199 protein-coding genes (1 of these 199 running past the window's edge) are annotated in these 230686 nt (G+C 73.8%); 89 read left to right on the top strand and 110 right to left on the bottom strand.

Annotated features, from left to right (window positions below; translation table 11 throughout):
• Window positions 1–108 precede the first annotated feature (108 nt).
• Entirely contained in the window at window positions 109–1518 is a 1410-nt protein-coding gene (locus QP090_RS21780) for a DHA2 family efflux MFS transporter permease subunit (RefSeq protein WP_285940969.1), read from the top strand.
• Window positions 1519–1719: 201 nt separating this feature from the next.
• Here QP090_RS21780 and QP090_RS21775 read toward each other — a convergent pair whose 3' ends face one another.
• The 4 genes from QP090_RS21775 to QP090_RS21760 are packed head-to-tail and all read right to left on the bottom strand — an operon-like array spanning window position 1720 to window position 3114.
• A complete protein-coding gene (locus tag QP090_RS21775) occupies window positions 1720–1905 on the bottom strand; it encodes a DUF397 domain-containing protein (RefSeq protein WP_285941396.1) in 186 nt (61 codons plus the stop codon).
• 5 nt (window positions 1906–1910) lie between these two features.
• The gene (locus tag QP090_RS21770) at window positions 1911–2111 is read right to left on the bottom strand and encodes a DUF397 domain-containing protein (RefSeq protein ID WP_285940968.1); all 201 of its coding nucleotides are present in this window, start codon (window positions 2109–2111) and stop codon (window positions 1911–1913) included.
• The gene (locus QP090_RS21765; protein ID WP_285940967.1) at window positions 2108–2302 is read right to left on the bottom strand and encodes a DUF397 domain-containing protein; all 195 of its coding nucleotides are present in this window, start codon (window positions 2300–2302) and stop codon (window positions 2108–2110) included. Before QP090_RS21765 ends, QP090_RS21770 begins: the two co-directional genes overlap by 4 nt.
• Window positions 2299–3114: a helix-turn-helix domain-containing protein gene (locus QP090_RS21760; protein WP_285940966.1), complete on the bottom strand. Its 816-nt coding sequence runs from the start codon at window positions 3112–3114 to the stop codon at window positions 2299–2301. The genes QP090_RS21765 and QP090_RS21760 overlap by 4 nt, the downstream gene beginning before the upstream one ends.
• A gap of 99 nt (window positions 3115–3213) precedes the next feature.
• On the opposite strand from QP090_RS21760, the gene QP090_RS21755 reads away from it, so the two are divergent.
• Window positions 3214–3642, top strand: coding sequence for an ATP-binding protein (locus QP090_RS21755; protein WP_285940965.1), 429 nt, complete (start codon window positions 3214–3216; stop codon window positions 3640–3642).
• A 99-nt stretch (window positions 3643–3741) separates the two neighbouring features.
• Here the strand turns inward: QP090_RS21755 and QP090_RS21750 are convergent, their stop codons facing one another.
• From QP090_RS21750 to QP090_RS21740, 3 genes are all read right to left on the bottom strand, one after another.
• Complete coding sequence (locus QP090_RS21750) at window positions 3742–4368, bottom strand: hypothetical protein (RefSeq protein WP_285940964.1); 627 nt, start codon at window positions 4366–4368, stop codon at window positions 3742–3744.
• Window positions 4369–4441: 73 nt separating this feature from the next.
• Window positions 4442–5137, bottom strand: coding sequence for an HAD hydrolase-like protein (locus QP090_RS21745; protein ID WP_285940963.1), 696 nt, complete (start codon window positions 5135–5137; stop codon window positions 4442–4444).
• A 196-nt stretch (window positions 5138–5333) separates the two neighbouring features.
• On the bottom strand, window positions 5334–6131 hold the full coding sequence (locus QP090_RS21740) for a TetR/AcrR family transcriptional regulator (RefSeq protein ID WP_285940962.1): 798 nt from the start codon (window positions 6129–6131) through the stop codon (window positions 5334–5336).
• Window positions 6132–6249: 118 nt separating this feature from the next.
• Here QP090_RS21740 and QP090_RS21735 point away from each other — a divergent pair, with 118 nt between their 5' ends.
• Together QP090_RS21735 and QP090_RS21730 are read left to right on the top strand one after the other, a co-directional pair.
• On the top strand, window positions 6250–7773 hold the full coding sequence (locus tag QP090_RS21735; RefSeq protein WP_285940961.1) for an FAD-dependent monooxygenase: 1524 nt from the start codon (window positions 6250–6252) through the stop codon (window positions 7771–7773).
• Window positions 7774–7873: 100 nt separating this feature from the next.
• Window positions 7874–8338: a nuclear transport factor 2 family protein gene (locus tag QP090_RS21730; RefSeq protein ID WP_285940960.1), complete on the top strand. Its 465-nt coding sequence runs from the start codon at window positions 7874–7876 to the stop codon at window positions 8336–8338.
• 131 nt (window positions 8339–8469) lie between these two features.
• Here the strand turns inward: QP090_RS21730 and QP090_RS21725 are convergent, their stop codons facing one another.
• Both QP090_RS21725 and leuA read right to left on the bottom strand, forming a co-directional pair.
• Entirely contained in the window at window positions 8470–10437 is a 1968-nt protein-coding gene (locus tag QP090_RS21725; protein ID WP_285940959.1) for a Xaa-Pro dipeptidyl-peptidase, read from the bottom strand.
• Between the two features lie 140 nt (window positions 10438–10577).
• Entirely contained in the window at window positions 10578–12266 is a 1689-nt protein-coding gene (gene leuA, locus QP090_RS21720; protein ID WP_285941395.1) for a 2-isopropylmalate synthase, read from the bottom strand.
• A 267-nt stretch (window positions 12267–12533) separates the two neighbouring features.
• Between leuA and QP090_RS21715 the strand changes: the two genes are divergently transcribed.
• Window positions 12534–13226, top strand: coding sequence for a FadR/GntR family transcriptional regulator (locus tag QP090_RS21715; protein WP_285940958.1), 693 nt, complete (start codon window positions 12534–12536; stop codon window positions 13224–13226).
• Window positions 13227–13235: 9 nt separating this feature from the next.
• Window positions 13236–13724, top strand: coding sequence for a GNAT family N-acetyltransferase (locus tag QP090_RS21710; RefSeq protein ID WP_285940957.1), 489 nt, complete (start codon window positions 13236–13238; stop codon window positions 13722–13724).
• 37 nt (window positions 13725–13761) lie between these two features.
• Here the strand turns inward: QP090_RS21710 and QP090_RS21705 are convergent, their stop codons facing one another.
• From QP090_RS21705 to QP090_RS21695, 3 genes are all read right to left on the bottom strand, one after another.
• Window positions 13762–15234 (bottom strand): aldehyde dehydrogenase family protein, encoded by a 1473-nt coding sequence (locus tag QP090_RS21705; RefSeq protein WP_285940956.1) that lies wholly within the window; start codon window positions 15232–15234, stop codon window positions 13762–13764.
• 85 nt (window positions 15235–15319) lie between these two features.
• On the bottom strand, window positions 15320–17761 hold the full coding sequence (locus tag QP090_RS21700; RefSeq protein WP_285940955.1) for a HelD family protein: 2442 nt from the start codon (window positions 17759–17761) through the stop codon (window positions 15320–15322).
• 225 nt (window positions 17762–17986) lie between these two features.
• Complete coding sequence (locus QP090_RS21695; protein WP_285940954.1) at window positions 17987–19078, bottom strand: ATP-dependent DNA ligase; 1092 nt, start codon at window positions 19076–19078, stop codon at window positions 17987–17989.
• Between the two features lie 138 nt (window positions 19079–19216).
• Between QP090_RS21695 and QP090_RS21690 the strand changes: the two genes are divergently transcribed.
• On the top strand, window positions 19217–19933 hold the full coding sequence (locus QP090_RS21690; protein WP_285940953.1) for a dihydrofolate reductase family protein: 717 nt from the start codon (window positions 19217–19219) through the stop codon (window positions 19931–19933).
• Here QP090_RS21690 and QP090_RS21685 read toward each other — a convergent pair.
• Entirely contained in the window at window positions 19912–20652 is a 741-nt protein-coding gene (locus tag QP090_RS21685; protein ID WP_285940952.1) for a pyrimidine reductase family protein, read from the bottom strand. The two genes, QP090_RS21690 and QP090_RS21685, sit on opposite strands and share 22 nt — an antisense overlap.
• Window positions 20653–20819: 167 nt before the next feature.
• Between QP090_RS21685 and QP090_RS21680 the strand changes: the two genes are divergently transcribed.
• Window positions 20820–21221 (top strand): hypothetical protein, encoded by a 402-nt coding sequence (locus QP090_RS21680; protein WP_285940951.1) that lies wholly within the window; start codon window positions 20820–20822, stop codon window positions 21219–21221.
• Here QP090_RS21680 and QP090_RS21675 read toward each other — a convergent pair.
• The 11 genes from QP090_RS21675 to QP090_RS21625 all read right to left on the bottom strand — a co-directional run bounded on the left by QP090_RS21675 (window position 21208) and on the right by QP090_RS21625 (window position 33527).
• Window positions 21208–21765 (bottom strand): GNAT family N-acetyltransferase, encoded by a 558-nt coding sequence (locus tag QP090_RS21675; protein WP_285940950.1) that lies wholly within the window; start codon window positions 21763–21765, stop codon window positions 21208–21210. The two genes, QP090_RS21680 and QP090_RS21675, sit on opposite strands and share 14 nt — an antisense overlap.
• A 10-nt stretch (window positions 21766–21775) precedes the next feature.
• Window positions 21776–22336 (bottom strand): DUF4262 domain-containing protein, encoded by a 561-nt coding sequence (locus tag QP090_RS21670; protein ID WP_285940949.1) that lies wholly within the window; start codon window positions 22334–22336, stop codon window positions 21776–21778.
• Between the two features lie 210 nt (window positions 22337–22546).
• Window positions 22547–23305, bottom strand: a complete 759-nt coding sequence (locus tag QP090_RS21665) for an SDR family NAD(P)-dependent oxidoreductase (protein WP_285940948.1) — start codon at window positions 23303–23305, stop codon at window positions 22547–22549.
• Window positions 23302–24681, bottom strand: coding sequence for a class-II fumarase/aspartase family protein (locus tag QP090_RS21660; RefSeq protein WP_285940947.1), 1380 nt, complete (start codon window positions 24679–24681; stop codon window positions 23302–23304). The genes QP090_RS21665 and QP090_RS21660 overlap by 4 nt, the downstream gene beginning before the upstream one ends.
• Before the next feature lie 14 nt (window positions 24682–24695).
• Entirely contained in the window at window positions 24696–25850 is a 1155-nt protein-coding gene (locus tag QP090_RS21655) for a Rossmann-fold NAD(P)-binding domain-containing protein (protein WP_285940946.1), read from the bottom strand.
• Window positions 25850–27223: a pyridoxal-phosphate dependent enzyme gene (locus QP090_RS21650; protein ID WP_285940945.1), complete on the bottom strand. Its 1374-nt coding sequence runs from the start codon at window positions 27221–27223 to the stop codon at window positions 25850–25852. The genes QP090_RS21655 and QP090_RS21650 overlap by 1 nt, the downstream gene beginning before the upstream one ends.
• A 53-nt stretch (window positions 27224–27276) precedes the next feature.
• Window positions 27277–28914 (bottom strand): thiamine pyrophosphate-dependent enzyme, encoded by a 1638-nt coding sequence (locus tag QP090_RS21645; protein WP_285940944.1) that lies wholly within the window; start codon window positions 28912–28914, stop codon window positions 27277–27279.
• Complete coding sequence (locus QP090_RS21640; protein ID WP_285940943.1) at window positions 28914–30146, bottom strand: ABC transporter substrate-binding protein; 1233 nt, start codon at window positions 30144–30146, stop codon at window positions 28914–28916. The genes QP090_RS21645 and QP090_RS21640 overlap by 1 nt, the downstream gene beginning before the upstream one ends.
• Before the next feature lie 17 nt (window positions 30147–30163).
• Entirely contained in the window at window positions 30164–31318 is a 1155-nt protein-coding gene (locus QP090_RS21635; RefSeq protein WP_285940942.1) for a sulfotransferase family protein, read from the bottom strand.
• A 173-nt stretch (window positions 31319–31491) separates the two neighbouring features.
• Window positions 31492–32442 (bottom strand): EamA family transporter, encoded by a 951-nt coding sequence (locus tag QP090_RS21630; protein ID WP_285940941.1) that lies wholly within the window; start codon window positions 32440–32442, stop codon window positions 31492–31494.
• Window positions 32443–32543: 101 nt separating this feature from the next.
• The gene (locus QP090_RS21625) at window positions 32544–33527 is read right to left on the bottom strand and encodes an L-histidine N(alpha)-methyltransferase (RefSeq protein WP_285940940.1); all 984 of its coding nucleotides are present in this window, start codon (window positions 33525–33527) and stop codon (window positions 32544–32546) included.
• Window positions 33528–34580: 1053 nt separating this feature from the next.
• On the opposite strand from QP090_RS21625, the gene QP090_RS21620 reads away from it, so the two are divergent.
• Window positions 34581–35210, top strand: a complete 630-nt coding sequence (locus tag QP090_RS21620; protein WP_285940939.1) for a LysE family transporter — start codon at window positions 34581–34583, stop codon at window positions 35208–35210.
• 113 nt (window positions 35211–35323) lie between these two features.
• On the opposite strand, the gene QP090_RS21615 is transcribed toward QP090_RS21620, so the two are convergent.
• Window positions 35324–36952, bottom strand: coding sequence for an acyl-CoA dehydrogenase family protein (locus QP090_RS21615; protein ID WP_285940938.1), 1629 nt, complete (start codon window positions 36950–36952; stop codon window positions 35324–35326).
• Between the two features lie 173 nt (window positions 36953–37125).
• On the opposite strand from QP090_RS21615, the gene QP090_RS21610 reads away from it, so the two are divergent.
• The gene (locus tag QP090_RS21610; RefSeq protein WP_285940937.1) at window positions 37126–37935 is read left to right on the top strand and encodes a DUF1707 SHOCT-like domain-containing protein; all 810 of its coding nucleotides are present in this window, start codon (window positions 37126–37128) and stop codon (window positions 37933–37935) included.
• A gap of 48 nt (window positions 37936–37983) precedes the next feature.
• On the opposite strand, the gene QP090_RS21605 is transcribed toward QP090_RS21610, so the two are convergent.
• From QP090_RS21605 to QP090_RS21585, 5 genes are all read right to left on the bottom strand, one after another.
• Window positions 37984–38235, bottom strand: a complete 252-nt coding sequence (locus tag QP090_RS21605; RefSeq protein WP_285940936.1) for a DoxX-related protein — start codon at window positions 38233–38235, stop codon at window positions 37984–37986.
• Window positions 38236–38500: 265 nt separating this feature from the next.
• Window positions 38501–39271, bottom strand: coding sequence for a sirohydrochlorin chelatase (locus QP090_RS21600; protein ID WP_285940935.1), 771 nt, complete (start codon window positions 39269–39271; stop codon window positions 38501–38503).
• The gene (locus tag QP090_RS21595; protein WP_285940934.1) at window positions 39268–39978 is read right to left on the bottom strand and encodes a phosphoadenylyl-sulfate reductase; all 711 of its coding nucleotides are present in this window, start codon (window positions 39976–39978) and stop codon (window positions 39268–39270) included. The genes QP090_RS21600 and QP090_RS21595 overlap by 4 nt, the downstream gene beginning before the upstream one ends.
• On the bottom strand, window positions 39975–40139 hold the full coding sequence (locus tag QP090_RS21590) for an Insertion element protein (protein WP_285940933.1): 165 nt from the start codon (window positions 40137–40139) through the stop codon (window positions 39975–39977). Before QP090_RS21590 ends, QP090_RS21595 begins: the two co-directional genes overlap by 4 nt.
• A gap of 9 nt (window positions 40140–40148) precedes the next feature.
• Window positions 40149–41801 (bottom strand): nitrite/sulfite reductase, encoded by a 1653-nt coding sequence (locus tag QP090_RS21585; protein WP_285940932.1) that lies wholly within the window; start codon window positions 41799–41801, stop codon window positions 40149–40151.
• A gap of 752 nt (window positions 41802–42553) precedes the next feature.
• Here QP090_RS21585 and QP090_RS21580 point away from each other — a divergent pair.
• The 4 genes from QP090_RS21580 (at window position 42554) to QP090_RS21565 (ending at window position 46188) form a co-directional block, all read left to right on the top strand.
• Complete coding sequence (locus QP090_RS21580) at window positions 42554–43720, top strand: YihY/virulence factor BrkB family protein (protein WP_285940931.1); 1167 nt, start codon at window positions 42554–42556, stop codon at window positions 43718–43720.
• A gap of 39 nt (window positions 43721–43759) precedes the next feature.
• Window positions 43760–44725 carry a phosphotriesterase family protein gene (locus QP090_RS21575; RefSeq protein ID WP_285940930.1) on the top strand — a complete coding sequence of 322 codons (966 nt, stop codon included), beginning with the start codon at window positions 43760–43762 and terminating at the stop codon, window positions 44723–44725.
• Between the two features lie 75 nt (window positions 44726–44800).
• Window positions 44801–45532, top strand: coding sequence for a phosphoribosyltransferase (locus QP090_RS21570; protein ID WP_285940929.1), 732 nt, complete (start codon window positions 44801–44803; stop codon window positions 45530–45532).
• Window positions 45529–46188, top strand: coding sequence for a dienelactone hydrolase family protein (locus tag QP090_RS21565; protein ID WP_285940928.1), 660 nt, complete (start codon window positions 45529–45531; stop codon window positions 46186–46188). The genes QP090_RS21570 and QP090_RS21565 overlap by 4 nt, the downstream gene beginning before the upstream one ends.
• 217 nt (window positions 46189–46405) lie before the next feature.
• Here QP090_RS21565 and QP090_RS21560 read toward each other — a convergent pair whose 3' ends face one another.
• From QP090_RS21560 to QP090_RS21545, 4 genes are all read right to left on the bottom strand, one after another.
• Window positions 46406–46702, bottom strand: coding sequence for a WhiB family transcriptional regulator (locus QP090_RS21560; protein WP_021600082.1), 297 nt, complete (start codon window positions 46700–46702; stop codon window positions 46406–46408).
• A gap of 198 nt (window positions 46703–46900) precedes the next feature.
• Entirely contained in the window at window positions 46901–47806 is a 906-nt protein-coding gene (locus tag QP090_RS21555; protein ID WP_285940927.1) for a ferredoxin family protein, read from the bottom strand.
• Window positions 47807–47997: 191 nt separating this feature from the next.
• The gene (locus tag QP090_RS21550) at window positions 47998–49548 is read right to left on the bottom strand and encodes a glycerol-3-phosphate dehydrogenase/oxidase (protein WP_285940926.1); all 1551 of its coding nucleotides are present in this window, start codon (window positions 49546–49548) and stop codon (window positions 47998–48000) included.
• Window positions 49545–50153 (bottom strand): TetR/AcrR family transcriptional regulator, encoded by a 609-nt coding sequence (locus tag QP090_RS21545; RefSeq protein ID WP_285940925.1) that lies wholly within the window; start codon window positions 50151–50153, stop codon window positions 49545–49547. The genes QP090_RS21550 and QP090_RS21545 overlap by 4 nt, the downstream gene beginning before the upstream one ends.
• Window positions 50154–50226: 73 nt before the next feature.
• On the opposite strand from QP090_RS21545, the gene QP090_RS21540 reads away from it, so the two are divergent.
• From QP090_RS21540 to QP090_RS21505, 8 genes are all read left to right on the top strand, one after another.
• Window positions 50227–51828, top strand: a complete 1602-nt coding sequence (locus QP090_RS21540; protein WP_285941394.1) for an FAD-binding oxidoreductase — start codon at window positions 50227–50229, stop codon at window positions 51826–51828.
• A 2-nt stretch (window positions 51829–51830) separates the two neighbouring features.
• The gene (locus tag QP090_RS21535; RefSeq protein WP_285940924.1) at window positions 51831–52721 is read left to right on the top strand and encodes a diacylglycerol kinase family protein; all 891 of its coding nucleotides are present in this window, start codon (window positions 51831–51833) and stop codon (window positions 52719–52721) included.
• Window positions 52722–53039: 318 nt separating this feature from the next.
• Entirely contained in the window at window positions 53040–53441 is a 402-nt protein-coding gene (locus QP090_RS21530) for a YccF domain-containing protein (protein WP_285940923.1), read from the top strand.
• 251 nt (window positions 53442–53692) lie between these two features.
• Window positions 53693–54130: a DUF485 domain-containing protein gene (locus QP090_RS21525; RefSeq protein ID WP_285940922.1), complete on the top strand. Its 438-nt coding sequence runs from the start codon at window positions 53693–53695 to the stop codon at window positions 54128–54130.
• On the top strand, window positions 54127–55785 hold the full coding sequence (locus QP090_RS21520) for a solute symporter family protein (RefSeq protein WP_285940921.1): 1659 nt from the start codon (window positions 54127–54129) through the stop codon (window positions 55783–55785). Before QP090_RS21525 ends, QP090_RS21520 begins: the two co-directional genes overlap by 4 nt.
• Window positions 55786–55968: 183 nt before the next feature.
• The gene (locus QP090_RS21515; RefSeq protein WP_285940920.1) at window positions 55969–57513 is read left to right on the top strand and encodes a metallophosphoesterase family protein; all 1545 of its coding nucleotides are present in this window, start codon (window positions 55969–55971) and stop codon (window positions 57511–57513) included.
• Window positions 57514–57681: 168 nt separating this feature from the next.
• A complete protein-coding gene (locus QP090_RS21510) occupies window positions 57682–58185 on the top strand; it encodes a DUF4234 domain-containing protein (protein ID WP_285940919.1) in 504 nt (167 codons plus the stop codon).
• Between the two features lie 114 nt (window positions 58186–58299).
• The gene (locus tag QP090_RS21505) at window positions 58300–60090 is read left to right on the top strand and encodes a bifunctional 3'-5' exonuclease/DNA polymerase (protein ID WP_285940918.1); all 1791 of its coding nucleotides are present in this window, start codon (window positions 58300–58302) and stop codon (window positions 60088–60090) included.
• 25 nt (window positions 60091–60115) lie between these two features.
• On the opposite strand, the gene QP090_RS21500 is transcribed toward QP090_RS21505, so the two are convergent.
• A complete protein-coding gene (locus tag QP090_RS21500; protein WP_285940917.1) occupies window positions 60116–60790 on the bottom strand; it encodes an SGNH/GDSL hydrolase family protein in 675 nt (224 codons plus the stop codon).
• Window positions 60787–62196 (bottom strand): MFS transporter, encoded by a 1410-nt coding sequence (locus tag QP090_RS21495; protein ID WP_285940916.1) that lies wholly within the window; start codon window positions 62194–62196, stop codon window positions 60787–60789. The genes QP090_RS21500 and QP090_RS21495 overlap by 4 nt, the downstream gene beginning before the upstream one ends.
• A gap of 117 nt (window positions 62197–62313) precedes the next feature.
• Here QP090_RS21495 and QP090_RS21490 point away from each other — a divergent pair, with 117 nt between their 5' ends.
• Window positions 62314–62934: a TetR/AcrR family transcriptional regulator gene (locus tag QP090_RS21490; RefSeq protein WP_285940915.1), complete on the top strand. Its 621-nt coding sequence runs from the start codon at window positions 62314–62316 to the stop codon at window positions 62932–62934.
• 3 nt (window positions 62935–62937) lie between these two features.
• On the opposite strand, the gene QP090_RS21485 is transcribed toward QP090_RS21490, so the two are convergent.
• The 6 genes from QP090_RS21485 to QP090_RS21460 all read right to left on the bottom strand — a co-directional run bounded on the left by QP090_RS21485 (window position 62938) and on the right by QP090_RS21460 (window position 69253).
• The gene (locus QP090_RS21485) at window positions 62938–64188 is read right to left on the bottom strand and encodes a flavin-dependent oxidoreductase (RefSeq protein ID WP_285940914.1); all 1251 of its coding nucleotides are present in this window, start codon (window positions 64186–64188) and stop codon (window positions 62938–62940) included.
• Window positions 64189–64218: 30 nt separating this feature from the next.
• The gene (locus QP090_RS21480; RefSeq protein ID WP_285940913.1) at window positions 64219–65193 is read right to left on the bottom strand and encodes an ABC transporter ATP-binding protein; all 975 of its coding nucleotides are present in this window, start codon (window positions 65191–65193) and stop codon (window positions 64219–64221) included.
• A 5-nt stretch (window positions 65194–65198) separates the two neighbouring features.
• On the bottom strand, window positions 65199–66467 hold the full coding sequence (locus tag QP090_RS21475; protein ID WP_285940912.1) for a flavin-dependent oxidoreductase: 1269 nt from the start codon (window positions 66465–66467) through the stop codon (window positions 65199–65201).
• A gap of 79 nt (window positions 66468–66546) precedes the next feature.
• The gene (locus QP090_RS21470) at window positions 66547–67506 is read right to left on the bottom strand and encodes an ABC transporter permease (RefSeq protein WP_285940911.1); all 960 of its coding nucleotides are present in this window, start codon (window positions 67504–67506) and stop codon (window positions 66547–66549) included.
• Window positions 67503–68279 (bottom strand): ABC transporter permease, encoded by a 777-nt coding sequence (locus QP090_RS21465; RefSeq protein WP_285940910.1) that lies wholly within the window; start codon window positions 68277–68279, stop codon window positions 67503–67505. Before QP090_RS21465 ends, QP090_RS21470 begins: the two co-directional genes overlap by 4 nt.
• Window positions 68276–69253 (bottom strand): ABC transporter substrate-binding protein, encoded by a 978-nt coding sequence (locus QP090_RS21460; RefSeq protein ID WP_285940909.1) that lies wholly within the window; start codon window positions 69251–69253, stop codon window positions 68276–68278. Before QP090_RS21460 ends, QP090_RS21465 begins: the two co-directional genes overlap by 4 nt.
• Before the next feature lie 498 nt (window positions 69254–69751).
• Here QP090_RS21460 and QP090_RS21455 point away from each other — a divergent pair, with 498 nt between their 5' ends.
• The 12 genes from QP090_RS21455 to QP090_RS21400 all read left to right on the top strand — a co-directional run bounded on the left by QP090_RS21455 (window position 69752) and on the right by QP090_RS21400 (window position 83490).
• On the top strand, window positions 69752–73066 hold the full coding sequence (locus QP090_RS21455; protein ID WP_285940908.1) for a sensor histidine kinase: 3315 nt from the start codon (window positions 69752–69754) through the stop codon (window positions 73064–73066).
• Window positions 73063–73512, top strand: coding sequence for a roadblock/LC7 domain-containing protein (locus QP090_RS21450; protein WP_285940907.1), 450 nt, complete (start codon window positions 73063–73065; stop codon window positions 73510–73512). Before QP090_RS21455 ends, QP090_RS21450 begins: the two co-directional genes overlap by 4 nt.
• A gap of 30 nt (window positions 73513–73542) precedes the next feature.
• Window positions 73543–73977: a DUF742 domain-containing protein gene (locus QP090_RS21445; protein ID WP_285940906.1), complete on the top strand. Its 435-nt coding sequence runs from the start codon at window positions 73543–73545 to the stop codon at window positions 73975–73977.
• A gap of 40 nt (window positions 73978–74017) precedes the next feature.
• Entirely contained in the window at window positions 74018–74626 is a 609-nt protein-coding gene (locus tag QP090_RS21440) for a GTP-binding protein (RefSeq protein WP_285941393.1), read from the top strand.
• Window positions 74627–74781: 155 nt separating this feature from the next.
• Window positions 74782–75555: an SGNH/GDSL hydrolase family protein gene (locus QP090_RS21435; protein WP_285940905.1), complete on the top strand. Its 774-nt coding sequence runs from the start codon at window positions 74782–74784 to the stop codon at window positions 75553–75555.
• Between the two features lie 173 nt (window positions 75556–75728).
• Window positions 75729–79346, top strand: a complete 3618-nt coding sequence (locus QP090_RS21430) for an AAA family ATPase (protein ID WP_285940904.1) — start codon at window positions 75729–75731, stop codon at window positions 79344–79346.
• A 193-nt stretch (window positions 79347–79539) separates the two neighbouring features.
• Window positions 79540–80673, top strand: coding sequence for an LCP family protein (locus QP090_RS21425; protein WP_285940903.1), 1134 nt, complete (start codon window positions 79540–79542; stop codon window positions 80671–80673).
• Window positions 80674–80732: 59 nt separating this feature from the next.
• Window positions 80733–81047, top strand: coding sequence for a hypothetical protein (locus QP090_RS21420; RefSeq protein WP_285940902.1), 315 nt, complete (start codon window positions 80733–80735; stop codon window positions 81045–81047).
• A 299-nt stretch (window positions 81048–81346) separates the two neighbouring features.
• Window positions 81347–81502, top strand: a complete 156-nt coding sequence (locus tag QP090_RS21415) for a hypothetical protein (RefSeq protein ID WP_285940901.1) — start codon at window positions 81347–81349, stop codon at window positions 81500–81502.
• A gap of 176 nt (window positions 81503–81678) precedes the next feature.
• The gene (locus QP090_RS21410) at window positions 81679–81834 is read left to right on the top strand and encodes a hypothetical protein (protein WP_285940900.1); all 156 of its coding nucleotides are present in this window, start codon (window positions 81679–81681) and stop codon (window positions 81832–81834) included.
• Between the two features lie 101 nt (window positions 81835–81935).
• Entirely contained in the window at window positions 81936–82424 is a 489-nt protein-coding gene (locus QP090_RS21405; RefSeq protein ID WP_285940899.1) for a glutathione peroxidase, read from the top strand.
• Window positions 82425–82572: 148 nt separating this feature from the next.
• Window positions 82573–83490 carry an oxidoreductase gene (locus tag QP090_RS21400; RefSeq protein WP_285940898.1) on the top strand — a complete coding sequence of 306 codons (918 nt, stop codon included), beginning with the start codon at window positions 82573–82575 and terminating at the stop codon, window positions 83488–83490.
• Between the two features lie 49 nt (window positions 83491–83539).
• Here the strand turns inward: QP090_RS21400 and QP090_RS21395 are convergent, their stop codons facing one another.
• The 5 genes from QP090_RS21395 to QP090_RS21375 form a co-directional block, all read right to left on the bottom strand.
• On the bottom strand, window positions 83540–84145 hold the full coding sequence (locus QP090_RS21395; RefSeq protein WP_285940897.1) for a TetR/AcrR family transcriptional regulator: 606 nt from the start codon (window positions 84143–84145) through the stop codon (window positions 83540–83542).
• A gap of 59 nt (window positions 84146–84204) precedes the next feature.
• Window positions 84205–84747 (bottom strand): methylated-DNA--[protein]-cysteine S-methyltransferase, encoded by a 543-nt coding sequence (locus QP090_RS21390; RefSeq protein WP_285940896.1) that lies wholly within the window; start codon window positions 84745–84747, stop codon window positions 84205–84207.
• Window positions 84748–84866: 119 nt separating this feature from the next.
• A complete protein-coding gene (locus QP090_RS21385; protein WP_285940895.1) occupies window positions 84867–87521 on the bottom strand; it encodes a DUF6493 family protein in 2655 nt (884 codons plus the stop codon).
• A complete protein-coding gene (locus tag QP090_RS21380; protein ID WP_285940894.1) occupies window positions 87518–88900 on the bottom strand; it encodes an SWIM zinc finger family protein in 1383 nt (460 codons plus the stop codon). Before QP090_RS21380 ends, QP090_RS21385 begins: the two co-directional genes overlap by 4 nt.
• 79 nt (window positions 88901–88979) lie before the next feature.
• Window positions 88980–90236: a hydroxymethylglutaryl-CoA lyase-like TIM-barrel protein gene (locus QP090_RS21375; RefSeq protein WP_285940893.1), complete on the bottom strand. Its 1257-nt coding sequence runs from the start codon at window positions 90234–90236 to the stop codon at window positions 88980–88982.
• Between the two features lie 66 nt (window positions 90237–90302).
• On the opposite strand from QP090_RS21375, the gene QP090_RS21370 reads away from it, so the two are divergent.
• The 3 genes from QP090_RS21370 to QP090_RS21360 all read left to right on the top strand — a co-directional run bounded on the left by QP090_RS21370 (window position 90303) and on the right by QP090_RS21360 (window position 92462).
• Window positions 90303–91589: a citrate/2-methylcitrate synthase gene (locus tag QP090_RS21370; protein WP_285940892.1), complete on the top strand. Its 1287-nt coding sequence runs from the start codon at window positions 90303–90305 to the stop codon at window positions 91587–91589.
• Window positions 91590–91654: 65 nt separating this feature from the next.
• Window positions 91655–92011 carry a hypothetical protein gene (locus QP090_RS21365; protein WP_285940891.1) on the top strand — a complete coding sequence of 119 codons (357 nt, stop codon included), beginning with the start codon at window positions 91655–91657 and terminating at the stop codon, window positions 92009–92011.
• Window positions 92012–92156: 145 nt separating this feature from the next.
• Window positions 92157–92462 carry a DUF3817 domain-containing protein gene (locus QP090_RS21360; protein WP_285940890.1) on the top strand — a complete coding sequence of 102 codons (306 nt, stop codon included), beginning with the start codon at window positions 92157–92159 and terminating at the stop codon, window positions 92460–92462.
• An 880-nt stretch (window positions 92463–93342) separates the two neighbouring features.
• Here the strand turns inward: QP090_RS21360 and QP090_RS21355 are convergent.
• The gene (locus tag QP090_RS21355) at window positions 93343–94320 is read right to left on the bottom strand and encodes a helix-turn-helix domain-containing protein (RefSeq protein ID WP_285940889.1); all 978 of its coding nucleotides are present in this window, start codon (window positions 94318–94320) and stop codon (window positions 93343–93345) included.
• A 142-nt stretch (window positions 94321–94462) separates the two neighbouring features.
• Here QP090_RS21355 and QP090_RS21350 point away from each other — a divergent pair, with 142 nt between their 5' ends.
• From QP090_RS21350 to QP090_RS21335, 4 genes are all read left to right on the top strand, one after another.
• Window positions 94463–98722, top strand: coding sequence for a S8 family serine peptidase (locus tag QP090_RS21350; protein WP_285940888.1), 4260 nt, complete (start codon window positions 94463–94465; stop codon window positions 98720–98722).
• Between the two features lie 126 nt (window positions 98723–98848).
• Window positions 98849–99499, top strand: coding sequence for a DUF6461 domain-containing protein (locus QP090_RS21345; RefSeq protein ID WP_285940887.1), 651 nt, complete (start codon window positions 98849–98851; stop codon window positions 99497–99499).
• Window positions 99500–99558: 59 nt separating this feature from the next.
• Window positions 99559–100176 (top strand): TetR/AcrR family transcriptional regulator, encoded by a 618-nt coding sequence (locus tag QP090_RS21340; protein WP_285940886.1) that lies wholly within the window; start codon window positions 99559–99561, stop codon window positions 100174–100176.
• A gap of 102 nt (window positions 100177–100278) precedes the next feature.
• Window positions 100279–101853, top strand: coding sequence for an FAD-dependent monooxygenase (locus QP090_RS21335; RefSeq protein WP_285940885.1), 1575 nt, complete (start codon window positions 100279–100281; stop codon window positions 101851–101853).
• On the opposite strand, the gene QP090_RS21330 is transcribed toward QP090_RS21335, so the two are convergent.
• Window positions 101821–103065 (bottom strand): MFS transporter, encoded by a 1245-nt coding sequence (locus tag QP090_RS21330; RefSeq protein ID WP_285940884.1) that lies wholly within the window; start codon window positions 103063–103065, stop codon window positions 101821–101823. The genes QP090_RS21335 and QP090_RS21330 overlap by 33 nt on opposite strands.
• An 87-nt stretch (window positions 103066–103152) precedes the next feature.
• On the opposite strand from QP090_RS21330, the gene QP090_RS21325 reads away from it, so the two are divergent.
• Together QP090_RS21325 and QP090_RS21320 are read left to right on the top strand one after the other, a co-directional pair.
• Window positions 103153–103611, top strand: coding sequence for a winged helix-turn-helix transcriptional regulator (locus QP090_RS21325; protein WP_285940883.1), 459 nt, complete (start codon window positions 103153–103155; stop codon window positions 103609–103611).
• 71 nt (window positions 103612–103682) lie between these two features.
• Window positions 103683–104828 (top strand): tetratricopeptide repeat protein, encoded by a 1146-nt coding sequence (locus QP090_RS21320; RefSeq protein ID WP_285940882.1) that lies wholly within the window; start codon window positions 103683–103685, stop codon window positions 104826–104828.
• On the opposite strand, the gene QP090_RS21315 is transcribed toward QP090_RS21320, so the two are convergent.
• The 4 genes from QP090_RS21315 to QP090_RS21305 all read right to left on the bottom strand — a co-directional run bounded on the left by QP090_RS21315 (window position 104809) and on the right by QP090_RS21305 (window position 110250).
• Window positions 104809–107574, bottom strand: coding sequence for a WD40 repeat domain-containing protein (locus QP090_RS21315; RefSeq protein WP_285940881.1), 2766 nt, complete (start codon window positions 107572–107574; stop codon window positions 104809–104811). The two genes, QP090_RS21320 and QP090_RS21315, sit on opposite strands and share 20 nt — an antisense overlap.
• Before the next feature lie 5 nt (window positions 107575–107579).
• Window positions 107580–107873 (bottom strand): NAD(P)H-dependent oxidoreductase, encoded by a 294-nt coding sequence (locus QP090_RS37695; protein WP_432763072.1) that lies wholly within the window; start codon window positions 107871–107873, stop codon window positions 107580–107582.
• 20 nt (window positions 107874–107893) lie between these two features.
• Window positions 107894–108874: a zinc-binding dehydrogenase gene (locus QP090_RS21310; protein ID WP_285940880.1), complete on the bottom strand. Its 981-nt coding sequence runs from the start codon at window positions 108872–108874 to the stop codon at window positions 107894–107896.
• A gap of 206 nt (window positions 108875–109080) precedes the next feature.
• Window positions 109081–110250 carry an alpha/beta hydrolase gene (locus QP090_RS21305; protein ID WP_285940879.1) on the bottom strand — a complete coding sequence of 390 codons (1170 nt, stop codon included), beginning with the start codon at window positions 110248–110250 and terminating at the stop codon, window positions 109081–109083.
• A 250-nt stretch (window positions 110251–110500) separates the two neighbouring features.
• Here QP090_RS21305 and QP090_RS21300 point away from each other — a divergent pair, with 250 nt between their 5' ends.
• On the top strand, window positions 110501–111100 hold the full coding sequence (locus QP090_RS21300; protein ID WP_285940878.1) for a TetR/AcrR family transcriptional regulator: 600 nt from the start codon (window positions 110501–110503) through the stop codon (window positions 111098–111100).
• 331 nt (window positions 111101–111431) lie between these two features.
• Here QP090_RS21300 and QP090_RS37690 read toward each other — a convergent pair whose 3' ends face one another.
• Window positions 111432–111644: a GNAT family N-acetyltransferase gene (locus QP090_RS37690; RefSeq protein WP_432763071.1), complete on the bottom strand. Its 213-nt coding sequence runs from the start codon at window positions 111642–111644 to the stop codon at window positions 111432–111434.
• A gap of 555 nt (window positions 111645–112199) precedes the next feature.
• On the opposite strand from QP090_RS37690, the gene QP090_RS21295 reads away from it, so the two are divergent.
• The 3 genes from QP090_RS21295 to lon all read left to right on the top strand — a co-directional run bounded on the left by QP090_RS21295 (window position 112200) and on the right by lon (window position 116165).
• Window positions 112200–112370: a hypothetical protein gene (locus tag QP090_RS21295; protein ID WP_285940877.1), complete on the top strand. Its 171-nt coding sequence runs from the start codon at window positions 112200–112202 to the stop codon at window positions 112368–112370.
• Window positions 112367–113425 carry a hypothetical protein gene (locus tag QP090_RS21290; RefSeq protein WP_285940876.1) on the top strand — a complete coding sequence of 353 codons (1059 nt, stop codon included), beginning with the start codon at window positions 112367–112369 and terminating at the stop codon, window positions 113423–113425. Before QP090_RS21295 ends, QP090_RS21290 begins: the two co-directional genes overlap by 4 nt.
• Window positions 113426–113768: 343 nt before the next feature.
• A complete protein-coding gene (gene lon, locus QP090_RS21285; RefSeq protein ID WP_285940875.1) occupies window positions 113769–116165 on the top strand; it encodes an endopeptidase La in 2397 nt (798 codons plus the stop codon).
• Window positions 116166–116231: 66 nt separating this feature from the next.
• Here the strand turns inward: lon and QP090_RS21280 are convergent, their stop codons facing one another.
• Window positions 116232–116729 carry a hypothetical protein gene (locus QP090_RS21280; protein ID WP_285940874.1) on the bottom strand — a complete coding sequence of 166 codons (498 nt, stop codon included), beginning with the start codon at window positions 116727–116729 and terminating at the stop codon, window positions 116232–116234.
• 160 nt (window positions 116730–116889) lie between these two features.
• On the opposite strand from QP090_RS21280, the gene QP090_RS21275 reads away from it, so the two are divergent.
• The 3 genes from QP090_RS21275 to QP090_RS21265 all read left to right on the top strand — a co-directional run bounded on the left by QP090_RS21275 (window position 116890) and on the right by QP090_RS21265 (window position 119400).
• Complete coding sequence (locus QP090_RS21275; protein ID WP_285940873.1) at window positions 116890–117900, top strand: helix-turn-helix domain-containing protein; 1011 nt, start codon at window positions 116890–116892, stop codon at window positions 117898–117900.
• Window positions 117901–117908: 8 nt separating this feature from the next.
• A complete protein-coding gene (locus QP090_RS21270) occupies window positions 117909–118784 on the top strand; it encodes a TIGR03619 family F420-dependent LLM class oxidoreductase (protein ID WP_285940872.1) in 876 nt (291 codons plus the stop codon).
• Between the two features lie 127 nt (window positions 118785–118911).
• A complete protein-coding gene (locus QP090_RS21265; RefSeq protein WP_285940871.1) occupies window positions 118912–119400 on the top strand; it encodes a VanZ family protein in 489 nt (162 codons plus the stop codon).
• 170 nt (window positions 119401–119570) lie between these two features.
• Here QP090_RS21265 and QP090_RS21260 read toward each other — a convergent pair whose 3' ends face one another.
• Window positions 119571–121085, bottom strand: a complete 1515-nt coding sequence (locus QP090_RS21260; RefSeq protein WP_285940870.1) for a nitroreductase family deazaflavin-dependent oxidoreductase — start codon at window positions 121083–121085, stop codon at window positions 119571–119573.
• Window positions 121086–121296: 211 nt separating this feature from the next.
• Here QP090_RS21260 and QP090_RS21255 point away from each other — a divergent pair, with 211 nt between their 5' ends.
• From QP090_RS21255 to QP090_RS21235, 5 genes are all read left to right on the top strand, one after another.
• On the top strand, window positions 121297–122328 hold the full coding sequence (locus QP090_RS21255; protein ID WP_285940869.1) for a Gfo/Idh/MocA family protein: 1032 nt from the start codon (window positions 121297–121299) through the stop codon (window positions 122326–122328).
• A gap of 25 nt (window positions 122329–122353) precedes the next feature.
• The gene (iolC, locus tag QP090_RS21250; RefSeq protein ID WP_432763062.1) at window positions 122354–123289 is read left to right on the top strand and encodes a 5-dehydro-2-deoxygluconokinase; all 936 of its coding nucleotides are present in this window, start codon (window positions 122354–122356) and stop codon (window positions 123287–123289) included.
• Between the two features lie 166 nt (window positions 123290–123455).
• Entirely contained in the window at window positions 123456–124460 is a 1005-nt protein-coding gene (locus QP090_RS21245) for a sugar ABC transporter substrate-binding protein (RefSeq protein ID WP_285940868.1), read from the top strand.
• Window positions 124461–124531: 71 nt separating this feature from the next.
• On the top strand, window positions 124532–125536 hold the full coding sequence (locus tag QP090_RS21240) for an ABC transporter permease (RefSeq protein ID WP_285940867.1): 1005 nt from the start codon (window positions 124532–124534) through the stop codon (window positions 125534–125536).
• Window positions 125533–126375, top strand: a complete 843-nt coding sequence (locus tag QP090_RS21235) for an ATP-binding cassette domain-containing protein (RefSeq protein ID WP_285940866.1) — start codon at window positions 125533–125535, stop codon at window positions 126373–126375. Before QP090_RS21240 ends, QP090_RS21235 begins: the two co-directional genes overlap by 4 nt.
• Window positions 126376–126414: 39 nt before the next feature.
• On the opposite strand, the gene QP090_RS21230 is transcribed toward QP090_RS21235, so the two are convergent.
• Window positions 126415–128133, bottom strand: coding sequence for a serine/threonine-protein kinase (locus QP090_RS21230; protein WP_285940865.1), 1719 nt, complete (start codon window positions 128131–128133; stop codon window positions 126415–126417).
• A gap of 79 nt (window positions 128134–128212) precedes the next feature.
• On the bottom strand, window positions 128213–131539 hold the full coding sequence (locus QP090_RS21225) for a hypothetical protein (protein ID WP_285940864.1): 3327 nt from the start codon (window positions 131537–131539) through the stop codon (window positions 128213–128215).
• Between the two features lie 278 nt (window positions 131540–131817).
• Between QP090_RS21225 and QP090_RS21220 the strand changes: the two genes are divergently transcribed.
• The 3 genes from QP090_RS21220 to QP090_RS21210 all read left to right on the top strand — a co-directional run bounded on the left by QP090_RS21220 (window position 131818) and on the right by QP090_RS21210 (window position 137262).
• A complete protein-coding gene (locus QP090_RS21220; protein ID WP_285940863.1) occupies window positions 131818–134565 on the top strand; it encodes a LuxR C-terminal-related transcriptional regulator in 2748 nt (915 codons plus the stop codon).
• 130 nt (window positions 134566–134695) lie between these two features.
• Complete coding sequence (locus tag QP090_RS21215; protein ID WP_285940862.1) at window positions 134696–136228, top strand: AMP-binding protein; 1533 nt, start codon at window positions 134696–134698, stop codon at window positions 136226–136228.
• A gap of 65 nt (window positions 136229–136293) precedes the next feature.
• Window positions 136294–137262, top strand: coding sequence for an AMP-binding protein (locus tag QP090_RS21210; RefSeq protein ID WP_285940861.1), 969 nt, complete (start codon window positions 136294–136296; stop codon window positions 137260–137262).
• Between the two features lie 129 nt (window positions 137263–137391).
• Here the strand turns inward: QP090_RS21210 and QP090_RS21205 are convergent, their stop codons facing one another.
• The 3 genes from QP090_RS21205 to QP090_RS21195 all read right to left on the bottom strand — a co-directional run bounded on the left by QP090_RS21205 (window position 137392) and on the right by QP090_RS21195 (window position 140171).
• Window positions 137392–138825 (bottom strand): aldehyde dehydrogenase, encoded by a 1434-nt coding sequence (locus tag QP090_RS21205; RefSeq protein ID WP_285940860.1) that lies wholly within the window; start codon window positions 138823–138825, stop codon window positions 137392–137394.
• A gap of 154 nt (window positions 138826–138979) precedes the next feature.
• A complete protein-coding gene (locus QP090_RS21200) occupies window positions 138980–139492 on the bottom strand; it encodes a cytidine/deoxycytidylate deaminase family protein (RefSeq protein WP_285940859.1) in 513 nt (170 codons plus the stop codon).
• Complete coding sequence (locus QP090_RS21195) at window positions 139485–140171, bottom strand: RibD family protein (protein WP_285940858.1); 687 nt, start codon at window positions 140169–140171, stop codon at window positions 139485–139487. The genes QP090_RS21200 and QP090_RS21195 overlap by 8 nt, the downstream gene beginning before the upstream one ends.
• A gap of 164 nt (window positions 140172–140335) precedes the next feature.
• On the opposite strand from QP090_RS21195, the gene QP090_RS21190 reads away from it, so the two are divergent.
• Both QP090_RS21190 and QP090_RS21185 read left to right on the top strand, forming a co-directional pair.
• Window positions 140336–141469 carry an exonuclease SbcCD subunit D gene (locus QP090_RS21190; protein ID WP_285940857.1) on the top strand — a complete coding sequence of 378 codons (1134 nt, stop codon included), beginning with the start codon at window positions 140336–140338 and terminating at the stop codon, window positions 141467–141469.
• A 22-nt stretch (window positions 141470–141491) separates the two neighbouring features.
• A complete protein-coding gene (locus tag QP090_RS21185; RefSeq protein WP_285940856.1) occupies window positions 141492–144503 on the top strand; it encodes an AAA family ATPase in 3012 nt (1003 codons plus the stop codon).
• Between the two features lie 19 nt (window positions 144504–144522).
• On the opposite strand, the gene QP090_RS21180 is transcribed toward QP090_RS21185, so the two are convergent.
• The 7 genes from QP090_RS21180 to QP090_RS21150 all read right to left on the bottom strand — a co-directional run bounded on the left by QP090_RS21180 (window position 144523) and on the right by QP090_RS21150 (window position 150937).
• Window positions 144523–145302: an SAM-dependent methyltransferase gene (locus tag QP090_RS21180; protein WP_285940855.1), complete on the bottom strand. Its 780-nt coding sequence runs from the start codon at window positions 145300–145302 to the stop codon at window positions 144523–144525.
• A 168-nt stretch (window positions 145303–145470) separates the two neighbouring features.
• Window positions 145471–145791 carry a GroES family chaperonin gene (locus QP090_RS21175; RefSeq protein ID WP_285940854.1) on the bottom strand — a complete coding sequence of 107 codons (321 nt, stop codon included), beginning with the start codon at window positions 145789–145791 and terminating at the stop codon, window positions 145471–145473.
• Between the two features lie 9 nt (window positions 145792–145800).
• A complete protein-coding gene (locus QP090_RS21170) occupies window positions 145801–146730 on the bottom strand; it encodes an NAD-dependent epimerase/dehydratase family protein (RefSeq protein ID WP_285940853.1) in 930 nt (309 codons plus the stop codon).
• An 18-nt stretch (window positions 146731–146748) separates the two neighbouring features.
• A complete protein-coding gene (locus tag QP090_RS21165; RefSeq protein WP_285940852.1) occupies window positions 146749–147513 on the bottom strand; it encodes a serine protease in 765 nt (254 codons plus the stop codon).
• A 31-nt stretch (window positions 147514–147544) separates the two neighbouring features.
• Window positions 147545–148501: a DMT family transporter gene (locus tag QP090_RS21160; protein WP_285940851.1), complete on the bottom strand. Its 957-nt coding sequence runs from the start codon at window positions 148499–148501 to the stop codon at window positions 147545–147547.
• A 194-nt stretch (window positions 148502–148695) separates the two neighbouring features.
• Window positions 148696–149466, bottom strand: coding sequence for an SDR family NAD(P)-dependent oxidoreductase (locus QP090_RS21155; RefSeq protein WP_285940850.1), 771 nt, complete (start codon window positions 149464–149466; stop codon window positions 148696–148698).
• Between the two features lie 10 nt (window positions 149467–149476).
• Window positions 149477–150937 (bottom strand): flavin-containing monooxygenase, encoded by a 1461-nt coding sequence (locus QP090_RS21150; RefSeq protein WP_329521453.1) that lies wholly within the window; start codon window positions 150935–150937, stop codon window positions 149477–149479.
• 166 nt (window positions 150938–151103) lie between these two features.
• Here QP090_RS21150 and QP090_RS21145 point away from each other — a divergent pair, with 166 nt between their 5' ends.
• Window positions 151104–153464, top strand: a complete 2361-nt coding sequence (locus tag QP090_RS21145; RefSeq protein WP_285940848.1) for a DUF4132 domain-containing protein — start codon at window positions 151104–151106, stop codon at window positions 153462–153464.
• A 144-nt stretch (window positions 153465–153608) separates the two neighbouring features.
• On the opposite strand, the gene QP090_RS21140 is transcribed toward QP090_RS21145, so the two are convergent.
• A complete protein-coding gene (locus QP090_RS21140) occupies window positions 153609–154325 on the bottom strand; it encodes a helix-turn-helix transcriptional regulator (RefSeq protein ID WP_285940847.1) in 717 nt (238 codons plus the stop codon).
• A 97-nt stretch (window positions 154326–154422) separates the two neighbouring features.
• Between QP090_RS21140 and QP090_RS21135 the strand changes: the two genes are divergently transcribed.
• Both QP090_RS21135 and QP090_RS21130 read left to right on the top strand, forming a co-directional pair.
• Window positions 154423–155298, top strand: coding sequence for an aldo/keto reductase (locus tag QP090_RS21135; RefSeq protein WP_285940846.1), 876 nt, complete (start codon window positions 154423–154425; stop codon window positions 155296–155298).
• A gap of 62 nt (window positions 155299–155360) precedes the next feature.
• Entirely contained in the window at window positions 155361–155957 is a 597-nt protein-coding gene (locus QP090_RS21130; protein WP_285940845.1) for a PadR family transcriptional regulator, read from the top strand.
• Window positions 155958–156038: 81 nt separating this feature from the next.
• Here the strand turns inward: QP090_RS21130 and QP090_RS21125 are convergent, their stop codons facing one another.
• Complete coding sequence (locus tag QP090_RS21125; protein ID WP_285940844.1) at window positions 156039–156743, bottom strand: maleylpyruvate isomerase family mycothiol-dependent enzyme; 705 nt, start codon at window positions 156741–156743, stop codon at window positions 156039–156041.
• A gap of 39 nt (window positions 156744–156782) precedes the next feature.
• Window positions 156783–157757, bottom strand: a complete 975-nt coding sequence (locus tag QP090_RS21120) for a diacylglycerol/lipid kinase family protein (protein WP_285940843.1) — start codon at window positions 157755–157757, stop codon at window positions 156783–156785.
• A 158-nt stretch (window positions 157758–157915) separates the two neighbouring features.
• Here QP090_RS21120 and QP090_RS21115 point away from each other — a divergent pair, with 158 nt between their 5' ends.
• Window positions 157916–159007, top strand: coding sequence for an alpha/beta hydrolase (locus QP090_RS21115; RefSeq protein ID WP_285940842.1), 1092 nt, complete (start codon window positions 157916–157918; stop codon window positions 159005–159007).
• Window positions 159008–159042: 35 nt separating this feature from the next.
• Window positions 159043–159957, top strand: coding sequence for an amidohydrolase family protein (locus QP090_RS21110; RefSeq protein WP_285940841.1), 915 nt, complete (start codon window positions 159043–159045; stop codon window positions 159955–159957).
• Between the two features lie 66 nt (window positions 159958–160023).
• Here the strand turns inward: QP090_RS21110 and QP090_RS21105 are convergent, their stop codons facing one another.
• From QP090_RS21105 to QP090_RS21095, 3 genes are read right to left on the bottom strand one after another with little or no spacing between them, the layout of a single operon-like run.
• Entirely contained in the window at window positions 160024–161136 is a 1113-nt protein-coding gene (locus QP090_RS21105; protein WP_285940840.1) for a cation diffusion facilitator family transporter, read from the bottom strand.
• Entirely contained in the window at window positions 161133–161522 is a 390-nt protein-coding gene (locus tag QP090_RS21100) for an ArsR/SmtB family transcription factor (protein WP_285940839.1), read from the bottom strand. The genes QP090_RS21105 and QP090_RS21100 overlap by 4 nt, the downstream gene beginning before the upstream one ends.
• A 24-nt stretch (window positions 161523–161546) precedes the next feature.
• Window positions 161547–162617, bottom strand: a complete 1071-nt coding sequence (locus tag QP090_RS21095; protein ID WP_285940838.1) for a DUF6777 domain-containing protein — start codon at window positions 162615–162617, stop codon at window positions 161547–161549.
• 178 nt (window positions 162618–162795) lie between these two features.
• On the opposite strand from QP090_RS21095, the gene QP090_RS21090 reads away from it, so the two are divergent.
• Entirely contained in the window at window positions 162796–164298 is a 1503-nt protein-coding gene (locus tag QP090_RS21090) for a serine/threonine-protein kinase (RefSeq protein ID WP_285940837.1), read from the top strand.
• A gap of 24 nt (window positions 164299–164322) precedes the next feature.
• On the opposite strand, the gene QP090_RS21085 is transcribed toward QP090_RS21090, so the two are convergent.
• Genes QP090_RS21085 through QP090_RS21055 form a run of 7 tightly spaced genes read right to left on the bottom strand, consistent with a single transcriptional unit; the run spans window position 164323 to window position 173132 of the window.
• Entirely contained in the window at window positions 164323–165549 is a 1227-nt protein-coding gene (locus QP090_RS21085; protein ID WP_285940836.1) for a VWA domain-containing protein, read from the bottom strand.
• Window positions 165546–168026, bottom strand: a complete 2481-nt coding sequence (locus QP090_RS21080) for a DUF5682 family protein (RefSeq protein WP_285940835.1) — start codon at window positions 168024–168026, stop codon at window positions 165546–165548. Before QP090_RS21080 ends, QP090_RS21085 begins: the two co-directional genes overlap by 4 nt.
• A gap of 52 nt (window positions 168027–168078) precedes the next feature.
• Window positions 168079–169209 carry an ATP-binding protein gene (locus QP090_RS21075; RefSeq protein WP_432763061.1) on the bottom strand — a complete coding sequence of 377 codons (1131 nt, stop codon included), beginning with the start codon at window positions 169207–169209 and terminating at the stop codon, window positions 168079–168081.
• Window positions 169206–170768 (bottom strand): DUF5691 domain-containing protein, encoded by a 1563-nt coding sequence (locus QP090_RS21070; RefSeq protein WP_285940834.1) that lies wholly within the window; start codon window positions 170766–170768, stop codon window positions 169206–169208. Before QP090_RS21070 ends, QP090_RS21075 begins: the two co-directional genes overlap by 4 nt.
• On the bottom strand, window positions 170765–172063 hold the full coding sequence (locus QP090_RS21065; protein WP_285940833.1) for an SWIM zinc finger family protein: 1299 nt from the start codon (window positions 172061–172063) through the stop codon (window positions 170765–170767). Before QP090_RS21065 ends, QP090_RS21070 begins: the two co-directional genes overlap by 4 nt.
• 59 nt (window positions 172064–172122) lie before the next feature.
• Window positions 172123–172323 carry a DUF397 domain-containing protein gene (locus QP090_RS21060; RefSeq protein WP_285940832.1) on the bottom strand — a complete coding sequence of 67 codons (201 nt, stop codon included), beginning with the start codon at window positions 172321–172323 and terminating at the stop codon, window positions 172123–172125.
• Complete coding sequence (locus QP090_RS21055) at window positions 172320–173132, bottom strand: helix-turn-helix domain-containing protein (protein ID WP_285940831.1); 813 nt, start codon at window positions 173130–173132, stop codon at window positions 172320–172322. Before QP090_RS21055 ends, QP090_RS21060 begins: the two co-directional genes overlap by 4 nt.
• Window positions 173133–173238: 106 nt before the next feature.
• On the opposite strand from QP090_RS21055, the gene QP090_RS21050 reads away from it, so the two are divergent.
• On the top strand, window positions 173239–173664 hold the full coding sequence (locus QP090_RS21050) for an ATP-binding protein (RefSeq protein WP_285940830.1): 426 nt from the start codon (window positions 173239–173241) through the stop codon (window positions 173662–173664).
• A 180-nt stretch (window positions 173665–173844) separates the two neighbouring features.
• Here the strand turns inward: QP090_RS21050 and QP090_RS21045 are convergent, their stop codons facing one another.
• Window positions 173845–174591: a M50 family metallopeptidase gene (locus tag QP090_RS21045; RefSeq protein WP_432763060.1), complete on the bottom strand. Its 747-nt coding sequence runs from the start codon at window positions 174589–174591 to the stop codon at window positions 173845–173847.
• Between the two features lie 387 nt (window positions 174592–174978).
• Between QP090_RS21045 and QP090_RS21040 the strand changes: the two genes are divergently transcribed.
• Genes QP090_RS21040 through QP090_RS21025 form a run of 4 tightly spaced genes read left to right on the top strand, consistent with a single transcriptional unit; the run spans window position 174979 to window position 181534 of the window.
• Window positions 174979–177135: a fibronectin type III domain-containing protein gene (locus QP090_RS21040; protein ID WP_285940828.1), complete on the top strand. Its 2157-nt coding sequence runs from the start codon at window positions 174979–174981 to the stop codon at window positions 177133–177135.
• Window positions 177135–178130: an AAA family ATPase gene (locus QP090_RS21035; protein WP_285940827.1), complete on the top strand. Its 996-nt coding sequence runs from the start codon at window positions 177135–177137 to the stop codon at window positions 178128–178130. Before QP090_RS21040 ends, QP090_RS21035 begins: the two co-directional genes overlap by 1 nt.
• Before the next feature lie 48 nt (window positions 178131–178178).
• Entirely contained in the window at window positions 178179–179309 is a 1131-nt protein-coding gene (locus QP090_RS21030) for a DUF58 domain-containing protein (RefSeq protein ID WP_285940826.1), read from the top strand.
• Window positions 179306–181534: a transglutaminase TgpA family protein gene (locus QP090_RS21025; protein WP_285940825.1), complete on the top strand. Its 2229-nt coding sequence runs from the start codon at window positions 179306–179308 to the stop codon at window positions 181532–181534. Before QP090_RS21030 ends, QP090_RS21025 begins: the two co-directional genes overlap by 4 nt.
• On the opposite strand, the gene QP090_RS21020 is transcribed toward QP090_RS21025, so the two are convergent.
• Entirely contained in the window at window positions 181505–182461 is a 957-nt protein-coding gene (locus tag QP090_RS21020) for a DUF5996 family protein (RefSeq protein WP_285940824.1), read from the bottom strand. The genes QP090_RS21025 and QP090_RS21020 overlap by 30 nt on opposite strands.
• Before the next feature lie 148 nt (window positions 182462–182609).
• Window positions 182610–183071: an NUDIX hydrolase gene (locus QP090_RS21015; RefSeq protein WP_285940823.1), complete on the bottom strand. Its 462-nt coding sequence runs from the start codon at window positions 183069–183071 to the stop codon at window positions 182610–182612.
• Window positions 183072–183166: 95 nt separating this feature from the next.
• Between QP090_RS21015 and QP090_RS21010 the strand changes: the two genes are divergently transcribed.
• A complete protein-coding gene (locus QP090_RS21010) occupies window positions 183167–183862 on the top strand; it encodes a hypothetical protein (protein ID WP_285940822.1) in 696 nt (231 codons plus the stop codon).
• Here the strand turns inward: QP090_RS21010 and QP090_RS21005 are convergent, their stop codons facing one another.
• Window positions 183863–184015: a hypothetical protein gene (locus tag QP090_RS21005; protein ID WP_285940821.1), complete on the bottom strand. Its 153-nt coding sequence runs from the start codon at window positions 184013–184015 to the stop codon at window positions 183863–183865.
• Between the two features lie 176 nt (window positions 184016–184191).
• Here QP090_RS21005 and QP090_RS21000 point away from each other — a divergent pair, with 176 nt between their 5' ends.
• The gene (locus QP090_RS21000; RefSeq protein WP_285940820.1) at window positions 184192–184953 is read left to right on the top strand and encodes a glucose 1-dehydrogenase; all 762 of its coding nucleotides are present in this window, start codon (window positions 184192–184194) and stop codon (window positions 184951–184953) included.
• 33 nt (window positions 184954–184986) lie between these two features.
• Here QP090_RS21000 and QP090_RS20995 read toward each other — a convergent pair whose 3' ends face one another.
• Window positions 184987–185625: a hypothetical protein gene (locus tag QP090_RS20995; protein WP_285940819.1), complete on the bottom strand. Its 639-nt coding sequence runs from the start codon at window positions 185623–185625 to the stop codon at window positions 184987–184989.
• A gap of 18 nt (window positions 185626–185643) precedes the next feature.
• On the opposite strand from QP090_RS20995, the gene QP090_RS20990 reads away from it, so the two are divergent.
• Together QP090_RS20990 and QP090_RS20985 are read left to right on the top strand one after the other, a co-directional pair.
• Window positions 185644–185811, top strand: coding sequence for a hypothetical protein (locus QP090_RS20990; RefSeq protein WP_285940818.1), 168 nt, complete (start codon window positions 185644–185646; stop codon window positions 185809–185811).
• The gene (locus QP090_RS20985; protein ID WP_285940817.1) at window positions 185808–186818 is read left to right on the top strand and encodes a threonine ammonia-lyase; all 1011 of its coding nucleotides are present in this window, start codon (window positions 185808–185810) and stop codon (window positions 186816–186818) included. Before QP090_RS20990 ends, QP090_RS20985 begins: the two co-directional genes overlap by 4 nt.
• Window positions 186819–186836: 18 nt before the next feature.
• Here QP090_RS20985 and QP090_RS20980 read toward each other — a convergent pair whose 3' ends face one another.
• The gene (locus QP090_RS20980) at window positions 186837–188567 is read right to left on the bottom strand and encodes a serine/threonine-protein kinase (RefSeq protein WP_285940816.1); all 1731 of its coding nucleotides are present in this window, start codon (window positions 188565–188567) and stop codon (window positions 186837–186839) included.
• A gap of 416 nt (window positions 188568–188983) precedes the next feature.
• Between QP090_RS20980 and QP090_RS20975 the strand changes: the two genes are divergently transcribed.
• The 3 genes from QP090_RS20975 to QP090_RS20965 all read left to right on the top strand — a co-directional run bounded on the left by QP090_RS20975 (window position 188984) and on the right by QP090_RS20965 (window position 193932).
• Window positions 188984–190618: a hypothetical protein gene (locus QP090_RS20975; protein ID WP_285940815.1), complete on the top strand. Its 1635-nt coding sequence runs from the start codon at window positions 188984–188986 to the stop codon at window positions 190616–190618.
• 222 nt (window positions 190619–190840) lie between these two features.
• Entirely contained in the window at window positions 190841–192670 is a 1830-nt protein-coding gene (locus QP090_RS20970; RefSeq protein ID WP_285940814.1) for a hypothetical protein, read from the top strand.
• A gap of 116 nt (window positions 192671–192786) precedes the next feature.
• Window positions 192787–193932 carry a CaiB/BaiF CoA transferase family protein gene (locus tag QP090_RS20965; RefSeq protein ID WP_285940813.1) on the top strand — a complete coding sequence of 382 codons (1146 nt, stop codon included), beginning with the start codon at window positions 192787–192789 and terminating at the stop codon, window positions 193930–193932.
• A 38-nt stretch (window positions 193933–193970) separates the two neighbouring features.
• On the opposite strand, the gene QP090_RS20960 is transcribed toward QP090_RS20965, so the two are convergent.
• Both QP090_RS20960 and QP090_RS20955 read right to left on the bottom strand, forming a co-directional pair.
• The gene (locus QP090_RS20960) at window positions 193971–194354 is read right to left on the bottom strand and encodes a cupin domain-containing protein (protein WP_285940812.1); all 384 of its coding nucleotides are present in this window, start codon (window positions 194352–194354) and stop codon (window positions 193971–193973) included.
• A complete protein-coding gene (locus QP090_RS20955) occupies window positions 194351–195799 on the bottom strand; it encodes an MFS transporter (protein WP_285940811.1) in 1449 nt (482 codons plus the stop codon). Before QP090_RS20955 ends, QP090_RS20960 begins: the two co-directional genes overlap by 4 nt.
• Before the next feature lie 68 nt (window positions 195800–195867).
• Between QP090_RS20955 and QP090_RS20950 the strand changes: the two genes are divergently transcribed.
• On the top strand, window positions 195868–196527 hold the full coding sequence (locus tag QP090_RS20950; protein WP_285940810.1) for a TetR/AcrR family transcriptional regulator: 660 nt from the start codon (window positions 195868–195870) through the stop codon (window positions 196525–196527).
• Between the two features lie 9 nt (window positions 196528–196536).
• On the opposite strand, the gene QP090_RS20945 is transcribed toward QP090_RS20950, so the two are convergent.
• Together QP090_RS20945 and QP090_RS20940 are read right to left on the bottom strand one after the other, a co-directional pair.
• Window positions 196537–197676 carry an acyl-CoA dehydrogenase family protein gene (locus QP090_RS20945; protein ID WP_285940809.1) on the bottom strand — a complete coding sequence of 380 codons (1140 nt, stop codon included), beginning with the start codon at window positions 197674–197676 and terminating at the stop codon, window positions 196537–196539.
• Window positions 197677–197761: 85 nt separating this feature from the next.
• Window positions 197762–198415, bottom strand: a complete 654-nt coding sequence (locus QP090_RS20940) for a TetR/AcrR family transcriptional regulator (protein ID WP_285940808.1) — start codon at window positions 198413–198415, stop codon at window positions 197762–197764.
• Window positions 198416–198487: 72 nt separating this feature from the next.
• Between QP090_RS20940 and QP090_RS20935 the strand changes: the two genes are divergently transcribed.
• A complete protein-coding gene (locus QP090_RS20935) occupies window positions 198488–198808 on the top strand; it encodes a hypothetical protein (RefSeq protein WP_285940807.1) in 321 nt (106 codons plus the stop codon).
• Window positions 198792–198929 (top strand): hypothetical protein, encoded by a 138-nt coding sequence (locus QP090_RS20930; protein WP_285940806.1) that lies wholly within the window; start codon window positions 198792–198794, stop codon window positions 198927–198929. Before QP090_RS20935 ends, QP090_RS20930 begins: the two co-directional genes overlap by 17 nt.
• Window positions 198930–199034: 105 nt before the next feature.
• On the opposite strand, the gene QP090_RS20925 is transcribed toward QP090_RS20930, so the two are convergent.
• The 5 genes from QP090_RS20925 to QP090_RS20905 form a co-directional block, all read right to left on the bottom strand.
• Complete coding sequence (locus QP090_RS20925) at window positions 199035–200288, bottom strand: aspartate aminotransferase family protein (RefSeq protein WP_285940805.1); 1254 nt, start codon at window positions 200286–200288, stop codon at window positions 199035–199037.
• 78 nt (window positions 200289–200366) lie between these two features.
• Entirely contained in the window at window positions 200367–201026 is a 660-nt protein-coding gene (locus QP090_RS20920) for a GntR family transcriptional regulator (protein ID WP_285940804.1), read from the bottom strand.
• A 16-nt stretch (window positions 201027–201042) separates the two neighbouring features.
• On the bottom strand, window positions 201043–201795 hold the full coding sequence (locus tag QP090_RS20915; RefSeq protein ID WP_285940803.1) for a maleate cis-trans isomerase family protein: 753 nt from the start codon (window positions 201793–201795) through the stop codon (window positions 201043–201045).
• Between the two features lie 73 nt (window positions 201796–201868).
• The gene (locus QP090_RS20910) at window positions 201869–202630 is read right to left on the bottom strand and encodes a maleate cis-trans isomerase family protein (protein ID WP_285940802.1); all 762 of its coding nucleotides are present in this window, start codon (window positions 202628–202630) and stop codon (window positions 201869–201871) included.
• A 12-nt stretch (window positions 202631–202642) separates the two neighbouring features.
• Window positions 202643–203125, bottom strand: coding sequence for a DUF3830 family protein (locus QP090_RS20905; protein ID WP_285941389.1), 483 nt, complete (start codon window positions 203123–203125; stop codon window positions 202643–202645).
• Window positions 203126–203384: 259 nt separating this feature from the next.
• Here QP090_RS20905 and QP090_RS20900 point away from each other — a divergent pair, with 259 nt between their 5' ends.
• From QP090_RS20900 to QP090_RS20890, 3 genes are all read left to right on the top strand, one after another.
• Window positions 203385–204419, top strand: coding sequence for a D-2-hydroxyacid dehydrogenase (locus tag QP090_RS20900; protein WP_285940801.1), 1035 nt, complete (start codon window positions 203385–203387; stop codon window positions 204417–204419).
• Window positions 204420–204421: 2 nt separating this feature from the next.
• Window positions 204422–205879 carry an amidase gene (locus QP090_RS20895; RefSeq protein ID WP_285940800.1) on the top strand — a complete coding sequence of 486 codons (1458 nt, stop codon included), beginning with the start codon at window positions 204422–204424 and terminating at the stop codon, window positions 205877–205879.
• Between the two features lie 76 nt (window positions 205880–205955).
• A complete protein-coding gene (locus tag QP090_RS20890; RefSeq protein ID WP_285940799.1) occupies window positions 205956–206720 on the top strand; it encodes a hypothetical protein in 765 nt (254 codons plus the stop codon).
• A 24-nt stretch (window positions 206721–206744) separates the two neighbouring features.
• On the opposite strand, the gene QP090_RS20885 is transcribed toward QP090_RS20890, so the two are convergent.
• The 6 genes from QP090_RS20885 to QP090_RS20860 all read right to left on the bottom strand — a co-directional run bounded on the left by QP090_RS20885 (window position 206745) and on the right by QP090_RS20860 (window position 218271).
• The gene (locus QP090_RS20885; RefSeq protein ID WP_285940798.1) at window positions 206745–207413 is read right to left on the bottom strand and encodes a DUF1707 domain-containing protein; all 669 of its coding nucleotides are present in this window, start codon (window positions 207411–207413) and stop codon (window positions 206745–206747) included.
• 85 nt (window positions 207414–207498) lie between these two features.
• Window positions 207499–209799, bottom strand: a complete 2301-nt coding sequence (locus QP090_RS20880; protein WP_285940797.1) for an ATP-binding protein — start codon at window positions 209797–209799, stop codon at window positions 207499–207501.
• 82 nt (window positions 209800–209881) lie between these two features.
• Window positions 209882–212161 carry an FdhF/YdeP family oxidoreductase gene (locus tag QP090_RS20875; RefSeq protein WP_285940796.1) on the bottom strand — a complete coding sequence of 760 codons (2280 nt, stop codon included), beginning with the start codon at window positions 212159–212161 and terminating at the stop codon, window positions 209882–209884.
• Between the two features lie 61 nt (window positions 212162–212222).
• Window positions 212223–214700 carry an ATP-binding protein gene (locus QP090_RS20870; RefSeq protein WP_285940795.1) on the bottom strand — a complete coding sequence of 826 codons (2478 nt, stop codon included), beginning with the start codon at window positions 214698–214700 and terminating at the stop codon, window positions 212223–212225.
• 103 nt (window positions 214701–214803) lie between these two features.
• Window positions 214804–217170, bottom strand: a complete 2367-nt coding sequence (locus QP090_RS20865) for a LuxR C-terminal-related transcriptional regulator (protein WP_285940794.1) — start codon at window positions 217168–217170, stop codon at window positions 214804–214806.
• Between the two features lie 189 nt (window positions 217171–217359).
• Window positions 217360–218271 (bottom strand): TIGR03621 family F420-dependent LLM class oxidoreductase, encoded by a 912-nt coding sequence (locus QP090_RS20860; protein WP_285940793.1) that lies wholly within the window; start codon window positions 218269–218271, stop codon window positions 217360–217362.
• Window positions 218272–218330: 59 nt separating this feature from the next.
• On the opposite strand from QP090_RS20860, the gene QP090_RS20855 reads away from it, so the two are divergent.
• From QP090_RS20855 to QP090_RS20845, 3 genes are read left to right on the top strand one after another with little or no spacing between them, the layout of a single operon-like run.
• Window positions 218331–219137: a phytanoyl-CoA dioxygenase family protein gene (locus tag QP090_RS20855; RefSeq protein ID WP_285940792.1), complete on the top strand. Its 807-nt coding sequence runs from the start codon at window positions 218331–218333 to the stop codon at window positions 219135–219137.
• A complete protein-coding gene (locus tag QP090_RS20850) occupies window positions 219134–220099 on the top strand; it encodes a phosphotriesterase family protein (protein WP_349666502.1) in 966 nt (321 codons plus the stop codon). The genes QP090_RS20855 and QP090_RS20850 overlap by 4 nt, the downstream gene beginning before the upstream one ends.
• Window positions 220096–221334 (top strand): cytochrome P450, encoded by a 1239-nt coding sequence (locus tag QP090_RS20845; RefSeq protein WP_285940791.1) that lies wholly within the window; start codon window positions 220096–220098, stop codon window positions 221332–221334. The genes QP090_RS20850 and QP090_RS20845 overlap by 4 nt, the downstream gene beginning before the upstream one ends.
• Window positions 221335–221371: 37 nt before the next feature.
• Here the strand turns inward: QP090_RS20845 and QP090_RS20840 are convergent, their stop codons facing one another.
• On the bottom strand, window positions 221372–222490 hold the full coding sequence (locus QP090_RS20840) for a S1C family serine protease (RefSeq protein WP_285940790.1): 1119 nt from the start codon (window positions 222488–222490) through the stop codon (window positions 221372–221374).
• 101 nt (window positions 222491–222591) lie between these two features.
• Complete coding sequence (locus tag QP090_RS20835) at window positions 222592–223572, bottom strand: phosphotriesterase family protein (RefSeq protein ID WP_285940789.1); 981 nt, start codon at window positions 223570–223572, stop codon at window positions 222592–222594.
• A gap of 84 nt (window positions 223573–223656) precedes the next feature.
• Here QP090_RS20835 and QP090_RS20830 point away from each other — a divergent pair, with 84 nt between their 5' ends.
• Window positions 223657–224262: a TetR/AcrR family transcriptional regulator gene (locus QP090_RS20830; RefSeq protein ID WP_285940788.1), complete on the top strand. Its 606-nt coding sequence runs from the start codon at window positions 223657–223659 to the stop codon at window positions 224260–224262.
• 12 nt (window positions 224263–224274) lie between these two features.
• Here QP090_RS20830 and QP090_RS20825 read toward each other — a convergent pair whose 3' ends face one another.
• From QP090_RS20825 to QP090_RS20800, 6 genes are all read right to left on the bottom strand, one after another.
• Window positions 224275–224427, bottom strand: coding sequence for a hypothetical protein (locus QP090_RS20825; RefSeq protein ID WP_285940787.1), 153 nt, complete (start codon window positions 224425–224427; stop codon window positions 224275–224277).
• A gap of 16 nt (window positions 224428–224443) precedes the next feature.
• A complete protein-coding gene (locus tag QP090_RS20820; protein WP_285940786.1) occupies window positions 224444–225679 on the bottom strand; it encodes a multidrug effflux MFS transporter in 1236 nt (411 codons plus the stop codon).
• Window positions 225680–225768: 89 nt separating this feature from the next.
• On the bottom strand, window positions 225769–226380 hold the full coding sequence (locus QP090_RS20815; protein WP_285940785.1) for a malonic semialdehyde reductase: 612 nt from the start codon (window positions 226378–226380) through the stop codon (window positions 225769–225771).
• Between the two features lie 113 nt (window positions 226381–226493).
• Window positions 226494–228266, bottom strand: a complete 1773-nt coding sequence (locus tag QP090_RS20810) for a TRAFAC clade GTPase domain-containing protein (RefSeq protein WP_285940784.1) — start codon at window positions 228264–228266, stop codon at window positions 226494–226496.
• A 3-nt stretch (window positions 228267–228269) separates the two neighbouring features.
• Window positions 228270–229418 carry a GAP1-N2 domain-containing protein gene (locus QP090_RS20805; protein ID WP_285940783.1) on the bottom strand — a complete coding sequence of 383 codons (1149 nt, stop codon included), beginning with the start codon at window positions 229416–229418 and terminating at the stop codon, window positions 228270–228272.
• 4 nt (window positions 229419–229422) lie between these two features.
• Window positions 229423–230686, bottom strand: partial view of a TRAFAC clade GTPase domain-containing protein gene (locus tag QP090_RS20800; RefSeq protein ID WP_285940782.1) — the 3' portion only. 38 nt of this gene lie beyond the right edge of the window; 1264 of the gene's 1302 nt are visible here — the last part of the coding sequence; the start codon falls outside the window, past its right edge — the gene reads right to left on this strand; the stop codon is at window positions 229423–229425.

Here is a 230686-nt window from a genome sequence, read left to right as displayed (position 1 = left end):
ACTACGAACACATGGGAGGGACCAGCGTTGACCGCACACGAAAGCACCACGAAAGCCGCGTCGTCTGTGGCCGCGGGCATCCGGTCGAACCGGGCAGCGTTGCTCACCGTGGCCTGCCTGGGGCAGTTCATGGTGCTGCTCGACAACACGATCGTCGGCGCGGCCCTGCCCGACATGCAGCAGCGGCTGGACACCCAGTTGAGCGGTCTGCAATGGATCGTCGACGCCTACGTGCTGCTGGTCGCCATGCTGCTGCTGTCCGGCGGCGTCTTCGCCGACCGCTTCGGCCGCAAGCGGGTGTTCCTGGCCGGCGTCGCGGTGTTCACCCTCGCGTCCGTACTGTGCGCCGTCGCACCCTCGATCGGCTGGCTGATCACCGGACGGTTGGTCCAGGGCATCGGGGCCGCGGCGCTGAGCCCCGCCTCGCTGGCCCTGCTCGCCGCCGCGTATCCCGTTCCGCAGGAACGGGTCAAGGCGATCGGGCTGTGGGCCGGACTCAGCGGAATCGGCCTGGCCGCCGGACCGGTGGCCGGCGGCGTCCTGGTGGACGCCTTCGGCTGGCCCGCCATCTTCCTGGTCAACGTGCCCATCGGCGCGGTCCTGCTGCTGGCCGGTCTGCGCGTCCTGGGCGAGTCCCGCAACCCCAGCGCACCGGCGATCGACATTCCGGGGACGGTCCTGTCCGCCCTGGGTGTGGGGGCGCTGACCTACGGGCTGATCGAGGGCGGTTCCCGTGGCTGGACCTCGCCGCTGATCCTGGGCGCCTTCGCCGCCGCGGTGGTGATCCTCGCCCTCTTCGTCGTCGTCGAAGGACGTGGGGCGACGCCGATGCTGCCGCTGCGGCTGTTCCGGCAGCAGTTGTTCACGGTGTCCAACACGGCGATGGTCGTGGTGGGTTTCGCGCTCATGGGTTCGTCCTTCTTCTTCTCCCAATTCTTCGTGAACGTCCAGGGCAGTTCGATTCTGCGCGCCGGCCTACAGACCCTGCCCACCACCCTCGCCATGGTGGTCGTCAGCCCGTTCGCGAGCCGGCTCGCCGCCAGGTACGGCTTCCGGATCGTGGTCACCGTCGGCCTGGTCCTGGCCGGGGCGGGGCTGGTGGCGCTGGGCCAGGTGCACGCCGACACCGGCTACGGGAACGTGTGGTGGCGGCTGGCGATCGTCGGCGTCGGCTTCGCCTTGACGATGTCGCCGCTGACCGGCGCCACCATCCAGGCGGTCAGCCCGCAGGAGGGAGGCCTCGCCTCAGGCGTCAGCAGCACCACCCGGCAGATCGGTGCGGTGCTCGGTGTGGCGGTGCTCGGAGCCATCGTCCGCACCCGGGAATCCGGTGGCGCGTCCTTCGAGGCCGGCCTCAACAGCGCCTTCGTCGCGGCCGGCGCCGTCACCTTGGCCGGCGCCGTGTTCACCGGCCTGTGGCTGGTGAAGTCCCAGCCCGCCGACGCCTCCGCACCGCCGGTACAACCCGCCGACCCACCCACGGTCACCACCGGCTTGGAGGTCAGGAGCAGCCGTTGACACCGAGAACGATCTTGGTGTGGATCGTTCCGGATAGCCCCATCACCGGAACACCCCCGACCGGGATAGACGTCCAGGTCAGGGGTGTTCCATGAGGGTGTTTTGCGCACTGTTCCGGTGACGGAGGGCCATCCGGAGTGCTGGAGGCGTGAACGGCTGAGGCGGGCCAACGGCAGCGCCGCGAGGAGGCCGAGAGCGGGGCTAGTGCTCTGGGTGCTGCTTGAGGTCGGTGACGAGCGCGGCGAACTCGGTGGGGCTGAGGGTGAGGTGTCCGCCCGCCGGGTTCTTCGAGTCCCGCACGCCGATACCGGCTCCTGCTGCAAGGAGCCCCAACTCGACGCACACGTCATCGTCGGCCGTGCCGCTGTACGAGCTCTTGCGCCACATGATGGTCACGCGTACGTCTCCAAGTATCTCTTGAGGTCGGCGATGAGCGAGGCGAACTCGGTGGGGGTGAGCGTGAGGTGCGTGCCCGTTGGGTCCTTTGAGTCCCGCACGCCGACACCGGCCCGAGGTGCAAGACGTCCCAGCTCCACGCGGTGCTCGTCGTCCGCTCCACCGCTGTGTGAGCTCTTGCGCCACTGCACGATCATGCGTAGAGCTCTGGGTGCTTCTTGAGGTCCGTGATGAGGGCGGCGAATTCGGTGGGGGTGAGGGTGAGGTGCGCGCCCGCCGGGTCCTTCGAGTCCCTCAGGCCGATTCCCGGTGAGAGGCGGCCGAGTTCGACGCAGTGCTGATCATCGACGCCGCCGCTGTGGGTGCTCTTCCGCCACTGCACGTTCATGTGAGCTGCTCCAAGTACTGCTCGACGAGGGCGCGTGAGGCATCTTCCGGGAGGGCCTTTGCGCCGATGTGTTCAAACTTAGTCCAGAAGTCCCTGACCTCGCCCGGACCTTCGATCAGCCGTCCGCCGTTCTGAGCGCCCGCGTACGCGACGTCGCGCCCGTCCAGACTGATGACCTGGAAGGGGCCATCGAATCCACGATGCGCACCCGCCGAAGGCTGAACGAATCTCATGATGACGTTGGGGAGATCCATCATCTCCCGGAGGTACATCAACTGCGCCTTCATGGCGTCTCGGCCGCCCACCATGCACGCCAGTGCCTTCTCATCGATGATCAACCAGAAGAACGGCGGCTTTTTGCGAACGAGCAGGGTCCGTTGACGCGCGATGCGCTCAGCGATCTCCGCCTCGACATCATCGGCCGTCCCGACCTCGACCAGAGCACGCATGTACTCTTCGGTCTGGAGATGGCTGGGGATCGTGTGGCCGTGATAGCTCCGGATCGCCTCAGCCTGCTCCTCGTACTTGACGAGCTGGCGGCCCCAGTCGGGATCATGGGCCATGCGGGCAAACCAGAGCAAAACCTGCAATAGCTTCCCTGTGCCATATTTCTCGTCGAGCTTCACCAGCTGATCTTCGTGTGGACGCTGTCTGCCCGCCTCCATGTTGGAAACAGTCGAGCGTGCAGCTCCGATGATCTGCCCGCACTGGGTGAGTGAAAGCCCGGCCTTCTCGCGCAAAAAGCGCAGGTAGAAGGCCAGAAAATGCCAAAGAGAGATCTTGGGCTCGAGCGGCTCGCGGGTGATGGGCATCGTTCCTCCTGTTTGTGGTTCGCTCGATAACGCGAAAACAGTAGAACGATCGCATGATCCTTGTCGCGGGAATCGGGATACCGAGGCGAGGAGCGGGCAATGATGGTGACGGCGACGGGGAATCTGATCTTTCGCCTGCTGGGGACGCCGGCGGCCGTTGGGCTCGCGCGCAGCATCACGGACGCGCGACTGTGCAAATGGGACTGTCTTCACATTCTCGACGATGCACTTCTCGTCGTCTCGGAGCTCGTCACCAACGCGACACGGCAGACCCCGTACGAGGAGATCCGCTTCCAGATCGTCCGCGACTCTCCAGGGATCGTCATCGCCGTATGGGACTCCAGTCCCGACCTTCCTCAGCCCAAGCCGATCACCGAACTCACGCTCGAAGATCTGGATCTCTCCGAAGAGGCGTTCGATGACAATGGCGGCTGGGGGCTCCCCATTGTCCAGGCCCTCTCCAGCAAATGCGGCATCACTCGCGATCCCGGCGGCGGGAAATGGACCTGGGCCCGTTTGGTCGCCTGAATCCGCTTCTCTGCATCAACCTGTTCCGCACGACACCTGGTAGGGCCGGTCGCCCGGCGGAGGTCCCGTGTCCTGCGGGCACGCTCCTCCCTCTGGGCGCTATCCCGCGGCGTCGCGCGGGCGCTGGACCTGTGTGATCGTCGCCGTTGCCGCCACGGATCGCTGCTCATGCATGGTGATGACGTCACCCGGTTCGAGGTGCCGCCAGCCGAGCGGGGTCAGTGGGAGCAGCCTGACCGGGCCATGTCCTCCTGGTGGGATCTCGGGCGCGGACTCGACCCAGATGAAGGCGATGTGCAGATCGGCGTGTCCCTCGGTGGTCGTCCGGCCGATGGACCACATCGGCCGGAGTTGTCCGTCGCCGGGGACCGGGAGGTGGCGGCCTCCCGCGTCCGGGGCGACCAGGTGAAGATCGGCTCTGATCAGGCCATGCAGGGTTTCGGATCGTCGCCATTGGAACCAGGCCGCGTCGCTGCCAAGCCACATCTGCTGCGCCGCGGCGACCAGCAGGTCCCAGTACTGGATCGTCTGCCACCGAATGCCGCCGAAGTCTTCGAGGATGACCATCGCGACTTCCCATTCGCCGTGACGGAGGTACTCCCGCACGTCATCGGCGCTGAGGCCGGCCTCGCTCCGTGCGCTCACCGGAACGAGGTCAGCAGCACAGCGCAGCAGATCAGGCACGTCCATGGAGAGATTCTGGGGCTTCACCAGAGCATCGGCCAAGCGCCGCCCCGCTCCGCAGGCGTCGGTATGAGCGCCGGGTCACCGATGAGAGGGAGGCTGCGGCATCCCGAGATCAATCTGTCCGGAGGATCGCTTTGACGAGCGTGGCGGTGTCGGACAGGTCGGGCAGGACGAGGTCGGCTCCGGCGGCGCGGAGGGTGTCCTCGTCGCTGAAGCCGGTGGCGACCGCGATCACGCGGGCGCCGCCCTGGCGGCCCGCCGCGACGTCGTGCGGGGTGTCGCCGACCAGGACGGTGGTCGCGGCGTCGAAGGGGTGGGCGTATTTGCGGTGGGCGCGCCGCTGGGCCAGGCGGACGAGGGGCGGACGGTCGATGTGGTCGGTGCCGTAGGCGCCGACCTCGAAGTCGACGAGGTGGTCCAGCCCGAACGCGGCCAGCTTGTGGACCGCGACGGTGCGCACGTTCCCGGTGAGCACCGACTGGACGGCCTCGTCCCGGACGGCGAGGGCGTCCAGCGCCGCATGTGCCCCCGGGAGTGCGTGGCCGTGGGCGTCGATCTCGTGCCGGCGGGCGGTGAACGCGCTCGCCAGGGCGGTGGTGAGGGACTCGACGAGGGGGTCGGTGGGCGTGATGCCGTGCAGGAGCAGGGTCTCGCTGGAGATGGCGCGTTCGGTGCGTCCGGCCATGGGCGCGAGCTGTTCGAGGGGGCGGCCGGTGACCTGAAGGAACGCCTCCGCGTACATCACGCGGCTGAACCCGGTGACCTTGATCAGCGTGTGGTCGATGTCCCAGAGCACCAGAGTTCGCACGTGGCGATGGTACGGGCCGGGAACGACCAGGAGCATCAGGTCCTCTTCTCGATGCGGCTGCCCCGATCACCGAGTTGTCGGGGGCAGGCGCTGGGGCCGGTGGTGGAACCGCGGACCCTGCTCGACGACGAAGACTCCGGCGAGAACGCCGACCGCGACCTCGTCCGCGTCTGCTCACTCCCGCTCCATGAGGCGGTCATGGACGCCTTCGCGGCGGCCGGCTGGACCTCTGAGGAACGTCACCCGGGGGAAGGGAGCCTTGATGCGGTGGATGGAGGGTGGTGATGCCGGTAAGGACGAGGGCGATTCCGGTGAGGAATTGTTCGCGGTCGTCGTGCTCGCGCATCTGGTCTGCGACGGCCCGGATGAACGGGTAATCGTCGGGGTCGAGATCCTGCCATGCCCTGGACGCGGTGTCGAGGAACTCGGCACGGTCCGCCTCGGAGCCGGGGGCCCTGTCGTCGCCGGTGTTCTGGGAGGTCTGGGTGGTGGCGCCGAGGATGTAGTGGACCAGCGTCGAGGTCGTGGTGAACCAGTCGCCTTGTGGTACGCCCAGCGTGCGGACGGGCCGGCCGATGCTCTCGAAGATCCGCAATGTCACCGGTCCCCAGGGGTTGCGGGTGAGCTGCACCGCGAGCTGGGCGGCGAGCCATGGGTGTTCGGTGACCGCGTCGAACAGGCCGAGTGCGACGGCGCGGATCTCGTCCTGGGGCGTGCCTGCGGCCCCGCCGGCGTCGGTGGTCTCCGCGGGCTGGGTGGGTCGCGTGTGCAGGGCGGTGGCGATGACGGTGTCGGTCGCGGCCTCCAGCAGCTCGTCCATGGTGCCGATGTGCCAGTAGATCGCGCCGGATCCGGTGGCCAGGCGGCCGGTCAGCGCCCGGACCGTCAGGGCGCCCTCGCCTTCCGCGTCCAGCAGCTCGACAGCGGTCTCGACGATGCGCTCCAGGGTGAGCACCTGCCTGCGTCGCTGTGATTGACGTGTCCGTATGGCCATGCCCGACAGTCTGACACGTCTGGAGCACTGGGCCACTATGGAGTAGCGTTCCATCTTGGGGCGGTGCTCCATAAGTGCCCGGGGTCTCGCCGGGCGATCCGATCGAAGGAGGCTCAACGTGTACGACGTGGTGATCGTGGGTGCCGGTCCGGTGGGCCTGTTCCTTGCCGGTGAGCTCGCGCTGGCGGACTGCTCGGTCCTGGTGCTGGAGCGGGACCGGGAGCGGACCTCGCCGTGGAAGGCGCTCCCGCTGGGGATGCGGGGCCTGAACGCCGGATCGGTCGAGACGTTCTACCGCCGCGGGATGCTGGAAGAGCTGCTGAATGCCTCAAGCGCCGACGGGGAGCTGATCGGCGCGGACCCCGACGCGCACGAGCCGCCGGCTCCTCGTGACGTGAGCCACTTCGCGGGCATGCGGCTCGACCCGGCCGACATCGATGCCACCGCCCTTCCGTTCCGGCTTCCCGGCCCGGCGATGGAGGGCATCATGACCAGCCTTGAGGCGGTCGGGACGGTACTGACCGAGTGGGCGGCCGGGCTCGGTGTGCAGATCCTGCGGGGCGCTGCCGTCGAGGCCGTGACCCAGGACGGCGACACCGTCGTCACACGAGCCGGCGGGCGCGATCACCAGGCGCGCTGGCTGGTGGGATGCGACGGCGGACGCAGCACGGTGCGCGAACTGGCGGGCTTTGACTTTGTCGGCACCGAACCGCTGTTCACCGGCTACACCGCCCGCGTCGCCTTCGCCGATCCGCAGAAGCTGGCCATGGGCTTCCACCTGACGCCGGCCGGCATGTACCTGCGGACGCCCTTCGAAGGGCACCTGGGCATGATGGACTTCGACGGCGGCGCCTTCGACCGCTCGCAGCCGCTGACGCGCGAGCACCTCCAGACGGTCCTGCGCCGGGTCTCCGGCACCGACACGGCACTCACCGGGGTCCATCTCGCCTCCAGCTTCACCGACCGCGCGATGCAGGTCACGGCCTACCGGAACGGCCGCATCCTGCTCGCCGGCGACGCCGCCCACATCCACTCCCCGCTCGGCGGCCAGGGCCTCAACCTCGGCATCGGCGACTCCATGAACCTCGGCTGGAAGCTCGCCGCCACCATCCACGGCACCGCGCCGGACGGCCTGCTCGACACCTACACCGCCGAACGCCACCCCATCGGCGCGGCGATCCTCGACTGGTCGCGCGCCCAGGTCGCGACCATGAATCCCGGCCCCGACGCCCCGGCCCTGCGACGGCTGGTGCACGACCTGCTCAGCACCCGTGAGGGGACCACCCACGTGTTCCGCAGCACCTCGGGACTGTCCCACCGCTACGACCTGGGCAGCGACCAGCCACTCGTCGGCCGGACCGCCCCGGACTTCCGTCTCGCCGACGGCACCCGCCTCGGCGACCTGCTGCGCGAAGGACACGGCGTCGCACTCGACTTCACCACCGACCAGCGCCTGCACGACGCGGCGATGATCTGGAAGGGCCCGATCCGCTACGCGGCCGGACCGGTGAGCAACGACCTCGGATTCGGCGCGCTGCTGATCCGGCCCGACGGCGTCGTCGCCTGGACCGACGACCACGACCCCGATCACGAGGCGTTCCGGCGCGCCGCGACCCGCTGGTTCGGCGGCCCGACAGCCTGACAGGACGCCGCGAAGCCGACCGGCGCGCGGCGGGCGAACCAGCCCCGAGTTCCCCGGATCCACACCGATTCCGGGGCACCTTCGAAAAGAGGGAACTTCTATGCCGAGTGAAAGCCCGACCCAGCCCGAGCTGAACAAGGAAGTGGTCCGCCGCTTCTACGAAGCCGTTCTCCGGGTACCCGGCGGCCCGGACTTCGCAACGATCAAAGAGCTGACCGACGAGCAGGAAGTCGAGCTCAACTGGGGCCACCCCGACAGCGGCGTTCACAGGGGAGCCGCCATCGGGCCCGCGCGGCATCGGATGCACGAGCTGACCGGGTTGGACATCCCGGCCATCAGCGTTGACGAGCTCATTGCCGACGGTCCCACGCGCGTGGTGGTGGTGGCCACGAACAGTGGCACTGATATCCACGGCGCCCCGTGGCGGATGACCGTTCTCGAGCTGGTCGACGTGGCGAACGGCAAGATCACCAAGAAGCGTTCGTTCTACCAGGACACTGCGCTTCTCCGGGATATCTCACTCGAACGCGAGGCGGCACTGGCGCAGAAGGCCGGAGAAGCCTGAGTGCCCAGCGGCACGCTGGAGGCGGCGTTCGAGGACGCGGGGCTGTCCGAGCGCCTTCACCTGAAGCCGGGCGAACAGGTCGAGTTCTGACAGGGGACGGCCCCGGGCGCGGTGCCCGGGGCCGTCTCGGGTCAGTTGAACTTCTTCTCCTGCCTGGGGAGGGTGACCTGGGTCGGGCCGCGCCAGGTGCTCTCGGCCCGCGGGGCCACCAGGGCGGCGGCCTCTCCGGCGTCGACGACCGGGACGCGGACCGAGCTGCCCGCGAGGTCGACCGTCACCCGGGCGCCGGTGGGCGTCTCGGTGTTGTAGTCGGCGTCGGCACCCGCGAGGACGAGCGCCAGGCGGTGCCCCTTCTTCAGGACGTAGTCCTGGGGCAGCGTCTGCCAGCCGACCCCGTTGTACTTGCCGGGGGTGAGCGGGGACGGCCTGCTGAGCGAGGTGCGGTTCTGGGCGTCGAGCCAGCCGCGGGCGATCACGTTCACGTCGGACGTGATCGTGGTGACCCGCGCCTGCTTGTAGCAGGCGTCGTCGGCGGGGGTGCTCTCACCGTGGCAGCTCTCGGTGGTGAGGGTCTCGATGCCCGAGCCCGCGCCGAGGTAGTTCACGCGGGTGTCGGTGCCGTAGTCGACCAGGAGGGCGGTCAGGTCGGCGGTGGGCCGGTCGAGCTTGATCTTCAGGTGCGCGTCGGGGGTGCCGGACAGCCGCGCGGTGCGGGGGAGCGGGCCCGACACGTACGCCAGGCGGTACGGCTTGGCGGTGGTCGGGTCGGTGACCATCTCCGCCTCGGTGTAGCCGTAGTTCTCGGCGCCGGGGGCGTCGGTGTAGGACGCGGCGGCGCCCTTGGCGGCGCCCTTCGGGCCGAGGGAGCCGTCCGCGCCGGGCTTTAGGGTGAGGGCGCGGGCACCTGGGGCAGGCCAGTCGCGCTGGGTGATCCACTGGTCGGGGCCGACCTCGATGTCGGCGCGGGGCTCCTTCAGGACGTCGTTGTCCACCTTCATCAGCTCGTGGTCGAACCACTTGTGCAGGGTGGCGATCCACGCGTCCCGGCGCGCGTCGAACGGGTCGACGTGGCCGCGCTGCGACAGCCACACCTTGCGGGTCACGCCGCGCTCGGCGAGGCCGTCCCACCATTTGCCGAAGTTGCTGGTCTTGACGTTGAGGTCGTTGACGCCGTGGTAGGCGAACACGCTGGCGCGGACGTTCCCGACGTTCCCGATCGTCCCGTCGCGGTAGTTCGTGGTCTTCCAGTAGGCGTTGTCGTTGCCGGTCGCGTCGTCCTCGCCCCGGTCGAGCCCGGCGTTGACGGCGGCGCACTTGGCGGGCGGGTCGGTGTCGACGGTGTCGGCGAGGCCCGGCTGCTCGTCGGTCCAGTACTTGACGCCGTTCATCCGGCTGTAGTCGTACCAGCCGCTGATCGCCGAGATCGGCACGATGGTCTCCAGGCCCTTGACGCCGGTGGCGGCGACGCCGTTGGCGAGGGTCCCGTCGTACGATTTTCCGATCATTCCGGTGCGGCCGGTGGTCCAGGACGCCTTGGCGGGCGAGCCGTCCGGCCTGTACGCCTTGGCGCGGCCGTTCAGCCAGTCGACCACGGCCTTGCCGCCGAGGACGTCGGACGGGCCGCCGCTGACCGGGCAGCCGTCCGACCGGGTGGTGCCGACCATGTCGACGGCGAGGAAGGCGTAGCCGCGCGGCACGAAGTAGTTGTCGAAGTACAGCGGGAACTTCACCGGGTTCCCGGCGGCGTCGTAGGTCTTGCGCTCGCTCTCGTTGCCGCGGCCGAGGTTGTCGTAGTAGGGGCTCTCGTCCATGATCACCGGGACCCGGAGCCCGCGTTCGGTCTCCTTGGGCCGGATGATGTCCACGTTGACCCGGTCGCGCCTGCCGTCGTGGTCGCTGTCGACCGGGGACTCGACGTAGACGTGCTCGCGGATCGCGTCCTTGTAGGAGAAGGCCGGCTGCGTCACGCCGTCCTTCACCACGACCCGCGGCGCCGCCGACGCGGCCGGGGCCACGCCGGCGGCGCCGATCAGCGCCGCGCAGGCCAGCGCGGCGAGGGTCGTGCTCCGCCGGGTCCGTTTCAGGGATCGCCTGGGCACCCGCACCTCCGTGACATCGAAATGATCTCTACGGGGGCACAGGCTCCTCGTCCGGCGCCGCGCGGTAAAGGGGGCCGCCTCCGCAACTCCGGCCGGTTTTGGTCACCGGCGGCCCTTGCGCCGCGCGTCCCCCGAAACGGTCAGGCGGGACGCTTCGCGCGGTTGACGGCCGACAGGACGGCGCGGACGGACGCGGTGAGGATCGAGGTGTCCCGGCCCGCGCCCCAGCGGGTGACGCCGTCGACGCGGCATTCGGCGTAGGCGACGGCGGGGGCGTCCCGCCCGGCCGCGGTCGCGTGCTCGACGTACTGGAGGACGTCCACCGCCGTCCCGGCGGCGGCGAGCGCGCCGGTCAGCGCGTCCAGGGGGCCGTTGCCCGAACCGGTGTGCTCGGCCTCCCGCCCATCGATCCGCAGGACGCCGGTGAAGTCGTGGCGGCCGGGCCCGGTGTGGCCCGTCCGCCATCCGGCCAGCGTCACCGGGCCGTCGTCCGCGCGGTCCAGGTACTCGGCGCGGAACAGCTCCCACAGCTCCTTGCCGCTCACCTCCTCGCCGCTGTCGTCGGTGGCGCGCTGCACCACCTCGGAGAACTCGATCTGGAGGCGGCGGGGCAGGTCCAGGCCGTGGCCGGTGCGCAGCAGGTAGGCGATCCCGCCCTTGCCGGACTGGCTGTTGACCCGGATGACCGCCTCGTAGTCGCGGCCCACGTCCCCGGGGTCGATCGGCAGGTACGGGACGTTCCACGGGGCCTGACCGGCCGGGACGCCGAGCGCGGCGGCCCGCTCGGCGTGGTGCGCCATGCCCTTGCTGATCGCGTCCTGGTGCGTCCCGGAGAACGCGGTGTAGACGAGGTCGCCGCCGTAGGGGTGGCGCTCGTGCACCGGCAGCCGGTTGCAGTGCTCGACCGTCCGGCGGATCTCGTCGATGTCGGAGAGGTCGATCCGCGGGTCCACGCCCTGCGCGTGCAGGTTGAGGGCGAGCGTGACCAGGTCGACGTTGCCGGTGCGCTCGCCGTTGCCGAACAGGCAGCCCTCGACCCGCTGCGCCCCGGCCAGCACCGCCAGCTCGGCGCAGGCGACACCGGTGCCGCGGTCGTTGTGCGGGTGCACCGAGAGGATCACCGAGTCGCGCCGGGCGAGGTGGCGGTGCATGTACTCGATCTGGTCGGCGTACACGTTGGGGGTGGCGACCTCGACGGTGACCGGCAGGTTGTGGATCACCGGGCGGTCCGGGGAGGCGTCCCACAGCGCGGTCAGCCCGTCGCACACCTCCAGCGCGAAGTCCGGCTCGGTGAGCATGAAGACCTCGGGCGAGAACTCGAACCGGACGCCCGCCCGGCCGCCCGCCAGCCGGGCCACCTGCCCGGCCGCGTCCCTGATCAGCGCGTGCAGGTCCGCGCGGTCGCGGCCGAGGACGACCTCGCGCCAGACCGGGGCCGTCGCGGTGTACATGTGCACCACCACCCGGGGCAGGCCCTCGATCGAGGCGAAGGTCCGCTCGATCAGGTCGCGGCGGGCGGGGGTGAAGACCACGACGGTGACGTCGTCCGGCACCGCGCCGGACTCGGCCAGGTGCCGGACGAAGTCGAAGTCGGCCCGGCTGGCCGAGGGGTAGCCGACCTCGATCTCCTTGAAGCCCATGGCCGTGAACAGGTCGAACATCCGGCGTTTGCGGGCGGGGTCCATCGGCTCGGCCAGCGCCTGGTTGCCGTCGCGCAGGTCGACCGGCACCCACAGCGGGGCGGTCTCGATGCGGGCGGACGGCCAGGTGCGGTCGATCTCGGGCACCCGCACCCGCTCGAACACGGGCCGGTAGCGGTGGAAGGGCATGGCGCTGCCGCGCTGCGGATTCCAGGCGGGCGCGCCGTCCGGCACGGGGCCGGAGGGGGTGCGCAGGGTGGGGAAGGCCGTCGGGGACGGGGTGCTGCTCACGTGCGTTCCTCAAGGTCGCCGGTGGACGACCGGCAGCGCCGGACCCCGCGGCGGGGTGCCGGTCGGATCAGGCCCCGCCGCGGCGGCCGAGAAGAAGCGCGCGCTGCGACATAATGGCCACCCTAACCACACATCAGCTCCTCAGACAACCTGAGAGGTACCGGAATGGCACTGGGCCCGCTCCGTCCCAGCCCCCTGGTCGAACAGGCCGCCGACCACCTGCGCGAGCAGATCGCCGACGGGTCGTGGCCGGTCGGCACCCGGCTCCCCGGCGAGACCACCCTCGCCAAGCAGCTCGGCGTCGGCCGCTCCACCGTCCGCGAGGCCGTCCGCGCCCTCGCCGGCGCCGGGCTGCTCCAGGCGCGGCAGGGGGCCGGCGTCTTCGTCATCGCCACCGAGCCCGCCGAGGACTGGGCGGCCCGGCTCCGCCGCGCCTCGCTGGCCGACGTCTACGAGGTCCGGATGATGATCGAGGTCCGGGCCGCCGAGCTGGCCGCGCGGCGGCACACCGCCGCGGACCTGGCCGCGCTCGACGCGGCCCTCGCGGCCCGCGACGCCGCCAGGGGGACCGAGGCGTTCATCGACGCCGACATCGCGCTGCACGCCGCCGTCGTGTCCGCCGCGCACAACCCGGTGCTGGCCGACCTGTTCGCCGGATTCGCCCCGGTGCTCCGCGAGGGCCTGCTCGACCTGGTCCGCATCGTCGACGTCCGCGACGCCGAGGACGACCACGGCCGTGAGGCGCACGCCGCCCTGGTCGAGGCGGTCCGCGACCGCGACCCCGCCGCCGCGGGCGACGCCGTCCAGGCCGAGCTGCGCCGCATCCTGCGTAACGTGTCGGAAACCGAGCGGTCCTAACCTCGGGGCGTGGAGATCTCGCCCTTGCGCCCCGAGCACGCCTCCGAGGTGCTCGCCATCTATCAGGCCGGCGTCGACGAGGGGAAGGCCACCTTCGAGACGGCGGCGCCGACCTGGGAGAAGTTCACCGCGGGCAGGCTGCCCGGCCACCGCTTCGTCGCCCGCGACGCCGAGCGGGTGCTCGGCTGGGCGGCGCTCTCGCCGTACTCCGCCCGTCCGGTCTACGCCGGCGTCGCCGAGGTGTCGGTCTACGTCCACCCGGACGCCCGGGGCCGCGGCGTCGGCCGCGCCCTCCTCGGCGCCCTGGTCGACTCGGCCGACCAGGGCGGCCTGTGGACGCTCCAGGCGGGCATCTTCCCCGAGAACACCGCCAGCATCCGGCTCCACGAGGGGTTCGGCTTCCGCACGGTGGGCGTCCGCGAACGCCTCGGCCGCCACGACTTCGAGGGCCGCTCCAGCTGGCGCGACGTGGTCCTGATGGAACGCCGCTGCCCCTGACCGGCCCCGGTCACGGGCAGCGGCGCGTCCGGATGGATCAGATCTCGAAGAGGCCGGACTTCTCGCGGGTGTAGGCCATCACGGAGTCGTGGCCGTAGCCGCTGTCCTTGACGCCCTCCAGCGGGAACATCACCTTGCGGAAGGTGTTGACCCAGACGGTGCCGGTCTCCAGGTTGCGGAACATGCGCTGGGCGGTGCCGAGGGAGTTCGTCCAGACGCCGGCGGCGAGGCCGTAGACCGAGTCGTTGGCGAGGGCGAGGGCCTCTTCCTCGGTGTCGAACGGGATCACCACCGCGACCGGGCCGAAGATCTCCTCCTGGCAGATCCGCAGCGAGTTGTCGCCGGTGGCGAACAGGGTGGGCTCGACCCAGTAGCCGCCCGCGTACCGGTCGTCGTCCACCACCGCGGCGCCGGACCGGCCGCCGAAGACCAGCTCGGCGCCCTCCTTCGCGCCGATCTCCAGGTAGGACACGACCCGCTCGTACTGCTCGCGGGACACGATCGGGCCCATGGTGGTCTCCATGGACATCGGGTCGCCGAGCCGGATGCGCTCGGCGAGCGCCTTCATCCGGAAGATCATCTCGTCGTAGACGGGGCGCTGGATCAGGATCCGGGAGCCGCCGTAGCAGATCTGCCCCGCGTTCGCGGTGAAGATCGCCTGGGTGGTGACGCCGGGCGCGGCCTTGTCCAAGTCGGCGTCGGCGAACACGATGTTGGGCGACTTGCCGCCGAGCTCCAGCGCCAGCGGCTTGAGCGAGTCGGCCGAGGCACGGGTGATGATCTTGGCGGTGTGCACCGAGCCGGTCAGGCTGATCTTGTCGACCCCGCGGCTGCGCACCAGCGGATCGCCGGCCTCCTCGCCGAGGCCCGAGACGATGTTGAGCACCCCGGCCGGCAGCACCTCGCGGAGCAGCTCGCCGACCCGCAGGGTGGACGCGGTGGCCTGCTCGGCGGGCTTGATGATCACGGTGTTGCCGGCCGCCAGGGCGAACGCGGCCTTGGCCGAGAAGGTGGAGATGGGGGAGTTCCACGGGATGATCCCGAGTGTCACCCCGTACGGCTCGCGCCGGGTGACGCCCAGGCTGGACGGGCCGAAGTCCACGCTCCGGCCCTCGACCGCGGCGGCGCACTCGGCGGCGGCGCTGTTCCACAGATAGGTCATGCCGGGCAGGTCGCGCTTGGCCGTCTCGCTGATGATCCGGCCGTTGTCGCGGGTCTCCAGCTCGGCCAGCTCCCGCGCGTTCTCGGCGAACACCGCGGCGACCTTGCGCAGGTAGTGCGCGCGCCCCGCGGCGGGCATCCCCGACCACCTGGGGAACGCGGCGCGCGCGGCGGCCACGGCGGCGGCGGCGTCCTCGGCGGTGCTGCGCGGGATCGTCGCCCAGACCTCCCCGGTGGCCGGATCGACCGACTCGAGCGTCCCGCCGCCCGAGGCCGGGCGCAGCTCGCCGCCGATCAGGTTGGAGTACTCGCGCAGCTCTGTCATCGCGTCCCTTCCGGAATCCGTCATGCGATGACCAAGCGTACGCTTGGTTGACCTCGTGGGGGAAGGCGGGGGCGGCGCACCGCCCCCGCCGGTCAGTGGAGGGCGGCGGTCAGCGGAGGGCGGCGAGCATGTCGGGTAGGCCGCCGTCGTGGACGACGGTGAGGCGGCGGGTGGCGCGGGTGATCGCGACGTAGAGGTCCCGACCGCCGTGCGGGGCGCCGCCGGTGATCCCGACCGGGTCGACCACGATCACCGAGTCGAACTCCAGCCCCTTGGACTCGGTGGTGGTGAGCACGACGGCGGGGGCGTCCAGCGCCTCGGGGGCGTTGCCGGCCGCCATCCCGGGCAGCGCGGCGAGCACCGCCCCGTGCGCGGCGCCGGAGGCGATCACCGCGAGCCGGCCCTCACCGATCAGCTCCAGCTCCGACCGGACGAGCGCGGGCAGCCGGTCGCCGTAGTCGGCGGCCGGAATGCGCAGCGACACCGGGGGAGGCCCGTCGTCGCGGACGGGCTCCGGCGGGACCTGGTCGGGGGCGACCGCGGCCAGCACGTCGGCGGCCACCCGCATGATCGCCGCCGGGGTCCGGTAGTTGACCAGGAGCCGCTGCTCGCGCCACCGGTCCTGGACGTACCGCTCCAGCATCTGGCCCCACGACCGGGCCCCCGCCGGGCTGCCGGTCTGCGCGATGTCGCCGACGACGGTGAGGGACCGGGTCGGGACGCGCCGCATCACCGTGCGCCAGGCCATCTCCGACAGCTCCTGCGCCTCGTCCACGATGACGTGCCCGTACGCCCACTCCCGGTCGGCGGAGGCGCGCTGGGCGGTGGTGAGCGGCGGGCCGTCGTCGTGGTAGCGCTCGGCGAGCGCGGCGGCGTCGACCAGGTCCAGCTCGGCGATCTGCTCCTCGGGGGACGCGCTGCCAGGACCCCCGGCCCCTCCGGCGGCCCCCGGGCCGATCGACTCGATCACCTCCCTCGCGTACCGCTCCTGTTCCCGCCGCTCCGCATCGGCCTTGCGGCGGCGGGCCCGTTCGGCGGGATCGTGCCGGCCGACCCACTCGGCGGCCTCGTCGAGCAGGGGGACGTCGGACGTCGTCCACGGGGAGTCGGCGGGACGGTGCAGGCGGCGCAGCTCGCCGGGGGTGAACGCGGCGCCCAGGCGGCGGAGGCCCTCGGCGTCGGCGAACAGCCCCCGCAGCAGCGACTGCGGGCTCAGCTCGGGCCACAGGGCGTCGATCGCCCCGCGGATGAAGGGGTTCTCCCACAGCTCGTCCTTGGCCAGGCGCAGGTCCCCCTGGTCGAGCAGCGGCTCGTCCACCGACTCGTCCATGAGCTCCTGGAGCCAGCCGGGGAGGCCGCCGGACCGGGCCATCTGCTCCAGCGGCTCGTCGGCCAGCCGGTCGTACTGCTCGGCCCGGTCCAGGGCGAGCACGTCGAGCAGCGCGTGCACGTAGACGCGGCGCTGGACGTTGTGCCCGGCGCGCACCGAGCGGGCGTGGTCGCGGGCCTCCAGGCACTTCTCGTGGGTGACGCGGAGCGTCAGGTCGTCGTACTCGACCTCCAGGTCGCCGTCCGGGACGCGCTGGTGCTCGCGGACGGCGGCCTCGACCAGGCTGGCCATCCGCAGATCGCCCTTGACGACGGCGGTCTCCGGCGTCTCGACCGCGGTCGTGCGCACCCCCGGGTACAGCTCGCCGACGGTGGCGAGGGCGACGTCGGTCTCGCCGAGACCGGGGAGCACCTGCTCGATGTAGCGCAGGAACGTCGCGTTCGGCCCCACCACCAGGACGCCGCGCCGTTCGAGCGCGTCACGGTGGGTGTAGAGCAGGTACGCGGCGCGGTGCAGCGCGGCCACGGTCTTGCCGGTGCCGGGACCGCCCTGCACCACCAGGACGCCCTGGAGCCCGGACCGGATCACCTGGTCCTGCTCCTCCTGGATGGTGGCGACCACGTCGCCCATCCGTCCGGTCCGACCGCGGCGCAGCGTCGCCAGCAGCGCGGCCTCGCCGACGATGGTGCCGCGGTCGGCCTCGGCCAGCCCCTCCAGGTCGAACACCTCGTCGTCCAGCCGGACCACCTCCCGCCCGCGCAGGTGCAGGTGGCGGCGGCGCGCGAGGGTGCCGGGGGAGCTCGGCGTGGCGGTGTAGAACGGGCGGGCCGCCTCGGCCCGCCAGTCGATCAGGAGCGGGACGCGGTGCTCGTCGCGCAGCCCGACGCGGCCGATGTAGAACGTGTCGCCGGGGGTGCCCGCCTCGGCCCGGTGGTCGACGCGGCCGAAGCACAGCGCCCGCTCGACGCCGGAGAGCCGGGCGAGCCTGTTCGCCGCCTCCTCGGTCGCCACCTCGCGCTCGACCGCCGCCTGGAACCCGCTTCCCCCGCCGGCCCCGGGCCCGGAGCGCAGGGTCGCCTCGGCGGTGGCGCGCTCGGTGTCGAGCCGGTCGTAGACGCGGGAGACGTACTCCTGCTCGGCGCGCAGCGCGGTGTCGCGGACATCGTCCTCGCCTGCGCTGCCGGTGTTGTCCGATACGGACTTGACTTGACGGGCTGGCATGCGTCCTATAGCCTCCTATTCAGAGGGTGGGATACTTGTCTGCGCAATTCGTAAGTCGCTAGCGTACCACTCGTTCTCGGCCGAACCGGCCATCGTGGCCGGAAAGCCGGTCGCCTTCGTGGCACCCGCCCCTGACCACGCACCCTGATGACGCGCCCGGCCCCGGCCCGGCCCGTTGAGGGGCGGAGCCGGGGCCGGGGTCAGGTGCTCACCCGTACCGCGTGGTCAGCGGTCGGCGCGGGGGCTCTGGGCCTCCCCGTTGAAGATGTCGTCGAGGTCGTAGGCGACCGGCACCTCAAGCTGCTCGTAGGTGCACGACTCGGGCGTGCGGTCGGCCCGCCAGCGGCGGAACCGGGCCATGTGCCGGAACCGGTCGCCCTGCATCGCCTCGTAGGCCACCTCGACGACCAGCTCGGGACGCACCGCCACCCATGACAGGTCCTTCTTGCCCGTCCAGCGGGAGACGGCGCCCGGCAGCCGGTCGGTGGTCGCCTCGGTCTGCTGCGCCCACCCCTCCCACGGATGCCCGTCGAAGGTCTCCATCCGGTAGGGCTGGAGCTCGTCGACCAGCTCGGCGCGGCGCTTCATCGGGAACGCCCCGACGACGCCGACGTGCTGGAGATGCCCCTCGGAGTCGTAGAGGCCGAGCAGCAGCGAACCGACGATCGGCCCCGACTTGTGCCAGCGGAACCCGGCCACCACGCAGTCGGCGGTGCGCTCGTGCTTGACCTTGAACAGCACCCGCTTGTCGGGCTGGTAGGGCAGGTCGCGCGGCTTGGCGATCACGCCGTCGAGCCCGGCGCCCTCGAACTCGTCGAACCAGCGCAGCGCCACCTCGTGGGAGTCGGAGGCCGGGGTGACGTGGAACGGGTCGCCCGCGTCCGAGAGCGCCTCGACCAGTCGGCGCCGCCGCTCGCCGAGCGGCACCTCCAGCAGCGACTCGTCGCCGAGCGCCAGCAGGTCGAACGCGACGAACGACGCGGGCGTCTCCTCCGACAGGAGCTTGACCCGCGACGCGGCCGGGTGGATGCGCTGCTGGAGAGCGTCGAAGTCGAGATGGGTGCCCCTGCTCAGCACGATCTCGCCGTCGACGACGCAGCGCTCGGGCAGCTCGCGCCGCACCGCCTCGACCAGCTCGGGAAAGTAGCGGGTGAGCGGTTTCTCGCCGCGGCTGGAGAGTTCGACCTCGTCGCCGTCGCGGAAGATGATGCAGCGGAACCCGTCCCACTTGGGTTCGTACAGCAGGTCGCCCTCGGGCATGGTCTTGACCGCCTTGGCCAGCATCGGCGACAGCGGCGGACTGATCGGCAGATCCATCCCCCCATTTTGCGCCCTGCCACTGACAAAAGATCGCTCCGGGACCGGGAGGGCGCGTCGGGACGGGCCCGCCGATACCGCCCGGCGCACGGGGACCATGGCGAACCCCCCGGCCGGCGCCTCCGCTAGCCTGCGGGCATGCGCCGCCTGCTGCCCGAACCCGCCTCCGGCGTCGACCCCTGGGACGCGTACGCCGACGCCCCCGCACTCCGCGTCGGCATGGTGATGAGCGCCGACGGGTCGGTCACCGACGCCGAGGGCTGGACGGACGGCCTGGGCGGCGCCGCCGACTTCCGCGTGTTCCGGACGCTGCGCGCCCTGACCGGCGCGATCCTGGTCGGCGCCGCGACCGCCCGCACCGGCCGCCTCGGCCCGGCCCGGCTCCGTCCCGACCTGCGCGAGCGCCGCGGCGGCCCGCCCGCCCCGATCGTCGTGGTGAGCCGGTCGCTCGACCTGGACTGGACGCTGCCGCTGTTCACCGCCGCCGAGACGCCGACCCTCGTGGTCACCTCGAAGGCCGCGCTCGCGTCCGCCGCGGCCCCGCCGCTCCCGCCCGCGCGGGTGATCGTCGCGGGGGACGACGACGTCGATCTGCGCGCCGCCGTCCGGACGCTGCGCGAGGACCTCGGCCACCGGCACCTGCTCTGCGAGGGCGGGCCCACGCTGGCCGCCGCGCTGATCGGCGCGGGACTGGCCGACGAGCTGTGCCTCAACGTCGCGCCGGCCCTCCTCGGCGGCGGGCCCGGCCACACGCGCGCGCTCGGCGGGCTCGGCGCCGAGGTCCCGGTACGGCTCGCCGCGCTCTACGAGGACGAGGGCGTGCTGTTCGTCCGCTACCTGCTGCCGCGCGCGTAGCGCAGCAGCAGGAAGCTCTCGCTCTCCAGCACGTGGGCCAGGCGCAGCTCGGCCGCGACGGCCATCGCCGGGCCGTGCAGGACGCGCGGCCCCGCGCCCGCCACCAGCAGCGGGCTGAGCGTCAGGCACAGCTCGTCGAGCAGCCCGGCCGCCGCCACCTGGGCCAGCACCCCCGGACCTCCCTCGCACAGCAGCCGGGTGTGGCCGCGCTCGGCCAGCGCGTCGGCGGCGGCGCCGAAGTCGAGCCGGTCGCGGCCCGCGACGATCACGTCGGCCCGCTCGCGCGCGGCGCGCAGCCGCGCCGGGGCGGCCGATTCGGTGGTGAGCACGATGGTCCGGGCCCCGGTCTCGGTGAACACCGGCGCGTCGAAGTCGAGAGCGAGGCCGCGCGACACGATCGCCAGCGGCGGGACGGCCGGCCGGCCCGCGCGGAGCCGGTCCCACCCCTCGCCGGGCCGGACGGGGCCGTACTCCTCGGCGCGGACCGTCCCGGCACCGACCACGATGGCGTCGGCGAGCCCGCGCAGCGTCGAGAACACCAGCCGGTCGGCGGCGCCGCCGAGGCCGCCGCTGCGGTCGTCGCGGGTGGCCGCGCCGTCCAGGCTGGACACCATGTTGGCGCGGAGCCAGCGCCCTTGCTCGGGGTAGGCGTAGTCCTCGGCCAGGTCCACCGGGTCCGCGGACGGCGCGAGGCGCCGGATGAGATCCACAGGCTGCATAGACAGCACAAGCTAGTGCACCGTTCCGCCCGATCGGGGGAGGCGGATCACTGTCCGTATCGCATTCTGTACGAATCCGGCATGGCGCCGGCCCGTTCCGGGTGACAATGGCCCCCGGGGAAAGAACCGGGAAAGAACCGGGGAAGAACCGCACCGAAGGGAGCGGGGTGGAGTTCGCCGCACTCGTCGCATGGGTACTCGCCGCGATGGCGGGGGTGTACCTGCTGATGATCTGGATGCTGAACGGGGGGCCGTCGACCAAGGTCACCAGGTTCCCGCTGCTGCTGGTGGTCGGGCATCCGCTCGCCGCCGTGGTGGGACTGGCCGTCTGGATCGCCTACCTGGCCACCGGCCGGGCGGGGTTCGCCTGGACCGCGTTCGCGGCGCTGCTCGTGGTCGTCTTCCAGGGGTTCCTGCTGTTCACCCGCTGGCTGGTCGGACGCGGCGGACGCCACGCGCGCGGGGCCGAGCAAGCCTTCCCGGCCGCGGCCGTCGCCGTCCACGGCCTGGTCGCGGTCGCCACCGTGGTCCTGGTGTTCCTGACCGCGATCGAGGTCAGCCGCCCCTGAGACCCGCCACCCGCCCGTCCTGCCCGCCCTGCCCGTCCTTCCTCCAGACGACCTCGTCGTGGCGGAGGTCGGCGGTGGGGCGCAGGCCGAGGCGGCGGGCCACGGCGGCCGAAGCGAGGTTGCCGGGGTGGATGTCGGCGGTGAACGCGGTGACGCCCTGGGCGGCGAGCCAGGCGAGCAGGGCGCGGCCCGCCTCGGTGGCGAACCCGAAGCCCTGGTAGGGCATCCCGACGACCCAGGCGACCGAGGCCACCGGGCCGGACGGGCCGGGGGCGACGGTGGCCTGGACGGTGCCGACGGCCCGGCGGTCGCGGCGGCGGCGGACGATCCAGTTCAGCCAGACCTCCTGGTGGAACGGCTCGGGGCCCGCCACCAGCCGCTCGTACCGGGCGCGCAGGTCGGCGGGCGACAGCGGCTCGCCGCCGATGAAGGCGTGCAGGCGCGGGTCGTCCAGCACCTCGGCCATCTCGGCGGCATGGTGGACGGCCAGCGGTTCCAGCCGGAGGCGCGGCGTCTGGAGGGTCTCGGCGATCGGTCCGAACATCCCGCAGACCTTACGGGGTGCCTCCGAGGTGCCGGGTCCACGCGCCCTGGGGATGCTGGCGCGGGTCGAGCCACAGCCACGGCTGCGAGTGGCGGAACGGGAGGTCGGTGCCCGGCTGCCATGGGAACAGCCCGTCGGGGTTGGGCCAGACGACCTGGAGGAACGGCAGCGGGGGGCGGCGGTAGAACGCCACGGCGCCGCCGAACAGCGCCTCGTACCAGCGGGGGGCGACGGGGCGGAACGCCGCCGCGCCGCCGCGCGCGGCCTCCTCGCGGCGCTCGCCGTCCTCCGGGGGAGCGCCCTCGGCGGTCTGCCGGCCGAGGGCGTTGAGGATCTCCTCCATCTCGTAGACGTCGCTGCCGAACATCGCCAGCTCGGACGAGCGGTGGCTGTGCCACAGGCCGATGGTGTACGCCCAGCCGGGGCCTTCTCCGTCGGGGTGGACGAGCACGACGCTCCACCCGTACTGGGTGATGTGCACGATCGTGCGGAGCTGGAAGTTGTCGAGCCGATCGCGGTCACCGTGGTCATGGCAGATGACGCAGTGGCACAGGGGTCGGCCGTCGGGCATGGCGCCCAGCTTACGATCCCGGCGGGTCCGCGAGAGTCTCGCCCGGCGGGCCCCGCCGCGGCGCCGTCCCGCGCCGGGCGGCGGCCCGCGTGGTGGGAGACCGGGCCGAACTGCGCCCAGTGCCGATGTGTGGCGGCGGAATCGGTGCGCGCGGGCGGTGAGATGCAGGAGCGGCTATCGAACGGTTCCTCCGGTGTGTGCGATCCGCCGTCAGCGTCCCGCCAGCAGTGCCCCCCCGTTGATGTGAACGACCTGACCGGTGATGAATCCGGCCTCCGGGCCGGCGAGATGGCAGACCGTGGCGGCGACCTCCTCAGGGGTGGCCCCCCGGTTCATCGGCGACCGTCTCGACCTGTCCGCGTGCAGGTCCGAGGACATCCGGTCGCCGTAGAACTCGGTGTCGGTGACATATCCCGGGGCCACGACGTTGACGGTGATCTGGTCGCCGGCCAACTGGGCGGCGAGCTCCGCCGACCACGGGTGCAGCGCGGCCTTGGCCCCGCCGTAGGTGGCCGGACCACGTACCGCCGCCACCGACCCGACCGTGACGATCCGGCCACCGGGCCGGGCCAGCAGGGGAAGCAGGGCATGGGTGAGCAGGACGGCAGGGAGCACGTTGGCGTGCAGGTTGGCCCGCCAGGCCTCGGCCAGCGCGTCCAGTTCCTGCACCCGGTGGGGATCGGCGTTGCCTCCGGCGTTGTTCACCAGGATGTCCACCGGCCGTCCGGCCACCGCGGCCAGCACGCGCCGCGCCCCGTCCGGCTCGCTCAGGTCGGCCGCGACCACGACGACGCGCGGACCCAGCCGGTCGGCGAGGCCGGCGAGCCGGTCGGACCTGCGCCCCACCGCGATCACCTCGCCGGCCCGGCTCGCGGCGAGCCGGGCGGTGATGGCCCGTCCGATCCCGGTCGCCGCGCCGGACACCACGGCCACGCCCGGCGCCCCGCCCGCCGATTCGGCGCCCGTCACGAGACGGTGGCACGGGCGCGTTCCACGACCCGCATCGTCAGCTCTGGTGATTCGCCGAGGTAGCTGGCCGGCTCGAACAGGCGCTCCTGTTCGGCGTCGGTGAACCGGTCGGTGATCATCGGATCCGAGGCGGCCAGCTTGCGGACCGGGAGGTCGCGGCTGTGCGCCTCCTGCATGAGCTGGTAGACGTACTCGTGGGCCTGCTGCTTTCCGATGTGCTCGCCGAGGGCGAACATGACCCGCTCGGACATCACCTGGCCGGTGACCGTCTCCACGTTGACGGCCAGCCGGTCGGGGTGCACGATCAGCCCGGTGACGACCTCGGTCGCGATCTCGGCCGCGGCCAGACAGTAATGGGACACGTCCGGCACGCAGGCCCACTCCAGGCGCAGCGACCGCGCGTCGCGCTCGTGGTCGCCTACCATCGCGGTCAGCGCCAGCCCGGCCTGCGCGGCGGCCAGCCGGGACAGCGCCACGATCTGTTCGCAGCGCTCGGGATTGCGCTTGTGCGGCATCGTGCTGCTGCCGACCTTGCCGGTCCGCCACGCCTCTTCGACCTCGCCGAACTCGGGCCGGGACAGCGTGCGGATCTCGTCGGCCATCCGGGCCAACGTGCCGGTGATCATCGCTAACGTGCTGACGAACTCGGTGACCCGGTCCCGGGCGACGTGCCATCCGAGGTCGGGGACGACCAGCCCCAGCCGCTCGGCGAACCGTTCCAGGGTGGCCCGGCCTCGACCGTCGAAGCTGGCCATCGTCCCGGCCCCGCCGAACAGTTGGGCGGTCGGGGTATGGGCGCGCAGACGGGTCACCCGTTCCCGGTGCCGGAGCAACTCGTCGAGCCAGCTGGCCACCTTGAGGCCGAACGCCATCGGCAGCGCCGGCTGCGCGTGGGTGCGGCCCAGCCCGATCGTCCTGGAGTGCCGGCCCGCGGTTTCGGTCAGGCTGCGGATGATGTCGTCCAGCGCCGGCGAGAGCGTGTCGAGCACGTCCCTGGCCTCCAGGGACTGACCGGTGTCCTGGATGTCCTGGGTGGTCGCGCCGAAGTGGATGAACTGTCCGGCGGTCGGTCCGCACGCCGTTTCCAGCGCGCGAAGCAGCCCGATCAGCGAGTGCCCCGAGCGCTCGGTCTCCGCCTGCACCTGGTCGAGGTCGACGTGGTCGAGGTCGGCCACTGCGGCGATCTGCTCGGCGACCTCGGCCGGGATCACGCCCAGCTCACCCTGGGTCAGGGCCAGCGCCGCCTCGATGTCCAGCCAGCGCTGTTTGCGGCAGATGTCGCAGAAGATGTGTCTGCTCGCGGCGGTGGCGTAGCGATCGCCGTAGAACCGCGAGTCGGTGATGTGGCCGCGTTCGTGGCGGCAGTGTTCCGGCATGGGAGACCTCCGGGTCAGCGGACGGTGGACGGAAACGACGGGAGATAGGGGCAGTTGCCGTACGGCGGGGATTCCGGGTCGGTGGTGCTGTCGGCGGCCAGTCGCAAGGCGGCGGCGCGCGGACTGACACCGCTGCGGCGCGCCTGCGCGACGATGTCGGCGACGAGGTCGTTCATCAGGGTGGCGAGCGCGTCGAGCACCTGCTGCGGGCCAGGACAGTCGCGCGGACCGAACAGCACCTCCATCGACGCGGATCCCCCGATTCCGCCGATGAAATCGGGGACGACCAGCACGTTCCGCGCCGCCAAGGCCTGTTCGGTGCTCTCGGCGAGGCCGCAGTTCGCTCCCACCACGACCGTCGAGACCGGGACCTGTGCCGCCTGCGCGGTGGTCATCGCGTCGGCGGGGCCGGCGAGGACCAGCACATCGGCCGGCACGGTGAACAACCGGGCCGCACGGCCGCCCGACGGCATCGCCGGGACCGGGGTTCCCGGCGGGCAGCCGAGCATGGCCGGGACGTCCACGCCGGCCGGGGCGGCCACGGTGCCGTGTTCGTCGCCGACCGCCACCACCCGGGCCCCGTCTTCGTGAAACGTGCCCGCGGCTCCTCGGCCGAGGTTGCCGAATCCCTGGAGCGCGACGGTGAGCGTGCCGCCGCACCGGGCGGCGGCGATCCCGGCGTGGGCCAGCGCGTGCCCCGCGCGGCGGGCCGAGACCGGGACCCCGCGGACGGGCGCCTCGAGCACGGCCATCCGTCGGTCGAACTCGTCGTCGCTGAGCCGCTGGGCGGTCTTGATCGCGTACTTGATCGACGGCAGCCCGATCGCCTCGGCGTGCCGGTTGAGCTCCAGCCAGCCGGTGCCCATGTCCGGCCCCATGCTGTAGCGGGTGGCCAGATCGTCGCGGAGGAACGCCAGGAAACGACCCAGCACCCCGCTCTTGCCCGGCGCGCCGGGATCGAGGTCCAGTCCGCACTTGGCTCCGGCCACGTTGATGCCGAGCACCCGCTGCTTGAGCGCCATCCGGTCGGCGAGCGTGCCCAAGGTGGCCGCGTCCAGGCCGGACTGCACCCGGCATCCGCCCGCGGCGAGCCGATGCCGGGCGCCGCGGTAGACCAGCCAGCCCCGGGTGCCGTCGACCGGGTCGCCATACTCGATCAGGTCTGTCATCACAGCGAACTCTCTGTCGTCTCGTGCTCGGATTCGAGCGCGGCGGCCATGTCCGTGGCGGTCACAATCGCCACGGGCAGCCCGTCGCGCAGCACCACGCACGCGCCGTGCTCGGCGATGCGGGCCGCCGCGGTGCCGAGTCGTTGGCCCCAGCCGACCGTGGGAAGCGGAGCGGTCAGGTGCTCGGCGACCGGTGCGTCCAGCCGCGCCCGACCGGTCGCGACCCGTACGGCGATGTCGTGTTCGGCGGCGAATCCCACGATCTCCGGCAGCCGGATCGGCGGTGTGGCCGCGCTGACCGCCATGTGGCCGGTCCGCGTGTCCCGCATGCGCCGCAGCGCGGTCGCGAGCCGCTCCTGCGGCGCCAGCACCGGAAGGCCGTGGCGGGCGGCGACCGCTACCGGCACACCATCGGCCGGCTCGGTGAAACCGTGCCCGGCCAGCCAGTCGTCGTCGAAGATCGTGGTGAGGTAGCCCCGGCCGGAGTCGGGGATCAGCACGACGATGACCGCGTCCGGCCCGGCGCGCTCGGCCACCCGCAGTGCCGCGGCGACGGCCATTCCGCCGGAGCCGCCGGTGAGGATGCCCTCCTCCCGGGCGAGGCGGCGGGTCACCCGGATGGACTCGGCGTCGCCGACGGTCAGTATCCCGTCCGGAACGGCCGGATCGAACGCGGCGGGAATGCCCGGCTGCCCGACGCCCTCCACGTAGTACGGCCGCACCTCCTCGCCGCTGTACGCCGATCCCTGCGGGTCGACCCCGATCACCTGCACCGCGCCCGCCGACACCTCGTGCAGGTACCGGCCGACGCCGGAGACCGTGCCGCCGGTCCCCAGCCCGGCGACGAAGTGCGTCAGCCGTCCCTGGGTCTGCTCCCAGATCTCCGGCCCGGTGACGGCGTAGTGCGCCGCCGGGTTGGCCGGGTTGTTGTACTGGTCGATGCAGTGGGCTCCGGGGATCTCGGCGGCCATCCGGGTGGCGACGTTGCGGTAGAAGCGGGGATGGGTCATCGGGACGGCGGCCGGGCAGACCACCACCTCGGCGCCGTAGGCCCGCAGCGCGGCGATCTTGCTGGGCGAGACCTTGTCCGGACAGGTGAACACGCACCGGTAGCCGCGTTGGGCGCCGACAAGGGCCAGTCCGATCCCGGTGTTGCCCGACGTCGGCTCGACGATGGTGCCACCGGGGCGCAGGCTGCCGTCGCGCTCGGCCGCCGTGACCATGCCGACCGCGATCCGGTCCTTGGCCGAACCACCGGGATTGAACTGCTCCAGCTTGGCCAGCACCAGCGGGCCGGAGCGGTCTGCGACGGCGGCCAGCCGCACCAGCGGCGTCTGGCCGACCAGGTCGAGCATGGAGTCGTGGAATCGCATCGCTGCCCTTTCTCCGCCGGTCAGGACGATCGGGTTCCCGGCACCGGCGACGGTCACAGGTGTCGGTACGGGGTCAGGTGGCTGCGGCTGGTGCGCACCGCGAGGAGCGACGGGCCCGGATGGTCGAGTGCCTTGGCCAGGCCGGTGCGCACCTCGGTGGCCGTGGTCGCGGAGAGCCCGAGTGCGCCGTATGCCTCGGCCAGTCGAGGGAAGTCGGGGTTCGCCAGGTCGGTGCCGATACCGCGGTCCGGGTAGCGCTGCTGCTGGTGCAGCCGGATGGTGCCGAGCGAGGCGTTGTCGGACACGACGAACACCACCGGGAGGCGGCGCTCGCACACGGTCGCGAGCTCGCCGCCGTTCATGACGAAACCGCCGTCGCCGACGATCGCCACGGTGGGCACCGCGCGGGTGCGCGCGGCGACGGCCAGCGCCGCGCCGGGGGCGAACCCCATCGCGCTGGAGTCGATCCCCACCAGCCTGCCGTTCTCGGCGAACCGGAGGAAGCGGTAGGTCCAGCTGGTGAAGGTGCCGGAGTCGACGATCACCGTCACGGCGCCCTCGGTCAGCTCGTCCAGCGCCGAGGCGATCTCGCCGACCGTCACCGCGTCGGAGTCCGGTGGGACCCATCGGGCGTTGTCCTCCTCGATGGCGTGCAGCTCATCGCGCCACCGGTCGCGGCCGTCCGGCAGCCGGTGCGGGGGGCCGGCGCCCGCCAGCCGGGCGAGAAAGTCCACCGGGTCCATCGCGAACCCGGCGGTGACCCGGTGGTACCGGCCGATCCGGGCCGGATCCGGGTAGACGTGCACCAGCGCCTGGTCCGGTTCCGGCCCGCGCGGGAAGCGCAGCCGCCGCGTCGTGGTCTGCCCCAGCCGGGTGCCCACCGCGAGGACGAGGTCGGCGCGGTCGAACTCGGCAAGCTGCTCCGGCTGCGTGGAGTTGTGCAGGTGGCCCGCGTAGCACCGGTGGCGGTTGTCCAGCAGGTGCTGGTTCTTGTTGCTGGTGACGACCGGGAGGCCGTGCCGTTCCGCGATCTGCCGCAGCAGGGTCCGGCCGCTCGCGGTGTCGAGCATCGAGCCGGCCAGCAGCAACGGCCGGCGGGCCGCGGTGAGCAGGTCGTGGACCGTGGCGAAGTCCCGGTCGTCGGGGACCGTGTGTCCCAGTGCGACCCGGCCGGCCGGCCGGTCGGCCCCGGCGCGGTCGAACACGTCCTCCGGTACGTGCACCACCACCGGCCCCGGTGTCGCCGACTCGGCCACCCGGAACGCCCGCCGGACGGTCTCACCGGTGGCCGCGGGGTCGTACAGCGTCAACACCGCCTTGGCCAGGTCGTCCAGTGGCCTGCCGGACTGGAACGACTCGCGCCCCAGATCCCTGGTGGGCACATCACCCACCAGCACCACCAGCGGGGTGGCGTCCTCCGCTGCGGCGTGCACCGCGATCGCCGCGTTGGCCGCGCCGGGGGCTCGGCTGACCAGGCACACGCCCGCCCGGCCGGTCAGCTTGGCATCGGCGAGCGCGGCGAACCCGGCGGATCCCTCGTGCCGGCATCCCAGCACGTCGATCTCGCAGTCGTACAGCGCGTCGAGCAGCGGCAGGTAGCTCTCCCCGGCCACGCAGAAGATCCGGTCCACCTGGTGCGCCCGCAGGCTCTGCACCATGGTGCCCGCGACCGTCCGGTCCGGCGCGGGCATCAGAGTTCGCGTGCCGAGCGCGCGGGAACGTACTGCGCCGTGGCCTTGTCCGGCGGGTAGACGATCGCCGATTCGTCGAATCCCTGCCCCTGCTTCTGATATTGCAGCAGCACCAGATCGGGCGATGCATGGTGCCAATGGGCCGGCCCGCGCTCGTACCGGATGGGGCCTCGCCAGGTCGGGAACTCCATCGCCTCCATCGCGTCGATCATGTCGTCCCGGTCGGTGGACCGCGCCGCTCGGCTGGCGGCGGCGACGATGGTGACGTCGGTGAAATGAGTCAACGCCGTGTCCGGCGGGAAGTCCCCGTACCGCTGGCGATAGCGATCGGTGAACCAGCGTCCGATCTCGGTCATCCCCGGCCACGACGGCCGATACTGCATGGCGGGCCACATCGCGCCGACACCCGCGGTTCCGGCGAGCCGCCAGAAATCGTTGGACCGCAACGGATAGCTGAAGGGGACCATTAACGGAGTGTCCGGAAGCAGGCCGGCGTCCGCCGCGGCGTGCATGATCTGGTAGTTGGTCCGCACCACTCCGCCGTTGATGAGCAGATCCGGCCGGTAGTCCCGGATCGTTCCCAGCAGGTCGCCGAAGTCCGGTGCACCGTCCTGTTCGTAGTCGAGGCGCAGGAACTCCATCCCGTGCCGCGCACGGCCGTACTGTTCCAGGATGTCCGCGGTGTGGAGGCCGAACGCGGTGTCGGCGCACACCATTCCCACCGTGCGGATGCCCAGCTCGGCCGCGAAGTCCAGCATCAGCGGCACGCGGTCCGCCACGCTGAAGTACGAGCGGAAGACGTTACGCCGCTTCTGCGCGGTGATCTCGCTGTAGCCGTTCTCGACGAAGATCGGGACGTTGTACTTCGTCGCCACGTCGACCACCCACGGGGTCGTCCGCAGATGCCACTGCCCCATCACCGCGACCACGTCGTCGACGAGAGCGAGCTTGGCCATCTGCCCCGCGGCGGAGCGGTACATGCCCTCCTCCGCCGCCGTCGCCTGATCGTCGTAGAGCACCAGCTCGATCGCCCGGTTGTCGCGGGCACCGCCGTGCTCGCGCACATATTCCGCCCCCAGGCAGGCGCCCCGGACCACCAGCTCGCCCGCCGTACTGTCGCCCGGTTCACTCAGCGGCGTGATGATGCCGATCCGGACCGGGTCGGAGCCCGTGTCCTCGTTCACGTCGCGCACCAGCGCTCGGGCACGTTCCAGATGAGTACTCTGCGGCATCTTTCGCTCCCTTGGCCTCAGGCTTCATGGGGAATGGCGAACTCGTCGAGGTAATCGGAGAAACGGTCGGCCAGTTGGCCGGATCGGAGCCCGAACTGCTCCGCGCGATAGGCGTGCCGTCCTTGGGAGTGGCCGGCGGAAAGGTAGCCGTTCATGCGCCGCCGCGCCGCACCGGTGAGCGAAAGTCCAGCGGTGGCACAGATTTCCGCCACCACCGCCATGGGATCGGCGACCAGATCGGCATACCGGATGTCCAGCGGTGACCGGTCGAACGGGCCCGCTCCCCGGCGCAGGCCCTCCAGCATCGGCGTGACCCGTTCCAGCCAGTAGCGGCCGATCTCGTGGTCGTCCACGGGGTCCGCGCCGGCTCTGCGCACGACGGAGGTCAGACTGCAGACGCTCGGCACCGCGACCGCGGGGGAGCGGTGCATGCGGACGACCAGCGCGTCCGGGTACACCGCGGCCAGATCGTCCAGGTACCACAGGTGCGACGGCCCCTTGAGCAGAACATGGTCACCGGGGATCCGGTCCAGCAGAACCTGTAATTGCGTGCGGTGATACCGGTAAATCGGCGCCATGGACTGCCGGTCCAGCCATTTCGTATAGCCGGGCACGTGGTACCGCAGCGCGAAAATCGGATCGCAGAACGTATTTCCGGTCAGCCGATGGCATTCCTCGGGGAAATCCACGCGCAGCGGGTGAATGTGCTTGAATTTCGGGGCGATCCGGTCGTACTCCGCGATGTAGGCCGCGCACTGGCTGATCAGTTCGTCGGGTGGATCGCGGCGAGCGGGGGCCATCATCTCCCACAGCGCCGGCGCCCGGAGTTGGGGATGCTGAGCGAGTAAGTGTTGCAGGAACGTCGTTCCGGTACGCAGCATCCCGGTGATGATGATCGGCCGCAACGGCCGGTTCGTCGTCTCGGGGCGCTCGGCGATCCGATGGCTCGTCTCCAGTTGCTCGACAAGCGATCGGACCAGCGACCGCTGTGCCCGGACGCGCCCCGCCGATGTCAGCCGCGCTTCTCCATCAAGCGAGCGAACAAGTTGCTCCAGGGCTTCGAGGTTGAAGAGCTCCGTCTCGTTGTCGCCGGCGACGCGGCGCGCGGTCAGTATCATTGTGGCTGTGTTCAGATTGGACTGTTCGGTTGAAATACCCCCAGTGGAGACCATGTGAACTCTCCCGATTTCGATCAGACGCGACGATGGCGACGGTCGTACGTATCGGTGTTCGAAATAGGTGGATAACGAAAATCGGCCAAATGTGTCAGTCGAGATATGAAATCGTTGGCCAGCAACGGCTCTCTACCGCGAAGCAGGGCGATCCCACCGCGACGGTCCCGGCCTCATCGCCCGCGCAGCTCGAGTGCGACCGCGCCGAGCACCAAGGCCCCTCCGACGAACGCGCCGGCCCAGAGCGACTCCTCGAGCACGGTCGCGCCGATCACGGCGCCGACAAGCGGTGTGACGTAGGCGTAGGTACTGACCAGCGGCGCCGGCGCGCTCTCCAAGAGGTGCGTGTAGAGCAGGAAGCCGACGAGCGAGTCGAAGACGAGCAGAAACACCGCCGCCCCGGCCGAGGTCCAACTGACGTCCGACCACCGAGTCGGATCGAACTCACCGAGCGACAGTGCGACCAGCAGCAGCACCGTCCCACCGGCGAGCAACTGAACCGCGCTGGCGACCACTCGATCGACCGGCCGGTCGGCGTTCGCCGTCAGCAGGCTCCCCGCGGCCCACAGGATCGGCGCGACGCAGAATGCCGCGACCGCCCACGGTGCCCCGCCGATCGCGGTGCCCGGTGCCGTCAGTACAACGATCACGATGCCGCCGAACCCCGCCACGAGGCGCACCTGCGACGCGACCGACACACGGGTTCCGATCAACCTGCCCAGGAGTACCACCCACAGCGGGATCGCCGCAGCGAGGATCGCCCCGAGGCTGGCGGTCACCGCGGTCAGCGCCACCGTGGCGAGCCCCTGCCCGCCCACCAGCAGCAGTACACCGGCGATCGCCAGTTGCCGCTGTTGCACACGCGTCGGCCTGGGACGCCCACGCGCGGCACCGGTGAACACGACCCCGGCGAGCAAGAAGATCGCCGCCGCTCCGCCGAGCGGGGGCACAGTGTCGACCATCAGCTTCATCGCCGGAATCGCCGAGCCCCAGCACGCATAGAGCGCGAGCAGCAGGAGCACGGTGCGATCAGGGGGCACCACGGCCATCCGCCCACCGGCCCGGCGCCGCGCCATTCTGCCGCTGGGTTCGGGGAGCCGGCTCGCCGGCGTGCCGATGATCATCGAGAAGCTCCTCACGATCTCTCAGTCAACACCATCGGTCACTTCGGTGCTCGGCAGACCGTTTGGACCAACGCGTGCCTGTCCACATGCCCAAGCAAATATCACATCATTTCCACCAGTAGCAGCGAGTATTTCACCGTCGGTTCTTCGTACGCATCCATGATGCGCATTCCGGTCGTATCCAATAGTTCATTGAGCTCGTCGTGTTTGAACTTGTGAGACGTATCGACAATCACCCGCTCACCTGCCTTGATGACCCCTCTCAAATTCAAATCGGCGAGGTGGAATTTGATGTCCAGCCTTGGCCAGATCTGCGCTTCCATGCGACGGGCATCTGTGTTGTACGTCAATCTGCTATTAAATATAGACGGATTGAAGTCACCATCGAATGCACGATTCAGACAGGTCAGTCTATTGGTCAAGAAATTGTGCCACAGATCGCATTCAGGTGGATCGTTGTACGCAGTCTCCAGTGTCGATCGGGATTTATCGAAATCGACACCGACCACCATGAGATCGCCGGGCCGGCCCGCTGATTTGATGTCTTCGAGCAACTCGCGTCGTTTCTGCTCGCTCATGTTCCCCAGCGAGCTGCCCATGAACAAGAACAATCGCGATGCCTTCGGCTGCTGCCCGACGACGCTCAGGCCGCTGTGGTAGTCACCGGCGATGGGCCGGATCTCGAGGCCATCAATGGAATCGGCAAGCCGAGCAGAGGTCTTTCTCAGCATTTCTTCCGATACGTCGATCGGTACATACCTCAGCGGTACTTGGGATATGGCGGACGCCCGCTTCAACAGCAGTTCGGATTTCGTCGCCGTACCGGAACCCAGTTCGACTATTTCTTTGACGTTTGCACGATCGCAGATTGCATCGACATTGCGTGTCAGCAGCGCCCATTCGGCGCGGTATGGATAATAGGTTTCCAAATCGCAGATCTGTGCATACAGCTCCGATCCGCGTTCGTCATACCCATAGACGGTCGGGATCCGGCGCGGGGCTTTTGAAAGGCCCGCTGTCAGGTCTCGAATCTCGCTCGCCGCTTCATCTACTCGCACATCGATTAGATCATTGACTGTGCCCATCAAAGCCATCCAAGAGTTCATTTTGCAAGAACGAACATGGCGTGGTCGATCTCGCGAGTGTGAACGTCATATGTCAACGTCGTGATGCCGCGGGTCACCCTCCGTCGCTCGCTTGTTGGCGTGCCGTCAAGGGGAGTGTTATGCATGAGCATCGTGATGTCAATCTTGACTCTGAGCCTTACGGACGTGAGCATTCAAGTTTGTAATTGATCACAGGTCGGCCCTGTGTCATATCGAGGACACGGGTGACGACCTGCGAAAACTCCTATCTGAAGATCATTAGGAGACGGCAGTGGAGGTCGTAGCGGACGTTTCCCCAGGTCATTCCCATGTACTTGACATGTGCATATGATCTGACCTGCGGGAACTGGTAAAGACGCAGGTGGCGCCTCATGTACACGAGCTGTACATGCCTGTGCACACGAGAAGTGCATGGGGCCGACCAGGGCGAACAGGTGTCGAGCCCATGGCCGGCCTGCCGCCCGGCGTCGCCGGGACACCTCGGATTCTTGGGGACGTCGCGACACCCCGGTTGAAGGGGCGCGATGAACTCAGGATCCGCCGCGAGTGGCGTAACGGCCGGCCGCCAAGGTGCTCAGCGCCGGAACCCTCACCAACCCCAAGCGCCTCCTCGCCCTGGCCGAGGCCGACACCAAGTCACTGACCACCGACTAGGACCTCGACATCGGCGACATGGTGCGGATCGCCCAGGGGATGCAGGGCCTCACCGCCGGGAAGTTGCGCTTGGTTACCGTGCCGACCGGGCCCTGCGCCCCCGACTCCAACCGGGTCGCGCTGTGCGAGCCCGACGCCGGCCGGCCGGGGGAGAGACCGGGACGGACGAGCTGTTGTCAATCATGCGGGATCTCCGAACGATACTGTTCAATTCTCTTCAATAGACTCGAATGAATTTGTCGCGGAGACTGGCCGCGTGACGAACGAACAACTTCCGTGCCGTGCCTCTGATCGCCCCGCCGCATCCCATTGCAGGAATGTCGGGTGGGAGCCTGCACGGTGCAACTGCCAGAGCCCGGTCGAGACCTCCGCAGTCGCATGATCGACTCGATTCTCTCCGGACTGTGGGCCGGCTACGGCCTGGCAGTGCCGGTCGGTGCGGTCGCCGTCCTGATGATCAATATGACCGCCAGGACCTCGTTCCGGAACGGAGCAGCCGCGGCGATCGGCGCCGCCACTGCCGATGCCTTGTACGCAGTTGTGGCGGTGGTCGGCGGCAGCGCCGCCGCATCCGCTCTCGCTCCGGTCTCCACCCCCCTGCGGTGGGCGGCCGCGGTGATCCTCATCGGTATGGCCGTTCGTATCGCGCTCCAGGCGACGAGGACACGGGCTGACGTAGGCGAGGAAACGCAAAGCAACGACTCCGACATGAGCCCGTTCCGTGCATTTCTCATCTTTTTTGGACTCACCGCACTCAACCCCTGGCCGGCCATATATTTTGTTGCGTTGGTTTTGGGGCGGCAGGGTCAGGAGAGTCAGACGCCCTGGCAGGCTTGCGCCTATGTCGCCGCCATTGTGCTGGCTTCCGCCAGTTGGCAGCTCGTGCTGGCCGGCGGGGGTGCCGTGCTGGGCCGATTCCTCACCGGCCACCACGGTCGTTTCATCACCGCCATATGCTCCAGCCTGCTCATCGCGGGTCTTGCGGTGAGCGTCGCTGTCACCGGTTGAACCGACCACCATCCCGAACAGGGCGGGTTTGACGAACGATCTTGCTCGGACCGGTCGCGGTCAGGCCGATGCGGCGTCTCGGCAGAAGTCGAACGCTGGTCTCGAGCGCAGACTCAGCCGACTTTCGGTGTGGCGCGGTCGATGATCGGAGCGAGGTCCAGTCCCGGCGGCAGAGTGCCGAAGGCGGCTCCCCAGTCGCCACCGAGACGGGTGGCGCAGAAGGCGTCGGCGACCGCCGGATGACCGTGCCTGACCAGCAAGGATGCCTGGAGGGTGAGGGCCAGGCGCTCGGCGACGCGGCGGGCGCGGAACTCGATCGTCGCGGCGTCGACGAGACTGTCCTTGGCTTCCTTGACGGCGGCGTCCAGGCGCGGGTCGGCCCCTTGGGACAGGTCGACCTCGTCGAAGAACGCCTCCAGCGTCTGCGGCTCGCGCAGTGCCGCACGCAGCAGATCGAGCGCGGCGACGTTGCCGGAGCCTTCCCAGATGGAGTTGAGCGGGGACTCGCGGAACAGCCGCGGCATCCCCGACTCCTCGACGTAGCCGTTGCCGCCCAGGCATTCCAGGGCCTCGGCGGTGTGCGCCGGCCACCGCTTGCACACCCAGTACTTGCCCGCCGCGAGGCCGAGCCGCTTGAACGCGGTCTCGGCCGCGTCGCCCCGGACCGAGCGGTCGGTGGCGCCGGCCAGCCGCATCATCAGGGCGGTGGCGGCCTCGGACTCGATCGCCAGGTCGGCCAGGACGTTGCGCATCAGCGGCTGGTCGGCCAGCCGGCCCCCGAACGCGGTGCGGTGCGCGGCGTGGTGCGCGGCGGTGACGACGCCCTGCCGCATCCCGGACGCGGCGCCGATCAGGCAGTCGAGCCGGGTCATGTTGACCATCTCGATGATGGTGCGGACGCCGCGTCCCTCGTCGCCGACGCGCCACGCCACCGCGTGCTCGTACTCGATCTCGGACGAGGCGTTGGACCGGTTGCCGAGCTTGTCCTTGAGGCGTATCAGCCGCAGCGGGTTGAGCGTGCCGTCCGGCCGGACGCGCGGCACCAGGAAGCAGGTCAGCCCGCCGGGGGCCTGCGCGAGGGTGAGGAAGAGGTCGCACATCGGCGCGCTGGTGAACCACTTGTGCCCGACCAGGCGGTACGTGCCGTCCGGCGCGGGGGTCGCCTCGGTGGTGTTGGCGCGGACGTCCGAGCCGCCCTGCTTCTCGGTCATCGACATGCCGGCCAGCAGCGCGGTCTTGGTGAGCGGCGCGCGCAGTCCGTAGTCGTACTCGGGACGGGCGAGGAGCGGCTCGTACTGGGCGGCGAGGTCCGGCGCCTGCCGCAGCGCGGGGACGGCGGCGTAGGTCATCGAGATGGGGCAGCCGTGCCCGGCGTCGACGCGCCAGGCGTAGAACTTGGCGGCCCGCGCGACGTGCGCGCCCTCGCGGGCGTCGGCCCACGGGGCGCCGTGCAGGCCGTGCGTGACGGCGACCCGCATCAGCTCGTGCCAGGACGGGTGGAACTCGACCTCGTCGATCCGGTGCCCGTAGCGGTCGTGGGTGCGCAGCGCCGGCGGGTTCTCGTTGGCGAGCCGGCCGTGCTCCTGGGCCTCCTCGCCGCCCGCCAGCAGCCCGAGCTCGTGCACCTCGTCCGCCGCCCATCCGGCGCCCTCGCGGTCGAGCGCGTCCAGCAGGACGGCCTCGTCGGCGGTGTCGTATCCGGCGAGCGGGGGGACCTGGTTGAACACCTCATGGGTCTGCACGGCACTGCTCCCTCTGGCTTCGCGGTCCTGCCGAGCAGACTACAGAACCTCGTTCGGGTATGCCACAGGGGCTCGCATACCAGGCATTTCGCCGGGCATCCTCCTGAAGATGTGGGGTGATCTCGTTCTGGCGGCGGATTGCCCGGGGGCCGTGGGGGCATACTTTCGGAACCATGAGTCAGCCCACCCCGCAGCCGGGACGGCGGCCTTCACCGGTCCGCCCCCAGGACCCCCATCCGGACCGGCAGCAGGACCTCCGGCCGGACCGTCCGCCGCCGGCCCCGGCCGAGCCCGTCCCGGTCGACCCGGTCCCGGTGGAGCGGCCGAAGGCCGGCCCCGTCCCGTCCTCGGGCGGCGCCTCCGACCCCGTGCCCGGCGGCTCGGTCCGCGCCTCCGACGCCGAGCGCGAGGCCGTGGTCGAGCGGCTGCGGGTCGCCTCGGTGGAAGGGCGGCTGACCTTCGAGGAGCTGACCGAGCGGACCGGGTCGGCCTACCGGGCGGTGACCCGCGGCGATCTCGACCACATCATCGCCGACCTTCCCGGCATGGGCGCTCCGGGCGCCGAACCGGCCCCGCCGCAGGTGCAGCGCCGGTTCACCGCGATCATGGGCGACTGCAAGGAGCGCATCGTCGGCCGCATCGACGAGCGGCTCGAGGCCCTGTCGGTGATGGGCGACGTCGAGCTGGACCTGCGCGGCGCGCAGGTCCCGACCGGCGAGGTGGTGGTGTCCGCCACCGCGGTGATGGGCGACATCAAGATCATCGTCCCGGACGGGGTCAGCGTGGAGCTGACCGGCTACACGCTCATGGGCGACCGCCGGGTCTCGGTGCGCGAGGCCCCGGCGGGGTCGCGGATCCCGGTGGTCCGGGTCGCCGCGCACGCGGTGATGGGCGACGTGCGGATCGTCGACGACGAGCACCACGCCCCGCTGCGCAACGCGCTGTCCTCCTGGTGGGAGGGCCGCAGGGACCGCGACGCCTGAGCCGCCGCGCGCGGGACCGTCCGCCGGACGCGCCCCGCGCGGGCCGTTTCAGCGGTTGTAGGCGGTGCGGGCGCCGAGCCACAGCGTGTAGGCCGCGACGCCGGCCAGCCCGGCCTTGCGGGTGCGGTCGGCGGTCAGGGCCAGGCCGAGGGCCAGCTCGGCGGCGCCGTTGCGTTTGATCCACGCCCGGGTGTCGTTCGGGAACGGCAGCCGGGAGACCGGCTCGAACGCCTTCGGCGCGGCGAAGTGCGCGGCGCCGGTCGCGGCCAGGACGAGTCCGGCGGTGCGGAGAAGGGCCATGGTGGGGGGTTCCTTTCGAGGACGCGTTCGGCGGACGGGGCGACCGGTCGCCCAGGTCGCCGCTCCGGGTACCGGAAGGTATGCGGATTTTGGACATTGCGTCAATAGTCCGCCCGGACCCGGCGGCCGGGCGCGGACCGCGAGCCGCTGATCGCGGCGCCCCGGCGTCCGCCCGCAGGTGACCGACATCACCGCCCCGCCCCCGTCCCGCCGGCGCGTCCCGCCGGCCCGCGGCGCGTCCCGCCGGCGCAGGGCGCCGTGACGCTCAGCGCGCGGCGAGTGCCCCGGCCGGCGTGCAGGTCGGGTCGCGGCCCGGTGCCCGCGCCTCGTCGTAGCGGTGCAGGACCAGGTCGGCCAGCTCCGGCGCCGCCCCGAGCACGGGCGACACCGCGCCGGCGCCCGCCGCGAGCGCCTCCCCGCGCACCTTGTCGGCGAAATGGCCCGGCGCGAGGAAGTAGGACGCCACCACCACGCGCGGCGCCCCCGCGTCGCGCAGTGCCGCGACGGCCTCCGCCGGGGTGGGGCGGGTCGCGGACGCGAACGCCGGCACCACCCCCCACCAGCCCCGGGACCGCCACCGCCGGGCCAGCCCCCCGATGGTCGCGTTGGCCGCAGGATCGCTGGACCCGGCCGCGACCAGCACCACCGCGGTGCGGGGGTCGCCCGCCGCGACGCCCGCCTCCGCCAGCCGCCGTTCGAGGGCGGCCAGCAGGAGCGGGTGCGGACCCAGCGTGGCGGCCGTCGTCAGGCCGAGCCCGGGATGCCGGCGGCCGACCCGCGCCAGCACGCCCGGGATGTCGGTCTTGCTGTGGTAGGCGGCGGTGAGCAGCAGCGGCAGCACCACCGCCCGCTCCGCCCCGCCGCGCGCGAGGCCGTCCAGCACCCGGTCCGGCGCGGGTGCCGCGTGGTCGAGGAACGAGGCCAGCACCGGCACGTCCGGCCGCCGCGCCCGCACCGCGGCGAGCAGCTCGGTGACGGTCGCGGCGGCGCGCGGGTCCCTGCTCCCGTGCGCCACCCCGACCAGCGGCGTGATCACAGGTGGATGCCGCACTCGGTCTTGCCCGACCCCGCCCAGCGCCCGCTGCGCGGGTCCGCGCCGGCCGCGACCGGCTGCGTGCACGGCTCGCACCCGATCGACGGGTAGCCGTCGTGGTGCAGCGGGTTGACCAGCACCCCGTTGTCGGCCATGTAGTTGTCCATGTCGTCCTGGGACCAGTCCAGGATCGGGTTGACCTTGACCATCCCGCGCCGGGCGTCCCACTCGACCACCCGGCGGTCGCGCCGGCTGGCCGTCTCGTCGCGGCGGATCCCGCTGAACCACGCCATGTACCCCTCCAGCGCCCGGCCGAGCGGCTCCACCTTGCGCAGATGGCAGCACAGGTCCGGGTTGCGGCCGTTCAGCCGCGGGCCGAGCGCGGCCTCCTGCTCGGCCACGGTGCGGGTCGGCGTCACGTTGATCACGTTGACCGGGTAGACGGCCTCCACCGCGTCCCGCGTCCCGATGGTCTCGGCGAAGTGGTAGCCGGTGTCGACGAACAGCACGTCGATGCCGGGCTTCACCTTGGACACCAGGTGGATCAGCGCGGCGTCCGACATCGAGGACGTCAGGCAGAGCCGGTCGCCGAACGTGGCCGACGCCCAGCGGATGACCTCCAGCGTGGAGGCCCCCTCCAGCGCGTGCGCGGCCGATTCGACGATGTCCTCGAGGTCGAGGGTGGGCCGGTCGGTCTCCAGCAGGGTCATCGGGGATCCTCCTTGTGCGTCCGGGGCGCTCCAACACCGAGGAACTTCAGCGAGAAGGAGCGGACGCAGTCATGGCAGAACCACGCCCCCGCCTCCTCGCGCGGCTCGAGGTGCTCCTCACCGCAGTAGGGGCAGTAGAACGGCGCGGCACGTTCGCTCATCCGGCTGCCCTACTTCAGATCGGCGTCGTCGGCGCGCTGCGCCCACTCGGCGAAGGTCTCGCCCTCGGCGCGCTGGGCGTCGAAGTTGCGCACGACCCGCTCGACGTAGTCGGTCAGGCCCGCCGAGGTGGTCTTGAGCCCGCGGACCTTCTTGCCGAACGTGGTGCCGAGCCGGCCGCCGAGGTGGATCTGGAAGCCCTCCACCTGGTCGCCGTTCTCGTCCACCACGAGCTGGCCCTTGAGCCCGATGTCGGCGACCTGGATGCGCGCGCACGCGTTCGGGCAGCCGTTGACGTTGACGGTCAGCGGCTGGTCGAAGTCGGGCAGCCGCTTCTCCAGCTCGTCCATCAGGTCCATCGCGCGCTGCTTGGTCTCGACGATCGCCAGCTTGCAGTACTCGATGCCGGTGCACGCCATGGTCTGGCGGCGGAAGGTGGACGGGCGGACCTGGAGGTCGTGCTCGGCCAGCGCGTCCGCGAGCGCCTCGGTGTGCTCGGCGGGCACGTCGAGGACGACCATCTTCTGCTCGGCGGTGGTGCGGACCCGGCCCGACCCGTAGCGCTGGGCCAGATCGCCGATCACGCCGAGCAGTTCGCCGTTCACGCGGCCGACGCGCGGCGCGAAGCCGACGTAGAACAGGCCGTCGTTCTGCGGGTGGATCCCCACGTGGTCGCGGCGGGGGAGCGGGGCGGCGGGCTCGGGACCGTCGGGCAGCGCGTACCCGAGGTAGTCGCGCTCCAGCACCTCGCGGAACTTCTCCGGGCCCCAGTCGTTCATCAGGAACTTGATCCGGGCCCGGTGCCGCAGCCGCCGGTAGCCGTAGTCCCGGAAGATCGAGATGACGCCCTTCCAGACCTCGTGGGCCTGCTCGGGCCGGATGAACACGCCGAGGCTCTTGGCGAACATCGGGTTGGTGGACAGCCCGCCGCCGACGAACGCCTGGTAGCCCGCCTGGCCGTTCTCGTCCAGCACGCCGACGAAGGCCACGTCGTTGATCTCGTGGACGGTGCAGTGCGCGGTGCAGCCCGACATCGCCGTCTTGAACTTGCGCGGCAGGTTGGAGAACTCGGGCGTCCCGATGTAGCGGTCGTGGGTCTCGCGGATCTGCGGGGTCGCGTCGATCACCTCGTCCTGCGCGATCCCGGCCAGCGGACAGCCGATGATCACCCGCGGGGTGTCGCCGCACGCCTCCATGGTGGACAGCCCGACCGACTCCAGCCTCGCCCAGATCGCCGGGACGTCCTCGATCCGGATCCAGTGCAGCTGGATGTTCTGCCGGTCGGTGATGTCGGCGGTGCCGCGCGCGTACCGGACGGCGATATCGGAGATCGCGCGCAGCTGCGGCCCGTCGAGCTGGCCGCCGTCGATCCGCACCCGCAGCATGAAGTAGCGGTCGTCGAGCTCCTCGTCCGGCAGCGACCCCGTCTTGCCGCCGTCGATGCCGGGCTTGCGCTGGGTGTAGAGCCCGAACCAGCGGAACCGGCCGCGCAGGTCGGCGGGGTCGATCGAGTCGAAGCCGGTCTTGGAGTAGACGTCGATGATGCGCTGGCGGACGTTCAGGCCGTCATCGTTCTTCTTGTTCTCTTCGTTCTTGTTGAGCGGTTCGCGGTAGCCGAGGGCCCACTGGCCCTCGCCCCGCTTGCTCTTGGTCGCAGGTGGCACGGTGCGCGTCCTAACCGGATCTGGATGGCGGGGACGCGTAACGCACCGGCAGTCTCGAACAGCCGGCTCGGCACTGAGCAGGAGGGTGTCAAAGGTGACGCCGATGCGCCACGCGCCCGCGTTAAGCGGAGGGGCGTGGTCGGGGCGTCACAGACAGATCGCGCTGCGGACGCGGAGGAAGTCAACGTGCCGGCGCATCACCAGCAGCGGGTCCACAGCGGTCATACGTGAACTCTGACACGCGATCTCATCGACTGTCCAGTTCCGTCCGGCATGCGGACGGGTGAGAAGAGTCATCCCTGCCGCTTCCAGTTCACCCGCGGCTCCGCAGGTCGCGGCGCCGCCTGGGGACCGCCCGGGGCCTCGCCGCCGGGCCCGCCGCCCGGATCGGGGCTCCGCGGGGCGGCCTGGTGCTGGCAGTCGCACCACGATCCGCCACGGCACTCGCCGTGGTGGCGCTCCCGGCACGACCCGCAGATCATGCTTCCATTGTCACCGATGAGCGCCGAAGCATGCGTCCGGGCCGGGTCCGGACTCCGAATCACTGATGATCATGGGCGGGTGGCCGTTGTGAACCGTCAAAGCGGGTATGTCGGCACAATGGGGCGAGTCATGACCGGGTCGGGGGGCGATCGGCATCCGCTGGACGCGGGCCGGAGGACGGCGGTGAGCCGCCCGCCGCGGGCGACGCGGATCACCGGGATGGGCGATGGGGCGTGGTACGGGCGCCCGACGCCCTACGGTGGGGCGGTGTGACCACCGTCTCCGATGCCGCCGGCGTCACAGGCGCTCCGGCCGAGGGCGCGGACGCGAAGAGACCGGACGCCGGGGGGCACCCGCGCGCCCGCAAGGCCCGCAGGGTCGGCTGGGCGCTGATCCGCGGGACCGTCGTCGCGGCGTTCCGCCACCGGGTCACCGGGCTGGCCGCCGAGGCCGCGTTCTTCGCCCTGCTGTCGCTGCCGCCGCTGGTCATCGGGCTGATCGGCACGATGGGCCACTTCCGCGGCGCGCTCGGCGCCGACACCGTCGCCGAGGTCCGCACCTGGGTGATCGAGCAGGCGCAGACCGTGCTGACCGGCCCCGCGGTCGACTCGGTGGTGATCCCGCTGATCGACGACGTGATCAAGGGCGGCAGCCCGGACATCGTGTCGCTCAGCTTCCTGATCTCGCTGTGGGCCGGGTCGCGGGCGACCAACGTCTACGTCGACACCATCACCATCTCCTACGGGCTGTCGGGCATCCGCGGCGTGATCCGCACCCGGCTGCGCGCGTTCTTCCTCTACCTCGTCGGCCTGCTGGTGATGCTGGTCGTCATCCCGCTGCTGGTGGCCGGGCCCGCGCTGGTGCGGCAGGCGCTGCCCGAGAGCGCCGGGTTCGTCCAGCTCTTCTACTGGCCGGTCGTGGTGACGCTGTCGGTGGTCTTCCTCGCGACGCTCTACCACATGAGCGTTCCCGTGCGGACGGCCTGGTGGCGCACGGTTCCCGGCGCCGTCGTCGCGCTGCTCATCTGGATCGTCGGCAGCATCGCGCTCCGGCTCTACCTGACCGGCTCGCTCAGCGGCGTGTCGGTGTACGGGTCGCTGTCGGCCTCGATCGCGATCCTGGCCTGGCTGTACGTCGCGGCGCTGGCGGTGCTGATCGGCGCGGCGCTGAACGCCGAGATCGATCGGATGTGGCCGGGCGCCAACACCGCGCGGGCCCGCGCCGTCCGCGACGCCCGGGAGGCCCGCGAAGACGCCCGCAATGCCCGGGAGGGCCCGCCCCCGCCCGCTCCGCCAGGGGTGTCGAGGGCGCCTGACGTGCCGGAGGGGGCGGAGGCGCCCGAGAGGCGGGCGACGGCGTCCGGGGGGCCGTCGGGAACATCGCCGGGGGCGTCCCGATCGGACCGGGTGGCAAAAGGTAAAGATTGCCCCGAATAGGGGTCTGAAAAGGCCAAACATGTCGTAACCTCGCGTTGCATGACCCCCCGTGAGGAGACCGGCAGGCTCCGTACCGTCACCGGCACGATCGCGACGTCCGCCGTCACCGGCCCGGTGCTGGCGCACGAGCACCTCCGGCTCGACCTGCGCTGGCCCGAGCGGCCCGCGCTGGTCGACTCCGACCCGCGCCGCTGGCTGGACGAGGAGAAGGCCGTCACCGCCGAGCTGGCCGGGCTGCGCGCCGAGCACGGGCTCGGGCTGGTCGTCGACCTCGGCTGCTCGGGGATGGGCCGCAACGCCGCCGCGCTCGCCCGGATCAGCGCCGGCGCCCGGGTCGCGGTGGTCGCGGGGACGGGCGTGTTCACCGAGCCGTTCCACCCCGCCTTCGTGGCCGGCGCGGGCCACGAGCAGATCGCCGAGCGGCTGCTCGCCGAGATCGGCTTCGGCCTGGACGGCACCAACTCCCTGCCCGGCGTGATCGGCGAGATCGGCACCTGGGGCGAGGCGCCGACCGAGGCCGAGGAGCGCTGCCTGCGCGCCGCGGCCCACGCCGCCCGCTACTCCGGCCTCTCGGTGGCGACCTACGGCCGCGCCGGCATGGCCCAGCTCGACATCCTCACCACCGCCGGGCTCGCGCCCGAGCGGATCTCGGTCGGCCAGCAGGACCAGGTCGACGACCCCGGCGCGCACCGCAAGGCGGCCGAGTCCGGCGCGTACGTCTCGTTCGGCACCCTCGGGCTGGCCGGCGACGATCCCGAGGCCCTCGGCGCCCGCGTGCGCGCCGTCATGGACCTGCTGGAGGCCGGGCACGCCGAGCGCGTCCTGCTGAGCACCGGCGTCTCCCGGATGACGCAGATCGCCCGGTACGGCGGCAGCGGCTACGGCTACCTCTTCGACGTCTTCCTGCCCGCGATGCGCGCGGCCGGCGCCGACGACGCCACCCTGAACGGGATCCTGTGCGACAACCCCGTCCGGTGGCTCACCGCCGGAGCCCGCTCCGCCTGACGGACGTCCCGACAAAAGGTGGGACGGGCGGATACCGCCCGAACTGGGTAGGGGCATGGGCAGGGGGTGGCGCTGATGCCCAGGAGACCCGCGAGCGCGGAGTCCGCCGCAGAGTCCGAGACGGGGTCCGGCACGGAGGCACGTCCCGTCCGGCTGCCGTTCACCGACCGGGCCGAGGCGGGCCGCGTGCTCGCCGGGCGGCTGGTGCCGCTCGGCCTGGACGACCCGGTGGTCCTCGCGCTGCCCCGCGGCGGCGTGCCGGTCGGGTACGAGGTCGCGCGGCGGCTGGACGCGCCGCTGGACGTGCTGGTGACCCGCAAGATCGGCTATCCGCCGCAGCCCGAGCTGGGGGTGGGCGCGGTGGCCGAGGGCGGCGGCCCCGTCTTCGACGCCGGGCTGCTGCGGCGGCTCGGGCTCGGGGAGGACGACCTGGCCGGCACCCTCGCCGCCGAACGCGCCGAGCTGGACCGCCGCGTCCGCGCCTACCGGGGCGACCGCCCGCTGCCCGGCCTGGCCGGACGGCCCGTGATCGTGGTGGACGACGGCCTCGCCACCGGCGGCACCGCCCGCGCCGCGCTGCGCGCCGTCCGCGCCGGCGGCCCGGCCCGGCTGGTCCTGGCGGTGCCGGTGGGCGCGGCGGGCACCGTCCGGGACATGGAGGCCGAGGCCGACACCGTGGTGGTGCTGGCCGCGCCGTCCGACTTCCAGGCGGTGGGCCAGTGGTTCGTGGACTTCCGGCAGCTCACCGACGCCGACGTCGTCGCCGCGCTGGACCGGGCCGCGGAGCAGCGGGGGACGGCGCCGTGACCGGCGTGCTGGTGCCCGCGGGCGGCGTGCGCCTGGAAGGCGAGCTGACCGTGCCGGACGGCGCGCGCGGGGTCGTGGTGTTCGCGCACGGCAGCGGCAGCGGGCGGCACAGCCCGCGGAACCGGGAGGTGGCCGCCGCGCTGGTCCCGCATGGGCTCGGGAGCCTCCTGTTCGACCTCCTGACGCCCGCGGAGGACGAGATCGACCGGCACACCGCCCGCCTGCGGTTCGACGTCGCCCTGCTCGCCCGGCGGCTCGGCGACGCGGTGCGGTGGACGCGGTCGGAGGCGGGTGTCTCCGCCGCCGCGGACCGCCCGGTGGGCCTGTTCGGCGCGAGCACGGGCGCGGCGGCGGCGCTGACCACCGCGGCGGAGCGGCCGGACGACGTGGGGGCCGTGGTGTCCCGGGGCGGGCGCCCCGACCTGACCGCGCCCGCCGCGCTCGGGCGGGTGCGCGCGCCGACGCTGCTGATCGTCGGCGGCCGGGACCTGGAGGTGCTGTCGCTCAACGAGCACGCGCTGGACCGGATGGACGCGGCGCGCGGGCACGGGCTGAAGGTGGTCCCGTGCGCCGGGCACCTGTTCGAGGAGCCGGGTGCGCTCACCGAGGTGTCCCGGCTCGCGGCGAAATGGTTCACCGCGAATCTGTGTGATTGACCCGCATTCTCTCGGCCGTTGCGGTAATGGCCTTGCGTGTTCTTCCGGCAATGGCATGGAACTGTCGTGATCGATCTGTGACACGGACGGGCGCGGGTCTCGATGATCATCGGGGCCGGGCCAAACGAAAACGGCCCCGCTGCTGCGGGGCCGTTACGTTTTCTGGTGGCGTGCCGGGGTGCGCGATGGGAGCGTTCGAACAGTCTCGCCCGGTCGGCTAGGCGGCGTTCGCGCGACGCATCCGGCGACGGCGCTCGGACGCGCGCTCGTCTTCGTTCAGACCGCCCCACGTGCCGTACTTCTCGGGCCTGGACACCGCGTAGTCCAGGCACTCCGTGCGGACGGGACAACCCATGCAGATCTGCTTCGCCTTGCGCTCGCGGATCTCACGTTCGGGCTGGCGCTCGCCGTCGGGACCGAAGAAGAGCACGAGGTCTTCCCCCCGGCACGCCGCGGCGTCCTGCCAGCCCCAGCTGGGACGAGGGAGGTTTGCCTGCCGACGTACCTGAGCCATGGAACACCCACCTTGATTGGTTTACTGAGCAATTTCGGACATGGACGCCCGACGTGCTTCAAAGACGTGCGTCAGGTGCGACGTGCGTCAGAAGCGCCGATTGGTCCAACGTCTGGAGTTGCCGCTCTGTTCCCCGCCCGGTGCTCCGGGAACCTGGGGTCACGCGACAGGAAGCCCTCGAATGGGGCCTCAGTGAGATTACACGAGGGCTGCCTCGTTGAGAAGGGTGAGCTCCCTAACAATGTAGGTTCCGAGGTTCTCTTGACACTCCGTGCCGCAGGGATCGTCCTGAGTGACTCTCTCGAAGACGACCCGGAATCGAGCATTTTGGGCTAGCACGACCGCCTCGTACGGGGACGTTCCGGTGACCGACCGGGCGGTCACCGCGTCCACACCGAGGAGGCCGGTGTGCGCGCGGACGAAGTGCTCCGCCGCCTGTGCCGGCTCGGGGACCCCGGCCCTCCCGCGCAGGTGCGCGAGGGCCACTTCGCCGCGCAGGTAGCCGCCTGCGGCGTCCAGCGCGGCGGCCAGGCCGAGGTCGCCGTAGTAGATCCCGTGGGGGAGGCACACCATGTTGGCCGCGTAGCGGTCGCCGCCCACGTGGGTGGTCTCCCAGACGAGGTCGCCGAATCGCTCGGCGAGGCCCCGGGCCAGTGGCGCGCCCGTTCGGGCGCAGCAGACGTTGCGGCGCCCGTGCGTGCAGACCAGGAAGACGGGCTCGGTCACCGGTTCGCCGAAGCCGGGCCGCCGCCCCGCCGCGACGGCGGCGAGGTCGAGCCCCGCCAGCTCGGCCGGGTCGGCGAGCTCGCGGCCCTCCATCCACACGTTCCCGCCCTGGGAGAAGCCCGCGTACACCTGGAGGGGAGGGATGGCCCTGCGGCGCCCTGTGCGCCGGATGAGCTGCGGCCGGACGCCTTCGGCGAGCGCGGCGCGCACGGTCTCGGCCATCGGACCGGGCCCGATGAGCTGCTCGACGCGCTCGGGCCAGGGGCCGGGGTGCTCGAGCAGTAGCCAGCCCCGCGCCTTGGCCGTCGCGCTCGCCAGCGCGGGCCGCTCGCCCGTGTGGCTCCCCGGGCAGTGGTCGCAGCCCTTACCGCGCGTCAACAGAGTCCCCCGATTGGCTCACTGTGAATTAGGTTAGGGTAACCTAATTCACCTACCCCGGCCCAGTGCAAGTGACACACCTCATACCTGCGCGGCGGACGAGGCGGACGCGGCACCGGCCGCCGGGCTGCGAATCGGCGGCGCGGGCACGGTGCTGACTTCCGGCCGAACGGAACAAAAAGGGCAGGGTGTCAGGGTCGGGCGAGGGCGGCCAGGTGGGCCTCGGCGGCGGGCAGTGCCGCGTCCCGGTCCGCGGTGACCAGGCCGATGCGGGTGCGGCGGTCGAGCAGGTCGGCCGCGTCCAGGGCCCCCTCATGCCGGACGGCCCAGGCCAGCTCCGCACCCAGCACCGGCAGGCCCGGCACGACCGGCTCCAGCAGCGCGGCGTCGTCGCGGGCGAGGCCGGCCAGCAGGGGCGCCTCCGTCCCGTACCGGCCCACCAGGCGCTGCGGGGCGTCCAGGGCCGCCAGGCGGTCCGGCGCGGCGGCGCCGACGAGGGGGACGCGGGTGGTGCGGCTCGGCCCCGCGTCGACCCGCCCGGCCGCCACCACCGCGTCCACGGCGTCCTGCGCCATCCTGCGGTAGGTGGTGAGCTTGCCGCCGACGATCGTGACGACCCCGTCCGGGGAGGTCAGCACCGCGTGCCGCCGGGAGATGTCGGCGGTGCTGCCGTGCCGGTCGTCCAGGAGCGGGCGGAGACCGGCGAACGCCCCGATCACGTCGGCGCGCGCGACCGGCGCGTCCAGCGCGGTGCCGAGGATGTCCAGCAGGAACCCGATCTCGCTCTCGGTGGGCACCGGCACGTCGGGGACCGGGCCGTCCGCGGGCTCGTCGGTGAGGCCCACGTAGACGCGGCCGTCGCCCTGCGGGATCACCAGCACGAACCGGCTGGTCTCGCCGGGGACCGGCACGTGCATCCCGGCCGAGGCCCCGCACAGCGCCTCGGACCGCAGCACCAGGTGGGTGCCCCGGGACGGGCGCAGCCGCACCCCCTCGACCAGCCCGCCCGCCCACACCCCGGCCGCGTTGACCACCGCGCGGGCGCGCACGTCGATCTCCCGGCCGGTCAGCTCGTCGCGGACCAGCGCGCCGCCGCCGGTCAGCGTCAGCGCGCGGCAGCGGGTGAGGATCCGCGCGCCGTGCGCGGCGGCGGTGCGGGCGAGCGCGGTGACCAGGCGGGCGTCGTCGGCGAGCTTCCCGTCCCAGGACAGCAGCCCGCCGCGCAGCCCGTACGGGCGCAGCGCCGGGGCGAGCCGGAGCGTCTCCACCGCCGACAGGCGGCGCGGGCGGGGGAGCGCCGAGCGCGGCGTGCGGGCGGCCAGGCGCAGCGCGTCCCCGGCCCGCAGCCCGGTCGCGGTGATCGCCGCCTGCCGGTGCGTCACCAGCGGGGTCAGCGGCAGCACGAACGGCATCGCGCGCACCAGGTGCGGCGCGGTGCGCTCCATCAGCACGCCGCGTTCGACGGCGCTCTCGTGCGCGACGCCGACATGCCCGCCCGCCAGGTACCTGAGCCCGCCGTGGACGAGCTTGGAGCTCCACCGGGACGTGCCGAACGCCAGGTCGTGCGCGTCGATCGCGGCGACCGACAGGCCCCGGGACGCGGCGTCCAGGGCGACGCCGGCCCCGGTGGCGCCCAGTCCGACGACCAGGACGTCCACCACCTCGTCCGGCAGCGCGGCCAGTTCGCGGGCGCGGCGCGCGGCGTTCAGCGAGGACCGTCCGGGCGCGGGTGGGGTGCTCAAGGCGCGAGAGTCCTCTCGAGGATGTGGCGGAGTTCGGCGTCGAACGCGGCCGGGGCCAGCTCCGGGTCGCCGTCGCCGTCGCCGTCGCCGGTCATGGTCTGCGTCGACAGCGCGAACGACTGGACGACCAGCAGCAGCGCGCGGGCCTGCCGGACCGGGTGGCCGGGCCGGACGGTGCCGTCCCGGTGCCCGGCCTCCAGCGCCTCCTCGAACAGCGTGAGGAAGGCGAGCTGGCTGGCGCCGCGCCGGTCCAGCATGTAGGGGAGCAGCAGTTCGGGATCGACCTCCAGTATCTTGCGCAGCAGCGGGTGCTCGCGGAACGTGCGCACGCCCGTGACCAGGCCGTCCACCAACCGGTTCCGGACGGGCCTGCCGTCGTCGGCGGGGTGCACGGCGGAGGCGATCTCGACCCACTCGCGGGTCATCAGGTCGCCCACGATGGTGCGCACGTCCGGCCAGCGGCGGTAGAGCGTCATGCGCGACACCCCGGCGCGGCGGGCGATGTCGGTCAGCGTGGTGCGCCGCACGCCCACCGCGAGGACGCAGTCGCGGGCGGCGTCGAGCACGGCGTCGTCGGCGGTCCTGTTGTGACGATTCGACGTCATGTGTCACAGTGTAAGCCACGGCCGGGAACACCCTGGCCGGCACGGACAGGAGGGCGCGGTGGAGACCCCGGACATGCTGTGGAGCGGATGGGGCGACCCGGCCAGGGCCGCGCCGCTGCCGGAATCGGTGGCGGGCCTGCTGCGCGACCTGCTGGGCGTGCGGCCCGCCGCGTCCGCGCCGGTGGCCCTCGGCGACATCGCCGTCCCGGCGTCCCGGCTGTCCGCGGACGACCTCGACGCGCTCGCCGAGGCCGTCGGGGACGCCGCGCACGTGCGCACCGGCACCGAGGCGCGGGTCCGGCACACCCGCGGCAAGTCCACCCCCGACCTGCTGCGCATCCGGGCCGGCGACGCCTCCGACGCGCCCGACGCGGTCGTGCTGCCCGGCTCGCACGAGGAGGTCCTGGCGGTGCTGCGCGCCTGCGCCGCCCGGCGGATCGCGGTCGTCCCGTTCGGCGGCGGCACCTCGGTCGTCGGCGGCCTCGCGCCGCAGGGCGTGACCGGGTTCGTCGCGCTCGACCTGCGCCGGATGGACGCGCTGGTCTCCGTCGACACCGTCTCCCGCACCGCCGTGCTCCAGCCGGGCCTGCGCGCCCCGCGCGCCGAGGAGCTGCTCCGCGAGCACGGCCACACCCTCGGCCACTACCCGCAGTCGTACGAGTGGGCGACGATCGGCGGGTTCGCCGCCGCGCGCTCCAGCGGCCAGGCGTCCGCCGGCTACGGACGGTTCGACGACATGGTCCTCGGCCTGACGGTGGCCACCCCGGAGGGGGAGCTCGACCTCGGCCGGGCGCCCCGGTCCGCCGCCGGGCCCGACCTCCGCCAGCTCGTGCTGGGCTCCGAAGGCGCCTTCGGCGTGATCACCTCGGTGACCGTCCGGATCCACCCCGTCCCGGAGGCGAGCGCCTACGAGGGCTGGCGGCTCCCGGCGTTCGGCGCGGGCGCCGCCGCGCTGCGCCGGGTCGCGCAGGACGGCCCGCTGCCGGTGGTGCTGCGGCTGTCCGACGAGACCGAGACCATGATCGGGCTCGCCGACCCGGAGGCGGTGGGCGGCGGGATGTCCGAGGCGTCCGGCTGCCTCGCGGTCGTCGGCTACGAGGGCGCCCCCGGCGAGATCGCCCGCCGCCGCGACGAGGTCCGCGCGGTGATGCTGGCCGAGGGCGGCGAGCCGCTCGGTCCCGGCCCCGGCGACAAGTGGGAGCACGGCCGCTTCAACGCCCCCTACCTGCGCGACTCGCTGCTGGACGCCGGGGCGCTCGTCGAGACCCTGGAGACCGCGGCGTTCTGGTCGGCGGTCCCCGCGCTGTACGCGGCGGTCAGGGAGGCGCTCGTCGGCACGCTCGCGGGCGCCGGGACGCCGCCGCTGGTGATGTGCCACATCTCGCACGTCTACGCCGCCGGGGCGTCGCTCTACTTCACCGTCGTCTCCGCGCAGGGCGCCGACGCGGTGGCGCACTGGACGCGGGCCAAGCACGCGGTCAACGACGCGATCATCGCGGCCGGAGGCACGATCAGCCACCACCACGGCGTCGGCACCGACCACCGCGACTGGCACGCCCGCGAGATCGGCCCGCTCGGCGGCGCCGTGCTGCGCGCCGTCAAGGACCGGCTCGACCCCGCCGGCGTGCTCAACCCAGGAGTCCTGATCCCCCCGTCCGGCGCGCCGCAGGAGTAGCCGTGGTCACCTCCCCCCGTACCTTCACCGCGATCGTCAACCCGGCCGCGGGCGGCTCGGCCTCGGCGTCGACGCTGATCCCCCTGGCCCGGACGCTGCGCGAGGCCGGGGCGGAGCTCGCCGTCGAGTACAGCCGCGGGCTGGAGCACGCCGCGGCCCTGGCCCGCGCGGCGGCGGCGGCCGGGCGGGTGGTGCTCGGCGTCGGCGGCGACGGCATGGTCGGCGGCGTCGGCGGCGCCCTCGCCGGGACGGGCGCCGTCCTCGGCATCGTGCCGGCCGGCCGGGGCAACGACTTCGCGCGGCAGCTCGGCGTCCCGTCCGACCCGGCGGAGCTGGCCGCGCTGCTGCTGGAGGGTGAGCCGCGCCGGGTGGACGCGATGGAGGCCAACGGGACCGCCGTCCTCGGCAGCGTGTACGCGGGCGTCGACGCGGTGGCCAACGACAACGCCAACCGGACCCGGCTGCTGCGCGGCTCGGCCGCCTACTACGTCGGGGCGCTGCGCGCGATCGCGACCTGGCGGCCCGCCGACTACCGGGTCACCGTGGACGGTGCGGAGCACCGGCTGCGGGGCTACACCGTCGTCGCCGCCAACTCCGGCTACTACGGGTTCGGCCGGCACATCGCCCCCGGCGCCCGGGTCGACGACGGCCTGCTCGACGTGGTCATCATCCGGCACGCCCCCCGGCGGCTGTTCTTCGCCGTGATGCGGGAGCTGCCCGACGGCTCGCACGTCCGGCGTCCCGAGGTCGCGGTGCTGCGCGGCCGGGAGGTGCGGATCGAGCTGGCTGATCCGGCCCGCACGCTGCCCTACGGGGCGGACGGCGAGCTGCCCGGAGTGCTGCCGGTGACCGCCCGGATCCTGCCCGGCGCGCTGTCGATCCTGGCCCCATGACACCCCTCTGACCTGGATATACGGCGCATCGACGAGAATTGGCCCCCGCGTTTGGGGCGGTTTACGTCTCCATTACGGGCCCACGGATAGCGTTTCATTACGTCCCGATTAGGGACTCTGGGGCCGTCTGTGGAGGCATCATGAGAAGGCGACAGCTCGCCGTTCTGGGGGGACTCATGATGACCACAGGCGCCCTCGCCGTGGTGGCGCCGGTGTCTACGGGGGTGGCGCCGGCGACCACCACGCGCCTGGTGCCGCGGCGCCGGGGGCCGGTCCGCGGCACCGCCGCCCGGCGGCCCGCTCGCCTAAGGTGATCGCGTGCGCACCCTCCTGAACATCATCTGGCTCGTCCTGTCGGGATTCTGGCTCGCGATCGGCTACGTCCTCGCCGGGATCATCTGCTGCATCCTGATCATCACCATCCCGTTCGGCATCGCCTCGTTCCGCATCGCGGCGTTCGCGCTCTGGCCGTTCGGCAACACCGTGGTCCGGCGCCGGGACGCGGGCGCCGGGTCCAGCCTCGGCAACGTGATCTGGGTGATCGTGGCCGGCTGGTGGCTGGCGCTCGGGCACCTGTTCACCGGTATCGCGCTGTGCATCACGATCATCGGGATCCCGTTCGGGATCGCCAACTTCAAGCTGATCCCGGTGTCGCTGCTGCCGCTCGGGCGGGAGATCGTCCCCACCGGCGGCGACCGCAGGGGCTTCGAGGTCGAGTGAGCCGTCCGGGCGTCCGGGGCACCGAGTGCCCCGGACGCCCGGCGCCGTGGTGACCCAGGGTGACGGTGTTGGTGGAATATCGCATTCCGTGTGACTTGTATCACGGTCTGGCATCAGCCCGGCATCGGGCGTATATCCGTTCTGACCAGCCAACCAAGTTCTTGGTCAATTGGCCGCCATCGGCCAGCTTCGTCCGGCATCGTGACCGCCGTTCTCGGTGACATTCGCGGAGTGATCAGGCGGTGGTGTGTGTGACAACGGAGGACTCGTCCGGGCCGGGGTCCGCGGGAGGCGGGCTCGACAACGCGGCCTACGTGCAACTGAGCGAGAGCCCTGAGTTCGAGCGGCTTCGCCGGGCCTTCCGCCGCTTCGTGTTCCCCATGACGCTGGCGTTCCTGGTCTGGTACCTGCTGTACGTCGTGCTGTCGGCCTACGCGCGCGGTTTCATGGGGACCAAGGTCGTCGGGCACATCAACGTGGCCCTGGTGTTCGGGCTCTTGCAGTTCGTCTCCACCTTCCTCATCGCCTGGCTGTACGAGCGCCACGCCCGCAACAGGCTGGAGCCGCTCGCCGAGCTGGTCCGCGCCGAGGTCCCCGCGGGGACCGCCGGCGCGGGGGCCGGCGCGGCCGTGGACGAGCCCGGGACGCACGCGAAGAACGAGAAGGACGAGAAGGAGGGGCGCGAATGACCCCCGGTACGCTCGCCGCGCCGGTGCTCGCGGCCTCCGAGAACGAGCACCGCACGTTCTCGCTGATCCTGTTCGGCGTCTTCGTGGCGATCACCCTCTTCATCACCCTCTGGGCGTCCCGGCAGACAAAGACCGCCGCCGACTACTACGCCGGCGGGCGGGCGTTCACCCCGCTCCAGAACGGCCTGGCCATCGGCGGCGACTACATGTCGGCCGCCTCGTTCCTCGGCATCGCGGGGATGTTCGCCCTGTCGGGCTACGACGGGTTCCTCTACTCGATCGGCTTCCTGGTGGCGTGGCTGGTCGCGCTGCTCCTGGTCGCCGAGATGCTGCGCAACTCCGGCCGGTTCACCATGGCCGACGTGCTCGCGTTCCGGATGCGGCAGCGGCCGGTGCGCGCCGCGGCCGGCATCTCCACCATCGTGGTGTCGATCTTCTACCTGCTCGCCCAGATGGTCGGCGCGGGCGCGCTGGTGTCGCTGCTGCTCGGCGTCTCGGGCGAGAGCGCCAAGATCTGGACGATCGTCGCCGTCGGCGCGCTGATGATCTTCTACGTCACGGTCGGCGGGATGAAGGGCACCACCTGGGTGCAGATCGTCAAGGCCGTGATGCTGATGAGCGGCGCGCTGGTCATGACGGTCTGGGTGCTGTCGAAGTACAGCTTCAACCCGTCCACGCTGCTCGGCGCCGCCGCCGACGCCAGCGGCAAGGGGGAGAAGTTCCTGGTCCCAGGGCTGAAGTACGGCGCCACCGACATGTGGTCCAAGCTCGACCTGCTGTCGCTCGGTCTCGCCCTGGTGCTCGGCACCGCAGGGCTGCCGCACATCCTGATCCGCTTCTACACCGTGCCCAACGCGCGGGCGGCCCGCGCCTCGGTCAACTGGGCCATCGGCATCATCGGCGTGTTCTACCTGATGACGCTGGTCATCGGGTTCGGCGCGGCGGCGCTGGTCGGCAGCAAGGCGATCCTGGCGCAGGACAAGGGCGGCAACACCGCCGCGGTCCAGGTCGCCCAGGAACTCGGCGGCGGGGCCGGGTCGACCGGCGGGGCGGTCTTCCTGGCGGTCATCGCGGCGGTCGCGTTCGCGACCATCCTCGCCGTGGTGGCCGGGCTCACCCTCGCCTCGTCGTCCTCGTTCGCGCACGACCTGTTCGCCAACGTGTTCCGCCGGGGCAGGGCGACCGAGCGCGACGAGGTGCGGGTGGCGCGGATCGCGGCGATCGTCATCGGCGCCGTCTCGATCCTGCTGTCCATCTTCGCGCGCGGGCTGAACGTGGCGTTCCTGGTGGCGCTGGCGTTCGCGGTGGCCGCGTCGGCGAACCTGCCGACGCTGCTGTTCTCGCTGTTCTGGAAGAAGTTCAACACCTCCGGCGCGGTCGCGGGCATCTACGGCGGGCTCGTCTCCGCGGTCGGGGTGGTGCTGCTCAGCCCGATCTGCTTCGGCGGGAAGTCCGCCACCCTCCCCAAGGGCAACCCGGACGCGCTGTTCAGCGTCGACACCGTCGCGCCGATCCCGTTGCAGAACCCCGGGCTCATCTCGATCCCGATCGGGTTCCTGTGCGCCTATCTCGGCACCGTGCTCTCCAAGGAGCGCACCGACGAGAAGTTCGCCGAGCTGGAGGTGCGCGCGCTCACCGGCACGGGCGCGCACTGAGCCTCCGGCACCGGGCCCCTGAGCACCGGGCCTCCGGCACCGGGCCCTGAGCACCGGGCCTCCGGCACCGGGCGCCTCGCCGCGCTTGACGCTCAGATCACCTCCGGGAAGGGTGTGCCTGACCCTTTCTCCCGAGCGGGACGCCCCGTCCCGCCCCTCGGGAGGACCCCCCGGAGGTGATCTGTGCGTGCCGACGACGCCGAGGACGCCGAGGACACGGCGGAGCCCCGGCGGGCCGCCGCCAACTCGCGTACCTCCGAGGCGGGGGCCGGGTGGGTGTGCGGCTCGCGGGGCACCTTCAACGACCTGCTGCCCGAGCGGGTCCGGCCGCTGTCGTGGCGGCGGCCGTCGGTGCTGTGGCGCTCGCGCAACGATGTGATCGCCCGCCTCTTCGGCGACCCGTGCGACGCCATCCGCCGCCGCTGCGTCACGGCGCTCGCCGAGCGCGGCACGCCCGCCGCGTTCACCCTGCACCGGCCGGCGCCCGAGTTCTCGTTCGCGGTGCTCGGCGACACCGGCGAGGGCGACCGGTCGCAGTACGCCGTGGTGCCGCCGCTGCTGGCGGCGGGCGCCGGCACCGACTTCATGGTCATCGCCAGTGACGTGATCTATCCGACCGGCGACACCGCCGACTACCCGGCCAAGTTCCTGCGGCCGTACCGGGACTACCCGGGGCCGATCTACGCGGTGCCCGGCAACCACGACTGGTACGACGGGCTGCGCGGATTCCTGCGGGTCTTCTGCGATCTCGACGCCGACTGCGCGCCGCCGCCGTGGCGCGGCCCGTTCGGCGCGGTGGCCCGCCTGCTGTGGCGCAGGTCCGGCCCGGTCGACGAGCGGGCCCTCGCCGCGGCGCGGGCGGAGTACCGCGGCGCGGCCGGGCAGCGCGCCGTCCAGCCGGGCCCGTACTGGGCGATCGACACCCCGAGCCTGCGCATCATCGGGATCGACACCGGCGTCACCGGCCGGCTCGACCGCGACCAGGGGGCGTGGCTGCGCGAGATCTCCGCCGGCCCGAAGGCCAAGCTGCTGGTCACCGGGAAGCCGCTGCGGGTGGACGACGACCGCAGGCCGGGCGCGATCGAGGGCGGCGGCACGGTCGACGAGATCGTCCAGGATCCGCGGCACCACTACATCGCGGCGATCGGCGGCGACATCCACAACTACCAGCGCTACCCGGTGCGGGTGGGCGACCGGACCGTCCAGTACCTGGTGTCGGGGGGCGGCGGCGCGTTCATGCACGCCACGCACATCATCCCGCGCACGCACGTGGTCGACGAGGAGGAGTTCCGCTGCTACCCGCTGCGCGGCGACTCGCTGTCGCGCTACAGCAAGCTGTACGGGCGGTGGCTGCGGCTGCCGAAGCTGTTCGAGCTCACCCCGGAGGAGGCGACGGCGGCGGTGGAGCACCGGCTCGGCATCCGTCCCGGCCGCGGGTACGACGCCGGGATGACGCCGTCGCGCAGGGCCCGGTTCGTGGCGGCCGTGCTCGGCGTCCCGCGCGGGACGCGGTACCGGCACCGCCTGCTGCGGCTGCCGGTGCGCGGGCTGCCGCAGCTCTTCCGGTCGGAGATGGCCGACTGGGACCGGCCGCCGTTCTTCAAGAGCTTCCTGCGGGTGGACGTGGGCGAGCGGGAGCTGCGCATCCGCTGCTTCGCGGCGACGGGCTGCGGCGACCACGAGGCCGATCCGCCCTGCGAGGACGAAGTGACGATTCCGTTGCGCTAGGGCAAATGTTCCGAACGCCAGTTCAGGAAATCTTTCGTAAACCTCGACATTCTGGGCGTTTTCCCTGCCTGGGGCCGGTCCGTTGTCGTACAGTCAGGGCTCGCCAAAATCGGATGACCGGTACCAGGGACGGTCGGCCGAACCATTGACCGCGTCCACAGGAGTGCAATGAGTTACCCCCCGCAGGGTCAGCCCCAGCAGCAGCAGCACCACCAGGGCGGCTACGCCCCCGCGCCGGTCCAGCACCAGCAGGGCGGCCCGGTCGCCACCGGGGCGGGCCAGAACATGAAGCGCCGCAACCCGGTGGGCGCCTGGCTCGGCCTGCCGATGATCACCTTTGGGATCTACGGCCTGGTCTGGTTCTACAAGGTGCACGCCGAGCTGTTCGGTTTCGACCGCCGCAGCGGCGACGCCTCGGTGAACGCCCTGCTGTCGATGCTGTTCGGTGCCTGCACCCTCGGCATCTGGCCGCTGGTGATGTACGTCAAGCTCGGCGGGCGGATCGCCCAGGCGCAGCGCGCCGCCGGGCTGCCGGCCGAGTGCAGCGGAGGCATGGGCTTCCTGCTCGGAATCTTCGGGTTCGGCGTGCTGTACTACCAGATCCAGCTCAACAAGGTCGTCGACCGCTACGGGGACACGCCCCCCGGCCAGCAGGTCTCCCTGGTCGCCTGACCGGGAACGGCAGCCCTTCCGAACCCCTCCGCGCCCGCCGGGCGCGGAGGGGTCCGCCGTTTCCGGGACCGGGCGGCGCGCCGTTCTGTCGGTGCCGGGGACCACAATGGGCGGGTGAGGATCGTGGTGGCCGCCGGGCCGGACGGCGGGGGAGCGCTACAGCCCTTCGCCGAGGACGGCACGCCCGCCGGGCCCGCCGAGACCGTCCCCGATCTGGCCGCCGCGGTCGGGGCGCGCGAGCGGGCGGACGCGCCCCGTTGGGTGTGGTCCTCGACCGCCCGGCTCTACCCGCGGCTGCTGCGCGCGGGCGTGCGGGTGGCGCGCTGCCACGACCTGGAACTGGTCGAGAGCCTGCTGCTCGGCCATGCCGGACGGTACGGCGAGCCCCGTTCGGTCCGGGCCGCGTGGGCGCGGCTGCGCGGCGAGCCGGTGCCCGCCGACCGGGTCCCGGCCGACCCCGCGCCGCAGCCGTCGCTGTTCGACTCCGATCCGGGCTCGGAGCCCGGCGCCGGTCCCGGCTCCGCCGACCCGTCCGGCGACGGCGAGGACCTCGACCGGATCACCGCCGTCCACGCCGAGCAGCGCCGCGTCATCGCCGGGCTCGACGGGTTCGCGCTGCTCGCCGCGGCCGAGTCGGCGGGCGCGCTGGTGGCCGCCGAGCTGACCCACCACGGGCTGCCCTGGTCGGCCGCGCGGCACGACGCGCTGCTCACCGAGCTGCTCGGGCCCCGCCCGTCCGGCGGGCTGCGGCCCCGCAGGCTCCAGGACCTCGCCGACCGCATCGGCGCCGCGTTCGGCCCCCGCAACCACGTCAACCCCGACTCACCGGCCCAGATCCTCAAGGCGTTCGCGGCGGCCGGGCTGCCCGTGCCGTCCACCCGCGCGCACGTGCTCAAGCGCCTCGACCACCCCGCGGTGCCGCTGCTGCTGGAGTACAAGGAGCTGGCCCGGCTGCACACCGCGCACGGCTGGTCCTGGCTCGACACCTGGGTGCACGAGGGCCGGTTCCGTCCCGAGTACGTGGTGGGCGGGGTGGTGTCGGGACGGTGGGCGACCAACGGCGGCGGCGCGTTGCAGATCCCCCGGGTGCTGCGCACGGCGGTCGTCGCCGATCCCGGCTGGGTGCTGGTCGTCGCCGACGCCGCGCAGCTTGAACCGAGGGTGCTGGCCGCGCTCGCGGGCGACCGGGCGTTCGCCGCCGCAGCCGCGCACGGCGACCTGTACGAGGCGCTGTCGGACGCCTTCCGCGCGGACGTCCCGTCGTCCGGCGGCGCGCGGACCGGGGCCACTCGGGCCGGCGGCGCGCGGACGGGCGAGCTGACCGCCCGCGACAAGGCCAAGCTCGCGCTGCTCTCGGCGATGTACGGCGGCGGCACCGGTGAGGCCGTGCAGCTCCTGGCCGTGCTCAGGAACCGCTTCCCGGACGCGTTCGGCTTCGTGGAGGCCGCCGCCCGCGCGGGCGAACGGGGCCACCTCGTCCGGTCGCGGCTGGGCCGCACCTGCCCGCCGCCGTCGGCCGGCTGGCGCGAGCTGACCTCGGCGGGCGACGACGACCGCGCCGTCCCCGACGGGACCGGCCAGGGGACGGGCCAGGGGACGGCGGCGCAGGCGCTGCGCAGCAGAGGCCGGTTCACCCGCAACTTCGTCGTGCAGGCCACCGCCGCCGACTGGGCGCTGGCGCTGCTCGGCGAACTGCGCCGCCGCCTCACCGCCCTCGGCCCGCCGCACCTGGTGTTCTTCCAGCACGACGAGGTGATCGTGCACGCCCCGGCCGGGCTCGCCGGCGAGGTGACGGCCGCGATCCACGCCGCCGCCGCCGAGGCCGGCCGGCTCCTGTTCGGCGACACCCCGGTCGTGTTCCCCATGGAGATCGCGACCGTCGACTGCTACGCCGACGCCAAGTAGCCCGCCCCAGGCCGCCTTTCAGCCGTCACCGCCGCGGGCCGAGCAGGCCGGCCAGGGCGCGGATCGTTCCCGCCGCCGCGATGGCGTGCCCCCGGGCGTTGAAGTGCAGCCGGTCCGCGCTGTAGATGCCGGGGTCGGACGCGGCCGGATGGTCGGGCGGGTTGTGCACGTGATGGGCGCCGTGCTCGGCGGCGACCTCCGCGGTCAGCTCGCCGAGCAGCCGCGTGCGCGCGGAGATGGCCGCGCGGAACCGGCGCGGGCCGAGACCGGCGGCGGTGATGTCGAACAGGCCGATGGTGAGGACGTCGGCGCCGGCCTCCCGGAACGCCGAGACCATGGCGGCCAGCTCGGCGCGCACCGCGTCCGCGTCGAACTCGGGAGCGAGCATGTCGTTCCCGCCCCCGACCACGATCGCCAGATCGGGCCGGAACTCCAGCGCGGGCCGGAGTTGCGTCGCGCGGATCTCGGCGGCGACCAGGTCGCGCCGTCCCAGGTTGAGCGCGGCGAGGTCGGGCACCGCCGCCGCGAGGGCCTCCTCGACCCGGTCGACCCAGGACAGGTCCCGGTAGCCGGGGGCGGGGTCGCGGACGCCCTCGGCGACGCTGTCCCCGACCGTCACCAGCCGCCGCCACGGCGCGCCCCGCATCAGGGCCGCGGCCTCTCCGGCCGGCAGGACGAAGGGATCGGTGTGCTCACTCATCGCGGGCCCCTCTCGGCGGACGGGGGCCGGACGCCGGACCAGAGGCCGGCGATGGCGGCGCCCCCGGCGGCCAGCGTGCAGAACAGGTAGACGGTGGCGTAGTCGCTGCGCCCGGCGTCCGCCGGGAGCAGCGCGGCCAGCGCGGCGATGCCGAGGGCGCCGCCGAGCTGCCGGGCGGTGGTGTTCAGGCCGGTGGCCCCGGCGAACCGCGACGGGCTCACCGACAGGGCCGCCGCGCTCGCGGTGCCCGTGCTGAGCGCGCCCATCCCGGCGCCGACGAGCAGCCCGAGCGGGAGCCAGAACGTGCTGAAGCGTGGTTCGTCCGGGAGGGCGGCGTAGCACCAGATCCCGGCGGCCAGCATGAGGAGCGCGCCGCCCACCACGGCGGGACGGGTGCCTATGCGGGAGGTGAGCCGGCCCAGGACGATCGCGGCGGCGGTGGCGGTGAAGGCTCCGGGCGTCGAGGCGAAACCGGCCTTGAGGACGGAGTAGTGCCAGTGCCCGGTGAGGAACAGCACGCCGACCAGCAGCCAGGTGTACAGCGCCGTCCCGTACAGGAAGGACACCGCGTTGGTGAGCGCGAACGGGCGGCTGCGCCACAGCGAGATCTCCAGCGCGGGCACCGGGTGGCGGACCGAACGCGCGACGGCGAGCGCCACCATCGCCGCGCCCGCGGCGAGGAGGCCGAGCGTGCGGGCGTCCGTCCAGGTCCAGTCCCGGGTCTGGGTCACGCCGAGGGCGAGGGCGCCGATGCCGCCGCCGAGCAGCGCGGTGCCGAGCAGATCGGGCCGGCGGCCCCCGCTGCCGGTGGCGCGGGGGAGGCGCAGGCCGCCGAGGAGCATCGCGACGCCGACGGGAATGTTGATCAGGAACAGCGATCGCCAGCCGAGGGCGTCCACCAGCAGGCCCCCGACGGCGGGGCCGATCGCCGCCGCGAAGGCGCCCGCGGCGCTCCACAGCCCGATCGCCGCGGCCCGTCGCTCGGGCTCGGTGTCGTGCAGCAGCACCGCGAGCGAGGCGGGGATCATGGCCGCCGCGGCGGCGCCCTGGACGCCGCGGGCGGTGAGGAGCGCGCCGAGGCCGGGTGCGACCGCGCAGGCGAGCGAGGCCAGCGTGAACAGCCCGACCCCGGCCTGGAACAGCGCCCGCCGCCCGGCCACGTCGGCGAGCCGTCCGGCGGGTGCGAGCAGGGCGGCGAACAGTACCGCGTACAGGGTGATGACCCAGGTGAGCCCGGCGAGCGAGGCGCCGGGGAAGTCCTCGCGCAGGCCGGGGACGGCGAGGTTGGTGACGGTGGCGTCGAGCATGCCGAGGAACGCCGCCCCGGCGGCGAGCAGGGGCACGCCGCGGATCCTCGGGCGGGCCCGGCCCGCCGGGGGCGCCGCGGGCGCGGTGCGATTCGTCATGGACGGCCTCCCCGAACAGAAAAATAAACGAACGGTCGTACTTTCTTTGACCGAGGGGCGTCCCGTCAAGAGGTTCTGGTGTTTGACTTTGCACGAACGGTCGTGCATATTGGCCCCGTGACGGACGGACGGCTCCTCAAGGGGGAGCAGACGCGCAGGACCATCCTCGGCCGCGCCGCCGACATCGCCTCGGCGGAGGGGCTGGAGGGGGTCTCGATCGGCCGGCTCGCCACCGAGCTGCGGATCAGCAAGAGCGGGGTGTTCACCCACTTCGGCTCCAAGGAGGAGCTCCAGCTCGCCACCGTCCGGCTCGCCGTCGAGACCTTCCGCGAGCACGTCGTCGCCCCCGCGCTCGCGGTGCCCGAGGGGATGCGCCGCGTCCGCGCGCTCTGCGCCGCGTGGCAGCGCTACCAGCGCGAACGGGTCTTCCCCGGCGGCTGCTTCTTCTACTCCACCGCGGCCGAGTTCGACGCGCGCCCCGGCCGGGTCCGCGACGCCATCGCGGCGTCCCAGCGCGACTGGGGCGCCTTCCTCGAACGCTGCCTGAGCGAGGCGCGCGACCTGGGCGAGATCGACGCGTCCGCCGACCCCGCGCAGCTCGCCTTCGAGATCGACGCGCTCTGCGCCGCGGGCGGCGCGAAGGCCCTGCTGCACGACGACCCGTCCGGGTACACGCGCGCCGAGCGCGCCCTCGCCGAGCGCCTCGCCGCCGTCACCGTCCCGGCCGGGGACGGCTGATGCTCAGCCGGCGACGCTGAGGGACGGCCTGGTGTTGAGGGCTTTCGCGTCGGAGAACGAGGTCCGCTGGTAGGCGCTGCCGATCGACTCCAGCTCCTCGGCGGTGAGCACGTCCTCGATGCGGTCGAAGCCGTCCGGCGCGCGCTCGGCCACCGTCTGTAGGACGCGGTCGGCCGGCATGTCCCGGCAGGCCAGCACGATCGCGTTGACCGTCTCGCGCCGCGCCCGCTCGTATGCGGCGAGCCCGGCGCCCGGATCGCCGCACCGTGCTAGCTCGTGCGCCAGGACGCGCGCGTCCAGCACGGCCTGGGAACCCCCGTTGGATCCGATCGGGTACATCGGGTGCGCGGCGTCGCCGAGCAGCGTCACCCGGCCCCGGGTCCAGAACGGCAGCGGGTCGCGGTCGACCATCGGGTACTCCAGGACCCGCGGCGTGCGCGCCAGCAGCGCGGGCACGTCGAGCCAGGGGAACCGCCAGTCGGCGTAATAGGGGAGCACGTCCTCCAGCCGGCCACCGCGGTTCCAGTCGGCCGGTCGATGCGGGCCCATCCCGTCATCGGTCCTGATCTCGGCGACCCAGTTGATCAGTGGGCGGCGGATGGAGATCGGGTAGACCACCAGCTTGGCGGCGGCGTTGCTGCCCGCCACCGCCATGGTCCGGCCGGTCAGGAACGGCTCGCCCTCGGCGACGCCGCGCCACATCCGGATGCCGTTCCACAGCGGGCCGGGCTCGCCGGGGTGGAGCTGCGCCCGCACCGACGAGTGGAGCCCGTCCGCGCCGACCAGCACGTCGGCGTGGATCTCGGCGCCGGTGCCGGCGATCCGGTCGAGCACATGGGCCCGCACGCCGTCCGCGTCCTGCTCGAAACCCTCCAGGACGGAGGCGGTGCGGACCGAACCCGGCCCGAGCCGGTCCAGGACGGCGTCCAGCAGGATCATCTGGAGCTCGCCGCGGTGGATGGAGTACTGCGGCCAGTCGTAGCCGAGGGCCAGGCCGCGCGGCTCGCCCCAGATCCGCCCGCCGTGCCGGTCGAAGTGCACCATCTCGGCGGTGGCGATCGCGGTGGAGGTCATCGCGTCGCCGAGGCCGAGCTCGGTCAGCTCCCGGGTGGCGTGCGGCAGCAGGTTGATGCCGACGCCGAGCGGGCGCAGCGACGCGGACGCCTCGACGACCAGCGCCTCGATGCCGGCGGCGTGCAGGCTGAGGGCGGCCGTCAGGCCGCCGACGCCCGCCCCGACGATGAGTACGCGCAACGCTGCCCCCTCAAGGCCGCCGCCGTGCGGTCAGCCCTTACCGCCCCTCGCCCCGGACACGGCGCCCTCGACCCCGGCGCCGTCCGCCGTCCCGCCGGGCGACGTCGCGTCGTCCGGTGTCGTGTCGTCCGGTGTCGTGTCGTCCGGTGTCGTGTCGTCCGGCGTCGTGTCGTCCGGCGTCGCGTCGTCCTGTGTCGTGGCGCTCACGGTCTTGGTGCCCGGCGGCTCGGCGTCCGAATCGTCCGGGTCGCCGGATGCTGCGGCGCCGCGGACCAGCCGGCCGACCTCGGCGCGCAGCCGGACGAACCCGGGGTCGGAGCGGGTGGTGATCTGCTCGCGCGGGGTCGGCAGCTCGATCGGCAGTTCGGCGCGGATCCGGCCCGGGTTGCGGCCGAGCACCACGACCCGGTCGCCGACGTAGACGCTCTCGTCGATGTCGTGCGTGACCAGCAGGATCGTCATGCCTTCGGCCTGGTGCACCTGGAGTACCAGGTCCTCCAGATCCTCGCGGGTCTGCGCGTCGACCGAGCCGAACGGCTCGTCCATCAGCAGCAGCGAGGGCCGGTAGGCGAGGGCGCGGGCGATCGAGACGCGCTGCTGCATGCCGCCCGAGAGCTGCCACGGGTACTTGCGCCCCGCGTCGGCGAGCCCGACCTCCTTGAGGGCGCCCTCGGCGGCGGAGCGCCGCTCGGCCCGGGACCCGCCGCGGCGCCGCAGCGGCAGCGCGACGTTGTCGCGGACCGTCAGCCACGGCAGCAGCGACCGGCTGTAGTCCTGGAACACCACGGCGAGGTCGTCGGGCACACCGTCGATGGGCGTGCCGTTCAGCAGCACCTCCCCGCTGGTGGGGCGGATCAGCCCGGCGATGCAGCGCAACAGCGTCGACTTGCCGCAGCCGGACGGGCCGACGATGCTGACCAGCTCGCCCTCGCCGACCCGCAGGTCCATCGTCCGCAGGACGGTGTGGTCGCCGTAGGAGTGGCTCAGTTCGTTGATCTGGAGCATGTGCTTCACCTGACTCGGGGAGCGGTCACGGTCCACGGTGAGTCGCCGTTGAGGTCGTTGGTGTGGGTGATCTGCTGGTAGCCGTTGGCCAGCGGGGCGAGTTCCTCGGGGGTGAGGACGTCCTCGATCCGGGCGAAGCCGTCGGGCGCGCGTTCGGCGACGACGTTGAGGATCTTGTCGCCCGGGTTGTGGCGGTTCGCCAGCACGATCGCGTTCACCGTATCGCGCCGCGCCGCGTCGTAGCGGGCCAGCGCGGCCTCGGCGGTGCCCGCGCGGGCCAGCTCGAACGCCAGCACCCGGGCGTCGATGATCGCCTGGGAGCCGCCGTTGGAGCCGAGCGGGTACATCGGGTGCGCGGCGTCGCCGAGCAGCGTCACCCGGCCCCGGGTCCAGAACGGCAGCGGGTCCCGGTCCACCATCGGGTACTCCAGGATCTCGTCGGCGCCCTTGATCAGCCCCGGCACGTCCAGCCAGTCCACCCGCCAGTCGGCGAAGTGCGGCATGACGTCCTCCAGCCGGCCGGCCCGGTTCCAGTCGGGGACCTCGGTCAGCTCGGTGGTCGGCTCGCAGATCTCGCCCAGCCAGTTCAGCAGCGCGCGGCCCCGGTCATCGGCCTCCCGCGAGATCGGGTAGCAGATGAACTTGCTGAGCAGGTTGGTGCCGAGGACCGCCATCGTCCGGCCGTTGAGGAACGGGTCGGCCTCGGTGACGCCGCGCCACAGCGTGACGCCGTTCCACAGCGGTCCGCCCTCGTCCGGGTGCAGCGCCTTGCGCACCGTCGAGTGCAGCCCGTCGGCGCCGACCAGGATGTCGGCGGTCAGCGCCGACTCCGCTCCGGTGGCCTGGTCGCGGACGCGCGCGGTGACGCCGTCCGGGCCCTGCTCGAAGCCGGTCAGCGCGACGCCGGTGCGGATCGCGCCGGCGCCGAGCCGCTCGCGCGCCGCGTCCAGCAGGAGCATCTGGAGCTCGCCGCGATGCACGAAGTACTGCGGCCAGCGGTAGCCGAGGCCGAGGCCGCGGCCCTCGCTCCACACCGGGTTGCCGTGCCGGTCGAAGTGCGCGAGCTCCTCGGCCGACAGGCCGGTCGCGTCGAGCGCGCCGCCGAGGCCGAGCTCGGTCAGCTCCCGGGTGGCGTGCGGCAGGAGGTTGATGCCGACCCCGAGCGGGCGCAGCTCCCGCGCCGACTCGATCACCTCGGCGTCGATGCCGGCGGCGTGCAGGCTGAGCGCGGTGGTGAGCCCGCCGATGCCGGCCCCCACGATCAGGACGCGCATGGCGTTCCTCCGTTCGTCGTTGATGTGCCCGGCACGCCGGGCCGGTCGCCCGCCCGCGCCGGGGCGCGGGCGGCGCGGGTCAGGCGTCGTTGCGGCGCGCCCCGCCGTGCCAGGCCAGGACGCGTCGCTCCACGAGGTGGAAGACCAGGTTGAACAGGCAGCCGAGCACGCCCAGCAGCACGATCCCGGCCCACATCTCGGGCATCTGGAAGCTCTGCTGCGCGAGGGTGAGCCGTGCGCCGATGCCGGTGCCGCCGCCGACCAGCTCCGAGATCACCATCAGGATCAGCGCGAAGCCGAGGCTCACGCGCAGCCCGGCGAAGATCTTCGGGGCGGCGGCGGGCAGGATGACCCGGCGCAGCCGGAGCGTCCCGCTGATACCGAACACCTTGGCGGTCTCCAGCTGGAGCCGGTCGACGCCCCGCACGCCCTCGATCGTGTTCAGCAGCACCGGCCAGATCACGCCGAAGGCGATCGTGGTGATCTGGAGCTGGGTGCCGAGGTCGAGCACCGCCAGCAGGAACGGGATGAGCGTCGGCGGCGGCACCGAGCGGCCGAAGTTCAGCACCGGGTCCAGCATCGCCCCGGCCACCCGGGACCGGCCGATGAGCAGGCCGAGCACGATACCGCCGACGGCGGCGATGATCCAGCCGCTGAACAGGTTGGTGAGGCTGGGCCGGAAGTCCTCGAGCGCCCCGTCGGTCAGGAACAGGTGCGCGGCCGGCCCGGAGAACCACATCTCGTGCAGCGCCTTGAGGATCTGCGACGGCGGCGGGTAGAAATCGCTGCCCGCCGTCCGCGTCCCGAGCTCCCAAGCCGCGATCAGCAGCGCCAGCAGCCACAGCCGCCCGACGCCGGAGGTCAGCAGGGACAGTGCGCGCGGCGTGCGCCGCCGCGTCCGTCCGCCCGCGGGGCCCGGACGGTTCCCCGTGTCCTCGGTGCCTGCGTCCTTGGTGCTCCCGGCGTCCTTGGCCGGCTCCGCCCCGGAGCCGCCGGTGGCCGTGGCCGCGGGCGGTCCGGACGTTCTCGCCTCGCTCATTCCAGGTCCCCCGCTCGTGCGGTGTGCCAGCGGAACGCCCGCCGTTCCAGCCCGACCAGCAGGAAGTTGGCGAGGAGACCGAGCCCGCCCGCCCAGACCGCGCCGGCCAGCATCAGGTCGGGATGGCCGCCGCCCGACTGGCTTTCCATCAGAAAACCGCCGACGCCCTCGCCGGCGCCGGCCATCAGCTCGGTGCTGACCACCACGACCAGCCCGACCGAGGCGGCGATCCGCACGCCGGTCGCGACGAACGGCGCGGCGCTCGGCAGGCTGACCCGCAGCAGCACCGAGAGCCTGCCGAAGCCGAAGCTGCGCAGCGTCTCCTTGGCGACCGGGTCGACGTCCCGCAGCGCGTACAGCAGGTTGATCAGGATCGGCCAGGTGGCGGCGTAGAAGACCAGCGACATCTTGCTCTGCGCCGGCGAGCTGAACGAGATCAGCGCCAGCGGGATCAGCGCCAGCGACGGGATCGGGCGCAGCAGTTCGACCACCACGCGGGCGGCGTTGTTGAGCCAGGGCGTGGCGCTGAGCACGAGCCCGACCACGACCGCGGTGACCGTGGCCAGCAGCAGGCCGCCGCCCCACACCCGCAGGGTGGCGGTGACCTGGGTCAGGTACTCGCCGTCCCCGGCCAGCTTGGCGGCACGCACCAGCACGGTCGATGCGGGCGGCACGAAGTCGCGATCGACCAAGCCGGTGCGGGTGACCAGCTCGGCGATCGCGACGGTGCCCGCGACCCCGACCGCGCCGAGCGCGATTCGGGGCAGTCTCATCCGTTCTCGAGGACGATCGACTTGACGTCGAAGGGCTGCTTGAGGTACCCGAACTGCTTCATGACGTCGGCGACCCGCTGGAGCCGGGTCGCGCTGGTGGAGGTCGGGTAGGCGTTCATGCTGATGACGCTCACCAGCTTGGGGTCCATCTTGGTGAACTTCGGCATCGCCTCCTGGAGGACCGCGCGGTCGGTGGCGAGCGCCTGCGCCTTGACCAGGCCGCGCTGGAACGCCGCGATGGTCTTGGGGTTCTTCTTGGCGAACTCCTCGGTGGAGGCGAAGCCGGTGATCGGGAAGTCCTTGGTCGGGCCGCTGGAGAAGTCGGTCAGGATGCGGGCGCCGATGGACTGCTGGATCTGGGTGACGAACGGCTCGGGCACGATGATCGCCTGGGCCTTGTCGGTCTTGAGCAGCTGCTCCTGGGCGGGGAAGGGCGCCACCACGACGTCCTTCTTCTCGTCGATCTGGACCCCGTAGGGCTCCAGCGTCGCGCGCAGCAGCAGGCTGTTCTGGTTGCCGGCGGCGTTGGTGCCGATCTTCTTGCCGGCCAGGTCCTTCGGTGACTTGATGGGCGAGTCCTTGGCGACCAGGACCCCGTTGAGGTTCTTGGTCATCGCCGACGCCTCGGCCACGATGCGCAGCTTGTACAGGCCGTCCGCGGCGGCCTGGATGATGCCCACGTGCCCGCCGTGCGCGATGTCGAGGCTGCCGCCCTTGAGCTGCGGCAGCGCCTCGGCGGCACCGGTGACCGTCTTGATCTTCACCTTCAGGCCCTCGGCCTTGAAGAAGCCCTTGGAGATCGCGATCTGCACCGCTGCACCCTCGGTGATCGGCATGACGCCGACGGTGATCTCGGACTTCTCCAGGCCGTTGGCCGACTTCTCCTCGCCGCCGCCACAGGCGGCGAGTGACAGTGCGAGCGCTGCGGTGAGGGCACCGCAGAGGGAGGTGCGTCGCAGTCGAGCGAACCTCATGAACGCTCCTTCAGCAGGTCGGAAGGGGGGAATGTCATACGAACAGCATGATCGGCCGGACTCTAGCGCAGTAACCGTCGGTAACCTCCAGCGATTCTCCGGATGTTTACGTAGGTGAGACACAAAACGGTCAAACAGGGCAAATCGTGATCAAAAGGCGCCAAGTGTTCCGAAGTGCGAAATGACCAAACTTCGGGTTGGACCTTGGGATTACTCTGTGCTCCAATGACCCACGCCCCAGAGGTTCCAGAGGTCACAGGCGCCAACGCCGGATACCAGCCGGTAACTCCGGTCGGGCCCCGACCGGACCCCGAAAGCCGTGAGAGGTGATGGAGGGAAGTGCGACCAGCAACGGAGCCGGACCGTGCCCCAGGTCCAGAAGCTGAGTCCCTCCGGAAGGGTGGCGCTGAGCAGGGCGGGCGCCGGTCCGGTGGCAGGCTCCGGCTCGCCAACAGGCGGGTCACCACCCGCCTCGTCGCGCTCATCATGATCCCCGCCGTGGTCGCCGGGATCCTGGCCGGACTGCGGCTGCGGGACGCGATGGCGGAGGCCGCGGTGTACACGCGAATCGAGCGGTTGGCTACGCTCGGTGACCGGGTCGCCGGACTCGCCCAGGAACTGGAGGACGAGCGGGACACGACCGTCCAGTACCTCTCACTCGGCAAGGCGGGCCGGGTGAGCACGCTGCGTGACCAGCAGGCGGCCACCGACCGCGCCGTGCGCTCGGTCCGCGAGCTGACCGGCGGCATCGACGGCGACTACGCCCCGCAGGTGATCGCGAAGGTCCGCGACATCCGGTACCGGCTCGACACCCTCGCGGGCGTCCGGGCCATTGCCGGGCAGGCCAGCGCCTCGGCGACCTCGACGCTGGACATCTACAGCCAGCTCACCGCGACCCTGCTCGACTTCGACGACCTGATCGCCCAGGGCAGCCCGAACCCGGACCTCGCCGAGAGCACCCGTGCGTTCGCGGCGCTCGCGCGCGCCAAGGACTTCGCCTCCCAAGAGCGCGCCCGCATCGGGCTCACCCTGATCGCCGGCCGGTTCGTCAGCCCGACCGACCGGGAGACGCTCCAGACGCTGCGCTCGCAGCAGGACAGCCAGATCGCGCTGTTCCGCGCGACCGCCACCACCGCACAGCGGCAGGCGTACGAGGACACCGTCACCGGCCCCGAGATCGGCCAGGTCGAGTCCCTCTACCAGCAGGTGCTGGTCAGATCGGGCGCCAGCAAACGGCTCTCGGTCGCCCCGCTCCGCGCCAGAACGCACGTGACCTGGGACAAGGTCGCCACCACCCGGGTCGAGCAGATGCGCGGCGTCGAGCAGCAGCTCGTCGGCAGCATCGTCGCCGACAGCAGCCGGCTGAAGGACGACGCCTGGCGCGGCGCCTTCACCGACGCGGGCGTGCTGCTGGTCGGCCTGCTGCTGGCCGGTCTGGCCACGGTGGTCGTGGCCCGCTCGCTGGTCCGGCCGCTGCGCCGGCTCCAGGCGGGCGCGCTGGAGATCGCCGGCACCCGGCTGCCCGGCCTGGTCGACCGGCTGCGCGACCCCGAGGCCGCCGCCGGCGGCATCGAGGTGGAACCGATCGAGATCGACTCCACCGACGAGATCGGCCAGGTCGCCCGCGCCTTCGACGAGGTGCACCGCGAGGCGGTCCGGCTGGCCGCCGACGAGGCGGTGCTGCGCGGCAACATCAACGCGATGTTCGTCAACCTGTCGCGGCGCAGCCAGTCCCTGATCGAGCGCCAGCTCAAGCTGATCGAGGAGCTGGAGCAGAGCGAGCGCGACGACGAGCAGCTCGCCAACCTGTTCCGGCTGGACCACCTGGCCACCCGCATGCGCCGCAACTGCGAGAACCTGCTGGTCCTCGGCGGCCAGGACCAGGTGCGCCGGTGGAACCGCCCGGTCCCGCTGATCGACGTGGTCCGCGCCTCGCTGTCGGAGGTCGAGCAGTACGAGCGGGTCGCGCTGCGCGTGCAGGGCGACATGACCGTCGCCGGCCCCATGGTCAACGACCTGGTGCACCTGCTGGCCGAGCTGGTCGAGAACGCCACGGTCTTCTCCGCCGAGCACACCAAGGTCACCGTCTCCGGCCAGCTGCTCAGCGGCGGCGGGGCGATGCTCCAGATCACCGACAACGGCGTCGGCATGTCGCCGGACGAGCTGGAGCAGGCCAACTGGCGGCTGGCCAACCCGCCGGTCATCGACTTCTCCGCGGCCCGCCGGATGGGCCTGTTCGTGGTCGGCCGCCTGGCCGTCCGGCACGGCGTCCGGGTCGAGCTGCGCGCCGCCCAGGGCGGCGGGCTCACCGCGTTCGTGGTGCTCCCCGACGCGGTGGCGAGCGCGGCCGAGGGCAGCGGGGTCGGGGGCCGGGGGCTGGCCGGACGCGAGGGCGCGGCGGTCGTCGGCCGTCCCGCCCAGCTCGCCTCGCTCACCGCGCCGACCGCCGTGGCCGACCCGCCCGCCCTCGGCGCGGGCGGCGCCTTCCACGAGCCCGCCCCGCAGGACGAGTCCGGCACCGGCGCGCATCCGATCTTCGGCGGCACCGGCCCGCAGCCCGCCTTCGGCGGGACGGGCGGCCAGCCGGTCATCGGCGGGACGGGCCCGCAGCGCCCGATCCGCGGCACCGGGCCGCTGCCCGCCGTCGGCGACACCGGCTCGCACCGCGCGTTCGGCGACGACGACAGGTCCAGGCCGGGCGACTCCGGCACCCGGTCCGGCCGGAGGGGCACCGGGCCCCTGCCGTCGCTCGGCGGCACCGCGCCGCTGCCGGTCATCGGCGGCACCGGACCCCTGCCGCCCGTCCCGCCGCCCGGCGAGCACCGGACCCCCGACCAGGCTCCGCGCTATCAGGACATGCGCGGTCAGGACGCACGCGACCATGACCCGCGTATCCAGGAGCCGCGCAATCAGGATCCGCGCGACCAGGAGCCGCCTTACCAGGATCCGCGCGAGCACGACCTCCGGCCCGGACGCCTTGAGGGGCTGCCCGTCCGGCAGCCCGGGGCGCAGTTGCCCGCCCGGCCGTCCAATGGCGGGCAGCCGGGCGACGGACCGAACGGCTTCTTCGACCCCGCCGCGCGGCAGACGGGCACGCAGCCGGTCGTCCCGGAGGGGCAGCCCGCGGTGCCGGAGGCCAACCGGCCCCGGCCCACCATGTGGGAGACCGGCCCGCTCAACCAGGTCGAGGGCCCGCCCGCGCCGTCCGGCCGTCCGGGCGAGCGCCAGGCACCCCGGCCGCCCGCGCGGCAGCAGCCCATGCAGCAGCAGCCCGCGCAGCGCCCGTCCGCGCCGCCGCCCCAGCCGCCCGCGCAGAATCCGCAGCGGCCGGGCGAGCCGCGCCGGGTGCCGGAACGTTCGCCCATCTTCGACGCGATGCAATCGGAGTGGTTCACGCAACGGACTGGGGAGTCGCTCCCCCAGGACCCGGTGAAGGGCTGGGAGTCCCCGGCCGACGCAGGATTCCGCGCGGCCGAGGCCGCCGAGGCGGCGACCCGGGAACCGGCGGCGGGCAAGCGCACGGCCGTCGGGCTGCCCAAGCGGGTGCCCGGCAAGAACCGGGTCCCCGGCGCGGTGGCCCGGCCGCCCGAGCAGGCCGAGCAGCGACCACAGCAGCCGCCGCAGGGCGGCCAGGCGAGGCAGGAGCGGCCCGCGCCGCCCGAGGCCGCGCAGGGCCCGTCCGCCGACGTCGTACGCAACCGCTTCGCGAGCCTGCAACGCGGTGTCCATCGGGGCCGCACCGAAACTCGCGGCGGAGGCATGCAAGGTGAGGCGCCGTCGCACGACGACGGAGAGAGTGGAGGCAACCGGTGAGCGGGCAGGATCTCAACTGGCTGGTGACGAACTTCGCGGACCGGGTTCCGAAGGTCGCGCACGCCGTCGTGGTCTCCTCCGACGGGTTGCCGATGGCGTACTCGTCGGGTTTCCCGCCGGAGCGCGCCGACCAGCTGTCGGCCATCGCCTCCGGGCTGATGAGCCTCACCCAGGGCGCCGCGAAGATCTTCGACGCCGGCGGGGTCAACCAGACCGTGGTGGAGATGGACCGCGGGCTGCTGTTTGTGATGGCCATCACCAACGGCTCGGTGTTCGCCGTGCTGGCCGCGCCGGACTGCGACCTCGGGCTGGTGGCGTATGAGATGACCCTGCTGGTGGAACGGGTGGGGCGCGTGCTGACGCCGGCGCTGCGCGGCGGCGAGCAGCCCCCGTACGGCGGCGGGCCGCACATTCCGGAGATGGGCGCGGGGCCCGCCCGGTATTGACCTTGACTGACTCTGACGGAGGTCGGCGAGATGGATCGAGGCAGTCCTTTCGGGGCCGGTCCGGGTGACCAGCGACGATGGCCGGGGGACCCGGGGCGGGGACGGCAGCCGGCGCAGGAGGACTCCGAATCCAGCTCCCTGGTGCGCCCGTACGCCGTCACCGGGGGACGGACCAAGCCGCGCTATGACCTGGCGATCGAGGCCCTGGTCACCGCGGCGCCGTTTCCACCGCGCGACGTGGCCATGCTGACGCCCGAGTACCGGGCGATCATGGACCTGTGCCGGTCGGCCCGCTCGGTGGCGGAGGTTTCCGCCCTGCTGCGCCTTCCGCTCGGCGTCGCCCGGGTGCTCGTCGCGGACATGGCCCTCGAGGGACTGCTGCGGCTGCACCAGTCGGCTCCCACCGGTTCGCAGCCGGATCTTCGACTGCTAGAAAGGGTTCTCAGTGGCCTTCGGAAGCTCTGATCAAGTTCCCGTCGCGGGGCCGCCCGGCGGGAACGCCGAGCTGACCTCGGTCAAGATCGTCGTCGGCGGCGGTTTCGGCGTCGGCAAGACGACCTTCGTGGGTTCGGTGTCGGAGATCATGCCGCTCACCACCGAGGCGGTGATGACGGCCGCCAGCGCCGAGGTGGACGACCTGTCGGCGGTGCCGGACAAGACCACCACCACGGTCGCGATGGACTTCGGCCGGGTGTCGCTCGACAGCCAGCTGATCCTCTACCTGTTCGGCACGCCGGGCCAGCACCGGTTCTGGTTCATGTGGGACGACCTGGTGCGCGGCGCGATCGGCGCGGTGGTGCTGGTCGACACCCGGCGGCTGGCCGACTGCTTCGCCGCCGTCGACTACTTCGAGGAGCTCGGCCTCCCGTTCGTCGTGGGCGTCAACGGGTTCCACGGCGAGTTCCAGTATGCCGTGGACGACATCCGCGAGGCGCTCTCGATCAGCCCGCACGTGCCGATCATGCAGTGCGACGCGCGCAGCCGCGAATCGACCAAGCAGGTGCTGATCAACCTGGTCAAGCACGCGATGACGATCCACGCGGCCGGTGCGGCCGGGCCGGCGCAGTCCGCCCCGCCCGCGACGCCCGGCACCGCCTCGCCGAGCTGGACCTGACCGGGCCCGTCCCCGTACGCGCACCACCGCCTCGTCCCGTTCCGTCACCCCACCCGGGGCCGGAGAAGGGGGCGGGGCCACGGTCGCGCAAGCATGTGTGCAGAATGCATGATTAAGCGACGTGGCCGGACAGGAACCAGTCTCGAGGGATTGCGATGGACGAATTGGAGCAGATCGGTACCTACGTAGCGATCGGCGACAGCTTCACCGAGGGGATGAACGATCCGCACCCCGGGGAGGCGGACCGCTTCCGGGGCTGGGCGGACCGGCTCGCCGAGCGCCTCGCCGAGCGGCGCCCCGGACTGCGGTACGCCAACCTCGCGGTGCGCGGCAAGCTGGTGCGGCAGGTCGTGGCGGAGCAGGTGCCGAGGGCGGTCGAGCTGGAACCCGACCTGGTGACGTTCTGCGCGGGCGGCAACGACATGATCCGTCCGGGCGCCGACCCTGACGCGCTCGCGGTGGTCTTCGACGACGCGGTGCGGCGGCTGCGCGACACCGGCGCCCGTGTGGTGATCTTCACCGGGTTCGACACCCGCGGGCTGCGCACCGCCGCCCGGATCCGCGGCAAGGCCGCCACCTACAACATGCACCTGCGCGCGATCGCCGACCGGCGCGGCTGCACCGTGGTCGACCTGTGGCCGGCGACCGCCTTCAACGACCCGCGCGCGTGGTCGGAGGACCGCCTGCACTTGTCGCCCGAGGGGCACCGGCGGATGGAGCTGCGGGTCGCCGAGACGCTCGGCCTGCCGGTGACCGGGAGCTGGCACGAGCCGTGGCCGCCGCTGGAGCCCGCCGACTGGCTGACGATGCGCCGCGCGGATGTGCACTGGGCCAGGACGTACCTGCTGCCCTGGATCGGCCGCCGCGCGACCGGGCGCTCCTCCGGGGACGGCCGTGAGCCCAAGCGCCCGACGCCGCTCCCGCTCTGACGCGTCCCGCCCTCACCTGCCCCGCTCCGGCGCGCCGAACGCGCCTGGTGCGCGTCCACCCCCGGGCCTGACCGGCCCGGGGGTGACTTGTCAGCGAGAGGGTGTGCGTGATCGCGGCGGGTCGTAGGGTGCTTGCCAGACGTGACGTCAAAAGTAGGAGAAGGACGCATCAGGTGAGCTCCCCCCGTTTGCCGGAACACCTCGAACTGCTGTTGACCGACGAGCCGGTGCTGGACGTGTACGGGTTCGGTCCGTGGCGGGTTCCTGACGGTTTGTACGAGGAGTTGCGCGAGCGTGCGGTGGAGTACAACCGTGATCGGCGTGCGGTGGTTCTCACGCGGCAGCTCAGCGATTTCTATGGTGCGGGGACGAGTTCGGCGGGCGCCGAGCAGTGGTCGCTGCTGACGTTTTTGCTGGGGGCGTCGGCGGTGCGGGGTGGTTCTCGGGGTGATGTCGACTATGAGCTGCTGTCGGATTTTCTGGCGACGCCCGAGTCGGCGGTGCGTGACCCGGCTGCGTGGTTCACGCAGGGTGGGCGGTGGCGTCCGCCGGGCCTGTGGCTGCCTGAACCGGCGGGCAACGATCGTGAGCGGCGTGCGGTCATGCTCGAGTTGGCGCGCGCGGGTCTGGACGTCTTCGACGGGCTCGTCCCGCTGGAGGGTCGGCGGCGTGCGCTGATCGAGTTGTTCGATCGGCGCGCGGACGACCCGGTGCTGCGCGAGCTGGACATGACCGTCCCGCAGGACGGGTTCGAGGACGCCTGGCTGGCCGACCTGCCGGACGAGGTGCTCGCGATCCTGCCCGAGTTCGCCGGTCCGGTCGGGTACCTCGGCTGGGCCTGCGACGGGCTCGACGCGGCCCACGAGCGCATCGCGGACACCGTCGCCGACGGCGAGGACCCCGATGCGGCGCTCGCGCGGCTCCTGCTGGCGGCCGAGCTCCCCGTCGTCCCCGCCGAGATGGCCGTCACGCTCGGGACCGGCCGCTACGAGGAACTGGGCGAGCGCCTGCGCGCCCTCCGCGACGACTTCGTCGTCGAGACGTGGCAGCAGGACTTGCGGGCATGGCTGGCGCGGGGGCTGGTCGCGGGCGAGGCCGACGCGTGCCGGGCCTGGCTTGACATGGCCGTCCGCCTCACCGGGGCCGTCCAGGGGCTGCCCGACGCCGCCACCAGCCCGCGCTGCCGCGTCCCCGTCCGCGCCTTCCAGATGGACCTGCGCAGGCTGTTCACGGCCCGCCGCGTCCTCAACCCGCTGGCCGGCGCGCTGCCCGGCCCCGGCCGTCCCGCCGGGTCGGCCGCCGTGCCGGGCGGCCCGCGGGACCGGGACGAGACCGTCGGCAAGGCCCTGATCGGGCAGCCCGAGCTGGTCCGCGCCCTCAGCGAGGCCCTCGCCGCCCGGGTCGCCGGCGAACGGCCCGTGCGGCTGCTCATCGCGGGTCCCGAGGGCACCGGGAAGGGCACCGCCGCCGAGATCCTGGAACGCCGGCTCGCCGACCACGGGACGGTCCGCGAGGCCGCGTGGATCTCCGACCAGGTGTTCGCCTCCCTCGGCGTGAGCGACGCCGTCCTGTGGCTCCAGGCCCGCGTCCGCGACTGCCAGGAGGCGCGGCTCCTGCTCGTCATCGACGACCTGGAGAAGCTGGTCGCCTACGAGCGCTGCGGCCCCGCCACCGTCGAGGAGCTGCGCCGGATCATGGCGCGCTCGCCCGGCCTGGACGTCGTCGCGCTGTGCCGCCCCGGCGGCGACCGGCGGCTGTTCGACGCCAACCCCGCGCTGGTGCGGGCGTTCGAGGTGACCCGGACCCGCGACTTCGGCGAGGACGACTTCGCCGAGCTGTTCGCCCGCGCCGCCGTCCGCAACGGCGCCGCCGTCTCCGCCGAGGCGGCCCGCACCGCCGGGGTGCTGCTGTCGCGCACCCCGCCGCTGCACAACCTGCGCGGCGCCCGCCTCGTCGAGCACCTGGCCGCGCAGAGCGTCGCCGCCGCGCACGCCCGCACGGCGGCGAGCCGCCGCGCCGCCGCGCAGGAGCCGGCGCAGGCCGGCGACGAGCCGTCGGCCCCGGAGATCACCGCGGCCGACCTGCCGCAGCGGCTCATCTCCGGCCGGTCCGCCGAGACCGACCCGCGCGCCGAGCTGGCCGCCTGCGCCGGCATCGAGCCGGTGAAGCGCGAGATCGACGCGCTGATCGCCGAGGCCCGCGCGGTGCAGCTCCGCCGCGAGGCGGGCATGGCGGTCGCGGCCCGCCCCCGGCACCTGGTGTTCACCGGCAACCCGGGCACCGGTAAGAGCAAGATCGCCCGGATCCTCGGCCGCATCTATGCCGACCTCGGCGTGCTGACCTCCGGCCACCTGATCGAGGTCGACCGGTCCGACCTGCTGGGCGAGTACACCACCGAGAGCGCGCTGAAGGTCCGGCGCGCGGTGGAACGGGCGCTCGGCGGGGTCCTGGTCGTCCGGGACGCGCACGCCTTCGCCTCGCCGGACGCCACCCGCGGCCGGGAGATGGTGGACGTGCTGCTCACCGCCGTCCAGGCGCACTCCGACGACCTGGTCGTGGTGCTGACCGGTCCCGAGGGCGAGCTGAACGGGCTGCTGAAGTCGCACACCGACCTCGCCGCGCTGTTCCCGCGGACCGTCCGGTTCCCCGACCTCACCGAGGACGAGCTGGTGCAGGTGTTCGCGGCGAAGGCGGCCGACGCCGGGTTCGCGCTCGCCGGCGGGGTGCTGGAGAAGGTCCGCGGGCTGGCCCAGGCCGTGCCGCGCGAGCGCGGCTTCGGCAACGCCCGCATCATGATCAACCTGCTCGACCGGGCGGTGGCCGGGCAGGGCCGCCGGGTGCTCGCCGACGGCGTGGTCGACGAGACCGAGTCGCTCGACGAGATCCTCCTGGAGGACGTGCCCGACGCGCTCGCGCCCGGCCGCGACGGGGTCTCGGGCGACCCGCTGGCCGAGGTCGCCCGGCTGATCGGACTGGAGGCGATCAAGCGGGAGGTCGCGGCGCTGGTCGCCGAGGCGCGCGCCGAGCAGATGCGCCGCGACGCCGGGGTCCCGCTGGCCCTCCCGACCCGGCACATGGTGTTCATGGGAAATCCCGGCACCGCCAAGACCACGATCGCCCGGCTGATCGCCGCGGTGTACGCCAAGCTCGGGCTGCTGTCGTCGGGCCACCTGGTCGAGGTCACCCGCGCCGACCTGGTCGCCGAGTTCATCGGGCAGACCGGGCCCAAGGTCCGCGCCGCGGTCGACCGCGCGCTCGGCGGGGTGCTGTTCGTGGACGAGGCGTACGCGCTGTCGGCGGCCGGCGGCGACCAGCGCGACTTCGGCCACGAGGCGGTCTCCGAGCTGCTCAAGCTGATGGAGGAGCACCGCACCGACCTGGTCGTCATCGTCGCCGGGTACGACGCCCCGATGGAGCGGTTCCTGGAGTTCAACCCCGGGCTCGACTCGCGCTTCGCCAAGGTGCTCCGGTTCCCCGACTACAGCGCCGACGAGCTGGTCACGATTTTCGAGCACATGGCGGCGGAGGCCGGCTTCACCCTCGCGGACGGGGTGCTCGGCGCGGTGCGCGGCCTGATGGACGCCCACCCGCGCGGCGCCTCGTTCGGCAACGCCCGGCTGATCCGCAACCTGCTCGATGCCGCGGTCTCCCGGCAGGCCGAGCGGATCACCGCCGAGCACGACGAGCGTCCTGAGGCGGTCGGGGCGGCCGAGGTGCGGATGCTGCGTCCCGAGGACCTGCCCGAGCCGCCGCAGGCGACCGGCGACGGCTCCCCGGGCCTCTACCTCTGACCGGGGCCGCCGCCGGGCCCGTCCGTGCTCTCGTCCACGCTCCTCGTGCGCTCGTACTACCACCCGGCGGCAACCTGCGACGTTTGGGGGACTTCGAGTGCCGCGTCTGTCACATAGCGTGGTGATTTGGAGTTGTGGACAATCATGCGGTGGATGGACGCGCGCCGCCCCTTGGGTTGTCTAGGGTCTACGCATGACCGACGGCTGGCCGGACGGCCGGGCACGACAGGAGGACGACCGCGTGGCGCGAAGCAGGCACGATTCCGCATCGGCGGAGCACCCGCACGCCTACGAACGGGACTCGTACGAGGAGGGGGACCAGCTCGGCGGCTACGGGAGCGACTCCCACGGCCACGAGCGCCCCTACCCGCGTCGCCGGCGGCGCCGCTGGCCACGGGTGCTGGCGGCCCTGGTGGCGGTCCTGCTCGTGGTGGTCGTCGGCGGCTACTTCTACCTCGACTCCCGGCTCAAGCGCGAGGCGGTCCTGGAGGACTACACCGGGCGGATCGCCGACACCCCCGGGACGAACTGGCTCATCGTCGGGTCCGACAGCCGTGAGGGGCTGACCAAGGACCAGCGCAAGCAGTTCGCCACCGGCCAGGCGGCCGGCCGCCGGACCGACTCGATGATGTTGATGCACTACGGCAGCGGCGGCACCACCCTGGTCAGCCTGCCGCGCGACTCCTACGTCCCGATCCCCGGGCACGGCTCCAACAAGCTCAACGCCGCGTTCGCGTTCGGCGGGCCCAAGCTGCTGGTGCAGACCCTGGAGAAGGCCACCGGCGTGCACATCGACCACTACGCCGAGGTCGGCTTCGGCGGTTTCGTCGGCGTGGTCGACTCCATCGGCGGCGTCGAGATCTGCGTCAAGAAGCCGATGAAGGACCACAAGGCCGGCCTGAACCTCCAGCCGGGCTGCCAGAACCTGACCGGCGGCCAGGCCCTCGGCTACGTCCGCACCCGCGCGTCCGCCCGCGCCGATCTCGACCGGGTGGAGCACCAGCGGCAGTTCTTCGGCGCGCTGATGAAGAAGGCCGCGGGCCCGGGGGTGCTGCTCAACCCGTTCCGCGGTGTCCCGATGGCGCTCAACGCCACCAGCAACTTCACCGTCGACGACGGCGACCACCTCTACGACCTGGCGCGGATGATGTGGGCCATGCGCGGCGTCACCGGCGGCGACGGGGTCACGACCACCGTCCCGATCGGGGGCACCGGCTCCTCGGCGGCGGCGGGCTCGTACATCACCTGGGACAAGACCAAGGCGTCCCAGCTCTTCGGCGCGCTCAAGGGCGACACCGAGGTCCCCAAGGACGTCGTCACCAACTGAACCGCGCGCGGGGGACGGCGGTGCGCGCGCGTCCCCCGGCGCGCGGTTAGAGTCGAAGTATGTCCGACGTGACGCCTGATGGCGCCGAGCTGGAGAACCTGTCGTCCCGGGAGCTGCACGACCGGGCGGTGCGGCTGGCCCGGGACCGGCACGACGCGGCCTTCCTCTGGGAGCTGCTGCGCTCGATCCCGGCCGCCGCCGCCGCGACCGGTGAGACCGACCGGGCCGAGTTCGACCTGCTGCACGGTCTGTCCCTCCTCCAGGAGTTCACGCACGCGGGGGAGGGCGAGCTCGCCGACGCCCTCCGCCCGGTGTACCTCGACTACCTCACCGGCGAGCGCGCCTCTGACTCCGACCCCGACGCCGCCTCCTAGACCGTTTCTAAAAGCCCGGCCCGGCGTCCTCGCCTGGCGGCTCGGACGCCGACCTGGCTTGGGCGAGCGCGACATCGCTTCGCGATCTGGCCGGTGGGGCTCGCCTCCGGCTTCGCCCCACCCGCCAGATAACGCGCTCGCCGACGGCCGAGGCACTTTGAGACAGGTCTAGGCCACGTCCGCCAGGGGCGGCGCCCGGCCGGGTCCGGCCTGACCGGCTCTTTGCGCCCTGTTGATCTCCACCTGCCCGTCCTGGGGAAACACTCTAGGTAGGCAACTGAGCGCAGAGGGTGGGGGACGTGAACAAGAAGCATGTGAAGCTGGCGACGATCGCCTTCGTGGCCTGGTACGTCATCAGCAGGCCCGAGGCGGCGGCCAGCCTCTTCAACAGCGCCCTGGGCGGTCTCGGGAACGCGGCCGAATCGATGTCACAGTTCGTGAGCGCGATCCCCTGACCGGGGGAGTCGTCGCAGGCCCCGTACCTGGACCCGGGTGCGGGGCCCTCGCGCGTCCGGGGTGATCAGAAACTTCCTTCGCCGTCACAGTAAAATCGCGCTTTGCGAGGACCCGGAGATGGGCACAATTGGATCGGGTCAGTGTGTCGCGCGGCTACTACAGGGACGGCGTTCCGATGAAGAAGAACCTCCGCTACGTTGCCATCGCCTTCGTCATCTTCTACTTGTTGAGTTCACCACGGGACGCTGCGGGCGTTGTGAACAACGCCTTCGACCAGCTTGCCAACGCCGGCAACCAGCTTGCCTCGTTCGTGAACGCCTTGGGCACCTGATCCCGGGCCGGCCGCGGGCTCCGGGGACCGTCCCCCGGAGCCGGCGGTGCCGGCACGGTGCCGGTCGGGGTGGGGCAGCGCCGATCTCCTAAGATCGGGAGATGTCCATCTTTGACGTAGAAATCGCGGGTCTGCGCGGCGGAAGCGCGGACCTGGCGCAGTACCGGGGCAAGGCCGTTCTCGTCGTCAACGTCGCGTCCAAGTGCGGTCTCACCCCGCAGTACTCCGGTCTGGAGCGCCTCCAGGAGACCTACGCCGGGCGCGGCTTCACCGTGCTCGGCGTGCCCTGCAACCAGTTCCTCGGCCAGGAGCCGGGCAGCGCCGACGAGATCGCCGAGTTCTGCTCGGCGACCTACGGGGTGACCTTCCCGCTCACCGAGAAGGTCGAGGTCAACGGGGACGCCCGGCACGCCCTGTACCAGGGCCTGGTCGGTACGCCGGACGCCGAGGGGCACACCGGTGACATCCGGTGGAACTTCGAGAAGTTCCTGATCGCCCCCGACGGGACGGTGGCGGTGCGCTTCGCGCCGGCCACCGAGCCCGAGTCGGCCGAGGTCGTCGGCGCCATCGAGCGGCACCTCCCCGCCTGAACGGCCGCGCGGGCCGCGCCTCCGGGCGCGTCCCGCCGGACGTGGCGCAGATCACAGCGGGCGATCTCGCCGGGCCGGGCGGGGCGGTTGTCGTCATTCGACGATGCGTCTAACTTGAGTGCTCCGAGCGAGGACGCGGGAGGCGCGCATGCCCGGCTGGACGGCAGACGACATTTCCGACCTGCGCGGGCGGCGGGCCATCGTCACCGGCGCCAACAGCGGCCTCGGCTACCACACCGCGTTGCAGCTCGCCCGGCACGGCGCCGAGGTCGTGCTGGCCTGCCGCAGCGCCGAACGCGGCCGGGCCGCCCGCGACCGCATCGCGGCGGCCGTCCCGGACGGCGACCTCGTCCTCGACTCCCTCGACCTCGCCGACCTGGCGTCGGTGCGCGAGTTCGCGGGCAGGCACGCGGGCCGCCCGCTCGACCTCCTGGTCAACAACGCGGGCGTCATGGCCCTGCCGCACCGCACCACCGCCGACGGCTTCGAGATGCAGTTCGGCACCAACCACCTCGGTCACTTCGCGCTCACCGGGCTGCTGATGCCCGCGCTCCGCGCCGCCTCCGCGCCGCGCGTCGTCACCCTCACCAGCGGGTTCGCCTGGACCGGGCGGCTCCGGTTCGACGATCTCCAGGGCGAGCGCCGCTACCAGAAGTGGGGCGCCTACGCCCAGGCGAAGCTGGCCAACCTGGTGTTCGCCAAGGAGCTCGCCCGCCGCGCCGCCGGGCTGACCAGCGTCGCCGCCCACCCGGGCTTCGCCGCCACCAACCTCCAGCAGGCCGGCCCGAGGATGCAGGGCAGCAAGCTGATGGAACGGGCGACCGGCTTCGGCAACCTGGTGATCGCGCAGTCGGCCGCCATGGGCGCCCTGCCCTCGCTCTACGCCGCCACCGCCCCCGACGTCCAGGACGGCGCCTGCTACGGGCCGCGCCTCTTCCAGTACCGCGGCAGCCCCGTGAAGGTCGCCACGCCCCCGAAGGCCGCCCGTCCGGAACTGGGCCGCCGCCTCTGGCAGGTCTCCGAGGACCTCACCGGCGTCATCTACGAGATCCCCGCGCGGGGCTGAGTCCGCGCGCAGGGCTGACCGGGCGTACCGGGCACGTCCGGCGGCCGGCTCAGCGGTGGCCGGGAGCCGCGGGCGCTGGCTGGGTCAGGCCGCCGACGGCCTGGGCGATCGCGGCGCGGATGACGGTCTCGGCGCCCGCCGGGCGGCGCTGGGCGATGCGGGCGGCGGCGTCGACGATGCCCTGGATCAGCTCGGCGCGCAGCTCCGGATCGGCGACGCCTTCGGCGGCGAGCGCGGTGACCAGGGGACGCAGAAGCTGCGCGTGCCCGTCGCGGATCCGCTCGCGGGCCGGTTCGGCCAGGGCGTGCTCGACCAGGGCCACGGCGGCGGCGTGCCGGCCGTCGGTCATCAGCTCCAGCTGCGCGCGGACGTAGGCGTCGATCTTGGCGACCAGGCCGGGGGGACCGGCCAGCGTCCGCTCGACCATCGACGCCCAGCGCGGCAGCTCCTCCTCGACGATGGCGGCGACCAGATCGTCCTTGGACCGGAAGTACTCGTACAGGCTGGGCCGGGACAGCCCGACCCGGCGCGCGAGCGCGGCCAGCGACAGCGCCTCGATGCCCTCCTCGGCCACCAGCGCGCGGGCGGTGTCGAGGAGGGTGCGAAGCTGGCGGGCGCGGTGCGCGGCGACCGTGGGCTCGGAGATTCTCGGCACCGGCCCATCCTACGTTCGCCACGGAATGTCGGCATGTGCTCCGAGCCGGCCCGGACCGGTCACGGTCCCTGGGCGGGGTCCCAGTCGAGGGTGGCGGGGAGCGCGCCCTCCAGGGTGAGCAGCCAGCGCTTGACCTCGACGCCGGTGCCGCCGCTGTAGCCGCCGAGGCCGTTGGAGGCGACGACGCGGTGGCACGGCACGATGAGCGGGATCGGGTTGCCGCCCATCACCTGCCCGATGACCTGGGCGTGCACGCCGGTGCCGCTGCGGTCGCCGAGCTGGCCGTAGGTCACGACCTTGCCGTACGGGACAGACGCGTAGAGCGTGGCCAGCACCTGGCGGTTCACCTCTGCCGTGAGCCGCCAGTCGATCGGGAGGCCGAACGGGCCCTCGTCGCCGCCGAAGTAGGCGGTGAGCCGGTCGAGCGCGGGGGCCAGCCGGGCCGGGTCGGCGACGACGGGGAGGCCTGTCCGCTTGGCCGCGCGGTCGCGGGCCCCGGGGGTGTCGCGGAACGTGAGCATGGCGACCCCGGTCTCGGTCGCGCCGACCAGCAGCCGCCCGAGCACGGTGTCGACCGCGCCGAAGGCGAGGGTTTCGGTCATCAGGACTCCTTTCGCCGGACCAGCCTGGCACGCCGGTGCGTCACTCCGGTCGAACACCGGCGGGTACGGCCCGGTTGCGCGCCAGGACCGGCCCCGCGTGAGGACGGGGGAGAGGCCGCTCAGCCGGGAGCCAGCGTCCGGTGCAGCCGCCCGGCCTCCTTCGCCAGGCGGCCGGATCCGCCGCGTCCGGCGACCTCGGCCAGGCCCGCGACGACGCCGCGCGCGCCGGTGGCCTCCGCCGTGCGGGTGCCCAGGGCGAGCAGATCGGCCAGCCCCGCCGCGGGGCGTGCGCCCGGTGCGGGCAGCAGGCCGGGCAGTGCGGCGGCGACGACGGTGTGGACGGCGCCGTGCGCACCGGCCTCGGCGGCGGCGCCGAGCGCCTGCGTCACCCGGTTGATCTTGACCGTGCCCTGCGCGGAGAGCGTGGCGACGGCGGCGCCGAGCTCGGCGGACGGGAGCCGCCCGCGCCCGCAGAACGCCAGGAGCGCGTCGGTGGCGCCGGCGCGGTCACCGGTGTGCCGCGAGGACAGCCCGTGCGCCAGCACCGTCGCGGTGGCCGCCCCCGTAGGACCGTCGGTCTCGGCGAGCCCGAGCAGGACCTCGCCCTGGTCCCAGCGGTCGTCGCCCCACTCGGGGCTGTACGGCAGCAGGTGCGCCGCGGCGACCTCGGTGTGGGACGGTAGCGACCCAGGCCACCAGGTGGTCTTGCCCCAGAAGCGGCTCCGGGGGATGCGCGTCCAGGGCCCCGACTCGGGGAGGCCCCAGAGCCGCGCGATGTCGCGGGGCACGCCGTCCGGCACGGTGACCGTGGGCAGGACGGACGTTTGGTGGGTCGGCTCGTTCGTCCCCGAAAGCGGGACGTCGGCGCGGGGCAGCGTCAGCGACTCGCACTCGACGGCCGGATCGGCGAGCCCGCCCGCGGCAAGCCAGGAGGCCACGGCCCGTCCCTCCTTGGAGGACAGGCGCCCGGCCCGCGTCACGGCCCCGGCGTCGACAACGCGCGGGACGCGCAGCAGCGCCTGGGCGAGGTCGGCGGCGCCGGGCCGGACCCCCGCCGCCTCCAGCCGTTCGAGGCGGTCGACGAGCTCCCCTGGATCGACGTGGCCGCTCGCCGCCGTCGGGGTCGCCAGCAGCGCCGGAACCCGTCCGACCGCCCCCGCGATCTCGCGCATCCGCCAGACCAGGAACCGGTGCAGGAGCGGCTCGCGAGGCCGGTCGCGAAGCCAGGCGTCGCCCCGGCGGAACGCCGCCGCGGGGTGGAACACCTTGACCCGGGACCCAGAGAGCAGCGCCTGCGCGCAGAAGGCCGCCCACACGCGCGGCGAGTACGAGTTCATCTGCCCGCCGTGCCCCAGCCAGGGCGTGATGTCGGGGGCGGCCCGCTCGAGCGCCCCGCGGGTCCCGTCCGGGTCGCGGTAGGCCAGCTCGACCAGGCCGGCCAGCAGCCGCTCGATGCCGGGCCGGTCGTCCTCGCCGTGCAGCGCGGCGAGGAACTCCTCGGTCAGCCCGGCCGCCGAGCCGATCGGCGCGGGCAGCTCGCGCGGCTCGAACGGCGGCGGGCCGGACGGGCTGGACGGGACGGCGGGCGCCGCGACCGCGCCGAACGCCGCCGCGATCAGCTCGCGCTGGTCGGACGGCAGCTCGGACGCGGCGTCGCGGACGGCCTCCCGCACGCCGTCATCGGCCTCGGCCGCGTACCGCACCGCCAGCTTCACGGCGCGTTCGCTCAGGTCGGCCGCGTCGGAGGCGAACAGGACGGTCACGGCGCGGAGCGTCGCGCCGACCCGGTCGCGCCTGCGGGCCGTGCGGCCCAGCCAGGTCAGCGCGGCGCGCAGGAGCTTCTTCTCCGGACGGAACAGCAGCGCGCCCGCGGCCTCGTCGAACAGGCCGGCGTCGAGCCGTCCGGCCTCGTCGGCGCGGACCACCTCGCGCAGCGCGGCCTCGGCCACCACCGGCGGCGCGGCCGGGAGGAGCCGCACGTGGTCGCGGGTCCGGTCCGCGGCCTCGTCGGCGGTGGGCTCCAGCGCGTCGTGCAGCCGGACGAACGAGCGCAGTTCACGGGCGGTGCCGCCGCGCAGGAACCGGCTGACGCAGCCGTCCAGCAGCACCTTGCGGTCGACGCGGCCTTCGCGCGCGAGCGCGGCCAGCTCGGTCGTCCAGTAGGCGGGGGACCCGACGCCCGCTCCCGGGCTGGTGAGCGCCGTGCCCACGCCGTCGGCCTCGAACAGCCTCGGGAGCAGCGCGTCGAGGAACGGGTCGTCGCGGAGCCGCACGGGCGGTCCGCCCAGCGCCACCCACCCGAAGACGAAACCGTCCGAGAGTGGGGGCTCGAAGCCGCCCTCGCGGGCCAGCTCCGCCGCGATGTGCCAGAGCAGGCCCGAGTCCCAGAGGTCGCCGGACGGACGGATGCGCCCGGCGACCCGGCGGGCGACGTCGGCGCGCCACTCGGCGGGCCGGCCGCGGGTGGCCTCGCGGACCTGGAGGGCGGCCCGCTCGTCCCGGCCCTGCCCCCACGGGCGCAGGTCGGAGCGGCACAGCCAGGTCGCCGCCGCCGCGGCGCCGCCGATGGTGCAGGCCCCCGCGACCAGCAGCGACTGCGCCACACGGTCGCCGAGCCCGCCCCGGCCGGTCTCGGCCACGCGGGCCCGCAGGTACGCCGGGAGCTCCTTGGCGACGGCCCGGCGGGCGTCGTCGCCGAGCCCGCGGACCAGCTCCCCGACGCCCTGGGCGTCGCCGGCCTCGATGCCGGCCCGGACCTCATCCCATGCGCTCATCGGCGACCTTCCCCCCGGTCAGCGCGCTGGACGAGACGGGCGGCGAGGACGTGCTTGCAGGGGCCGCGCCCGCCACGGTGGTCGATCCACCATTGGCACGTGCAGGACGCTTGGTCGCCGTCGATACGGACATGCCGGTCCTGCTCGTTGCTGCGGACCACGGCCACGCCCTCACCGGTGAGCCGCACGGCCCCGCCGTCGGCGAGCGCGTGCGCCGACCGCAGCCGCGGATTGAGGGCCGACACGCGCGAGGGGTCGTAGGGAAGCTCGCGGTGGAAGAACGCCGCCTCGGCGGTGTCGAAGCCGACCCGCCCGGACGTGCCGAGCTGCGTCAGCGCGGCCTTCACGCGGGCGAGGCCGATGCCGGAGCGCTCGGCCAGCAGGTCGGGCTCGACGCGCGGCTCGAACGACAGCAGCGCCCCCAGCAGGTCGGCGTCGCCCGCCGCCTCGTCGGTGGCGAGCGCGTCGAGCACCGCGCCCTCCCCGGAGAACCCGCGCGACGGCTCGGGCGACAGCGACAGGACGTACCGCATCCCGGGAAGCTCCAGCTCCCAGACGCTGGAGACCGGGCCGCTCCCGGGGTGGACGGCCGGGCCGTACACGCGCAGCGCGCGGGCGAAGCGCAGCAGCGGCAGCATCGTCCGCAGCCGGTCGGGGCCCGGCAGGCACACCGCGCCGGGGACCGGACGGGACGTGACGCGCAGGGACCGTCCGGCGGGCACCGCCCACAGCGTCCCGCGCACGCCGCTCCTGCCGCCGGGCAACCCGCGCAGGAACCGGACGGCATCGGGACCGGCCGTCTCGGCGCGCGGATCGAACCCGGCGGTGATCACCTGGACCTCGGCGAAGCCGCGCAGCCACCGGTCGGGCAGCGGCACCTTCTTCTCCACCACCGCGCCGTCGAGCGTGGTGACCGCGAGCTCGTCGGCGCCGACCGCCAGGTGCAGCGGATCGGCGCCGCCCACCCGCGCCAGCGCCTCGCGCAGTGGCCCGTTGACGTCGACGTTGGTGGTGCCGCGCTCGTGCACCTCGCCGTCGAGCGCGGGCTGGAGCACGTCGAGCCGCGCGTAGACGCCGCAGCACGCGGAGAACGACTCCATCCGGAGCCGGTCGCCATTGCACGTGACCACCGGGTCGCGGAACCCCGTCGGCCTCGGCTGGAAGTAGCGGGTCCGCGCGACGTCGGCCAGCGCGAGCATCGCCGCCGCGGCGGGCGCGGCCTGGGTGAGGAGCCCGCTGAAGAAGCGCGGGTGCGCCGCGGGCCCGGCGGACGTGATGCCCCCCGAGGTGGACAGGCCGAGAAGCCCGCCGGTGAGCCCCGAGGGGCGCGTGTAGGTGAAGCCCTGCGCAGGGCCTGCCGCTGTCGCCGTGTTGGCCATGCGGCAGAACCTAGGACCCGCCGCCGACAGAACAGCGGAACGCTCAGCGGCCGGCAACGGATCGGCGGCCGGGGACGGATCAGTCGAGCTGGCCGGGGAAGAGCAGCGCCAGCTCGCGCGGGTATCCGCCGATCAGCCGTAGTTCGTCGTCGGTCAGCGGCCGGCCGGTCATCGCGTTGCAGAGCTGGACGAGGGTGAACGCCAGGTCCGGGTCGGCGGGCTCGATCCCGAGGCCGTCCATGACGTGCCGGAACCCGGCCTTGCCGCCGTACTCCCCGGTCAGCACCACCCGGCCCGGCCGCGCGTGCCAGTCGGCGGGGAACGCGCCGAGCGTCTCCTCGTCGTACAGCTCGTAGTTGCCGTGGTCCTTCAGCGCCCCGTCCGCGTGGATGCCCGACTCGTGCGCGAACGCGTTGCGGCCCACCCCGACCTGGTTGTACGGCAGCGGCTGCCCGAACGCGTAGCTCGCCCACAGCGCGAACCGCCGCACCCAGGACAGGTCGATCGGATCGCCGATCCCGCCGTCCCCGCCCGCCTCCGGGCCGCCCTCCCCGCGGTGGCCCTCCAGCCCGAAGCCGTGCCGGAACGCCAGGATCGTCGACAGCAGGTCGGCGTTGCCGGAGCGCTCGCCGATCCCGTTGACGCAGGTGTTGATCCACGCGTCCTGGCCGGCCTCCAGGTCGCCGAGCGCCCCCGAGATCGAGTTGGCGACGGCGAGGCCGAGGTCGTTGTGGCAGTGCGTCTCGACCGGCATCCCGACGGCCGTGGCCAGCTCGGCGAACCGGGCCCGGATCCGGTCCGGGGTGTCGCCGCCGATCGTGTCGCAGTACCGCACCCGGTCGGCGCCCGCCTCCTTCGCGGCGAGCGCGAACTCCTTGAGGAACCCCTCGTCCGTCCGCGAGCCGTCCTCGGCGTTGACGCCGACGGTCAGCGCCCCGCCCGCCTTGGCCGCGCGCACCGCCGCGGCCATCTCGCGGACGATCGCGTCCCGGTCCAGCCGGCCGCGGAACTTGTTGGCGATCATGTAGTCGGACGTCGAGATCGACAGGTTGTAGTGGGCCAGGCCGAGCGGCAGCGACCGTTCCACGTCCTGCACCACGCCGCGGCACCAGCCCGACAGCCGCAGCGGACCGAACGCGCCCGCCTCGGCCAGTGCCACCTGCGCGCGCACGTAGGGGACCTCGTGGAACAGGAACGGGAAGCCGATCTCCGACTGCGCCACGCCGAGCCGGCCGAGGTAGAAGTTGACCACCGTCTTGCCGAACTTGGAGAGCCCGGTCCGGGCCGTCTGCACGCCGTCGCGGTTGGTGACATCGAGGAAATGGATCTGAGGCATGGCCACAGATTGACATCGGCATCCACATGTATCAATATTGATCAAAATCAATGTCAGGGGGCCGGGATGGCGGAGAACGACCAGGCGGGCGAGTGGATCGGCGCCTCGGCCGCCGCCGAGCGGCTCGGTGTGAAACCCGCCACGTTGTACGCGTACGTGAGCCGCGGCGTGCTGCGCCGCAGGCACGCGCCCGACGGGCGGCGCAGCCTCTTCGACGCCGTGCAGGTCGAGGAGCTCGCGCGGCGCGGCAGGCCGCGCAGGCCGCCCGGCCCCGGCGAGCTCGCGATCGAGTCGGCGATCACCATGCTCGGGGCCGACCGGCCCTTCTACCGTGGCCGCGACGCGCTGGACCTCGCGGGGGAGCGCGGCTTCGAGGAGGTCGCCCGCTGGCTCTGGACCGGACCGGACGCGGCGGCCTCTCCATCCCCCTCCCCGCACACCGGCGGCCCTCCCCCCGGGGACGGCTGGCGCGCGTCCGCCGAGGGCGTGGCCGTCGCGGTCGCGGCGCAGGCCGGCCTGCCCCGCGACCTGCTTCCGCTCGACCGGCTCCAGCTGATCACCGCCGCCCTGGCCACCGCCGACCCGGTGCGCTTCCCTCTCGACCCGCCCGCGGTGACCGCCACCGCCCAGACCCTCATCGCCGGCCTGGTCGAGGCCCTCCCGCCGGCCGCACCCGAGCCCGTCCCGGCCTCGGGCTCGGTGGCGGAGCGGCTGTGGAGCCGGCTGTGCCCCCGGCCGCCCGAACCGGGCCTGCTGCGGGCGATGGAGGCGGCGATGGTCCTGCTCGCCGATCACGAGCTGGCCGCGTCGACGCTCGCCGCCCGGGTGGCCGCGTCCGTGCGCGCCGACCCGTACGCCGTCGTCGCGTCCGGCCTCGGCGTGCTGAGCGGCCCGCTGCACGGCGGCGCCTCCTACGGCGCCGAACGCCTGCTCGGCGAGATCGGCGGCCCCGGCGACGCGGCCCGCGTGATCGGCGAGCGGCTGCGCGGGGGCGAGCGCGTCCCCGGCTTCGGGCACGCCGTCTACAAGTCCGGCGACGCCCGCGCCACGCGCCTGTTCGGCCTGATCAGGGCGGCGGCGCCGGATCACGGACGCCTCGCGGTCGCCGACGCCGTCGTGGACGAGGCCGTCCGCCGGCGCCTCCCCGCCCCCAACATCGACCTCGCGCTGGCCGCGCTCGGCGCGGTCGCGGGCATGGTCCCCGGCGCGGGCGAGGCGCTCTTCGCGGTCGCGCGCACCGCCGGGTGGCTCGCCCACGCCATGGAGGAGTACGCGCGGCACGCCCAGATCCGTCCGCGCGCCGTCTACACCGGACCCGTCCCGGATCCGGCCGGGTCCGCCGGACCGCCTTAGGTGCCGGACCGCCTTGAGCCGGGGGTGTGCGTGGGCGCACGGTGACCGGGGGTACGCTCGTTGTCGTGCGACGGTTCTTCACTCCCGGCTGGCTGGGCCTCCATGCGCTGGCGATCGTGTTGTGCGCCTCCTTCCTCGGTTTCGGGTGGTGGCAGTACGACCGAGCGCAGGCCGGCAACGACCGGAGCTGGGCCTACACCTTCGAATGGCCGATCTTCTCGATCTTCGTGATCGTGATGTGGATCAAGATGATGCGGGACGAGCTGAGCGGGGACGAGACCCGCCAGGCGCCCAAGGTCATCGAGGAGCCCGCGGCGGCCGCGGTCAAGCGCGAGCTCATCCGGCAGCACGAGGCCGAGGACCCCTCCCTCGCCGCGTACAACCGGTACCTCGCCCGGCTCAACGCCGAGAGCCGCGGCTGAACCCCGGCCCGGCACGGTCCGGGCCCCGGCGTGGCCCGCGCCCGGCGGTGGCGCGGCTCCGAGACGGCGGCGACGTGCCGCCGAACGGTACTGCTGAACGGCCCGTCCGGCCGTCCGACGAAAGGCGTGATCTGTGGAAGCGGCGGTGACCAGGTACCGAGTCCTGGCCCTGGTGGTCGGGACGCTCTTGGTGCTCCTGGTGGTCGGCATGGTGCTCAAGTACGGGCCGACCGACGAGCCCGCCCTGGCCGGCATCGTCGCGCCCGTGCACGGCCTGCTCTACATGGTCTACCTGGTGATCTCCTACGACCTGTGGCGGCGGACCGGTTGGACGCTCGGCCGGATGGTCCTGATCGTCTTCGGCGGCGTGATCCCGTTCATGACCTTCTTCGTCGAGCGCAAGGTCGTCCGCGAGGCGCGGGCGCTCGAGACCGCGAACGCGACCGCCTGACGTCCCTCCCGCGGAGGGACCGGCCGCCCGGCACCGGACGTGCCGCGGCCCGCGGAGGGGGACGCCTCCACGGGCCGGGCTCATCGCAGCGATCCTCACTGCTGTGCGGGCGACCGGGACGGGGGTCGGACGTGGTGCCGGTCGCCCTGATGCGTCGGCTTCCGCCGAATCGGGTCGGTGCTGCTCTCACCCCCCTTCCTCCGCCGGAACGCTGCACGGTGAGGGTCGAAGGGGGAGGCCGGGCCGGCGGCACTGCTCGAAGGTGCCGCCGGCCCGGTGGTGAAGGACGCCGATGCTGCGGGGGCGTACGGCATCGGCGCCCGGTGATGGTCGAAGTGCCGCGGGAACCGCGGCGGGGCGGCCTGCCGCCGCGCAGCGCCGCTGCGGCGGCAGGCCGGTCGCGATCCCGGGACCCGCGCGAGGGAGGGGACGCGCGGGTCCGGGCCGGCGGGCCCGGTACGGCCGAGGACCCGAGGTGTGTCTCCGCGCGCCGCCGCCGCCGCGTGCACCGTGGAGCCCAGGGGGCGGTGCGGGGTGCGGTGCGGCGGGCCGGGAACGCCCTCGGCCGTACGGACCGGGCCGAGGGAGAAGGGGACGCGGTCGGTCGGGTGCACGCGATCCTCCCCTCGACGGGCGCCGGAGCCGGGCCTTTGCCGGCCCGAGGGTTTCTCCTTTACCCAGTGTCACGATCTCGTTGCGGTAAGTACCCGCGCGCCATGGTCACGTAAACCCAGGTCAACAAAGAATCGTGATCGCGATCTTGACTTTGCCGGGCCGTTGCCCGGCGTGTGGTGGTTCGGCCGAATGAGCCCCGCAGGTCGTCCCGCCGCGGACCCGTCCCGGACCGTCCCGGACCGCCGCGCGGGGTCGCGCCGACGGATCAGATCCAGCCGCGGCGGGCGGCCTCCATCCCGGCCTGGAAGCGGTTGCGGGCGCCGAGCTCGTCGCTGAGCGCCTTCATCCGGCGCCGGGTGGTGCGGGTGGACAGCCCGAGCTGCCGGGCGATCGCGTCGTCCTTGAGGCCCATGGCCAGCAGCTCGATCAGCTTGCGGTCCTCACCCGCCGGGCCGCCCGCCGCCGGGGGCGGCGGCTCGGCGAACGGGATCGCCCGCTGCCACAGCGCCTCGAACAGCATGACCAGCGAGTCCAGCAGCGAGGAGGGGTGCACCACGATCGTCTGCCCGATCACGTCGTCGGCGACCAGCGGCAGCAGCGCGATCCGCCGGTCGGCGATGACCAGCTTCATCGGCAGCCCGGCCAGGACCCGGGCCTCCTCCCCGGCCGCGCGCAGCTCCTGGACGGTGCCGGGCGCGCCCGGCGGCGCCAGCGACTCGGGGGCGTAGATGGCCCGCCACCGCACCCCGCGCGCCAGCACCGGCCGCTGCCAGGGGTTGCCGCCCGCCTGCACGTACGGCGGCCGGTCGAACACCAGCATCTCCTCGGCGACCGTCATCTGGACCTGCGCGAACCGCCGCGCGGACGCCTCCGCGCCGGAGACGATCTCGACCAGCTCGCCCGGGTCGCGGCCCTGCCCGGACGCGCGGAACTGCGCCATCAGCGCGTCGGTGGCCAGCCGCAGCCGGTTGAGCTGCTCCATCCGCCGGTTGATCAGGATCTCCACGGCCGCCTCGGGCATGGCCGGGGCCCAGCGGCGCGGCGTGCCGGACGCGCGGGTGACCAGGCCGTGCCCCTCCAGCCGGCTGAGCGCGCGGGACGTCCGCGCGGCGCGGTGGCCCTGCCGGGCGGCCAGCTCGGCGGTGGTGCTGCCGGGGGCGGCGAGCACCGTCCGGTAGACCTCCTCGTCGGCCGCCGACAGCCCGATGGGCTCGAACAGGTGCGGGTCGTCGAAGCCGGTCATGGTCCCTCCTCCTCCGCTGAGGTGATCAACACCGTAGATGGCACATAGGTGCCGTTGTCACCAGACGGACGGTCGAAAGCGTCGACAGCGATGATCTAGGTCGCGTAGGACCTGGGGGGACACCCGACGAGAGGGAGCCCCAGTGACCCGTCCCGGGACCACCAGCGGACGCCGCCGCGGCGGCGCGCGCCGCCTGAGCCGCGCGGCGGCGGCGATCCTGCTCGCCGCCGGACCTGCGCTCGCCGTCCTCCCGCCCGCTGCGGCGGACGGCGCGGACCGCGAGGAGAACCTGATCGTCGAGCTGGCGGGCGCGCCGGCCGTGACCGCGCCGCCCGCGCGGGACGACGGCGGGACCGCCCAGGCAGCGCGGGCCGTCGCCGCGCGGCGCGGCGCGGTGCGGACCGCGCAGCGCGGCGTGCTCGCGGCGGCCGAGTCGCGCGGGCTCAGGCTGACCGAGACCCGTTCGTTCACCCTGCTGTTCAACGGGGTCGCGGTGCGGGCCCGGCAGCGCGACCGGGCGGCCCTCGCCGCGCTGCCCGGCGTCGTGGCGGTGCACCCCGACCTGGTGATGCGCCGCGCCGACACCGCGAGCAACGAGCTGACCGGCGCGGCGCAGGTGTGGAAGCGCAAGGCCCCGGACGGGCGGGCCGCACGCGGCGACGGCGTGACCGTCGCGGTGGTCGACACCGGCGTCGACTACGGCCACCCCGACCTCGGCGGCGGCTTCGGCGCGGGCCGCAAGGTGGTGGCCGGGTACGACTTCGTCAACGGCGACGGCGACCCCAGGGACGACAACGGGCACGGCACCCACGTCGCGGGGATCGTCGCGGGCGACGGCGGCGTGCAGGGCGTCGCGCCCAAGGCGACGCTGACCGCCTACAAGGTGCTGGACGCGCGCGGCGGGGGCACCGAGTCCGGCGTGCTCGCCGGGCTGGAGGCCGCCGTGGACCCGGCCTCCCCGCATCCCGCCGGCGTGGTCAACATGAGCCTCGGCGCGCCGGGCGACGGCACCGAGCCGATCGGGCGGGCCGCGTCGGCGGCGGTGCGGTCCGGGACGGTCGTGGTCGCCGCCGCGGGCAACGAGGGCCCGGGGGCGGGGACCGTCGCGACGCCCGCCGCCGCCGAGGGCGTCCTCGCGGTCGGCGCGAGCACCAGCGGGGTCCGGGTGCCGCGGCTGAGCGTGGTGGAGCCCGGACGGCAGAAGCTCCAGGCGTACCGGAACGCGCTGTCGGCCGACCCGTCCGCCCGCCCGGCGGAGGCCGCGCTCGTGGACGGCGGCAAGGGCACCCCCGAGGAGCTCGACGCGCTCGGGGACCTGAGCGGAAAGATCGTGCTCCTGCACGGCGGGAGCGCGGCGGGCCGGGAGGCCGCCGCGCGCGACATCGAGGGCCGCAAGGGCCGCGCCGCGCTCTTCGGCGCCGACGGCGTGCCGGTGCCGCAGCTCGCAGGGGAGCGGCCCGTCCCGCCCGTCCAGGACAGGTACGCGACCGGCGGCGCGCGTCTCGGCGGCCTCGTCGTCCTGGACGTCGACGGGTACGAGACCGCGCACCTGCGCGGCCTGCTGGGCAAGGGGGCGGTCCGGCTCCGGCTGGCGTCCGACGACGCCACCGACCGGCTGGCCGACTTCAGCGCGCGCGGGCCGTCCGCACGGTTCGGCGCCAAGCCCGACCTGGTCGCGCCTGGCGTCGGGATCCTCTCGACCGTCCCGGGGAACGGCACGGCGCGGATGTCCGGGACGAGCATGGCCGCCCCGCACGTCGCGGGCGCCGCGGCCCTGCTGCGCCAGCTCCACCCGGGCCACCCGGCCACCGCGATCGGCGGCGCGCTCACCGGCGGCGCCCGGCGGCTGCCCGGCCTCGCCCCGTCCGAGCAGGGCGCCGGGCGGCTGGACGTGCCGGCGGCGGCCGACGTGAAGGTCTCGGCCTTCCCGGCGACCCTGTCGCTCGGCCTCGCGGGCCTCGGCGGCGGCACGGTGCGCGCAAGCGGGACCGTCCACCTGTCCAATCCGGGCGCGAAGCGGGTCACCACCAGGCTCCGCGCGCGGAACGCGGGCGAGGACGGCACGGTGACGATCTCGCCGCGCACCGTCTCGGTCCCGGCGGGCGGCAGGGCCGACGTCACGGTGACGGTCACGGCCCGCACCCCGGACGGTGACACCGACCTCACCGGGTGGATCGAGTCCGACGGCGGGGCCCGGGTAGGCGTCCCGTATCTGCTGCCGGCACGCCATCTGCGCATGTACGTCTCCCCGGACCCGAGCGACGGCGCGTCCGAGGCGTTCGTCTACAGCCCCGCCGCGCTGGAGGCCGCGCCCGTCGTCACGGTGACCGCGCCGGACGGGAGGAAGACCGAGGTCACGACCAGGCTCGACCACGGGAGCTGGTGGCGGGCGCCGCTGCGCGGCGAGGCCGCCGGCACGTACCGGGTCGCGGCCCGCGCCCGCACGGCGGCGGCCACAGGAGGGACGACGCTCGCGGGCGCCGCCGCGTTCGAGGTCACCCCGGCCGACGCGCGCGGCGCGCACTGGGACCCCGTCGGCCCCAACTCCGGCTCGGGCGCCCTGGCCACGTCCCCGGCCGCGCCGGCCCAGCTCGCGCTGACCCAGTTCGGCGACTCCGGCGTCTGGCTGACCACCGACGCCGGGCAGACCTGGGCGCAGCGCCGCCGGCTCCCCGTCGGCCCGTCCGCCGCGGGCGTCGGCAAGCTGGTCGTCGACCCGCGCGACGGCCGCCGGATGTGGAACGCGGTGGCCTCCGGGTCGCTGCTCACCGGCCAGGTCGACCCCGCCTACCAGGGCCGGATCCTGCGCACCGAGGACGGCGGCCGGACCTGGACGACCCTCGACTTCCCCGACGTCGCGGTCGAGGCCCTCACCGTCGACCCGTCCGGCGCGATCCTGGTCGCCGCCGCGGGCGACGCGCTGTACGTGAGCCGCGACCGGGGCGCCACCTGGCAGGCGCGGGCGGCGCCGTGGAGCGGGCCCGCGGCCGGGCTGACGATCTCCGGCGGGGTGCTCTTCGCCGCCGCCTACGACGGGGTCTGGACGGTCCCCGGCATCACCGGCGACGCCCCCGGCCCCGGCCGGCTCGCGCTCGCCGAACGCGGCACCGGCTTCGTCCACGGCGACGCCGAGATGGTCGTCACGACCGGGGTGTCGGGCGTGGTGCGCGGCACCCGCGACGGCGGCGCGACCTGGAAGGAGCTGTACGAGCTGCCGTCCGGGACCCCGCAGAGCCTGAAGATCGTGGACGGCGACGTCTACGTCGGCGCCCTCCGGGAGGAGCACGTCGGCCGGGACCACGGCGCCGCCTGGACCCGCTGGAAGGAGCCGATCTCCGGCTCGGTCGAGACCGACTTCGCGTCCTGGACGGCACCCGGCGGCAAGCGCGAGGTGCTGCTCTCGTCGGTGCGTGCGGGCCTGTTCGGCACCCGCGACGCCGGCGCCGGCTACGCCCGCACCGGCATCCAGGGCGCCACCGCGCACGACCTCGCGGTGGCGACCGGCGCGGACGGCCGTCCGGCCCTCATCGCCGCCACCGACTACGACGTCTACCGGACCGCGCTGCCCACCGGCCCCGTCACCGCCGCCACCCGCGAATGGGGGACGGCGAAGGAGGCGCACTTCGGCACGGCGGTCGGGCAGCTCGCGGTGTCGCCGCGCGACCCCCGCGAGGTCTGGAAGATCACCACGGTCCCGTCGGTGGACACCTTCACCGTCCAGCGCAGCCAGGACGGCGGGGCCACCTGGAAGCAGCTCGTGCGGACCCAGGAGACCCCGTTCGACCTGCTGATCCACCCCGCCGACCCGCGCCGGATCGTGATCCCGTTCAAGTCCCTGCAGGGCATCGGCCTGTTCACCAGCGCCGACGGCGGCGCGACCTGGCGCAAGTTCCTGCACGACCAGGTGTTCACCACCGTCGCAGGCGACCCGCGCGACCCCGACCGGCTCTGGCTGGGCGGCGCCGGCGGGCTGTGGCGGTCGGACGACGGCGGCCACACCCTGCACAAGGTGGACGGCGCGAGCGTCACGAAGGTCTTCACCGACCCCCGTTCGCCCAAGCGCGTGGTGGTCGCGGCGGGCTCCGACATCCGTGTCAGCGACGACAACGGACACACTTTCCGTGCCGCCCGTACCGGCGGCCTGCCGATGAAGGTGACCGACATGGTCGCGTCCCCGACGGACACCCGCGTCCTGTACGCCGCAGCGGGCGCCTATAGCGACGCCGCACTGCTCAAGGGCGGGCGCGGCGTGCTCCGCAGCACCGACGGCGGCCGGACGTGGGCCAACCTGTCCGGCGACCTACAGAACACCTCGGTCACCTCACTGGCGCTCAGCCCCGACGGCGCCTGGCTGTACGCGGGGACCCAGCACGGAGGAGCCCACCGCCTCCACCTCCGCTGACATCCGCGCACCGACCTCAGCCGGCCTCACCTGCGTTCTGGACTCCGTCGAGAACGCAGGTGAGGCCGAAGGCGCTATCGCCCGGCGGGCCGTCCTCGGGGTGCGGGGCGCCCGTAAGCTGATCTTGTGTCAGAGGATCTCGGGCGGCCGGAGGCCGTCGCGGCCGACTACGCGTGGATCGGTGCCGAGGAGGACGACGGCCTGTTCTCGGCGTACTGCCTGACCTTGGTGCGCGGGATCACCCCGCGGGAGTTCATGGACCGGCTCGGTGCGCGGATCATGTTCGACGCCCTGAGGCTCGGCGAGGAGTTCACCGACCTCTCCTTCCAGTACTGGGACGAGCCGCATCACGGCGACGTCCAGTTCATCGGCGCGACGGCGGTGACCGGGGACGGCGTGGACTGGACCCTGGCCCTGGAGGTCAACGGCCATCTGGGCGTGACCCCCTCGGTCGTGGTGCCGGTCTCGGCGGGGACCCGGCTGGTCTCGCACCGCTACAACGGCGGCAACGCCTTCGGCGGCTTCCTCTGGATCGAGGACGGCGACGTCCGGCTGGACTTCGAGCCCCTGTTCGCCGGCCACCGGGGCGGCAGCACCCCGGACGCCCTCCTTGAGGACATGCGGCAGATCGGTTTCGACCTGGAGGCGGACGGCGAGGACGTCGGCCCGACCACGACGGCCGCTTTCGCCCTGGCCGAGCGGCTCACCGGAGTCCGCGTGACCGCGGCCATGCTCGACGACGCGGTCTTCCTGTGCGGCACGGCCGCCGACCACTGAGCAATCTTTCCATTTTGGAAATTTTGCCGTGGCGGCATTAATTTGCTACGGTTTCCGGCATGACACCGGATGACGCTACTCATCTCGGGCTGCGCGAGCGCAAGAAGCGCGAGACCCGGGTGGCACTGAGCCAGGCCACGATCCGCCTGTGCGTTGAGCGCGGGTGGGAGAACGTGGCGGTGGAGGACATCGCCGCCGCGGCGAACGTGTCCGTGCGCACCTTCCGCAACTACTTCTCCGGCAAGGCCGAGGCGATCGCGGCCCTTCACCTGGAGCGCATGCTGCGGGTCGCCGACGAGCTGCGCGCCCGCCCGGCCGATGAGTCGTTGTGGGACTCGGTCGCCCACGCCGTGCAGACCCGGTTCGCGGCGGGCGGGCAGTCGGCGCCCGACCGGAGATGGGCGGACGGGCTCCGGCTCATGCTGGCCGAACCGGCTTTGCAGGGCGAGGTCGGCAAGGCGAACGCGGCCGCGCAGGACGAGTTGGCCCGCGCGGTCGCCGGACGCACCGGCACGGACGCGGCGCGTGAGGTGTATCCGAACCTCGTCGCCGCGGTGGTCGCCGCGGGCAGCGCGGTGGCCGTGGAGCACTGCCTGCGGACCGACGGCCAGACCTCCCTCGGACCGGTGCTGGCCGAGGTCTTCGCCGCCCTCGCCGCGGGACTGCCCGTCCCGTAGCGGACCGCGCTCATCCGGTTGTTCCCCGCCCGGCGCCGCCGCCGGGTCGGTTCGTCCTGCCCTTTTCCGTCATGTCAGATCTATTCAGGGGAGAACATGTCCGTGAGCACCGATGTCGTCATCGCCGGAGGAGGCCCGAACGGGCTGATGCTCGCCTGCGAACTGAGCCTGGCCGGCGTCCGGCCGATCGTGCTGGAGCGGCTGTCGGAGCCGAGCCCGGAACCGAAGGCCAATGGCCTGCTCGGGCAGGTGGTGCGCATGGTCGACCACCGCGGACTGTACGAGCGGCTCAGCGATGCCCCGGGGCCGCCGCGGCCGAACTCCGCCTACTTCACGTTCGCCGCGATGGGCCTGAACCTGAGCCTGCTGGAGGACAGCCCGCTGTACGGCCTGGCCGTGCCGCAGCAGCGCATTGTCCAGATCCTGGAAGAGCGCGCCACCGAACTCGGAGTGGACATCCGGCGCGGACACCAGGTGATCGGCCTGACGCAGGACGACGACGCCGTCACTGTCGACGTCGCCGGCACGGACGGCGACTACCGGGTGCGGGCCCGCTACCTCGCCGGCGCGGACGGAGCCCACAGCCTCACGCGCAAGCTGTCCGGAATCGGCTTCCCCGGCGTCAGCTACGACCGGACGACCACCCGCACGGCGCACGCCTCCGTCCCGGCGGGCTGGGTGGACGCCGGGACCGGCGCCCTGAACGTGCCCGGCCACGGCGCCCTCCGGCCGTTCCTGTCCCACCGCACCGAGCACGGAGGGGTCTCCTACGCGCCGTTCCCCGGCCACCCCCCGCTGATCAGCACCACGGAGTGGGACCAGCCCGAGTCCGGGGAGCCCATGAGCCTCGACGAGCTGCGCGCGAGCCTCGGCCGCGTCCTCGGCGCGGACCTCCCGGTCGGTCCGCCGCAGGGGGCGGGACCGCACGTGCTGCGCCGCCTGACCGGCGGCAACACCCGCGTCGCCGAACGCTTCCGGGACCGCCGGGTGTTCCTGGTCGGCGATGCCGCGCACGTCTACGCCTCGGGCGGCGGCCCCGGGCTCAATCTGGGCTTGCAGGACGCGGCCAACCTCGGCTGGAAGCTCGCCGCCCGGATCCGCGGCACCGCCCCGGCCGGACTGCTGGGCAGCTACGAGACCGAGCGCCGGCAGGCCGCCGGCCGCATGGTCATGAACGCCCAGGCGCAGTCCGCGCTGATCGCCCCGGGCGGCGACGTCACCGCGCTGCGCGACCTGTTCATCGAACTGCTCGGCCACCGGGACACCGTCCAGCACCTCGCGGATCTGCTCGCGGGCGCCGACGTCCGCTACGACATGGGCATTCCCGAGGCCCACCCCCTGGTCGGCCGGTTCGCGCCGGACGTCGAACTGGACACCTCCACCGGCACGGTCCGGCTGGCGGAGCTCGGCAGGACCGCACGGCCCCTGCTGCTCGACCTGACCGAGGGCGCGTCGGTCGCTGAGGCGCTGCCGGACGGGACCGACCGGGTGGACGTCGTCACCGCGCGGCCCCACCCGTCCGCGCACGCGTTCACCGCCCTGCTGCTCCGCCCCGACTGCCATGTGGCGTGGGCATCGGACTCGTCCAACCCGGATGCCGCCGAACTGGACGGGCTCCGGGCCGCCGCACGGCGCTGGTTCGGCTCACCGGTCCCGGCCGGGAACCCGGTGGTGTGATCCACGCGGAGGGAGTGCCTGGCGCGTGCCCGCTGCCTCGGATCGGAGGTTCGCGCCATCGAGGGGCGGTCGCCTGCCGGCCGCCCAGACGGCCAGCGCGCAGGCCGCGAATCCGGCCCCGAGGAGACTGGAGCCCGCCCAGCCGTGGGCGGTGAAGGCGGCGGTGGTCGCGGCTGCGCCGAGGGCGGAGCCGAGCGAGTAGAAGACCATGTACGCGCCGATGACGCTGCTGGTGCGATCCGGGTGCGCGGCGGTGAGCAGGTGCTGGCTGCTCACATGCACGGCCTGGACCGCGAAGTCGAGGGCCACGATTCCGACGATGAGGAGCCACAGTGACCACGGCAGCTGCGCGATCGCCGCCCACGCGAGGATGAGCAGGGTGAGGGCGAGACCGGTGACCGGGGCCGTCCGTCCCGCGTCCGCCCACCGTCCCGCGCGTGCCGCGCCGAGTGCGCCGGCGAGTCCGGCGATGCCGAACAGTCCGATCCGGCTTTCGCTGAGCTGCCATGGCGGGTCCGCCAGCGACACCGACAGCCCGCTCCACAGGGTTCCGAACGATGCGAACAAGAAGAACGCGATGAGCCCGCGGGTCAGGACGATGCGCTGCCCGAACAGTCCGCCGAGCGAGGCGACGGCCCGCCTGTACCCCGCAGGCCGGTCGGGGCGCTCCTCCGACGGCAGCACGACGAGGACGAGGGCCGCGAGCCCGAGCGACAGCACCGCGAGGACGGCATAGACGCTCCGCCAGCCCCACACGTCGGCGAGCGTGCCGGTGACGGCCCGCGCGCCCAGGATGCCGACCACAACGCCCGAGGTCACGACACCGATGTTCCGTCCGCGTTCGGCAGGCGGCGAGACCGACGCGGCGTAGGCCACCGCGGTCTGCACCACGACCGCGAACACCCCGGCCGCCGCGAGCCCCGCGAACGCCACCCACGCGGCCGACGCCGAGGCCGTCAGGATCATGCCCGCCGCGGTGAGCGCCAGGTGCACGGCGATGAGCCGGCGCCTGTCGACCACGTCGCCGAGCGGCACCAGCAGCACCAGCCCTGCCAGGTAGCCGAACTGGCCGGTCGCGACGATCCACCCGGTGAGTTCCGCCGGCACACCGAGATCCCGTCCCATCGGCGCCAGAACCGGCTGCGCGGCATAGATGCTCGCCACCGCGACACCGCACACCACCGCGAGTAGCAACCGCCGCCACACGTCCATCGCACCCCAATCCCGATCAGTAGCAAATTGCAACCAATTGGACGGTACGGCATGATGGTTTCAATCCGCAACTCATTGGGAGGTGTCATGCCGCGCACCACCACGCGCGCCCCGGACCCCGACTGGACCGACCCCGAATGCCCCGTCGCCCGCACGCTCGACCTCGTCGGCGACAGGTGGAGCCTTCTCGTCGTCCGCGACGCGATGGACGGGGCACGGTCGTTCACCGAGTTCCAGCGGCGCACCGGCATCGCCCGCAACATCCTCACCGACCGCCTCCGCAAGCTCACCGCTCACGGGCTCCTCGCCCAGCGCACCGCACCATCGGGCCGCCGTCAGGAATACGTGCTCACCGACGCCGGCCGCGATCTCTTCCCGGTCATCCTCACCCTGCGGCAGTGGGGAGAGCGCCACGCCTTCGTCCCCGGCGAGACCCACTCCACCCTTGTCGACCAGCACGGCATCCGCGTGCCGGAGATCGCGCCGGCCGGCGCCGACGGCACCCCCCTCGGCACCGAAACCACCCACGTGCAGAAGACCCGGTAGAGAGCAGCCCCTCCGCGCCTCCAGACCTCGCCGGAACCCCGCCGCCCACGCGCCGGTGGTATGCCTTGGGCATGAACGAGTTGGACGCTGAAGTGGTTCAGCCTGCGATGCTCGAACGTCCAGTGGACTCAGCCCGTTACCGCGGTCTTGCCCGGCCGGACAAGACCGTGCGGTGGGCGAGGAACGAGCTCGAGCAGGTCGGGCAGATGCGTGGGCGATCCCCGGATACGTGGCCCACGCCGACCGCCTTGCCCGAGTCGCTGGACCGACTCGCCGAGCGGCTGACCGAGCTGGGATGGGACGATCTCGCCGGCCTGGCTCGCCGGGAAGAACTGGCGGTCTATCGGACGGGGCCCGCCGCCCGACCGGGCTTGTTCACCGACCGGATCGTCCGCGCCTTGGCCGCGTTGCACCGCAGCCTCATGGAGTGCGAGCGGTGGGAGGAAGCACTCGAGGTCGTCGAGGAGCTCCTGCGACTGTCGAAATCCAACCGGTCCGCGCGGGCACAGGCCCCGGAGGCGCGCTATTGGCGGACGCTGCTCCTCACCAGGCTCGGCCGCGACCAGGAGGCGGTGGAGTCCGCGGCCGAGGCGGTGACCAAGGCCCGCGGACGGCTACAGAATGCTGGGGCCGGATCGGCGAGCTTCGAGCTCATCCACGCGTTGACGGCCTATGCGGACTGCCTGGACACGGTCGGCCGCGTCGCCGAAGCCGCCGAGGTGAGCGCCGAGGTCATGGCGGCCTGGTGGCGACAGGCTGACTCGACGGTGCGATTCCTCCACACCCTGGACGTGTGCAGCGACCGGCTCGTCCGGAGCGGGCAGACCGAGCAGGCGCGCGCGTGCATCGTCGAGGCGATGGGAAAGCTGCGGTTCCGTAAGCGTGACACCTACCAGGCGAGAGCCTGGCACAACCTCGGTGCCCGCCTGCTCGTGCTGGGGGCACCGAAAGAAGCGCTGACCGCCAGCGAAGAAGCGGTGCGGCTCCACCGCGCAAAGGCGCGGGCTCATCAGGAGCGGCACCGGGAGCTGGAGGCGGACGACGACTGGGACGACGATCACCGCTACTCGCAGATGTACCTGCTCGAGCGGAGACGCGAGAAGTTGGACACCTCGCGGAAGGAGGTCCGTCGAGCCGAGCAGGACCTGCACGATGCCCTGCTCACCCTGAGTGCCTGCGAGGAGTCCACGCTCACCTCTAGAACGGAGGCCGGTTGAATCCGGTGCAGAGGAGCCAGATCGCGCCGAACGCCGCCGAGGGACGGTCGTTGAAGTCGCCGCGCTCCGGCAGCAGTTCCAGGAGGTCCAGTGCGGCGGAGATGTGCCCGCACTCCGCGGCGCGCTCGATCAGCCGCTCGATCGGGTGCTCGCGCTGCGAGTGCGGTATTCCCTGGATCTCGGCGTAGCGCCGGGCCAGTCCCCGCAGGTCCTGGTCGGTCGGCGTCGAGGGCCGGACCGGCGGCGTGCTCCGGCGGGCCAGCTCGACGAGCTCGTCGCCGACCGCCCAGTCGTGGTCTCCCCAGGTCTCCATCAGGTCGGCCCGGCCCTGCTCGGCGAAGACCCTCAGCACCTCGTACGGGACGTCCCAGCCGGGCAGGCTCTGGAACTCGCGTGCCAGGTCGAGGCGGCCGGTGCGCAGCAGGTACACCAGCCACTCCGCCTCCGAGAAGAAGCTTCCGCTCGGATGCCCGGAGCGGTCGTCCAGGAGGGCGCGCACGAGGTCGTCGCGTCCGCACTCCAGCATCGCGTGTATGACGGCGACGTGGTCCTGCCACGGGTTGGGTTCGATGGTGATGGACGCGCGGGCGTGCTGGAACCACTGCTCGGCGGTGCCCGTTTCGCCCAGCGCCTGGCAGGCCGCGCCGAACGAGGCCGCCCTGCCGGCGTCGAACATCTTCTGGTCCACCGAGGGGAACAGCGATCGGGCGAGGGAGAAGGCGGTGCGGGCGGAACGGGTGTCCCCGGCCCGGGCGAGGAGCACGGCGACGTCGGACGCCGCCGCGAGGCGGTCCGCCGGTTCGGGAATGTCGGCGACCAGGATCAGCGCGGCCTCGGGCTCGCCGCGTCGGGCGCGCAGCCGGGCGGCGGCCCGCAGGTGATCCGCGATGTGCGAGCCCCAGCTATACCGGTCGAGGCCGGCGAGTGAACCACGCGCCGCCTCGAACAGATCGGCCACGCTCGCGGTGTTCGGAGGCGGCCACTCCGCGGGCTCATCGCCGTCCATCCCCTCCAGCTCCCCGCGGGATTCGCGGAGGATCCCGCCGTCCTCGGAGTCGAGGACGGCGGCGGCGCTGAGGGCGTCGGGCAGCACGCGAAGTTCACCCCAGCGCACCGGCCAGGCGTGGCGCCGCCCGACTCCCCAGGCCAGGAGGGCGTCCAGCTCGTCCTCGCTGCCCTCCGGAGCGATCACGGCGTCCGGCTGGAGAGTCATCGCCCAGGTGTCCTCGCCGAGCGCGAAGATCTGCCCCTCGAACTCCTCGACGAGCCCGCCCTCCACCGGACGCGGGCCCGGCGGGACGTACAGGGAGTAGAAGTCCCCGACGACCTCGCCGGTCTCGGCCTTGACGAACTGCATGACCACGTCGTCGAGCACCACCAGCGTGTCGTCCGCGCCCCAGTACACGGTGTCGGCGCCCCCGGCGAGCACGCTCCGGATCAGCCGGGGGTGCGCCGGGTCGGCGAACGACCAGATCTCGGCGGACCCCTCGATGGTCAGGAAGGCGGCCCGTTCCCCGCCGGGAGCCCAGGCCCAGGCGTTGTGGTCGCCTTCCTGGCCTCCCCAGCCCGAGTGCGGGACCTGGGCGCTGAAGACGAGGCGGTCGCTGTCGAAGACGTGCACGCCTCCCGTTTCGGCGGTGCCGGTGGGTGGTGTCAGGACCGCCAGCCGGTTGACGGCGCGGCCGGGCGCCCAGTGCAGCGAGACGGGCTTGCCGAGCGCGAAGGGACCGCAGCGGATCCGCCCGGTGGACGCCTCGCGCAGGAACAGGCCGCGGGGAGTCACGGCGGCGACGAGACGGCCGTCCGGACTGAGCCGGGCGAACGTGCCGGGCGCGTACCAGACGATCTCGCGCGTCCCGGCGTCCACACTGATGGCGTTGGCCCCGAACAGCCGGCGGCCGTCGGGCGACCACACCGGGTCGTCGATCCACTGCCCGACCTTCCAGTCGCCGTCGCGCGTTTCGCGCTCCGCGAAGCCGTCCCGCACGGCCTCGGGCGTTCGGCGCGCCATCAGGTACGGGTGATCGGTCTCCACGTGGTCGGGCAGCCACCGTAACCAGCCCCGGTCCAGAGGGACGACGCAGCCCTGGAGCCCGCCGTCGCCGTTGGTGCCGCAGTGGTAGTAGACGCTGCGCCCGTCGGGGGAGAGCGCGAACTCCGACGGGCGCGAGTTGCCGTTCGACACGTCGATGGCGGCGAGGAACTCGCCCTCGAAGGTCCAGACCCCCACGCTGTTCGTGGAGTGGGCCATGGCGATGCGGGACGAGTCGGCGGACCACTGGATCGTGCGCTCGTGGCCGGGCCACCCGACGCCGCCCTCGATGCGGCGCACGGCGTTGACGCACCGGCCGGTGGCGACCTCCCAGATCTGGAGGACGCCGCCCGCGTCGTAGTCGTCGCCGACCCAGCTGCCGGTGGCCAGGTGGCGGCCGTCCGGGCTCATCGCGTGGGCGACGATCTCGGTGTCGTGGCCGTACGGATGCAGGAGCCGCGCCACACCGGCGTCGATCAGCCGCCGCGTGGCCAGCCGGTGGGCGCCGGTCACCCCCTCGTCGCGCTCCAGCCCGGCCAGCCGGGCGCGCAGCGGCGGGACGTCGCGCTCGGGCGTGAAGGCCGACCAGTCGGCCCCGTCCAGGAGCTCCCGCACCGCGCTGGAACCCTGCGCCCCTGCCAGCTCTGATGCCGACAGGAACGGCCGAGGAGGCGCCGCGGCCGGAGGAGCGACGGCCTCTTCCCGCTCCAGCATGCCGATCAGAGCGTCTTCATCCAGGTACGGCGTGCGGAGCGTCCCCGTACAGCACGACCGTGCGCCCTCGCAGCTTCATGATCAGCAGACCCTACCGGCGGGCGCCGACACCGCCTCCGCGATGCGGAGATCCAGGCCGCGGCAGCTTCTCGGAGGATGCCCAGCCAGTCCACGCCGTCCTTCACCAGGCCGGGGACGGCCCGGTTCAGCTTCGGCGTGACGAGCAGCAGTACGTCGGCGGCGGCGACCCGGTCGCGCAGCGGGGCGGAATCATATAGTCGGGCATGTGATTTCGCCACTGCCCGTGGCACGGGGCCCGTTAGATGAGCAGCAGAGTCTTCCCCACGGCGGTGCGGTTCTCGATCGCGGCGTGGGCGTCGGCGGCGCGTTCCAACGGGAAGGTCTGCCCGATGACCGGCCGGACGAGCCCGGCGGCGGCCTGGGACATCATCTGCTCCGCCCAGCGCACCACGTGCGGCCCGAAATCGAAGAGCTGCTCGATGCCGATCACCTCTACGCCCTTGGACCGGGCTTCCGCGGGGTCGATGAGCGTGACCTCGCCGCTGGCGGCTCCGTGCACCGAGAACCGGCCACCGCGAGCCGTCACCTCGAATGCGGCCCGCCCGATCTGTCCGCCGACGCCGTCGAACACCACGTCCGGTCCCGCACCATCGGTCACTTCGAGCACCCGCTTGGTCCAGGCCGGCTCGGAGTAGTCGACGGCGGCGTCGGCGCCCAGTTCCCGGACCAGGTCGAGCTTGCGCGGTCCGCGGGCGGCTCCGAGGACCCGAGCGCCCGCCGAACGGGCGAGCTGCACCAGCAGGCTGCCGACGCCGCCGGCTGCCGCTTCGACCAATACCCAGTCACCGGGGCCGATGCCGGCTTTCTCGGTCAGGCCCTGCGCGGTGCTGCCGTCGCTGTGCAGGGCGACGGCCTCCGGCAGGCCCAGTCCGTCCGGCACCGGAAACAGTTCCTGGACCTCGGCTGCGGCACGCTCGGCGAACCCGCCGGTCTCCCCGGTACCGGCGATGACCCGGCGTCCAAGCCAAGCCGAATCCACCCGCGCCCCGACCGAGCTCACACGACCGGCCACCAGACCGCCCGGCACGTACGGCAACGACGGTCTGGCATGCCACTTGTCGACGCCACGCCGGATCTGCGTCTCGACGAACGTCACACCAGCGACCGCCACATCGACCACGACCTGGCCGGCCCCGGCCACCGGATCCGGTGCATCACCGGGCACCAGCACATCCGGACCCCCGAATCGCAGCGCCTGAACCACCCGCACACCGACCACCCCTCTCCGTTCACCGATATGGACCCCGAGCATGCAACCTGAACCGGACTTGAGATCAAGGCGCCAGCCCGACCGGCAGCAGCCTCCGTACACCGACACCGTCGCTGGACCTCATCGACAGCACCGCCCCGCCGACCCCGCACCCGTCGCTCGAACCAGCGAACAATCGTTCCCGCTTCTTGCGATCACGACCAGGCGGTGTCCCACTAGGGCTGGGGCGTCCTCTCCCGGGATCTCACCCAGGCGGTGAAGGCCTCGATCGCGTCGACGACCGCCTCGAAGCGGAAGGAGTGGTACAGGTCGAAGGCGTGGTGACCACCCTTCAGTTCGGCGTAGACGACGGGGGCGGCCGAGGTCTGGCGCAGCTGGTCGGCGAAGTGCCGGGGATCCGCCGTGGGCACCAGCGTGTCCTTGTCGCCGTGGGCCAGGAAGAAGGGCGGCGCGTCGGCGGTGATGTGGGCCAGCGGCGAGGACTCGGGCCCCTGGCCGAAATAGGGGCCATACCAGCCGTTCAGGCAGATGGCGCCGGTCACGGAGGTGTCGGCGTTCTCGAAGCCCGGCTGGAAGGCCGGGTCGCCCTGGGTGAGCGCGGCCAGCCCCGCCATGTGCCCGCCCGCCGAACTGCCCGCGACGAACAGCGTCGTCGGATCGGCGCCGTACTCGTGGGCGTGCTCCCGCACCCAGCCGATGACCCTCTTGAGGTCGATCAGGTGGTCCGGATGCTGGGCCTCGGGCCTTAGTCGGTAGTTGGCGCTGATGCACACCCAGCCGTGGCCGGCGAGCCGGTAGAGCAGCGGAAGCGACTGGCTGTTCTTGTGGCCCCCGTCGTAGTGGCCGCCGTGAAAGTGGATCATGACGGGCGCGCCTTGCGGGCGCGAGCGGTGGTGGTAGAGGTCGAGCAGGTTGCGGCGGCCCGCGTCGCCGTAGGCGAGGTTGGCCACGCGCCGGACATCTGGGCGGCGCTTGAGGATGGGCAGGAACAGGATGCGGGCCAGCGGGAGGCGGCGCCGCAGCCCGCCGGCCAGGTCGGCGTCGAGGGTGGCGCGCCAGCCGGCGCCCAGCCCTTCGTCCATGGCGTGCTCGATCCTCGCCCGGTCTCCGAGTGCGCGATGGGCGATGACCGCGAGCCCGGGCAGGGTCGCGGCGGCTAGGCCGACGACCGCCCACCCGCCCGCCGAGTCGATGTCACCCTCGGCGAACGCCAGCGCCGTCGGGAGCAGCAGCATCCAGAAGAAGGCCGCGAACGGCAGTTCGTTGGCGGCCAGGCCAACGTAGTAGCTCAGGCGGCCGAGCGGGCGCGACCACGGCACCGGCCACAGCGCGAACAGCGTGCCGACCGCGACCAGCGCCACAGTGATCAGATAACCGACGGGCACGAAACCTCCAGGGGCGAACACCGGCCGGTCGGAGACCGCGACCACCTGCGCGCCGACGACGGTCTGCGGAGCATCCGACGCACGGCACGACACGGGCCGAGAGCAACGTCTGGCCTGCGGTGGCCATGACGTCCTCCAGTCCCCACCTCAACCGAGAGAAACAAACGACACGTATCGTGTCGCCAGGAGGATGGCGGACATGTCCGCCGCATGTCAATACGACACGTTCCGTTTCCCTTAGGGTGGGGGCATGTCCAAGGCACCGAACCCAGCGCGCCGCAGGGAGAGCAGCCGGCAGGCGATCCTCGCCGCCACCGGGGAACTGTGCGGCCAGAACGGGTACGGGCGGCTGACCATCGAGGCCATCGCCGCCCGCGCAGGGGTGAGTAAGAAGACCATCTACCGGTGGTGGCCGTCCAAGGGCGCGGTCGTCTTGGAGCTTCTCGACGAGACCGCGACCGTCGCCGCCACCCCGCCCGACACCGGCGACCTGACCGCCGATCTGCACAGCATGCTCACCGAGGTCATCGGCATGCTCACCCCGCCGCACAACTCACCCGGCACCGGCGTGATCGCCGAGGCATTACACGACCCCGACCTCGCCCGTGACCTGCGCGAACGAATCATCCAGCCGCGCATCGCCACGTTCAAGCAGCGGCTTCGCCGAGCCCAGGACGCCGGCCAACTGCACCCGGACGCCGACCTCGACGTCGCACTCGACCTGCTGTACGGCCCGCTCTACCACCGGATGGCCCTCCACCTCGGTATGCCCGACCCCGCCTACCTCCGCTCCCTCATCACGCACGTCCTGCGCGCCCTCACCCCGCCTACCTCCACCGCCCCCCACTGACGCACCCGAGAGGCCGAGAGAACTCATGGACGGGCGCTCCATGAGCATGAGCGGGTGGCCGGCAGCGTCGCCAACCGGCGCGATCGCGGTGCCGACGCAGCAGCGAGCCCTTGCCGTCGATCCCATACCGCGACAACTCCGCCGGCCGTCGCGGCGGCACCGCCTGTCCGTTCCGGTCGAAGGTTGCAGGGCCCGATGCCGTGACCTGCGGGTTGTGAAGTAAGTCCGAACAATCTCCGCTGATCTTGTTCGGACTTACTTTGCATTTTCGGTGGATCTTGATGGGATGTGTCGGCTTCCGGCCGTCTGTCGCGGACATCGACGGCAGCGTTCAGCGTGGCGCGTCTTGGACTTGGTGGCCATCGGACAGTGCCGCATAGACCAGGCGGTCTCGCCACTGTCCGCGGAGGCGAAGGTGGTGGCGGAGACGGCCTTCGTGTCGCATGCCGATCTTGGTGAGGACTCGGGTCGATGCGGCGTGGTTGGGGTCGCAGGTGGCTGAGATCTTGTGCAGGTCCAGTTTGTCGAAGCCGAAGTGAAGGATAGATCAGGGTGTTGGCGGCATGGCGTTTGCCGGTGAAGTAGCGGGCTGCCTGATGGTGCTTGCGGAGTGCGCGGACCGGTGGGCCGGGAGAGGCGCCGTCGATGCTGCCCACTCGATGTTCGGGGAATGTTGTGGGCGCCATCAAGGGTTGGGGTGCGTGGTGGTCGGCCCAGAGGTTGACGGGGCGCTTGGGGTCCTCGGGGTAGTAGTCGTCCAGGCCGAGCCGTCGGCCGAACTGTTCGGTGAAGTCCCAGCGGTGGTCGGTGTCGGGGTCACCCAGGGGCCAGGTGGCCTTGACTCGCCAGACGGGTGGGCCAGCAGGGCGGCGATGGTGACGGCTTCGGGATAGATCGCGGCGTGGCAGCGTGAGTGGCTGAACGCCTCTCGGTGGCTGGTCTTGGGGATGAGCTGGTCGAGGCGCTGGTCCCAGTGCCGCCAGCGGCTGTGGCCGTGGGTTTCTTCTGGGCCGTTCTTCCAGAGAACTGCGCAGATCTTGAAGGCGTGGACGAGTGCGTCGAAGACCGGTAGCGGGCCCCAAAGGCGCACCAACCGACGGTGCTTGCGCTGTGCGGCCAGCAACTCGGGAAGATCGTCCAAGAGGCGATAGGAGTCTTCGCCGACGTCGAACAGGCCCTCGCCACCGCGGCCGCCGCCGGACTGCGCTCCGCCGACACCCCGTGTTCGGACCGCGAGATGTCCGGATCGGGCGATAGCTTTCCGGCATGATCGAATCGCCTCCCTTCGAACTGCTCGACGGTCTGCTCGGCCGCCGCACCGACGACCCGGGCCTGATCGAGCTGCACCGGAACTACCCCCTGAAGCCCCTTCCCGCGTTCACCGATCGAGAAGACATCTCCCCGACCGGCTCGGACGCGCACGGGTTCGAGCTCACCTACCAGGCGACCGCGCGAGTGCCCGGCTGCTATCCCTCGATCCGGGTGCGGGGACGCGGCCCGCTGCTCGGCTACCTCACCAAGGTGTGGATCAGGGAGGACTACCCCTTGCCGATGGGGGACGGCCTCAGCACGGCGCTGCCCGAGTTCGAGGCGCGCGCACGAGCACTGCACAGCAGCGTCCAGGAGTACGGAAACATCGTCCACATCCTGCGCCGCGACGAGCGCAGCACCCTTGAGGCGCGCTATCACGACGACGGCCGCTTCATCTGGTTTCTCCTTACGCTCAACGAGCGGGACGAGGACGATCCTGAACTGCTGAAGTCGGCGGATGCGGTCCTGGCCGCCGCGTCGGCGCGGGAGTACCCGTCCTGGCCGGAACCCGGTGCCGACGACCCCTTCCCCGCTGCCCTGCGTGCACTGCACAATCATCAGGCCGCGCACGGATTCGGCGAGATCGACTTCGAGATGCGCGACCACTTCACCTTCGGCGGGCCGCACGCGTGGACCGGCAACCCTGCGGCCGAACGAGAGTTCCGGGTGTTCGGCCACGACGGCAGCGGCGGCCTGGCGGCCTTCTGGCTGGTCCACCAGGGACGTCCTGTCGAGGAGCAGCCCGTCGTCTTCCTCGAGAGCGAGGGCGCCATGGGACCCGTCGCACCGAACCTGTGCGACCTGCTCTACCTGCTCGCGGGCGGCATCGGCCCCTACGAGGCCATCACCTTCGGGGCCTCCTACTGGGATGCCGATCCGCAACCCGAGATCGCCCGCATCGCCGAAGACCACTTCGGACCGCGCCAAGCGCGCACACCTCAAGAGATCATCGACGACGCCGACAGCGAGTACTCCGACCTCATGGACCGCGTCGACGCGCTCAGCATGCACTGACGGCGCTGTTGCCGCCCCGCCCGGTGACGCCGACCTCTCCCGCGACCTCGGCGATCACGTGCCGGATGTCCCCCCTCACACGCCCTGGCCCGGCAGCATCCATGGCCCGAGTTCGCCATCGTCGACGAACCAGCCAGGTCCCTCGCAAGGTAAGTCCGGAACTCGCAGGGTTCGGCCGGACGGGACGGCGACCGCTGATCGCTGAGAGCGAACGTTGCTGAGGAAACAAATCCGTGCTCCGTTTTCTTGAGTGAGTATGACTCAACTTGTTGTTGGGTCTCCCGGGTGACCGGGGCCGGTCCCTCCCGGGGGGCCGGGAGGACGCACGGACTTGGAGCTGAGCATGAGCGAGACCCTGACGCTGCCGGTGCTGCCCCTGGACGATGGGGCCGTTCTGCCGGGGATGGTCGTCCCCCTGGACCTCTCCGAGAGCAGCGAAGTGCGCGCGGCCATCGAGGCGGCGCGGTCGGTGGGGCGGTCGCAGGCCCCCGGCATCCGGTCGCAGGGCAAGCCGCGGGTGCTGCTGGTGCCCCGGCGGAACGGCCAGTACACCGCGGTCGGCACCCTCGGCGTGATCGAGCAGGAGGGCCGGCTGCCCGGCGGGGAGCCCGGCGCGGTCGTGCGCGGGGTGTCCCGGGTGCGGATCGGCACCGGGACGACCGGGCCGGGCGCGGCGCTGTGGGTCGAGGGCACCGAGATCGAGCAGCCGCCCGCCACGGGCCGCGCCCAGGAGCTGGCCAAGGAGTACAAGAGCCTGCTCAGCGTGATCCTGCAGAAGCGCGGCGCCTGGCAGGTCGTCGACGTGGTGCAGCAGATCGACGACCCGTCCACGCTGGCCGACAACTCGGGCTACGCCGCCTACCTGTCGGACGAGCAGAAGATCGAGGTGCTGGAGATCCCGGACGTCGTCGAGCGGCTGGAGCTGGTGGTCGGCTGGGCGCGGGACCACCTCGCCGAGCTGGACGTGGCCGAGACGATCCGCAAGGACGTCCAGGAGGGGATGGAGAAGACTCAGCGCGAGTTCCTGCTGCGGCAGCAGCAGGAGGCCATCCGCAAGGAGCTGGCCGAGCTGAACGGCGACCCGGCCGACGAGGAGGACGACTACCGCGCCCGGATCGAGGCCGCCGACCTGCCCGAGAAGGTCCGCGAAGCGGCTCTCAAGGAGGTCGACAAGCTGGAGCGGTCGTCGGACGCATCCCCCGAGGGCGGCTGGATCCGCACCTGGCTGGACACCGTCCTGGACATTCCGTGGAACGAGCGCACCGAGGACTCCTACGACATTGCGGGCGCCCGGGAGGTCCTGGACGCCGACCACGCCGGGCTGGACGACGTCAAGGAGCGCATCGTCGAGTACCTGGCCGTGCGCAAGCGGCGCGCGGACCGCGGCCTCGGTGTCGTCGGCGGGCGGCGCAGCGGCGCGGTGCTGGCGCTGACCGGACCCCCCGGGGTCGGCAAGACCTCGCTGGGCGAGTCGGTCGCGCGGTCGATGGGGCGCGAGTTCGTCCGCGTCGCGCTCGGCGGCGTCCGGGACGAGGCGGAGATCCGCGGCCACCGGCGCACCTACGTCGGCGCGCTGCCCGGACGCATCGTCCGGGCGATCCGCGAGGCCGGCTCGATGAACCCGGTCGTGCTGCTGGACGAGGTCGACAAGGTCGGCGCCGACTACCGCGGCGACCCGACCGCGGCGCTGCTGGAGGTCCTGGACCCCGAGCAGAACCACACCTTCCGCGACCACTACCTGGAGGTCGAGCTCGACCTGTCCGACGTGCTGTTCCTGGCGACGGCGAACGTGGTCGAGGCGATCCCCGGCCCGCTGCTGGACCGGATGGAGCTGGTGGAGCTGGACGGCTACACCGAGCACGAGAAGGTCACCATCGCCCGCGACCACCTGCTGCCGCGGCAGCTCGGCAAGGCCGGGCTGGAGCCGGCCGAGGTCGGCTTCGAGGACGGGGCGCTGCGGCTGCTGGCCGCCGAGTACACCCGGGAGGCGGGCGTCCGGTCGCTGGACCGGTCGATCGCTCGGGTGCTGCGCAAGGTCGCGGCGAACGTGGCGATGGACAAGGCCACCCTGCCGCTCACGGTCGGCGCGGGCAATCTGAAGGACTACCTGGGCCGGCCGCGGTTCACGCCGGAGGTGGAGCTCGGCCGGTCCGAGCGGCGCACCGGCATCCCGGGCGTGGCGACCGGGCTCGCGGTCACCGGCGCGGGCGGCGACGTCCTCTACATCGAGGCGTCGCTGGCCGACAAGGAGACCGGCGACACCGGCGTGACGCTGACCGGGCAGCTCGGCGACGTCATGAAGGAGTCGGCGCGGATCGCGCTCAGCTACCTGCGCTCGCGCGGGGCCGAGCTCGAACTGCCGGTCGCCGACCTGAAGGACCGCGGCGTGCACGTCCACGTGCCCGCCGGGGCGATCCCGAAGGACGGGCCGAGTGCGGGCATCACGATGACCACGGCCCTCGCCTCGCTGCTGTCGGGCCGGCCGGTCCGGTCGGACGTGGCGATGACCGGCGAGGTGTCGCTGACCGGGCGGGTGCTGCCGATCGGCGGGCTCAAGCAGAAGCTGCTGGCCGCCAGCCGGCTCGGCATCACCACCGCGATCGTGCCCAAGCGGAACGAGCCGGACCTGGAGGACGTGCCGGCCGAGGTGCTGGAGAGCATGACCGTCTTCGCGGTCAGCGACGTCCGCGAGGTGCTGGACCTGGCCCTGGAGCCGGCCACCACCCCGGTCACCGTCTGACCGGTGCGGGGACGCCCGCGCCGAGCCCCCCAGGGCCCGGCGCGGGCGTCCCCGGCTCCGGAGTGGTCAGCGGCAGTGCGAGGCGCCGGGGGTGGTCTCCAGGTGGCGCTTGCCGTGGAAGTAGATGTCTCCGGCGGCGTGGATGCAGTGGCCCCGCGCCTCCTTCGTCACCGGCCCGGCGTTGTACCTGAAGTTCCCGTCCTGAGCGGCGGGCCGTCCGAGGATGGAGCAGCTACGGGCGGGACGGGTCTCCTTGCACGCGGCCAGGAAGACGCTCGTGCGCAGGTTCACGCCGCGCGTGGCGCCGAGGTGGTTGAGCTGGGCGCAGTTGCGTCCGGCCTGGTAGTAGACGACGAGCTCGGCGACGGGCTTGCCCCCGTACCTGGCGACCTTCCGGTCGATGAGCGAGCCGCTGCATCCCGCGGCGGCGGGCGCCGCCGCCGCGGGCGCGGTGGGCGTGGTGGGTGCGGCCTGCGCGGGCTGCACGGCCAGGGCGAGCGCGGAGGCGCACGCCGCCAGGCCCAGCCCGGCGGCGGCACCGATGTTGATGGTCCTGCTCGTCATGGGATCCCTTCGATCGTGCGGCCGGTCGGCCCGGCCGCTCCCGGGGCAGATACTCCGCGACCAGTGGCCCAGCGTGTGCGATGATTCGACGCAGAGTTAAAGACACAGGTCACGGGTGTGCCGGACGGCCGGCCGCCGGGGAGTCGTCGCGGGGGCGGGCATGCTGCGGGTGCACTTCACCGGAGAGGACCTGGTGCGCACCCGCGTCGCCGAGACCCCCGACCCCCTGTGGGAGACGGTGCTGAGCCTGCACATGCTCCGCGCCAGGTACGGGACGGCCGTCTTCGGCGAATGGCGCCTGCGGGTCCGTGCGGAACTCCGCCGCACCGGCCTGTCCGAGCCGGTCAAGGAGCTGCTGTTCCCGCTCACCCCGGACGCCGCGTACTTCCCCGACTTCATGACTCCGGCCGAGGGGCTGCTCGGGCTGGACGAGGGCATCGCCGCGGTGCTCGACACCCCCGCCCGCTCGCTGCGCGTCCAGATCGGGCGCCTGCGCTTCACCGACGGCGTCCCGCCTGCCATGCGGGCCCTCGCGGGCGGAGACCGTCCCGTCCTGGACGAGCTCGGCGACGCGCTGCGCGCCTACTACGCCGTCGCCCTGGAACCGTCCTGGCCCGACATCAGGGAACGCGCCGACGTCGACCTGGCCGCGCGCAGCGTCGAGCGGCGGACGGGCGGCGTCGGCGCGCTGCTCGGCGGGTTCTGGCCGATGATGCGGTGGCGCCCGCCCGTCCTGGAGATGCGCCATCCGCTCGACCGCGACCTGTACCTCGACGGCCGGGGGCTGGTGCTGGTCCCGTCCCGGTTCTGCTGGCACCGGCCGGTGCCGATCGCCGATCCGGGCCTGCCGCCGACGATCGTGTACCCGATGCGGCTGATGCCGGACTCCGTCGGCGCGGCGGGCGGTTCGATGACCCGGCTGCTCGGCGCCACCCGCGCCGAGGTGCTGCGCCGTACCGGCGGCGGCCGGACCACCGGCGAGCTGGCCCGCACCGTCGGCGTCTCCGCCGCCACCGCGAGCTGCCACGCGGCGGTGCTGCGCGAGGCCGGCCTGATCACCAGCCGGCGCAGCGCGAACAGCATGGTGCACGCCCTCACCGCGCTCGGCGCCGCGCTCGTCGGCGAGGAGCGCCGGACCCTGACGGACGGCTCGCACCGGAGCCCGGGTTGACTGGGCGCATGGAAATAGGCGTCAACATCCTCAACTTCGGCCCGCACGCCACCCCGGACGGCCTGGACGGCTGGGCGCGCTTCGCGGAGGACGCCGGCCTCGGGTTCGCGATGATCTCCGACCACGTGGCCGTCACCCCTGACGTGGCCGAGCAGTACCCGGCCCCCTTCTGGGACCCCTTCACCACCCTGGCGTGGCTGGCGGGCCGCACGTCGCGGATCCGGCTCGGCACCACCGTCACCGTGCTGCCGTACCGGCACCCCCTCCAGACGGCCCGCGTCACCGCCAACCTCGACCGGTTCAGCGGCGGGCGGCTGATCTTCGGTGTCGGCGTCGGCTGGTCGCGTGCGGAGTACGAGGCGCTCGGCGTCCCGTTCGAGCGGCGCGGCGCCCTGACCGACGAGTACCTCGACGTCGTCACCCGGGCCTGGACGGCCGACGAGCTGGAGTACGCGGGACACCGGGTCGCCACCGGCCCGCGTCCGGCCCAGACCCCGCGTCCGCCGGTCTGGGTCGGCGGCAACAGCCCGGCCGCGCTCCGCCGGGCCGTCCGCTTCGGGGACGCCTGGCACATACTGTTCGTCCCGCCGGACCGGCTGCGCGACGAGGGCCTGCCCGCACTCCGCGCCGCCGCCGACGCGTCCGGCCGCCCGGTCCCCGCGCTCGCCCCCCGCATCCAGCTCAATCTCACCGACGCGCCCCTGAACGAGGACCGCCCGCCCGGTCACGGCACCCTCGACCAGGTCCGCCGCGACGTCGAGGCCTACCGCGTGCTCGGCGCCACCCACCTGCTCCTCGACACCTACCTGGGCGACCCCGCCGCCCACCGCCCGCCCGCCCAGGACCAGGCCATGATCGCCGAACTCACCGCCACCCTCACCTGACCCTCCCGTCCCGGTCGCCGTCTCCGCTCGGCCAAGCCGCGCGGCCGGCCTCCCTCGAGTCCGGCCGAGGCCGCATAGGTGCGGGCGGAACGGGGATGAGCGGGCCGGGGAGAACAGGAGCGGCCAGGTGACGACGGCTGAGATGGAGAGCACGGCGCCCAAGGGTGAACGGGCGCCGTGGTTCGTGATCGTGCTGCGGGTGCTGGCCGTGGTGGCCGCGCTCGGGGCGCTCGGAGTGTTCTGCTACTGCGCGTTCCGGCTCACGCTGACACCGGTGGACGACAACGGGCAGGCGGGCGGCAACACCGATCCGGGGCGTTCGCTGCGCTTCTACTGGGGCGCGCCGCTCAAGGACGCGCTGTTGCAGCTCGGCGGAAACCTGGCACTGCTCGCGCCGCTCGGGGTGCTGCTACCCGTGGTGGCGGTCCGGTTGCGGGGGCCGCTGCGGCTGGTGGTGGTCGGCGCGCTGTCCTCGCTGGCGATCGAGCTCGTGCAGGGCCTGTTCGTGATGGGACGGGCGTTCGACGTGGACGACCTCATCCTGAACACGGCGGGCGTCCTGCTGGCCTATCTGCTCATCGGGCGACGGGTGTCGCGGATGGTACGGGGGAGTTAGGGCCTGTCTCGCGGCGCCTCGGCCGTCGCGCGAGCGCCTTACCTGGCCGGTGGGGCGATGCCGGAGGCGAGCCTCACCGGCCAGATCGCGAAGCGATGTCGCGCTCGCCGAAGCCAGGTCGGCGCCCGAGCCGCCAGGCGAGGAAGCCGGGCCGGGCTTTTGAGACACAGTCAGGACCTCGGCGTGAGGCGGAAGACGCGGAGGCGGCGGTCCACGCGCTCGACGTAGCGGTCGTAGACTGGCCACACCTTGAGCAGGCGGGGCCAGACCTCGGCGCGCTCGTCGTCGTCGAGCAGGCGCGCGGTGACCTGGGTGGTACGGCCCCGGAAGCCGACCTCGGCGTCGGGGTTCTTGAGCAGGTTGCCCGTCCAGGCGGGGTGCTTCTCCCGGCCGAAGTTGGAGCCGACCACGACCCACGAGCCGTCCGGTTCGGGCATGCAGGCGAGCGGCGCCTGGCGCGGCTGCCCGCTGACGGCGCCGGTGGTGGTCAGGACCAGGCTGGGGACGAGCGCCTGGCCGAGCATGAACCGGCCACCGGTGGCCTTGTGCAGCAGGCGGTCCAGCGGCGGCACGACCTTCGGTCCCACCCTGGAGAACCAGGCCGCGCCGGAGATGCGCTGGAAGAGCGGACCCAGGGTGCGCTGGACGAGGCTTGGCATCGGTGTCTCCTTGGTGGCGGGGGCGAGCCGTCCGGCCTTGCGCGGGTCGAGGTGGCCGGCCCCGGCCAGCCAGCGCAGCGAGTCGCTGACGGTCTCCTCGACCGGGCGCAGGGTGAGGCCGAGCGCCTCCAGGGCGGGACGGTCGTCGGTCGGCACGAGGGTGACCATGAACTCGGCGGCGTCGCGGGTGAGCGGGTAGTCGAAGCCGCGGACGCGCTTGGCGGCGTCCAGGACGCTGCCGAGCCCGAGCATGACCCGGCTCGGCACGGGGACGCGGCGGCACTTCACGCCGGTCAGCCGGTCGCACAGGTCGGCGAACCCCGGCCAGGTCAGGTAGTGGCCGCCGAGCACGTGCCGGCCGGTGCCGGTCTCGACGCAGCGCGCGAGCGCCTCGCCGAGGTCGCGGACGTCGAGCACCGAGACGCCGCCGCCGGGCAGCGGCCACAGCGTGCCGAGGGCGCCGGCCATGCCCTCCATGAGGGCGTCCAGGTGCGGCTGTTCGGGGCCGCAGACCCCGCCCGGGTAGACGATCGTGACGGGCGCCCCGCCGTCCTGGAGGCCGCGCACGTAGCGCTCGGCCGCGACCTTGGAACGGCCGTAGCCGGTGCGGGGCGAGGCGAGCGGCCCGGCCGCGGTGATCACCGGGGCGGACGGCGGGACGAACACGCCGATCGTCGACACGTGCACCACCCGGGACAGTCCGGCCGCCACGGCCTGGCCGACGACGTTGCGGGTGCCGCGCACGTTGGTCTCGACCAGGTCGCCGGCCGCGCCGGTGATGCCGAGCGCGGCGGCGGCGTGGATCGCGGCGTCGCATCCGTCGAGCGCGGCGGCGACGGCCGCGGCGTCGAGCATGTCGCCGGGGACCAGCTCGACCTCCTCGGCCGGGACGCCGATGGCGGCGAGGGCCTTGGTGGCCCTGCCGGGATCGCGGACCAGGGCGCGCGGCCGGTGCCCGGCGGCGAGCAGGGCGCGGACGGTGGAGGACCCGACGAAGCCGGACGCGCCGGTGAGGAAGACCCGCATGAAATCAAACTAGCGCTTGGTGTGGAATTCCGGAACCGCACCGGTCCTGCCCAGCGTATCCGTCCGCTCGGGCCGTCCCGGTGCCGGTCGGGGCGGACGGCGGGCGGCGTTTCGGTCATTCTGATATTGCCCGGCCCGATGACCGGCCGTTGACGGTGCTGGAACGCTCCAGCACACTCAGGGCTCACCCAACCGCCCACCGGGAGGGAACATGAGAATCGGACTGGCCGGTGCGGGACGCATCGGCGCGCGCCATGCCGCCGCACTGCGCCGGCTGCCCGAGGTCGAGACGCTCGTCATCGCCGACGCGGACGCCGCACGGGCGCACGCGCTGGCTGCCCGCCTCGCCGCCCCCGCCGCGGGCGCCCCGGATCCGGCGGGGGCGGTCGAGGCGGCCGGGTCGGTGCCGGAGCTGTTCGGCGCGGGGCTGGACGGCATCGTGATCGCCGCCGCGACCGACGCGCATGCGGACCTGGTCGACCGGAGTCTGACCGCCGGTATCGCGGTGTTCTGCGAGAAGCCGCTGGCGGCCGATTTGGGTGGAACGTTCCAGATCGTCGCCGCCGCGCGCGCGTCCGGGATCCCGGTGCAGGTCGGCTTCCAGCGCCGCTTCGACGCCGGCAACGCCGCGGCCCGCGAGGCCGTCGCGTCCGGGCGGCTCGGCTGGCTGCACACCGTCCGCTCGTGCAGCTTCGACCCGGCGCCGCCGCCGCCCGAGTACGTCCCGGTGTCCGGCGGGCTCTTCCGCGACTGCGTGATCCACGACCTGGACCTGATCCGGTTCGTCACCGGCCGGGAGGTGGACTGGGTGGTGGCCGCCGGCGCCAACCGGGGCGAGGACTTCTTCCGGGACGCCGGCGACGTCGACGCCGGCACGGCCATGCTGATGCTGGACGACGGCACCCTCGGGCTGGTGGCGGCGACCCGCTACAACGCCGCCGGGTACGACGCACGGCTGGAGCTGTTCGGGTCCAAGGACAGCGTCGTCGCGGGCCTGGACGAGCGCACCCCGGTGACGCCGCTGACCGGGCGGGAGGGCCCGTCCGACCCGTACGAGGGCTTCCTCGAGCGGTTCGCGGGCGCTTACGATGCGGAACTGCGGACGTTCATCGACGTGGTCGCGGGCCGGGCCGAGAACCCCTGCCCACCGGAGGAGGCGCTGGAGGCGTTCTACCTGGCCGAGGCGTGCGAGATGTCGCGGCGCGAGGGGCGGATCGTCGGCGCCGGAGAGGTGGAGCGATGAGACGCGCACGGGCCGGGGCCGGGTGGTGACGTACGACCTGATCACCATGGGCCGGGTGAGCGTGGACGTCTACCCACGCGAGGTCGGGGTGCCGCTGGAGGACGTGGAGACGTTCGGCAAGTACCTCGGCGGCAGCCCCACCAACGTCGCGGTCGCGGCGGCCCGCTACGGCCGTCGCGCCGCCGTGATCACCCGTACCGGCGACGACCCGTTCGGCCGGTTCGTGCACCGGGCGCTCGAGCGGTACGGGGTGGACGACCGGTTCGTCACGGCGGTGCCGGGACTGCCGACGCCGCTGGCGTTCTGCGAGATGTTCCCGCCGGACGACTTTCCGCTCTACTTCTACCGGTACCCGAAGGCCCCGGACCTGGAGATCGATCCCGGCGGGCTCGACCTCGACGCGATCCGCTCGGCGCGGATCCTGTGGGCGACGGTGACCGGGCTGTCGCAGGAGCCGAGCCGGGAGGCCACGCTGACCGCGCTGGCCGCGCATCCCGGCCGCACCATCCTCGATCTGGACCACCGGCCGATGCTGTGGGCCGACCCGGACGGGGCGCGGCACTGGGCGGGACTCGCGCTGGAGCACGCGAGCGTCGCGGTCGGCAATCTCGACGAGTGCGCGATGGCGGTGGGGGAGCGGCGCCCTGATGCCGCCGCGCGGGCGCTGCTGGAACGGGGCCCGGAGCTGGCGATCGTGAAGATGGGGCCGGACGGCGTCCTCGCCGCGACCGCCGGGCGCACCGTGCGGGTGCCGCCGGTGCCGGTGCGGGTGGTGAACGGGCTCGGCGCCGGGGACGCGTTCGGCGGGGCCGTCTGCCACGGGCTGCTCGCCGGCTGGGACCTGGAGCGGATCATCGCGTTCGCCGGGGCCGCCGGGGCGATCGTCGCCTCCCGGCTGGCCTGCGCCGACGCGATGCCGGACGAGGCCGAGGTCGCCGCGCTGCTGCGGGGCGGGCCGTGACGGCGGCCGGTGCGGCCGGGCCGCGTCCGGTAACGGGGGCGGCGGCAAAGACGATCAACGGGCTGCCGGTGTCACCGCATTCCGGGGGCGCCGCCGCGGCTCGCGCGGCGGCGGCTCCGGTCCCGCGACCCGGCCCACCCCCCTCGGGGAGAACGGAGAGCGTGCGATGCGACGAGGTACGGCCGAGCGGAGATCGTCCAGGGGCCTGCGGGCCCTCGCCGTGGCGGGGATCCTGGGGGGCGCGCTGGCCCTGAGCGCCTGTAGCTCGTCGGGCGGGAAGAAGTCCGAGGGCGGCGGCGACGGCGCGGGCCCCCGGCTGAAGATCGCGATGATCACCCACTCCGGGCCCGGCGACACGTTCTGGGACATCGTGCAGAAGGGCGCCCAGGCCGCCGCCGCCAAGGACAACGCCGAGTTCCTCTACTCGGCCGACCCGGACGGCGGCAAGCAGGCCCAGCTCGTCCAGGCCGCCATCGACAAGAAGGTGGACGGCATCGTGGTCACCTTCGCCAAGCCCGACGCGCTCAAGGACGTGGTGGCCCGCGCGACCGCCGCGAAGATCCCGGTGGTGTCGATCAACTCCGGCGCCGACGTCTCCGCCCGCTTCGGCGCGGTCGCGCACTTCGGGCAGGACGAGTCGATCGCGGGCGAGGCCGCCGGGCGCGAGCTGGCCCGGATCGGCGCGAAGAACGCGCTGTGCGTCGTCCACGAGCAGGGCAACGTGGGGCTCGAGGACCGCTGCGCGGGCGCCAAGAAGACGTTCGGCGGGAAGCTGGAGAACCTGTTCGTGCAGGGCACCAACATGCCGCAGGTCAAGTCGTCCATCACCGCCAAGCTCCAGGCCGACAAGGGCGTGGACGGCATCCTCACCCTCGGCGCGCCGTTCGCCGCGACCGCCGTCGACGCGGCGAAGGAGGCGGGCAGCCAGGCCAAGGTCGGCACGTTCGACATGAACAAGGACCTGATCGCCTCGATCAAGTCCGGGACCATCCGGTTCGCCGTCGACCAGCAGCCCTACCTCCAGGGCTACGGCGCCGTCGACGAGCTGTGGCTGCTGAAGACCAACGGCAACGTGATCGGCGGCGGGCGCCCGGTGCTGACCGGCCCGGCGATCGTCACCAAGGACAACGCCGCCTCGCTGGAGGCGTTCGCCGACCGCGGGACCCGCTGATGGGGCGGGCCGCCGCGGAGGCACTGCCCCCACCTCCCTCCCCGCCCCCGCCCCCTGCGCCGGACGAGCGGATGGCGCGCCGCTCTCCGGTGCGGCTGCTGCTCGGCCGTCCCGAACTCGGCGCGCTGCTCGGCGCCGTCGCGCTGTTCGCCTTCTTCTCCCTGGTCGCCGACGCGTTCCTCCAGGCCGGTTCGTTCTCGACGGTGCTGTACGCGGGGTCCACGTTCGGGATCATGGCGGTCGGCGTCTCGCTGCTGATGATCGGCGGCGAGTTCGACCTGTCCGCCGGGGTGATGGTCACCACCGCCGCGCTGATCGCGGCGCTGGTCAGCTACCAGTTCACCCTGAACGTGTGGGCGGGCGTGCTGGTCTCGCTGGTGCTCACGCTGGCGCTCGGGATGGTGAACGGGCTGCTCTACGTCAAGACCGGGCTGCCGAGCTTCATCATCACCCTCGCCACGTTCTTCATGCTGGCCGGTGCCAACCTCGGCGTCACCAAGGCCGTCACCGGCAACGTCGCCACCGACTCGGTCCGCGACATGGACGGCTTCGGCACCGCCCGCGCGGTGTTCGCGTCCGACGTGGACGTGCTCGGCGTCAACGTCAACGTCACCGTGTTCTGGTGGCTGGGGTTCGTCGCGATCGCCACCTGGATCCTGCTGCGCACCCGGATCGGCAACTGGATCTTCGCGGTGGGCGGTTCGGCGGACAGCGCCCGCGCGGTCGGCGTCCCGGTCGCGCGCACCAAGATCGGCCTGTTCATGGGGGTCGCGTTCTGCGGCTGGTTCTCCGGGATGCACCTGGTGTTCGCGTTCGCCACCGTCCAGTCGGGCGAGGGCGTCGGCAACGAGTTCTTCTACATCATCTGCGCGGTGATCGGCGGCTGCCTGCTGACCGGCGGGTACGGGTCGGCGATCGGCGCGGCGATCGGCGCGTTCATCTTCGGCATGACCAACAAGGGCATCGTGTACGCCGAATGGAACCCGGACTGGTTCAAGTTCTTCCTCGGCGCGATGCTGCTCATCGCCACCGTGGTCAACCTGGTCGTCCGGCGCAGAGTGGAGCGGTCGAAATGAGCGAGGCGCCGCTGATCCGGCTCTCCGGGGTCGGCAAGAACCACGGCTCGATCATCGCGCTGCGCGAGGTGTCGCTGGAGGTGGACGCGGGCGAGGTGCTGTGCGTGCTCGGCGACAACGGCGCCGGCAAGTCCACCCTCATCAAGATCATCGCGGGGCTGCACCGGCACGACGCCGGCGGCTACGAGGTGGCGGGCGAGCCGGTCTCGTTCGGCTCGCCCCGCGACGCCCTCGCCCGCGGCATCGCCACCGTCTACCAGGACCTCGCGGTGGTGCCGCTGATGCCCGTCTGGCGCAATTTCTTCCTCGGCTCGGAGAAGCGCAAGGGCCTCGGCCGGATGGACATCGACCACATGCGCCGCACCACCCGCGCCGAGCTGGGCGAGATGGGCATCGACCTGCGCGACGTCGACCAGCCCATCGGCACCCTGTCCGGCGGCGAGCGGCAGTGCGTCGCGATCGCCCGCGCCGTCCACTTCGGCGCCAGGGCCCTCATCCTGGACGAGCCGACCGCCGCCCTCGGCGTCAAGCAGGCCGGGACGGTGCTGCGCTACATCGTCCAGGCCCGGGAGCGGTCCCTCGCGGTCGTGTTCATCACCCACAACCCGCACCACGCCTACCCGGTCGGCGACCGCTTCCTCATCCTCAAGCGGGGCCGCAGCATCGGCTACCACCCCAAGGGCGAGATCACCCGGGACGAGCTGACCGCGCTCATGGCCGGCGGCGCCGAACTGGAGCAACTCGCCCACGAACTCCAGTCGACCCAGGACTCCGACGCCGGAGCCGCCGCCGCGACCGCCCTCACGAAGGAGGCCGAACGGCTCCGTCCCGCGGACTGACCCCCGTGACCGCGCAGGCGGAGACCGCGCGGAGCGCCATCAGAGCCAGGTGGCCTTCGCGAGGATCCCGGCGAGGTTCGGGGTGTTCCACTCGTCCACGATCAGGATGCCGGTCTTCGGCAGGAACCAGACGCGCTGCACGAACGTGGGCTTCCCGGTGTACTTGCCCGTGTAGTCCTTGCACGTCCGCCGCCACTCCCGGTACTCGGCCTGCTGCGACCCGACCGGCGTCTTCCGGCTGGCCAGCAGGACGTCGGGCCCGGTGATGCCGCCGTAGTGCGCGGCGTCGGGCGGGCACTCGTGGGAGATGTCCCCGGCCGGGTGGTAGGGCGAGTCCAGCTTGAAGGTCCCGGGCCGGCCCTCCGGCGGGTTGATCCGCTTCCGGTCGAGGAGGGCGAAGCTCGGGCAGTGGAGGGTGTAGGCGTAGCCCGGCTCCCCGGCGGGGTTGGGGGTGTCCGGGCCCCCGGTGCACTTGCCGGGCACGTCCACCCGGTAGCTCCCGCCGGGTTGGCCCGGCGGGTCCAGCAGCCTCTCGACCTTCCACGTCGCCGGTCCGGCGATGCGCATCGTGCCGAGCGTCATGGGCGTGCCGGCCGGCTGGACGGCGGCGGCCCGGCGCTGTTTCGCGTCGGGCTTGGTGGCCTGGTAGACGCCGAAGCCGCCCGCCGACGCGCCCACGATGGCGGTGCCGGCGATGGCGACGCCCGCCTTGGTGCCGATTGCGCCGAGGACCCCCGACGAGCCCGCGGCCGTCCCGCCGCCGCCCGCCGCGGCCCCGGCCGTGCCCGCTCCGGCGGTGCCCGCCCCAGCCGTGCCGGCCGTGCCCATCGTGCCCGCGGCGCCCGCTGTGCCCGCGGCGGCGGTTCCGGCCGCGGTCCCCACCGGGGCGAGGCCGGCGGCGGCGAGGGGGAAGAGGGCGGCGAGCGCGACGGCCGTCCCGGCCAGGACGCGCAGCCCCTGGGACTCCCAGTCGGGCCCGTAGCCCGCGCGCGCGGCGTCCTCCAGCTCGCCGACGAACACCGCCGCGCTGACCGGCCGGTCGTAGGGGTCTTTGGCCATGCCGCGGGCGACGAGCGCGCGCAGCGGCTCGGGGACCTCGCCCGACGGCACCGGGACGTTCAGGTGCCCGTTCATCAGCGCCGCCCGGTCGCCCGCCGCGAACGGCCGCCGCCCGGTCACCGCCTCGTAGAACACGCACGTCGCCGCGTACACGTCGGTGGCGGGCCCGGCGGGCTCGCCGCGCCACTGCTCGGGCGCCATGTAGACCGGGGTGCCCGAGCCCGCCGCCGCGCCCGCGGACGTCGCCACCCCGAAGTCGATCAGCTTGCTGCCGCCGTCGGCCGGCACGACGACGTTGGCGGGCTTGTAGTCGCGGTGCACGACCCCGACGGCGTGCGCGGCGGCGAGGCCGAGCAGCGAGCCCTTGAGGACGCTCAGCGCCGCCTCCGGCGCCAGCGCGCCGTGGCGGGCGAGGATCTCCTTGAAGGGGACGCCGTCGACGGCCTCCATGACGATGGCGATGCCGTCGGCGGTCTCGACGAGGCGGTAGAGGCGGGCGACGTGGGGGTCGTCGACCTGGCCGAGCATGTGCGCCTCCTGCCGGAAACGCTCGCGCGCGGCGGTGTCGGCGCCTCCCGGGAGGTATTTGATCGCGACGGGGGTGCCGCGTTCGGAGTGCCTGGCGAGGACGACGCGGCCCTGCGCGCCCCGCCCGAGTTCACGGACTTCGGTGAACCCCGAGATCTGCCAATCCGCCATGCCCGCTCCTCGCCCCGGTCCGATCCTGCGCCATTGTGACGCCATACGGGGCGAAATGGTTGGCCCCCCGGAAATCCGGTCACTCGTCGGCGGTGCGCACGGCGCGCGCGGCGAACGCGACGTCGGCGCACTCGTGCGCGCGGAGGGCGCGCAGCAGTGCCCGCCACCCGTCCGGCCAGCCCACGCGCGAGCCGTGCCGTTCGGCGAGGGCGCACGCGAACAGGCCCCCGGCGGCGTCGCCACGATCCGCGAGCCGGACGGCGTGCGGGAGGATCTCCTCCGGCGTGCTCCCCTCCCGTCCGAACGGATCCGCCGCGAGGGCCGCCGCGACGTGCTGGGCCGCCAGGACGCCGGTCGTCCGGTCGGCGAGGGCGTCCACGGCCCGCGCGGCGTCCGGCGCGTCCCAGCGCAGTGTCGCCGCGATCAGCTCGGCCGCCAGCGGCTCGGGCAGGTGCCCGTCCAGGGCGCGGACGGCGCGCTCGGCCCTGTCCCGGCCGGTGCTGGACGCGGCCCGTACGGCCCCGACCAGCGCGGCCAGCCGCTGGAGAGCGGGGAGGTCGCGTTCGGCGCCCGCGTCGGGCACAGCCGGCGCGGCACTCAGCGAGTCCGCCGCGGCGCGCAGCTCGGCGGCGCCGATGTCCCCCGCGGTGACGCAATAGACGAGGGAACTGAGCGCGGACCGCCAGGCGGACGTGCTGTCGAGGTCGGTGACGATCCCGGCCAGCACCGCGGGGACCTCCGGTGCCCAGGGCGCCCACGCCGGAAGCACCGGCAGCGCGGCGGCGCGGGCCTCGGCGTCGGACGAGCGCGCGACGCGCAGCACCAGCGCGGCGTAGCGGGCCCGGAACCGCTCCTCCACCTGGAGCGGGGGCACGCCGATCACCTGCCGGGCCAGGTCGCGCGGCCCGTCGGCGGCCTCGGTGAGGATCCGCTCGGCGGCCGGGTCGGCGAGCCGGTCGCGCATGGTCGAGACGATCGCCGCGCGCACGTCCGGATGCTGGCCCGCCGCGTCCCAGGCTCCCGCGACCAGGTCCATCGCGCCGGGGACGCGGTGCCGCACGAGCATCCGCAGCGCCTCCTTGCGCGCGGTGATCTTCCCGGTGGTGAGCAGCGGCGCGAGCGCCGCGCCCAGCGCGGACGGCGGGACGAACCGGGCGGCCCGCGTCGCCGCGTACACCGCGACGTGCGCGTCGTCGGACGACGCGTACGCCAGCAGGTCGGGCAGGACCTCCTGCGGGGAGGCGACCCACGACATGGCGGTGAGCGCGACGCGGCGCAGGTAGGCGTCGCCGGAGTCCAGGTAGGGGCGGAGCCGCGCGCCGCCCGCCCCCGGTACCGTCCCGACGGCGCGGACGGCCCGTCCGCGCTGGTCCTGCGCGGCACCGGTGCTCCCGGCGAGCCGGTCGAGCAGCGCGAGGTACTCCGCGCACTGCCGCCCCGTCCAGCGGAGCGTCCAGGACGGGTCGGCGATCGGCACGTACGTGACGTCCGAGCGCTGGAACCGTCCGGACGGAGTGCGCCCCGACAGCACCAGGTGCAGCAGGTCGGTGCGCTCGCGGGCGATCGCCGCGAACACCGCCGGGACGGCGACCGCCGACGGGTCCCGCTCCACCACCCGCGCCACCCGCTCACCGCGCGTGCCGGGGGGAGCGAGCCAGAGCCCGATCGCCCTCTTGAGCACGCCGTCGTCGCGGGCGTCCAGGGCGGCCTCCAGGGCGTCCTGGAGCTCGGGCACGCGAGCGGCGCGGCGGCGGCCGAGCGATTCGACGACCGTGAACACCAGCCGGTGGTCGTCGCGGGCCGCCCCCGACGCCAGGTGCGGTGCCAAGGCCCGCACCAGCCGGTGCTCCTGCCCGCGCCGCAGCGTCCGGCCGAGGTCGCCGAGCCCGGCCGAGCCCGTGTGCCCGACGAGCTTCTCGTACAGCTCCAGCGCGAACACCACCAGGTCGGCGTCGTCGCGCATCGCGCCCTGCCGGCAGAACATCGCCGCGATCCGCCCCAGCGTGTGCCGGGTGAGATACGAGCAGTCGCGGGCGTTCAGCGCGTCGTCGGCGAACTGGCCGACGGCCGCCGCGTGCTCCGGCCGCAGCAGGCTCTCCGGGACGGCCGCCAGCGCCCTGAACGCCTGGACGCGCACCGGGTCCTGGTCGTTGCGGAGCCGGCCCAGCGACTCCAGCATCCGGGTGAGGACCTCCGGGTCGCGGCTGCGCCCCGCGCACCCGATCAGCAGCCGGTAGCCGGTCGCGCGCTCGGTGGCGTCCGGCCTGCGGGCCACCGCGCCCAGCACGGGCAGGGCCTCGTCGTACGGCAGGAACGCCGTCGCCTCCCAGGACAGCCAGGGGGTCTCGGCGACCTCACGCAGCGCCAGCATCCGGCGCGCCTCACGCACGCGCGCGGCGTACGGCAGGACGTCCAGGAGGTCCTCGTCGAGCTGCTCGGTCGCCAGGTCGCGTCCGGCCATCGCCGCGTCGAAGACCTGTTCCCGGCGGCTCGGCGGGAACGTCGCCAGCAGCCGGAGGAGGATGTGGTCCTCGTCCTGGACGGCGCGCGCCACCGCCGCCGCGTCGTCGTCGCCGAGCCGGACGATCCGGTCCCGTATCCCCCGGCGCGCCAGCAGCCCGCCCAGTGTGCCCCGGTGGCCGGGAGCCAGCAGGAGCCGCAGCATCCGCTCCGGCTCGGCGTCCATCAGCACTCCCACCTTGGGCACCAGCGCGGCGGGGAGGTGCCCGGTGCCCGCGTGCCGCTCCAGCAGGCCGACGACCCGTCCCGGATCATGCCGCACGGCCGCCGCGACGCCCGGCGCGCGCGACCACCACCAGCTCTGGACGAGCGACTCGGACATCTCCGCGAGCCGCCGCTCGACGTAGTCGAGCAGCAGGCCGGGATGCGCGCGGCCGATCGCCTTCCAGTTGGGCACCGCGTGCGCGAGCCCGTCCAGCCGGGACCGCGCGCCGTCCTCCCCGCAGGCGGGCAGCAGCGCCGCCGCCTCGGTGTCGCCCCACCGCGCGGCCACCGCGTCGATGAGCGCCTCGGCCAGATCCGCGCGCCGGAACCGCCGGACCGCCTTGTACGCCGTGGCGCGCACCGCCGCGGGGGCGTCGTCCAGCAGCGCGCCGAACATCTCCACGCCGAGCCCGAGCCGGACGCCCAGCGTGATCGCCTGCGCGGCCAGTCGCGCGTCCGGGTCGCGGATCGCCCGAGCCACGTGGGCCAGCGACGCCGCGTCCCGCACCGCCGCCGCGATGAACAGCGCGAGCGATCGCTCGTAGTGGCCGCCCGCGGCCAGCCCGTCCAGCAGCTCCGCCAGCGCCGGATCGCCGGCCGACCCCCGCAGCTCCGCCAGCCTCCGGCAGCGTGCGTGGTACGGCAGGGGCTCGATCTCGGTCAGTAGCTCGTCGACGCGCATGGCGAGCCATCCTTCCCGATCATTCATCCTGGTTCATCCGGATTATCTGGCGCGCCGCGGCGCACACCAGCTCGACGGCCTTCTCGCTCGGCCGCGCCGAGCCGGGGCCCGAGCCGGGGACTCGCCGCCCGCCGAGCGGAGGAGGATTCTCATCCCGGGGTTGAGGAACATGTACAACCCCGGGGAAACGTATGACGGGCCACGCACAGCGATGACACACTCACAGCGACCACACGGTATGCACGGGCCGGCCGTCGGACTCGGACACTGCTGGGCGCATGACATCGCTGAACTCTCCCGCGAAGACCAATCTCCCCGTCGAACCCAACGCCTTCGTCGGCCGGGAACGCGACACGGCCGACATCCGCCGCCTGCTCGAATCGATGCGGGCCGTGACGCTCTGCGGCGCGGGCGGGATCGGCAAGACCAGGCTGGCCCGGCACGTCGCGCACTCGCTGCTCGGCGTCTACCCGGAGGGCGTCTGGTTCGTCGAGCTGGCCGACACCCCGCGGGACGGTCCGCCCGAGCCGGTCGCGCGGCGGGTCGCCGCCGTCCTCGGCGTCGCCGAGGAGGCCGTCCCCGGCGGGCTCGCCGCGGCCCTCGCCGAGGCGCTGCGGTCCCGGGCCGCGCTGCTCGTCCTGGATAATTGCGAGCACCTGGTCGCCGACTGCGCCGAGCTGACCGGCGCGCTGCTGGCCCGCTGCCCGCGGCTGCGGGTGCTGGCCACCAGCCGCGAGCCGCTGCGGACGGCGGGCGAGAACGTCTGGCGGGTGCCGCCGCTGGAGCCGCACGAGGCCGAGCGGCTGTTCGTCGAGCGGGCCGCCGCGGTGCGTCCCGGCTTCGCCGCCGCCGGTGCGGGCACCGCCGTCGCCGAGGTCAGCCGGGCCCTCGACGGGGTGCCGCTGGCGCTGGAACTGGCCGCCGCGCGGATCCGGGTGATGTCGGTCGAGCAGATCGCGCGCCGGCTGACCGACCGGTTCCGGCTGCTCAACGCGGGCGACCGCAACGCGCCGCTCCGGCAGCGCACGCTGCGCGCGGCGATCGACTGGAGCCACGACCTTCTGGACGACGACGAGCGCACGCTCCTGCGGCGCCTGTCGGTCTTCGCCGGCTGGACGCTGGAGCAGGCCGAGCACGTCTGCTCCGACAGCGGCCCGGACGGCGAGCCGCTCGACGCCCTCGACCGCCCCCGCGGGCCCGGCGGGCCCGGCGACGCGCCCGGCGGCGGGACGCGGGCCGTGCTGGGCGGGCTCGCCGCCGACGCCGTGCTCGACCTGCTCACCGCGCTGGTCGACAAGTCGCTGGTGGTGGTCGGCGGGGAGGTCGCCGGCGAGGTGCGGTTCCGGCAGCTCGACAGCATCCGGCAGTACGCCGCCGAACGGCTGGGCGCGGCGGGCGAGGCCGAGGAGTTCCGCCGCGGGCACCGCGACGCGGTGCTGGAGGCGGCCGAGCGGCACGGCGAGATCGCCGTCGTCGAGAGCCCGGCGTCCTGGGCCGAACGGGTCGAGCTGTTCCACCGCTACGACGCCGAGCTCGGCAACGTCCGCGCCGCGCTCGCCTGGTCGCTGGACCGCGGCGAGATCGAAGAGGGCCTGCGGATCTGCACGGCGCTGCGCACCTTCTGGATCGTGCGCGGCCGGGTCGCCGAATGGGAGGAGTGGACCGACCGGTTCCTCACCCTCGGCATGGGTCTGCCCGCGTACGTGCTCGGGCCCGCGCTCGCCGGCCGCGCCCAGCTCGCCGTCGGCGGGCGCGACTTCGCGCGGGCGGGCGAGTTCGCCGAGCGGGCGCTCGACCCGTGCCGCAAGGCCGGCGACGACTTCATGGCCGCGACCGCGCTGATCACCGTGGCCGAGTCGCACACCCGCGCCGGACGGTTCGCCGAGGCCGCCGTCCGGCTCGACGAGGCCGACGCGATCGCGGCGGACCCCGGCCAGGAGTGGAACCGCGCCTACGCGCTGACCGCGCGCGGCTACCTGCTGATCCGCCTCAACCGGCTGCGGGAGGCGCGCGAGCGGCTGGAGTCCGGCCTGCTGATCATGCGGGAGATCGGCCAGCTCTGGGGCGCCTCGCACGCGCTGATCGGCCTCGGCCGGCTGGCCGAGCTGCGCGGCGACCCGGCCGCCGCGCGCGGCCACTACGCCGAGGCGCTGCCGATCCTCGCCGAGATCGAGGCGCGGCCGGAGATGGCGCGGGCGCTGGCCGGCGTCGGGCGGGTCGCGCTCGAGCAGGGCGACCCGGGCGCGGCCCGCGAGGCGCTGTCGCGGAGCCTCGGGCTGAGCCGCTCCACCGGCGTCCGGCTCGATGTGGCGCGCGCGCTGGAGGTGTTCGCCGAGCTGGTCGCGCGGGAGGGCGATCCGCACGGCGCGGTGCTGCTGGCCGGCGCCGCGTCCGCGCTCCGCGAGGCCGGTGGCAGGCAGCCGGGCACCGGCGCCCGCCTCGAACGCACCCTGGAACCGATCCGCAGGAGGCTCGGCCGGCCCCTCGTCGCGCAGCTCTGGGGCGAGGGCAGGGCGCTGCCGCCCGACGACGCGGCGGCGTACGCGCTGCGCGTGCCCGGGCCCGGATCCGTCCCGGCGCCCCGCGAGGCCGGCGGGACGGGCACGTCGGGCCGCCCCGGGCGCGAGCGTCCGGGCAGGGCCTTCGGCCGCACGGCCGGGGAGCGCGCGGAGCACGACCCCGCCGCGCCGGGCCCCGGGCCGGTCCCCGAACCGCGACGGGACGGCGAACCCGGCCGGGCGCACGGGGCGGACGCCGCACCGGGCCGGGCGGAGCGGCGCGGCGCGGCGCGGGCGGTCACGCCCGTCACGCCGCCGACGACGCTGACCGCGCGGGAGCGCGAGATCGCCCGGCTGATCGCCCGCGGCCTCAGTAACCGGGGGATCGCCGGCGAGCTGGTCATCAGCCCGGCTACCGTGGCCCGGCACGTGACCAACATCCTCACCAAGCTCGGCTTCGGCTCGCGGGCCCAGGTCGCCGTCTGGGCGGTCGACAACCTGTCCGCCGAGTCCCCGGACGCGGGCTGAGACCGTTGCCGAGCCGGGGTGTGTACACATGCCGAGGCCCCGGCGGACGCATCGGTCGTCCGCCGGATACGACCCCGGTTGCGCAGTACGGCGCATGTGCGGCACGGCCCGGTCGTCCTACCGTCGGAGCATGATCTCCATCGGTGTGGACGCGGCGGCCGTGATCCCGGCGGTCACCGTGTCCCGAGCGGTCTTCGGGGCCCAGGACGTGACCGCGGGCGCGGGCGACGGGCGCGACGGCAGGGCGGCGGTGCTGGACGCGACGACCGGGCGCGCCCTGACGTACGCGGACCTGGCGGCGGCGGTCGGGGCCGCTGCCGCCGGGCTCGCTCGGGAGGGGGTGCGGCCGGGCACGGTCGTCGCGCTGCACCTGCCCGACAGCCCCGAGTTCGCCATCGCCCTGCACGCGGTCATCGCGGCCGGGGCGGTGCCGTTCCCGGTACGGGCCACCGTGCCCGCCGCCGAGCTGGCGCGGCTGCTGGAGTCCACCGGCGCCCGCGTCCTGATCACCTGGCCGGTGCTGCTCGACACCGCCGCGCAGGCGGCCACGGCCGCGGGCGTCGGCCGGGTCTACTGCTTCGGCGCCGAACCCGACGTGACGCCGTTCTCCGCGCTGCTGGACGGCGGCGCCGCGCCCGACGTGCCGCTCGACCCCGCGCGCGACACGGCGCTGCTCACCAGCACCCGCGGCCTGACCGGCCCGTCCCGCCCGGTCCGGCTCACCCACGCCGAGGTGGTCGCCGGGCTCGTCCGGGTCGTCGAGGGGGGCATGCTCGGCAGCGGCGACGTGGTGCTGTCCGCGCTGCCGTTCTCCGACGCGCTCGGCCTGAACGGGGCGCTGAACCCCGCGCTGCGGCTCGGCGCGACCGTCGTCGCCCTCGCCGGGGCGGGCCGGCACGACCTGCTGCGCGCCCTCCAGGACCACCGGGTGACCGTGGCCGTGCTGCCGCCGCGGCTGGTGGAGGCCCTCGCCTACGACCGCGCGGTGCCCCGCTACCACCTGCGGTCGCTGCGCGCGATCGTGTCGGCGGGCGGGCCGCTCGACGTCGAGGCCGCGCGCGCGTGCGCGGCGCGCCTCGGCTGCCCGGTCCGGCAGGCGTACGGGCTGGCCGAGGCCGCCGGGCTCACCCACCTGAACCTGCGGGCCGCCGAGGAGGGCACCCTCGACTCGGTCGGACGGGAGCTGCCCGGCGTGCGCGGGCGGGTGGTGTCCGCGCGCACGGGCACCGCCCAGCCCGCCTACCAGCCGGGCGAGTTGTGCGTCCGGCTCCCGGCCGCCGGCGCCGGGGCCGTCCCGGCCCGCTGGCTGCCGACCGGCGACGCCGCCTTCGCCGACGAGCACGGCCGGGTCTACGTCCTCGGCCGGCTGGACGGGCGCAGCCCCGAGCCGCCCGCCGAGCCCGAGACGGTGCTGACCGGGCATCCGGCGGTCGCGGACGTCGCGGTCGCGCCGGCCCCCGACCTGAGCCTCGGGCTCGCCCCGCACGCCTTCGTGGTGCTCGGCGGGCGGGCCGGGCCGGACGAGCTCCTCACCTACGTCAACGCGCACGTGCCGCCGTACCGGCAGGTCCTCGCCGTGCACGTGGTGGATCTCATCCCGCGCTCGCCCGCCGGGCGGGTCCGGCGCCGGGCCCTGCTGGAGCGGGCCGACCTCGTGCCGTGAGCTACACATGGCTCTACATACTTCTGCGGATGTGGCGCTCCGTGCGCGCGGCGTACCGTCGGCGCATGATCGACGGAGACTCCGGCCCGCTGGCCGTTTCCGACATATCGGTGACCGAGGTCGTCCTCGCGGCGGCCCGGGGCCACGCGCTGCGCCGGGGGGACCGCCCGGCGCTGATCGATCCCGGCCGCGAGCTGGGCTTCGCCCGGTTCGCCGCGACGGTCCCGGCCGCCGCGTCCGGGCTGCGCCGACTCGGCGTGCGCGCGGGCGACGTGGCCGCCGTCCACCTGACCGGGGCGGGCGACCTGGCGCTCGCCGTGCACGCGCTCACCGCGGCGGGCGCGGTGCCGATGCCGCTGCCGCCGGACGGCGCGGTCGACGACCTGGCCGTGATGATGACCGAGTCGGGCGCGCGGTTCCTGCTCACCGCGGGGGAGACCGGCCCGGACGGGGTGTCCGGGCCGGCCGCCGCGTCGCTCGCCGCGACCGAGCGGTCCTACGTCCGGCAGGTCTTCTCGTTCGGCGACGTCCCGGCCGCGACGCCGTTCGGCCGGCTGGTGCAGGCGGGCGCGTCCGCCGGGCCCGCCGGGACGTTCCCGATGCCGTCCCCCGACCCGCTGCGCGACCTGGCGCTGCGGCTGAGCGGCCCGGTCGAGGAGATCACCCACGCCGACCGGCTCGCCGACCTCTACCACCTCGGCGGGACGGTCGGCATCGCCGAGGGCGACGTGCTGGTCTGCTGCGGCCTGGACTGCGCGGCGCCGACGTGGATCGGGCTCGTGGACCTGTGCCTCACCCAGGGCGCCACCTTCGCCGGGGTGCCCGGCCAGGACGCCGCGGCTCTGCTCGACGCGATCAGGCGGCACCGCGCGACGGCGGCGGTCGTCACGCCCGCCAAGCTCCGCGCGCTGACCTTCGACCACGGTTCGGTGGCGGTGCCGGGCGTGCGGCTGCTGGTGACCGGGACGCCGTCACCGGAGGTCGTCCAGGCGTGCCGGGTCAGGCACGGCTGGACGGTCTCGGCCCTCGGCTGACCCCCGCCCGGCCCGGCCCGGCCCGGCCCGGGGCGGGGTGGACGCGGTGGCGGTCACACGCCGACCTCCGCGGGCAGCGCCGGGACGCTGGCGACGGTCGGGTGCGAACCCCGCGCCGTCCGGGACGGGTCAGGCGGGACGGGGGATGGACTTGTGCTCCAGGTAGGCGGCCAGGCCCTCGGGACCGAGCTCGCGCCCGAGGCCGCTGTCCTTGTAGCCGCCGAACGGGGTGTTGGGATCGAGGCTGTACAGGTTGACGCCGCAGCTTCCGGTGCGGATCTGCCGGGCGACCTGAACGCCGTGCTCGACGTCGCCGGTCCACACCGAGCCGCCGAGCCCGTAGTCGCTGTCGTTGGCGATCCGGACGGCGTCCGCCTCGTCCTCGTAGGGGATCAGCGCCAGCACCGGCCCGAAGATCTCCTCGCGGGCGATCCGCATGTCGTTGCCGACGTTGCCGAACACCGTCGGCGCCACGTACCAGCCGCGGTCGTGCGGGCGGTCCAGCCCGCCGGTGATGACCTTGGCGCCCTCGTCCTGGCCGATCCGGATGTAGCCCTCCACCCGCTCCCGCTGCCGGGCGCTGACCAGCGGGCCGATCTCGGTGCCGTAGTCGGCCGGGTCGCCCACGCCGAGCCCCCCGACCATGGCGGCCAGCGCATCGGCGACCTCGTCGTAGCGGCTGCGCGGCGCCAGGATGCGGGTCTGCGCCGCGCACGCCTCGCCGTTGTTCATCAGCGAGGCCAGCTTGAAGCCCTCCATCGTGGCGGCGAGGTCGGCGTCCTCCAGGATGATCGCCGCGGACTTGCCGCCGAGCTCCAGCGTGACCCGCTTGAGCTGCTCGCCGCAGACCGCGCCGATCTTGCGGCCGGCGGCGGTGGACCCGGTGAAGGACACCTTGTCGACGCCGGGGTGGGCGACCAGGTGCGCGCCGACCTCGCGGCCGGCGGCGACGAAGTTGACCACGCCGTCCGGGACGCCCGCCTCCCTGATCCACTCGGCCAGCAGGTAGGTGTCCAGCGGCGTCTCGGGGGACGGCTTGGCCACCACCGTGCAGCCGGCGATCAGCGCCGGCGCCAGCTTGAGCATCAGGGTGAACTGGGGGACGTTCCACGGCACGATCGCCGCGACGACCCCGACCGGCTCCTGGGTCACCGTGACCGGCCCGAGCATGCCCTGGCGCTCCTCCTCCCAGGTGTGCGAGGCGGCGAGGTCGACGTAGTACTGGAGAACCATCTGCGGGATCGCGGCCTGCCCGAACACCGAGAACAGGATCGGCGACCCCATCTCGGCGGTGACCAGGTCGGCCATCTCCTGCTGCCGCTCGGCGTAGATCGCCGACAGCCGGCCGAGGACCTCCGCGCGCTCGGCGGGGGTCATCCGGGGCCAGGGGCCGTGGTCGAAGGCCCGCCGGGCCGCCGCCACGGCCGCGTCGATGTCGGCCTCGGTGCCCTCGGGCACCCGGCCGATGACCTCCTCGGTGTGCGGGGAGACGACCTCGATGGTGCCGGTGCCGGCCGGTGCGGCCCACTCGCCGCCGATGAACAGCCGATCGTGCTCGCGCATGCTGCTGTGCCTCCTGCCCGAGGGTCCCGACGTCGCGGGATGATTTTGACCGAATGCTTGCTTGGCTGTCAGCATCCCATGGCGCCCCCCGGAATTGGCAAGGGTGATGAGACGTGAGTCTCAACGGCCCGCCGCCCGCACCGCCCCGCTCCGGCTAGCCGCCCGGCCCCAGACGGTCCGGACGATCCGGGTGATCAAGCAGGTCCGGGCGGTCCGGACGGTCCGGACTGTCTGGACGGTCGACCAGGTGGGCGTTGGGCTCGCGGGCCCGCCGCGCCAGCACGGGCAGCTCGACGACCTCGAGGCCCGCCGCCAGCAGCCGTTCGGCGCCCGTCCCCTCGACGAACAGCGACGGCTCGCGCCAGGCGAACACCACCCGCGCCGCGCCCGCCGCGATGACCAGCTCGGCGCAGCCGCGCGGGCGCGACCCGCGCCGGTCGCACGGCTCGAGCGAGCTGTAGACGGTGGCGCCGGGCACCCGCTCGGGCGCCTTGGCCAGGGCGGACTCCTCGGCGTGGTCGCGTGGGTCGCGCTCCCGGGAGAACCCGCGCGCGATCTCGCGGCCGTCCGGGCCGACGATCACCGCGCCGACCGAGAACGCCGTCTCCGACGGCGGGCACAGCCGCGCGAGGTCGCACGCCAGGTCCAGCCAGCCCAGGTCATCCACGCGCGCCGCCGGCCAGGTAGCGCAGCAGCACCAGGTCGCCGATCCGGGTCGCCTCGTCCAGCCGCATCGGCCGCTCCGGGCTCTGCGGGAACACCCCCGGGCCGACGAAGCGCGGCGCCGACGGGTCGCCGATGAAGAACGGCGCCACGACCAGGTGCAGCTCGTCGACCAGGCCGGCGGTCAGGAACCGGGTGTGCATGCCGCCGCCGCCCTCGACCATCAGCCGCCGGACGCTCCGCGCGGACAGGTCGGCGAGCACGGCGGGCAGGCTCACCGGGTCGCCCGCGTCGACCACCTCGGCCCGGTCGCCTAGCCGGGCCGCCAGCCCCGCCGCGGTGCCGGGGAGGGTGTAGACGAGCTTGCGCGCCTCGCCCGTGGTGAAGAACCTCGCCTCGGGATCGAGGTCGCCGCTCCAGGTCAGCGTCACCTTCGCCGGGTCGCCGGGCTGCCCGCGCGCGATCCGCCGCTCGCGCCGAGCCGGCGAGCGCAGCAGCAGCCTCGGGTCGTCGGCGCGCACGGTGCCCGCCCCGACGAGGATCGCGTCGCACGCCGCGCGCACCCCGTCCACTCGGTCGAAGTCGGCGGGACTGGACAGCCGCAGCCGCTCGGGGGTCGCGTCGTCGATGTAGCCGTCCACCGACATCGCGCAGCTCAGCAGCACATAGGGACGCTCGCTCACGCCGCCACTTTAGGGGCATCGGCACGGCGCCGTCCCGCCCGTCCGGGCACCGGGCCGCGGACCGGCTCCGGCGGGCGTCCGCGGCGGGTTCGAGAGATCCTTTGTGGCGACTCGGCGTTTCTGCGCCGGATGTGTCGGAGGGGGTCCCTAGGGTGGCTTCCGTCATGCGAATCCTGCACACCTCCGACTGGCATCTCGGCCGCTCCTTCCACCGCGAGGACCTCCTGTCGGCCCAGGCCGGCTTCGTCGACCACCTGGTCGAGACCGTCCAAGCCGAGCGGGTCGACTGCGTGCTGATCTCCGGCGACGTCTACGACCGGGCGCTGCCCGCCGTCGACGCCGTCCGGCTCTGCAACGCCGCGCTCGAGCGCCTCGCCGCGCACACCCGGGTGGTGCTGATCGCGGGCAACCACGACTCGGCGCACCGGCTCGGATTCGGGTCGGCGCTGATGGACGAGGCGGGCGTGCACCTGCGCACCGACCTGGCGCGGGTGGGCGAGCCGGTCCTGGTCGGCGACGCCGCGATCTACGGCGTCCCCTACCTGGAGCCCGAGCTGGTCCGGCACGACTGGGAGCTGCCCGAGCGCAGCCACGCGGCCGTCCTGACCGAGGCGATGCGCCGCGTCCGCGCCGACGCCGCCGAGCGCGGCCCGGGCACCCGGTCGGTGGTGCTGGCCCACGCGTTCGTCACCGGGGGAGAGGCCAGCGACAGCGAGCGCGACATCTCCGTCGGCGGCGCCTCGAACGTCCCGGCCGGGGTGTTCGACGGGATCGACTACGCGGCCCTCGGGCACCTGCACGGGCGGCAGCGGATGACCGAGCGGATCCGCTACTCCGGCTCGCCGATCGCCTACTCCTTCTCCGAGGAGCACCACACCAAGGGGTCGTGGCTGATCGACCTGCGCGAGGGCGGGATCGGCGCCGAGTTCGTCGAGGCGCCGGTGCCGCGCCGCCTGGCCCGCGTCGCGGGGCGGCTGGACGACCTGCTCACGAGCGCCGAGCACGACCGCCACGAAGACCACTGGTTGCAGATCACGCTCACCGATCCGGACCGTCCGGCCGCGGCGATGGAACGGCTCCGCCGCCGCTTCCCGCACGCCCTGGTGCTCGGCTTCCGGCCCGAGAACGAGCGGGCCGCGAGCGCCCGCACCTGGTCCGAGCGGGTCACCGGACGGCCCGAGATCGACATCGCCGGCGACTTCGTCGCCGAGGTGACCGGCGGCCCGGCGTCCCCGGCCGAGCGCGACCTGCTGCGCGAGGCGTTCCAGAGCTGCCGGCACAAGGAGGCCATGGCGTGAGCGACCTGACGGAGGGCGCCGCGTGAGGCTGCACCGCCTGGAGATCACCGCGTTCGGCCCGTTCTCCGGCACCGAGGAGATCGACTTCGACGCGCTCTCCGACGCCGGGCTGTTCCTCATCCAGGGCCGCACCGGCGCGGGCAAGACCAGCGTGCTCGACGCCGTGTGCTTCGCGCTCTACGGCCAGGTCCCCGGCGCCCGCAACGCGGTCAAGGGGCTGCGCAGCGACCACGCGCCGGACGGGCTCGGCCCGCGCGTGGTGCTGGAGACCACCATCCGGGGCCGCCGCCTGCGGGTGTCCCGCTCGCCCGCCTGGGACCGGCCCAAGCTGCGCGGGTCCGGCGTCACCACCGAGAAGGCCAGGGTCGTCCTCGAGGAGCGCGAGCCGGGCGGCTGGGTCGGGCTGTCCACCCGGCTGGACGAGGCGGGCGACCTGATCTCCCGGCTGCTCGGCATGAACCCCACCCAGTTCTGCCAGGTCGCGCTGCTGCCGCAGGGCGAGTTCGCCGGGTTCCTGCGGGCCGGCGCCGACGAGCGGCGCAAGGTGCTGGAGCGGCTGTTCGCCACCGAGGTCTTCACCCAGGTCGAGAAGTGGCTCGCCGACCGCCGCGCCGCCACCCGCCGCGAGGCCGCCGAGCTGAGCGGGGCCGCGGCGTCCATCGCCGAGGCGATCGCCGAGACCACCGGCGCCCGCCCGCCGCACGGTCGGCGCCTCGTCCCCGAGCCGCGGCAGGGCGAGCCGCTCCTCGAACCGGTCGAGACGCTCCCCGCCTGGGCGACCGAGCTCGCGGCCGGGCACGACGCCGTCCGCGCCATCGTCGAGGACCTGCGGGCCGAGGTCGCCGCCACGTTGACCGCCGCCCGGTCCGCCGCCCAGCGCGGCGCCGACCTCGCCGAACGGCAGCGCAGGCACGCCGGGGCGCTCGCGCGCCGGGCCATGCTCCGCGAGCACGCCGAAGAGCGGTCCGACCTCACGTCCCGGCTCGACACCGCGGCCCGCGCCGACCGGGCCGCCTCGCCGGTCCGCCACGCGGCCGAGCGGGCGGGCCGGGCCGCCGAGACGCGCCGCCGCGCCGACTACGCCCGCGCGCAGGTCAACGCCCTGGTCACGCCGAACGCCGCGTGGGACGTCCTGGCCAAGTCCGAGAGCGCCCGCCGCGAGGAGGCCGCCGCCCTCGACGCCAGGCGCGGCGACGTCGCCCGGCTCCGGCAGATCGACGCCGACCGCGCGGTCAACGCCCGCCGCGTCGAGCGGGCCGCCCCCGAGGAGGCGCGGCTCACCGCCGCCGTCGCCGAGCTGCCCGCCCGGGTCGAGGCCCACCGCGCCGCGCTTGACGAGGCCAGGCTCGCGTCCGCCGGACGGCAGGGCGCCGAGGCCGCCGTGACCGAGATCGCCCACCGCCTCGACGCGGCCCGCCGCCGCGACCGCGTCGAAGGGCTGCTCGCCGCCGCCGATGAAGCGCGCAGCGCCGCCATCGACGCGGCCCAGCGAGCCCGCGACCGCGTGCAGGACTTGCGGCAGGCCCGGCTCGACGGCATGGCCGCGGTCCTCGCGGCCGAGCTGGCCGACGGCGAGCCGTGCCGCGTCTGCGGGTCCCGCGAGCATCCCGCGCCCGGCGCGTCCCTCGCCGACGTCCCCACCGAGGAGGGGGTCGAACGCGCCCAGGCCGCGTACGAGCGGGCCCAGGCCGCGCGCGAGACCGCGGCGTCCGAGGTCGAGAGGCGCCGTGCCGAGCGCGACGCCCTGGTGGAGATCGCCCGCGACCTGACGCCCGCCGCGCTCGGCGACGAGCTCGCCGCGGCGAAGCAGGCCCTCGCCGCCGTCGACGCCAGGGCCGCCGAGGCGGTGGAGCTGGAAGGCGCCCTCCACCGCGCCCAGCGCGAGCTCGACGAGACCCGCGACCGGCGCGACCGGCTCGTCCGGGAGCTCGCCGGGCTCCGCGCCGGTGACGGCCCGCTGCTCGCCGAGCGCGACCGGCTCAGCGCCGAGCTCGACCGGGCCCGCGGCGACGACCCGACGCTGGAGGCCCGCGTCGACCGCCTCGTCGGCGAGGCCGCCGCGCTCGCGGACGCCGCCGACGCGCTCCGGCTGGCCGAGCGCGCCGCCGAGGAGCTCGCGGGCGCCCGCGACCGCGCGGCCAAGGCCGCCCGCGACGAGGGCTTCCGCTCTCCCGACGAGGTGCTCGCGGCCGAGCTGTCCGACGAGGACCAGGCCGTCCTGCGCGACCGGATCCGCCGCTTCGACGACGAGGAGGCCGCGATCCGCGACCTCCTCGCCGACCCGGCGCTGCGCGCCGCCGCCGCCGAACCCGCCCCCGACCTGCCGTCCCTCCAGGCCGCGCTCGACTCCGCCGAGTCGGCGCACACCGCCGCCGCCTCGGCCGCCGACCGCGCCCGGCAGCGCTGCGACCGCCTCGCCGACCACCGCGCGCGCCTGGCCGCCGCCGTGGCCGCGTGGCGTCCGGCCGCCGAACGGCACGAGGTCGCCGAGCGGATGGCGGGCCTGGCCTCCGGCAAGTCCACCGGCAACCGCCGCGACATGTCGCTGTCGGCCTACGTGCTGGCCGCCCGGCTCGAGCAGGTCGTGGCCGCCGCCAACGACCGCCTCGACCGGATGTCGGCCAAGCGCTACGCGCTCGTCCACACCACCGACAAGGCCGCCGGCGACCGCAGCAAGGGCGGCGGCGGACTCGGCCTGCGCGTCGCCGACGCCTGGACCGGCCTCGACCGCGACCCGGTCACGCTGTCCGGCGGCGAGTCGTTCATCACCTCGCTGGCCCTGGCCCTCGGCCTCGCCGACGTCGTCACCGCCGAGGCGGGCGGCACCGAGATCAACACCCTGTTCGTGGACGAGGGCTTCGGCACCCTCGACGAGGAGACCCTCGACGAGGTCATGGACGTCCTGGACGCCCTCCGCGACGGCGGTCGCGCCGTCGGCATCGTCAGCCACGTCGCCGAGCTGCGCGCCCGCATCCCGGCCCAGCTCCGGATCACCAAGCAGCGCGCGGGCTCGACCGCCACGGTCGCCGTCTGACCGGCGGCCCGCCCGCCCTCTACGGCTTGCGGCCGACGCCCGCCAGGAGCCAGCCGGACGCGGGCTCGTGCGGGCGGTCGGGGCGCCATTCGGGGGCGTTCACCAGGCCGGGTTCGAGGAGCTCGAAGCCGTCGAAGTAGCCGGCGATGCGTGCGGGGGGCCGCAGCGAGACCGCGACCCCGTTCGCCCGGACCAGCTCGGCGGCGGTGTCGCGCTCCGCGGGAGTGATCACCGCATCGGTCAGGTCGCACACGACCAGGTGCCCGCCGGGCGCCATCGCGTCGCGGAACGCGCGGACGGTGGCCTCCGGGTCGTCCGCGTCGGTGATCAGGTCGAGCACGGCCGTCATCAGGACGGCGACGGGCCGGCCGAAGTCGATGAGGGCGGTGACCTCGGGGTGGGCGAGGATCTCGTGGGGCCGCCGCGCGTCGGCGCGCACGGCGGTGGCCCGCGGCACCGCGTGCAGCAGCGCCTGGTAGTGCACGACGGCGACGGGGTCGTGGTCGACGTAGACGACGTCGGCGTCCGCGGCGACCTGGTGCACGTTGCCCTTGCCGGGCAGGCCGCAGCCGATGTCGAGGAACTGGGTGATACCGGCGTCCACCAGGTGCCGGACGGCGCGGCGCATGAACTTGCGGTTCTCGCGGGGCAGCAGCCGGGCGGCGGGGAACGTCTGGAACGCGCGGATGGCCGCCTCGCGGTCGGGCCCGTAGTTGTCCTTGCCGCCCAGGGAGAAATCGTAGATCCGGGAGGCGGCGGGACTGCCGAAACCGAGATCCGGCGCATCGCGTTCTGTCATGGTCGTCCCCTCGACTGGGAGCGGGAGGTGGGTCGAGGAAGACCTACATTAGTGGATCGTTGATCACAGAGTGCCGATCCGGGGTGAGCCGTCCGCGATCGTCGGCATCCGCCGCGGCGCCCGCGGACGGCGGCGCCCGCGGGCACCGCGGGCCGTGAGGACGGGCGGCTACAGGTAGAGGCCGGTGCCGTGCTCGGGGCGCTCGCTGGCGATGGCGTGCAGGTCGCGCTCGCGCATGACGAGATAGTTCTCGCCCTGGATTTCGACCTCGTACTGCTCCTCGGGGTGGAACAGCACCCGGTCGCCGACCTTGACCGTGCGCGCGTGGTGGCCGACGCCGCAGACCTCGCCCCAGACGAGGCGGTTGGACTCCTCGACGGTCGCGGGGATGACGATCCCGCCGGTGCTGCGCCGCTCGCCACCGTCCTTGTCGGCCTTGATCATGACCCGGTCGTGCAGCATCTGGACTTCGAACTTGGCCTCGGACACGCTGGGAGTTTATCCACCTTCGCGGGGCAGGGCGGACCACGCGTCCGCGATGATCTCCGGAAGGCCGGACCGCTCCGGCCGCCAGCCGAGGTCGCGGCGGATCGCGCGGGCGTCGCAGACCAGCAGCGGCGGTTCGGGCCGCGGCGGCCTGCGGACGACCGGGACCGCGCGTCCGGTGGCCAGCTCGACCGCGGCCACGACCTCGGCCACGGAGGCGCCCCGGCCGGTGCCGACGTTGTAGACCCGCTCCTCGCCGGGCCGCACCGCCGTGCTCTCCAGGGCGCGGACGTGCGCGGCGGCGAGGTCGTCGACGTGCAGGTACTCGCGGACCGCCGTGCCGTCCCCGTTGACCTCCAGGTGCGGGGCGCGGCCGGCGGCGACGGCGAGGGCCTTCGGGATGAGCCGGGTGAGGTCGGGGTCGGGACGGCCGTCGACCGAGCCCGCGACGTTGAAGGCGCGCAGCACGACGGCCCCGATCGCGCCGGTGCCGGCGTGGAAGCGGACGGCCTGCTCGGCGGCGAGCTTGGACGCGCCGTACGGGCTGGTGGGCGCGGCCGTCTCGGTCTCGGGGATCGGCTGCCGCGCGGGCGCGCCGTACACCGCGGCGGTCGACCCGTACACCAGGCGGGTCCCGGTGGGGAGGGACTCCAGGAGGTTGACCGTTCCCTGCACGTTGGCGGTGAAGAACCGCAGCGGCTCGGCGAACGACTCGCGGACCCGGGTCAGCGCGGCCAGGTGGCACACCGCGTCATAGGGGCCGCCGAGGACGGCACCGAGCCCGGCCGCGTCGAGCAGGTCGCCGATGACCGGCCGCACCCCCGGCGGCAGGGGCCGCCCGGCGTCGCGGACCAGGCCGCTCGTCTCGTGCCCGGCGGCGGCCAGGCGCCGCGCGACCGCATATCCGACATAGCCCGCCGCACCCGTGACCAGGATCTTCATCAGGCCAGCATCTCCTGGTCAGGGCAGCGAGGCAACGCGCGCGTACACGCCGGGGTAGCCGGGCCGGGCGCAGCCGTACGCCCAGGAGGTGAGCGCGACGAGGCGGCCGTTCGCCAGCAGCGGCCCGCCGCTGTCGAACTGGCAGGTGTCGGCCTTGGGGGATCCGGCGCACAGCATGTCGTCGGCGTCGAACGACCCGCCGTACGCGCGGGCGCAGGCGGCGCCGCCGGGCAGGGGGACGTCCGCGGCGCGCAGCCGGGTGTTGAACAGGTCGCTCTCGGAGGTGGTGCCCCAGCCGAGGACCCGGCCGGTGCTCGCGCCACCGGGGGCGCCGAGCGCGACGGGCGCCCGTCCGACCTCGCGGTCCAGGGTCAGCACGGCGAGGTCGTGGTGCCCGACGGTCTCGTCCTTGAAGCGCGTCTCGCGGTACCCGGGATGGATCCGCACCGACCGGACCCGGGCCGTCTCGCCGTCCCTCCCGCCGAGGTCGGCGCGGCCGAAGGTGGCCGACAGCAGGCCGGGCAGGTCGCGGAACAGCGTCACGCAGTGCGCGGCGGTGAGGACCCGGTCGCGGGCGATCAGCGCGCCGCCGCAGAACTGGCCGGCGGGCCGGACGAAGAACAGCGGGGACCCGATGGCCGCCAGCCAGGGGGCGGGGGCCGCGGGGCCGCCGCCGATGACGGCGGCGGCGGAGGAGGAGGCGGGGGCGAACACGGATCCGAGGGCGAGGGCGAGAGCGCCGAGGAGGGCCGGTGCGGCGGCCCGGCGGGAGGGGAGGGCCATGACGGCAATGTAATCGCGGATCGCCGGCGGGTCAGCCGATGGAGCGGACGCGTCCGCCCGCCGCCGCGCGCCGGGCGCCCTCGCGGTCCGCGGCGGGCGGCTCGTACCTCGGGAAGGCGGCCAGCGCGGCCAGCGCCAGGACGAAGCCGCCCACCCGCAGCAGGAACGGCACCGGGTCGGACGGCCAGTGCTCGCCGAACAGCACGGTGCTGCTGAGCACCAGGTAGGTGCGTCCGATCACGGTGAGCACGGTCGCGACGATCGCGACCCGGCAGCGCTGGAGCGCGATCTGGAGCTGGATCAGGGCGAGCCCGGCCAGCCCGAGGGTGAGGTAGGGGTAGGGCGAGACCAGCACCGCGCCGATGCTGCCGGTGTCGTGGTAGACGATCGAGATGCCCCGGATGCCCGCCTCGCCGAGCCCGGCGCACGCCCCGGCGCCGATCCCGTAGGCGACGCCCGCGAGCTTGCGGGCGTGCCGGCCGCCGGCCCGGCGGTCGCCGACCAGCCAGACCAGGCCCGCGATGACCAGCGCCGGGACGATCACCGCGAGCATCCGCCAGGGCGCGACCAGCGTGTCGGTCAGGCGCGCGTCGGCGTGCAGCCGGTGCTCGGACCCGGCGGACAGGCCGATCAGCACGGTCGCGCCGACGAACAGCGCGACGCTGGCCCACTCCCGGGCGTTCAGCCGCTCGCCGAGGAACCCCACCGCGTAGGCCACCAGGAAGACCAGGCTGACCGCGAAGACGGGCTGCGCGACGGCCAGCGGCATCGCGCTGAACGCCACCACCTGGTAGCCGAGACCGAGGAAGAGGATCAGCCCGCCGCCGAGCCAGAGCGGGCTGGTGAGCATCTGCCCCACCGCCTGGAACGGGCGGCTCCCGCGCAGCGGCGGCATCCTGGCGGCGGCGAGCCGGAAGACCAGGAACGCGATGTAGTACGCGGTGGTCGAGAGCAGCGCGAGGGCGGCGTGGCCCAGTTCGTGACCCATCGGGAGGACCTCTCGGCGGAGCGGTGATGTCACGTGGTCGGATCGCCCCCGAACCGACGATCTGCCACCCTGCCCTGTCCGGCGCTCCGTGACAAGGCCGTAACGCGTGGGCCCTCCGTCCGGAATCCGCGCCGTCGCCGCGCGTGCCGTCGCCGCGCCCCGCCGTCCGCCCGCGCCCCGCCGTCCGCCCGCGCTCAGTCGTACCGGCGGCCCGCCCGCGAGGACACCTTCGCGATCAGCTCCGGCGGCACCAGCCGGGAGAGCGCGACGATCGCCTTGTACTGGGGGCTCGGCACGCTGACCAGCCGCCCGCGCCGCAGGTCGCGCAGCGCGGCGTCGACGACCCGGTCCCGGTCCAGCCACATGAAGTCCGGGACGCCGGACATGTCCATGTGGGCCCGCTGATGGAACTCGGTGTGCACGAACCCCGGGCACAGCGCCATGACCCGCACGTTCCGCGCGCCCGCGCGTCCGGCGATGTCGGCGGCCACCCCCTGGGTGAAGCTCACCACCCACGCCTTGGACGCGCCGTAGGTGCCGCGCGAGGCGAACGCCGCCACCGACGACACGTTGACGACCCCGCCCCGGCCCCGCTCGAGCATCCCGGGCAGCGCGGCGTGGGTGAGCCGGAGCACCGCCTCACAGTGCACCCGCAGCATCGTGGTCTCGGCGCTGACCGGCACGTCGAGGAACAGCCCGTTGTTGCCGAACCCGGCGTTGTTGACCAGCAGGTCGACGCCCTTGCGGACGCGCTCCTCGGCGGCGGTCAGCCCGTCCGCGGTGTCGAGGTCGGCGGCCAGGACCTCGGCGCGGACGCCGTAGGCGTCGCGCAGTTCGGACGCCGTCCGCTCCAGGCGGGCGCCGTCGCGGGCCAGCAGGACCAGGTCGAACCCGTCGGAGGCGAGCCGGCGGGCGAAGGCGGCGCCGATCCCCGCGGTCGCGCCGGTGATGAGAGCAGTGGGCATGGGGTCGAGCCTACGTGTGCGGCGGGAGCCGGCGGGCGCGGAAGTGGCGCGGGTCGGGACGGCGGGTCGCGCGGCGGTAGGCGAAGGTGAAGCCCGGCCAGTTGTTGACCACCGTGCCGTCGGCGGTCATGTACCAGCTCTCGCAGCCGGCGTCCCAGACCGTGGAGCGCAGCCGTTCGCGCATCTCGCGGGTGAAGGCGTCCTGGACGTCCGGCCGGACGTCGATCCAGGCGAGGCCGGCCCGCCGCATGGCCTCCACGCAGCCGGTCACGTAGCGGAACTGCGATTCCAGCATGTAGATGATCGAGTTGTGGCCGAGGTTGGTGTACGGCCCGTACAGCAGGAACAGGTTGGGGAACCCGCTCACGGTGATGCCGAGATGCGCCTGCGCGCCGTCCCGCCAGGCCTCGTTCAGCTCGCGCCCGTCCAGCCCGGTGATCTTCATCGGGGCGAGGAACTCGGTGGCCCGGAACCCGGTGGCGTAGATGATCACGTCCACCGGGTGCGTCCCGGACCGGGTCTCGATCCCCGCCGGGGTGATCCGGGTGATCGGGCTCGTGACCAGCTCGACGTCCGGCCGGGACAGTGCCGGGTAGAAGTCGTTGGAGATCAGGATGCGCTTGCAGCCCATCGGGTAGCCGGGGACCAGGGCCTCGCGCAGCCGCGGGTCGGCGACCTGCCCGTCCAGGCTGCGGCGGAACCTGCGCTCCAGCGCCCTCATCAGGACCGGGTACTTCACGAACCCGAGCGCGCGCAACTCGTAGGCCGCGTAGGTCTTGGCGCGGCTCAGCGCGTGCAGGCCCGGGACGGCCCGCAGCGCCGCCCGCTCCCAGCGCCGGTACGGCCGGTCCGGCTTGTCGATCACGTACGGCGCGGACCGCTGGAACAGCCGCACCGACGCCGCCTCCGCCGCGATCTCCGGGACGACCTGGACCGCGCTCGCCCCGGTGCCGACCACCGCGACCCGCTTGCCGCGCAGGTCCGCCCCGTGGTCCCAGCGGGCGGTGTGGAAGCTCGGCCCGGCGAAGTCCCCGCGACCCTCGATGGCGGGCAGCTCGGGACGGTTGAGCTGCCCGCACGCCGAGATGAGAACGGGCGCCTCCAGCTCGCCGCCGGTGGTCGAGACCCGCCAGAGCCCGCGCTCCTGGTCGAACCGCGCCTCGGTCACCTCGGTGCCGAACCGGATCAGCGGCAGGACGCCGTGCTCGCGCGCGCAGTGCCGCAGGTAGTCGAGGATCTCGGGCTGCGGCGGGAACCGGCGGGTCCAGTCGGTCTTGGGCTCGAACGAGAAGGAGTACAGGTGCGAAGGGACGTCGCAGGCGGCGCCGGGGTAGGTGTTGTCGCGCCAGGTGCCGCCGAGGTCGTCGGCCTTCTCCAGGACGACCAGGTCGCGCACGCCGGCCCGCTTGAGCCGGATCGCCATGCCGATCCCGCCGAACCCGCTCCCGATGATCACTGCGTCGTGCCTCATCGCCATCCCGGATCCCGTTCTGTAGCGGTTCCTCCGAGGGTAAGTGACCCGGAGGTCACTGAACAGCCCGCCGGCCCGGGGACGACTCTGTCGGCGGTCTCTGCCAGGATCCCCCAATCGGGACCGTCCGTCCGGCGGCCCCCCACCGGATCTGGAGGAACGCCCGATGGACACCGCGGCCCGCCTGCTGCGCCTGATGACCGGACCCCCTTTCGAGGACCCGGACCCGCACGCCGCCTGGACCGAAATGGAGCGGATCTCCGACGAGGAGCTGGGCACGCTGGTGCCCGTCGCGTACCGGGTGGGCGCGAAGAGCGAGCTCCCGCATGCGGTGGGCGTCCGGTTCGCGGTGGAGGCGGCGTTCGCCGAACGGCAGGCACGCTTCACGCCCGAGGCGTGCCGGGCGATGTTCGACGCGCTGGTCGCCGGGTTGACCGAGCGTAAGTGGGCCGACCTCGCGCGGGGCAGCGCGGCCGTGGTGCGCTGTACCGGCCCGCTGCCCGACGTCGCGGACGCCGCGCGCACCCTCGTCCACTTCATGCTCGACAACGACCGCGTCGACAAGATGTACGCGCTCTTCGCAGCGGCGGGCCTCGCCGACGTCGACGCCGGGGACGGGGACGGTGCGGTGGGCGAGACGCTGCGCGCGGTCGTCGAACGGGCCGGGCGGGGCGCCGGGCCCATCGCCCTCGACCAGTTCGACGTCATCGCGGGCCTCGACCCCTTCGGGCAGGCGCTGCTGTCGGAGGCCGAGTCCGCCGGGTCCTACGGGACGCCCCCGGTGCTGCCCGGCCTGTGGTCCCGGATCGCCGACCTGCCCGCCTACTCCGCGTTCGCCCGGCGGGCCCTCGAGGCCGCCGCCGAACGGGCCCGCGCCATCCAGGCCGGCGAGATCACCTACCGGGCGGACAAGGCGTTCGACACCGCCGAGGTCGGCGCCCTCGGGCACGCCGCCCGCCTCGCCCTGTGCCGCGACGAGCCGTGGCTCCCCGGGCTGCTCGACCGCCTCCTGCACGACATCGCGGTGGCCCCGACCGCCGCGAAGTCGCTGCCGTCCCAGGCGCTGCTGTACGAGATCGTCCGCGCCGGGGAGGAGTTCCCGACCCCCGAGCTGGTCACGTCCCTGCGCACCGTCCGGACGGTGGTGCGGCACGCCGGGGTGCCCAAGCGGCTCGACAAGATGCTCAAGCGGGTCGAGGCGGCCCTCGCCGAACGGGCCGAGGTCGCGCTGCGGCTGCCGGGTCTCGGCTTCGGGCCCGGCGGCGAGCTGCGCCGGGCCGCCGGCGAGTACGAGGGCGTCGTCACCGTCGCGGACGACGTGCGGCTGACCTGGTGGAAGGACGGCGCGCCGCTGCGCTCGGTCCCGGCCGCCGTCCGCCGCGACCACGGACCCCTGGTCGCCGAGCTGCGCGAGCTGGTGAAGCGGGTCCGGGTCCAGCTCGCCACGCTCGCCCGCGCCCTGGAGGGCGGCTTCTCGGCGGACGGCGTCCACCCGTACGCGCGGTGGCGCGACGAGCTGGCCGGGCATCCGATCGCGGGGACGGTCATCGGGCGGCTGATCTGGGAGGTCGAGACCGCGCCCGGTGTCTGGTCCGCCGTCCTCCCCGCGGCGGGCGGCCTCCCGGACGCGGCCGATGACGCGCCGGTCCGGCTGTGGCACCCGATCCGCGCCACCCCGGAGCAGGTGGGCGAGTGGCGCGACCTGATCGTCGAACGCCGGATCAGGCAGCCGTTCAAGCAGGCGTTCCGCGAGATCTACCCGCTCACCCCGGCCGAGCAGGAGACCCGCCACCATTCCAACCGGTTCGCCGCGCACCTCGTCCGCTACCGGACGATGGCCGCGCTGTTCAGGGCGCGCGGCTGGAAGAGCGGGTTCCTCGGCCCCTGGGACGGCGGCGGCGAGGACGAGGCCGAGCGCGTCCTCGGCGCGGGGGAATGGCTGGTCCGCTTCCGGCACGGGCTCGCCGACCACACCGTGGACGACCGGCTCGCGTCCACCGACCGGGTCCGCTTCGCCCGCCGCGCGGACGGCGCCTGGCGGGACGCGCCGCTCGCCGACGTCCCGCCGCTGGTGTTCAGCGAGGCGATGCGCGACGTCGACCTGTTCGTCGGCGTCACCTCGATCGCGGCCGATCCCGACTGGGACGGCTCCGGCACCGCCCGCGCCTACTGGGAGCGGGCCGCGTTCGGCGAGCTGACCGAGAGCGCCGAGGTCCGCCGGGACGCGCTGGCCCGGCTGCTCCCCGGCACCAGGATCGCCGACCGGTGCGAGCTGGACGGCCGGTTCCTGGTCGTCCGCGGCGACCTGCGCACCTACAAGATCCATCTCGGCTCGGGCAACATCCTGATGCGGCCGGACGACTCCTACCTGTGCATCGTCCCCGCGAGCGGCGGGGCCGGCGGCGCTGTGTTCCTCCCGTTCGAGGAGGACCGGCTCACCGTGATCCTCAGCAAGGCGTTCCTGCTGGCCGCGGACACGAAGATTACCGACCGGTCGATTCTCGCGCAGCTCCACCGGAGCGCCTGACCGCACCTGCGAACCCCGCGCATACGGTGCGCCGCCCGCGCCTCATGGCCGTCCCGCCCGCGCCTCATGGCCGTCCCGCGCACGGTGGCGCCGTCCCGCGCACGGTGGCGCCGTCCCGCGCACGGTGGCGCCGTCCGCGGGCGGTCAGCCGTCCGCAGGCGGCGGGGCGCCCGGGTGCACGGGGGCGTCCGGGGGCGGACGGCCGAGCAGGCCGAGCTCGTGGGCGCGCAGGCCCGCCTGGAAGCGGGAGGCCGCGTCCAGCAGGGTCAGGATCTCGGCGACCCGGCGCCGGTAGGTGCGCAGCGACAGGCCGAGCCTGCGCGCCGCCGCCTCGTCCTTGAACCCGCCGCCGAGCAGCCGCAGGATCTCGCGGCTCTCGCCGCTCAGCGCGGGCGGCCGGTGCCGGCGGTACTCGGCGAGGTCGGTCGCGGCCTCCCAGGTCGCCCAGTAGAGCGACCGGACGCTGTCGACGACGCCCTTGGACCGGACCACGGTGAACTCGCGGACCCCCGCCACCTGCGGTCCGGCCAGGATCGCGACCCGCCGGTCGACGATGATCGTCTCGTGCGGCAGCGCGGTGCCGCAGATGCGGACCCGGGCGCCGTGCCGGGAGAGCTCCAGCAGGTGCCGCTCGGACTCCTCGTCGGCGAGCGCGGCCGGAGTGTACAGCTTGAAGGCGGCCGGGCCAGGGCCCCGCAGCCGTTCGGCGATCAGCCGCTCGCGGACGCCGGGCAGCTCCCACGTCCGCAGGTCGGTGGCAGCGCAGGCGAACTCCTCGCGGGCGTCGAACAGCCGCCCGGCGCGTTCGGCGAGCTCCCGCTCGCCGCGCAGGATCACGTTGCGGTCCAGGTCGAGGGTCATCACGCCCAGTCTGCGGTGGGCCGGGGACCAGGTCAAACCTGGCAGCATGCTGCCACCGGTTCGGCCCGCCGGAGGGTCCCGCAGCACAGTGGACGGCATGACAACGAAGATCGACGCCGCCGAGCGCGGCCACTGGAACCTGGGCGGCGACCTGCGGATCTCCCGGATGGGCTTCGGCGCCATGCGGCTGCCCGCACGGGACCTCACCGGCCCCGCCAACGACCGCGGCACCGTGCTCGGCGTGCTGCGCCGGGCGGTGGAGCTCGGCGTGGACCACATCGACACCGCCGCGTTCTACTCCCGCGACGCGCTCGCGGCCAACGAGCTGATCAAGGAGGCGCTGCACCCCTACCCGGACGGCCTGGTGGTCGCCACCAAGGTCGGCCCCGGCAAGCGTCCGGGCGACCCGGTCCCCTCCTACGAGATGGGGCCCGGCGAGCTGCGCGCCGAGGTCGAGCGGAACCTGCGCGAGCTCGGCCTGGACCGGCTCGACCTGGTCTACCTGCGCGTCGGCTCCATGCACGGGCCCGACGACGGCTCGCTCGGGGAGCGGTTCGAGGTGCTGGCCGGGCTCCGCGACGAGGGGCTGATCCGGCATCTCGGGGTCAGCAACGTCTCCCTCGCGCAGCTCGCCGAGGCGCAGGCGATCGCGCCGGTCGCCGCCGTCCAGAACCGCTTCGACGTGACGCTGCCGCAGGACGCCGGGCTGCTCGCGGCCTGCGAGAAGGACGGCATCGCCTACGCGCCGTACTTCCCGCTGGGCGGGTTCGGGATCCCGGGCGACGCGCGGGTCAAGGAGATCGCCGTCCGGCATGGCGCGACGGTCCCGCAGGTGCTGCTGGCCGGGCTGCTCGCGCTGTCGCCGGTCATGCTGGCCATCCCCGGCACCTCGTCCCCCGCCCACCTGGAGGAGAACCTCGGCGCCGCCGCGCTGCGCCTGACGGCGGAGGATCTCGCCGGGCTGGCGCGCTGAGCACCGCCGGGACGCCCTAGCCTGAACGCCGGAACGCGGACAGACCGGTGAGCGGGGGGACGATGACGGCGACGCGGTTGCTGGTGCTGGGCGGGATCCGCCATTTCGGGGGGCGCGCCCACGGTTACGACATCCGCCGCGAGCTGATGTCGTGGGGCTCCAGCGAGTGGGCCAACGTCAACCCCGGCTCGATCTACCACGCGCTCAAGCAGCTCGCCAAGGAGGGCCTGCTGGACGCGCAGGAGGTCACCGGCCACGGGGCGGGGCCGCCGCGCACCGATTACGTGATCACCGCGGCGGGCGAGGCCGAGTTCCTGCGGCTGCTCCGGGAGGCGATCACCACGGTCGACGTGCGGCACCCCGAGGTGCTGTCGGCGAGCCTGGGGTTCCTCACCGAGCTGCCGCGGGACGAGGCGATCGCGCTGTTCCAGCGGCGGCTCACCGGGCTGGCGGAGTGGCGCTCGTCGGTCGCCCCGCACCTCGACGAGACCGGCGACCACCTGAACGAGCTGCTCGGCTGGTGGGTCCATTCCGCCGACACCGCCACCGAGTGGACCCTGGGCCTGATCGAGCGGCTCCGGAACGGCGCCTACGTCATGGCCGGAGAGCGCCCCCGGGTCGCCCAGGGGGACGCCCAGGAGCCGAGCGGCCCGTCCTAGGACGGGCCCGGCGCTCCGGCCGGCCGCAGAGCCCCAGAACCCCGGCGGTCCCGGGCCGGGGCGGCGGTCCCGGTGGGGTCGTCAGGCGAGGACGGCGAGTTCGGCGCGCAGGGCACTGTCCAGGGAGTGGTCCGGTGGCAGGCGGCTGACCGTGGCGTCCACGAAGTCGGCGGGGGACAGGTCCGCCGCCAGGCCGTCCAGCCGGACGAGGAAGCCGCCGTGGATCTCCTCCACATGGAGGGGGGAGTCCCGCTCGTCCAGCGCGAAGATCGCGATCCGCGCCCGCCGGTCGGTGCGCGCCGGTTCCTCGCCCGCCGTGACCGGTACGCCTATGTCGTCGCCGTGCGTGGCGAACTCCGAGGCGTAGTGGAGGGTCTGGAGCCCGGCCGGATAGGGCCCGGCCATCGTGGTCAGCGACCCGTCCGGGCCCAGCTCCCGCATGCGGCGGCGGGTGTCGCCGTTCTTGCGGCGCCACTCCGCCAGCACGTCGGCGACCGGCAGGTCCCGCCGGGTCCGGACGCACCACTCGTTGAAGTCCGCCAGATCGTGGACGCCCTCCTTCTCCATCAGCGCGTACAGCCCGTCGAGGTCATCGTCCAGGCAGGCGTGGTTGTAGAGCTCCTCGCCGGCCAGGTGGGCGAGGACGTCCCGCACCGACCAGCCGTCGCAGCGGGACGGGCGGTCCCAGCCCGCCCCGGTGAGCCCGGAGAAGAAGGCGTCGAGGCGGGCGGCCTCGGCGTCGAAGAGGTCGAAGGGGTCCAGCCCCCGCAGGACGTCAGTGCTCATACCGGTATGCCTGCCCCGTTCTGGCCGGCCGTGAACAGGTCAGGTGTCGACGAAGGTCTGGGGGACGATCACCCGCAGGGCGTTGCCGCGCAGCCGGATCGACACCGGGGTCCGGCCCCGCACCTCCCCGTCGACGTCGACCGCGAGCGGGGGATCGGTCTCGATCTCCACCGCGCCGGTGGTGAGGAAGGCTTCCTCGCTGAGCGAGCGCCACTGCCCGGTCAGCACGTGCCGGGCGGTGGCCGACGCCAGCCGGAGCCGGCGCCGGTCGCCCAGCCGGTAGATCGCCAGGAGCCGGTCGTCCGGGCTGGCGTCGCGGGCGATGCGCTGCCCGCTGTGGTGCGCGCCGTTGGCGATGTTGAGCTGGTGGGTGTCCATCTCGTGCGTCCGGTCGCCGATCCGGATGGTGGCGTGGAAGGCCCGGTGCCCGGGGAGCAGCCGGGCGGCGGTCAACGCGTAGGCCGAGCGGCCGAGGAACCGCTTGAGCCCGTGCGGGACGTGCTCGGCGACCTCCACCGACAGGCCGAGACTCACCATGTTGGCGAAGATGTGCCGGTTCTCGCCCGCGGGGGCGCCGGGGGCGCCGGGGGCGGCGGTGCTCTCGAACCAGCCGACGTCGACGTCGGCGACCTTGCCCTCGCGCAGGGTGCGGACGGCGCCCGCGAGGTCCTGCGGCAGCTCCAGGCTCCGCGCGAAGTTGTTGGTGGTGCCGAGCGGCAGCACGCCGAGCGCCACGTCGCGGTGGGCGAGGTTGGCGACCGCCTCGGCGATCGTGCCGTCTCCGCCGCCGACCACGACCAGGTCGGGCTCCAGCTCCAGGACCTCGGTGAACAGGGCGCGCAGCCGGGACGGGTCGGTCACCGGGACGACCCGGTCGAAGTCGACGCCGGCCTCGCGCAGCAGCCTGCGCGCCGTCCCGTAGAGGCGGCGGCCCCGCCGCGAGCGGGCGTTGACCACCAGGACCGAGCGGCCGCCCTCGCGGATCGCCGCCTGCAACTCGGGCTTGCTGCGCATCTCGATCGGACCCCCCTCCGTGGCGTCACCCTACCGGGCGGTCCGGGCCGGACCCCGGCCGGATTTTTATCGACGCATTACCCGGGGTTGAAACATCGTCGAAAGTGGGGACATTCCAGTTAGCACACCGGGAATGCACAGGGCGAATGGCGGCGGGCATGGCCGGACTCGGATTCATCGCAGGAATCGCGGGGCTGATGGCGGCCATCGCCCCCGGCGGCCCGGCTCCGGGCCGTCCCTCCCCGAAGGACCGGGCGCCGGACGGCCCCGGCGCGGCCGGGCCGGGGGCCGGGCCCGCGGCCACGGCCGAGCCCGCGCCGCCGCCGGTCCGGGCCGACGACGGGGCCGAGGTCGTCGGTGAGCGGTACCAGGGGTCCCGCCTGCTCGACCTGGCGGTCCGCTCGCCCGCCCTCGACGCGGTGGGCCACGTCCGGCTGCTCCTGCCCCCGGGCTGGTCGCGCCGCGCCGCCCGCACCTGGCCGGTGCTGTGGCTGCTGCACGGCGGCGGCGCCGGCCGGGCGGGCCACACGGCGTGGACGCAGCACACCGACGTGGCGGGGCTCACCGCCGGGCGCGGGGTCCTCGTCGTCATGCCGGACGGCGGGCCGCGCGGCCATTACACCGATTGGTGGAATCGCGGCGAGGGCGGCCCGCCGAAGTGGGAGACCTTCCACCTGACCGAGGTCCGGCAGATCCTCGAGCGCGGCTACGCCGCGGGCCCCGAGCGCTCCGTGGCGGGCCACGGGATGGGCGGCACCGGCGCGCTCGCCTACGCGGCCCGGCACCGCGGTCTGTTCCAGGCGGCGGCCTCGTTCAGCGGCACCCCGCACCTCCTGCGCCGCGACCCGTCCCGGCTCGACGCGGCCGACCTGGTGGAGCTCGGCGCCGCGGTCGACGACCCCGGCGGCGACTGGACCGACGTGTGGGGCGACCCGGACGACCAGCGGGCGGTCTGGCGCCGGCACAACCCCTACGACCTCGCCGACCGGCTCGCGGGCGTCCGCCTCTACGTCGGCTCGGGCGACGGCTGGCCCGGACCGCACGACCAGCCCGGCTCCCGCACTGGCGTCCGCACCGAACCCGACGTCCTGGAGGCCCTCGCCCACCGGCTCTCGGTCGAGTTCGCCGGCAAACTGGACAAGCTCGGCATCCCCGTCTCCGCGCACTTCTACCAGGGCACCCACACCTGGCCGTACTGGGAGCGCGAGCTGCGCGAGGCGCTGCCGGTCCTGCTCGGCGAGACCGCCTGACCGGGTGCCGCGCCCACGGCGCTAGGGTCGGCGGAATGGGGACGAATCATGATATTCGCGGTCCGCGGACGGACGCCGAGGTGCCCGGATTCTGGCGCGGGCTGGGGCTGCCCGGCCTGATCGACGTGCACGTCCACTTCATGCCGCCGCGGCTGATGGACGCGGTGTGGGAGTACTTCGAGGAGCCCGGACCGCTGATCGGCCATGCGTGGCCGATCCACTACCGGCTCCCCGAGGACGAGCGGCTCGCGCGGCTCCGCGCCCTCGGCGTCCGCGCGTTCACCTCGCTCGCCTACCCGCACCGTCCGGGCATGGCCGAGTCGCTGAACGAGTGGACCGCCGGGTTCGCCGCCCGGGTGCCCGAGTCCGTCCCCACCGGCACGTTCTTCCCCGAGCCGGGCGTCGACGGGTATGTGCGCCGGGCGCTGGACGGCGGGACGCGGATCTTCAAGGTGCACCTCCAGGTCGGCGGTTTCGACCCGCGCGACCCGCTGCTGGACCCGGTGTGGGGGACGCTCGCCGAGGCCGGCGTCCCGGCGCTCGTCCACGCGGGCTCGGGGCCGGTGGCGAACGGCTTCACCGGGCCCGGGCCGTTCGGCGAGGTGCTGGCCCGCCACCCGGGCCTCACCGCGATCGTCGCGCATCTCGGCGCGCCGGAGTTCGAGGGGTTCCTCGCGCTGGCGGACCGGCACAAGGGCGTCCACCTCGACACCACGATGGCGTTCACCCGCTTCGCCGGAGGGCTCGGCGAGTTCCCGCCCGCCCTGCTGCCCCGGCTGCGCGACCTCGGCCTGGAGGGCCGGATCCTGCTGGGCACCGACTTCCCCAACATCCCGTACGCGTACGCCCACCAGCTCGAGGTGCTCGCCGAGCTGGACTTCGGCGACGACTGGCTGCGCACGGTCTGCTGGGAGGCCGCCGCGAAGCTCATGGACCTCCAGCCCGGCTGAGGCCGGAGCCGGGGCCGGGGCCGGGGCGGGTGGCGGACGCGGGTGCGGCCGGGTGCGGGCGGCCCGTCAGTGGTCGCAGGGGGCGGAGCCGATGTGCTCGTGCGGCTCGCCGGGGTCGGCGATGTGGCGCGGGCCGTGCGCGTCCTCGCAGTGGTCGTGCCCCGAGGCCGCCGCCCCGCCGTCACCGGTGTGATCGACTTCGAGGGTGGTGTGCGTGATCCCGTACGAGGAGCGCAGCAGCTCCTGGAGATCGCGCCGGACGGCGTGGCAGTCGCCCTTCGGCTCCACCAGCACGTGCGCCGACAGCGCCGGGTAGCCGGAGCTGACCTCCCACACGTGCAGGTCGTGGACCTCCCGGACGCACGGCCGCTCGGCCAGCCGCCCGCCCAGCTCGGACGGGTCGATGCCGGACGGCGCGGCCTCCATCAGCACCCGGCCGGCGTCGCGGAGCAGCCCGTACCCCGCCTTCAGCATCAGCGCGGCCACCACCAGCGAGGCGATCGCGTCGGCGCGGGCGAACCCGGTCGTCCACACCACCAGCCCGGCGATGGTGGTGGAGATGAACGCGTACAGGTCGTTGAGGATGTGCTGGAACGCGCCCTCGACGTTGAGGCTGCTCCGGTTGGCCTTGCTGATCAGGTAGGTGGCCGCCAGGTTGACCGCGATGCCGGCCAGCGAGGTCCAGAACACCAGCTGCCCGTTGACGTCCGGCGGGTCCAGCAGCCGGTGCACGCCCTCGTACACGAAGTAGGCGGTGAGCAGGATCAGGGTGAGCCCGTTGAGCTGCGCCGAGAGGATCTCCGCGCGGCGCAGCCCGTAGGTGTAGCCGCCCTTGGGCGGGCGCGCCGCGATGCGCATCGCGATCAGCGCCAGCACGATCGCGAACGCGTCGGTCATCATGTGCGCGGCGTCGGAGATCAGCGCCAGCGACTGGGCGACCACACCGATGATCACCTCGCCGGTCATGTAGACGAGGATCAGCGTCAGCGCGCCGCTCAGGTACCGCCGGTCGGCGCCCGCCGAGAGCCCATGCCCATGGCCGTGGCCGTGCCCGCCGCTGTGCCCGCCGCTGTGCCCGCCGCTGTGCCCGCCACCGCCGTGGGCGTCGCCTCGGTCGGGGGCGGCGGGCCGGTTGCCCGGAGGGCCGTCCTCGGCGGAGCTGGGATGGTCCCGGTTCATACGCCCTCCTCCTGGTGGCCGACGTGCGCGAGGGCGAGGTCGAGCAGCATCCGCACGTGCGAGTCGTCCAGCCGGTAGTAGGCCATCCGCCCCGCCCGGCGGACCCGCACGACCCGGTTGGCGCGCAGCAGGCGCAGCGCGTGCGAGACCGCCGACTCCGAATGCCCGCAGGACGCCGCGATGTCGCACACGCACATCTCGCCCCCCTCCAGCAGCGCCGTGATCACCCGCAGCCGGCCCGGGTCGGACAGCAGCCCGAACACCTCCGCCAGCTCGGCGACCGTCTCGCCGTCGGGCATGGCGGCGGTCACGATGGCCACCTTCTCAGGATCGACCACGCGGACCACGCACGCCTCGGCGGGGGTGACATCTGAAGTGCTGCTCATATGAGCAAATGTAGCCCATGGGGATCAGATCGGCCAGGTGGGGGCCGGATCCCGCTGGATCCGCCCCAGTGACCTGGGCGGAGGGCCCGACGCCGGCGCCGCGGGCCGGGGCTCCGCCGCCCCGGGCGGATCCGCGGGACCGCTCGGCTTTGTCGACGGGCGGACGGGCGGCGGGGTGCCCTCGCTCGGCGGCGGCGTGCTCTCTCCGGACCCCTCCGGCGGGCCGGGCGTTCCGGGCACGCCGGTGTCGCCCGTCCCGTCGGAGGGCGCCCCTGGGCTCGGGGGGCCGCCCGAGTCGTCCGGCAGCGGGGTGCCCGTACCAGGAGAGCCCGATTCGCCGCCGCCCGAGCGGCCCGGGGTCGGCGAACCGTCCGGCGGGACGACCTCGTCCGGCGGCGGCGCGGTGACCGGCCCGTCGGACTCGCCGGACGTCGCGCGCGGACGCGCGAATCCCATGGTCGCCCGCGGGTCGACCAGAACGAACGAGGAGATCGGCCCCTTCCGTCCGGACGGCGGCGTGATCTCGGTGACCGTGCGTTCGCCGAAGCCGTTCCAGGAGGATCCGGTGTATCGGGCGTTTCCGGGGGAGATATTCTGTTTCGGTCGGGTCAGTGGATTGCCACAATTGCACTTTACCGTGGGAATTCCATGCTCATTGATCAATACCCCCGTCCCGGCCTGGAGGACGGCCGGCCCGCCGGTCGCCCGGCCGTCCCGGAACCCGTGGTTGGTCACCAGCGTGTCGGTCCGCAGCAGCACCGGCGTCAGCCGCGACACGAACCCCCCGATGCCTGCGGGCGCGATGCCGTGCGCGCCCGCCCACGCGGCGGCCTTGTCCGGATGGGTCCGCAGGAACCTCACCAGCCTGCGCGGATCGCAGCTCGCCACGTGCCGGGTGCCCCCGTACAGGCCAGGGGAGTCGCCCTCGCGCGTCCCGCCCGCCTGCTTGCGCCGGGCGATCCGGCGCTGGTCGGTGCCGGTCTGCGGGGTGTACGGATCGGGGCCCGGGGTGCCCACGATCAGCCGGGTGATCGTCGCGCCCGCGTCCCCGCAGCCCGCCAGCGCGCCCGCGCCCACCAGCGCCGCGAACGCCACCGGGAGAACTCTGATTCCGGCAATTCGGGAATTGATCTCTATCATGCCTCGTCTTCCGTTCAGGGCCGACCGTACCTGTACCCTTCGATGTCACGAGGGCAGGTTCTGTGCGCGGCCGGACCAGGTTATTTTCGGTGGCGGGGAATCGCCCGATAATTCCGCGGTAACGGGAGGGTGAATGGCCGGCCCGGCACCGCTGATCGGCACCGACCCGAGGCGGCTCGGCCGCTACGAGCTCCTCGGCCGGCTCGGCAGCGGCGGCCAGAGCGTGGTCTACCTCGGCCGCCCGCTCGGCCGCGAGGACGACCACGTCGCGATCAAGCTCCTGCGCGCCCGGCTGCTCGGCGACGACCGGGCCCGCTCCCGGTTCGTCCGCGAGCTCGCCCTCCTCCAGCGCGTCGCCGGGTTCTGCACCGCGCAGATGCGCGAGGCCGACATGGACGGCGACCGGCCCTACATCGTCAGCGAGTTCGTGCCCGGCCCGTCCCTGCGCCACCTCGTCCGCGACCGGGGGCCGCGCACCGGCGCCGACCTCGACCGGCTCGCCATCGGCGCGGCGACCGCGCTCACCGCGATCCACCGCGCGGGCGTGGTGCACCGCGACTTCAAGCCGCACAACGTGCTGATGGGCCCGGACGGCCCGCGCGTGATCGACTTCGGTGTCGCGCGGGCCCTGGACGCCGGCACCACCCTCACCGGCGAGGTGGTCGGCACCCCCGCCTATATGGCGCCCGAGCAGTTCACGGGCGGCGCCGCGGGCCCGCCCGCCGACCTGTTCGCCTGGGCCGCCACGCTGCTGTTCGCCGCCACCGCCCGCGACCCGTTCGCCGGCGGCCCGCTGCCCGCGGTGATGTACCGGATCATGTACGAGACCCCTGACCTCGGCCCGCTCCCACCCCGCCTCGCCGAGGTCGCCGCCGCCTGCCTGACCAAGGACCCGCGGTCCCGGCCCACCTCGGGCGAAGCCCTCATGTGGCTCCTCGACGGTCCCCGCACCACCCCGCCCACCCCGACACCGCCCACCCCGACACCAGCCACCCCCGCACCACGCCCGCCCGTGACCGCCCTGGCCTCGTCCGCCCCGGCCTCTTTCGTGCCGGGTTCGTCCGCGCCGGGCTCTTTCGTGCCGGGCTCGTTCGTGCCGACCTCGTCCGCGCCGACCTCGGTCGCGCCGGGCTCGGCCGTGCCGATCTTGTCCGCGCGGGACGCGTCCGGTTCGGGCCTGCCCGCGCCGGGGGTGTTCGCGCCTCAGGTGGAGGTGCCGCAGCAGGGTGTGGTGCGGGCGTCCACGCCGGTGCGGCGGCGGGCGCTGGGCCGGGGAGCGGGCGTCAGGGGAGGGCTCGTCCTGGCCGGGGGCCTGGCCGTGCTGGACGTCGCGGCCCTCGCGATCCTGATCGCCCGCCCGGAGCTGAGCCATGGCCCGCGCGGGGCGCTGCTGCTCGCCACCGGCGCCTCGTTCGTCCTGCCCGCCGTGGTCACGCTGGTGGCCGTGGTGCTGGCCTGGAAGGGGAGCCGCGCCGCGGCCTGGACGGTGCTCGGGACCCGCGCCCTGCGGGTCGCGCTGTGGAGCGGGTGGAGCCTGATCGTCACCGTCCAGACCTCGGCGCTGGCGCTGCACGCCGCGCTGTCCGCGCTGGTCGTGGCGCTGCTCGCCGAGGGCCTGCGGGCCCGCGCGCGCTGACGCCGGCCCGCGCGTCCCGGCGTGTTACAGGTTGCGCTCCGACCATTCCTTGAGGTCGCGGCGCTCGACGGCCGCGGCCATCAGATCGGGGAACGCGTCCGGCGTGCAGGCGAACGCGGGCACCCCGAGGGCGGCCAGCGCGGCGGCGTTCTCGTGGTCGTAGGAGGGCGCGCCCTCGTCCGACAGCGCGAGCAGCACCACGACCTGGACGCCCGCCGCGGTCAGCGCCCCGACCCGCTGGAGCATCTCGGCGCGGACGCCGCCCTCGTACAGGTCGCTGATCAGCACCATGATGGTGTCGTCGGGCCGCGCGACCAGGCCCTGGCAGTAGGCGATGGCCCGGTTGATGTCGGTGCCGCCGCCGAGCTGGGTGCCGAACAGCACCTCGACCGGGTCGTGGAGCTGGTCGGTCAGGTCGACCACGGCGGTGTCGAACACCACCAGCGAGGTCCGCAGCGACCGCATCGAGGCCAGCACCGCCCCGAACACGCTCGCGTACACCACCGATGCGGCCATCGAGCCGCTCTGGTCGATGCACAGCACCACGTCGCGCTTGACCGCCTGCTGCCGCCGCCCGTACCCGATCAGCCGTTCGGGCACCAGCGTGCCGTGCTCGGGCAGGTAGTGCCGCAGGTTGGCGCGGATGGTGCGCTGCCAGTCGACGTCGGCCAGGCGGCGGGGCCGCAGCACCCGGGCCGAACGGTCCAGCGCCCCGCCGATCGCCGAGCGGGTGCGCTGCGCGAGCCGCCGCTCCAGCTCTCCCACGACCTTGCGGACGACGGCGCGGGCCGACTCGCGGGCCCGGTCGGGCATCACCTTGTTGAGCGACAGCAGCGTGCCGACCAAGTGCACGTCGGGCTCGACCGCGTCGAGCATCTCCGGCTCCATCAGCAGCCGGGTCAGGTCGAGCCGCTCGATGGCGTCCTTCTGCATCACCTGGACGACGGTCGAGGGGAAGTAGGCGCGGATGTCGCCCAGCCACCGCGCCACCGACGGCGCCGAGTCGCCCAGGCCCGCGCTGCGGCGCCCGGAACCCTTCCGCCCACCGGATCCGTAGAGCCGTTCGAGCGCCGCGTCCATCCGCGCCTCGTCACCGGTGAGCGTGCAACCGGTGCCGTCGGCGGACTCGCCGCCCAGCAGCAGCCGCCACCGCCTGAGCCGCTCGGCCCTGCCCGCCTCCGTGCCCGTCGTCGTGCCCGCCTCCGTGCTCGTCCGCGCGCCCGATTCCCTGCGCGTGCCTTCGGTGCTCATGGGCGGGCCTCCCAGCCGAGGATCGTGAGTGCCGTCGCGGCGGCCCGGCCCGCGCGTTCGGCGTCGAGGTCCTCGCCGTCGTCGCGCGGCGCCGCGGGCCCGCGCGCGGGCGCCGAGCCGAGGTGCCGCACCCGCTCGCCGATCGCGCGCCGCTCGGCGGCCTCGTACTGGCCGAACGTGCGGCGCAGCAGCGGCAGCACGTCGGTGAACGACTCGCCGGGCAGTCCGACGATCCACGCGTCGACCAGGCGGAGCAGGTCCTCGTCGTGCATCAGCAGCAGCCCGCCGCCGGACAGGAAGCCCTCGACCCACGCCGCGGCCCGGTCGGGGGACGCGCCGACCGACACGGCGCGGGCCATCCGGTCGGAGACGTCGTCGAGGCGCCCGGCGTCGAGGAGCAGCCGGGTGAGGCGGCCCTCCAGCAGGCCGTGCAGGCCGGACGGGCGGGCGACCAGGCTCTCCAGGGCGCGCTGCCAGCGCAGCGTGTGGCCCTCGTGGGCGAGCAGCGCCAGCGCGCCGTGCACCGCGTCGACGTGCGCGAGCATCGCGCGGGCGGCGTCGTCGTCGAGACCCGACAGCGCCGGCGGCAGCCCGACGCAGATCCGCGCCACCAGGCCGTCGACGACGGCGCGCAGCGGGCCGGTCGCGGTGCCGCGCACGTCGCCGTACCGCAGCGCGCGGACCAGCGCGGGCAGCGCGGCCATCAGCCGGGCGACGTCGGTGTCGACCGCGGCCCGGTCGGCGAGGGCCCGCATCACCGTCGGGAGCGCCTCGCCGAGGTCGGCGAGCAGGCACCGCTCGGCGACCGAGGTGAGGTCGGCGAGCGCCTCGGCGCCCAGCGCCATCGCCTTGGCGCGGGCGGTGGCGGCGCCGTGCACGGTGGTACCCCAGGCGCTGGCCTCGATCAGCTCGACGCCGAACTCGGGCCGCCACGTCAGCGTCCACGTCTCGCGGAAGGTGCCCTTGGAACGGCCGCCCTCCTGCGGGACGCCCCAGTCGACGTCGAGCAGCCGCAGCCGGTGCAGCAGGCGGCTGCGGTCGAGGTCGGTGGGCTTGCGCAGGTCGAGGTCGCGCTCCTGGTCGAGCGCGGACGGCTTGAGCCGCAGCCGCCGCTGCTCGGCCTGGAGGTCGCGCTGGAGCGGCACCATCGGGGTCCGCTCGGGGACGGAGCCGAGCCGCTCGCCGACGACCATCCGGCGCTGGATCAGCTCGACCGGCAGGTCGGCGCCCTCGCAGAGCACGGCGCGGGTCGCCTCGGTGACCTCGTCGAGCCCGGCCAGCGGACGGCCGCGCAGCGCGGCGAGCGCGTCCGCGAGCCGCACCGCCTCGATCACGTGGGCCGAGGAGACGTGCAGGTCCTCCTCGCGCAGGACGCGGGCGGCGCGGGTCAGCCACCGCTCGACCGGACGGTCGGGCGCGGTGAACAGGTGGTGGTACCAGCCGGGGGACCGCACGCCCGCGCCGTAGCCCGAGCGCCCGGCCAGCCGCCCGTGCGTCCACGGCACCCAGGTCATCGAGATCTTCGCCTTGGGCAGCCCGCGCAGCGTCCGGTCGTCCTGGGCGGCCGGCACCTTGGCCAGGATCGCCGGGACGTGCCAGGCGCCGCAGACGACCGCGACCCGCTCGTGCCCCTCCCGCAGGACGCGGCGCAGGGTGCGGCGCATGTGCGCCTCGCGCTGCTCCTCACGGCGCAGGTAGCCGGGCGGCAGGCCGAGCGCGGCCTCGTCCGGCAGCTCGGCGAGCCGGGCCCGCAGCTCGGCCATCGCCTCGGCGATCGCCGGGAACGCCGACGGGCCCTCGCCGCGGTGCTCGACGACGTCGTCCCACCACCGCTCGGCGTCGTCGTATCCGGCGGCCTTCGCCAGCCATCCGAGCGGGTCGAGCCGGATCTCCTGCTCGGCGGGCTCGTCCGGCGCGGCCTCCGCACCGGTGCCGGGCGTCTCGCCCGGCACGCCGTCGGCGGGCGTCTCGTCCCCGGCAGGCGGCACGTCCTCGGCGGGCGTCTCGTCCTCGGCGGGCGGCTCGACGGCAGCGGGCGGCTCGCCGCCGCCGGGCGTCTCGTCCTCGGCGGGGGCGAGCTGGTGCGCGGCGGGCAGGTCGCAGAAGCGGACGGGCACGTCGGCCGCGAGGGCGTAGCGGATCGCCTGCCACTCGGGGCTGAACTCGGCGAACGGCCAGAACGCGGCCCGCCGCCCGCCGTCGCCCCGGGGCCCCGCCGTCCCGCCCGCGGACGGCGCCGCGCCGGGACCCTGCGGGCGGCCGGGCGCGTAGGCGAGCAGCGCGACCGGCGGGACCATGCCCGGGTCGCCCGCCAGCTCGACGATCGGGTCGGCCTCCGGCGGGCCCTCGATCAGCACCGCGCCGGGCTTGAACTCCTCCAGCGCGCGCCGCAGCGCGCGCGCCGAGCCCGGCCCGTGATGGCGGATCCCGTAGACCTCGACCACGGGGCCCGCCGGGGAGCGGTCCGTCCGGTTCACGGGCCGCCTCCGAGGCCGGGCGCGCGCCCGGGACGGGACGGGGCGGGCGGCATCAGGAGACCTCCCGGCAGGCGCGGTAGAAGTCGCGCCACTCGGCGCGGTCGTGCACGACGGTCTCCAGGTACTCCTGCCAGATCACCCGGTCGGACACCGGGTCCTGGACGACGGCGCCGACGATGCCGCCCGCCACGTCGGCGGCGCGCAGCACGCCGTCGCCGAAGTGCGCGGCCAGCGCGAGCCCGCTGGTGATCACCGAGATGGCCTCGGCGGTGCTGAGCGTCCCGCTGGGCGACTTGAGCTTGGTGCGGCCGTCGCCGGTGAGGCCGGACCGCAGCTCGCGGAACACCGTGACGACGCGGCGGATCTCCTCCAGCCCGGCGGGCGTCTCGGGGAGCTCCAGCGACCCGCCGATCTGGTCGACGCGGCGGGCGACGATGCCGACCTCGTCCTCGATGCTCTCGGGCAGCGGCAGCACCACGGTGTTGAACCGGCGGCGCAGCGCGCTCGACAGGTCGTTGACGCCCCGGTCGCGGTCGTTGGCCGTCGCGATGACGGTGAACCCCTTGGTGGCCTGGACCTCGGTGTTCAGCTCGGGCACCGGGAGCGTCTTCTCCGACAGGATCGTGATCAGGGCGTCCTGGACGTCGCTCGGCATCCGGGTGAGCTCCTCGATCCGCGCGACCGACCCCAGCCGCATCGCGCGCATCAGCGGGCTCTCGACCAGCGCCCGCTCGGACGGGCCCTCGGCCAGCAGCCGCGCGTAGTTCCACCCGTACCGGACCGACTCCTCGGCGGTGCCCGCGGTGCCCTGCACCAGCAGGGTGGAGTCGCCGCTGACGGCGGCGGCCAGATGCTCCGACACCCACGTCTTGGCGGTGCCGGGCACGCCGAGCAGCAGCAGCGCCCGGTCGGTGGCGAGCGTCGCGACCGCGACCTCCATCAGCCGCCGCGGCCCCACGTACTTGGGGGTGATCTCCGAGCCGTCCGGCAGCTCACCGCCCAGCAGGTAGGTGGTGACGGCCCACGGCGACAGCCGCCAGCCCGGCGGGCGGGCGCGGTCGTCGTGCTCGGCGAGCCGGGTCAGCTCATCGGCGTACTGCTGTTCGGCGTGCGGACGCAGGACGGCGCCTGCGGTGGGGGCGCCTGTGCTCGGGGCGCCTGTGCTCGGGTCGGCTGTGGTCACGGGGCGAGCTCCTTCAACATGTCATGGCGGTAACGCAGGGTCTCGGCGAGTTCGGCGATGTGGGTCGCGGCGATCGAGCCGGGCGCGATCGAGGCCGCCAGCGCGGCGAGACGGGACGTGGCGGCGGGGCCGGGCTCGGTGTCTAGGCGCTCCTCGGCGTAGCCGCACAGCCGGCCGAGGGACGTGTGCGGGACCTCCGAGCCGGGCGCGGCGGCCATCGCAATGGCCGCGATGACCGCGTCGGCGAGCGCGCCGCTCCACGGGCGGGGCAGCCGGTCGAGGACGCGCAGCACGCTCGGGCCGACCTTGGCCGCGCGCACCAGCCCGGCGGCGGCGCGGTCGCGCTCGGCGGGGGACAGCACCGGCAGCAGCTCGGCGAGCGCCTCGGGCTCGCCGACCGGCAGGTCGCCCTCCAGCAGCGCCCGCGCCCAGGCGGTGTCGCGCTGGCGCAGCGCCGCGCGGGCCCACCCGATGCGCAGATCGCGGGCGGTGCGCTCGCCGCCGCCCCCGGCCGGCAGCCGGACGATCTCGTCCGGCGGCAGCCCGAACAGCTCGGTCCACGTCGCCAGCGGCGTGCGGGCGAGGATCTCGCGCAGCCACGCCGCGCGGGTGCCGACGGGGTCGCGTCCGGTCGCCTGGCCGGAGGCGAACGACCCGCTCGGATGGAACGGGACGCCGTCGCGGGCGAGGCCCTCCTCGTGCGCGCGCGGCGGCTCGACCATGATCAGGGTCGGCGCGCCCTCGGCCCCGGCGGGGGACCCGGGCCGCAGGCAGGCGCGCGCCCGCACGGCCATCCGCTGCCCGTACGCCGATCCGGGCAGCCGGGCGAGCAGGTCGGCGGCGATCTGCCGGACGTCCTGGCCGCGGTCCTCGAGGGCGCCCTCCAGGAACTCCTCGTCGGCGGGCGACAGGCCATGCTCGAACGTGGCGAGGAATGCGGCCCGGTCGGGCGCCGGTTCCCGGCCCCACGTGCCGCGCAGCGCCTCCCGCGCCGCCTCAGGGTCGTCGCCCCGCAGCCGGGTCAGGTACGCGATGCGCTGGTGGCGGGTGCCGGTCTCCCACACTTCGGCGCCGCCGCCCGGGTCGTCGCCGGACCCGACCAGGTAGGCCCAGTCGGTGTTCTGCAACGCCAGCCACACGCCGCGCCGTCCGGCCGCCCGCGCGATCGACGGCCGCAGCGCCCGGTCGCCGCGCCCCTTCTCCAGCAGCTCGGGAAGCAGCCGCGGCGGCACCCGCAGGCCGTTCGCGGCGGCGGTGTCGAGCCACTCGGGCAGCAGCCGGGCCTGCTCACCGGCCAGGATGCGGCTCAGCCTGGCCGCCGCGTCGGCCGGTACGGCCGGGACGTCCTCGGCCGGCGCGTGCGCGACCGGCTCGGCGCCGCCGGCGTCCGGCGCGGACGGCCGCAGCCCGGCGCGGCGCCGCAGCGCGAGCACCGCCGCCTGGTCGAGCAGCCGCCCCGCCGGGTCGCCCACCTCGTCCGGCGCCTCGGGCAGCGCGGGCGCCGGGCGCCGTTCGGTGCCGACCAGCGCCGCGCTGACGTGCTCTTCCCATGCGCTCACAGGATCACGACCTCCTCGTTCCGGTACCAGGCCGTCAGGACCCGCAGTCCCTGGTGCGTCCACTCCCCGGCGAGCGTGACCGGCGCACCGCCCGACACCGCCAGCAGCCGCCACGGATCGGCCGTCCGCAGGGGCAGCGCGTCCCCGTCGGGGTCGATGACCGACAGGGCACCCGCGCCATCGCGCGCGATCCGCACGTCCGCCAGGGTCGCGGGCCAACGCTCCAGCCACGGGTCGAGAGCGAGCGCCGAAGCGCGCTCCTCGAGGAAGCCGTGCACGGTTGTCCCGTCCGGGACGCCCGGCGTCGGCGCCGTGTGCCGTTCGGCGACCAGCGCCCGCAGCGGCTGCGCGCCCGGGTAGAACGCCAGCTCGGCGTCGATCTCGGTGCCGGCCGCCAGCGACGCGTCCAGCGCACGTCCGGGCGCCGCGAACGACAGCACCAGCGCCGGACGGCCCGTCCGCCGCCCGCGCAGCCAGACGCGCCGCGTGGTGAGCTGGTCCTGCGCGGAGTCGTGGGACCCCGTGACGCACCAGTGGTCGCGGACCCGCTCGCCCCCGGCCTGCACGTCCTCCTGCGGCACGGTGAACCCCACCCGCGCCCGGACGGTCTCGCCCAGCGCCGCCGGCAGCTCGCCGCGCCGCTGATGCGCCCGGACGAGCAGCCGCAGAAGCGCGTACTCCTCCAGCAGCCGGTCGGGCCACGCGGGCCGCCTCGGGATCGCGGCCAGCCCCCTGACCTGCCCGGCCAGCCCGCCCGCCTGGGCGTCGACGAGCCGCCGCGCCGCGTCGTCCCACACCTTGTAGGGGGACTTCTCCGCATGCGCGAGGCCGTGCGCCACCTGGTCGCGCAGCCACTGGTCGAGGTCGCCGAGCCCGTCGTCGACCCGCCGCTCGCGCCGCTCGGCGGTCTTCGGGTCCTTCGCCTTGGCGCCGGCGGCGGCCCGGCGCTCCTGCGCCTTGCCGGCGCGCTCCCGGCGCTGCTCCATCCACTCGTCCGCCCACGCGGGCCGCGCGCCCCCGGCGAACGCCCCGCCGCTCCACATCAGCAGCAGCCCCAGCGCGTGCTTGCACGGGAACTTGCGGCTCGGGCACGAGCAGCGGAACGCCGGCTCGGTCAGATCGACGCATGCCCGGTAGGCGCTCCTGCCGCTGCCCTGGCACTCACCCCAAACGGTCTCGTCATCACAGCCCAACTCGTTCCATTTGGCGGGCTTGGAGACCCCGCCCGCGGCCTTGGCCGACGCCGCGTCGGGCGCCAGGCCGAGCACGTGCTCCCGACCCCATCGATCGCTCACACAGCCGAAACTATCGGTGGGGTCCGACACTCACCCCGCTCCGCCCGGCGCCCCGCACCTCAGCGCGGAGGAAGGTCCAGCGCCCCTCCCTTGATCCGCCCCACCAGCCCGCCGAACCCGCCCCGCCCCACCACGAGCCGCCCACCCGCCGGGCTCTTGGAGTCCCTGATCCCAATGCCTTGCGCTAGATCAGCCAACTCGACGCACATCTCGTCGGTCGCACTCCCGCTGTAGGAACTCTTACGCCAGGAGATCGTCATGAGTAACCCTCCATGAGCTTCTCGATCAGGATCCGCGTCGCGTCCTCTGGCAACGCTTTTGCCCCGATCAGTTCGAAATCTACGGTGAGATCTCGGATTTCGGCAGGTTCCTGAACCAAGCGGCCTCCGTGGAACGCGCCGATGTAGGCGACATCCCTCTTCTCCAGGCTCATGATCTGGAACGGCCCGTTCAGTCCGACGTGAGCCCCGGTCGCCCGGGTGATCGCCCGGAGAATCACGTTCGGCAGTTCCCCCAGCGACAGCAGCTGTTGGAGTTGCGCCCTCGCCACCTGCGGTCCACCGATCGGCCGGTCCAGCGCATCCTGGTCGAGTAGTGTCACGAACAGCGGCGGGTCGTCCCGGCCGAGGAGCTCTTCCTGTCGCGCCATACGGCTCTGAAGCGCCCGGTCCAGATCCTTGACGCGGGCCATGGCGAGGACGGCGCGTGCGTATGCCTCCGTCTGGAACGGCACGGGGATGACCTGTCCCTGATAGGCACGGATGACCCTGGCCCGCGCCTCGAACTCCGCGCTCTGCCGGAACCAGTCGGGGTCATGGGCTGTTCGGGCGAACCAGAGCAGCCGTTGGAAGTGGCCGCCCGTTCCCCACTCTTTGTCCAGTGCCTTGGCTTGATCCATGTCGATCCGCGCGCGTCCGGCTTCGAGATTCGCAACATGTGAGCGGACGCAGCCGATGATCTTTCCCACCTGGGTGCCGGTGAGGCGGCGCTTCTGTCGGTGGAAGCGCAGGTCATAGGCGAGCCAGGCATAGAGGGACGACATGGGGTCGATCTCGTCGGCGGCGCTCATCGGTCACTCCCCGTTGTTTGGGATGTTTACGAATACGCCGAACTCTAGCCACGCAGAGTGATTCTTGGGGCACGGATGGTGAAGTTCCTCAGGAAGGGCCGACACGATGACGACAACGCCTGACTGCCTGCTGATATCCCTGCCGGCGTCGAGGGCGGCGGCGGGTCTCGCGCGCACTCTGGTGAGAGCACATCTCGGCACGTGGGACTGCACGCACATCTCGGACGACGCGTCCCTGATCACTTCGGAATTGATCACGAACGCGTCGGCCGTGGCGGCCGGTGGAGAGATCCGCTTCCAGCTCAGCCGGGATGTGGCCGGCGTTCTCGTCGCCGTCTGGGATCCCAGCGCCTGCGTGCCGCAGCCCCGGCCGCTCGTCGACCTCACCCTCGACACCCTGGACCTGGCCGAGGCGGGCTGGGACGACAACGGCGGCCGGGGCTTGCCGATCGTCGCCGCCATCGCCGTCGAATGGGGCCACTGCCTGGACCCCCAGGGCGGCAAATGGGTCTGGGCTCGACTCAAACCCTGACCCTCGCGCGGGCCTGGGGCCTGTCTCAAAGTGCCTCAGCCGTCGCGCGAGCGCGCTACCTGACCGGTGAGGCGAAGCCGGAGGCGAGCCTCACCGGGCAGATCGCGGAGCGATGTCGCGCTCGCCCGAGCGCGGTCGGCGTCCGAGCCGCCAGGCGAGGACACCGGGCCGGGCTCGAGACTAGCCGGGCAGGTCTGGCAGGGAGACCGCGCTGGAGTCGGGGACGAGCAGAGCGCCGCCCGCGACCAGGGCGACCAGCGCGACCGCGGCGAACAGCATCACCCAGGCCAGGCCGGGGACGCCGGTCATGTGCGCGAGCTGGTCGGCGTCCGAGCTCGGGGCCATCCGGCGGGCGCGCATCCGCTGGAGCTCCACGACCGGACGGGCGGCGGCGAGCAGCAGGAACCAGGCGGCCAGGTAGGCGAACCCGGCCTGGATCTTGGGGCCGCCGAGCCACGACACCCCGAAGATGATCGCCCCGGTGGCGACGATCGACAGCAGCCCGTACGCGTTGCGGATCATGACCAGCATCGCGGCCAGCAGCGCCAGCGAGAACCACAGCATCAGGGTGATGCGCCCGCCCGCCAGCAGGACGGCGAACAGCAGCCCGAGCAGCGGGGGAGCGATGTACCCGGCGAGCGCGGTGAACACCATCCCCGGGCCGTGCGGCTTGCCGCGCGACACGGTGACGCCCGAGGTGTCGGAGTGCAGTTTGATCCCGTCGAGCTTGCGGCCGGTGACCAGTGCGAGCAGCGCGTGCCCGCCCTCGTGCGCGATCGTCACCACGTTGCGCGCCACCCGCCAGGTGGGGCCGTGCAGGACGGCGGCGAGCGCCACCAGTCCGACGATGGCGACCAGCCACCACGGGGGGTCCGGCTGGGTCCCGGTGACCCGGTCCCACAGATCGGTGATGCTTACGTCTTCCACGTCCACCTCGGAGTCGTCATTCGGGATGCCCAACACTAGGACGTCCGGGATAACGTTCGCGTTCGGTTCACCTCGGACATCACCGCTCGCGCCGCCCCGGGACCGAAGCCGCGGAAGGTGCCTGAGACGCATGGACGGGCCGGGAAGTTCGCGGATTCGGCCGGGAATTCGGCCGGGCCCGCACCATCGCCGTTCACCCGGTGAGATCCGGGATATCCCGTTATCTTGTGGGATTCATAAGCGCTAATGTGCCCTTCGCGTTGAAGTGCACGACCCCCGCGAGGACGCGGGGAGCCCCCGGCGGTACGGGGGATCGTCGACCGGGCGAGGCGCCACCGCGAGTTCAGGAGCGGGTGGCCACCGGCGCGGACGAGAGGGTGACGGGGATTGAGCGGGGACCGATCCCCCGGGCGGACGGGGCGTCCGCGCGGGTTCTTCAGACGTGACCGGCTGACCGGTCAGATCGCCATCGGGCTGGTGGGCGTGCTGTGCGTGAGCGCCCTGGTGTACGGGGTGGGCACGGCCAGCGCCCGGTACCGGATCTCCGATGTCGGGTCGTGGCTGAGCGCGTCGGCCAAGGGCCTGGTCGTGCACGCGAACGGGCTGGCGGGCAAGGTCGACGGCAAGGCCGCGGTGATCCCGCGGATGCGCGGGCACAAGATCAAGATCGTCCAGGACGGCACCACCGTGCTGCTCGTGGACGAGACCACCGGCGTGGTCAGCCGCATCGACCCGTCCCAGCTCAAGGTCGCGCAGAGCAAGGCGGTCGGCGGCGCCGGGCTCCAGGTGCTCGCCGGGGCGGGCGTCGCCTACACCGTCGACGCGGTCAAGGGCACCGTCCAGCAGATCGACCCGCTCAACCTGAACCCGGTCGGGCAGGGCACCACGCTGAGCCCGCCGCTGTCGCAGGCCGGCATCGACGCCGGCGGCACGCTGTGGGTGCCGGCGCCGCAGACCGGGCAGCTCGTCCCGTTCCAGAACGGGCGGCAGGGGCGGCCGGTGGCGGCCGGGCGCGGCGGCGACCGGCTGGGCCTCACGATCGCCGCGGGCACGCCGGTGGTGACCAACAGCACCGCCGCGACCGCGCTGATCGTCCGGCCGGAGGGCACCCAGAAGATCAACCTGCCGCCCGCGGTGACCGGCGCGGCGGGCGGCGTGAAGGTCCCGGCCGTCGCCGACGGCGGCACCGTCCCGATGCTCGGCGCGGGCGGCTCGCTCTATCTGCTCGACACGGGGGTCGGCCAGGTCCGGTCGGTGTCGCTGCGGATGCCGAAGCACCGGTACGAGCCGCCGAACGTCCTCGGGCCGCGCGTCTACCTCGCCGACCGCACCGCGGGCCACCTGCTGGTGTTCAACATCGTGTCCGGCGGCTGGGAGACCCCGATCCAGGCCACCCGGCCCGGCGGGACCATCGAGGTCGTCGTCCGTGACCACATGCTGTGGGTGAACGACCCCAACGGCGCGCTGGCGTTCGCCCTCGACGCGGGCGGCGCCCGCAAGAGGATCCAGAAGTACGACGACAAGATCCCCGGCGGGCGGCGCAGGCCCATCCCGACGCAGGCCCGTCCGGGCGACGGCCGGGGCGGCCAGAACAACACCGGCGGCCAGGGCCACGGCGGCGGCACCCCCGGCGGGCCCCGTCCCCCGGCGCCGCCGCCGCCGAAGAAGGACCCCACCGCGCCCGACCCGCCGACGCCGAGCGCGATCGGCGAGAACGGCCGCGTGCAGGTGTCGTTCACCCCCGTGTCCCAGCCGCAGGGCGTCTACCCGGTCACGGCGTACGTCCTGCTGGACGCCTCGGACCGTCCGGTCGCGGGCGCGCAGCCCGCGCGGATCGCGTCGAACGCGCCTCAGCGCACCTTCACCGTGGGCGGCCTGGCGTGCGACCGGACCTCCCACGCCTACAAGGTCGCCGCCGAGTACCGGGGCAAGGACGGGAAGGCCCGGCTCAGCCCGTCCGGCGAGGTCGCCGCGACCGCCTGCCAGGCGCCCACCGTCACCCCCGCGCTGACGGTGACGCCCAAGAACCACGGTGCCGACCTGTCCTGGACGAAGGTCACCGGCTACGCCGTCAAGTACGTCGTGACCCGGGACGGGGCCGCGAGCCCCGAGCAGACCCGGACCACGGCGGACGTGGGCGGGCTCACCAACGGCACCGGCAAGACGTACACCTTCACCGTGACCGCGCGGAACGGCGCCGGGGAGACCACCTCCGCAGGCAAGGCCGCCGACCTGGACCCCGCGAACCACGCCCACACCTACAACGGGCACAACAACGGGTCCACCCAGACGATCCTGCACACCGGGGCCGGGAAGAGCGCGCCGAAGGCCGGCGAGTTCCCTCGGGGCTTCACGGGCTCGGTGAAGGTGATCTGCCAGGTCACCGACGACCAGGTCGTCGACGAGAACAACACGAGCCTGAAGAGCAAGGTCTGGAGCAAGATCGACTACAGCGGGATCAAGTGGGTGAGCGACCTCTACGTCACCACGCCCAACTCCAACGCCGGCAAGCTCTCCGCGCCCACCGTGTGGGGGTGCACCTGATGAGCGAGCACGGGGGTGGCGGGGGCCGGGCCGACGCGGACGCGGCGGCGGGGCGGTTCGCGCAGATGTTCGCGGGGCTGGCCGGGAGCATCGAGCGGGTGGTGCGCGGGAAGCGCGAGAAGGTCGAGCTGGCGCTGGTGTGCCTGCTGTCGGAGGGGCACCTCCTGGTCGAGGACGTGCCGGGGGTGGGCAAGACGACCCTGGCGCGGGCCATCTCGGCGTCGGTGGACGCCAAGTGGACCCGGATCCAGTTCACCCCCGACCTGCTGCCCAGTGACATCACCGGCGTGTCGATCTTCAACCAGGGCGCCGCCGCGTTCGAGTTCCACGCCGGGCCGATCTTCGCGAACCTGGTGGTGGCGGACGAGATCAACCGGGGGTCGCCGAAGACGCAGTCGGCGCTGCTGGAGGTCATGGAGGAGCGGCGGGTCACGGTGGAGGGCGTGCCGCACCCGGTGCCGCGCCCGTTCATGGTGATCGCGACGCAGAATCCGGTCGACATGGACGGCACCTACCCGCTGCCGGAGGCGCAGCTCGACCGGTTCCTGATGCGGATCTCGATGGGGTACCCCGACCACCGGGCCGAGGTGGCGCTGCTGGCCGGGGCGCCGACCGGGGCGGTGCTCGACCGGATGCCGCCGGTCGCGGCGCGCGAGGACGTGGCGCGCATGATCGAGTTCGCCGGGCGGCTGCACGTGGCGGCGCCGCTGCACGACTACCTGGTGCGGGTGGTCGCGGCGACCCGCGGGCATCCCGAGCTGCGGCTCGGCGCGAGCCCGCGGGCCGGCCTGGCGCTGCTGCGCGCCGCGCGGGTGCGGGCGGCGGCGGCCGGGCGGTCCTACATCGTGCCCGAGGACGTCAAGGCGCTCGCCGTCCCCGTGATCGCGCACCGCCTGATCGTCACGCCCGAGGCCGAGCTGCGCGACCGGACCGGCGCCGACGTGGTGGCCGAGGTGCTGGCGGGCGTGCCGACCCCGCAGGCCGCCGGGGTCTGAGGTGCGGGCGGACGGGCCCGGCGGGGCGCCGGGGTGCGGGGTGCGGGCGTGCTGACGCCGCTCGGGTGGGGGACGGCGGCCGGGTCCGCGGCGCTGTACGCGGCGGGCTGGTGGCTCGGCTATCCGGAGCCGGCGATGCTGGCGCTGGCGGGGCTGGCCGCGGTCGCGGTCGCGATCGGCTGGACGCTGCCGCGGCCGAGGCTGGAGGTCCGCCGGGAGATCACGCCGCTGAGGGTCGGCCGCGGCGAGCCCGCGGTCGGCGTCCTGCACGTGACGAACAAGGGGCGCGGCGTGCGCGCGCTGACCGCGTACGACGCGGCCGGGTCCACGACGGTGGCGGTCGACGTCCCGCGGCTGCGGGCCGGCGGCACCCGGACGGTGACGTACCGGCTGCCGACCGGCCGGCGCGGCGAGATCCCGGTGGGGCCGCTGCGGCTGGTGCGGGCCGACCCGCTGGAGCTGGCGCGCCGGGTCCGCGAGTACGGCGCGCCCCAGACGCTGCTCGTCCGGCCGCGGACGGTGCCGCTGGCGCTGCTGCCGTCGGGCCGTGCGCACCATCTGGACGGGCCGACCAGCGACCGGTCCCCGGCGGGGACGGCGACGTTCCACGCACTGCGCGAGTACGTCATCGGCGACGAGATGCGGCACGTCCACTGGAAGTCGTCGGCGCGGACCGGGACGCTCATGGTCCGGCAGCTCGTCGACGCGAGCCTGCCGACGACCACGGTCGTGCTGGAGGCCCGCCCGGAGCAGTGGCCGGAGCCGGACGACTTCGAGCTGGCCGTGGACGCGGCGGCGTCGGTCGCGGCCGGCGCGGCGGGCGCGGGCTTCCCGGTCCGGATCCGCACCGGGAACGGGCCGGTGGCCGAGACGCGGGGCGGCCCGGACGACGCCGAGGTGCTGCTCGACCGGCTGACCCGGGTCGCGCCCGAGCCCGGTCCGGGGTCGGTGGTCGACGCCGTCCGGCGGGTGCGCGCGGGCGGGTCGCTGGTGGTGGTCGCGTCCGGCGGCGCCGATCTGGGGCGGATCGCGGCGGTGCGCAAGCGGTTCGACCGCGTCGTGGTGCTGCGGGTCCGTCCGGACCGGCCCGCGTCCGCGCCGCCGGGCATGCAGCTGATCGACTTCGCCGATCTGGACGCGCTCGCCGCCTCCTGGCCGCTGCTGGGCCGGTCCCGGTGAGGCGGCACCACCTGTCGCTCGTGCCGGCCGCGTGCCTGGCGGGCGTCGCCGGGCTGGCGTTCCAGCGGGTGTTCGGGCTCGGCCCCGTCGTGCCGGTCGCCGCCGTCGCGGCGGTCGTGCCGACGGCGCTGGCGGCGCTGCTGTCCGGGCCGCGCGGGAAGGCGGGGCGGTGGCCGCTGTGGATCTCGGTCGTGCTCACCGCCGCGGCCTGGACCGCGACGGCCGCGGCGACCGTGCTGCGCCCGGCCCTCGCCGACGGGACGTTCCCGCAGGCACTGCGGGCGGGCGTGCTCAGCTCGTGGAAGTCGATCCTCACCACGCTGCTCCCTGCGCCGGCCAAGCCCGAGTTCCTCGTGCTCGTCCATCTGCTGGTGTGGCTGGCCGCGTTCGCCTCCGCCGAACTCGCGCTGCGCACCTCGCTGCGCGCGGCGCCGTGCCTTCCGGCGCTCGGCGTGTGGGGCGTCGCATTGCTGCTCGGGGTGGACGGTCCCGGCTCCAACGCGGGGCTCGTCGCCGCGACCGCGGTCCTGGCCGCCGTGCTGGTCCTGCTCCGGCGCCCGGACGGTCCGAGGGCGGCCGATCCGGGGGTGGACGGCGCCGGCGCGGGCGGCGCGGGATGGCGGCCGGTGCTGCTCGGGGTGCCGACCGCGGTGGTGCTCGGCGCGCTGGCGTTCGCCGCCGGGCCGTACGTGCCGGTCGGCGCCGAGCCGTACGACCCGCGCGAGCAGGTCGAGGCGCCGCCGCCGCAGCGGCGCGACAGCGTCAGCCCCCTCGACCGGGTCGGCGGCTGGCTGCTCAGCCCCGCTCAGCCGATGTTCAGCGTGACGTCCGCGCAGACCGAGCCGTGGCGGCTGGCGGTGCTCGACCGGTTCGACGGGGTGACGTGGTCGTCCACCGCCCGGTTCGTCCCGACGGGCAGCCGCGTGCCGCCCGCGCCCGGCGTCGCCGCGTCCGGCCGCCGGCACGGCGCCGACCAGCGGATCACCGTCCGCGACCTGCCCGGCGTGTGGGCACCCGCCGCCGACCGGCCCCGCCGCGTCGACGGCCTCGGCGTCGTCGTCGACCCCGGCAGCGGCGCGCTCGCCGCCGCGCAGCCGCTCCGGCCGGGGCAGAGCTACCGGGTCGTGTCGCGGGTGCCCGAATGGGACGCGGGCGACCTCGCCGGCGCGGCCGTCGCGCGCGACGCCGAGGCGCGGGCCGCGACCGCGCTCCCGTGGGGGCCGGGCGCGAAGGCGGCGCCGGTGCAGCTCGCCGAGTTCCGCCGGGTCGCGCAGTCGGCGGCGCGGGGCGCGGCGTCCCCGATCCAGCAGGCCGGACTGCTGGTGGAGTACCTCAAGAGCCGCGCCAAGTACGACGTGACGGCCCCGCCGGGGCACGGCTACCGGCAGATCGACTACTTCCTCGGCGAGGGGCGGCGCGGCACCCCCGAGCACTTCGCGACCGCGTACGCGCTGCTGGCCAGGTCGCTCGGCCTGCCCGCGCGGATCGTGGTCGGGTTCGACGGCGGCGCCCGCTCGGGGAGCACGGTCGAGGTCCGCTCCGGCGACGTGATGGTGTGGCCCGAGATCAAGTTCGCCCGGCTGGGCTGGGTGCGGTTCAACCCGCTGCCCGAGGGGGCGCGCCGGTCCAAGGACTCCGACGCGGTCGCCGTGGGCGAGACGCAGAAGAAGCTGGAGCAGGCCCAGAAGAACGCCGCGTCCCAGCGCCGCGGCTCCGGGCCGGGCAAGTCGGCGCAGCCGCCCCCGCCGGTCCGTCCCGCCGCGCCGCAGGACGAGCCGCTGCCCTGGTGGGTGTACGCGGGGTCGGCGGTCGCGGTGCTGCTGACCGGGTACGTCCTCGCCGTCCTGAGCGCGCCCGCCCTGCGTAGGCGCCGCCGCCGCGCCGGGCCGCCCGCCGCGCGCATCGCCGGGGCGTGGCACCAGGCGCTCGACCACCTGGGCGACGTCGGTCTCGGCACCGCCCGCACCCTCACCGCGCACGAGGTCGCCCGCTTCGGCGCGGGCAGCGTCGGCCGCGGCGCGCACGCGCACCTGGGACCCCTCGCCGACCTGGTCGACCGCAGCCGGTTCGCCCCGTCCGTCCCCGACCCGCGGGCCGCCGACGAGGCGTGGCGGCACAGCGACGAGGTCGGACGGCTCGTCACCGCCAAGGCGGGCCGGATGCGTAGGCTCAGGCGCCGCCTGCACCCGAGGTCGCTATGGAGTGGACGTCCCGGCGGCCTGTGACGGCTCGACCAGGCCGCGCGGCGGGCACCAGTTCGACGGGAGGTCGCCGTACGGCCAACGCGCTGTGATCGCGCCCGCCGCGTAGGCGCTCTGGAGGAAGTCCAGCACCGTCCCGCGCGGGTCGGCGGCGGCCCGCACTTGGTCCCAGGGCAGCCGCGCCTGGTGGGTCGTCCCGGTCTGCTCCCAGTGCGCCGCCCCGTCCGGTGCCAGCGGCTGCGCGGTCAGCCCGTCCGGCTCGGGGTGGGCGTAGGCGTAGAACATGGGCGCGGCCACCGCCCGGTCGCCCGGCCACCACCCGAAGCTGATCAGCTCGCGGCTGTAGGCCTCCCGGGTCACCGGGTCGGCCTCGGGCATCGGCGGCGCGGCCCGTCCCGAGAACCGCGCCATCGCCAGGTCGAAGCTGTGCCAGAAGAGCTGGACCGGGCTGCTCTTCCCGGTGAACCACCCGCGGAACTCGCGGAACACCTCGTCCACCCGGAGCAGCGCGTCGCGGTAGTCCTCGACCCGCTCGCGGTCGTAGGCGGCGTGCTCGGTGTCGTCGGCGAACGGCGTGGTCATCGGCACCCCGAACGGCTTGGCCTTGATCTTGACGTGCACGCCCAGCTCGCGCAGCAGCGCGAACAGGCTGTCGTGGAACTCGGCCACCGACAGCCCGTCGCGCAGCGGGATCGCCTCCTCGCGGCCCGGCGTCCGCACCACCAGGCGGTGCCGGACCAGGTCGAAGGCGATGCCGAAGCTCACCCCGTCGTGCACCATCCGGCCGGTCCCGTAGCCGCTCTCGTTCACCCGCAGCGTGGCGTGCCACCAGTGGTTGCGCGGCGGCGCCGAGGCGAGCTGGATCTTCCCGACGATCTGCGTGTACAGGTGCAGGGTGTCCTTGGTCGGCTCCCATGCCATCAGCGGCAGGTCCGGCAGCGTGTCGCTCATGCCGCGCTCCTACCCGGGCCCGCCCGTCCCGCGCCTGTTCTTGCCAAGAAATTTGCCCGAACCACGGGCAAGCTCACGCCCACCAACGACGGTCGGCGTCCGGGCCGCCAGGCGAGGAGGCCGGGCCGGGCTTTGAAACACGGCCTGGCTAGTCGATGTGCGGCTCGGCCGTTTTGAGCCCGTGGTCGATGCGGCGGCGCAGCGCCGGATGGATCTCGTGCCCGGCGAGATCGGCAGGGTCGACCCACAGCACCGCGGACGCCTCATCGGTCGTGGTGAGCTCACCACCGACCGGGCGGGCGTGAAGGCACACGTTCACCGGCTGCCGCACCTCATCGACCTTCCCGCCCTTGACGTACTCGATCACGTGATCAGGGGTGGTGAACACGCCCACCAGCCCGGTGATCTCGGTGTCGATGCCGGTCTCCTCGCGGCACTCCCGGATCCCGCACTCGGTGATCGTCTCGTTCTTCTTCAGGCCACCGGTCGGGATCGTCCACAAGCCGTTGTCCGGTCGGCGGAGCAGCAGCACCCGCCCGGCTTCGTCGCGGACCAGGACACTCGCGGACGGCTTGCGGCTGGTCGCCGCCTCTCGCTGAGCGGGATTCAACCTGCTCGTCCTCGCCCGGGACGAGGGCCTCACCGCACCGAGACGCTAACCTCTTCCGGGTGGTCTGCGGATGGGCCTCCGCGGGAGGAGAACAGATGACCAGCCCCGGCTCCCCGGCGGGCAACGGAGTCTGGGATCCCTTCGGCACCTTGCACCAGGCATTGTGGATCGGCGGCGGCCAGTGGGCCGGCAAGTCGACCGTGGCCCGGCTGCTGGCCGTCCAGTACGGCGTCACCGTCTACCACTACGACTACCACGACGCCCGCGGTCACAACGATCGCCGGATCGCCCGTCGAGCCGGCCTCGGTGAGCCCGCCATTGAGCCCGACCTGGACAGGATGTGGGTCCACACCACCCCGGAGGAGATGGCCACCGAGACTCTCGCCGAGTTCCCCCGCCGGTTCGAGTGGGTTCTGGACGACCTACGCGCGCTCGTCTCCGGCCATCCGATCATCGCCGAAGGCTGGGGACTCCGCCCCGAACTCGTCGCATCCGTCATCGACTCACCGCGCCGGATGGTCGTCATGGTGCCCACGTCAGAGTTCCGCCGACACCAGACCCGTGAACTTCCCCGGGCCGCCTCGCTCGGGCACCGCCTCAGCGATCCGGCCCGAGCACAGGCCAATCGCCTCGCCCGAGACCGCCTCGTCGCCGAGGACGCCGTCCGCACCGCCCGCCGGCTCGGTATCCGGGTGATCGAAGTAGACGGCTCCCGTGATGCCGCTGCGATCGCGGAGATCGTCGCCAGCCACTTCAGCCCCTATCTCCGGCGACAACACCGCGGAGCTTGATCACCGCAGCCATCCGGACAGTTCCTGTACCGACGTCACCATGGTGTGCAGGGGCGATGCGTCCGGCGGATACTCGCGCCACTTCACGCTGCCCCGTCCGCGCAGGTCAGCGGTCGTACGGCTGGTGAGGATGTCGTCCAGGTCCCTGCTCAACAGTGCTCTTCCTTCACGAGTGCAGATATACGGTACCTCTGTAGGGTATAGCGGACGATCGCTATATCCCCATGCCAAGGACGAGGAATCTGCCCGAATTGCTCAATGGTGTCCGAATGGTCGGGGCCGGGTAGGAGCCGCACAGGGGGCAGCCGACGATCCGGGGGGACGGGCGCATGGGACTGATGGACGGCAGGGCGGGACTGGTCACCGGCGCTTCGGCCGGCCTCGGGAGGGCCATGGCCAGGGCGTTCGCCGCCGAGGGCGCGAGCGTCGTGGTGTCCGACATCGACGAGCCCGGCGGCGCCGAGACCGTCCGGCTGATCGAGGAGGACGGTGGCACGGCGTCGTTCGCGCGGGCCGACACCACGTCCGAGGAGCAGGTCGCGGCGCTCGTCGGAACCGTCGTCGAGCGCTACGGCCAGCTCGACTGGGCGGTGAACAACGCCGGGCTCGGCGCACCCAGCCACCCCGTCGCCGAGCAGCGCGCCGAATGGTGGGACCGGGTGCTGTCGGTGGACGTGCTCGGCGTCCTGTTCGGCCTCAAGCACCAGATCATCCAGATGACCGGGCAGGGCGGCGGCGGGGCGATCGTCAACACCGCCTCCACCGCCGGGCTGACCGGGCAGTACGGGCTGTCCCCGTACGTGTCGGCGAAGTGGGCGGTGATCGGCCTGACCAAGACGGCCGCGCTCGAGTACGCCAAGGCGGGGGTCCGGGTGAACGCGATCTGCCCCGGCATGACGATGACCCCGGCCGTGCGCCGCTGGACCGAGGAGGTCCCCGAGCAGGCCGCGATGGTCGCCGAGCGGATCCCGATGGGCCGGATCGGCGAGCCGGACGACCAGGCGCAGGCCGCGCTGTGGCTGTGCAGCCCCCGCTCGGCCTACATCACCGGCGTCGCGCTGCCGGTCGACGGCGGCGACACCATCGACTGACCGCGCCCGGACGGCGTCCACGCCACGTGTGGCTCACACCACGGGGAGGTTCACGGCGATCTCGCCGCCGAGGCGGGCGCCGGCCTCCAGGCGGAGGTCGTCGCCGCTCCAGAACCGGCCCGGGTCGTACCAGTTGGGGCGGCGCTCGCGGGGGAGCAGGCCCATCGCGCCGTAGGTCACCGCGACGATCTCGGCGCAGAACGCGGTCTCCAGGTTCTGGTCGCGCTCGGCGGGCCGCCGGAACGGGATCCGGCCGCGCGCCCAGCGTGAGGCGAGCCGGGTGGTGGACGGGAACGGCGTGCCGTCCAGCCGGGCGACCGCGCGCAGCGCCGCGTCCTCCATCTCGCGCCCGGCGGGCGGCTCGAGCTGCCGCAGCCACGCGCGCTGGCCGTAGCGGGTCGCCCACGCCGTGACCGCGTCGCGCAGATCGTGGAGCTGGGCGCCGCGCTGGTGGTTGCCCGACCACAGGTCGGGCAGTGACCGGCCGAGCTCGGCGTGCCACATCAGCGGGGGCAGATCGTCGATCACGACGGACATGCCGACGTGGTTGACCGGGCTGTTGGTGGTCATCTGGATCGCCCGGTCGGCGGCCGTGCGGCCCCGGAAGAGCCACACGTCGCCGGTGCGGGTCAGGTCGACCGCCGCGTCGAGACCGATGCTGGTTCCGGACATGATCGCTACTTTAGACAGATGCGATGGTGGAAAGCGCTGGGAGTGGCCGGGTTCGTCGGTGTCGCGGCGACCGGGGTGGTGATCGCGCGGGCCGAACGGCGGCGCCGCGCCTATACGCCGGAGGAGATCAGGACGCGCCTGCACGAGCGCCTGGACGAGCCGCCGGCCGGGACGGAGCCGCGATGACCGGCCCGCCCGCCCGCAACGGCCGGGCTCCCCGCGACGGCGGGCCCGGCGGGGCCGGCGAGCCCGGCGGGGCCGGCCGGAGCGTCCGGGTGCCGGGGCCCGGGGACCTCGAACGAGCCTGGGCGGACGTCGGCGCGACGCTCCCGCCCACGCCGCTGGTGCCGACCGGGCTGGCCGGCGGCGCGCTGCTGAAGCTGGAGACCTTCCAGCCCACCGGGTCGTTCAAGGTGCGCGGCGCGCTCGCCGCCGTCGCCGCGCTGCCGCCGGGGGAGCCGGCCGTCACCGCCAGCGCCGGCAACCACGGCCTGGCCATGGCGTACGCGGCGTCCCGGGTCGGCGCGGACGTCACCGTGGTCGTCCCCGCGAACGCCTCGCGGGCGAAAGTCGACGGCATCGCCGCGCACCCGGTGCGGCTCGTCCAGCACGGGACGTCGTACGAGGAGGCCGAAGCGCACGCGATGGGCCTGCCGGGGCATTACGTCTCGCCCTACAACGACCCGTACGTGATCGCGGGGCAGGCCACCATCGGCCGTGAGCTCGACGTCCAGGCGGCGGACGGCCCGCTCACCGTGATCGCCCCGGTCGGCGGGGGCGGGCTGCTCGCCGGGCTGAGCCTGTGGGCGCGCGGGCGGGACGGCGTGCGCGTCGTCGGCGTCGAGTCGGCCGAGTCCCCGGCGGTCTCGGCCGCCGTCCGGGCCGGGCGGATCACCGAGGTCGCGGTCGGCGACACCATCGCCGACGGCCTCACCGGAAACCTGGAGGCCGGCAGCGTCACGCCCGGCCTGCTCAGCGGACACGTCGAGCTGACGTCGGTCACTGATGCCGAGATCCGCGCCGCCCTGCGCGCGCTGTTCACCGCGCACGGCCTGGTCGCCGAGGGGTCCGGGGCCTGCGGCGTCGCGGCGGTGCTCGCCGGGAAGGTCGAGATCACCGGCCGCGCGGTGATCGTGCTGTCCGGCCGGAACATCACCCTGGCCGCCTACACCGCCGCGCTGAACCGATCCTGACCGTCGGGACGGCCGGGGTCACCGGCCGGCCTTGGCCGGGCGGGTGCACGCACGGCTCGACCAGGCGATGTCGGCGGGCTTGCCGGGGTTGAGCCTGAGCACCGCGCCGACCTGGAAGCAGTAGCGGACCTTCGGGTTCAGCCCGGGGACGGTCGCCGAGCGCGATCCGGGCTGGACGGTGACGAACTCGGTCCGGCCGCGCGGGAGCTGCTGCACGATCAGCGGCAGCGCCCGCGCGGGCTGGGGCAGGGTCCAGATCAGCGCGGCCTGGGTGCCGACCGGTCGGGCCGTCACCTTGCGCGGACGGGCCGCTGCGACCTGCGCGGCGGGGATCGGGCCGGACCCGCCCTGCGCGGCGCCGCCCTGCGCCGTGCCGCCCGCGGGAGCGGTGGGACTCGCCGTCTTCCCGTCCTCCGGGTCCTTCCCGCCGCCGGACAGCGCGAGCGCCCCGATGCCCAGGGACACTCCGCCGACGAGGGCGACCGCGGCGGCGACGATCAGGCCGCGGCGCGGTCCGTCGTGGACCGGCGCGCCGCCCCCTACCGGGCCCTGCGGGTTCGGCTGATCCTGCTGCGGCGGCCAGGAAGGGGCCAGGCCACCGCCGGACGTGTTCTGCGGAGCGGTGCTCCCGTGCGAGCGCTGCGGCTGCGCCTGCGGGTCGGTGCCGGGAGGCCAGGGCGAGAGCCCTGGCGCGTTCCCCAGTGACGGGTCGGGCATGGACGGCGCCGGGCGCGGGGTGGTGGACGGCAGCGCCCCCTGGACGGTCGGCGCCCAATCAGGCACGGCGGGCGGGCGCGGGCCGTCATGCGTCGCCGACCGGTCGCCGGTCGTCCACGGCCCGGCGCCGGTCGCGGTCCCGCCGCCGGCGTGCGGGCCGGTGGCCTGCCGGGCCGCCGGGTCGCCGCCGCTGTGCGCGAGGTCGGTGATCGGGAGGCCCAGTTCGCGCTGGAGCCGCTGGAGCCGCTGCGCGAACTCCACGGCGTCGGCGTAGCGGTGCTCGGGCGCCTTGGCCATCGCGCGGGTGATCGCCTCGAACACCGGCAGCGGCACGTCGGTGCGCGGGAACGGCGGCGGCGCGTCGTTGAGGATGCGCAGCATCAGCAGCGCGATGCCCTCGCCCTGCGGGCCCTTGAACGCGGGCCGTCCGGCCAGGAGCTGGTAGAGCGTGGAGCCGAGCGAGTAGAGGTCGGTGCCGACCCCGGCCGGACGGCCCTCCAGCACCTCCGGCGCGGCGTGGTGGGGCGTGAACGCCTGGGTGTGGGTGGCGTCGAAGGTGTCGACCAGCCGGGCGATGCCGAAGTCGGCCAGGGCCGGCTCGCCGTACCGGGAGACCAGGATGTTCTGCGGCTTGACGTCGCGGTGCAGCACGTCGGTCTCGTGCGTGGCGGCCAGCGCCCCCGCCATCTTGACCCCGATGCGCAGCACCTCGCCGACGGGGAAGGGGCCCTCCCGGTCGAGCCGGTCGGCCAGCGCGCCCTGCTCGAAGTACTCCATCGCGATGAAGGGGCGGTTGGCGCGGGTGGTGCCGGTGTCGAGCACCGTCACCACGTTCGGATGCCCGGAGAGCCGTCCGGTGATCTTGCATTCGCGCTGGAAGCGGCGCATCGCCGCGTTGTCGACGGTGCCGATCGACATCACCTTCAGCGCGACCATCCGGTCGAGCCGCTCCTGGAGGGCCCGGTAGACGACGCTAAAGCCGCCCTCGCCGACCTGTTCCAGCACCCGGTAGCCGGGGACGTCCTCGGTCATGGCGTCGGCGGGTCCTTCTCGGTGGGCGGCAGGTCGCGTCGGCGGGGATCGGGCTCGGGAGGTCCGACGTGGCGCGGCCCGGGGAGGTTCCCCCGGAGGTCGACAGCGTAGTACGGGCAGGAATGGGGCGGGCCGGACCCGCGCGGCCGGGGCCGATCATGGTCATCCCGGTGGCCGCCGGCCCCTGAACGGCGCTCGGCGCCCGGCCTGGGCGGCGACCCGTCCCCTTGGGGTGCGGGAAATAGCTGGATATGTCAACCGGGTCGGTTCATCGTTCCGCCAATTCGGTACCGGCATGCGCCAGTGCTGCCTAGCCTCGGGTCCGCGAAGGACGGAATTCCCAGAGGGAGTCGGCGATGCCGGAGAAGGCCAGAACGCGGACCACGGCGGAATCGCAGTACTGCGACCTAGTCCGCTTGGCGTATTTCGTTCTCCCGGGGAAGGGCAAGCGCGTCTACCGTCTCGCCATCGCGCGCCGGATCGTCGACGGCGTCGTCGTCACGCGCGCCGGGGCCGCCGTTCCGCCGAGCCGCCCCGGCGCGCCCGGGGCCCGCGGGGGAGGCGGCGAGGGGGACCGGGCCCGCCGCCGCACCCGCGTCCTGCGCCGGGCGATGCGCCCGTCCCGACGCCTGGGCATCGGCCTCGGCCCCTGGCTGCGGGCGCTGCCCGCCCGGCTGCCCGACCCGGCGCTGACCGGGGCGCTGGCGCGGCTCGATCCGCCGGTCCGGGTCGCCTACGTGCTGCGCCACGTGGAGGGGATGTCGCGGTACGCGGTGCGCGACCAGCTCACCGACCTGCGCGTCCGCGACCCGTGGCCGGTGATCGAGGCGGCCGAGGCCGCCGCCGTGCCCGAGCCGCGGCACGCCGACGCCTTCGAGCCCATGCTCGTCCGCCCGGTCCGCCGCCGCTCCCGGCTGCCGGTCGCCGCCGCCGCGGTGCTCACCGTGATGCTGGCCGGGGCGCTCGTCGCGACCGAGAGCGGCGAGGGATCCCTGCTCGGCGGCATCGTCCCCGGCGGCTCGCTGATCAGCGGCTCGCGCGCGAAGACGGGCCGCGACCTGCGCCTGGTCACCGCGGCGCCGCGCGCCTGGACGCGCGGCGCGCCCACCCTGGACGCCTGGCCCGCCCGCGGCGACCTGGCCGCCGACGAGGACTTCGTCCGCCGCGCCCTGGACGCGTGGGCGGACGCGCCGGGCGCGGGCCGCGCCGCCGTCGGCGACACCCAGCTCCTGTACGCGGGGCACGCCGGCGCCACCCCGGTCGCGGTGCTGCGGCACGGCGACCGGATCGCCCACTACAGCGACACGACCCGCGCCGTGGAGGTCGTCACCGCGGGCGCCGACCCGACCGGGCCCGTCGCGCTGCTCGGCGGCCGGTACCTGCTGTCGCCCTGGGACACCGCGCCCTCGACGCTCACCGGCGGACGGATCGCGACGCGGGACGGGGTGACCGACCCGGTGACCGCCCGCACCCCCTGCGGACGCGGCCCGCTCTTCCAGGTCGAGGGACGGGACGGCCCCCGGACCCTGGGCGACCTCGGCGGGCCCCGCGCCGCCGTCCTGTCCTACCGCCCGCCGTCCTACCGGTACGTGGAGGGCGCGGCGGTCCCGCCCGCCCGGCTCCCTGAGGAGGGCCTCCGGCTCTGGGAGCGGCTCGGCTGCCTGCTGCCGCAGCCGGCGCGGCCGGTGACGGAGGCCGGCGCGTGGGACTTCTGGTCCGGGACGCTGCCCCACGACGGCGGGACGGCCCACTGGGTCTGCACGCGGATGACGTTCACCGGTGGCGGCACCGCCGGGCAGGCGACGCTGCTGCGCGCGGCCGACCAGCTCGTGACCGGCTGGTGCGACGACCGCAGGCCCGTCAGCGGGACCTGGTGGCAGGCGCCGTCGCAGCGCTGGTACTACCTCGCGGCGGCGGGACGCGGCCTCGTCCCGCACGCCGACGGGCCGTGGCGCCCGGCCAAGGCCGACGACCGCCTGCTGGTCGGCACCCCGTCCGCGTCCGGACCGCACCCGGACGCCCCGGTGACCCTGACGGCCCGCACGGGCTGACTCCGGCGGACCATCCCCCCTTTCGGCGACATCACCGGATTAATTCGGAATACCGGTGCGGGCATTCCATGCCGGTTCCCCGATTCCAGCCCGCATTCCGCGGTGCGGGGCCCATCATCTCCGGTCAGGCGAACCCCACCCCCCATGCCGAGGAGCCGCCCGATGCCGGAAAGGGTCAGTGTCGACTCCGTGCTCAACAGGCGCTATCGACGCCTTGTCCGGATGGCCTTTCTTGTGCTGCCCGGTGAGCTGGAGCAGCACGACCGCCTGGTCGCCGCGCACTGGATCGTCAACCACAGCCGCCCCCGGGACGGCCGTCCCGGCGAGATCGACGAGGTCTACGCGCGGCTGCGCGACCGCGTCCTCCGGGCCGCGATGAGGCCGCAGGGACGGGCCGGCGTACGGCTCGGTCCCTGGCTGCGGGCCCGTCCGGCCGCCGCCTCGGAACGCGACGCGGCGCTGGCCGGCGCCCTCGCCCGCCTCACCCCGCAGGCGCGGGCTGCCTACGTGCTGCGGCACTTGGAGGAGCTGCCCGGCACGTCGGTGCGCGGACGGCTGGAGGCGCTCGGCGTCGCCGATCCGGACGCGGCGCTGCGCGACGCCGCCCTCCTCGATCTGGAGATCCCGCCCCTCACCCCGGACGAACTGCCCGGCAGGCCGGCACTGGACCCGACCATCGCGAGCCTGTACGGGCGGCGGCGGCGATTCGCCCGCCCGCGCCGTCCCGTGTTCGTCGCCGGCGCGGTCGCGGTCGTCCTCGCCGCCGGGGGCACGGTCCTGCTGGACGGCGGGCTGGGATCGGCCCGCACGTCCGGCCCCGCCGCGCGGCGGCCCGACCGGGTGACCCGGACCGGGCCCGGCGAGTGGCACCGGACCACCCGCCTCGACCTGGACGCCTGGCCCGCGCGCGGCGATCTGGCGAACGACGCCGGTCTCGTCGCCGAGGCCCTCGCCGCCTGGAACGGCACCGGCGGCACCGGCGGCACCGGGGTCTCCCGCGAGGCGCGCGGAGGGGCGGACGCCGGGCCGCCCGACCGCGACCCGCAACTGCTCTACGCCGGGACGATCGGATCGTCCCGGGTGGCGCTGCTGCACGACGCGCAACGGGTCGCCCGCTACACCGCCGCCCCGGGAGGCCGCCGGATCGAGATCTTCCCTGAGGGACGGCTCCTGCCCGGCGGCGCCGGCCCCCTCAAGGTCGCCCCCGCCCGCTACCTCGTCCCGCCCTGGGTGACCGGATTCCGCGCCGCCGCCCTCGGCGCGGAGCGGGCGCGCTGGCGGAGGGTGCCCCTCACCGACGGGCTGACCGGCGAGGTCGCCGCCGCCGCGCGCGGCGGCTGCTGGCGCGGCCCGGTGTTCGAGCTGCGGCAGCCGGAGATCGCGCACGGCCGCCCGTACACGATGGCCGACCTCGGGGACCTCCAGTCGGCGAACCTGCTCTTCCAGCCGCCGCCGCCCGCGCCCGTGCGCCGCCTCGGCCCGCACCAGATCGACTCGGCGCCCGAGGCGGCGCCCGCCGGCTTCGCGCTGTGGGGCCGGCTCGGCTGCACTCCCGCAGCCCCCGCCGGTCACGCCGCCCCCGCCGGCCCCGCGTCCCGATCCGCCGGAGGGCGCGGGGACGTGGAGTCGGCGACGGCGTGGGAGTTCTGGTCGGGCGCCCTGCCCGACAGGGGCGGTCCGGGCCGCTGGGTCTGCACCCGGTACGCCTTCGGCGACGGCGGCAGCGCCACGTACGCGCTGCTGCTCGACACGCGCGGCGCGGTCCTCGCCGGGCGGCACGCCGACACCTGGGATTGCAGCCGCCTCCAGCGCGACATCGCCGCCGGTGCCTGGTGGCGGTCGCCGAACGGCCGCTGGCACTACCTGGCGGCGGCCAGCCGGCGCGTCGCCGCGCTGACCGCGCGGGGACCGTTCGCGCGGCCCGCCGTCAGGGGCGGCCTGCTGATCGCCCGCGGCCCCGCCGGGGACCGTCCACCCGCGGGGAGGGTCACGCTCCTCGCGCGCAACGACCACCGGCGGGCCATGCCGCTCTTCCAGGAGGCCCCCCGCTGACCGCTCCCGGGATCAGGGTCGGTCAGCGCCCGCTTACCGTGATCGGGCAGACTGGAGGCGTACCGAACGAGATTCAGCCGGAGTCGGCGGGACCGGCGCCGGTGAAAGGGGTCGCAATGGGCAAGGGTCCGCTCTCCGGAGTACGGGTGATCGAACTGGCCGGGATCGGGCCGGGCCCGTTCGCCGCGATGCTGCTCGCCGACCTCGGCGCCGACGTGATCAGGGTGGACCGGGCCTCCGCCGCGACGCGCGGCGCGACCGGCGGCACCGACTTCACCAACCGCGGCAAGCGGTCGATCGCGATCGACCTCAAGAGCGACGCGGGCCGGGAGGTCGTGCTCCGCCTCGCCGAGAAGTCCGACGTCCTGCTGGAGGGCTTCCGGCCCGGCGTCACCGAGCGCCTCGGTCTCGGGCCGGACGACGTCCTGGCCCGCAACCCCAGGCTGGTGTACGGGCGGATGACCGGCTGGGGCCAGGAGGGCGCGCTCGCCCAGAGCGCCGGCCACGACGTCGGCTACATCGCCGTCACCGGCGCGCTGCACGCGATCGGCCGGGCCGGCGGCCCGCCGCAGATCCCGATGAACCTGCTCGGCGACTTCGCGGGCGGCAGCATGTACCTGGTCGTCGGGGTGCTGTCGGCGCTGCTGGAGTCCAAGGTCAGCGGCAGCGGGCAGGTCGTCGACGCCGCCATCGTGGACGGCACCGCGCACCTGTCCACCTTCATCCACGGCTTCCTCGCGGGCGGCCTGTGGAAGGACGAGCGCGGCGTGAACATGCTCGACTCCGGCGCCCCCTGGTACGACGTGTACGAGACGGCCGACGGGAAGCACATGGCCGTCGGCGCGATCGAGCCCCAGTTCTACGCCGAGTTCCTGCGCCGCATCGGCCTGGACGGCGCCGATGACCTGCCCGGCCAGCACGACCAGGACGGCTGGCCCGGGCTGCGCGAGCGGTTCGCGGTGGCGTTCAAGGCCAGGACGCGCGACGAGTGGTCCGAGGTGTTCCTCCCGAGCGATGCGTGCGTGGCGCCGGTGCTGTCGATGGCCGAGGCCGCCGAGCACCCGCTCAACACCGAGCGGGACGTGTTCGTCGAGCGCGGCGGCCACTACCAGCCCGCCCCGGCGCCGCGCTTCTCCCGCACCGGCACCGAGACCGACGGCGTCCCGGTGCTGCCCGGCGGCCAGAGCCGCGACGTGCTCACGGACCTCGGGTTCGACGACGCCGAAGACCTGATCGCCTCCGGCGCCGTCGCCCAAGCCTGAGCCCTCGGGCCTGAGCCCCCGGGCCTGAGCCCTCCGGCTCAGCCCCGCCTTTCCAGGACCGTGCCGCGCCGCAGCGTCACCGACATCAGGTCGGACGGCTCGTCCAGCTCGATCCGGTGCCACCGCCCGCGCGGGACGATCACCGCGGTCCCGGCCGGCAGCGCGACCGGCTCCTCCTCCCCGCCGGGCTCCTCGGCGCGCAGGATGAGCCGGGCGCCGCCGGCCAGGCAGCACACCGTCTCGTCGGCCGCCGGGTGCATCTCCCAATGGTCGGCGTGGACGTCGGCGTCGGTCTCCACATGGAACGCCGCGATCTGCCAGCCGCCCGGGTCGGTGGTCATCCGGCGCTCGCCGGCGCGGACGGTCCCGTCCGGGTGGAAGTGGATCGCGGAGGCGAACAGATCGATCGGCGTGAGGGTCATGACAGGGTTCCTTCCAGTCGGTCTTCCTTGATGGAAACGGGGGAGGGGGCGGTGGCGGGGCGGCGCGAGGGGAGCACGACGATGGCCACCAGCACCGCGACCAGGTACAGGACGGCGGCGATGCCCAGGCTGAGCGCGTAGCCGCCGGCGAGCGCGGCCGGGCCGGACCCGGCGTGCTCGGCGTGGCCGGCCGCGATCGTCGCCAGTGCGGCCAGTCCCACGCACCCGCCGAGCTGGCGGGCGCTGTTGAGCACGCCCGAGGCCATGCCCGCCTCGCGCGGAGCCACCCCGGTCGTCGCCGCGGCGGCCACCGGCGCCAGGCACAGCCCGAGCCCCACGCTGGCCACCAGGGACGGCCCGAGCACGTCGGCCAGGAAGCTCCCGTCCGGGCTGATCAGGGCGAACCAGCCGAACCCGGCCGCCGCGAGCAGCCCGCCCGGGATCAACGAGGCCCGCGGCGTGCGGCTCGCGCCGATGCGGGTGGCCAGCACCGTGCCGACGACGGTGCCGAACGAGAACGGCAGGAATGCCGCGCCCGTCGCCGCGGAGCCCAGGTGCAGAACCTGCTGCAAATAGAGCGAGACGAAGTAGAACGCGGCGAACTGGCCCGCGGCGGCGAGGAAGACGAACGCGTTGGCGCCGGCCACCCAGCGGCTGCGCAGCAGCCCGAGCCGCAGCAGCGGAGCCTTCGCCACCTTGGCCTCCACCAGCACGAACACCACCAGCAGCAGCGCCGCGCCGGTGAGCGTGCCCAGCGTCGCCGCCGACGCCCAGCCGGACCGGTCGGTCCGGACGACGCCGAACACCAGCAGCCCGATCCCGCCGGTCGCCAGCACCGCGCCGAGCACGTCCAGCGGCTCGCGCCGCCGCGCGCCGTCCGGGGCCGTCCACCCGGCCGCGAGGACCAGGGCGCCGGCCACGATGGGCAGGTTGACCAGCATCACCCAGCGCCAGCCCGCGTACTCGGTCAGCAGCCCGCCGACCAGCACGCCGAGCGCGCCGCCCGCCGCGTTCACCGCGCTCCAGACCCCGAGCGCCCGCACCCGCGCGCGCCCCTCGGTGAAGGTGGTGGTCAGCATCGCCAGCGCCGCCGGGGCCAGCGCCGCCGCGGCCAGCCCCTGTGCCGCCCGCGCCGCGATGAGCTGCCACGGCGCCTGCGCCAGGCCGCCCGCCAGCGAGGCGGCGCCGAACGCGGCGAGCCCGCCGATGAAGAGCCGGCGCCGCCCGTACAGGTCGGCGGCCCGGCCGCCGAGGAGCAGGAATCCGCCGAACGTGAGCGCGTAGACGTGCACGACCCAGGCCAGGTCGACCGGCGCGAACCCGAGCGAGCCCCGGATCGAGGGCAGTGCGACGTTGACCACCGACATGTCCAGGGCGACCACGAACTGTGCGACGGCCACCGCCGCCAGCACCGCCCCGGGCCGCCCCCGTGAGTTTTTATACATGTAAGAAAAGTAGTCGTGACGATCCCCGTTGTCGACTCCGGGGTCCCGGGATGGGCGATGATGAGGGCATGCCGACCGAGCGAACGAGCACCACGGGCCGCCCGCCGCGGATCTCCCGCGAGGAGATCGTCGAGGCGGCGCACCGGGTGGTGGACGCCGAGGGCGCCGGGAAGCTGACCATGCGGCGGCTCGCCCGCGAGCTCGGCTGCACCCCGATGGCGCTCTACCACCACGTCCGCGACAAGGACGAGCTGCTCCTGCTGCTGCTCGACGACTACGCGGCGCGGCTGCCCCGGCCCGAGCCGCCCGCCGAGCCGCGCGAGCGCATCGTCGCCGTCGCCACCGCGCTGCGCGACGGGCTGGCCGGCCTCCCGTGGATCGCCGAGGTGCTCACCGCCGACGACCTGTTGTCGGTCTCCGCGCTCTGGTACAGCGAGCACATCGTCGACGCCGCGGTCCAGGCCGGCCTGACCCTCGACCGGGCCGTGCACGCCTACCGGGCGATCTGGTACTACACCGCCGGGGAGATCATCATCCGCGCGTCCGCCGCCCGCCGCCGCGCGGACGCCGGCAAGCCCACCTACCGCGAGCGGGTCTTCGCCGAGATCGACCCGGAGCCGTTCCCCCGGCTGGCGTCGGTGGCCGGGCGCTGGGCGCCGCTGACCGCCGAGGACACCTACGGCGACGGCCTCCGCGCCCTGGTCGACGGCCTGCTCGCCGCCCGCTAGGGGCGGGGGTCAGAGGCCGAGCCGCTTGGCGACGATCTCGTTCATGATCTCGCTGGTTCCGCCGCCGATACCGAGGATGCGCGCGTCCCGGTAGTGCCGCTCGACCTCGGACTCGCGCATGTAGCCCATCCCGCCGTGGAGCTGGACGGCCTCGTGCACCACGTGCTCGACCGCGTACACCGCGGTGTTCTTGGCGTAGGCCGTCTCGGTCAGGACGTCCTCGCCCGCGACGTGCCGCTCGGCGACCGATCGGGTGTAAGCGCGGGCGACGTCGACCTGCCGGGCCATCTCCGCGATCTTGTGGCGGACGAGCTGGCGGGACGCCAGCGGCCGGCCGAACGTCTCGCGGGCCCGCACCCACTCCAGGGTCAGGTCCAGGCACCGCTGCGCCGTCGCGTACGCCTGGACGGCCAGGGACAGCCGCTCGGACACGAAGTTCTGCACGATCTGGAGGAAGCCGCCGTTCTCCGGGCCGATCAGGTTGGCGGCCGGCACCCGCACGTCCGCGAACGAGAGCTCGGCGGTGTCGGAGCAGAGCCACCCCATCTTGTCGAGCGCGCGCGAGACGGTGAAGCCCGGCGCGCCCTTCTCGACGACCAGCAGCGAGATCCCGCCGAAGCCCGGCCCGCCGGTGCGCACCGCGGTGGTCACGAAGTCGGCCCGCACCCCCGAGGTGATGAAGATCTTGGCGCCGTCGACCAGGTAGGAGTCGCCGTCGCGGACCGCGGTGGTGGCGATCCCGGCCACGTCCGACCCGGTGCCGGGCTCGGTGACGCCGAGCGCGCCGATCATCTCGCCGGCCAGCACCGGCCGGGCGAACCGGTCGATCAGCCCGGCGTCGCCGGACGCGACCAGGTGCGGCAGCGCGATCCCGTGCGTGAACAGCGAGGCCACCACGCCGCCCGAGCCGCCCGCCTGGATCAGCTCCTCCGCGACGATCAGCGCGTCCAGGACGTCGCCGCCCGAGCCGCCCGCCGCCTCCGGGAACCCGGCGCCGAGCAGCCCGGCGCCGGCGGCCTTGCGGTGCAGCTCGCGGGGGAGCTCCCCGGCCTCCTCCCAGCCGGCGAGGAACGGCACGATCTCGCGGGCGGTGAACTCGCGGACCAGCCGGCGCAGCGCGGCGCGCTCGGGGGTGTTCCAGGGACTCATGCGCCGGCTCCTCCAACGACTCGAATGAGATTCGGAATCTAACAGGAGCCGGTGCCGGGCGCCGCGTCCGGGCCGCCGCCCGGGATCACTCCGGCAGTGGCGGGAGCTCCTCGGCCCGGACGGTGGTGATGGCGCAGACGTGCCGCCGCAGCATGGCGGCCAGGCCGGACGGCCCGAGGCGGTCCGGCTGGAGGATGGCGTGCAGCGTCATCCCGTCGATCAGCGCGTGCGTCCGGCCGGCCTCCTCGTCCGGATCGAGGCCGGGGCGGAGCACCCCGACGCCCGCGGCGCCGGTCAGCACCCGGCCGATGACCCGCCGCAGGTCGTCGTGCATCTCCAGCGCGAGCGGGGCGAGCTCGGACCGGGTGCGGGCGCTGGTGGTGAAGGCCAGCCACACCTCGGCCTCCTCGCGGCGCTCGGCGTCGATGGGGAGCACCTCGGCGAACATCGCCTCCAGGGTCGCCACGTGCGCGGCCGGCGGCGCGTCCGGACCGGGGACGCGCAGCCCGGCCGCGCGGGCGAGCAGCCGCTTGCCCGCGCGCAGCGCGAACAGGTTCATCGCGAAGTTCATGATGTCGGCCTGCCCGGCGAAGTAGTGCCGGACCGAGCCGATCGCGAGACCGGCCTCCTCGGCCACGTTGCGCAGCGACGCCAGTTCGAGGCCGTCGCGCCGGGCGACCCGGAACACGGCCTCGGCGATCTCCTGGCGGCGCTCCTCCGGATCCACGACCTTGGGCATGGACCTTTTATAGCACGGACGTGCTACCTTGTTTTGGCATGGGAGTGCTAAATAACCCGGAGGGGGCGCGACGTGCACGAGGTGATGAATGTGCTGCTGATCAGGTTCGGCGTCATGGTCGGTGCGGTCACCCTGCTGATCATCGCCGGATTCACCGTGGCGATCATGCTCAAGCGGCGCGGGGGGATCGGCCGGGACGGGCGGGCGGCGCAGGCGGCGCGGGCCGCCGAGCCGCTGGTCCGCGCCTGGGCCGGCGGCCGGCCGCGCGGCGGCGGAAGGGTGCGGCGGGACGGTCTCGGCCGGCTGGCCGTCCGCGGGGTGCTGGAGCACCTGGACCAGGGCCGGGGGCGGCCGGGAACGGGGACGGGGGAGCGCGATGGCCGCCGCCGATGAGGGCTCGGAGATCCTCGACGAGATCCTGGCGGACTACCTGATCAAGGGCGCGATCGTCCTGGCCGCGCTGGTCGTGCTGGTGATCGTCCTGACGATCGTCTACCGCCGGGCCGGGCGCTGACGAGGGCCGGGCGCGGGCGAGGGGCCGGCGCCGGGCGGTTCCGGGCGCCGACGAAAAAATGGCACGCCGGTCCGGGACCGGCGTGCCATTCCTCGGAGGCGGAGGTCAGCCGACGACGCTGGCGACCGATTCCGCCCACAGGCCCAGGGCGTCATCGACCTGGGACGCGTCGACCACCAGCGGCGGGATCATCCGGACCACGTTCCCGAACGCGCCGCAGGTGAGCAGGAGCAGACCGCGCTCGGCGGCGGCCCGGTGGGCGCCCTGCGCGGCCTCCGGGTCGGGCTCCCCGTCCGCCGTGGTGAACTCGCAGGCCTGCATGAGCCCGAGCCCGCGGACGTCGCCGATCCGTGGGTGGTCGGCGGCGACCTTGCGCAGGCCGTCGTGCAGCCGGGCGCCCATCTTGGCCGAGTTGGCCACCAGCTCCTCGTCCTGGATGACGTCCAGGGTGGCGAGCGCGGCGGCGCAGGAGACCGCGTTGCCGCCGTAGGTGCCGCCCTGCGAGCCCGGCCAGGCGCGCTCCATCACCGAGGTGGGCGCCGCGATCGCCGACAGCGGGAAGCCGCTCGCCAGCCCCTTGGCGGTGATGAGCACGTCGGGACGGATGTCGGAGTGCTGGTGCCCCCAGAACCGCCCGGTGCGGCCGTAGCCGGTCTGCACCTCGTCGACGACCAGCAGGATCCCGTGCCGGTCGGCGCGCTCGCGCAGGCCCTCCAGGAACGCGGCCGGCGCCGGGATGTAGCCGCCCTCGCCGAGCACCGGCTCGACCATGAAGGCCGCGGTGTCCTTGGGGGACGAGACCGTGGCCAGCAGGTAGTCGAGCTCGCGCAGCGCGAAGCGGACCGCCTCTGCCTCGTCCCACCCGTAGCGGTAGGCCTGGGGGAACGGGGCCACGGCCACGCCGGGCATCAGCGGGCCGATGCCCGCGCGGAACTTGGTGCCCGCGGTGGTGAGCGCCGCCGCGCCCATCGTGCGGCCGTGGAACCCGCCGTGGAAGACCACGATGTTCTGCCGTCCGGTGGCGTGCCGGGCCAGCCGGATCGCGCCCTCGACGGCCTCGCTGCCGCTGTTGAGGTAGAACACCGAGTCGATGCCGTCCGGCAGCACCTCGCCGAGCCGCTCGGTGAGCTTCAGCAGCGGGCGGTGCATGACGGTCGTGTACTGGCCGTGGATCAGCTTGGCGACCTGCTGCTGGGCCGCCTCCACCACGCGCGGATGGCAGTGCCCGGTGCTGGTCACCCCGATCCCGGCGGTGAAGTCGAGGTGTCGGCGTCCCTCCTCGTCGTACAGGTAGACGCCCTCGCCGCGTTCCGCGAGCACGGGGGTGGCCTGCTTGAGCAGGGGTGACAGCTTCGCCATGCGTCCCTCCCAGTAGATTGTCGACAATCTACAACGAATGTCGTCGTGCGCGCACCCTGGGGATCCAGGGTGCGGGTACTAGGTCGTGCGGAGCCGTTCGATGGAGTCGGTCATGTGCTCCTCGATCAGCTTGAGCAGCCGCTCCTCCTCGCCGTCGCCGATGGCGTCGACCAGGCGGCGGTGCTCTTCGACCAGCTCCTCGGGCTCGGGGTACTTGTCCTGGAGCGCGTTCAGGCACATCCGGGTCTCGACCAGCAGCGTCAGCGCCATCCGCTCGAGCCGGGCGCTGCCCGAGGAGCTCACCAGCACCTGGTGGAACTCCTGGTCGGCGTCGCTCATGGCGACCGGATCGCGCTGCCGGGCCGCCTCGACCAGGGCCTTGAGGGCCCTGGTCAGACGGACCACGGCCTCGCCGCGGTTGCGCTCCATGATCAGCGTGCAGGCGGCCCGTTCGATCGCCAGCCTGGTCCGGTAGACGTCCTCGACGTCACCCTCGTCCAACGTGATCACGAAGAGGCCGCGGTGCGGCTCGCTGTGCAGCAGGCCCTCCTGGACCAGGCGCTGCATCGCCTCGCGCAGCGGTCCCCGGCTGATTCCCAGCCTGGCGGCCAGCTCGGCCTCGCCGAGCTGGGCGCCGGGCTCCAGCGATCCGTACAGGATCGCCGAGCGAAGCTCGTCGGAGACGATCTCGACGGTGGACTTGCGCGGAACCGGTTCAAGCTCGCCCAATCGGCCCATGCGAGGGCCCCTTTCCTCATTTTCGTTGGCTGGTTCGGGCCGGCTCGGAGAACAGCCGGCCCAGGCCGGGCCGGGATGGCGGCTCGGCCTGTGGCCCGGCGGCGAGGCGCAGGCCCTCCCAGACGCTCACCTGATTGGCGGTGAGCACCGGCTTGCCGAGCCGCGCCTCCAGCTCGTCGAGCCAGGCCACGCTGTGCAGCGCGGTGTCGGGCACCAGCACCGCCTCGGCGTCCGGGTGGTCGTTGGCCGCGACGAAGTCGAGCACCTCGTCCCGGCCGAGGGTGCCGACCTCGGCGGCGGTGACGATGCCGCGGCAGGACAGTGCGACGACCTCGATGTCGGCGTGCCCGAGGAACTCGACGAAGCGCTCGGCCACGTCGGCCGGGTAGGTCGCGGCGACCGCGACCTTCCGCAGCCCGAGGTGACGGGCCGCGTTGACGAACGCGAAGGAGGTGCTGGAGGCCGGCACGCCCGCCGCCTCCTGGACGCCCTTGACCTGCTCGGCCGCGCCGTCCCAGCCGAACACGAAGCTGCCGCTGGTGCAGGCCCACACCGCGGCCCGCACGCCCTTCTCGCGGAGCGCGCGGGCTCCTTCGGCCAGCACCTCGGGGCCGCCGATGTCGAGCAGCGCGTCGACCCGGTGCGCGTCCTCGCGCATGACCGTGTGGACCACCGGCAGCCGGCCCTCCGCGCCGAGGATCCCCTCGATCACGGGGTAGTCGTCCTCGGCGCTGTAGCCGGGGTAGAGGAAGCCGGCGATCGGCCCCATCGATCCTCCGTCCGGGCCGTCAGCGGAAATATTGTCAACAAATGTACCATTTGTCATGAAACTAGCCCTCCGATCAGGCGGCCGTGGGGCGGGTGAGCTGCACCAGCCACTGGTCGGAGCCGGCGGCGGGCCGGCCCATCGCGCGCAACGCCGAGCACATCGTGACCTGGTTGGCGGTGAGGACCGGCTTGTTCAGCATCTTCTCCAGCGGCGCGATGATGTCGTAGGTCGGCACGTTGGTGCAGCTGATGAAGACCGCCTCGGCGTCGGGCCGGTCGACGGTGGACACGGCGTTGACGATCTCGCCGTACCCGACCTTCCAGATGTGGCTGAGCAGCCCCATCCCGACGGACGCCACCACCTCGATGCCGTGCTCCGCGAGGAAGGAGATCAGCCGGCTGGTGACGCTGTCGATGTAGGGGGTGACGACCGCGATCCGCCGTGCGTTGAGCAGCCGTAGCGACTCGACCAGGGCGCCCGAGGATGTGGTGGCGGCGGGCGCGCCCGCCCCCAGCATCGTCTGGGTGAGCGTCCGCTCGCCCTCCGCCCCGCGGATGAAGCTTCCCGAGGCGCAGGCGTACGCCACGGCGAGGGGTTCGGGGGCGAGCACATCGCGGGTCGCCTGCCGGACGATCGGCTGCTCGGACAGCGCCGTGGCCATCTCGACGGTCACCGGCACCGGGACGTAGGGGAGCCGGGTCATGAAGAGGGACACGTCGTCGGGCGTCCAGCGCCACAGCTCACGGTCGAGGGCGAAGTCGAACGGCGCGACCACCCCGATGCCGTGCTGCGCCAGCAGCTCCGGGCCGACGACCAGCTTGGGGTCGAAAGTCATTCGGGCCGCCGCTCAGGACTCGTGCCGGCGGTAGACCAGGCGTTCCCCGACCGCGCCGGAGCGCCAGACGTCGTTGCACGCCTCGGCCATCCGGTCGAGGCCCTCGACGATCGTCGCGTAGACGTTGCCGACCACCCAGCCGACATCACCGTTGAGCAGCAGGTTGTTGCGGCCGTAGAAGATCGCGAGGTCGATCACCCCGGGCAGCTCGTGGATCCCCTTCTCCTCCTTGAACCCCCGGTCGAGCATCCCCCCGGGGAACGAGAAGTAGACGACGTCGCCGGGGATCGGGGTGACGGTCGGGTTCTCCTGCCCCACCTCCTCCGGGGCGAAGCGCTCCACCATCGTGTAGACCTCGTTGCGGGCGTACTTGGCGTGGTAGGCGTCGCCGAGCAGCGGCAGGGCGTTCCAGACGGCTTCGCAGGTCCTGGGTGCGTCCTTTTCAAGTAGTTCCGCGACGCAGGATACGCCGCGCCGTTCCAGTGAGATGGACATGAACTTCGGCATGCCGGGCCTCCCCGTGCACAGGGGCGGGCGATGTGATCGCCCACCCGAGAGGACTCTTCGTTCGAGCGCCTTGGGACCCGTCCTGGCCTGAGGGAACGGTTGCGACGGTCTTGCAGCACGTGATCAGCGTGGTCACCTGGCTCTATGCGGCCACGCTGATTGTTGACAATCCTACGAACGCTTCCTAGCGTGTCAATGCCTTGGGAGATGCATTCCCGTTAACTCGGCACTACGGAAAGTGACACTGATGGAGCAGGAGCGGTCAGATCCAGGCGGCACTCGGGGCTCCCGTCCCAGCGTGTTGGTGCTGCGGGGCGATCACGAGCCGCCCGGCATGGGCCCGGTGGAGCAAATGTCAAATGTCCGTTATGTCCGAGAAAAAGAGTTGGAAACGGCGCTACCGGACGCCGAGATCCTGTTCATGTACGACTTCTGGTCCGAGGCGCTGCGCCGGGCGTGGCCCGCGGAGGGCGGGCCGGGCTGGGTGCACATCGCCAGCGCCGGCGTCGACCGGCTGCTGTTCCCCGAGCTGGTCGAGTCCGGCACGGTGGTCACCAACTCGCGCGGGATCTTCGACGAGCCGATCGCCGAGTACGTCCTCGGCCTGGTCCTGGCCTTCGCCAAGGACCTGCACACCACGCTGCGGCTCCAGGCCGAGCGGACCTGGCGGCACCGCGAGACCGAGCGGCTCACGGGCGCCCGCGCCCTGGTCGTCGGGACCGGGCCGATCGGCCGGGCGATCGGCCGCCGGCTCGGCGCCGCCGGGCTGCGGGTCGGCGGCATCGGCCGCACCGCCCGCGCGGCGGACCCCGACCTCGGCGAGGTGCTCCCGATGGAGCGGCTCGGCGAGGCGCTCGCCGAGGCCGACTACGTGGTGCTGGCCGCGCCGCTCACCGACGCGACCCGTGGCATGATCGACGCCGCCGCGCTCGCCCGGATGCGGCCGGGCGCGCGGCTGATCAACGTCGGCCGGGGACCGCTGGTGGTCCAGGACGACCTGGTCGAGGCGCTGCGCGCGGGCACGATCGCCGGCGCCGCGCTGGACGTCTTCGTCGACGAGCCGCTGCCCACTCCCTCGGCGCTCTGGGACCTGCCCAACGTGATCGTCTCCCCGCACATGTCGGGCGACGTCGTCGGCTGGCGGACCGACCTGGTCCGCCTGTTCGCCGACAACCTCGACCGCTACCGGCACGACCAGCCGCTCCGCAACGTCGTCGACAAGCGGCTCGGCTACGTCAGCTCCGCCTCCACGCCCGTCCCGCACGCAGATCAGAGGGGATGACGATGTCAGGCGCCACCACGTCCACTTCGTCCACCGACACCGCTTCGTCCAGCGACACCGCGATCGCCGACCTGAGCGCGACCGAGCTCGCGGCGGCCTACCGCTCCGGGCGGCTCTCCCCGGTCGAGGCCGCCGAGGCCGTGTTCGAACGGATCGACCGGGCCGACCCCGCGGTGAACGCGTTCTGCCTGATCGACCCCGAGAGCGCGCTGACCGCCGCCGCCGCGTCCGCCGAGCGGTGGCGGCGCGGCGAGCCCCGCGGCGAGCTGGACGGCGTGCCCGTCTCGATCAAGGACGTGCTGATCACCCGCGACTGGCCCACCCTGCGCGGCTCCCGCTCGGTCGACCCCGCCGGGCCCTGGACCGAGGACGCGCCCTCGGTGGCGCGGCTGCGTGAGCAGGGCGCGGTCATGGTCGGCAAGACCACCACCCCCGAGTTCGCCTGGAAGGGCGTCACCGACAACCCCCTCGACGGCATCACCCGCAACCCCTGGGACCCCTCCCGCACGGCCGGCGGGTCCAGCGGCGGCGCCGCCGCGGCCGTCGCGGCGGGCATGGCGCCGCTGGCGCTCGGCACCGACGGCGGCGGCTCGGTGCGCATCCCCGCCTCGTTCACCGGCACGTTCACCCTTAAGCCGACCTACGGCCGGATCCCGCACTTCCCGGCGAGCCCGTTCGGCACGCTCGCGCACGTCGGCCCGATCACCCGGACGGTGGCCGACGCCGCGCTGCTCATGGACGTGGTCTGCGGCCACGACAGCCGCGACTGGTCGGCGCTCCCGCCGCCGCCCGGCTCCTTCGCCGCGGTGGACGTCGACGACCTGCGCGGGCTGCGCGTGGCGTTCAGTCCGACGCTCGGGTTCGCCTCGGTCGACCCGGAGGTCGCCGGGCCGGTCGCCGCCGCGGCGCGGGTCTTCGCCGACCTCGGCGCCGAGGTCGAGCTGGTCGACCCCGGGTTCGCCGACCCGGTCGCCGACTTCGAGACGCTGTGGTTCGCCGGCGCCGCCAAGGTGGTCGAGCACCTGACCGCCGCGCAGCGCGCCGAGCTCGACCCCGGGCTCCGGGAGATCTGCGAGCAGGGCGCCCGGTACTCGGCGAGCGACTACCTGGAGGCGACCGCCGGCCGGATGGAGCTCGGCCGGCTGATGGGCCGGTTCCACGACGAGTACGACCTGCTGCTCACCCCGACCATGCCGATCGCCGCGTTCGAGGCGGGCGTGGAGGTGCCGCCGGGGAGCGCCTCGCCGCGCTGGACGAGCTGGACCCCGTTCACCTACCCGTTCAACATGACCCAGCAGCCGGCGGCCAGCCTGCCCTGCGGCTTCACTCCGGCGGGGCTGCCGGTCGGCCTCCAGGTGGTCGGCCCGCGGCACTCCGACGCGCTGGTGCTGGCCGCGTGCCGGGCCTACGAGCGGGCCCGGCCGTGGCACGGCGCCCGTCCGGCGCTTCCCCGGACGTAGGGGCGCCGCCGTTGCGCGGGGTCCCCGGAGTGTCTAGTGTCCCGAACAAGCATCTGCTTGTCTTCCGGGAGGCCCCGTGCGCCGCGGCATCTACCTGCTCGAAGAGGTCGAGTTCCACCCGATGAACTCGCGCAGGCCGCTGGAGTACCTGCGCTGGCTCACCGCCTACAAGCAGGAGGACGACCGGCTCGCCGAGGGCGCGCACGAGCTGACCGAGGGACTGTCCATCAGGTCCCGCGACATCGACCTGGTGGGCGCCTTCTACGCGGTCGGCATCACCGGCCACCCGCAGTTCAAGGTGGTCACGCTCTGGGACTGCCACGGCGGCTGGGAGGGCGGCTGGCGGCAGATGCTGGAGATCTACGACGACGTCCAGCAGAACCTGTTCCTGTCCGACATCGACGACCTGCGGCACGGCGCGTTCTCCCGCCCGCTCGGCGCGGCCCCCGGCGGCCCGGCCCTGGCGGACCTGGTCGCCGAGGGCTACGCCGCGCCGCTGTACCTGTTCGAGAGCGCCCAGGTCCGTCCCGGCGCCGCGCTCGACTACCTGGCCGCGGTGCGCGAGGAGCGGGCCCCGGTCCTCGCCGAGCACGGCCACCGGCTCGCGGGCGCCTACGAGGTGCAGTTCTGCGACACCGAGGTGGTCACGCTCTGGGGCACCGGCATCGACGCCCACCTCGGCCTCCAGCGGGCCCGCGACGCCGCCCTCGGCCTGGACGACGGGGTCGAGCCCGACCACCGCCTGCTGAGCTGGCGCAAACGAGCCCGCGAATACCTCGACGGCCCCTGGCGCGAGACCCTGCTCAGCCCCTACCCCGGGAGCAAGCTGGCGCCTCGGTGACCGGCCGCCGGGGCTGCTCGCGGGCTACTCGAGCTCTTCGCGCCGGCGCTGCTCCCTGCGGAGGCGCTTCTCCTCGCGGCGGGCCTTGCGCTTCACACTGACGCCGCCCCAGAAGGAGAAGCCGGAGACGATCACCCGGGGGGCGCCGGCGGCGCCGGGGCCGCTGGCGTCGTGCTCGAAGCCGCCCATGATCCCGATGCCCGTGACGTGCACGGTGAGGTCCTCGGGGGCGATCACGTCGATGCCGCCCATGACGGCGAAGGCGCGGATCCGCACCTCGTTCTCGCTGAACCGGGCCTCGCGCAGGTCGATCTTGCCGCCGCCCCAGAAGGCGAAGGCGGTGAAGACCGCCGGGACGTTCCAGACGCCCTGCCGCTTGAACTCGGCCATGACGGCGACGCCGCTCTTCCATGAGGGGGCGTCGGGGACCGGGGCGAAGCCGGGCGCGCGGCCGGTGACGGGGACGGACGGGCCGGGGGAGCCGGCCGCCGGCAGGTCCCGGGTGACGGGCTCCAGGTCGGCGTAGGTCTTGGCGGCGTAGACCAGGTCCAAGCGCTCGTCGAGCTCCTCCAGCGTCAGCCGTCCGTCGCCCGCCGCGTCCCGCAGGATCTGCGCGACACGGTCACGGTCGGTGTCGGACGCGCGCATCTCGGGCGGGTTGGGGGAGTCCGCCCGATCGGGGAGGTTCGTCATGGACCGAGCCTAAAGCAGCCGGGGCGCGGCGGGGAGCCGCCGGTCCAGGTCGTCGCGGCGTGTCGCGGCCGGTACCGGCGGCGGGTCAGGCCCGGGGGCCGGCGGCCCGGTCGCGGCGCTCGTTCCAGGTGGCGATCTGGGTGCGCGAGTTGAACCCGAGCTTGGCCAGGATGTGCTCCACGTGCGAGTCGACGGTCCGCTTGGCGATGATCAGCCGTTCCGCGATCTCGCGGTTGGACAGGCCCTCGGCGACCAGCGCGGCGACCTGCCGCTCGCGGACGGTCAGCGGGTCGGCGGCGGGCGCGTCGGCCGCCCCGGGCGCGGCGTCGGACGCGGTCTCGCCGCGGGCCAGCGCGATCGCCTCGGCGACCGACAGGCCCGCGCCGCGCCGCTTGGCGTCCTCGAACGGCCGCCGCGGGAGCCGCCGCAGCACCGCCCGCTCGGACGTCGCGCGCCGCTGCATGTAGTGCGGCCCGTACTGGCCGGACGCGCCGAGCGTCCGCCACATCGTGTCGGTGGCGCCCAGCAGCATCGCCGCCCGCTCGTTCTCGCCGCCCACCACCGAGGCCGGGGTCAGTAGGTCGAGGGCGAGGGTGATGCCGAGCTGGTCGCCGAGCGACTCCTTGATGCGCAGGCAGGCCAGCAGGTCCTGGACGGCCTTGTCGTGCTCGCCGAGCCACCAGTGCGCCGCGCCCCGGGCGTAGAGCGCGAACGAGTGGTTCCAGCACTCTCCGGTCTCCTCACCGCCGCGGACGGTCTCCTGCGCGACGGCCAGGGCCTCGTCCTCGAGGCCCTGGAGCAGCAGCACCGTCGACAGGTGCGGCCCGGTGAGCAGCGCGAGGGGGTCGTTGTAGCCGATCTCGTCGAACGCGGCGCGGGCCTCCTCCAGATGCGCGCGCGCCTCGTCGAGGTGCCCCTCGAACAGGGCGATCAGGGCCTGCCCGTGCAGCGCGTGCGCCCGCAGCTCGTCGTCGCCGGCCTCCAGCGCGGCGGCGAACAGCGGCCGGGCGTAGTCGGGCTCGCCCTGCTGGACGGCGACCATCGCGGCGCCGTAGCCGACCACGGCGCGGTCGCGCGGGGAGGCGGAGGCGATCCCCAGCGCCCGCTCGTGCCAGCGCCGCGCCTCGGCGAACAGCCCCAGGCACATCCAGTAGTGCTGGAGGACGATGGTCAGGCGCAGGCCGGTGGCCTCCTCGTCGGGCGAGGACAGCGAGTACTCCAGCGCGACCCGCAGGTTAGCGTTCTCGTCGCGGAGCCTGATCAGCCAGCCGAGCTGGTCGGCGCCGAGCGCCGCGTTGCGGGCCTGCACGGCCAGGTCGAGGTAGTGGTCGCGGTGCAGGCGGCGCAGCGCCGGGCCCTCGCCGAGCTCGGCGAGCCGCTCGGCGCCGTACTCGCGGATGGTGTCGAGCATGCGGTAGCGGCGGCCGTCGCGCTCGCACAGCACGATCGACTTCTCCACCAGCCGGCCCAGCACCTCGAACAGCCCGTCGGCGGCGACCTCGTCACCGCCGCAGACGCCCTCGGCGGCGGTCAGGTCGAAGTCGCCGGGGAAGACCGAGAGCCGCGCCCACAGCGCCTGCTCGTCGGGGGTGCACAGCTCGTGGCTCCACTCGATCGCGGCGCGCAGCGTGCGGTGCCGGTCGCGGCCCGCGCGGCTGGTGCCGAGCAGCCGGAACCGGTCGTCGATCCGCGCCTCGAGCTGCTCGACCGACATGGTGCGCAGCCGCACCGCGGCCAGCTCGATCGCGAGCGGGATGCCGTCGAGCCGGCGGCACAGCCGGGTCACCGTGTCGCGGTTGTCGCCGCTGAGCGCGAAGCCGGGCGCCATCGCCTCGGCGCGGTCGGCGAACAGCGCCACCGCGTCGTCCTCGCCGGGGCCGCCGGAGACCGGCAGCGGCTGGATCATCAGGTTGTGCTCGCCCATCACGTCGAGCGGCTCGCGGCTGGTGGTCAGGATGCGCAGGCCGGGCGCGGCGCGCAGCAGCACCTCCGACAGCAGCGCGCACCCGTCGACGAGGTGCTCGCAGGTGTCCAGCAGCAGCAGCAGCCGCTTGTCGGCCAGATGGTCGGAGAGCCGGTCGAGCGGGGCCCCGGCCGTCTGGCCGGGGAGCTGGAGGGCGTCGGCGACGGTGCGCGGCAGCAGCTCGGGCTCGTGCAGCGCCGACAGCTCGACCAGCCACACCCCGTCGGCGAACGAGCGGCGCAGGTCGGTCGCCAGCCGCACCGCCAGCCGGGTCTTGCCGACCCCGCCGACCCCGGTGAGGGTCAGCAGCCGGGTGCGCGCCAGCACCTGCTTGGCCTCGGCGAGTTCGCGCCGCCGGCCGATGAACTTGGTCACCTCGGCCGGCAGGTTGCCCGCGCCCGCCTTCTCAGCCAGAACCGTCACGGCCACCTCGATCGGAACGTGGGGAGCGTACATATCGTATGCCGGAGTTCCGGTCGGGACAGGGGGCTCGCGGGCAACACCCTCAGCCGGCCGGCTCCAGCCGCACGACGACCGACTTCGACGTGGGGGTGTTGCTGACCTGGGCGGTGCTGTCGAGCGGGACCAGCACGTTGGTCTCGGGGAAGTACGCGGCGGCGCAGCCGCGCGCGGTCGCGTACGCGATGGTCCGGAATCGCTCGGCGCGTCGCTCCACCCCGTCGGACCACTCCGACACCAGGTCGACCATCGCGCCGTCCGCCAGCCCGAGCGCCTCCAGGTCGCCCGGATGGACGAAGACCACCCGGCGGCCCGCCTTGACGCCGCGATACCGGTCGTCCAGCCCGTAGATGGTGGTGTTGTACTGGTCGTGGCTGCGCACCGTCTGCAACAGCAGCCGGCCCTCCGGGACCCGCAGCACCTCGAGCGGGTTCGCCGTGAAGTTGGCCTTGCCCGTCGCGGTGGGGAACCTCCGCTCGTCGCGCGGCGCGTGCGGCAGCGTGAACCCGCCGGGCTCGCGCACCTTGGCGTTGTAGCCCTCGAACCCGGGCACGACCCGCGACACGTGGTCGCGGATCACGTCGTAGTCGCGCTCCATCGCGGCCCAGCCGATGGACGAGCCGGCCAGCGTGGCGCGGGCCAGCGCGCACACGATCGCGACCTCCGACCGCAGCCGCGGGGACGCCGGCGCGAGCCGTCCGCGCGAGGCGTGCACCATGCCCATCGAGTCCTCGACCGACACGAACTGCGCGCCGCCCGCCTGCACGTCGCGCTCGGTGCGGCCGAGCGCCGGCAGGATCAGCGCCTGCTCGCCGGTGACCGCGTGCGAGCGGTTGAGCTTGGTGGAGACCTGCGCGGTCAGCCGGCAGCCGCGCATCGCCGCCTCGGTCACCGCCGAGTCGGGGGTGGCGCGGACGAAGTTGCCGCCCATCGCGAAGAAGACCTTGGCCCGCCCGTCGCGCATGGCCCGGATCGCGTCGACGGTGTCGAGGCCGTGCTCGCGCGGCGGCTCGAACGCGAACTCCTCGGCCAGCGCGTCGAGGAAGGCGGGGGCGGGCTTCTCGTAGATGCCCATCGTGCGGTCGCCCTGCACGTTGGAGTGGCCGCGCACCGGGCAGACGCCCGCGCCGGGACGGCCGACGTTGCCGCGCAGCAGCAGGAAGTTGACCAGCTCGCGGATCGTCGGGACCGAGTTGCGGTGCTGGGTCAGCCCCATCGCCCAGCACACCACGATGCGGTCCGCGGCCAGCACGTCGCCGAGCGTCGCGGCGATCTCGCCGCGGGTCAGCCCGGTGGCCTCCAGCACCTTGTCCCAGTCGAGCGCCCGGACGTGCTCCTCGAACTCCGCGAACCCGGCGGTGTGCTCCTCGACGAAGGCGCGGTCGACCGCGCCGGGGGCGTCCGACTCCAGCAGCATCCGGTTGAGCGCCTGGAACAGCGCCAGGTCGCCGTTCAGCCGGATCTGGAGGAACCGGTCGGCGAGCCGGGTGCCCCGCCCGGCCAGCCCGCCGGGCCGCTGCGGGTTCTTGAACCGGATCAGTCCGGCCTCGGGCAGCGGGTTGACCGCGATGATCCGGGCGCCGGACTTCTTGGCGCACTCCAGCGCGGACAGCATCCGCGGATGGTTGGTGCCGGGGTTCTGCCCGACGACGAAGATCAGGTCGGCCTGGTAGAGGTCGTCCAGCAGCACCGAGCCCTTGCCGACGCCGAGCGTCTCGGTCAGCGCCGACCCCGACGACTCGTGGCACATGTTGGAGCAGTCGGGCAGGTTGTTGGTGCCGAACGCGCGGACGAAGAGCTGGTAGGCGAACGCGGCCTCGTTGCTGGTGCGGCCCGAGGTGTAGAAGACCGCCTCGTCGGGGGAGCCGAGCGCGTTCAGCTCGGCGGCGACCAGCGCGACCGCCTCGTCCCACCCGACCGGCTCGTAGTGCTCGGACCCGGTCCGTTTGATCATCGGCTCGGTCAGCCGGCCCTGCTGCCCGAGCCAGTGGTCGGACCGCCCGGCCAGCTCCGCCACGGTGTGCCGGGCGAAGAACTCCCGGGTGATCCGCCGGGTGGTGGCCTCCTCGGCGACGGCCTTCGCGCCGTTCTCGCAGAACTCGGCGACGTGCCGGTGGTCGCCCTCGGGCCAGGCGCAGCCGGGGCAGTCGAACCCCTTCTTCTGGTTGACCCGCAGCAGCGTCAGCGCGGTGCGGCGCACCCCCATCTGCTCGTAGGAGTCGCGCAGCGCCGCGGCGACCCCCGGGACGCCGGCCGCCCAGTCCTCGGGCGCGGTCACCTCCAGCGCGGCGTCGTCGAAGTCGTCCTGCGGCGCCTCACGGCTCATCACGCACATCCTCGGGGTCGGGGCGGGGCCTGGTCCCACTGTCGCACGTCGCGGGCGGCGCTCACGAGGTGCGGGCCGGCCGGCCGGTCCGCGTGGCGACCTGCGTGCGCGAGCTGACGCCGAGCTTGGCCAGGATGTGCTCCACGTGCGAGTCGACGGTCCGCTTGGCGATGATCAGCCGTTCCGCGATCTCGCGGTTGGACAGCCCCTCGGCGACCAGCTCGGCGACCTGCCGCTCGCGCCGGGTCAGCACCGTCACCGCCGACCCGGGCGGCGGCGGCAGGTCGGGCGCGCGGGCCGGGTCGAGGGCGAGGGCGATCGCCTCGCCGACCGGCAGGGCGCGGCCCGCGTCCTGCGCGGTGCGCAGCCGCTCGTCGCCGAGCGCCGCCCGCGCCGCGTCGACCCCGGCGTCGCGCAGCCCCGCGTAGTGCGGCCCGCGCTGGATCGGCGCGCGCAGCGCCTGCCACATCCCGGCGGTGGCGCCGGCGAGGACCGCGGCCCGCTCGTACTCGTCGCGGGAGACCGCGCACACCATCAGCAGGTCGAGGCACATCGTGGCGGCGACCTGGTCGTTGAACGCCTCCACGATCAGCAGGCTCTCGCGTGCGTCCCGGGCGGCGGCGTCGATCGCGCCGCCCAGGTAGTGCGTCGCGCCGCGCATCCACAGCGCGAACGCGCGGGCCCACTGCTCGCCGGTCGCCTCGCACGCCGCCAGCCCCTGCTCGCAGGCGCGCAGCGCGCCGTCCAGGTCACCGAGCAGGGCCAGCGCGGACCCGAGGTCGGTGTAGATCGTGAGGGCGTCCGGATCGCGGTGCCCGTCGCGCTCGTAGATCGCCTGCGTCTCGCGGTAGCACCCGAGCGCCTTCTCGATGTCGCCGGCGTAGAACGCCGAACGGCCGCGCTCGTGGACGGCGTGCGCCCACAGGTCGGCGTCGCCGAGCGTGCCGGCGGCCTCGGCGGCCTCGGCCAGCAGCGGCCCGGCGTCGGCCAGGTCGCCCTGGAGGACGGCGAACAGCCCCACCCCGTACGCCGTCCAGCCGCGTTCGGCGGTGACGCCCGTCGTGGCCGCCAGCACCCGCTGGCACCAGTCGCGCCCCTCGTTGAACTGGCCGGTGGAGTACCAGTAGTGCCGCAGCGAGGCGGCCAGCCGCAGGCCCGAGGACGCCTCGCCGGGGGTGTTCAGCGTCCACTCCAGCGCCGCCCGCAGGTTGGGGACCTCGGCGCGCAGCCTGCGGGCCCAGCCGAGCTGGGCGCCGCTGAGCCGCGCCTCGGCGGCGCGTTCGGACAGCGCGGCGTAGTGCCGGTGGTGCCGCCGCGCGTGTCCGTCGCGCCCGCCGGACTGCTCGAGGAGCTCGGCGCCGAACTCGCGGATGGTGTCGAGCATCCGGTAGCGGCCCCGCGTCCGCTCGTACCGCACCACCGACTTCTCGACCAGCCGCGTCAGCACGTCGAGCAGATCGTGGGCGGGCACCGTGGGGTCGAGCGCCGTGGGGTCGAGCACCGTGGCGTCGGGCACCGTGCCGTCGGGCACCGTGCCGTCGGGGGCGTCGTCGGCGGGAGGGACGGGGGCGTCGGCGCAGACGTGCTCGGCGGCCTCCAGGTCGAAGTCGCCGGGGAACACCGACAGCCGCGCCCACAGCGCCTGCTCGGCGGTGGTGCACAGCTCGTGGCTCCAGGCGATCGCGGCGTGCAGCGTCTGGTGCCGGTACTGGCTGGTGCGGGCCGTGCCGAGCAGCCGGAACCGGTCGTCCAGCCGCTGGTCGAGCTGCTCGATCGACATCACCCGCAGCCGGACGGCCGCCAGCTCGATCGCGAGCGGGATGCCGTCGAGCCGGTGGCACAGCCGCGCCACCGCCCGCCGGTTGCCGGGGGTCAGCGCGAAGCCGGGCTTCATCGCCGCGGCCCGCTCGGCGAACAGCCGCATCGCGTCGCCGTCGGCTTCGCCGTCGGAATCCCCGGTGCCGGTGTCGGTGCCGGCGTCTGCGCCGGCGTCTGTGGGGGCGTCCTCGGGGGCGGGAGCGGGAGCGGGGAGCGGCGACACCATGATCGTGTGCTCGCCGATCACGTCGAGCGGTTCGCGGCTGGTGACGATGATGCGCAGCCGGGGCGCGGCGCGGGCCAGCACCTCGGCGAGCGTCGCGCAGGCGTCGATGAGGTGCTCGCAGGTGTCCAGCACCAGCAGCAGGTGCCGGTCGGCGAGATGGTCGGCGAGCAGGTCGAGCGGGTCGCCGGAGTAGCCGCCGGGCAGCCGCAGCGCGTCGCCCACCGCGCGGGCCAGCGGGCCCGGCTCGCGCAGCGCCGACAGCTCGACCAGCCACACCCCGTCGGCGAACCGGCCGCCGAGGTCGGCGGCGGTGCGCAGCGCGAGGCGGGTCTTGCCGACCCCGCCGACCCCGCACAACGTCACCAGCCGGGACCGTTCGAGCGCGGCCTTCACCTCGGCCAGGTCCTGGCGCCGCCCGATGAAGCTGCTCACCTCGGCGGGCAGGTTGCCCGCGGGGCGGGCATCGGGGGAACCCGCCGCCAGTGATGTCGTCATGGCCACCTCGGGGTCGGGGGCCCGCGGACGCCAGGTCCGCGGGCGGGATTCTCTGAATCGTACGCTCCGGAGTGGCTTTGTTGCGGCGTGTGCTCGCAGCGGGTCAGTCTTTGCCGCGACGCTCGGCCCAGACGGCGATCTGGATGCGGGAGGCGAAGCCGAGCTTGGCCAGGATGTGCTCGACGTGCGAGTCCGCGGTCCGCTTGGCGATGCCGAGCCGCTCGGCGATCTCCCGGTTCGGCAGCCCCTCCGCCACCAGCCCGGCGACCTCGGCCTCGCGCCTGGTCAGCGTGCTCTGCGCGCCGTCCCCGCGGGCGTCGCGGTCCGCGCCGTCCGCGCCGTCCGGGCCCGCGACCGGCCCGGTGCCGCGGGCCAGCGCGATGACCCGCTCGACCGGGAGGTCCCGGCCGCGCGCCCTGACCTCCTCGTACCGCTCGGGGGCCAGGCCCTGGCGGCATCCCTTCTCGACGCCCTCCCGGATGGCCAGGTACCGGGGGCCGAGCTGGATCGGGGCGCCCAGGGTCTCCCACAGCGCCCCGGCGGCCCCGACCAGCAGGCCGGCCCGGTCGAAGTCGCCGCGCGACATCGCGCACGCGCTGAGCAGGTCGACGCTGATCGTGATGCCGAACAGGTCGCCGAACGCCTCCTTGACGCTCAGCGCGTCGAGCGCGTCGCGGTGCGCCCGCTCGATGTCGCCGCGCATCCAGTGAGCGCCGCCCCGGACGTACAGGGTGAACGACAGGCTCCACTGGTCGCCGCGCTCCCGGGACAGCGCCAGCCCCTCCTCGGCGGACGCCAGCGCGCGGTCGATGTCGCCCGCGAACAGGTGGGCGGACGCGAGCAGCATGTGGTTGCCCATCGCGTACGGGTCGCGGTAGCCGATCCCGTTGAAGATCGCGCGGGCCCGCTCGTGGAGGGCGATGGCCTCCCGCAGGTCGTCGGCGTACAGGGCGAGCCGGGCGCGGGTCTCCAGGACGTGGGCTTCGAGCTCGGGATCCCCGGCGGCGAGGTGCTGCGCCTCGTCCAGGAGCGGCCGGGCCGTGGCGAGGTCGCCCTGGAGGACGGCGAACAGGGCGTCGGCGTGGCACGGCCAGCCGCGTTCGGCCATGGGGGGCGGGCAGGCGGCGAGCGCCCGGTCGTACCAGTGCCTGGCCTCGCCGAACAGGCCGAGCGCCAGCCAGTAGGTTTGCAGGCCGGCCAGGAGCCGCAGCGCGTCCGGTTCCGACCCCGGCGTGGACAGGGCGTGGTCGAGGGCGACCCGCAGGTTGGCGTTCTCGGCCCGCAGCCGCCGCAGCTCCGGGATCTGCCGGGCGCCCGCCGCCGCCGTCATCGCCCGCCGCGCCAGCGCGAAGTAGTGGTCGCGGTGGCGCAGCCGCAGGGCGTCGCGCTCGCCCAGGCCGTCGAGGTGCTCGGCGCCGTAGTCGCGGATCGTGTCGAGCATCCGGTAGCGGCGCCCGCCGTCCTCGCACAGGACGATCGACTTCTCGACGAGCCGGCCGAGCACGTCGAACAGGTCGGCGGCGGGCAGGTCGCCGCCGGCGCAGACGTGCTCGGCGGCCTTGAGGTCGAAGTCGCCGGGGAACACCGACAGCCGCGCCCACAGCGCCCGCTCGGCGGGGGTGCACAGCTCGTGGCTCCAGCCCACGGCGGCGCGCAGCGTCTGGTGCCGGTCGCGTCCCGCCCGGCTGGTGCCGAGGAGCCGGAACCGGTCGCCGAGCCGCGCGTCGATCTGCTCCACCGACATCACCCGCAGCCGCACCGCGGCCAGCTCGATCGCCAGCGGCAGGCCCTCCAGCCTGCTGCACAGCCGGGCCACCGCCTCCCTGTTGTCCGATGTCAGCGCGAAGCCGGGGACCATGGCCTCGGCGCGGTCGGCGAACAGCCGGACCGATTCGCAGTCGGCGTCGGTCCCGCCGCGCTCCTCGCCCGCGCGTCCGGCGCCCGGCCGTCCGGCGGTGGTGCGCTGGACGGTGTCGAGCGGCGGGACGAGCAGGGTGTGCTCGCCGGTGACGTCGAGCGGCTCCCGGCTGGTCGCCAGCACGCACAGCCGCGGCGCCGCGTGCAGCAGCTCCCCGACCAGCGGCGCGCAGGCGTCCACCAGGTGCTCGCACGTGTCGAGCACCAGCAGCAGGTGCCGGTCGGTGAGCCGTCCGGCCAGCAGGTCCAGCGGATCGCCGGCGGTCTGGTCCGGCAGCCGCAGCGCCGCGGCGACGGTGCGGGCGAGCAGCTCGGGCTTGCGCAGCGCCGACAGCTCGACGAACAGCGCCCCGTCGGCGAAGGTGTCGCGCATCCGGGTGGCGGCGCGCAGCGCGAGCCGGGTCTTGCCGACCCCGCCGACGCCGACCAGCGTCACCAGCCGCGAGCGGCCGAGTGCCTCCTCGATCACCATCAGCTCGCGCCGCCGGCCGACGAACCGGCTCACCTCGGCGGGGAGCGCGGCCGGCCGGGGACGCGCCGCACGGTCGGACATGGGCCGCCCTGGGAAGATCTTTATTTGGACGCCCGCAGCCTAACCCCGCGCGGCCCGGCGGCAGGGCCGATCACGATCAACTTTCGCGCGGCTGTCAGGTTCCGGTCACCGGTCCGGTCCGGTGGGTGCCGGGAGGAGGCTCGGACGGGGTTCGGATGCGGTTCTGGACGCGGTTCCGGGCGGTCCGGATCAGGTGCCGGCGAGGGCCGCCACGACCGGGGTGAACGCCTCCAGGTCCGTCTCGTGGTGCAGCACGTAGTAGGACAGCCCGAGCTCGTCCCGCCAGCCGCGCAGCCGGTCGGCGATCTCGCCGGGCCCGCCGGTGAGGACCTGCGGGGTGTCGGCCTGCGCGGCCGGGTCGGCGGCGCTCCACGCGGCGGTCGCGCCGCCCGGCCCGAGCCGCAGGATCGAGGTGCCGAGCTCGAGGGAGCCGAACCGGTCGCCGGCCGCGTCCCGGACGATGCCGACCTTGCGGCGGAACGCGCCGGGGCCGCCGTCGGCGGTGTCGGGGCCCGACCCGTCCGCCCGCACCCGCATGGTCAGGTTGACGATGTCGGCCTCGCGCGCGGCCAGCCGCAGCATCCGCGCGCCGCCCGCGCCCAGCATCAGCGGCGGCCCTGGGCGCTGGACGGGGAGGGGGAGCTGCTCCAGGCCGTCGAGGCGGTAGTGCTCGCCCGCGTGGGTGACCGGACCGCCCCGCCACAGGCTCTTGACGACCTCGATCGCCTCGGCGAGCCGGTCGATCCGCGCGCCCGGCGGGTCGAGGCGCAGGCCGGCGGCGTCGTAGTCGGCGGCCATCCAGCCGGTGCCGAGGCCGAACTCCAGCCGCCCGTCCGACAGCACGTCCACGGTCGCGGCCTCCTTGGCGAGGACGGCCGGGTGCCGGTAGTCGTTGGCCAGGACCAGCGTGCCGATCTTCAGCCGGGAGGTGGCGCAGGCCGCCGCGGTCATCGCCGCGACCGGCGCGAAGCGCGGGCCGGTCAGGTGGTCGGGGACGAGCAGCGCGCCGAAGCCGGAGTCCTCCAGGCGGCGCGCCCGCTCGGCCCACTCCCGGGCCGAGCCCGCCATCCGGATCACCGCGGCGAAGCGGAACGGTCGCATGCGGGGCAGTGTATACCAAGCGCTTGCTCGTCAACCGCCCCGGCGTTACCGTCACGGCCATGGGTGATTCGGCGCTCGGCCCGCCTGACAGGGCCCCCGTACGCGACGTGACCGACGACGAGATCGACCGCTTCCGCGCGCGGGGCTGGGCCAGGCTGCCGGGGCTGGTCGGCGCGGGCTACGTCGCCGACCTGAGGGACCGCGCCCTGGACCGGCTCGGAGAACGGCGCGAGCGGTTCCGGAACGGCTTCGTCGACGAGGCGTTCGGTCAGGACCGCGACATCGCCCGGCACGACGAGGCGTTCGCCGCGCTCGCGCTGTCGCCGCCGCTGGCCCGCAACGTCCGCCGCCTGCTCACCGGCGTCGACGCCGTCCGGCTCCAGGTCACCAACCTGCTGGTCAAGGAGCCCGCCGCCGCCGGCGGGCACGGCGCCACGGTGTTCCACCAGGACTTCCCGTGGATGCCGATGGACCGATCGTCGATGCTGACCGTCTGGCTGGCCCTGGGCGACGTCCCCGCCGACATGGGCGGGCTCCGCTTCTACGAGGGCTCGCACCGGTACGGGCCGCTCGGCCGCAGCTTCGTCCGGGAGGACGACGACGCGCTCAGCCAGCATCCGTGGCTGGAGACCCTGGAGCTCTCCGCGCCGTTCGACCTGGCCGCGGGCGACGCGACCGTCCACCACAGCCTGGTGGTGCACGGCGCCCCGGCCAACCGCCGCGACCTGCCGAGGCTGTCGTTCACCGCGACCTACTTCGACGCCGCCGCCCTCTACACCGGCGCCCCGTACGGCCAGACCGACGGCCTCGGGCTCACCGTGAACGAACCGTTCGAGCACCCGCGCTTCCCGGTGGTGGCGTCGTGATCGAGACCGTCGGCGGGCCGGTGGAGGGGCCCGGCGTCACGCTGATGCACGAGCACGTCTTCGGCCTCAGCCCGGAGATCCTGTGGAACTGGCCCGACATCCCCGAGGGCTGGGACCTGGAGCGGCGCGCGGCCGAGGCGGCCGGCAAGCTGAACGCGCTCAAGGCCGCCGGGGTCGACACGATCGTCGACCTCACCGTCATCGGCCTCGGCCGCTACGTCCCCGCCGTCCAGCGCGTCGCCGAGCTCACCGATCTCGCCATCGTCGCCTCCACCGGGCTCTACACCTACGACGCGCTGCCCGCCTACTTCGGCAACCGCGGCCCCGGCAGCCTGTTCGGCGGGCCCGACCGGCTCGCCGAGTTCTTCGTCCGCGACATCACCGAGGGCATCGGCCGCACCGGCGTCAAGGCGGGCATGCTCAAATGCGCCACCGGCCGCCAGGGCATCACCCCCGGCGTCGAGCGGGTGATCTGCGCGGTCGCCCGCGCGCACCGCGAGACCGGCGTGCCGATCACCACGCACAGCGAGTCGTCCACCCGCAACGGCCTGGACCAGCAGCGCCTCCTCGCGCGCGAGGGCGTCGACCTCTCCCACGTCGTCATCGGCCACGCGGGCGACTCCACCGACCTGGCCTACCTGGAGGAGCTGATCGCCAACGGGTCCTACCTCGGGATGGACCGGTTCGGCATCGAGTTCACCTCCTTCGAGGACCGCGTCGCCACCGTCGCCGCGCTGTGCGAGCGCGGCCACGCCGACCGCATGGTGCTGTCGCACGACTCGTACTGCTTCAACGACCGCTTCGACCCCGCCGTGGTCGGGGAGCGGCACCCGAACTACCACCTGCTGCACATCTCCCGGGACGTCCTGCCCGCGCTGCGCGCCGCCGGCGTCACCCAGGACCAGATCGACCGGATGCTGATCGGCAACCCCGGCCGCATCCTCACCGGAGGCCGCACGTGACCACCCCAGAGACCGCGACGGACTTCGACGTCACCTCCGACTGGCACGTGGCGAACCCCTACCCGTTCCTGCGCCGCCTCCGGCACGGGGCACCGGTCTTCTGGAGCGACCACCTCGGCATGCGCGTGCTGACCCGCCACGACGACGTCCGCGCCGCCTACCGCGACCACGCCACGTTCTCCAGCATCGGGTCGCTCACGATCTCCCGCACCCTCACCCCCGAGGTCAAGGACACCCTCGGCGAGCACCGCTCGTTCCTGGACGACTTCGCGGCCAACGTCGACCCGCCCAAGCACACCAGGATGCGCCGCGCGATCTCCCGCGCGTTCACCCCGCGCGCGGTCGCCGGCCTCGGCGACCGGTTCCGCGGCCACATGGACGCCGTCCTGGACGGCGTGCTCCCGGCCGGCCGCGCCGACTTCGTCGCCGAGATCGCCCACCTGCCCTCGGCCCGCCTCGCCGCCGCCTTCATCGGCGTCCCGCCCGAGGACGAGGAGCGCGTCAAGCACTGGGTGCTGGCGTGGTTCCAGCTCTTCCTGTCGCCGCAGCCGCCGGACCGCCAGCGCGAGCTGGCCCAGGACTTCCTGAAGTACCTCGACTACGTCGACCGCCTGGTCACCGAGCGGCGCGCCGCGCCCCGCGGCGACTTCGTCTCCCTGATGGCCGAGCTGATCGGCACCGGCCCGGACGGGCTGTCGCACCGCGAGGTCGTCGAGACCATCAGCGCCCTCCTGCTCGGCGGCAACGACACCGTCCCGAACGGGCTGTCCAACGCCGTCCACCGCCTGCTCCGCGAGCCCGGCGGCTGGGAGGAGATCGTCGCCGATCCCGCCCTCGTCCCCGGGATGATCGAGGAGACCCTCCGCATCGACGGCGCCAGCCTGGGCAGCTTCCGCACCACCACCGCCGACGTCGCCCTGCACGGAGTCACCATCCCCGCCGGCGTCCAGGTCCTCCTACACGCCGATTCCGCCGGGCACGACGAGACGGTCTTCCCCGATCCCGAGCGCTTCGACGTCCGCCGCCCGAACGCCCGCGACCACATGGTCTTCGGCTACGGCGTCCACCACTGCGTCGGCGCCGCCCTCAGCCGGCTCAAGCTGGAGATCGCCTTCGAGCGCCTCACCGCCCGCCTCCCCGCCCTCCGCCTGGTCCCCGGCACCGAGACCACCTACCGCAAGAGCCTCGTGGGCCGCGGCCTCACCACCCTCCCGGTCGAATGGCCCACCCCCTAACGTCGAATTCCTGCCGCTGAGCGAGGCGTCGTGAGGGCTACTGGGGCGGGCCGTCGGCGAGGACGACGGGGGTCGTGCGGCGCAGGCCGTCCCGGCCGGTCCAGCCGACCCGGACGGTGTCGCCCGGGTGGCGGGCCAGGAGCAGTTCGGTGAGGCGGGCGGGGGAGTCGACGGGCTGATCGTCCAGCGAGACGATGGTCGTGCCGACGCGCAGGCCCGCCGGCTCGGCGGGGGTGCCGGGCAGGAGGCCCGAGACGGACGCGCCGTTCGTGCGGGCGCCGGACGGGGCCACGGCGGTGCGGACCTCGACGCCGAGCATCGCGGTGCGGCCGATGTGGACGGTCGCGGACGCCTCGCCGCGCTGGATCTGGCGGGCGATCGCGAGGGCCCGCGCCGCCGGGATGGCGTAGCCGCGGTGGGGGGAGCTCTGCGGGTCGCCCCGCCGCTTCACCTGGACGCCGGCCGACGCGGCGGTGTTCATGCCGATGACCTGGCCGGAGGTGTTGAGCAGCGGGCCGCCGGAGTCGCCGGGCCTGATCGCGGCGTCGGTCTCGATGAGGCCGGTGAGCCGCTCGGAGCTGCCGTTGACCTCGTCGGTGGCGACGATCGACTGGCCGAGGGAGGTCACTTTGCCCGTGACGGCCGCCGGGGTGCCGCCCTTGCCGCCCGCGTTGCCGACGCCGGTGACGATGTCGCCGATGACCGGCTCGGGGGCGCCGAACCGGGCGGTCTTGAGGCGGGCCGCGCCCTCCAGCCTGATCAGCGCGACGTCGCCGGACCGGTCGTAGCCGAGCACCCGCGCGGGATAGGCGCGCCTGTTGTCGGTGTCGGTGCCGCGCAGGGTCGTCGCGCCCTGGATGACATGGTTGTTGGTCAGGACCAGCCCGGTGGGGTCGATCACGATGCCGGTGCCCGCGGCCAGCGTGCTGCGGTAGCTCTGCTCGGCCTCGAGGTTGACCACGCCCGGCCTGCGCCCGCTCGGTTTCTGCGGACGGGTCGGCGCCGCGCTCTCCGGGGCCGCCTGCCGCACCTCGTCCGGCTCCCCCTCCAGCAGCGGCGGCACGAGCAGGAGGCCGAGCGCCACGGCGAGGCAGGTCAGGATCGCCAAGCCGAAGGCCGGGCCGGAACGGCGCCCTTCCTCGGGGAATCGGTCCACGCTCGTTCCTCCTCCGCCCTACCCTGGCGGTGCCCGGAATAAGGCGCTACTACACCATGAACGCTTCTTTGAAGCCATACGCTCTGGTGCGGCGGGGGCGATCAAGCGGGGCCGAAGTAGCGTCCCGGGTTCTCGACCAGCATCTGGTCGAGCTGCCCGTCGGTGACGCCCCGCTCGCGCAGGGCGGGCAGGACGTCCTCGCTGATGTGCCGGTAGTTCCAGTGCGGCGCCATGGCGGCCAGCGTGGCCGGATCGGGCCCGAACCAGTCGATGTGGCAGCTCGCGTCGTGGCTGAGCACCATCCGGTCGGCGTAGCCGCGCTCGCAGAGCGCGGCTACGGTGCCGACCCGGTCGGCGGTCGGGTTGAGCACGTCGAGGCCGAACCGGTCCATGCCGAGGATCGCGCCGGTGTCGGCGAGCCCCATCAGGTAGTCGAGGTCGTTGCTGTCGCCGGCGTGCCCGATCACGACCCGGGACAGGTCGGCGCCCTCGGCCGCGAGCACGTCCAGGACGGGCCGCCCGGTCTGCGTGGACGCCTCGGTGTGCACGGTGATCGGCGCGCCGGTCGCGCGGTGCGCGGCGGCGACCGCCCGCAGGATCCGCTCGACCCCCGGGACGAGGCCGGGCGCGTCCACGGCGCACTTGAGGAGGGCGGCCTTGACGCCGGTGTCGGCGATGCCCTCGGTGAGGTCGCGGACGAAGTCGTCGACCATCGGCTCCGGGCCGCCCAGCAGGGTGCCGGGGCCGCGGTGCAGGAACTGGAGCGGCACGTCGTGGTAGGTGTAGATGCCGGTCGCGACGATGATGTTGAGCTCGGGGACCAGCTCGGCGATCCGCGCGATCCGCGGGATGTAGCGGCCGAGTCCCCACACCGTCGGGTCGACGATGGTGGAGATGCCCCGGCCGGCGAGGTCGCGGAGCTGGCGGACGGCGTCGGCGACCCGCTCGTCCTCGTCCCACCAGGCGCCGGCCCCGTAGTTGTCGACGTTCTCGGGGCTGAGGACGAACACGTGCTCGTGCATGAACGTCCGCCCGAGGGCGCTGACGTCGACGGGGCCGCGAACGGTCTCCACTGTGGTCATCGGAACTCCTCCGCACATACCGGCTGGTCGGTCTCTGGCAAGCTTGATCCCGGGACGCGGGCGTCAAGGGGGAAGGGACGGGGAATGACCGACGTCGAGGGGGCCGGGCGGCGGGTCCGGCAGAGCCCGGTCGAGCGGCGCATCCTGGACGCGGCGGTGCGGCTGTTCGCCGAGCGCGGCTTCGACGGCACCTCGGTGCAGGGCGTGGTGGAGGCGGCGCGGGTCACCAAGGGCGCGCTGTACCACTACTTCGGCTCCAAGGACGATCTCCTCTACGAGATCTACCGTCCGCTGATCGCCCGGCGGCTCGCCGACCTCGACCGCGTCCTCGCCGAGGGACTGCCGCCGGCCGAGACCGTGCGGGCGGTGCTGGCCGGGCTGATCCTCACCACCGCCGGGCACATCGACGAGGCCAAGGTGTTCACCCGCGAGATGCACCGCCTCGACCAGCGGCGGATGCACGCCGTCCGGGCCGACTGGCGCCGCTACCACGTGCTGTTCCGCGGCCTGATCGAGGACGGGCAGGCGCGCGGGGTGTTCTCCGCGGCGGCCACCGCCGAGACCGCCACGATCGTCGCGCTCGGCATGGTCGACCAGATGCCCCGCTGGTACCGGGCGGACGGCCGGGCGACCGCCGAGGCCCTCGCCGCCGAGGTCTCGGAGTTCGTCCTGGCGGCCCTGAAGCCGTAGCACGCGGGCCGCTCAGCGGCGGGTCTGCACGGACAGGGCGGCGTCGCGGACCATCGCGCGGCCCCGCTCGGCCTCGGCCGGGGTGCAGAACGCGGCCGGCCGGCCGTCCGACTGCCGCCCGGGGCCGGACGCCGCGGGGGCCATCCCGATTCTGATGATCACCATCAGACCGTACGGTCCGTCAGTTCGCGGGCACAACCCTCTGCCGCGCGGCGAACGCGGTGATGGCCGTGGCGAGCACCGCGAACACGGCGATGGTCAGCGCCATCGGCAGCGCCGTGCCCGATCCGCCGATCCCGGCCAGCGGGCCCACCGCGCCGCCCAGCGCGAACTGGGTCAGGCCGAGCAGCGCCGACGCGCTGCCGGCCACCCGGGGCGGGCGTCCCGACAGGGCGAGCGCCGTCGCGTTCGGCATCACCAGGCCCTGCCCGGCCACGACGAGGAACAGCGCGGGCAGCACCCCGGGCGCCCCGGCCCCGGCGAGCACCGCGACCAGCAGCCCGACGCCGCCGGCGGTGACGATCGCGAGCCCGGCGCCGAGCAGCCGGCGCAGCGGGACCCGGCCCGCCAGCCGCCCGCTGACCTGCCCGGCGGCCACGATCCCGATCGAGTTGACGCCGAACACCAGGCTGAACTCCTGCGGCGACAGGCCGTACAGGTCCTGGAGCACGAACGGCGACCCGGAGACGTAGGTGAACAGCGCGGCGAACGACAGCCCGAGGGCCCCCGCGTAGCCGACGAAGGCCCGGTCGGCGAGCAGCGCGCGGAACGTCGCCGCCGTCGCGCGGGCCCCGCCGGTCTCGCGCCGTTCGGGCGGCAGCGTCTCGCGCAGCCCGAGCAGCGCGGCGAGCAGCAGCGCCACGCCGATGCCGGACAGCACGGCGAAGACCCCCGGCCACGGCATGAGGCGCAGGAGCTGCCCGCCGAACACCGGCGCGAGGATCGGTGCCAGCCCGTTCACCAGCATCAGGGTGGAGAAGAACTTGGCCGCCGCGACCCCGTCGTACAGGTCCCGGACGATGGCGCGGGCGATCACGATCCCGGCGGCGCCCGCGGCGCCCTGCACCAGCCGCAGCGCGATGAGCGCCTCCACGGTGGGCGCCGCGACGCACAGCAGCGACACCGCGCAGTAGGCGGCCAGCCCGATCAGCAGCGGTCGGCGGCGGCCGAACGCGTCGCTCAGCGGGCCCGCGACGGCCTGCCCGACGGCGAGGCCGATCACGCAGGCGGTCAGCGTGAGCTGGGCCTGCACCGCGCCGGTCGACAGGTCGGTGGTGAGCGAGGGCAGCGCCGGCAGGTACATGTCGATCGACAGGGGCGCGATGGCGGTCAGCGAGCCCAGGATGAGGATCATCCAGAGCCGCCGGCCGGGCACGGCGCCCGGTGCGGGATCGGGAGGCGGGGCCGGCTGGGGCATGGGGGGTCTCCGTACGTGGCGAAGCGCACCGCCGCGAGGGGGCCGTGCGGCGGTGCGCTGCTCGTCTCCGGGCGGGCCGGACGGACAGCTCAGATGGTGGTGACGACCTGGTCGTAGTCCAGGCGGGGGTTGCGCGGGAGCCAGGCGTCCGGGCCGGGCCTGCCGATGTTCACCACGGCCACGACGTCCTGGCCGCCGTCCGGCAGGAACTCCTTCTTGATCCCTTCGGCGTCGAACCCGGACATCGGCCCGGCGGCCAGCCCGGCGGCGCGGATCCCGACGATGAGGTAGCCGAGCTGGATGGAGGCGTTGAAGCGGGCCATCGCGGCGCGGCCGGGGTTGGCGGCCATCTGCTCGCGGGCGTCCGGCTTGTGCGGGAAGACCGTCGGCAGGTGCTCGTGGAAGCCGGAGTCGGCGGTGACGACGAGCACCAGCGGGGCGGTCGCGGTCTTGGCCCGGTTGCCCTCGTTCATCAGCGGGACGAGCCGTTCGCGCGCCTCGGGGCTGCGCACCGCGAGCAGCCGCAGCGGCTGGGTGTTCATCGCGGTCGGGCCCCACTTGACCAGCTCGTGGATCGCGCGGACCTGCGCGTCGGAGACCGGCTCGTCGGTGAAGGCGTTGGCGGTGCGCGCCTCGCGGAACAGCAGGTCCTGGGTCGCCGGGTCCAGCGCGAGCACGTCCTCGGGTGCCGTCGCGGTCATCTCGTCGCCTCTCGCTCGGGAACGGGACCGCTGACCGGTCCCCAGGGCTGCAACGAGATGACGGTCCGTTATCTGCCTCGTCAGGAAGTGCTATATGTCACAGTATCCGCAGGTCAGTGCGGGAGCCGTCCGGCGGCGGCGGCGAGCGCGCCGGTCAGGGTCGCGACGGTGACCGCCGAGAGCCCGGCGAGCACCGCCCAGCGCCCCACCTGGTAGCCGGCCGGGACGCGCTCGGAGTCGCGGCCCCGCACCGGCCAGGGCGCGCGGAGCGGTGCGGTGCCCGGAACGTCCGGCCCGTCGGACGGTCCGATGCCCGGCGGCGCGCCGGACGGCGTGCCGTCCGGCGGCTCGGCGGTGCCGGGCGGCGCGGCGGGCCCGTCGGCGTTCCCGGCCAGGCCCGACACCCAGCCGAGCAGGCCGGCGACCTCGGCGGGCTCGGTGGCCAGGCCCGAGCCGAAGTACCGCACCTGGACGGCGACCTGGTCCAGGGTGCGGACGGTGTTGCCGAGCCCGACCCGGTCGAGCCAGCCGCGCAGGCCGCCGTCGGTGGCGAGGCACCGCCCGATCCCGGTGCGCTCCAGCAGGTCGGTCTTGGTGACGACCACCGCGATCCGCTTCTGCCGTCCCCGGTCGGCGCGGGAGCGCAGCTCGTTCAGCACCCGCTGGAGGGTGTCGGCCGGGTCCTCCTCCGACGACACCGCGGCCTGGTCGACGAGCCGCCGCTCCTCGGCGGTGAGCGCCCGCCGCACCTGCGGCAGCGCGAACGGGTCGAGGACGAACACCAGCGCCTCCCCGTGGTCGAGGTAGCGCAGCGACTCCACCTCGGTCGCGCCCGTGTAGTGCTCGCCCGCCGGGTCGAACAGGTAGAGGATCCGCCGGGCCCGGCCGGGCAGGTCGACGTCGACCATGGTGGCCAGCGGCAGTTCCGGCCCGGTCTTGGCGGGCCGCCCGCCGCGCTGGAACTCGCGGATCGCGCCCGCGTAGGCCTGCGCGTGCCGCCGCTCGACGAACGCCAGCCGGCCGCCCACCGCCCGCGCACGGGAGTGCAGCGCCCGGATACCGAGCACCATGAAGGTGGTCTTGCCCGCCGCCGGGCCGCCCACGAACGGCAGCGGCTCGACCCGGACCCGCCCGATCCGCTCGGGCAGCCGCCCGCCGCAGTGCGGGCAGTACGCGGCCAGCCGGAACCGGCCGAGCGGCACCGTCGTCGGCAGCCGCGCCCCGCAACGGCACACGTGCCGGAACGCGCCGGCCGGGCCGGGGGACAGCCGCGCGTGCCGGGCGCCGCATCCGGGGCACTCGTACACCGGCAGTCCGATCCGCTCGTAGCAGAACGGGTGCGGGCAGGTCTGGAGGATCCGCCCGTACGCCATGAAGACCCGCTCGACGGCGGCCAGCACCAGCACGCACGCCAGCCACGCGGCCAGCCCGACCGCGGCGACCAGCCCGTACAGGACGGTCAGCGCGCCGCCGAGCACGGCTGCGGGCAGTGCCGCGGCGGCGATCCCGGCGCACAGCGCCAGCCACACCGGGAAGGCGAAGAACCCCCAGAGGCCGCCGAGCAGCGTCCGGGTCAGCGTGACCACGATCTCGTGCGCGGTGCGCCAGACCCGCGGCACCACCGTGCGGGTGATCGTCCACCAGTCCCGCCAGACCTGGGTGAGCAGGTAGTGGCGGTAGGCCACCTCGGGCGGGTCGACCGGCGAGGGCCCCGCGAGGGTGGACGGGGCCAGGGTGCGGCAGGCGTGCAGGTAGTACAGGCCGAGCGCGGCGACGCCCGCGACGACCAGCGTGGCCGGGAACAGCACCGGGAACACCACCGCGAACCCGAGCCACATGGTGCCGAGCCACACGGCGATCAGGACGGCGGCCACGACGGGATGCACCGGTCACCTCCCCCGCCCGGGCTCGTCCCGGGCCTCGGCGATCAGGGCGCCCAGGGCCGCGCGCAGCGCCGGGGCGGCGCCCGCGGGCGGGGCGCCCCGCACGAGGTCGCGCCACACCCACCCGGGGATCGCGGCGCCGTGCCCGGCCAGCAGCCCGGCCACCGCGTCCTCCTCGGTTGTTGTCAGCGGGGCGCCGCCACGGCACAGCGCCAGCAGCGCCGCCGCCCGGTCGAGCCCGCCGAGATCGAGCCCTTCTCCATCAGGGCCTCCATCAGGGCCTCCGCCGGGGCGGGAGGCGCTGAGCAGCGCCAGTTCGCCGAGTGCGTCGAGCCCGGCGAAGTCGCGGTCGCGCCAGCAGTCCGCGACCGTCCGTGCGAACCGCCGGGGGGTGCCGCCGTCCGGGGCGGTCAGCGAGTCGACCAGGAACGCGCCGGTGGCGTGGTGCCGTCCGGCCGCCCACACGTCGGGGGTGGTGCCCACCAGCCGCTGCGCCGCGCCGTCCGGGTCGGCGCTGTAGGTGAGGAACGACAGCCGGGCCGCCACCGCGACCGGCAGCGAGTACGACACCACCGCGATCCAGCGGGCGATCAGCTCGCCGTTGGCCGACACCAGCACCACCCGGCCGTGCCCCCGGCCGAGCACCCCGGCGACCGCGCCGACCAGGCGGGCGAGCATGGCGTGGCCGGACGCGCCGGACGCCGCCAGCCACCCGGCCAGCGCCTCGGGCGCCAGCGCCGCGTCCGGCGTCAGCTCCTCGATCTCCGGGAGGTCGGCGTCCGGCGCCGGCCGGTCGGCCCACAGCGGCGAGCGCCACAGCTCGGCCGGGCGCAGCCCCTCCAGCTCGTCCGGCTCGGCCACGACCGCGTGGCCGAGGAAGTTGCCGAACCGGCCCGAGTAGTCGCGGCCGAGGTAGCGGCAGCGCAGCAGCAGGGGCCGCCCGCCCACCCGGTCGTACAGCAGCGCCACCGGGAACCGGTCGATCTCGGCGTCGCCGGGGGCCGGCGGCGCGTCCGGCGGCGGACGGTACGACAGGTGCGGCGTCACCGCGGCCCGCGTCCCGTCCGGCAGGCCCGGCGTCTGCGCGACGAACTGGAAGCCGGCCCGGCCGGTGGGGCCGCGCCGCGCCGAGGTGTAGTGGAGCTGCCAGGCCACGGGCTCAGGACCCTCCGGTGCGGACGCCGCCGAGCATGCCGAAGCGGTACAGCAGCCACAGCAGCGGATCCTCGGCGCGGTGCGGCCGGACGCCGCCGGCGCCGACCCGCCCGTCCTCGGGGACGCCGCCGAGCGCCGACAGCCCGAACAGCGCGAAGTCGGCGTACTGCTGCTCCAGGTACACCTCGAGCCGCCCGGCCTGCCACTCGTGCAGCAGCGCGCGGACCTGCTCGTTCACCGCGTCGCGGTCGTCCAGGTCGAGCACGCCGCTCCCGCCGCGGGACCGGTGCAGCGCCGACTGCCGCAGCGGCGCCGGGCGCAGCGCGTCGATCTTGGTGAGCGCGACCGCGGCCGGCACCGGCAGCCGCTCGCCAGGACGGGTGCCGTGCCGCTGCCGCAGCGCCTCGGTGACCCGGGCGATGACGTCGACCGGCTCGCTGTCCGGATCGTCGCCGGGGACGGGCGGGAGCCCCGGCACCGCGTCCAGCACGGCGGTGCGGGCGCCGGGCAGCTCCAGCGGGTCGACCAGGAAGATGATCGCGTCGGCCGCCTCCAGGTAGCGCAGGTGCAGGTCGCGCGCCTCGCGGCTGCGCAGGTCCTCGCCCGCCGTGTCGAACAGCACCAGCGCGAGCGAGTCGGTGCGGTCGCGGGCGAACCGGGACCGCAGCGTGCGGGTCAGCAGGTAGACCAGCGGCTCGCGCGGGCCGGTCGCGGCGCTCGCGGTCGTCGGCAACAGCCGGTGCTCCTCCAGCAGGGGCCGGGCGAAGTCGCGCTTGTAGCGCTCGATCGTGCGGTCGTCGCAGGCGACCAGCGACGCGTCCAGCTCGGTGCCGACCCGGTTCATCAGCTCGTGCAGCAGCACCGCGATGTAGGTGCTCTTCCCCGCGTTCTTGGCACCGACGAGCGCGACGATCCGGCCGGGGGAGTCGCAGTACGCGGACGGGAGCGGGCTGTGGCACTCGGGGCACGCCCGGCTGCCGGTCGGCTGGCCGCAGCCGGGGCACTCCGCGCGCCCGCCGCGCCCGGCGGGACCCCGCCCCGCGCCCCGTCCGGCGCCCCGTCCCGGGATGCGGCCCGGCACCCGGCCGGGGGCGGCGAAGACCGGGGGGAGGGACGCGCCCGCCGTGGACCCGGTGTACTCGGCGTACGCCTCGTCCAGCACCGGCGCGCAGCCGCGCCGCCGTCCCGCCTGCCCGCGGCACCGGAACAGGATCCGCTGCGGGGCGAGCGCGGCGAAGCAGTACGGGCAGGTGACGTCCTGCCGGGCG

The organism is Actinomadura xylanilytica (assembly GCF_030283145.1).
Classification (GTDB): Bacteria; Actinomycetota; Actinomycetes; order Streptosporangiales; family Streptosporangiaceae; genus Spirillospora; species Spirillospora xylanilytica.
Note: the sequence above shows the minus strand (reverse complement) of the source record. Positions and strands in the feature narration are given on the sequence as shown.

Excerpts from the sequence above, each read along its gene's own strand:
- QP090_RS21775 (WP_285941396.1), bottom strand. The coding sequence starts at position 1,905 with ATGTGGCGCAAGAGCTCGTACAGCGGCACGGCCGACGATGACGTGTGC.
- QP090_RS21770 (WP_285940968.1), bottom strand. The coding sequence starts at position 2,111 with ATGATCGTGCAGTGGCGCAAGAGCTCACACAGCGGTGGAGCGGACGAC.
- QP090_RS21765 (WP_285940967.1), bottom strand. The coding sequence starts at position 2,302 with ATGAACGTGCAGTGGCGGAAGAGCACCCACAGCGGCGGCGTCGATGAT.
- QP090_RS21760 (WP_285940966.1), bottom strand. The coding sequence starts at position 3,114 with ATGCCCATCACCCGCGAGCCGCTCGAGCCCAAGATCTCTCTTTGGCAT.
- QP090_RS21755 (WP_285940965.1), top strand. The coding sequence starts at position 3,214 with ATGATGGTGACGGCGACGGGGAATCTGATCTTTCGCCTGCTGGGGACG.
- QP090_RS21740 (WP_285940962.1), bottom strand. The coding sequence starts at position 6,131 with ATGGCCATACGGACACGTCAATCACAGCGACGCAGGCAGGTGCTCACC.
- QP090_RS21730 (WP_285940960.1), top strand. The coding sequence starts at position 7,874 with ATGCCGAGTGAAAGCCCGACCCAGCCCGAGCTGAACAAGGAAGTGGTC.
- leuA (WP_285941395.1), bottom strand. The coding sequence starts at position 12,266 with ATGCCCTTCCACCGCTACCGGCCCGTGTTCGAGCGGGTGCGGGTGCCC.
- QP090_RS21715 (WP_285940958.1), top strand. The coding sequence starts at position 12,534 with ATGGCACTGGGCCCGCTCCGTCCCAGCCCCCTGGTCGAACAGGCCGCC.
- QP090_RS21705 (WP_285940956.1), bottom strand. The coding sequence starts at position 15,234 with ATGACGGATTCCGGAAGGGACGCGATGACAGAGCTGCGCGAGTACTCC.
- QP090_RS21700 (WP_285940955.1), bottom strand. The coding sequence starts at position 17,761 with ATGCCAGCCCGTCAAGTCAAGTCCGTATCGGACAACACCGGCAGCGCA.
- QP090_RS21695 (WP_285940954.1), bottom strand. The coding sequence starts at position 19,078 with ATGGATCTGCCGATCAGTCCGCCGCTGTCGCCGATGCTGGCCAAGGCG.
- QP090_RS21690 (WP_285940953.1), top strand. The coding sequence starts at position 19,217 with ATGCGCCGCCTGCTGCCCGAACCCGCCTCCGGCGTCGACCCCTGGGAC.
- QP090_RS21685 (WP_285940952.1), bottom strand. The coding sequence starts at position 20,652 with ATGCAGCCTGTGGATCTCATCCGGCGCCTCGCGCCGTCCGCGGACCCG.
- QP090_RS21675 (WP_285940950.1), bottom strand. The coding sequence starts at position 21,765 with ATGTTCGGACCGATCGCCGAGACCCTCCAGACGCCGCGCCTCCGGCTG.
- QP090_RS21670 (WP_285940949.1), bottom strand. The coding sequence starts at position 22,336 with ATGCCCGACGGCCGACCCCTGTGCCACTGCGTCATCTGCCATGACCAC.
- QP090_RS21660 (WP_285940947.1), bottom strand. The coding sequence starts at position 24,681 with ATGCCGGAACACTGCCGCCACGAACGCGGCCACATCACCGACTCGCGG.
- QP090_RS21655 (WP_285940946.1), bottom strand. The coding sequence starts at position 25,850 with ATGACAGACCTGATCGAGTATGGCGACCCGGTCGACGGCACCCGGGGC.
- QP090_RS21650 (WP_285940945.1), bottom strand. The coding sequence starts at position 27,223 with ATGCGATTCCACGACTCCATGCTCGACCTGGTCGGCCAGACGCCGCTG.
- QP090_RS21645 (WP_285940944.1), bottom strand. The coding sequence starts at position 28,914 with ATGCCCGCGCCGGACCGGACGGTCGCGGGCACCATGGTGCAGAGCCTG.
- QP090_RS21640 (WP_285940943.1), bottom strand. The coding sequence starts at position 30,146 with ATGCCGCAGAGTACTCATCTGGAACGTGCCCGAGCGCTGGTGCGCGAC.
- QP090_RS21635 (WP_285940942.1), bottom strand. The coding sequence starts at position 31,318 with ATGGTCTCCACTGGGGGTATTTCAACCGAACAGTCCAATCTGAACACA.
- QP090_RS21630 (WP_285940941.1), bottom strand. The coding sequence starts at position 32,442 with ATGATCATCGGCACGCCGGCGAGCCGGCTCCCCGAACCCAGCGGCAGA.
- QP090_RS21625 (WP_285940940.1), bottom strand. The coding sequence starts at position 33,527 with ATGGGCACAGTCAATGATCTAATCGATGTGCGAGTAGATGAAGCGGCG.
- QP090_RS21620 (WP_285940939.1), top strand. The coding sequence starts at position 34,581 with ATGATCGACTCGATTCTCTCCGGACTGTGGGCCGGCTACGGCCTGGCA.
- QP090_RS21610 (WP_285940937.1), top strand. The coding sequence starts at position 37,126 with ATGAGTCAGCCCACCCCGCAGCCGGGACGGCGGCCTTCACCGGTCCGC.
- QP090_RS21605 (WP_285940936.1), bottom strand. The coding sequence starts at position 38,235 with ATGGCCCTTCTCCGCACCGCCGGACTCGTCCTGGCCGCGACCGGCGCC.
- QP090_RS21595 (WP_285940934.1), bottom strand. The coding sequence starts at position 39,978 with ATGACCCTGCTGGAGACCGACCGGCCCACCCTCGACCTCGAGGACATC.
- QP090_RS21590 (WP_285940933.1), bottom strand. The coding sequence starts at position 40,139 with ATGAGCGAACGTGCCGCGCCGTTCTACTGCCCCTACTGCGGTGAGGAG.
- QP090_RS21575 (WP_285940930.1), top strand. The coding sequence starts at position 43,760 with ATGACCCCCCGTGAGGAGACCGGCAGGCTCCGTACCGTCACCGGCACG.
- QP090_RS21570 (WP_285940929.1), top strand. The coding sequence starts at position 44,801 with ATGCCCAGGAGACCCGCGAGCGCGGAGTCCGCCGCAGAGTCCGAGACG.
- QP090_RS21560 (WP_021600082.1), bottom strand. The coding sequence starts at position 46,702 with ATGGCTCAGGTACGTCGGCAGGCAAACCTCCCTCGTCCCAGCTGGGGC.
- QP090_RS21545 (WP_285940925.1), bottom strand. The coding sequence starts at position 50,153 with ATGACGTCGAATCGTCACAACAGGACCGCCGACGACGCCGTGCTCGAC.
- QP090_RS21540 (WP_285941394.1), top strand. The coding sequence starts at position 50,227 with ATGCTGTGGAGCGGATGGGGCGACCCGGCCAGGGCCGCGCCGCTGCCG.
- QP090_RS21520 (WP_285940921.1), top strand. The coding sequence starts at position 54,127 with ATGACCCCCGGTACGCTCGCCGCGCCGGTGCTCGCGGCCTCCGAGAAC.
- QP090_RS21510 (WP_285940919.1), top strand. The coding sequence starts at position 57,682 with ATGAGTTACCCCCCGCAGGGTCAGCCCCAGCAGCAGCAGCACCACCAG.
- QP090_RS21500 (WP_285940917.1), bottom strand. The coding sequence starts at position 60,790 with ATGAGTGAGCACACCGATCCCTTCGTCCTGCCGGCCGGAGAGGCCGCG.
- QP090_RS21495 (WP_285940916.1), bottom strand. The coding sequence starts at position 62,196 with ATGACGAATCGCACCGCGCCCGCGGCGCCCCCGGCGGGCCGGGCCCGC.
- QP090_RS21480 (WP_285940913.1), bottom strand. The coding sequence starts at position 65,193 with ATGCTCCAGATCAACGAACTGAGCCACTCCTACGGCGACCACACCGTC.
- QP090_RS21475 (WP_285940912.1), bottom strand. The coding sequence starts at position 66,467 with ATGCGCGTCCTGATCGTGGGGGCCGGCATCGGCGGGCTCACCACCGCG.
- QP090_RS21470 (WP_285940911.1), bottom strand. The coding sequence starts at position 67,506 with ATGAGCGAGGCGAGAACGTCCGGACCGCCCGCGGCCACGGCCACCGGC.
- QP090_RS21465 (WP_285940910.1), bottom strand. The coding sequence starts at position 68,279 with ATGAGACTGCCCCGAATCGCGCTCGGCGCGGTCGGGGTCGCGGGCACC.
- QP090_RS21460 (WP_285940909.1), bottom strand. The coding sequence starts at position 69,253 with ATGAGGTTCGCTCGACTGCGACGCACCTCCCTCTGCGGTGCCCTCACC.
- QP090_RS21445 (WP_285940906.1), top strand. The coding sequence starts at position 73,543 with ATGGATCGAGGCAGTCCTTTCGGGGCCGGTCCGGGTGACCAGCGACGA.
- QP090_RS21435 (WP_285940905.1), top strand. The coding sequence starts at position 74,782 with ATGGACGAATTGGAGCAGATCGGTACCTACGTAGCGATCGGCGACAGC.
- QP090_RS21425 (WP_285940903.1), top strand. The coding sequence starts at position 79,540 with ATGACCGACGGCTGGCCGGACGGCCGGGCACGACAGGAGGACGACCGC.
- QP090_RS21420 (WP_285940902.1), top strand. The coding sequence starts at position 80,733 with ATGTCCGACGTGACGCCTGATGGCGCCGAGCTGGAGAACCTGTCGTCC.
- QP090_RS21410 (WP_285940900.1), top strand. The coding sequence starts at position 81,679 with ATGAAGAAGAACCTCCGCTACGTTGCCATCGCCTTCGTCATCTTCTAC.
- QP090_RS21405 (WP_285940899.1), top strand. The coding sequence starts at position 81,936 with ATGTCCATCTTTGACGTAGAAATCGCGGGTCTGCGCGGCGGAAGCGCG.
- QP090_RS21400 (WP_285940898.1), top strand. The coding sequence starts at position 82,573 with ATGCCCGGCTGGACGGCAGACGACATTTCCGACCTGCGCGGGCGGCGG.
- QP090_RS21390 (WP_285940896.1), bottom strand. The coding sequence starts at position 84,747 with ATGACCGAAACCCTCGCCTTCGGCGCGGTCGACACCGTGCTCGGGCGG.
- QP090_RS21385 (WP_285940895.1), bottom strand. The coding sequence starts at position 87,521 with ATGAGCGCATGGGATGAGGTCCGGGCCGGCATCGAGGCCGGCGACGCC.
- QP090_RS21380 (WP_285940894.1), bottom strand. The coding sequence starts at position 88,900 with ATGGCCAACACGGCGACAGCGGCAGGCCCTGCGCAGGGCTTCACCTAC.
- QP090_RS21375 (WP_285940893.1), bottom strand. The coding sequence starts at position 90,236 with ATGCCTCAGATCCATTTCCTCGATGTCACCAACCGCGACGGCGTGCAG.
- QP090_RS21370 (WP_285940892.1), top strand. The coding sequence starts at position 90,303 with ATGGCGGAGAACGACCAGGCGGGCGAGTGGATCGGCGCCTCGGCCGCC.
- QP090_RS21355 (WP_285940889.1), bottom strand. The coding sequence starts at position 94,320 with ATGACCGGCTTCGACGACCCGCACCTGTTCGAGCCCATCGGGCTGTCG.
- QP090_RS21340 (WP_285940886.1), top strand. The coding sequence starts at position 99,559 with ATGACACCGGATGACGCTACTCATCTCGGGCTGCGCGAGCGCAAGAAG.
- QP090_RS21330 (WP_285940884.1), bottom strand. The coding sequence starts at position 103,065 with ATGGACGTGTGGCGGCGGTTGCTACTCGCGGTGGTGTGCGGTGTCGCG.
- QP090_RS21325 (WP_285940883.1), top strand. The coding sequence starts at position 103,153 with ATGCCGCGCACCACCACGCGCGCCCCGGACCCCGACTGGACCGACCCC.
- QP090_RS21320 (WP_285940882.1), top strand. The coding sequence starts at position 103,683 with ATGAACGAGTTGGACGCTGAAGTGGTTCAGCCTGCGATGCTCGAACGT.
- QP090_RS21315 (WP_285940881.1), bottom strand. The coding sequence starts at position 107,574 with ATGCTGGAGCGGGAAGAGGCCGTCGCTCCTCCGGCCGCGGCGCCTCCT.
- QP090_RS21300 (WP_285940878.1), top strand. The coding sequence starts at position 110,501 with ATGTCCAAGGCACCGAACCCAGCGCGCCGCAGGGAGAGCAGCCGGCAG.
- QP090_RS21290 (WP_285940876.1), top strand. The coding sequence starts at position 112,367 with ATGATCGAATCGCCTCCCTTCGAACTGCTCGACGGTCTGCTCGGCCGC.
- lon (WP_285940875.1), top strand. The coding sequence starts at position 113,769 with ATGAGCGAGACCCTGACGCTGCCGGTGCTGCCCCTGGACGATGGGGCC.
- QP090_RS21280 (WP_285940874.1), bottom strand. The coding sequence starts at position 116,729 with ATGACGAGCAGGACCATCAACATCGGTGCCGCCGCCGGGCTGGGCCTG.
- QP090_RS21275 (WP_285940873.1), top strand. The coding sequence starts at position 116,890 with ATGCTGCGGGTGCACTTCACCGGAGAGGACCTGGTGCGCACCCGCGTC.
- QP090_RS21270 (WP_285940872.1), top strand. The coding sequence starts at position 117,909 with ATGGAAATAGGCGTCAACATCCTCAACTTCGGCCCGCACGCCACCCCG.
- QP090_RS21260 (WP_285940870.1), bottom strand. The coding sequence starts at position 121,085 with ATGCGGGTCTTCCTCACCGGCGCGTCCGGCTTCGTCGGGTCCTCCACC.
- QP090_RS21255 (WP_285940869.1), top strand. The coding sequence starts at position 121,297 with ATGAGAATCGGACTGGCCGGTGCGGGACGCATCGGCGCGCGCCATGCC.
- QP090_RS21245 (WP_285940868.1), top strand. The coding sequence starts at position 123,456 with ATGCGACGAGGTACGGCCGAGCGGAGATCGTCCAGGGGCCTGCGGGCC.
- QP090_RS21240 (WP_285940867.1), top strand. The coding sequence starts at position 124,532 with ATGGCGCGCCGCTCTCCGGTGCGGCTGCTGCTCGGCCGTCCCGAACTC.
- QP090_RS21235 (WP_285940866.1), top strand. The coding sequence starts at position 125,533 with ATGAGCGAGGCGCCGCTGATCCGGCTCTCCGGGGTCGGCAAGAACCAC.
- QP090_RS21230 (WP_285940865.1), bottom strand. The coding sequence starts at position 128,133 with ATGGCGGATTGGCAGATCTCGGGGTTCACCGAAGTCCGTGAACTCGGG.
- QP090_RS21225 (WP_285940864.1), bottom strand. The coding sequence starts at position 131,539 with ATGCGCGTCGACGAGCTACTGACCGAGATCGAGCCCCTGCCGTACCAC.
- QP090_RS21220 (WP_285940863.1), top strand. The coding sequence starts at position 131,818 with ATGACATCGCTGAACTCTCCCGCGAAGACCAATCTCCCCGTCGAACCC.
- QP090_RS21215 (WP_285940862.1), top strand. The coding sequence starts at position 134,696 with ATGATCTCCATCGGTGTGGACGCGGCGGCCGTGATCCCGGCGGTCACC.
- QP090_RS21210 (WP_285940861.1), top strand. The coding sequence starts at position 136,294 with ATGATCGACGGAGACTCCGGCCCGCTGGCCGTTTCCGACATATCGGTG.
- QP090_RS21205 (WP_285940860.1), bottom strand. The coding sequence starts at position 138,825 with ATGCGCGAGCACGATCGGCTGTTCATCGGCGGCGAGTGGGCCGCACCG.
- QP090_RS21190 (WP_285940857.1), top strand. The coding sequence starts at position 140,336 with ATGCGAATCCTGCACACCTCCGACTGGCATCTCGGCCGCTCCTTCCAC.
- QP090_RS21180 (WP_285940855.1), bottom strand. The coding sequence starts at position 145,302 with ATGACAGAACGCGATGCGCCGGATCTCGGTTTCGGCAGTCCCGCCGCC.
- QP090_RS21170 (WP_285940853.1), bottom strand. The coding sequence starts at position 146,730 with ATGAAGATCCTGGTCACGGGTGCGGCGGGCTATGTCGGATATGCGGTC.
- QP090_RS21165 (WP_285940852.1), bottom strand. The coding sequence starts at position 147,513 with ATGGCCCTCCCCTCCCGCCGGGCCGCCGCACCGGCCCTCCTCGGCGCT.
- QP090_RS21160 (WP_285940851.1), bottom strand. The coding sequence starts at position 148,501 with ATGGGTCACGAACTGGGCCACGCCGCCCTCGCGCTGCTCTCGACCACC.
- QP090_RS21155 (WP_285940850.1), bottom strand. The coding sequence starts at position 149,466 with ATGCCCACTGCTCTCATCACCGGCGCGACCGCGGGGATCGGCGCCGCC.
- QP090_RS21150 (WP_329521453.1), bottom strand. The coding sequence starts at position 150,937 with ATGAGGCACGACGCAGTGATCATCGGGAGCGGGTTCGGCGGGATCGGC.
- QP090_RS21145 (WP_285940848.1), top strand. The coding sequence starts at position 151,104 with ATGGACACCGCGGCCCGCCTGCTGCGCCTGATGACCGGACCCCCTTTC.
- QP090_RS21140 (WP_285940847.1), bottom strand. The coding sequence starts at position 154,325 with ATGACCCTCGACCTGGACCGCAACGTGATCCTGCGCGGCGAGCGGGAG.
- QP090_RS21135 (WP_285940846.1), top strand. The coding sequence starts at position 154,423 with ATGACAACGAAGATCGACGCCGCCGAGCGCGGCCACTGGAACCTGGGC.
- QP090_RS21130 (WP_285940845.1), top strand. The coding sequence starts at position 155,361 with ATGACGGCGACGCGGTTGCTGGTGCTGGGCGGGATCCGCCATTTCGGG.
- QP090_RS21125 (WP_285940844.1), bottom strand. The coding sequence starts at position 156,743 with ATGAGCACTGACGTCCTGCGGGGGCTGGACCCCTTCGACCTCTTCGAC.
- QP090_RS21120 (WP_285940843.1), bottom strand. The coding sequence starts at position 157,757 with ATGCGCAGCAAGCCCGAGTTGCAGGCGGCGATCCGCGAGGGCGGCCGC.
- QP090_RS21115 (WP_285940842.1), top strand. The coding sequence starts at position 157,916 with ATGGCCGGACTCGGATTCATCGCAGGAATCGCGGGGCTGATGGCGGCC.
- QP090_RS21110 (WP_285940841.1), top strand. The coding sequence starts at position 159,043 with ATGGGGACGAATCATGATATTCGCGGTCCGCGGACGGACGCCGAGGTG.
- QP090_RS21105 (WP_285940840.1), bottom strand. The coding sequence starts at position 161,136 with ATGAACCGGGACCATCCCAGCTCCGCCGAGGACGGCCCTCCGGGCAAC.
- QP090_RS21100 (WP_285940839.1), bottom strand. The coding sequence starts at position 161,522 with ATGAGCAGCACTTCAGATGTCACCCCCGCCGAGGCGTGCGTGGTCCGC.
- QP090_RS21090 (WP_285940837.1), top strand. The coding sequence starts at position 162,796 with ATGGCCGGCCCGGCACCGCTGATCGGCACCGACCCGAGGCGGCTCGGC.
- QP090_RS21085 (WP_285940836.1), bottom strand. The coding sequence starts at position 165,549 with ATGAGCACCGAAGGCACGCGCAGGGAATCGGGCGCGCGGACGAGCACG.
- QP090_RS21060 (WP_285940832.1), bottom strand. The coding sequence starts at position 172,323 with ATGACGATCTCCTGGCGTAAGAGTTCCTACAGCGGGAGTGCGACCGAC.
- QP090_RS21055 (WP_285940831.1), bottom strand. The coding sequence starts at position 173,132 with ATGAGCGCCGCCGACGAGATCGACCCCATGTCGTCCCTCTATGCCTGG.
- QP090_RS21050 (WP_285940830.1), top strand. The coding sequence starts at position 173,239 with ATGACGACAACGCCTGACTGCCTGCTGATATCCCTGCCGGCGTCGAGG.
- QP090_RS21035 (WP_285940827.1), top strand. The coding sequence starts at position 177,135 with ATGAGCGAGCACGGGGGTGGCGGGGGCCGGGCCGACGCGGACGCGGCG.
- QP090_RS21020 (WP_285940824.1), bottom strand. The coding sequence starts at position 182,461 with ATGAGCGACACGCTGCCGGACCTGCCGCTGATGGCATGGGAGCCGACC.
- QP090_RS21010 (WP_285940822.1), top strand. The coding sequence starts at position 183,167 with ATGACCAGCCCCGGCTCCCCGGCGGGCAACGGAGTCTGGGATCCCTTC.
- QP090_RS21000 (WP_285940820.1), top strand. The coding sequence starts at position 184,192 with ATGGGACTGATGGACGGCAGGGCGGGACTGGTCACCGGCGCTTCGGCC.
- QP090_RS20995 (WP_285940819.1), bottom strand. The coding sequence starts at position 185,625 with ATGTCCGGAACCAGCATCGGTCTCGACGCGGCGGTCGACCTGACCCGC.
- QP090_RS20990 (WP_285940818.1), top strand. The coding sequence starts at position 185,644 with ATGCGATGGTGGAAAGCGCTGGGAGTGGCCGGGTTCGTCGGTGTCGCG.
- QP090_RS20985 (WP_285940817.1), top strand. The coding sequence starts at position 185,808 with ATGACCGGCCCGCCCGCCCGCAACGGCCGGGCTCCCCGCGACGGCGGG.
- QP090_RS20980 (WP_285940816.1), bottom strand. The coding sequence starts at position 188,567 with ATGACCGAGGACGTCCCCGGCTACCGGGTGCTGGAACAGGTCGGCGAG.
- QP090_RS20970 (WP_285940814.1), top strand. The coding sequence starts at position 190,841 with ATGGCCTTTCTTGTGCTGCCCGGTGAGCTGGAGCAGCACGACCGCCTG.
- QP090_RS20965 (WP_285940813.1), top strand. The coding sequence starts at position 192,787 with ATGGGCAAGGGTCCGCTCTCCGGAGTACGGGTGATCGAACTGGCCGGG.
- QP090_RS20960 (WP_285940812.1), bottom strand. The coding sequence starts at position 194,354 with ATGACCCTCACGCCGATCGATCTGTTCGCCTCCGCGATCCACTTCCAC.
- QP090_RS20955 (WP_285940811.1), bottom strand. The coding sequence starts at position 195,799 with ATGTATAAAAACTCACGGGGGCGGCCCGGGGCGGTGCTGGCGGCGGTG.
- QP090_RS20950 (WP_285940810.1), top strand. The coding sequence starts at position 195,868 with ATGCCGACCGAGCGAACGAGCACCACGGGCCGCCCGCCGCGGATCTCC.
- QP090_RS20945 (WP_285940809.1), bottom strand. The coding sequence starts at position 197,676 with ATGAGTCCCTGGAACACCCCCGAGCGCGCCGCGCTGCGCCGGCTGGTC.
- QP090_RS20940 (WP_285940808.1), bottom strand. The coding sequence starts at position 198,415 with ATGCCCAAGGTCGTGGATCCGGAGGAGCGCCGCCAGGAGATCGCCGAG.
- QP090_RS20930 (WP_285940806.1), top strand. The coding sequence starts at position 198,792 with ATGGCCGCCGCCGATGAGGGCTCGGAGATCCTCGACGAGATCCTGGCG.
- QP090_RS20925 (WP_285940805.1), bottom strand. The coding sequence starts at position 200,288 with ATGGCGAAGCTGTCACCCCTGCTCAAGCAGGCCACCCCCGTGCTCGCG.
- QP090_RS20920 (WP_285940804.1), bottom strand. The coding sequence starts at position 201,026 with ATGGGCCGATTGGGCGAGCTTGAACCGGTTCCGCGCAAGTCCACCGTC.
- QP090_RS20915 (WP_285940803.1), bottom strand. The coding sequence starts at position 201,795 with ATGGGGCCGATCGCCGGCTTCCTCTACCCCGGCTACAGCGCCGAGGAC.
- QP090_RS20910 (WP_285940802.1), bottom strand. The coding sequence starts at position 202,630 with ATGACTTTCGACCCCAAGCTGGTCGTCGGCCCGGAGCTGCTGGCGCAG.
- QP090_RS20905 (WP_285941389.1), bottom strand. The coding sequence starts at position 203,125 with ATGTCCATCTCACTGGAACGGCGCGGCGTATCCTGCGTCGCGGAACTA.
- QP090_RS20900 (WP_285940801.1), top strand. The coding sequence starts at position 203,385 with ATGGAGCAGGAGCGGTCAGATCCAGGCGGCACTCGGGGCTCCCGTCCC.
- QP090_RS20895 (WP_285940800.1), top strand. The coding sequence starts at position 204,422 with ATGTCAGGCGCCACCACGTCCACTTCGTCCACCGACACCGCTTCGTCC.
- QP090_RS20885 (WP_285940798.1), bottom strand. The coding sequence starts at position 207,413 with ATGACGAACCTCCCCGATCGGGCGGACTCCCCCAACCCGCCCGAGATG.
- QP090_RS20875 (WP_285940796.1), bottom strand. The coding sequence starts at position 212,161 with ATGAGCCGTGAGGCGCCGCAGGACGACTTCGACGACGCCGCGCTGGAG.
- QP090_RS20870 (WP_285940795.1), bottom strand. The coding sequence starts at position 214,700 with ATGACGACATCACTGGCGGCGGGTTCCCCCGATGCCCGCCCCGCGGGC.
- QP090_RS20865 (WP_285940794.1), bottom strand. The coding sequence starts at position 217,170 with ATGTCCGACCGTGCGGCGCGTCCCCGGCCGGCCGCGCTCCCCGCCGAG.
- QP090_RS20860 (WP_285940793.1), bottom strand. The coding sequence starts at position 218,271 with ATGCGACCGTTCCGCTTCGCCGCGGTGATCCGGATGGCGGGCTCGGCC.
- QP090_RS20855 (WP_285940792.1), top strand. The coding sequence starts at position 218,331 with ATGGGTGATTCGGCGCTCGGCCCGCCTGACAGGGCCCCCGTACGCGAC.
- QP090_RS20835 (WP_285940789.1), bottom strand. The coding sequence starts at position 223,572 with ATGACCACAGTGGAGACCGTTCGCGGCCCCGTCGACGTCAGCGCCCTC.
- QP090_RS20830 (WP_285940788.1), top strand. The coding sequence starts at position 223,657 with ATGACCGACGTCGAGGGGGCCGGGCGGCGGGTCCGGCAGAGCCCGGTC.
- QP090_RS20825 (WP_285940787.1), bottom strand. The coding sequence starts at position 224,427 with ATGGTGATCATCAGAATCGGGATGGCCCCCGCGGCGTCCGGCCCCGGG.
- QP090_RS20820 (WP_285940786.1), bottom strand. The coding sequence starts at position 225,679 with ATGCCCCAGCCGGCCCCGCCTCCCGATCCCGCACCGGGCGCCGTGCCC.
- QP090_RS20815 (WP_285940785.1), bottom strand. The coding sequence starts at position 226,380 with ATGACCGCGACGGCACCCGAGGACGTGCTCGCGCTGGACCCGGCGACC.